At 35.9% G+C, this 230686-nt stretch carries 231 protein-coding genes, 1 tRNA gene, 2 pseudogenes, 1 riboswitch and 1 other annotated feature (2 of these 236 only partly in view); of the genes and pseudogenes, 192 read left to right on the top strand and 42 right to left on the bottom strand.

The window, feature by feature from the left end; all coding sequences use genetic code 11:
* Both H0173_RS03125 and H0173_RS22510 read left to right on the top strand, forming a co-directional pair.
* On the top strand, positions 1 to 673 hold the 3' portion of the coding sequence (locus H0173_RS03125) for a LutC/YkgG family protein (protein ID WP_221844447.1). It extends 47 nt beyond the left edge of the window; only the last 673 of its 720 coding nucleotides appear in the window; its start codon lies off the left edge, out of view; it ends in the stop codon at positions 671 to 673.
* 151 nt (positions 674 to 824) lie between these two features.
* A complete protein-coding gene (locus H0173_RS22510; protein ID WP_221844446.1) occupies positions 825 to 1694 on the top strand; it encodes an N-acetylmuramoyl-L-alanine amidase family protein in 870 nt (289 codons plus the stop codon).
* A gap of 1044 nt (positions 1695 to 2738) precedes the next feature.
* A riboswitch (cyclic di-GMP riboswitch) is annotated at positions 2739 to 2823 on the bottom strand.
* A 182-nt stretch (positions 2824 to 3005) separates the two neighbouring features.
* On the opposite strand, the gene H0173_RS03115 is transcribed toward H0173_RS22510, so the two are convergent.
* The 4 genes from H0173_RS03115 to H0173_RS03100 form a co-directional block, all read right to left on the bottom strand.
* Entirely contained in the window at positions 3006 to 3167 is a 162-nt protein-coding gene (locus tag H0173_RS03115) for a hypothetical protein (RefSeq protein ID WP_221844445.1), read from the bottom strand.
* Positions 3168 to 3569: 402 nt separating this feature from the next.
* Entirely contained in the window at positions 3570 to 3680 is a 111-nt protein-coding gene (locus tag H0173_RS03110) for a YjcZ family sporulation protein (protein ID WP_221844444.1), read from the bottom strand.
* A 244-nt stretch (positions 3681 to 3924) separates the two neighbouring features.
* Positions 3925 to 3998 (bottom strand) — tRNA-Arg (locus tag H0173_RS03105).
* Between the two features lie 94 nt (positions 3999 to 4092).
* On the bottom strand, positions 4093 to 5133 hold the full coding sequence (locus tag H0173_RS03100; protein WP_221844443.1) for an acyltransferase family protein: 1041 nt from the start codon (positions 5131 to 5133) through the stop codon (positions 4093 to 4095).
* Positions 5134 to 5453: 320 nt separating this feature from the next.
* Here H0173_RS03100 and H0173_RS03095 point away from each other — a divergent pair, with 320 nt between their 5' ends.
* From H0173_RS03095 to H0173_RS03085, 3 genes are all read left to right on the top strand, one after another.
* Entirely contained in the window at positions 5454 to 7259 is a 1806-nt protein-coding gene (locus H0173_RS03095) for a methyl-accepting chemotaxis protein (RefSeq protein ID WP_221844442.1), read from the top strand.
* A 173-nt stretch (positions 7260 to 7432) separates the two neighbouring features.
* A complete protein-coding gene (locus H0173_RS03090; protein WP_313770591.1) occupies positions 7433 to 8917 on the top strand; it encodes a PAS domain-containing sensor histidine kinase in 1485 nt (494 codons plus the stop codon).
* A gap of 189 nt (positions 8918 to 9106) precedes the next feature.
* Positions 9107 to 9364 carry an aspartyl-phosphate phosphatase Spo0E family protein gene (locus H0173_RS03085; RefSeq protein WP_221844440.1) on the top strand — a complete coding sequence of 86 codons (258 nt, stop codon included), beginning with the start codon at positions 9107 to 9109 and terminating at the stop codon, positions 9362 to 9364.
* 53 nt (positions 9365 to 9417) lie between these two features.
* Here the strand turns inward: H0173_RS03085 and H0173_RS03080 are convergent.
* Positions 9418 to 9693: pseudogene (locus H0173_RS03080) on the bottom strand (ZIP family metal transporter); the annotation flags it as partial.
* A gap of 349 nt (positions 9694 to 10042) precedes the next feature.
* On the opposite strand from H0173_RS03080, the gene H0173_RS03075 reads away from it, so the two are divergent.
* From H0173_RS03075 to H0173_RS03035, 9 genes are all read left to right on the top strand, one after another.
* Complete coding sequence (locus H0173_RS03075) at positions 10043 to 10858, top strand: electron transfer flavoprotein subunit beta/FixA family protein (RefSeq protein ID WP_221844439.1); 816 nt, start codon at positions 10043 to 10045, stop codon at positions 10856 to 10858.
* A gap of 51 nt (positions 10859 to 10909) precedes the next feature.
* A complete protein-coding gene (locus H0173_RS03070) occupies positions 10910 to 11947 on the top strand; it encodes an electron transfer flavoprotein subunit alpha/FixB family protein (protein ID WP_221844438.1) in 1038 nt (345 codons plus the stop codon).
* Entirely contained in the window at positions 11931 to 13226 is a 1296-nt protein-coding gene (locus H0173_RS03065) for an FAD-dependent oxidoreductase (protein WP_221844437.1), read from the top strand. The genes H0173_RS03070 and H0173_RS03065 overlap by 17 nt, the downstream gene beginning before the upstream one ends.
* A complete protein-coding gene (locus H0173_RS03060; RefSeq protein WP_260630981.1) occupies positions 13226 to 13510 on the top strand; it encodes a ferredoxin family protein in 285 nt (94 codons plus the stop codon). Before H0173_RS03065 ends, H0173_RS03060 begins: the two co-directional genes overlap by 1 nt.
* A gap of 710 nt (positions 13511 to 14220) precedes the next feature.
* The gene (locus tag H0173_RS03055) at positions 14221 to 15291 is read left to right on the top strand and encodes a dsDNA nuclease domain-containing protein (protein ID WP_221844435.1); all 1071 of its coding nucleotides are present in this window, start codon (positions 14221 to 14223) and stop codon (positions 15289 to 15291) included.
* 6 nt (positions 15292 to 15297) lie between these two features.
* Positions 15298 to 17001, top strand: a complete 1704-nt coding sequence (locus H0173_RS03050) for a coiled-coil domain-containing protein (RefSeq protein WP_221844434.1) — start codon at positions 15298 to 15300, stop codon at positions 16999 to 17001.
* Between the two features lie 277 nt (positions 17002 to 17278).
* Complete coding sequence (locus H0173_RS03045; RefSeq protein ID WP_221844433.1) at positions 17279 to 18010, top strand: restriction endonuclease; 732 nt, start codon at positions 17279 to 17281, stop codon at positions 18008 to 18010.
* A gap of 453 nt (positions 18011 to 18463) precedes the next feature.
* The gene (locus H0173_RS03040; RefSeq protein WP_221844432.1) at positions 18464 to 19759 is read left to right on the top strand and encodes a DEAD/DEAH box helicase family protein; all 1296 of its coding nucleotides are present in this window, start codon (positions 18464 to 18466) and stop codon (positions 19757 to 19759) included.
* 636 nt (positions 19760 to 20395) lie between these two features.
* Positions 20396 to 21310, top strand: a complete 915-nt coding sequence (locus H0173_RS03035) for an LAGLIDADG family homing endonuclease (protein ID WP_221844431.1) — start codon at positions 20396 to 20398, stop codon at positions 21308 to 21310.
* Between the two features lie 435 nt (positions 21311 to 21745).
* On the opposite strand, the gene H0173_RS03030 is transcribed toward H0173_RS03035, so the two are convergent.
* Positions 21746 to 22456 carry a hypothetical protein gene (locus H0173_RS03030; RefSeq protein ID WP_221844430.1) on the bottom strand — a complete coding sequence of 237 codons (711 nt, stop codon included), beginning with the start codon at positions 22454 to 22456 and terminating at the stop codon, positions 21746 to 21748.
* A 464-nt stretch (positions 22457 to 22920) separates the two neighbouring features.
* On the opposite strand from H0173_RS03030, the gene H0173_RS03025 reads away from it, so the two are divergent.
* The 5 genes from H0173_RS03025 (at position 22921) to H0173_RS03010 (ending at position 28524) form a co-directional block, all read left to right on the top strand.
* Entirely contained in the window at positions 22921 to 23211 is a 291-nt protein-coding gene (locus H0173_RS03025; protein ID WP_221844429.1) for a hypothetical protein, read from the top strand.
* Positions 23212 to 23287: 76 nt separating this feature from the next.
* Positions 23288 to 25192: an EVE domain-containing protein gene (locus H0173_RS03020; RefSeq protein WP_221844428.1), complete on the top strand. Its 1905-nt coding sequence runs from the start codon at positions 23288 to 23290 to the stop codon at positions 25190 to 25192.
* Between the two features lie 66 nt (positions 25193 to 25258).
* Positions 25259 to 25387, top strand: a complete 129-nt coding sequence (locus H0173_RS22135) for a hypothetical protein (RefSeq protein ID WP_260630982.1) — start codon at positions 25259 to 25261, stop codon at positions 25385 to 25387.
* Positions 25388 to 25390: 3 nt separating this feature from the next.
* Complete coding sequence (locus H0173_RS03015) at positions 25391 to 26095, top strand: nuclease-related domain-containing protein (RefSeq protein ID WP_313770602.1); 705 nt, start codon at positions 25391 to 25393, stop codon at positions 26093 to 26095.
* A 173-nt stretch (positions 26096 to 26268) separates the two neighbouring features.
* Entirely contained in the window at positions 26269 to 28524 is a 2256-nt protein-coding gene (locus H0173_RS03010; RefSeq protein ID WP_221844427.1) for an nSTAND3 domain-containing NTPase, read from the top strand.
* A 250-nt stretch (positions 28525 to 28774) separates the two neighbouring features.
* Here the strand turns inward: H0173_RS03010 and H0173_RS03005 are convergent, their stop codons facing one another.
* A complete protein-coding gene (locus H0173_RS03005; protein WP_221844426.1) occupies positions 28775 to 28915 on the bottom strand; it encodes a hypothetical protein in 141 nt (46 codons plus the stop codon).
* A gap of 200 nt (positions 28916 to 29115) precedes the next feature.
* Between H0173_RS03005 and H0173_RS03000 the strand changes: the two genes are divergently transcribed.
* Positions 29116 to 30246, top strand: coding sequence for a tyrosine-type recombinase/integrase (locus H0173_RS03000; protein WP_221844425.1), 1131 nt, complete (start codon positions 29116 to 29118; stop codon positions 30244 to 30246).
* A gap of 111 nt (positions 30247 to 30357) precedes the next feature.
* Entirely contained in the window at positions 30358 to 30642 is a 285-nt protein-coding gene (locus tag H0173_RS02995) for a ferredoxin family protein (protein WP_260630981.1), read from the top strand.
* Between the two features lie 183 nt (positions 30643 to 30825).
* On the opposite strand, the gene H0173_RS02990 is transcribed toward H0173_RS02995, so the two are convergent.
* Together H0173_RS02990 and H0173_RS02985 are read right to left on the bottom strand one after the other, a co-directional pair.
* Positions 30826 to 31167: a hypothetical protein gene (locus H0173_RS02990; protein WP_221844424.1), complete on the bottom strand. Its 342-nt coding sequence runs from the start codon at positions 31165 to 31167 to the stop codon at positions 30826 to 30828.
* A gap of 146 nt (positions 31168 to 31313) precedes the next feature.
* Positions 31314 to 32549 (bottom strand): MFS transporter, encoded by a 1236-nt coding sequence (locus H0173_RS02985; RefSeq protein WP_221844423.1) that lies wholly within the window; start codon positions 32547 to 32549, stop codon positions 31314 to 31316.
* A 191-nt stretch (positions 32550 to 32740) separates the two neighbouring features.
* Here H0173_RS02985 and H0173_RS02980 point away from each other — a divergent pair, with 191 nt between their 5' ends.
* The gene (locus H0173_RS02980; RefSeq protein ID WP_221844422.1) at positions 32741 to 33748 is read left to right on the top strand and encodes a phosphotransferase enzyme family protein; all 1008 of its coding nucleotides are present in this window, start codon (positions 32741 to 32743) and stop codon (positions 33746 to 33748) included.
* A 102-nt stretch (positions 33749 to 33850) separates the two neighbouring features.
* Here H0173_RS02980 and H0173_RS02975 read toward each other — a convergent pair whose 3' ends face one another.
* Positions 33851 to 35371 carry an ATP-binding protein gene (locus H0173_RS02975; RefSeq protein WP_221844421.1) on the bottom strand — a complete coding sequence of 507 codons (1521 nt, stop codon included), beginning with the start codon at positions 35369 to 35371 and terminating at the stop codon, positions 33851 to 33853.
* A gap of 177 nt (positions 35372 to 35548) precedes the next feature.
* On the opposite strand from H0173_RS02975, the gene H0173_RS02970 reads away from it, so the two are divergent.
* Both H0173_RS02970 and H0173_RS02965 read left to right on the top strand, forming a co-directional pair.
* A complete protein-coding gene (locus H0173_RS02970) occupies positions 35549 to 35989 on the top strand; it encodes a MarR family winged helix-turn-helix transcriptional regulator (protein WP_221844420.1) in 441 nt (146 codons plus the stop codon).
* A gap of 114 nt (positions 35990 to 36103) precedes the next feature.
* The gene (locus H0173_RS02965) at positions 36104 to 37798 is read left to right on the top strand and encodes a M3 family oligoendopeptidase (RefSeq protein ID WP_221844419.1); all 1695 of its coding nucleotides are present in this window, start codon (positions 36104 to 36106) and stop codon (positions 37796 to 37798) included.
* A gap of 67 nt (positions 37799 to 37865) precedes the next feature.
* Here the strand turns inward: H0173_RS02965 and H0173_RS02960 are convergent, their stop codons facing one another.
* Entirely contained in the window at positions 37866 to 40016 is a 2151-nt protein-coding gene (locus H0173_RS02960; RefSeq protein WP_221844418.1) for an ATP-dependent Clp protease ATP-binding subunit, read from the bottom strand.
* 190 nt (positions 40017 to 40206) lie between these two features.
* Between H0173_RS02960 and H0173_RS02955 the strand changes: the two genes are divergently transcribed.
* Positions 40207 to 41250 carry a YkvI family membrane protein gene (locus H0173_RS02955; protein ID WP_221844417.1) on the top strand — a complete coding sequence of 348 codons (1044 nt, stop codon included), beginning with the start codon at positions 40207 to 40209 and terminating at the stop codon, positions 41248 to 41250.
* A 37-nt stretch (positions 41251 to 41287) separates the two neighbouring features.
* On the opposite strand, the gene H0173_RS02950 is transcribed toward H0173_RS02955, so the two are convergent.
* Both H0173_RS02950 and H0173_RS02945 read right to left on the bottom strand, forming a co-directional pair.
* The gene (locus H0173_RS02950) at positions 41288 to 41968 is read right to left on the bottom strand and encodes a hypothetical protein (RefSeq protein ID WP_260630979.1); all 681 of its coding nucleotides are present in this window, start codon (positions 41966 to 41968) and stop codon (positions 41288 to 41290) included.
* A 141-nt stretch (positions 41969 to 42109) separates the two neighbouring features.
* The gene (locus H0173_RS02945) at positions 42110 to 42721 is read right to left on the bottom strand and encodes a CPBP family intramembrane glutamic endopeptidase (RefSeq protein ID WP_221844416.1); all 612 of its coding nucleotides are present in this window, start codon (positions 42719 to 42721) and stop codon (positions 42110 to 42112) included.
* A gap of 141 nt (positions 42722 to 42862) precedes the next feature.
* On the opposite strand from H0173_RS02945, the gene H0173_RS02940 reads away from it, so the two are divergent.
* Complete coding sequence (locus H0173_RS02940) at positions 42863 to 42970, top strand: DUF6254 family protein (RefSeq protein ID WP_221844415.1); 108 nt, start codon at positions 42863 to 42865, stop codon at positions 42968 to 42970.
* A gap of 64 nt (positions 42971 to 43034) precedes the next feature.
* Here H0173_RS02940 and H0173_RS02935 read toward each other — a convergent pair whose 3' ends face one another.
* On the bottom strand, positions 43035 to 43223 hold the full coding sequence (locus H0173_RS02935; protein WP_221844414.1) for a YkvS family protein: 189 nt from the start codon (positions 43221 to 43223) through the stop codon (positions 43035 to 43037).
* Positions 43224 to 43479: 256 nt separating this feature from the next.
* Here H0173_RS02935 and H0173_RS02930 point away from each other — a divergent pair, with 256 nt between their 5' ends.
* The 11 genes from H0173_RS02930 (at position 43480) to H0173_RS02880 (ending at position 51997) form a co-directional block, all read left to right on the top strand.
* A complete protein-coding gene (locus tag H0173_RS02930; RefSeq protein WP_221844413.1) occupies positions 43480 to 43674 on the top strand; it encodes a hypothetical protein in 195 nt (64 codons plus the stop codon).
* A 133-nt stretch (positions 43675 to 43807) separates the two neighbouring features.
* On the top strand, positions 43808 to 44179 hold the full coding sequence (locus H0173_RS02925) for a cbb3-type cytochrome c oxidase subunit I (protein WP_221844412.1): 372 nt from the start codon (positions 43808 to 43810) through the stop codon (positions 44177 to 44179).
* A 161-nt stretch (positions 44180 to 44340) separates the two neighbouring features.
* The gene (locus tag H0173_RS02920; RefSeq protein WP_221844411.1) at positions 44341 to 45276 is read left to right on the top strand and encodes an AAA family ATPase; all 936 of its coding nucleotides are present in this window, start codon (positions 44341 to 44343) and stop codon (positions 45274 to 45276) included.
* 3 nt (positions 45277 to 45279) lie between these two features.
* Positions 45280 to 46479 (top strand): DUF58 domain-containing protein, encoded by a 1200-nt coding sequence (locus tag H0173_RS02915; RefSeq protein ID WP_221844410.1) that lies wholly within the window; start codon positions 45280 to 45282, stop codon positions 46477 to 46479.
* A complete protein-coding gene (locus tag H0173_RS02910; RefSeq protein ID WP_221844409.1) occupies positions 46476 to 47693 on the top strand; it encodes a hypothetical protein in 1218 nt (405 codons plus the stop codon). Before H0173_RS02915 ends, H0173_RS02910 begins: the two co-directional genes overlap by 4 nt.
* A gap of 127 nt (positions 47694 to 47820) precedes the next feature.
* The gene (locus H0173_RS02905; protein WP_221844408.1) at positions 47821 to 48291 is read left to right on the top strand and encodes a hypothetical protein; all 471 of its coding nucleotides are present in this window, start codon (positions 47821 to 47823) and stop codon (positions 48289 to 48291) included.
* A gap of 200 nt (positions 48292 to 48491) precedes the next feature.
* Positions 48492 to 49370 (top strand): NAD(P)-dependent oxidoreductase, encoded by an 879-nt coding sequence (locus H0173_RS02900; protein WP_221844407.1) that lies wholly within the window; start codon positions 48492 to 48494, stop codon positions 49368 to 49370.
* Positions 49371 to 49430: 60 nt separating this feature from the next.
* Positions 49431 to 49607 carry a hypothetical protein gene (locus H0173_RS02895; RefSeq protein WP_221844406.1) on the top strand — a complete coding sequence of 59 codons (177 nt, stop codon included), beginning with the start codon at positions 49431 to 49433 and terminating at the stop codon, positions 49605 to 49607.
* 218 nt (positions 49608 to 49825) lie between these two features.
* Complete coding sequence (locus tag H0173_RS02890; protein WP_221844405.1) at positions 49826 to 50350, top strand: RDD family protein; 525 nt, start codon at positions 49826 to 49828, stop codon at positions 50348 to 50350.
* A gap of 111 nt (positions 50351 to 50461) precedes the next feature.
* The gene (locus tag H0173_RS02885; protein WP_221844404.1) at positions 50462 to 50926 is read left to right on the top strand and encodes a DinB family protein; all 465 of its coding nucleotides are present in this window, start codon (positions 50462 to 50464) and stop codon (positions 50924 to 50926) included.
* Between the two features lie 165 nt (positions 50927 to 51091).
* Positions 51092 to 51997, top strand: coding sequence for a chemotaxis protein (locus H0173_RS02880; RefSeq protein WP_221844403.1), 906 nt, complete (start codon positions 51092 to 51094; stop codon positions 51995 to 51997).
* 58 nt (positions 51998 to 52055) lie between these two features.
* On the opposite strand, the gene H0173_RS02875 is transcribed toward H0173_RS02880, so the two are convergent.
* From H0173_RS02875 to H0173_RS02865, 3 genes are all read right to left on the bottom strand, one after another.
* Positions 52056 to 52529, bottom strand: a complete 474-nt coding sequence (locus tag H0173_RS02875; RefSeq protein WP_221844402.1) for a YkyB family protein — start codon at positions 52527 to 52529, stop codon at positions 52056 to 52058.
* 121 nt (positions 52530 to 52650) lie between these two features.
* Positions 52651 to 53928 carry an MFS transporter gene (locus H0173_RS02870; protein ID WP_221844401.1) on the bottom strand — a complete coding sequence of 426 codons (1278 nt, stop codon included), beginning with the start codon at positions 53926 to 53928 and terminating at the stop codon, positions 52651 to 52653.
* Between the two features lie 5 nt (positions 53929 to 53933).
* Positions 53934 to 54542 carry a PadR family transcriptional regulator gene (locus H0173_RS02865; protein ID WP_221844400.1) on the bottom strand — a complete coding sequence of 203 codons (609 nt, stop codon included), beginning with the start codon at positions 54540 to 54542 and terminating at the stop codon, positions 53934 to 53936.
* 409 nt (positions 54543 to 54951) lie between these two features.
* Between H0173_RS02865 and H0173_RS02860 the strand changes: the two genes are divergently transcribed.
* Positions 54952 to 57063, top strand: a complete 2112-nt coding sequence (locus tag H0173_RS02860; RefSeq protein WP_221844399.1) for an EAL domain-containing protein — start codon at positions 54952 to 54954, stop codon at positions 57061 to 57063.
* 37 nt (positions 57064 to 57100) lie between these two features.
* Here the strand turns inward: H0173_RS02860 and H0173_RS02855 are convergent, their stop codons facing one another.
* Positions 57101 to 57967, bottom strand: a complete 867-nt coding sequence (locus H0173_RS02855) for a metallophosphoesterase (protein ID WP_221844398.1) — start codon at positions 57965 to 57967, stop codon at positions 57101 to 57103.
* A 219-nt stretch (positions 57968 to 58186) separates the two neighbouring features.
* On the opposite strand from H0173_RS02855, the gene fadH reads away from it, so the two are divergent.
* The 4 genes from fadH (at position 58187) to H0173_RS02835 (ending at position 62749) form a co-directional block, all read left to right on the top strand.
* Positions 58187 to 58951 carry a 2,4-dienoyl-CoA reductase gene (gene fadH, locus H0173_RS02850; RefSeq protein ID WP_221844397.1) on the top strand — a complete coding sequence of 255 codons (765 nt, stop codon included), beginning with the start codon at positions 58187 to 58189 and terminating at the stop codon, positions 58949 to 58951.
* 175 nt (positions 58952 to 59126) lie between these two features.
* Entirely contained in the window at positions 59127 to 60542 is a 1416-nt protein-coding gene (aspA, locus tag H0173_RS02845) for an aspartate ammonia-lyase (RefSeq protein WP_221844396.1), read from the top strand.
* 109 nt (positions 60543 to 60651) lie between these two features.
* A complete protein-coding gene (locus H0173_RS02840; protein ID WP_221844395.1) occupies positions 60652 to 61869 on the top strand; it encodes an EAL domain-containing protein in 1218 nt (405 codons plus the stop codon).
* A gap of 220 nt (positions 61870 to 62089) precedes the next feature.
* Positions 62090 to 62749 (top strand): DUF3993 domain-containing protein, encoded by a 660-nt coding sequence (locus H0173_RS02835; protein ID WP_221844394.1) that lies wholly within the window; start codon positions 62090 to 62092, stop codon positions 62747 to 62749.
* A 3-nt stretch (positions 62750 to 62752) separates the two neighbouring features.
* Here the strand turns inward: H0173_RS02835 and H0173_RS02830 are convergent, their stop codons facing one another.
* The gene (locus H0173_RS02830) at positions 62753 to 62992 is read right to left on the bottom strand and encodes a glutaredoxin family protein (protein ID WP_221844393.1); all 240 of its coding nucleotides are present in this window, start codon (positions 62990 to 62992) and stop codon (positions 62753 to 62755) included.
* A gap of 312 nt (positions 62993 to 63304) precedes the next feature.
* On the opposite strand from H0173_RS02830, the gene H0173_RS02825 reads away from it, so the two are divergent.
* From H0173_RS02825 to H0173_RS02795, 7 genes are all read left to right on the top strand, one after another.
* Positions 63305 to 63541, top strand: coding sequence for a YkuJ family protein (locus H0173_RS02825; protein ID WP_066289674.1), 237 nt, complete (start codon positions 63305 to 63307; stop codon positions 63539 to 63541).
* Between the two features lie 338 nt (positions 63542 to 63879).
* Positions 63880 to 64326 (top strand): cyclic-di-AMP-binding protein CbpB, encoded by a 447-nt coding sequence (gene cbpB, locus H0173_RS02820; RefSeq protein WP_221844392.1) that lies wholly within the window; start codon positions 63880 to 63882, stop codon positions 64324 to 64326.
* A gap of 90 nt (positions 64327 to 64416) precedes the next feature.
* Entirely contained in the window at positions 64417 to 65919 is a 1503-nt protein-coding gene (locus H0173_RS02815; RefSeq protein ID WP_221844808.1) for an MDR family MFS transporter, read from the top strand.
* A 324-nt stretch (positions 65920 to 66243) separates the two neighbouring features.
* The gene (locus H0173_RS02810) at positions 66244 to 67146 is read left to right on the top strand and encodes a transcriptional regulator CcpC (RefSeq protein WP_221844391.1); all 903 of its coding nucleotides are present in this window, start codon (positions 66244 to 66246) and stop codon (positions 67144 to 67146) included.
* A 311-nt stretch (positions 67147 to 67457) separates the two neighbouring features.
* Entirely contained in the window at positions 67458 to 68006 is a 549-nt protein-coding gene (locus H0173_RS02805; protein ID WP_221844390.1) for a peroxiredoxin, read from the top strand.
* Between the two features lie 88 nt (positions 68007 to 68094).
* Positions 68095 to 68550 carry a TlpA family protein disulfide reductase gene (locus H0173_RS02800; protein ID WP_221844389.1) on the top strand — a complete coding sequence of 152 codons (456 nt, stop codon included), beginning with the start codon at positions 68095 to 68097 and terminating at the stop codon, positions 68548 to 68550.
* Positions 68551 to 68744: 194 nt separating this feature from the next.
* Positions 68745 to 69404 carry a potassium channel family protein gene (locus H0173_RS02795; RefSeq protein ID WP_221844388.1) on the top strand — a complete coding sequence of 220 codons (660 nt, stop codon included), beginning with the start codon at positions 68745 to 68747 and terminating at the stop codon, positions 69402 to 69404.
* A gap of 45 nt (positions 69405 to 69449) precedes the next feature.
* Here H0173_RS02795 and rnjA read toward each other — a convergent pair whose 3' ends face one another.
* Positions 69450 to 71117 carry a ribonuclease J1 gene (gene rnjA / locus H0173_RS02790; protein WP_221844387.1) on the bottom strand — a complete coding sequence of 556 codons (1668 nt, stop codon included), beginning with the start codon at positions 71115 to 71117 and terminating at the stop codon, positions 69450 to 69452.
* Between the two features lie 3 nt (positions 71118 to 71120).
* Positions 71121 to 71333, bottom strand: coding sequence for a DNA-dependent RNA polymerase subunit epsilon (locus H0173_RS02785; protein ID WP_221844386.1), 213 nt, complete (start codon positions 71331 to 71333; stop codon positions 71121 to 71123).
* Between the two features lie 517 nt (positions 71334 to 71850).
* On the opposite strand from H0173_RS02785, the gene H0173_RS02780 reads away from it, so the two are divergent.
* Both H0173_RS02780 and H0173_RS02775 read left to right on the top strand, forming a co-directional pair.
* Positions 71851 to 72741, top strand: coding sequence for a DMT family transporter (locus H0173_RS02780; RefSeq protein WP_221844385.1), 891 nt, complete (start codon positions 71851 to 71853; stop codon positions 72739 to 72741).
* A gap of 26 nt (positions 72742 to 72767) precedes the next feature.
* The gene (locus H0173_RS02775) at positions 72768 to 73538 is read left to right on the top strand and encodes a Cof-type HAD-IIB family hydrolase (protein WP_221844384.1); all 771 of its coding nucleotides are present in this window, start codon (positions 72768 to 72770) and stop codon (positions 73536 to 73538) included.
* Positions 73539 to 73587: 49 nt separating this feature from the next.
* On the opposite strand, the gene def (H0173_RS02770) is transcribed toward H0173_RS02775, so the two are convergent.
* Together def (H0173_RS02770) and H0173_RS02765 are read right to left on the bottom strand one after the other, a co-directional pair.
* On the bottom strand, positions 73588 to 74142 hold the full coding sequence (def, locus tag H0173_RS02770; RefSeq protein WP_221844383.1) for a peptide deformylase: 555 nt from the start codon (positions 74140 to 74142) through the stop codon (positions 73588 to 73590).
* A 164-nt stretch (positions 74143 to 74306) separates the two neighbouring features.
* On the bottom strand, positions 74307 to 74459 hold the full coding sequence (locus H0173_RS02765; protein WP_221844382.1) for a YjcZ family sporulation protein: 153 nt from the start codon (positions 74457 to 74459) through the stop codon (positions 74307 to 74309).
* A gap of 221 nt (positions 74460 to 74680) precedes the next feature.
* Between H0173_RS02765 and H0173_RS02760 the strand changes: the two genes are divergently transcribed.
* From H0173_RS02760 to lpdA, 6 genes are all read left to right on the top strand, one after another.
* Positions 74681 to 75349 (top strand): YkyA family protein, encoded by a 669-nt coding sequence (locus tag H0173_RS02760; RefSeq protein WP_221844381.1) that lies wholly within the window; start codon positions 74681 to 74683, stop codon positions 75347 to 75349.
* A 590-nt stretch (positions 75350 to 75939) separates the two neighbouring features.
* On the top strand, positions 75940 to 77202 hold the full coding sequence (gene ltrA, locus H0173_RS02755; protein ID WP_221844380.1) for a group II intron reverse transcriptase/maturase: 1263 nt from the start codon (positions 75940 to 75942) through the stop codon (positions 77200 to 77202).
* A 563-nt stretch (positions 77203 to 77765) separates the two neighbouring features.
* Positions 77766 to 78887 carry a pyruvate dehydrogenase (acetyl-transferring) E1 component subunit alpha gene (gene pdhA / locus H0173_RS02750; RefSeq protein ID WP_221844379.1) on the top strand — a complete coding sequence of 374 codons (1122 nt, stop codon included), beginning with the start codon at positions 77766 to 77768 and terminating at the stop codon, positions 78885 to 78887.
* A 3-nt stretch (positions 78888 to 78890) separates the two neighbouring features.
* A complete protein-coding gene (locus tag H0173_RS02745; protein WP_221844378.1) occupies positions 78891 to 79868 on the top strand; it encodes an alpha-ketoacid dehydrogenase subunit beta in 978 nt (325 codons plus the stop codon).
* 129 nt (positions 79869 to 79997) lie between these two features.
* Positions 79998 to 81296 carry a dihydrolipoamide acetyltransferase family protein gene (locus H0173_RS02740; RefSeq protein ID WP_221844377.1) on the top strand — a complete coding sequence of 433 codons (1299 nt, stop codon included), beginning with the start codon at positions 79998 to 80000 and terminating at the stop codon, positions 81294 to 81296.
* A 3-nt stretch (positions 81297 to 81299) separates the two neighbouring features.
* A complete protein-coding gene (gene lpdA, locus H0173_RS02735) occupies positions 81300 to 82709 on the top strand; it encodes a dihydrolipoyl dehydrogenase (RefSeq protein ID WP_221844376.1) in 1410 nt (469 codons plus the stop codon).
* Between the two features lie 51 nt (positions 82710 to 82760).
* On the opposite strand, the gene H0173_RS02730 is transcribed toward lpdA, so the two are convergent.
* Positions 82761 to 83144, bottom strand: coding sequence for a small peptidoglycan-associated lipoprotein (locus tag H0173_RS02730; protein ID WP_313770601.1), 384 nt, complete (start codon positions 83142 to 83144; stop codon positions 82761 to 82763).
* Positions 83145 to 83404: 260 nt separating this feature from the next.
* Here H0173_RS02730 and H0173_RS02725 point away from each other — a divergent pair, with 260 nt between their 5' ends.
* Complete coding sequence (locus H0173_RS02725) at positions 83405 to 83647, top strand: hypothetical protein (protein WP_221844375.1); 243 nt, start codon at positions 83405 to 83407, stop codon at positions 83645 to 83647.
* A 46-nt stretch (positions 83648 to 83693) separates the two neighbouring features.
* On the opposite strand, the gene H0173_RS02720 is transcribed toward H0173_RS02725, so the two are convergent.
* Positions 83694 to 84035 (bottom strand): hypothetical protein, encoded by a 342-nt coding sequence (locus H0173_RS02720; RefSeq protein ID WP_221844374.1) that lies wholly within the window; start codon positions 84033 to 84035, stop codon positions 83694 to 83696.
* A 62-nt stretch (positions 84036 to 84097) separates the two neighbouring features.
* The gene (locus tag H0173_RS02715; protein WP_221844373.1) at positions 84098 to 84535 is read right to left on the bottom strand and encodes a DUF1885 family protein; all 438 of its coding nucleotides are present in this window, start codon (positions 84533 to 84535) and stop codon (positions 84098 to 84100) included.
* A gap of 153 nt (positions 84536 to 84688) precedes the next feature.
* Between H0173_RS02715 and H0173_RS02710 the strand changes: the two genes are divergently transcribed.
* On the top strand, positions 84689 to 84988 hold the full coding sequence (locus H0173_RS02710; protein ID WP_221844372.1) for a DUF3055 domain-containing protein: 300 nt from the start codon (positions 84689 to 84691) through the stop codon (positions 84986 to 84988).
* Positions 84989 to 85197: 209 nt separating this feature from the next.
* On the top strand, positions 85198 to 85329 hold the full coding sequence (locus tag H0173_RS02705) for a GapA-binding peptide SR1P (protein WP_221844371.1): 132 nt from the start codon (positions 85198 to 85200) through the stop codon (positions 85327 to 85329).
* A gap of 47 nt (positions 85330 to 85376) precedes the next feature.
* Here H0173_RS02705 and H0173_RS02700 read toward each other — a convergent pair whose 3' ends face one another.
* Positions 85377 to 86846 (bottom strand): aminotransferase class I/II-fold pyridoxal phosphate-dependent enzyme, encoded by a 1470-nt coding sequence (locus H0173_RS02700; protein WP_221844370.1) that lies wholly within the window; start codon positions 86844 to 86846, stop codon positions 85377 to 85379.
* Positions 86847 to 87072: 226 nt separating this feature from the next.
* Between H0173_RS02700 and H0173_RS02695 the strand changes: the two genes are divergently transcribed.
* The gene (locus tag H0173_RS02695) at positions 87073 to 88032 is read left to right on the top strand and encodes an NAD(P)H-dependent flavin oxidoreductase (protein WP_221844369.1); all 960 of its coding nucleotides are present in this window, start codon (positions 87073 to 87075) and stop codon (positions 88030 to 88032) included.
* An 18-nt stretch (positions 88033 to 88050) separates the two neighbouring features.
* Positions 88051 to 88326, top strand: coding sequence for a UPF0223 family protein (locus H0173_RS02690; protein WP_221844368.1), 276 nt, complete (start codon positions 88051 to 88053; stop codon positions 88324 to 88326).
* 69 nt (positions 88327 to 88395) lie between these two features.
* Here H0173_RS02690 and H0173_RS02685 read toward each other — a convergent pair whose 3' ends face one another.
* Positions 88396 to 89016: a DUF1054 domain-containing protein gene (locus H0173_RS02685; protein ID WP_221844367.1), complete on the bottom strand. Its 621-nt coding sequence runs from the start codon at positions 89014 to 89016 to the stop codon at positions 88396 to 88398.
* 236 nt (positions 89017 to 89252) lie between these two features.
* Between H0173_RS02685 and H0173_RS02680 the strand changes: the two genes are divergently transcribed.
* The gene (locus tag H0173_RS02680; RefSeq protein ID WP_221844366.1) at positions 89253 to 89447 is read left to right on the top strand and encodes a hypothetical protein; all 195 of its coding nucleotides are present in this window, start codon (positions 89253 to 89255) and stop codon (positions 89445 to 89447) included.
* 280 nt (positions 89448 to 89727) lie between these two features.
* Positions 89728 to 90525, top strand: coding sequence for an inositol monophosphatase family protein (locus H0173_RS02675; protein ID WP_221844365.1), 798 nt, complete (start codon positions 89728 to 89730; stop codon positions 90523 to 90525).
* A gap of 39 nt (positions 90526 to 90564) precedes the next feature.
* Here the strand turns inward: H0173_RS02675 and H0173_RS02670 are convergent, their stop codons facing one another.
* Positions 90565 to 90750, bottom strand: coding sequence for a YlaF family protein (locus H0173_RS02670; RefSeq protein ID WP_221844364.1), 186 nt, complete (start codon positions 90748 to 90750; stop codon positions 90565 to 90567).
* Positions 90751 to 90930: 180 nt separating this feature from the next.
* Between H0173_RS02670 and typA the strand changes: the two genes are divergently transcribed.
* The 3 genes from typA to H0173_RS02655 all read left to right on the top strand — a co-directional run bounded on the left by typA (position 90931) and on the right by H0173_RS02655 (position 93485).
* Positions 90931 to 92769: a translational GTPase TypA gene (gene typA / locus H0173_RS02665; RefSeq protein ID WP_221844363.1), complete on the top strand. Its 1839-nt coding sequence runs from the start codon at positions 90931 to 90933 to the stop codon at positions 92767 to 92769.
* 86 nt (positions 92770 to 92855) lie between these two features.
* On the top strand, positions 92856 to 93179 hold the full coding sequence (locus H0173_RS02660) for a YlaH-like family protein (protein ID WP_260630975.1): 324 nt from the start codon (positions 92856 to 92858) through the stop codon (positions 93177 to 93179).
* 15 nt (positions 93180 to 93194) lie between these two features.
* Positions 93195 to 93485, top strand: coding sequence for a hypothetical protein (locus H0173_RS02655; RefSeq protein ID WP_221844362.1), 291 nt, complete (start codon positions 93195 to 93197; stop codon positions 93483 to 93485).
* A gap of 33 nt (positions 93486 to 93518) precedes the next feature.
* On the opposite strand, the gene H0173_RS02650 is transcribed toward H0173_RS02655, so the two are convergent.
* A complete protein-coding gene (locus H0173_RS02650; RefSeq protein ID WP_221844361.1) occupies positions 93519 to 93719 on the bottom strand; it encodes a YlaI family protein in 201 nt (66 codons plus the stop codon).
* A 201-nt stretch (positions 93720 to 93920) separates the two neighbouring features.
* Here H0173_RS02650 and H0173_RS02645 point away from each other — a divergent pair, with 201 nt between their 5' ends.
* The gene (locus H0173_RS02645; RefSeq protein WP_221844360.1) at positions 93921 to 94376 is read left to right on the top strand and encodes a pyridoxamine 5'-phosphate oxidase family protein; all 456 of its coding nucleotides are present in this window, start codon (positions 93921 to 93923) and stop codon (positions 94374 to 94376) included.
* Between the two features lie 32 nt (positions 94377 to 94408).
* Here H0173_RS02645 and H0173_RS02640 read toward each other — a convergent pair whose 3' ends face one another.
* Positions 94409 to 95011 carry a YhcN/YlaJ family sporulation lipoprotein gene (locus H0173_RS02640; RefSeq protein WP_396021173.1) on the bottom strand — a complete coding sequence of 201 codons (603 nt, stop codon included), beginning with the start codon at positions 95009 to 95011 and terminating at the stop codon, positions 94409 to 94411.
* Positions 95012 to 95193: 182 nt separating this feature from the next.
* Between H0173_RS02640 and H0173_RS02635 the strand changes: the two genes are divergently transcribed.
* Positions 95194 to 96522 carry a PhoH family protein gene (locus H0173_RS02635; protein WP_221844359.1) on the top strand — a complete coding sequence of 443 codons (1329 nt, stop codon included), beginning with the start codon at positions 95194 to 95196 and terminating at the stop codon, positions 96520 to 96522.
* Between the two features lie 61 nt (positions 96523 to 96583).
* Here the strand turns inward: H0173_RS02635 and H0173_RS02630 are convergent, their stop codons facing one another.
* A complete protein-coding gene (locus H0173_RS02630) occupies positions 96584 to 97084 on the bottom strand; it encodes a peptidyl-prolyl cis-trans isomerase (protein WP_221844358.1) in 501 nt (166 codons plus the stop codon).
* Between the two features lie 203 nt (positions 97085 to 97287).
* On the opposite strand from H0173_RS02630, the gene glsA reads away from it, so the two are divergent.
* The 4 genes from glsA to pyc all read left to right on the top strand — a co-directional run bounded on the left by glsA (position 97288) and on the right by pyc (position 103851).
* Complete coding sequence (gene glsA, locus H0173_RS02625; RefSeq protein ID WP_221844357.1) at positions 97288 to 98217, top strand: glutaminase A; 930 nt, start codon at positions 97288 to 97290, stop codon at positions 98215 to 98217.
* 92 nt (positions 98218 to 98309) lie between these two features.
* A complete protein-coding gene (locus tag H0173_RS02620) occupies positions 98310 to 98591 on the top strand; it encodes an Fpa/YlaN family protein (RefSeq protein WP_221844356.1) in 282 nt (93 codons plus the stop codon).
* A 444-nt stretch (positions 98592 to 99035) separates the two neighbouring features.
* A complete protein-coding gene (locus tag H0173_RS02615; RefSeq protein ID WP_221844355.1) occupies positions 99036 to 100241 on the top strand; it encodes an FtsW/RodA/SpoVE family cell cycle protein in 1206 nt (401 codons plus the stop codon).
* 169 nt (positions 100242 to 100410) lie between these two features.
* The gene (pyc, locus tag H0173_RS02610) at positions 100411 to 103851 is read left to right on the top strand and encodes a pyruvate carboxylase (RefSeq protein ID WP_221844354.1); all 3441 of its coding nucleotides are present in this window, start codon (positions 100411 to 100413) and stop codon (positions 103849 to 103851) included.
* A 56-nt stretch (positions 103852 to 103907) separates the two neighbouring features.
* On the opposite strand, the gene H0173_RS02605 is transcribed toward pyc, so the two are convergent.
* Positions 103908 to 104876, bottom strand: coding sequence for a COX15/CtaA family protein (locus H0173_RS02605; protein WP_221844353.1), 969 nt, complete (start codon positions 104874 to 104876; stop codon positions 103908 to 103910).
* A gap of 611 nt (positions 104877 to 105487) precedes the next feature.
* Between H0173_RS02605 and cyoE the strand changes: the two genes are divergently transcribed.
* From cyoE to H0173_RS02570, 7 genes are all read left to right on the top strand, one after another.
* Entirely contained in the window at positions 105488 to 106426 is a 939-nt protein-coding gene (cyoE, locus tag H0173_RS02600) for a heme o synthase (protein WP_221844352.1), read from the top strand.
* 220 nt (positions 106427 to 106646) lie between these two features.
* On the top strand, positions 106647 to 107720 hold the full coding sequence (gene coxB, locus H0173_RS02595; protein ID WP_221844351.1) for a cytochrome c oxidase subunit II: 1074 nt from the start codon (positions 106647 to 106649) through the stop codon (positions 107718 to 107720).
* 23 nt (positions 107721 to 107743) lie between these two features.
* A complete protein-coding gene (gene ctaD, locus H0173_RS02590; protein ID WP_221844798.1) occupies positions 107744 to 109630 on the top strand; it encodes a cytochrome c oxidase subunit I in 1887 nt (628 codons plus the stop codon).
* On the top strand, positions 109630 to 110259 hold the full coding sequence (locus H0173_RS02585) for a cytochrome (ubi)quinol oxidase subunit III (protein WP_221844350.1): 630 nt from the start codon (positions 109630 to 109632) through the stop codon (positions 110257 to 110259). The genes ctaD and H0173_RS02585 overlap by 1 nt, the downstream gene beginning before the upstream one ends.
* Positions 110260 to 110263: 4 nt before the next feature.
* Positions 110264 to 110599, top strand: a complete 336-nt coding sequence (gene ctaF, locus H0173_RS02580) for a cytochrome c oxidase subunit IVB (protein WP_221844349.1) — start codon at positions 110264 to 110266, stop codon at positions 110597 to 110599.
* 184 nt (positions 110600 to 110783) lie between these two features.
* Positions 110784 to 111686: a cytochrome c oxidase assembly factor CtaG gene (ctaG, locus tag H0173_RS02575; RefSeq protein WP_221844348.1), complete on the top strand. Its 903-nt coding sequence runs from the start codon at positions 110784 to 110786 to the stop codon at positions 111684 to 111686.
* Between the two features lie 217 nt (positions 111687 to 111903).
* Positions 111904 to 112371, top strand: a complete 468-nt coding sequence (locus H0173_RS02570; RefSeq protein WP_221844347.1) for a DUF420 domain-containing protein — start codon at positions 111904 to 111906, stop codon at positions 112369 to 112371.
* A 173-nt stretch (positions 112372 to 112544) separates the two neighbouring features.
* Here H0173_RS02570 and H0173_RS02565 read toward each other — a convergent pair whose 3' ends face one another.
* Positions 112545 to 112904: a YugN family protein gene (locus H0173_RS02565; protein ID WP_221844346.1), complete on the bottom strand. Its 360-nt coding sequence runs from the start codon at positions 112902 to 112904 to the stop codon at positions 112545 to 112547.
* A 221-nt stretch (positions 112905 to 113125) separates the two neighbouring features.
* On the opposite strand from H0173_RS02565, the gene H0173_RS02560 reads away from it, so the two are divergent.
* From H0173_RS02560 to H0173_RS02550, 3 genes are all read left to right on the top strand, one after another.
* Positions 113126 to 113770 carry a LysM peptidoglycan-binding domain-containing protein gene (locus tag H0173_RS02560; RefSeq protein ID WP_221844345.1) on the top strand — a complete coding sequence of 215 codons (645 nt, stop codon included), beginning with the start codon at positions 113126 to 113128 and terminating at the stop codon, positions 113768 to 113770.
* Positions 113771 to 114202, top strand: coding sequence for a CBS domain-containing protein (locus H0173_RS02555; RefSeq protein WP_221844344.1), 432 nt, complete (start codon positions 113771 to 113773; stop codon positions 114200 to 114202).
* Positions 114203 to 114433: 231 nt separating this feature from the next.
* Positions 114434 to 115459, top strand: coding sequence for a CAP domain-containing protein (locus H0173_RS02550; protein ID WP_221844343.1), 1026 nt, complete (start codon positions 114434 to 114436; stop codon positions 115457 to 115459).
* A gap of 76 nt (positions 115460 to 115535) precedes the next feature.
* Here the strand turns inward: H0173_RS02550 and H0173_RS02545 are convergent, their stop codons facing one another.
* Positions 115536 to 115892, bottom strand: coding sequence for a hypothetical protein (locus tag H0173_RS02545; RefSeq protein WP_221844342.1), 357 nt, complete (start codon positions 115890 to 115892; stop codon positions 115536 to 115538).
* Positions 115893 to 116265: 373 nt separating this feature from the next.
* Here H0173_RS02545 and H0173_RS02540 point away from each other — a divergent pair, with 373 nt between their 5' ends.
* From H0173_RS02540 to H0173_RS02520, 5 genes are all read left to right on the top strand, one after another.
* Positions 116266 to 116670: a YlbD family protein gene (locus H0173_RS02540; protein ID WP_221844341.1), complete on the top strand. Its 405-nt coding sequence runs from the start codon at positions 116266 to 116268 to the stop codon at positions 116668 to 116670.
* 16 nt (positions 116671 to 116686) lie between these two features.
* Positions 116687 to 116926 (top strand): YlbE-like family protein, encoded by a 240-nt coding sequence (locus H0173_RS02535; protein WP_221844340.1) that lies wholly within the window; start codon positions 116687 to 116689, stop codon positions 116924 to 116926.
* Between the two features lie 130 nt (positions 116927 to 117056).
* On the top strand, positions 117057 to 117485 hold the full coding sequence (locus H0173_RS02530; RefSeq protein WP_221844339.1) for a hypothetical protein: 429 nt from the start codon (positions 117057 to 117059) through the stop codon (positions 117483 to 117485).
* 52 nt (positions 117486 to 117537) lie between these two features.
* Positions 117538 to 117981: a YlbF/YmcA family competence regulator gene (locus tag H0173_RS02525; RefSeq protein WP_221844338.1), complete on the top strand. Its 444-nt coding sequence runs from the start codon at positions 117538 to 117540 to the stop codon at positions 117979 to 117981.
* Positions 117982 to 118118: 137 nt separating this feature from the next.
* Complete coding sequence (locus tag H0173_RS02520; RefSeq protein ID WP_221844337.1) at positions 118119 to 118394, top strand: YlbG family protein; 276 nt, start codon at positions 118119 to 118121, stop codon at positions 118392 to 118394.
* Between the two features lie 35 nt (positions 118395 to 118429).
* Here the strand turns inward: H0173_RS02520 and H0173_RS02515 are convergent, their stop codons facing one another.
* Positions 118430 to 118819: a DUF7147 family protein gene (locus H0173_RS02515; RefSeq protein ID WP_221844336.1), complete on the bottom strand. Its 390-nt coding sequence runs from the start codon at positions 118817 to 118819 to the stop codon at positions 118430 to 118432.
* Between the two features lie 209 nt (positions 118820 to 119028).
* Between H0173_RS02515 and H0173_RS02510 the strand changes: the two genes are divergently transcribed.
* The 3 genes from H0173_RS02510 to coaD all read left to right on the top strand — a co-directional run bounded on the left by H0173_RS02510 (position 119029) and on the right by coaD (position 121861).
* Positions 119029 to 120456 carry a stalk domain-containing protein gene (locus H0173_RS02510; protein WP_221844335.1) on the top strand — a complete coding sequence of 476 codons (1428 nt, stop codon included), beginning with the start codon at positions 119029 to 119031 and terminating at the stop codon, positions 120454 to 120456.
* Between the two features lie 348 nt (positions 120457 to 120804).
* On the top strand, positions 120805 to 121359 hold the full coding sequence (gene rsmD / locus H0173_RS02505) for a 16S rRNA (guanine(966)-N(2))-methyltransferase RsmD (protein WP_221844334.1): 555 nt from the start codon (positions 120805 to 120807) through the stop codon (positions 121357 to 121359).
* Between the two features lie 19 nt (positions 121360 to 121378).
* Positions 121379 to 121861 carry a pantetheine-phosphate adenylyltransferase gene (gene coaD / locus H0173_RS02500; RefSeq protein WP_221844333.1) on the top strand — a complete coding sequence of 161 codons (483 nt, stop codon included), beginning with the start codon at positions 121379 to 121381 and terminating at the stop codon, positions 121859 to 121861.
* A 52-nt stretch (positions 121862 to 121913) separates the two neighbouring features.
* On the opposite strand, the gene ylbJ is transcribed toward coaD, so the two are convergent.
* Entirely contained in the window at positions 121914 to 123125 is a 1212-nt protein-coding gene (gene ylbJ / locus H0173_RS02495) for a sporulation integral membrane protein YlbJ (protein WP_221844332.1), read from the bottom strand.
* 249 nt (positions 123126 to 123374) lie between these two features.
* Between ylbJ and H0173_RS02490 the strand changes: the two genes are divergently transcribed.
* Both H0173_RS02490 and H0173_RS02485 read left to right on the top strand, forming a co-directional pair.
* Entirely contained in the window at positions 123375 to 124166 is a 792-nt protein-coding gene (locus tag H0173_RS02490) for a patatin-like phospholipase family protein (RefSeq protein WP_221844331.1), read from the top strand.
* The gene (locus H0173_RS02485; RefSeq protein ID WP_221844330.1) at positions 124163 to 125179 is read left to right on the top strand and encodes a SepM family pheromone-processing serine protease; all 1017 of its coding nucleotides are present in this window, start codon (positions 124163 to 124165) and stop codon (positions 125177 to 125179) included. Before H0173_RS02490 ends, H0173_RS02485 begins: the two co-directional genes overlap by 4 nt.
* A 22-nt stretch (positions 125180 to 125201) precedes the next feature.
* Here the strand turns inward: H0173_RS02485 and H0173_RS02480 are convergent, their stop codons facing one another.
* Entirely contained in the window at positions 125202 to 126413 is a 1212-nt protein-coding gene (locus tag H0173_RS02480; RefSeq protein ID WP_221844329.1) for a nucleotidyltransferase, read from the bottom strand.
* Between the two features lie 179 nt (positions 126414 to 126592).
* Between H0173_RS02480 and H0173_RS02475 the strand changes: the two genes are divergently transcribed.
* The 4 genes from H0173_RS02475 (at position 126593) to H0173_RS02460 (ending at position 128915) form a co-directional block, all read left to right on the top strand.
* Positions 126593 to 127117 (top strand): YceD family protein, encoded by a 525-nt coding sequence (locus H0173_RS02475; RefSeq protein ID WP_221844328.1) that lies wholly within the window; start codon positions 126593 to 126595, stop codon positions 127115 to 127117.
* Positions 127118 to 127164: 47 nt separating this feature from the next.
* Positions 127165 to 127338, top strand: coding sequence for a 50S ribosomal protein L32 (gene rpmF / locus H0173_RS02470; protein WP_053475556.1), 174 nt, complete (start codon positions 127165 to 127167; stop codon positions 127336 to 127338).
* A 127-nt stretch (positions 127339 to 127465) separates the two neighbouring features.
* Complete coding sequence (locus H0173_RS02465; protein WP_221844327.1) at positions 127466 to 128221, top strand: enoyl-CoA hydratase/isomerase family protein; 756 nt, start codon at positions 127466 to 127468, stop codon at positions 128219 to 128221.
* Between the two features lie 100 nt (positions 128222 to 128321).
* Positions 128322 to 128915: an RsfA family transcriptional regulator gene (locus H0173_RS02460; protein WP_221844326.1), complete on the top strand. Its 594-nt coding sequence runs from the start codon at positions 128322 to 128324 to the stop codon at positions 128913 to 128915.
* A 58-nt stretch (positions 128916 to 128973) separates the two neighbouring features.
* On the opposite strand, the gene H0173_RS02455 is transcribed toward H0173_RS02460, so the two are convergent.
* Positions 128974 to 129447: an N-acetyltransferase gene (locus H0173_RS02455; RefSeq protein ID WP_221844325.1), complete on the bottom strand. Its 474-nt coding sequence runs from the start codon at positions 129445 to 129447 to the stop codon at positions 128974 to 128976.
* Between the two features lie 372 nt (positions 129448 to 129819).
* Here H0173_RS02455 and H0173_RS02450 point away from each other — a divergent pair, with 372 nt between their 5' ends.
* The 24 genes from H0173_RS02450 (at position 129820) to ftsZ (ending at position 156068) form a co-directional block, all read left to right on the top strand.
* Positions 129820 to 131163, top strand: a complete 1344-nt coding sequence (locus H0173_RS02450; RefSeq protein ID WP_221844324.1) for an acetyl-CoA carboxylase biotin carboxylase subunit — start codon at positions 129820 to 129822, stop codon at positions 131161 to 131163.
* A 44-nt stretch (positions 131164 to 131207) separates the two neighbouring features.
* Positions 131208 to 131420 carry a biotin/lipoyl-containing protein gene (locus tag H0173_RS02445; RefSeq protein ID WP_221844323.1) on the top strand — a complete coding sequence of 71 codons (213 nt, stop codon included), beginning with the start codon at positions 131208 to 131210 and terminating at the stop codon, positions 131418 to 131420.
* 48 nt (positions 131421 to 131468) lie between these two features.
* The gene (locus H0173_RS02440) at positions 131469 to 133010 is read left to right on the top strand and encodes an acyl-CoA carboxylase subunit beta (RefSeq protein ID WP_221844322.1); all 1542 of its coding nucleotides are present in this window, start codon (positions 131469 to 131471) and stop codon (positions 133008 to 133010) included.
* Between the two features lie 136 nt (positions 133011 to 133146).
* Entirely contained in the window at positions 133147 to 134040 is an 894-nt protein-coding gene (locus H0173_RS02435; RefSeq protein WP_221844321.1) for a 2-dehydropantoate 2-reductase, read from the top strand.
* A gap of 16 nt (positions 134041 to 134056) precedes the next feature.
* Positions 134057 to 134452: a DUF3397 domain-containing protein gene (locus H0173_RS02430; RefSeq protein ID WP_221844320.1), complete on the top strand. Its 396-nt coding sequence runs from the start codon at positions 134057 to 134059 to the stop codon at positions 134450 to 134452.
* Positions 134453 to 134598: 146 nt separating this feature from the next.
* Complete coding sequence (gene bshC, locus H0173_RS02425; RefSeq protein WP_221844319.1) at positions 134599 to 136233, top strand: bacillithiol biosynthesis cysteine-adding enzyme BshC; 1635 nt, start codon at positions 134599 to 134601, stop codon at positions 136231 to 136233.
* 229 nt (positions 136234 to 136462) lie between these two features.
* Entirely contained in the window at positions 136463 to 136894 is a 432-nt protein-coding gene (mraZ, locus tag H0173_RS02420; protein WP_221844796.1) for a division/cell wall cluster transcriptional repressor MraZ, read from the top strand.
* A gap of 29 nt (positions 136895 to 136923) precedes the next feature.
* Entirely contained in the window at positions 136924 to 137856 is a 933-nt protein-coding gene (rsmH, locus tag H0173_RS02415; RefSeq protein WP_221844318.1) for a 16S rRNA (cytosine(1402)-N(4))-methyltransferase RsmH, read from the top strand.
* Between the two features lie 43 nt (positions 137857 to 137899).
* Positions 137900 to 138265 carry a cell division protein FtsL gene (ftsL, locus tag H0173_RS02410; RefSeq protein WP_221844317.1) on the top strand — a complete coding sequence of 122 codons (366 nt, stop codon included), beginning with the start codon at positions 137900 to 137902 and terminating at the stop codon, positions 138263 to 138265.
* Positions 138265 to 140511 carry a penicillin-binding protein gene (locus H0173_RS02405; protein ID WP_221844316.1) on the top strand — a complete coding sequence of 749 codons (2247 nt, stop codon included), beginning with the start codon at positions 138265 to 138267 and terminating at the stop codon, positions 140509 to 140511. Before ftsL ends, H0173_RS02405 begins: the two co-directional genes overlap by 1 nt.
* Positions 140512 to 140659: 148 nt before the next feature.
* Entirely contained in the window at positions 140660 to 142579 is a 1920-nt protein-coding gene (locus H0173_RS02400; protein ID WP_221844315.1) for a stage V sporulation protein D, read from the top strand.
* Positions 142580 to 142802: 223 nt separating this feature from the next.
* Positions 142803 to 144263 (top strand): UDP-N-acetylmuramoyl-L-alanyl-D-glutamate--2,6-diaminopimelate ligase, encoded by a 1461-nt coding sequence (locus H0173_RS02395; RefSeq protein WP_221844314.1) that lies wholly within the window; start codon positions 142803 to 142805, stop codon positions 144261 to 144263.
* Between the two features lies 1 nt (position 144264).
* The gene (locus H0173_RS02390) at positions 144265 to 144726 is read left to right on the top strand and encodes a hypothetical protein (protein ID WP_221844313.1); all 462 of its coding nucleotides are present in this window, start codon (positions 144265 to 144267) and stop codon (positions 144724 to 144726) included.
* Entirely contained in the window at positions 144723 to 145697 is a 975-nt protein-coding gene (gene mraY / locus H0173_RS02385) for a phospho-N-acetylmuramoyl-pentapeptide-transferase (RefSeq protein WP_221844312.1), read from the top strand. The genes H0173_RS02390 and mraY overlap by 4 nt, the downstream gene beginning before the upstream one ends.
* A complete protein-coding gene (murD, locus tag H0173_RS02380) occupies positions 145698 to 147050 on the top strand; it encodes a UDP-N-acetylmuramoyl-L-alanine--D-glutamate ligase (RefSeq protein WP_221844311.1) in 1353 nt (450 codons plus the stop codon).
* Positions 147051 to 147164: 114 nt separating this feature from the next.
* A complete protein-coding gene (gene spoVE, locus H0173_RS02375; RefSeq protein WP_221844310.1) occupies positions 147165 to 148265 on the top strand; it encodes a stage V sporulation protein E in 1101 nt (366 codons plus the stop codon).
* Positions 148266 to 148500: 235 nt separating this feature from the next.
* Positions 148501 to 149604, top strand: a complete 1104-nt coding sequence (murG, locus tag H0173_RS02370; protein ID WP_221844309.1) for an undecaprenyldiphospho-muramoylpentapeptide beta-N-acetylglucosaminyltransferase — start codon at positions 148501 to 148503, stop codon at positions 149602 to 149604.
* A gap of 65 nt (positions 149605 to 149669) precedes the next feature.
* Positions 149670 to 150578, top strand: a complete 909-nt coding sequence (murB, locus tag H0173_RS02365; protein WP_221844308.1) for a UDP-N-acetylmuramate dehydrogenase — start codon at positions 149670 to 149672, stop codon at positions 150576 to 150578.
* A 233-nt stretch (positions 150579 to 150811) separates the two neighbouring features.
* On the top strand, positions 150812 to 151603 hold the full coding sequence (locus H0173_RS02360; protein WP_221844307.1) for a cell division protein FtsQ/DivIB: 792 nt from the start codon (positions 150812 to 150814) through the stop codon (positions 151601 to 151603).
* On the top strand, positions 151551 to 152282 hold the full coding sequence (locus H0173_RS02355; protein WP_221844306.1) for a DUF881 domain-containing protein: 732 nt from the start codon (positions 151551 to 151553) through the stop codon (positions 152280 to 152282). The genes H0173_RS02360 and H0173_RS02355 overlap by 53 nt, the downstream gene beginning before the upstream one ends.
* 67 nt (positions 152283 to 152349) lie before the next feature.
* Positions 152350 to 153084 carry a DUF881 domain-containing protein gene (locus H0173_RS02350; protein WP_221844305.1) on the top strand — a complete coding sequence of 245 codons (735 nt, stop codon included), beginning with the start codon at positions 152350 to 152352 and terminating at the stop codon, positions 153082 to 153084.
* Entirely contained in the window at positions 153084 to 153446 is a 363-nt protein-coding gene (locus H0173_RS02345; protein WP_221844304.1) for a small basic family protein, read from the top strand. The genes H0173_RS02350 and H0173_RS02345 overlap by 1 nt, the downstream gene beginning before the upstream one ends.
* A 110-nt stretch (positions 153447 to 153556) precedes the next feature.
* Positions 153557 to 154849, top strand: coding sequence for a cell division protein FtsA (gene ftsA, locus H0173_RS02340; RefSeq protein ID WP_221844303.1), 1293 nt, complete (start codon positions 153557 to 153559; stop codon positions 154847 to 154849).
* A 79-nt stretch (positions 154850 to 154928) separates the two neighbouring features.
* On the top strand, positions 154929 to 156068 hold the full coding sequence (ftsZ, locus tag H0173_RS02335) for a cell division protein FtsZ (RefSeq protein WP_221844302.1): 1140 nt from the start codon (positions 154929 to 154931) through the stop codon (positions 156066 to 156068).
* Between the two features lie 59 nt (positions 156069 to 156127).
* On the opposite strand, the gene hmpA is transcribed toward ftsZ, so the two are convergent.
* Positions 156128 to 157357, bottom strand: coding sequence for an NO-inducible flavohemoprotein (gene hmpA / locus H0173_RS02330; protein ID WP_221844301.1), 1230 nt, complete (start codon positions 157355 to 157357; stop codon positions 156128 to 156130).
* Positions 157358 to 157624: 267 nt separating this feature from the next.
* On the opposite strand from hmpA, the gene spoIIGA reads away from it, so the two are divergent.
* From spoIIGA to pyrE, 24 genes and pseudogenes are all read left to right on the top strand, one after another.
* On the top strand, positions 157625 to 158569 hold the full coding sequence (gene spoIIGA / locus H0173_RS02325) for a sigma-E processing peptidase SpoIIGA (RefSeq protein ID WP_221844300.1): 945 nt from the start codon (positions 157625 to 157627) through the stop codon (positions 158567 to 158569).
* Positions 158570 to 158639: 70 nt separating this feature from the next.
* Positions 158640 to 159359 carry an RNA polymerase sporulation sigma factor SigE gene (gene sigE / locus H0173_RS02320; protein ID WP_221844299.1) on the top strand — a complete coding sequence of 240 codons (720 nt, stop codon included), beginning with the start codon at positions 158640 to 158642 and terminating at the stop codon, positions 159357 to 159359.
* A gap of 179 nt (positions 159360 to 159538) precedes the next feature.
* On the top strand, positions 159539 to 160318 hold the full coding sequence (gene sigG, locus H0173_RS02315; protein WP_221844298.1) for an RNA polymerase sporulation sigma factor SigG: 780 nt from the start codon (positions 159539 to 159541) through the stop codon (positions 160316 to 160318).
* Between the two features lie 128 nt (positions 160319 to 160446).
* Positions 160447 to 160716, top strand: a complete 270-nt coding sequence (locus H0173_RS02310) for a YlmC/YmxH family sporulation protein (RefSeq protein ID WP_221844297.1) — start codon at positions 160447 to 160449, stop codon at positions 160714 to 160716.
* Positions 160717 to 160970: 254 nt separating this feature from the next.
* On the top strand, positions 160971 to 161792 hold the full coding sequence (gene pgeF, locus H0173_RS02305; RefSeq protein WP_221844296.1) for a peptidoglycan editing factor PgeF: 822 nt from the start codon (positions 160971 to 160973) through the stop codon (positions 161790 to 161792).
* Positions 161793 to 161798: 6 nt separating this feature from the next.
* Complete coding sequence (locus H0173_RS02300; RefSeq protein ID WP_221844295.1) at positions 161799 to 162485, top strand: YggS family pyridoxal phosphate-dependent enzyme; 687 nt, start codon at positions 161799 to 161801, stop codon at positions 162483 to 162485.
* 4 nt (positions 162486 to 162489) lie between these two features.
* Positions 162490 to 162939: a cell division protein SepF gene (locus tag H0173_RS02295; protein ID WP_221844294.1), complete on the top strand. Its 450-nt coding sequence runs from the start codon at positions 162490 to 162492 to the stop codon at positions 162937 to 162939.
* A 6-nt stretch (positions 162940 to 162945) separates the two neighbouring features.
* On the top strand, positions 162946 to 163209 hold the full coding sequence (locus H0173_RS02290) for a YggT family protein (protein ID WP_221844293.1): 264 nt from the start codon (positions 162946 to 162948) through the stop codon (positions 163207 to 163209).
* An 86-nt stretch (positions 163210 to 163295) separates the two neighbouring features.
* The gene (locus H0173_RS02285; RefSeq protein ID WP_221844292.1) at positions 163296 to 164069 is read left to right on the top strand and encodes a YlmH family RNA-binding protein; all 774 of its coding nucleotides are present in this window, start codon (positions 163296 to 163298) and stop codon (positions 164067 to 164069) included.
* 100 nt (positions 164070 to 164169) lie between these two features.
* Entirely contained in the window at positions 164170 to 164685 is a 516-nt protein-coding gene (locus tag H0173_RS02280) for a DivIVA domain-containing protein (protein WP_221844291.1), read from the top strand.
* Between the two features lie 49 nt (positions 164686 to 164734).
* Positions 164735 to 164998, top strand: a binding site (T-box leader).
* A 104-nt stretch (positions 164999 to 165102) separates the two neighbouring features.
* Positions 165103 to 167874, top strand: coding sequence for an isoleucine--tRNA ligase (gene ileS, locus H0173_RS02275; RefSeq protein WP_221844290.1), 2772 nt, complete (start codon positions 165103 to 165105; stop codon positions 167872 to 167874).
* Between the two features lie 151 nt (positions 167875 to 168025).
* Positions 168026 to 168313: a hypothetical protein gene (locus H0173_RS02270; RefSeq protein WP_221844289.1), complete on the top strand. Its 288-nt coding sequence runs from the start codon at positions 168026 to 168028 to the stop codon at positions 168311 to 168313.
* A 77-nt stretch (positions 168314 to 168390) separates the two neighbouring features.
* On the top strand, positions 168391 to 168885 hold the full coding sequence (gene lspA / locus H0173_RS02265) for a signal peptidase II (RefSeq protein WP_221844288.1): 495 nt from the start codon (positions 168391 to 168393) through the stop codon (positions 168883 to 168885).
* Positions 168857 to 169762, top strand: coding sequence for an RluA family pseudouridine synthase (locus H0173_RS02260; RefSeq protein WP_221844287.1), 906 nt, complete (start codon positions 168857 to 168859; stop codon positions 169760 to 169762). The genes lspA and H0173_RS02260 overlap by 29 nt, the downstream gene beginning before the upstream one ends.
* A gap of 235 nt (positions 169763 to 169997) precedes the next feature.
* The gene (pyrR, locus tag H0173_RS02255; protein WP_221844794.1) at positions 169998 to 170540 is read left to right on the top strand and encodes a bifunctional pyr operon transcriptional regulator/uracil phosphoribosyltransferase PyrR; all 543 of its coding nucleotides are present in this window, start codon (positions 169998 to 170000) and stop codon (positions 170538 to 170540) included.
* Positions 170541 to 170721: 181 nt separating this feature from the next.
* Positions 170722 to 172008, top strand: coding sequence for a solute carrier family 23 protein (locus H0173_RS02250; protein ID WP_221844286.1), 1287 nt, complete (start codon positions 170722 to 170724; stop codon positions 172006 to 172008).
* 167 nt (positions 172009 to 172175) lie between these two features.
* Positions 172176 to 173117, top strand: a complete 942-nt coding sequence (locus H0173_RS02245; protein WP_221844285.1) for an aspartate carbamoyltransferase catalytic subunit — start codon at positions 172176 to 172178, stop codon at positions 173115 to 173117.
* Entirely contained in the window at positions 173080 to 174366 is a 1287-nt protein-coding gene (locus tag H0173_RS02240) for a dihydroorotase (RefSeq protein WP_221844284.1), read from the top strand. The genes H0173_RS02245 and H0173_RS02240 overlap by 38 nt, the downstream gene beginning before the upstream one ends.
* A pseudogene (locus H0173_RS02235) lies at positions 174363 to 175480 on the top strand (carbamoyl phosphate synthase small subunit). Before H0173_RS02240 ends, H0173_RS02235 begins: the two are co-directional and overlap by 4 nt.
* Positions 175447 to 178659, top strand: coding sequence for a carbamoyl-phosphate synthase large subunit (gene carB, locus H0173_RS02230; protein ID WP_221844282.1), 3213 nt, complete (start codon positions 175447 to 175449; stop codon positions 178657 to 178659). Before H0173_RS02235 ends, carB begins: the two are co-directional and overlap by 34 nt.
* On the top strand, positions 178656 to 179435 hold the full coding sequence (locus tag H0173_RS02225; protein WP_221844281.1) for a dihydroorotate dehydrogenase electron transfer subunit: 780 nt from the start codon (positions 178656 to 178658) through the stop codon (positions 179433 to 179435). Before carB ends, H0173_RS02225 begins: the two co-directional genes overlap by 4 nt.
* Positions 179432 to 180343, top strand: coding sequence for a dihydroorotate dehydrogenase (locus H0173_RS02220; RefSeq protein WP_221844280.1), 912 nt, complete (start codon positions 179432 to 179434; stop codon positions 180341 to 180343). The genes H0173_RS02225 and H0173_RS02220 overlap by 4 nt, the downstream gene beginning before the upstream one ends.
* A 2-nt stretch (positions 180344 to 180345) precedes the next feature.
* Positions 180346 to 181062: an orotidine-5'-phosphate decarboxylase gene (gene pyrF / locus H0173_RS02215; protein ID WP_221844279.1), complete on the top strand. Its 717-nt coding sequence runs from the start codon at positions 180346 to 180348 to the stop codon at positions 181060 to 181062.
* Positions 181059 to 181682 (top strand): orotate phosphoribosyltransferase, encoded by a 624-nt coding sequence (gene pyrE, locus H0173_RS02210; RefSeq protein ID WP_221844278.1) that lies wholly within the window; start codon positions 181059 to 181061, stop codon positions 181680 to 181682. The genes pyrF and pyrE overlap by 4 nt, the downstream gene beginning before the upstream one ends.
* A 40-nt stretch (positions 181683 to 181722) precedes the next feature.
* Here the strand turns inward: pyrE and H0173_RS02205 are convergent, their stop codons facing one another.
* A complete protein-coding gene (locus H0173_RS02205) occupies positions 181723 to 183432 on the bottom strand; it encodes an Rqc2 family fibronectin-binding protein (protein WP_221844277.1) in 1710 nt (569 codons plus the stop codon).
* 331 nt (positions 183433 to 183763) lie between these two features.
* On the opposite strand from H0173_RS02205, the gene H0173_RS02200 reads away from it, so the two are divergent.
* From H0173_RS02200 to spoVM, 17 genes are all read left to right on the top strand, one after another.
* Positions 183764 to 186442: a calcium-translocating P-type ATPase, SERCA-type gene (locus tag H0173_RS02200; RefSeq protein ID WP_221844276.1), complete on the top strand. Its 2679-nt coding sequence runs from the start codon at positions 183764 to 183766 to the stop codon at positions 186440 to 186442.
* Between the two features lie 171 nt (positions 186443 to 186613).
* Positions 186614 to 187486 carry a YicC/YloC family endoribonuclease gene (locus H0173_RS02195; protein WP_221844275.1) on the top strand — a complete coding sequence of 291 codons (873 nt, stop codon included), beginning with the start codon at positions 186614 to 186616 and terminating at the stop codon, positions 187484 to 187486.
* Between the two features lie 57 nt (positions 187487 to 187543).
* Entirely contained in the window at positions 187544 to 187807 is a 264-nt protein-coding gene (remA, locus tag H0173_RS02190) for an extracellular matrix/biofilm regulator RemA (protein ID WP_221844274.1), read from the top strand.
* Positions 187808 to 187819: 12 nt separating this feature from the next.
* The gene (gene gmk, locus H0173_RS02185) at positions 187820 to 188437 is read left to right on the top strand and encodes a guanylate kinase (RefSeq protein ID WP_221844273.1); all 618 of its coding nucleotides are present in this window, start codon (positions 187820 to 187822) and stop codon (positions 188435 to 188437) included.
* Positions 188438 to 188659, top strand: coding sequence for a DNA-directed RNA polymerase subunit omega (gene rpoZ / locus H0173_RS02180; protein WP_221844272.1), 222 nt, complete (start codon positions 188438 to 188440; stop codon positions 188657 to 188659).
* 153 nt (positions 188660 to 188812) lie between these two features.
* Positions 188813 to 190021: a bifunctional phosphopantothenoylcysteine decarboxylase/phosphopantothenate--cysteine ligase CoaBC gene (gene coaBC, locus H0173_RS02175; protein ID WP_221844271.1), complete on the top strand. Its 1209-nt coding sequence runs from the start codon at positions 188813 to 188815 to the stop codon at positions 190019 to 190021.
* The gene (gene priA / locus H0173_RS02170) at positions 190018 to 192435 is read left to right on the top strand and encodes a primosomal protein N' (RefSeq protein WP_221844270.1); all 2418 of its coding nucleotides are present in this window, start codon (positions 190018 to 190020) and stop codon (positions 192433 to 192435) included. The genes coaBC and priA overlap by 4 nt, the downstream gene beginning before the upstream one ends.
* Before the next feature lie 82 nt (positions 192436 to 192517).
* Positions 192518 to 193003 (top strand): peptide deformylase, encoded by a 486-nt coding sequence (def, locus tag H0173_RS02165; protein ID WP_221844269.1) that lies wholly within the window; start codon positions 192518 to 192520, stop codon positions 193001 to 193003.
* Positions 193000 to 193950, top strand: a complete 951-nt coding sequence (fmt, locus tag H0173_RS02160) for a methionyl-tRNA formyltransferase (RefSeq protein ID WP_221844268.1) — start codon at positions 193000 to 193002, stop codon at positions 193948 to 193950. The genes def (H0173_RS02165) and fmt overlap by 4 nt, the downstream gene beginning before the upstream one ends.
* Positions 193947 to 195299: a 16S rRNA (cytosine(967)-C(5))-methyltransferase RsmB gene (gene rsmB / locus H0173_RS02155; protein WP_221844267.1), complete on the top strand. Its 1353-nt coding sequence runs from the start codon at positions 193947 to 193949 to the stop codon at positions 195297 to 195299. The genes fmt and rsmB overlap by 4 nt, the downstream gene beginning before the upstream one ends.
* A gap of 3 nt (positions 195300 to 195302) precedes the next feature.
* Entirely contained in the window at positions 195303 to 196388 is a 1086-nt protein-coding gene (gene rlmN / locus H0173_RS02150) for a dual-specificity RNA methyltransferase RlmN (RefSeq protein ID WP_221844266.1), read from the top strand.
* A 4-nt stretch (positions 196389 to 196392) separates the two neighbouring features.
* The gene (locus H0173_RS02145; RefSeq protein WP_221844265.1) at positions 196393 to 197148 is read left to right on the top strand and encodes a Stp1/IreP family PP2C-type Ser/Thr phosphatase; all 756 of its coding nucleotides are present in this window, start codon (positions 196393 to 196395) and stop codon (positions 197146 to 197148) included.
* Positions 197145 to 199109, top strand: a complete 1965-nt coding sequence (gene pknB / locus H0173_RS02140; protein WP_221844264.1) for a Stk1 family PASTA domain-containing Ser/Thr kinase — start codon at positions 197145 to 197147, stop codon at positions 199107 to 199109. Before H0173_RS02145 ends, pknB begins: the two co-directional genes overlap by 4 nt.
* 38 nt (positions 199110 to 199147) lie before the next feature.
* Positions 199148 to 200029: a ribosome small subunit-dependent GTPase A gene (rsgA, locus tag H0173_RS02135; RefSeq protein ID WP_221844263.1), complete on the top strand. Its 882-nt coding sequence runs from the start codon at positions 199148 to 199150 to the stop codon at positions 200027 to 200029.
* A 2-nt stretch (positions 200030 to 200031) separates the two neighbouring features.
* A complete protein-coding gene (gene rpe, locus H0173_RS02130) occupies positions 200032 to 200688 on the top strand; it encodes a ribulose-phosphate 3-epimerase (RefSeq protein ID WP_221844262.1) in 657 nt (218 codons plus the stop codon).
* Between the two features lie 88 nt (positions 200689 to 200776).
* Positions 200777 to 201424, top strand: coding sequence for a thiamine diphosphokinase (locus H0173_RS02125; RefSeq protein ID WP_221844261.1), 648 nt, complete (start codon positions 200777 to 200779; stop codon positions 201422 to 201424).
* Between the two features lie 97 nt (positions 201425 to 201521).
* On the top strand, positions 201522 to 201602 hold the full coding sequence (spoVM, locus tag H0173_RS02120; RefSeq protein WP_066289202.1) for a stage V sporulation protein SpoVM: 81 nt from the start codon (positions 201522 to 201524) through the stop codon (positions 201600 to 201602).
* A 109-nt stretch (positions 201603 to 201711) separates the two neighbouring features.
* Here spoVM and rpmB read toward each other — a convergent pair whose 3' ends face one another.
* Entirely contained in the window at positions 201712 to 201900 is a 189-nt protein-coding gene (rpmB, locus tag H0173_RS02115; RefSeq protein WP_053475625.1) for a 50S ribosomal protein L28, read from the bottom strand.
* Between the two features lie 284 nt (positions 201901 to 202184).
* On the opposite strand from rpmB, the gene H0173_RS02110 reads away from it, so the two are divergent.
* From H0173_RS02110 to sucC, 30 genes are all read left to right on the top strand, one after another.
* Positions 202185 to 202547, top strand: coding sequence for an Asp23/Gls24 family envelope stress response protein (locus H0173_RS02110; protein WP_221844260.1), 363 nt, complete (start codon positions 202185 to 202187; stop codon positions 202545 to 202547).
* Positions 202548 to 202563: 16 nt separating this feature from the next.
* Positions 202564 to 204243, top strand: a complete 1680-nt coding sequence (locus H0173_RS02105) for a DAK2 domain-containing protein (protein WP_221844259.1) — start codon at positions 202564 to 202566, stop codon at positions 204241 to 204243.
* A gap of 139 nt (positions 204244 to 204382) precedes the next feature.
* Positions 204383 to 206458: an ATP-dependent DNA helicase RecG gene (gene recG / locus H0173_RS02100; protein ID WP_221844258.1), complete on the top strand. Its 2076-nt coding sequence runs from the start codon at positions 204383 to 204385 to the stop codon at positions 206456 to 206458.
* A gap of 165 nt (positions 206459 to 206623) precedes the next feature.
* The gene (gene fapR, locus H0173_RS02095; RefSeq protein WP_221844257.1) at positions 206624 to 207226 is read left to right on the top strand and encodes a transcription factor FapR; all 603 of its coding nucleotides are present in this window, start codon (positions 206624 to 206626) and stop codon (positions 207224 to 207226) included.
* Positions 207210 to 208193, top strand: coding sequence for a phosphate acyltransferase PlsX (gene plsX, locus H0173_RS02090; RefSeq protein WP_221844256.1), 984 nt, complete (start codon positions 207210 to 207212; stop codon positions 208191 to 208193). Before fapR ends, plsX begins: the two co-directional genes overlap by 17 nt.
* A gap of 20 nt (positions 208194 to 208213) precedes the next feature.
* Positions 208214 to 209161 carry an ACP S-malonyltransferase gene (gene fabD / locus H0173_RS02085; RefSeq protein WP_221844255.1) on the top strand — a complete coding sequence of 316 codons (948 nt, stop codon included), beginning with the start codon at positions 208214 to 208216 and terminating at the stop codon, positions 209159 to 209161.
* The gene (fabG, locus tag H0173_RS02080) at positions 209158 to 209901 is read left to right on the top strand and encodes a 3-oxoacyl-[acyl-carrier-protein] reductase (protein ID WP_221844254.1); all 744 of its coding nucleotides are present in this window, start codon (positions 209158 to 209160) and stop codon (positions 209899 to 209901) included. Before fabD ends, fabG begins: the two co-directional genes overlap by 4 nt.
* A 341-nt stretch (positions 209902 to 210242) precedes the next feature.
* Complete coding sequence (locus H0173_RS02075) at positions 210243 to 210476, top strand: acyl carrier protein (RefSeq protein ID WP_221844253.1); 234 nt, start codon at positions 210243 to 210245, stop codon at positions 210474 to 210476.
* 250 nt (positions 210477 to 210726) lie between these two features.
* A complete protein-coding gene (gene rnc, locus H0173_RS02070; RefSeq protein ID WP_221844252.1) occupies positions 210727 to 211470 on the top strand; it encodes a ribonuclease III in 744 nt (247 codons plus the stop codon).
* A gap of 46 nt (positions 211471 to 211516) precedes the next feature.
* Positions 211517 to 215083: a chromosome segregation protein SMC gene (gene smc / locus H0173_RS02065; RefSeq protein WP_221844251.1), complete on the top strand. Its 3567-nt coding sequence runs from the start codon at positions 211517 to 211519 to the stop codon at positions 215081 to 215083.
* Between the two features lie 69 nt (positions 215084 to 215152).
* Entirely contained in the window at positions 215153 to 216142 is a 990-nt protein-coding gene (ftsY, locus tag H0173_RS02060; protein ID WP_221844250.1) for a signal recognition particle-docking protein FtsY, read from the top strand.
* A 200-nt stretch (positions 216143 to 216342) separates the two neighbouring features.
* On the top strand, positions 216343 to 218727 hold the full coding sequence (locus H0173_RS02055) for a hypothetical protein (protein ID WP_221844249.1): 2385 nt from the start codon (positions 216343 to 216345) through the stop codon (positions 218725 to 218727).
* The gene (locus H0173_RS02050) at positions 218724 to 219659 is read left to right on the top strand and encodes an ABC transporter ATP-binding protein (RefSeq protein ID WP_221844248.1); all 936 of its coding nucleotides are present in this window, start codon (positions 218724 to 218726) and stop codon (positions 219657 to 219659) included. Before H0173_RS02055 ends, H0173_RS02050 begins: the two co-directional genes overlap by 4 nt.
* Positions 219656 to 220501, top strand: a complete 846-nt coding sequence (locus H0173_RS02045; RefSeq protein WP_221844247.1) for an ABC transporter permease — start codon at positions 219656 to 219658, stop codon at positions 220499 to 220501. Before H0173_RS02050 ends, H0173_RS02045 begins: the two co-directional genes overlap by 4 nt.
* A gap of 20 nt (positions 220502 to 220521) precedes the next feature.
* Complete coding sequence (locus H0173_RS02040; RefSeq protein ID WP_221844246.1) at positions 220522 to 221049, top strand: hypothetical protein; 528 nt, start codon at positions 220522 to 220524, stop codon at positions 221047 to 221049.
* Positions 221050 to 221141: 92 nt separating this feature from the next.
* On the top strand, positions 221142 to 221393 hold the full coding sequence (locus tag H0173_RS02035) for a hypothetical protein (RefSeq protein ID WP_221844245.1): 252 nt from the start codon (positions 221142 to 221144) through the stop codon (positions 221391 to 221393).
* A gap of 139 nt (positions 221394 to 221532) precedes the next feature.
* On the top strand, positions 221533 to 221865 hold the full coding sequence (locus H0173_RS02030; protein WP_221844244.1) for a putative DNA-binding protein: 333 nt from the start codon (positions 221533 to 221535) through the stop codon (positions 221863 to 221865).
* A 12-nt stretch (positions 221866 to 221877) separates the two neighbouring features.
* Positions 221878 to 223230 (top strand): signal recognition particle protein, encoded by a 1353-nt coding sequence (ffh, locus tag H0173_RS02025; protein ID WP_221844243.1) that lies wholly within the window; start codon positions 221878 to 221880, stop codon positions 223228 to 223230.
* 96 nt (positions 223231 to 223326) lie between these two features.
* Complete coding sequence (gene rpsP, locus H0173_RS02020) at positions 223327 to 223599, top strand: 30S ribosomal protein S16 (RefSeq protein ID WP_151534178.1); 273 nt, start codon at positions 223327 to 223329, stop codon at positions 223597 to 223599.
* A 12-nt stretch (positions 223600 to 223611) separates the two neighbouring features.
* Complete coding sequence (locus H0173_RS02015; protein WP_221844242.1) at positions 223612 to 223842, top strand: KH domain-containing protein; 231 nt, start codon at positions 223612 to 223614, stop codon at positions 223840 to 223842.
* A 168-nt stretch (positions 223843 to 224010) separates the two neighbouring features.
* Positions 224011 to 224397, top strand: coding sequence for a YlqD family protein (locus H0173_RS02010; protein WP_221844241.1), 387 nt, complete (start codon positions 224011 to 224013; stop codon positions 224395 to 224397).
* A gap of 12 nt (positions 224398 to 224409) precedes the next feature.
* Positions 224410 to 224928: a ribosome maturation factor RimM gene (gene rimM, locus H0173_RS02005; RefSeq protein ID WP_221844240.1), complete on the top strand. Its 519-nt coding sequence runs from the start codon at positions 224410 to 224412 to the stop codon at positions 224926 to 224928.
* Positions 224928 to 225665: a tRNA (guanosine(37)-N1)-methyltransferase TrmD gene (gene trmD, locus H0173_RS02000; protein WP_221844792.1), complete on the top strand. Its 738-nt coding sequence runs from the start codon at positions 224928 to 224930 to the stop codon at positions 225663 to 225665. Before rimM ends, trmD begins: the two co-directional genes overlap by 1 nt.
* 142 nt (positions 225666 to 225807) lie before the next feature.
* Entirely contained in the window at positions 225808 to 226152 is a 345-nt protein-coding gene (gene rplS / locus H0173_RS01995; RefSeq protein WP_221844789.1) for a 50S ribosomal protein L19, read from the top strand.
* A gap of 196 nt (positions 226153 to 226348) precedes the next feature.
* Positions 226349 to 226900, top strand: coding sequence for a signal peptidase I (gene lepB / locus H0173_RS01990; protein WP_221844239.1), 552 nt, complete (start codon positions 226349 to 226351; stop codon positions 226898 to 226900).
* Between the two features lie 30 nt (positions 226901 to 226930).
* A complete protein-coding gene (ylqF, locus tag H0173_RS01985; protein ID WP_221844238.1) occupies positions 226931 to 227806 on the top strand; it encodes a ribosome biogenesis GTPase YlqF in 876 nt (291 codons plus the stop codon).
* Between the two features lie 106 nt (positions 227807 to 227912).
* The gene (locus H0173_RS01980; protein WP_221844237.1) at positions 227913 to 228692 is read left to right on the top strand and encodes a ribonuclease HII; all 780 of its coding nucleotides are present in this window, start codon (positions 227913 to 227915) and stop codon (positions 228690 to 228692) included.
* A gap of 12 nt (positions 228693 to 228704) precedes the next feature.
* Positions 228705 to 230015, top strand: coding sequence for a hypothetical protein (locus tag H0173_RS01975; protein WP_221844236.1), 1311 nt, complete (start codon positions 228705 to 228707; stop codon positions 230013 to 230015).
* Positions 230012 to 230305: an EscU/YscU/HrcU family type III secretion system export apparatus switch protein gene (locus H0173_RS01970; RefSeq protein ID WP_221844235.1), complete on the top strand. Its 294-nt coding sequence runs from the start codon at positions 230012 to 230014 to the stop codon at positions 230303 to 230305. Before H0173_RS01975 ends, H0173_RS01970 begins: the two co-directional genes overlap by 4 nt.
* A gap of 97 nt (positions 230306 to 230402) precedes the next feature.
* A protein-coding gene (gene sucC / locus H0173_RS01965; protein ID WP_221844234.1) for an ADP-forming succinate--CoA ligase subunit beta crosses the window boundary here: on the top strand, positions 230403 to 230686 show its beginning. The gene runs 877 nt beyond the window's last position; only the first 284 of its 1161 coding nucleotides appear in the window; it begins with the start codon at positions 230403 to 230405; the stop codon falls past the right edge of the window.

The following is a 230686-nucleotide window of genomic DNA, read 5'->3' as shown; positions in this document are numbered from 1 at the left end:
TAAGAGGCTAGGGAGAAGTCATCCAAAAGGTCAAGCTGTAAAACCTGAGTGGAAATTTAGTCCTCAGGATAAGGTATTAAAAGATGCTAACAGTGATGATCTACTTCATGTCTTAAAGGAGCAATGTAAAAATATACACACTGATTTTTTTCTAACAAATATAACGAGATTGCCGGAAACATTAAAGGACTTGATCTCTCAATATGGTGGAGGCCCAATTATGAAATGGAGAGATTCAAGATTTGCCCAATATGGCCTCACACGTCTTTTTGAAAACACCTTGCCAAGTGAGAATCAAGAAGTGTATGAATGGGATTCAGCATTAGGAGAAAGCAATATCAACATGGCCGAAAAATCGAATATAGGAATTACTATTAGTGAAATTACTTTGGCCGAATCAGGTACAGCCGTTCTTTTCAGCAGTAAAGATAAAGGAAGAAGTGTCAGTTTCCTGCCATCAAAATCAATCATCATTATTCCAAAGAGTTCGATCGTTCCCCGGATGACACAAGGAGCAAGAATGATAAGAGAAAAAGTAAAAAATGGTGAGCAGGTTGCCTCTTGTATTAACTTTATAACGGGTCCAAGCAATTCTGCTGATATTGAAATGAACTTAGTTGTTGGAGTTCATGGACCAACTAAGGCTGCCTATATTGTGGTGAATGATATTTAAATCACGTATGTTTTTTATGATTTTACTGAATTCGTTCGGCTATTTAACATAAATGGAATGAATTGCCATTAAAAAAGGATATAAGGACTATGAAGCTGCCCACATGGCAGCTTCTTTTCTTGCATATTTTAATTTAAGGAGTTGATTTGGAATGGTTAAAATTTTCATTGACCCTGGTCATGGCGGTACAGATTCAGGTGCAACTGGAAATGGTTTATTTGAAAAAAATCTTACTTTGCAAATAGCCAAACGCGTACAAATCATGTTAGCTGATTATGAAAATATCCAAGTGAAATTAAGCCGAGAACAAGACCAAACTGTTTCCCTTAATCAACGAACGAATATGGCAAATGCATGGGGAGCGGATTTTTTATTATCTATTCATATTAATTCTGGGGGAGGCACAGGATATGAAGATTATATTTATCCGTTCAATAGGGAAGCCTCTGCTGCATACCAGAATATAATCCATGAAGAAGTGTTAAAACAAAATGAATTAACTGATCGAGGTAAAAAACAAGAAAACTTTCATATGCTGAGAGAATCTCATATGCCGGCAATATTAACGGAAAATGGGTTTATTGATAATCCGAGTGATGCGGCGAAGCTTAGTGAATCTGCATATTTAGATAAGGTAGCCAATGGCCATGTTGATGGGTTAGTAAGAGTGTTTAACCTTATAGAAAAAACACAACAAATGCAAATAGAGCAAACAAAACCAAAACCTCCAACGTGGGATGGACTAGTATTTAAGAAAGGGCAAATTGGACGAATTAAAATACTAAAAAGAATTAATCTTTGGAGAAGAGAAGGAAATAATAAATTAATTCTTTCTAGAATACTCGACCCAGGGGAAGTGTACCGTGTGTATGGTTATTCTGACTTATATGGTGGGCAGTATGATGTTGGAGATAACCATTGGATTACCAATATGGGAGGATATATTAAATATGAAACTCCCTCTAAAGGATTTTTAGAAAAAGCAAGACAGTATTATAGTAATGAGAATCTTTTACAATAACTGCATTAAAAGTTATATTTTTAATGTAATTAAATTCAATATGGTAATAAACCCCAAAGTGCATCATAATATGATTTGGCATTTTTAAAAAAATAAAAATGAGTGCAAGTCTAATTAAGTAGTTCCGTTTCTTTGGTGAAACATACCAAATTGTATGCTAATTAGCAGACCAAATCGCATATGATTTGGTCTCTTATTTTTCTCTTATATATCAACGATTATGGGTTTTACTACTTTAATTAGAAAGCAAAATTGAAACCTAAAAAACATCTTGACAATTGTTGTTGTCAACATACTAATTACAATGTTAATTCATAATTTTTTTACTTAAGTAAGTAATTGATGTCTTTATTGATTAACCAGAGATAATTAATAAGCGGAGATTTTTCGTTTAAACAGCGGATTAGAGCTCGGTGGGAGGTCTATAAGCGGAGGTTTTCCGATTAATCAAAGCAATATCGCTCATTTTCACGTTTTTCAAGTCAATAGTCGGAATCTTTCCGTCTATTTAAACTATTTTCAGTGTTATTTCCTAATTAACAGAAATTTCTTCGCTTATTTATCAAACTCGCTTTAGCTGCTAATGAACTTATAAAACCTCTCTTTTAAACATCATAAAGACAAAAGCTTGAAATAATCCCAAGCTTTTGTGTTCTAATTATTTTGTTATTTACTTGTTATTCAATCCTACGAAATCTTATGTTTTTTGTGCTGCGATTTTAGATTTTCTCCACGTTATCGGAACTACTTAAAATCTAATTGCGCTCTTTTTTCACTAATGTAGACATTATTTTAGTAACGATCTGCAATCTGAGCAGTTAATTTCAGCAATTCTTTTAAACTTAATATTTCTAAGATCGTTTTTGTTAGGCAGATAGAATGCATTATACTTTTTCCCGCATTCACAATAATATTTGTCCTTTACAATATGGCGTTCCTTTGTGTCATTACAAAAAATTGTCGGATAATAGATCATTTTTCTCCCTCTTATTCTTTATTAGGCAAATTAGAAAGAGATTAGGTGTTACTAAGTAGAATAATCTTATATGCAACCCGGCTGCCATGACATCTCTGCTTTAGGCCCGTGGCTTTGCGTCTTTTACTTTCGTAAAATTTGCCCAAAGGATATATTACCACACTTTGTCAAAAAAGAAAAAATAATGTCGAAATAAAACAAGTTAGAGGATAACAATGCAACAGAGACCTATTTAGTTTGGATGCTAATCCGAAAGAAGCCGTTAGATTGGAAAGTTGGTTTATTTTGAAATAAAAGAGTGAACTACAATCTCATTCACTCTTGAAAATTATTTATTAATTGTCAGTTGTATCAGACATATTTTTAGCATTTGAGTATGTTTCACCGTATCCTTCAACATGGCCGGCATGCTCTATATGATATTCTGTCCCAGAGTTTTGATTAGTATTAGTTGATATATTTTTGGGCTTCTTTTTATCATTTGCTGAATTTGACAATTCATTTCACCTCCTACCACATATTTAGGATGCTGAGTATTTGTAGAATTATACAAAGAACGACCGTTCTTGATAAAATAAAACCGCCAACCCCTAAATTTATCAAAGGTTTGGCGGTTTATTAATGTAATGTCCTAGATAGGAATCGAACGTGCTAATTTTAATTAGTACGCATCGTAGTTACCACAAACGATGATGAAAAGAGTAAAAAGAACAACAATTAATAGAAAAATGGACCAGGAACGAAACGAGGACCAGGGACGAAACGGGGGCCAACAACAAATAAAGGCATCAATAGCACCTCCTTTATTGAAAGTTTATGGCAAGGTTATCAGCAAGCTGTTTCATTCAAGTAAAGAGAAGATCCGTACAAAGTAGTCCACCTTACTGAAAAAAATAAGATTAGTAACCGCCACCCATGTATGTAGCACCAACGATGATTAAAAGTATAAAGAGAACAACGATTAGTGCAAAACCAGAACCGTAGCCACCTCCACCTATGTTTCCACTCATATCTTACACCTCCTCGTTTTGAGGTTAATTCAGTGTATGTAACGGTGTTTTAAATCGATTGGACATGTATAAAGGCTTCTTTACTATTTATAAAAATAAATGGACACCCAAAATGAGCGTCCAGTAGAATTACCTTTATATTAATTGAGTATTACTTTCTTGAAGAATTTTTTTCGATGCATAAAGCTTGGAAACAAAACCGCAAACCCTTTTATCAGGGATTAGGCGGTTTTTAAGGTAATAACGTCCCAGGCGAGATTCGAACTCACGGCCTACAGCTTAGGAGGCTGTCGCTCTATCCTGCTGAGCTACTGGGACAAAAAATTCAAGATAGATTATTATTATAAACCTTGATTATTAGGCAGTCAATTGTTTGACTTAATGATGCGGACGCAAATAGGCGTCCGCTGTTTTAGTTCAAAAGCTTCTTTCTGTAGTAATTCATCCATTGGGCGGCCTTTGATTGAAGGTTCTTTAGTTTAGTTGTCTTTAATTCAATGAGAGGCTGTGCAAACGGAATAGTGATTTTACTTGATAATAGAAGAGTCAGCAGTAGAGATGCAGCAGCTAACAGCAAATAGGTTTCTATTTCGTTTATATAATTTTGAACATTGCTTTCCCTGAATATACGGACAAAGAATCCGTGAAGAAGATAAACATAAAGGGTGTTTTTACCTAAGTTTGTAAAGAAATATTGTTTTCGTGGAACGATCGAAAAGAAACTAAATACCATAACAATGCTTAAAAGGTATAAGCTTAGGCGCGTAAACATGGCCCAGATTGATGCTTCACCCATTTCAGTATAAGGCTTTGACCCAAGGAGCCATTCATGGTTAATTGTCGGAAATACATAAAATCCGATAAAAACGATAACAAAAATGCTTAAGGATGCAAACCTAAATTTAGGCTTATGAAATATAGAAAAATGATCTCTTTTTAAATAATATCCTAATAGGAATAGCGGGAAAAACACAAAGGTTCTGGACAGGCTTAAGTAATTGGAAATGAAGTCTGTATAGCCAACCAATAAACCAATTATAAGCGCTGCACTTATGGAATATACTGCCCGATATTTTGTGAAGAGGTAGAGCATTAGATTCCAGGAAAACAAACTAATTAGAAACCATAATGACCAATGAGGTTTAAGCGGATCCACCTGGAAGGTTGATTCTTCATAAAGAAAGAAATAAAAAACAGAGTAGATAACTTGAAAAATTAAATACGGAAGAATTAACTTTTTTGTAATTTTACCAACATACCCTTTCTTATTAAAACCTTTCGCAAAATATCCTGAAATTAATATAAATGCAGGCATATGAAAGGTGTAAATGACTTTGTATAGTGTATTAATGACTTCACTGTCTGCTATAAAAGAACGAAGGAAATGCCCAAATACCACTAAAGAAATTAAAATAAATTTTGCATTATCAAAGTAAAACTCTCGTTTTTTCATATATCCTCCTCTTTTTAGACCCCCTAAAAAGATTCTTATATATATACCCACCCTATCACGTTTAAAACCTTAAATTACTAGTAAATTCGAGGAGTTTTTTCCAAGTTACTGGTTATTGGGTGTTTTTTAGTTGGAATTATTACCCGGTTATTAAATATATTTGGCAAAAATCATTTGTTTCCCCTAATTTTGTAAAAATTATATTGAAAGCCTTTACTTTTATACTATAATAAAATAATAATAGTCTTATTTATTTATATTTTTACATAATTTTGGCTTATTATTTGACGATCACGTTTTGACAAGGAGGATGATCTAGTATGAAAGGGGTAAAAAAGAAATTTCGTTTTAAAAAGAAAGGCAAATCAAAAAAGACCGCCCAAAAAGACAAACAGGTAAATAAAATAATATCTAAATTGATAAATATTCCCCTGTGGAAAAGATTAAAACTAGGACAAAAGTACGGTGTTGCCCTATTTGTTACAATTGGTTTATTCACGGTTTCAACTATTATTACATTTGTATTTTTAACTATAGCGAATTCTAAAATGGAAACAGTAAAAGAGTCAGGCGAAAAAGCTATCATGTTTAACGAAGTGGCGGCGATTTTTCATCAAAAAGGAAGTGCTATTGGGAATTATATTATTGATTCTAATCCGAAACATTTAACTACATTTGATGATCTTTCAAAGGAATTTAATACAATAGAGAAAAAATTAATTCCAAGCTTAACTACTAAAGAGTCAAAACAGCTATTTACGGAAATTATTGAGAATGATAAGGAAATTACCTCATTGTTCAATTTAACCATTCAACCAGAAGTAAAGCTTCATCATGTAAGGGAATATCGTCTTGGGAAGCTGAAAGCAGATGGAAAGATTGCTGAAACAGTAGTTAAATTGGTTCAGTTGAGTGATATGCTAAAAACTGAGCAGCAGAAAGCAGTAACCTCTGCAAAGTCAGCATTAATTATGACATTAATAATTCTAGTAATTTCAATAATAATTTCTGCAGCCCTTGGTATTGCAAGTATATTAATTATTGGAAAAATCATATCTAATCAACTCGGAAAAATTGTCCATTTGTCAAATGAAGTGGCAAGCGGGAATTTAAATGTGGAAACAATAGATTATGATGGTAATGATGAGATAGCTGAGTTAGGAATGGCAGCTAATTCAATGAAAGAAAGGCTTCAGGCAATGATACAGGAAATCTCTGCTGTATCCAATTTTGTTACTGATAAAAGCGGAGAGTTAAATATCGCTGCTAATGAGGTTAAGGCGGCCAGCCAGCAAGGAGCCTCTACAATGCAGGAGCTTTCAAGCGGTGCGGAGGAACAAGCAAAATCAGCCAATGAATTAGCTAAAATGATGGAAAGTTATATGGTAGAAGTTGAAAAAGCCTCGCAAAGCGGAACAGTCATTCAAAAAGCATCAAATGAAGTTTTAGAAATGACGAAAACTGGTAATTCATTGATGGAAGAGTCAAAGAAACAAATGGGTATGATTAATGAAATAATGAAAACATCAGTGGAACGAGTTAACGGCCTAGATGAGCAAACACAGCAAATTACTAAGCTTATTCAAGTTATTCATGATATTGCTAATCAAACAAATTTACTTGCGCTTAATGCAGCAATAGAAGCTGCTCGTGCAGGAGAACACGGCAGAGGATTTGCGGTTGTTGCAGATGAAGTTCGCAAATTAGCTGAGCAGGTTTCACTATCGGTTTCAGACATTACGACTATTGTTAAGGGAATTCAGTCTGAATCTAGCAATGTTGTTTCTTCCCTTCAGACAGGTTATACCCAGGTTGAAAAAGGAACAGATCAAATCCAGCTAACAGGAGAAACATTTGAGAAGATTTATCATTCAGTTGATTTAATGTCTATTAATGTAAATGAAATATCTTTGAACTTAGAAAGAGTGTCAGTCGCTACTTCAACTATGAATCAATCAATAGAAAATATAGCTGATGTATCGGAACAATCTGCAGCAGGAATTGAACAAACAAGCGCGGTGATTACTCAAACAAATCACTCGATGGAGGAAATCTCAGAAAATGCTCAATATCTATCAGAGCTTGCTGAACAATTAAATGCGATGATCGTAAAATTTAAACTATAAAAAGATGATGTTGAATGGGGATTCCAGCTTATGGAATCCCTTTTGATTTTTTAAAATATGAAAGTTAGATTGTGCATTTGTCATTTTCGGAATCTTCTAAATAATAAAAGGGATTTTCCAGAACTTGTAGAATTATGAAGATAGTGTTTATCCCGTTAGGAGGAAATCTAGAAGTGAATGAAAACAGTAAATTATATGATTTAACTGGAAAAAGTCTAACGAAAACCGACAAAAGAAACTTTGATATAGGAATGAACCAAAATACAGATATGTACAAAAATTTATTTGAAGAAGCACTTGAAGGAATAATATTTTGGACAGGAAACGGGCAAATAGTTAAAGCAAATGAAGCTGCCTGCCGAATATTTGAAAGCAATCATGAGGTCCTTGTTAATAAGAGGATACAGAACTTTATTCATTCTAAAAAGGCAAAAATATATGAGATATACGATCGACTTCAACAAAAAGGAGCAATCCGAGAAGAGCTAATCTTCTTAATGCCAAATGGGCAAAAAAAGTCTTTAGAATTCACTTGCAAATTGCATGCGGTTGATGGCTTTCATATTTTGATTGTGAGAAATGTTAGTGAAACTAGAAAAATGGAAAAAGAACTTAGAGAAAGTGAAATGAAGTTTAGAAAAATATTTGAAGGTGTGTTAGAAGGAATAATTCTCTGGAATCATGATACAGCAATAGCTGATATGAATGAAGCTGGAGAAAAAATGCTTATGCTTTCACGGAATAGTATAATAGGCAATTCATTTATCCACTTATTAAGAAAGTTACATCTTTCTGATGAAGAAATTACAGAATATTGTAAGAAGCTTAAGAACAAAGGACAAACAACTGGTACAGTTGCAATTACATTAGGCTCAGGGGAGACTAAACATATTGAGTTTTCTGCAAAGAACAATGTTTTTTCAGAGTTAAGCATCGTTACATTTAAAGATGTAACTGAAAAATTAGAAATTGATGCACAGCTCAGGAAGTCAGATACGCTAAATGTCATAGGTGAGCTGGCAGCAGGTATTGCTCATGAAATTCGAAACCCAATGACAGCTCTTAAAGGGTTTATTCAATTGTTAGAAAGCTCTATAGAAGAGAATCACTCCATGTACTTTCATATTATTTCCTCTGAGTTACAGAGAATAGAATCGATTATAAATGAGTTTCTTATTCTTGCAAAACCTCAGGCAGTTAAGTTTATAGAGTGTAACCTAACTCAAATTATGAAAGAAACGCTAGAGCTATTAAGTGCTCAAGCAGTACTCCATAATGTTCAGTTTCGTACAAATTATGAGCAAGAGTTGCCCTTCATATATTGTGAGCCAAATCAAATGAAAAAGGTGTTTATCAATCTAGTAAAGAATGCCATCGAGGTTATGCCGAGTGGCGGTTTTATTAATGTAAGGATGAATTTAACAACAGATGGTAGACTGCATATTTCTATTGGAGATGAAGGCAGCGGGATCCCGAAAGATAAACTTGATAAGCTGGGACAACCCTTTTATACAACAAAGGAAAGGGGTACCGGCCTTGGGCTTATGGTAACCTATAAAATAATAGAGGAACATAAGGGGAAAATAGAAGTTGAAAGCGAATTAGGAGCTGGAACGATTTTTAACATTTATTTGCCTATGAAACAGGTTGAAAATTGATATGAAAAATGTCGAATAACGAAAAATAATTACCTCGCAAAATGTCGAGAAAATTTATTCAAGGAGAATACTGTCTAATTTTGCGAATCTATTTACATTTATATCATTTCTTGTAATAATGCTAAAAGTAACCATTAAAATAACTATTTACGTATTTATTGTAATAAGGGATAGGACGGAGGTAGACGGTTGGGAGAGAAATGTAAAAAAATATTGCTCCAAATCCAAGAAAAAAGGGAGAAAATGTTAAAAACCGCTAATAAACATGGATATACAAGTGAAGACACTATTCGATGCAGCCAAGAACTGGATCAATTAATATATGAGTATCAATTAAATGTGCAAAATGATGTCAAGCTGGGGGAAGAATGCAAATTCCCCTTAAAGAAAATGATGCTTGTATTGCCAAAAAGAATTTCAGAGACTAAATATAAAGTATTAATGTAAAGAAATCCCTATAGTATTAGCTATAGGGATTTCTTTATGCAGTAGACATGTTATTAAGAGAATATATCGATAAGGAATACCATAAACAAAAGTCCAATAATTAAGGAGTAGGTTGAAATTCGTTCATTTCCATCCCCATGTCTTTCGGGTATCAACTCCTAATAGATAATAAATAGCATTGCTCCTGCAGCAAACGCGAGCCCATAGGGAACAAGGAAATAAACGAAGGAAGTTAAATAGAAGCCGAGTAAACCCATTACAATTTCAATTGCTCCTGTCATTGTGGCAATCAAAAAAGCATTCGACATAAAGAGTATAATTAAAGCCCCAAATCCTGTAGATAAGGCGGATAGACAAGTCCCGATTATTACTTCCATTTTCTTTCCCTCATTTCTATTTGTAACTAAAAGCTATATTAGAAATCTGAAAATAATTATTAAGGCTTAGTGAAAAATCTGAATTTTTTGGAGATAGACTAATCAGAAATATTATATTTTATACAGCACAAGAAAAAATGTTCTATAAAAAAATAAAAGTATTAGGCTCTCATCGGACTTGGGTATGTTTTTTTCATTAATTGTTAGTACTATGCTTGTGCGAAAAGTCATATATCGTTAATACATACCTTTTTTTGTGGTTGAATGGAAAACGCTTTCAATTTAAGGAGGGAGAAGATATATGCACATTGTCGTCTGTGTTAAGCAAGTGCCAGATACAAAAATTATTAAGATCAATCCAAAGACAAATACACTTGATCGCCGAAGTGCTCCTGCAATCTTAAATCCATATGATGCCCATGCAGTACAAGAGGCCGTCAAAATAAGAGAAAAGATTGGTGAGGGGACTATTTCAGTCCTATCTATGGGCCCTCCGCAGGCGACGGCTGTAATAAAGAAAAGCATAGAAATTGGTGCTGACAAAGGGTATTTAATTTCAGACAGGGCGTTTGCAGGAGCAGATACATTGGCAACCAGCTATGCATTATCAAAAGCTTTAGAAAGAATAGAAAAAGAACAGCCGATAGATTTAATAATTTGTGGACTGCATGCGATCGATGGAGATACTGGCCAAGTTGGTCCTGGAATTGCCAGAAGATTGGATATTCCGCCTATCACCAATGTAATCGAAATAACAAACATCAATTCGGAAGAAAATACTATCGAATTAAAAAGAAAAATTGCAAATGGCTACCAACTTATTGGAACACAATTTCCTTGTCTGATAACTGTTGCGAAGGAAATAAATGAAATCGAATATTCACCTATGCCTAATATGATAAAGGCAGCGATATATGAACCAATCATTTGGACAGTGAATGACCTTGAAAATGTTGATCGGTCTCAATTAGGGTTAAAGGGCTCTCCTACAATTGTTGGAAAAATGTTCACTCCGCCGAAACCTGAAGGCGGGAAAAAGCTTGAAGGCAATTCTGATGAACAAGTAAAGCAATTAATGGCATTGCTAGAGGATAAAAAGGGATTATTCTTTGGATAATATCTTTTTTTAAACTAAAAATTCCACTTTAATTCGAAGGATGGGGTCCAAATGTTTGAAGATTATCGAGGAGTTTGGGTTTATATTGAGGTAAATGATGGTGAGATTGAAGGTGTGTCACTAGAGCTATTGGGAGCGGGAAGGAAACTGGCAGACAAACTTGATGTGCCGCTTTCGAGTGTACTGTTAGGACATCATGTTAAGGAGTTAAGTTCAGACATCATATCTTATGGTGCAAATCAAGTATTTGTAATTGACCACCCTGTTTTAAAAGATTATCGGACAGAATCATACATGAAATGTGTTATGCTTTTGGCTGAAAAGTACAAACCAGAAATATTTCTTTATGGGGCTACATCAAATGGGAAAGACCTTGCAAGTGCAGTTGCCACAGATTTATGTACAGGGTTAACAGCAGATACAACAATGCTTGATGTTGATTTAGAAAAAAGACTTCTTGAGGCTAGCCGTCCTGCCTTTGGAGGAAATATTATGGCGACAATACTATGTAAAAAACACAGGCCACAAATGGCTACAGTTAGGCCAAAGGTAATGAAAGCATTAGAAAAAGATTACAGCAGAACAGGAAAGATTATTGAAGAGGAAATTACTTTAAACGAAGAGGATATGCGAACAAAAGTGATTAAAATTGTGAAGGATGTCACAAAAAAAGTGCGATTAGCAGATGCACATGTTGTTGTTGCTGGCGGAAAAGGGATGGGTGATATTAAAGGGTTTAGGCTCATTCATGAATTGGCAGAAACAATTGGAGCTAGTGTAGGCGGAAGCAGAGATGTTGTCGAAGCTGGATGGCTTCCTCATGAGCAGCAAGTTGGGCAAACCGGTGAAACTATTACACCAAAAATATACTTCGCTATTGGCATTTCTGGGGCTATTCAGCATATTGTAGGGATGAAAAATTCTGAGTTCATAATTGCTATAAATAAGGATCCAAATGCCCCAATTTTTGATGTGGCTACTTATTGTATTGTTGGGGACGCTATGGAGATTGTCCCAAAACTAATTGAAGAATTTAAGGAGCTAAGAAAGGAGAAAGGAGGAGAGGTTAGATATGCCGGAAAAATTTGATGTCATTGTCGTTGGTGCTGGTCCAGCTGGTACTTCGTGTGCCTACACATGTGCCAAAAATGGGATAAAGGTTTTGCAAATTGAAAGAGGAGAATATCCGGGAAGCAAAAACGTTATGGGTGGCGTATTATACAGGAAACAGATGGAAGAGATCATTCCTGAGTTCTGGAAGGAGGCACCATTAGAACGGCCAGTTATTGAACAAAGATTTTGGATGATGGATAAGGAGTCTGCTGTAACATTTGGATATAAAGGGCTTGAATGGGGAATGGAGCCTTATAATAACTTTACCGTATTAAGGGCACAGTTTGATCAATGGTTTGCAAAAAAAGGGGTCGAACAAGGTGTCTTACTTATAAATGAAACAGTAGTCCTTGAATGTATAGTTGAAGATGGAAAAGTAGTTGGAGTAAGAACAGACCGCCCAAATGGCGAAGTGTATGCAGATGTTGTTGTGCTTGCAGATGGTGTAAACTCGCTGCTTGGAAAACAACTCGGCTTTCATAAAGAATTTAGGCCAGATGAAGTTGCCTTAACAGTAATGGAAGTAGTAAATCTTTCAAAAGAAAAAATAAATGACCGCTTTAATTTAGAGGAAAATCAAGGCTGCACGATCGAAATTTTTGGAGATTCCACGAAAGGAAACTTAGGAACCGCTTTTATTTATACAAATAAGGAAAGTATTAATATTGGGGTGGGAACCACGCTTTCGAGTATGATCCAAGCAAAGCTACGTCCTTATGATTTACTTGATTATTTAAAGACACATCCAATGGTAAGACCCCTTATAGAAGGGGGGGAATCGCTAGAATATTTAGCTCACCTTATACCTGAGGGAGGGTTTCATTCTGTTCCAAAAGTAGTTGGAAATGGAGTCGTTGTAGTCGGGGATGCCGCCCAGCTTGTTAATGCTATACACAGAGAAGGGTCGAATATGGCTATGAAATCCGGTCAATTAGCGGCAGAGGCAATTATTGCAGCGAAAAATCGTAATGATTTTAGTGAATCTAGTTTAAATATTTATAAAGATTTGCTTAACGAAAGTTTTATTATGAAGGATTTAGAAAAATATAAAGATGCTACTCATGTATTTGAAAAGTATCCGCAGTATTTCAAGGAGTATGTTCCGCTAATGAATCGTGCCGCAAGTAAATTTTTTACAGTTGATGGCACTTCCAAGAAACAAAAGCAAAAAGAAATTATGCGCAGTTTTACTGGGGAAAGGGGTACGATTAAGGTCATTAAAGATATGTATCGAGCATGGAAGGCGGTGAAATAATGTCAACAAAGAATATTGAAGAAAAACAATATCTTGTCCGTTTCAAGGCTGATACGAAATCCCATTTAACAGTGTTAGACCATGATATTTGCATGACGAAATGCCCTGATAAAATCTGTACTGTCTTTTGCCCTGCTGAAGTGTATAAATGGGAAGGATTAAGAATGCAGGTAGGATACGAGGGCTGTCATGAATGCGGAAGTTGCCGTATAGGCTGTCCATATCAAAATATTAAATGGGAGTATCCAAAAGGCGGACACGGAATTGTATTTAGGCTGGCGTAATGTAAAGTAAATAATTTTAGAATTTGTGACTTTTTGTGACTCGAGATTAGAGAAAATAAAATTAAAAAATTATTTCCCCTAACAGCAATTAATTTCCTATAGTTACTATAACCAAGCCCCCTCAAATGTATGAGGGGGCTATTTTACAGGAATTATTAAAATTGAATAATATGAGCTACTTAGAACACTTACTCGAAGAAAAGTTGATTAAAAATATTTTCACGATACGAAAGCAATATCATATTTTCATAAAAAAATTTTAAGGGAAATCAAGAATCGTGTAGAAATTACTGTAAGAGGTAATTTTATGGCTAAGAGAACAAAGAAGCAACAAATACAATTAGAAGAAGCAGTAAAATAAAGGGGAGGATAATACTTTTAGCACTGGCAACATACTTGCCAGCGTAGCGCTCTCCCAGCTGAGCTAATGCCCCGATTAATCCACAACATTTGAGACTTATTGACCATCTTACTACAGATTATCACACTATTTATTGTAATAAAGTCAAGAATTTATGTATCAAATTAATCAAATCTAAAAATAAAAATATAAAGACTATTTTAATTAATAGAGAGATGACTTTATGGTACAATTTTCCTATCACCAAAATTATGATTTAAATGCATAAAGTTATTTTAGTAATTCTTAATATATTATAGATATTGAGTCTACATAACTTTGTATAATATCACAAATGGGGGGTTAGCTAGTGGATATAAGTGCTTATCCTAGTTTAAGTCGCTATAAAGCAAGAGAGAACACTGGTTCACTATCTTCAAACAGACTTGCAATGCAAATAAGTTTTGCCATGTGGAAATTATTTGAACTTTTTCAAAAAGAGGACTTTCTTGTTGTCATGGACTATATAGATGATATAGCAATCTTTTCATTTTCCAGTAAAAAGCCCAATATTGTTACCTATCAATTAAAAACAAAGGATTCAAGTACAGGTAATTTTGAGTTAAAAACCCTAGTGAGAAATAATGTTTTTTTAAAATTGTATGACCACATTGAAAAATTAGATGATGATATTAGAGAAATATACCTAGTGACAAATAATCCATTGAAGTATAAGAGTAAGACTATAACTGGAAAACATATAGCATTTAAAGACTTAGAGAAAGATTTTAAAGAACTTATCGAGGAAAATATGTCAACCAGTGAATCTTTTAATGCAAAGGGATTATCTTCAAAATTTATTTACTCATTGATTGATATGTCAATACATAATCATAAAGATATTTCTCAATCAAAGTTAAATGAACTGTTAATAAGAGAAGATATAAATATTAGTGTTAAATCAGCAAACGCACTTTTTAGTACATTGCTAGATATATTAACAACAAAACAAAACTATGAGTTTAGTCTACAAGATGATATAGTTACCGTCCTAAAAAGAAAGAGTTATTCAAAATCTGATTTTAAATTGATTTTAGACAATGTAAGGAAGATTAATGCAGATGTCTTATCTTATGAAGATATATGTTCTTATTATAAAGGGAATATAACACTAAGTTTGAGAGATGAGAGTTTATATAGAAGAGCAATAGCTAGTGTTAAAGAGAAGTGTAATAAATCTCCAAATATATTACAAAATTTAAACGAGTCTATATGTCGATTTATAGAAGAACAAATTGATACCAATACTGATTTGAATAGAAATGACTTAGTAAACCTTCTACAACATACTTTTAATGAAAAGGTTGGTTTAGAATTTTCTAAAGAGGAAAAAGAAGTTCTTTATATGCAAAATATTGAAACGGTATTGAGGGGGTACTAAAAGTCTATGAATAAATTGATAATACAAAAATTAATTATTTTCGATATAGTTGAAAAAAAATCCAAGACAGTATCTTTTAATGATGGAATTAATATTGTTACAAGTAAAGGAAACCAAGTGGGAAAATCCACAATTATGAAATCCATTTATTATACCTTAGGAGCAGAAGTGTTTTTCGCAGATAGGTTTAATTTGAAGACCAAGATACATATTCTGAAGTTCGATGTTCGGGGTGTACAGTATACCTTCATTAGACATGGTGATGTTGTGGCTATTAAAAATGGTCCAAATTTATTTAAAACATCAAGTGCTTCTCAATTATCAACTTTTGTTCAAGAAATAATTGGTTTTTCTGTGTACCTAGAGGATAAACAAAAGAAATATACCATTGCCCCTCCAGTGTTTTATTATGTTCCATATTATATTGACCAAGACCATGGTTGGTCATCTGAGCTAAAGTCATTTAATAACTTAGGACAATTTGATAAGAAAAGTAGAGATAGATTATTTTATTATCATTTAACGATATTAGATGAGGATTATGGAAACAAAATAAAAGATAAGGAAAAATTAGATTCTGATATAGAATCAGAAAGAAAGAAAAAGAATGAAATATTAGGGTTACTTACGTACATTAACAATAATATTACATCATTTAACTTGGAACTAGATTTAAATATATTAGAAATACAAAGAAAAGAAATTCTTAGTAGGTATAAAGGTTATTCTTACGATTTGAATAACATCAGAAGGAAAATATTGGAGTACCAAGAAGAATTATTTAAAATAGAAAATGTTATAAGTAATATTAATAGTACTATAAAACAAAACGATAAGACAAAGAAGGAAATAATACATCAGTTTAATGTTGAATGTCCTCATTGTAGTAATCTCTTTGAGATACAAGATAAAGATATATTAAAAATTAATTATAGTATTGCAGATTTAGATGCATCAAAACTAGAAATGTTAGATTTGAGGGAAAAAGTGCTTGATAAACTAAAAAAAGTGAAGAAAGATTTTAATGAATATGAATTAAAATTAAAAGCCATTGAAGAAGAAAAGGTCAATTCAGAATATACAATGGAAGATATATTAAAATTTAAGGGTTTACATGAAACACGAAAACAATTGAATGAACAACTTGCTTCAATTGTTTTAGAACTAGAAATAAAGTTAGATTCACTAAAGTCTATCAAGGATAAGCTAAAGGTATGGCACGATAGTATAGCTTCTGCTGATAGTAGATATAGAGAAATTTTAAGTGAAAATTTAATTAGATTTAACACTAATGAACACTCTTTACCGAAAAACTTTACTATTGGAAAGAACTTCAAAGCCTCTGGTAGTGGGCAGGTCCGTGTGAATTTAGCTAGAGTATACTCTTTTATTAAGTTGTTAGAAGAGTATAACCAAAATGGATTAAAACTTCCACTAGTCATTGATTCTCCAAAAGGTGGAGAACAAAGTATTTCTAATAGTGAATTAATTTTGGAATTATTAACAGAAAAAGCCCACATTTCGAATCAAATAATATTAGCAACAATTGATTTTGAAGATTTTTATACTGGAGATAAAAAGCAATTTAATATTATAAAATTAAAAAATAATGAATATAGCTTATTGTCAAAAGAGGATTATATGGCAAATAAGAAAACAATCGATTTTTATATTTCTTTATACTTTGATGTAATTAGTAATTTCGAGTAAGGTACATACCGTATGATAATTAATATAAATAAAGACTACATTACAGAATGTAATGTGGTCTTTTTATTATTTTTCACAAAAAATTTCATTTTTGTATGAAACAAGGGGGGATATTTTACAGGAATAAAATATCTAGTAGTTTTTGAATTCCTCAGAACACTTACTCTCAGCAAAAGTGATTAAAATTTTATCACGATACGAAAGCAATTTTATATTTTCATAAAATAATCAAGGGGAAATCAAGAATGCTGTCGAAATTACTTTAAGAGGTGATTTTATGGCTAAAAGAACAAAGAAGCAAGAAAAACAATTAGAAGAAGTAATAAAGGGAAGTTTAATACTTTTAGCGCTGGCTACATATCTTTATACTAAATCAATTGGAATTACGATATTAGTTACATTTATTACGATAGGTTTAATAATTGCTTTTACAATTAATAGGGTAATGAAGCGGAAGAAAATACTGAGGAATTCTGGTATTTTTGAAATTGATAAAATGGATGGCATTCAATTTGAACATTATTTGAAAGAGCTGTTTATCAATCAAGGATATAAGGTTGAAGTGACTAGTGCTAGCGGGGATTTTGGAGCGGACTTAATACTTAAAAAAGATAATAACAAAATTGTGGTACAAGCTAAACGTTTTAGTAAGAGTGTAGGAGTGAAGGCTATACAGGAGGTAAAAGCATCACAAAATTATTATAATGCAAATGAATCTTGGGTTGTTACTAATAACTATTTTACTTCTCCTGCTGAAAAACTTGCTTTGTCAAACAATGTTAAGCTGATTGACCGTGAAGAGCTTATAAAATTGATAACTGCGATGAATCTTACTGCAATTCCAAGTGTGAATTATTCGATGTTAGAGGTTGCATCAACAAAATTAAAATGTGAAAAATGCGGGAATGATTTGGTGCTTAGAAAGAGTACGAGAGGTCGCTTTTATGGTTGTAGTACATATCCAAAGTGTAGAAATACTAAAGAATATAAAGAGCAACAAACTGTTTAAAAATGTTAGATTTCCTATAATATCTAATGTTAAAGTTTAAGAAGGCAATAAATATTATATTTTATAAGAAATGTGTGTTTATTTATAGCTAAATGTATAATTATTTAGTGTCTAGTCACAATTCTATTTTTAATAAGCCAAAACTATATAATTAATTCTGTTGAAAACAGTATTAATAATGAAGGCATAGAACTCCTTTTTTTGAATAGGGGTTCTTTTTATTTTTGCCTACATTATCACGCTTTTGTGAAAGGAGGAATGAGGTTGAGGGATTTAGACCTAAAAGAGACATTACTAAATTATATTAGCAGTTATGGTTCTTCTATTCAGTTTGTGGCAAATAGTATAGGAGTTTCTAGAGAGCATTTGAGCAGATGGCTACACAATGATAATTATGTAATATCAATAGACTTAAAGAAAAAAAAAAAAACTTTTTAAAGGGGAAATAGAATAATGACAACAACATTAAATATAGTAGACGCACCTTGTGGATACGGTAAGACTTCTTGGGCTATTCAGTATATGAATGACATGCATGTAGACACTCATAAGTTTATTTTCGTTACACCATACCTTAATGAAATCTCTAGAATAAGAGAAAGCGTTAAGAGTAGAAATTTCGTTGAACCAACTGTAAGTAATGGAAATACAAAATTAGAAGACCTTCATCAACTATTAGCAGATGGAGCTGATATTTGTACAACACATTCTCTTTTTAAAATGGCTAATGATGAAACAAAACAACTACTTGAAGTAAATAACTATACGCTTATTCTAGATGAAGTCATGAATGTTATTGAAATTGTACCAACCAGGAAAAATGATTTAGATGTCATGTTAGATAGTAATTTAATTGAGTTAGTCCAAAAAGAAAATGGATTGAAATATATAATTTGGAACAAAAACAAACTACATTGTGATTCTAGGTTTAATAATATAAAGAGATTAGCTCTAACAGGAAATCTAATTTACTCTGAAAAAAAGGCAATCATATGGAACTTTCCATGTGATTTTTTTTATGCATTTGAACATGTATTTTTACTAACTTATTTATTTAGAGGGCAAAAACAAAGGTATTATTATGATTTACACAATATTCGTTATAGATATCTTTCAGTTATAAAAATTGGCTTAGATTATAGTTTGATACCTTACAGTGAAAGAATAAAGCTTAACAAAGAGAAATTAGCAAGCCTAATACACATTTATAAGGGAAAGCTAAATGATATTGGAAACGACCCTTACTCATTATCTAAAGAGTGGCTAGAAAAGAAGACAAAATTTGTTTCAGTATTGCGAAGAAATACTTATAACTATCTAACCAATATGTGCAAGGCAAATAAAGACACTGCTTTATGGACGACTCTTAAAGGTGGGGATAAAAAGAAAATACAAAAAAAGGTAGAACCCAAAAGTTTTGTCAATTCATTTTTATCAGTTAATAGTAGGGCAACAAATGAGCATAAGCATAAATATCATCTGGCTTATTTAAGCAATAGGTTTATGAATCCCATTGAGAAGGGATTCTTTAAACAACAAGGCATTGTAGTTGACGAAAAAGCTTGGGCATTATCAGAACTAATACAATGGGTTTGGAGAAGTAGAATAAGAGAGGAACTACCAATAAATATATATATACCTAGTAGTAGGATGCGAAATTTGTTTTTATCATATTTATCAAGTGAGGTATTTGAAGAAGCCCCAGAGAATGCAATTACCAATGAATACCCTAGCGATTGGAATATATGATTATTAGGCAACAAAACTGCCTAAGTGCAAGTGTAAAACCCAAGTAATTTAAGGGTTTTTTTTCAGATTCCTTAAAGAAAAGATTTCATTTTCGAATTAGATTTTTGAGACTGCAAAAAAGTACATTTTTGGGAAGAGCCACCCTTACTAAGCTTCCGCTTAGCTCAGGTGTTCTTCCTCAAAAATATACTTTTTAACGTCTCCTTTTTAATTAGAAGTTAAAAAAGAATATTGAGCATTATAGTTATACCTCAGATTTTCGAAAGCTTGCTTTCGAAAATAGACGAGGAAAAAGCGAAGCTTTTTTCAAAGGCTAATGTGTACCGAACTTGTTCGGTATCTAAAATTCATTTATAGTCCCATATAAATTGTTGAAGATTAATTTAAAAGTAAAGGTAGAATAGAAGATTTGATTTTCATATATTACTTTGATATCTTAGTCTTAACTAAATTTAAAGGGGCTAGAAGTATTGGTTCTATTTCCGTTATCAACTAAAAGTAATCATATTATAAATTTAAAATATATATTTTTTTGCAGAGTGTCGAATAGGCACTCTGTATTTTTTTTGGTTAAAGATGTGCGGGTACTTTATTAGGCACTTTTAATTAAAAATATTTTGGTGGAGGTTATTTAATATGAATAGAAAAATTAATGAAGAACAAGTGAATGATATTGTAAAAATGTATTTGAGTGGCATCTCTTGTTATGAAATTGCAAGGGAATTTAATGTTACTCATATACCAATTAGAAATGCATTATTAAAAAGGGGAATAGAATTAAGACATCCGACAGGAATAAAAAGCAAGTTCACAAATGAAGATGTTATGAAATTATACAAAAAAGGACAATCTATTGGAGAGATTGCTAAAGTAGCAGGTGTTAAAGAACGTGCTATTTGGAATCGTCTTAAAAAGATGGGAGTAGAATTCCCTAGAGGTGGAAAAAGAAAATACAATATAAATGAAGATTATTTTAACACATGGTCATATGAAATGGCGTACATATTAGGATTTATTTTTACAGATGGATGTTTATCTAATAATAAACGTAGTTTTTCAATTTCGCAGAAAGAAGATTATATTTTAGTAGAGATTGCGAAATGTTTAGGAATGCCAGTAGAATGTGTCAAAAAGACGAAACATAATGGAAAGAATTATTACCACCTTACAATAAGTTCAGTTGAGATGTGTAGGAGTTTATGTTGGCATGGTCTAATACCAAACAAATCGCTAACAATTAGTTTTCCTTATATTCAGAAAAGGTATATAGGAGCATTTTTAAGAGGGGTTATCGATGGAAATGGCTGGGTGGATAAAAATTCTTATAGAGTGGTGATTTATACTGGGTCACATAGTTTTGCAGAGGGGTTAAATAAGGTATTACAAAATTTAAACTTTAATTCAAGAATTCGTAGAAGTATAAAAGGATTATATAGTGTTACCATATCTCAAAAGGAGAATGTGCGAATGCTTGCAGATTTAATCTATGAAAAAAAAGGGGGGTTATACTTAAAGAGGAAATACTTGCTATTTAATCGTACTTATAGTTGATAAGGATATAGTTTCAATTAATTAGTATCTCATTCCAATTAACTCAAAATAGTATTAATTGTTTTAAAGAAACTTTCAGAAGGCAGTAACTATTTTCTCACACAATATACGTGAAATGAATATTGGTTTACAAAGCATTAATGGTTGCAATTTCATTTTCAGCCTTAATCGTATCAGTGTTAATGGTAGTTAGTTCTCTGACAAAAAGAAATAACCCACCCTGCATCGGACAATGTTAGGTAATGGGTTATTCTCTCAGTGCCTACATGAGTCACTGCACTTCTTGAATTGATTATACCATTATTTTCCGTTTTATTGCAAATGGTAGAACTTGAAAAAGTGAATAAAATCTAAATTTTATTGAGCAGATCGATTACAAAACATAAATTATATATAAGAGTTTTTTTAGTGTTTCGGGATTTATCACCAAATATGCTAGCCATGTATGGAATGAGTGCTTGTTCTTTCCTCGTTCCTTTCTTCTCCTTGCCGATTACGAGTTTCTGTTTCTTTAGCCCATTTTTCGAACGTTTCTGCATCATTCTCGTATCTTTTTGGATGGCTATAATGAAGTAAATGGAAATATTTGTCGGAGCATTTTTGGTATTCTATCATTTCCCACTTTTTATATGCTTCTTTTTCTTCTTCAGATTTAAAACTACTTTTATATCTGTGTCTTCTTATGTGATTTAAATAACGATACTGGGCTTCATAAAATGTAGGGTAGGTTACTTTCCTTGTTTCACCGTTATGAAGTGCTTGCATAAATAATAGCAATTTCAGGGTAGCTTTGTGGTAGAAATTCTTATAATTCTTATCTACTCCTATATACCAACATTGGTCATCTGCCTCTAAAATAATTTGCTTTGTATATTCACTGAAAACAACGTTAATTCGAACCTTTTCTGTTATATCAGTTGTAGCGGGTTTAAGTAAATTAATTCGATGGTAATGAATTCTTTGAACCATTGGAATTATATTCATAGCGTCAAGTTCTTGAGGAAAAATGATATCTGCTTTTACAAATCCAAATTCATTTATATTCACAACGAAAAAGGTTGCCTGAGATGAGAGCGTACCATCATTGAATTCAATGATGTGATAAATAGAATCATCCATTAAACTAGAACTTAACTCTTTTAACATGGCTACACCCCTATTTTCATCTTCGAAAACGGTTAAGTATTAAGCGTAAAAAATTAATTCGAGTTTTTTACCAATAATTCTGTCAATTTCGCCAAAGTATCTTTCAACTTTCAAAATAAATTCCCCTTTATTTGTAAAAAGAAGTATATAACTACTGAAAAACATCTCCCTCAATACTAACATAATTTTCATATTACTGAAAATTTGAAGTTGGCTGTTTTATCTCTAAATTCAGTTATAGCAAGATGTTAGAGTGGAAGCAAATATTATGTTGTTATGTCCTCTTTGTCATTTAAAAGTGAATTATGCAACAATAGATGATAGTATCCCTTTCTTAAGAGTTATATTTTGTTTTTATTTATTCACAGGGTATATTAAATATTTTTATTCACATATTTATCGTAAATTTCAAAAGGGTTAGTCTTGTGCTTATAGAACTGTTTACCTATTAGGAGGATGATATTGTGAATATTGAATTAGCAAAGCGCAGAATTCTGGAATTACAGAACTATGTTGATTTAACTGAATCTTATGTTGCTGATAGTTTTGAAAAACATGTAATCAAAGAGTATGCGATTACTGGAAGTGTTGTAAAAGTTGTTGAAAAGCTGAATGAGTTAGGGTTTAAAATTGATGAAAGTAAAGTAGAAAGTAAGGATGTTTCTGCTGTGATAAATACCAATCCTAGTAAAAGTGATGATGAATTACATAGAATTGTTAGGAAGTTTTATAGAAGGAAAATAAAAAAATTGTAAGTTGGGTATAATACTTTCTGCTTTTTCAACATTCCTAGGATAAAAATAATCACCATAGGGTATAGGAGAGAAATAAATGAACACTTGGATATTTCAGGGGAATCCAACGAAATTTAATATAAATGATTATATATTAGAAAATAAAACAATATGGTGGTCAATTAGACAGACTCACTTAGCAGATGTTATTCAATTAGGCGACGAAGTGTTTATATGGCGTTCATATGGCGGTGAAAGAGATAGTGGAGGAATAGTTGCAAGAACGGAAGTCATTACATTACCTCAAGAATATACAAATGATGATGAATCTGCTATGTATTGGTATGAAGATGTTAGTGGTGATACATATTTAGCGGTAGAACTTAGAGTACTTGAAGTTGATATAGAGGTGGGAATAAATCGAATAGAATTAACTGAACATCCTAAGTTAAAAGATTTAATGATACTCAGATTAAAACAGAATACTAATTATCTAGTAGATGAAAAACACAAGAGCTATTTAAAGCAACTATGGTACAGTAGATATTCTGTTAATAAAAAAGACATAGCTACAAGGTTTCCGCTTGTTGAATCATTAGAGCAAGTTAAAGAAAATATGAAGCAGTTTGAAAAAGATTTAATTGAGGTAAAAGAGCTGGAAGACCAACTAAAATCATTCCAACAATGGTATTACATACATGATAAGGAGCTTTTAGCTCCAAGTAAGTTTATTGGTTACCAAGATATGAAAGGACATATGTATGTTGATAAGGATGCAATAGAGGGGCTTCATGGAGGAACAACTGAAGTTAGATTAAAAAAACTGGGGTTTGTCATAATAGAAAATGAACTTTTGAAAAAGTATATTCAACAAAAGTTAAAAGGTAAAACAAGGAAAGACTTCTCGGTAAATATTTTAAAGTCAGAACGTCAACAGATAGAATCAATTTTTGTTCATTCGTCTATAGATAAAAGTGAAAAACAATTAAGTGTAGATTTCCATAAGGAAATGCTTATCATTTATGATAAATCTAAGACTATAGGTTATGTTCCAACTAAGTTTAGACAGATGGTTGCTAATGAGGGTGGTCTAAGAACAGCCAAAAAGCTCATCAATAGTAAAAATTTATCAGATGGATTTGCAGAATTAGCACGTTTAGGAAGGTTAGATTTAACAGTTGAATCGTTGATTTTACAAAGAAAGTATAAACCTTTATTTACCAAAGAGGAATTACTAATAGCAAGAGAGAGATTATCTCAACTAGGATATCATTTCGAAGAAGAAAGAAGTGAAAATGATGTTCTCTTACCTCCATTAGATTCTAATGGGCGGGTTAGAGAATACAATTCTTATCCAGATGAACTGAAAGGAAAAGTGATATACGAACACTTAATTAACAATAAAACGCATCGTTGGATGGATATTAATGTACTTGGACGTGGGGAGAACAATAATGGTCGTGATTCAGCAAATATCCTTCACTATTTGGGCTTGAGAGCAAATTATAGGGGTCTTTTTAAGGGGAAATTGCTAAAAGAAGTAGTAGAATTTCTTCAAAATAAAGGCGAAGATTATGCAGATATTGTTCGTCTATTAATAGTTTATGGTAAATCGGAAGAATTATATGAAAATGTAAAGTCTGATATTGAATCTCAAGAAATAGAAGAAGGGAATGGAATTGAGGGAACAAAGAAGTCATATCTCGTAAATAAATATGAACGTGTCCCTAAAAATAGAAAAAAAGCAATTGAAATTCATGGACTAAATTGTTATGTTTGTGGTTTTAACTTTGAAGAAGTCTATGGTGAACGTGGCAAAGACTTTATAGAAGTTCATCATATTAGCCCATTAAGCACATTGGAAGAAGCAGTTGAAATAAATCCCAAAACAGATTTAGTTCCCTTATGTGCAAACTGTCATCGAATGATACATAGAAGAAAAGATGAAATCTTAACGATTGAAGAGTTGAGAGAGATATTAAAAAGAAATAAAAGAGATTAAATAGTACATAGTTTTCTATAAATATAATAATAGAACTGTTTACTATTTAAAGGAGTAATAAAATACATGTTATCAAAAATACTGAGTGGCTTTTCTAAGAAAAAGCCACCTAAAGAAGAAGCTATTTCTGCCACTAACCTTAAAGCAAGTAAGGTTAAGGTTACACCCACAAGAATTGGGGAAATTGGTGAATAAAAAATAAACATTCAACTTGACCAACTTCCTAAAAACTGTAAGTATCTACAGGATATATTAATTCCAAATCGATATTCAAAATCAGGTTTCTCTCAAATTGACCATGTTGTTATTACTCCTTACGCAATATTTGTTGTTGAGACTAAAAATTACACTGGAACTATTTATGGTGAGAGAAGTAGAGCAAAATGGTCAGTTAATGGTAAATTTCCAATGATGAATCCTTTTAATCAAAATTATGGGCATATACAGGCGATTAAGGGAGTTCTACAAACAATGGATGATACACAATTTGTATCGATGGTGTCTATTAATAAAAGGTGTACTTTTAAAGTAAATGAAGAATTAAGAAAGATACAATCTAATGATTTGATTGTATATGATACAGAACTTTCGGAGTTTATTAAGAGAAAGATTAATGTACTAAAGCTCCAGCATCGAAAACCTAGAAATGCAGATGATGATATACAGGATATGTATAATAAATTGAAGGTGGCTAATATAACTGATTTACAGATTAGAAATGAGCATGTCGAAAAGTTGAAAAATAAGGACAGTGAAGAGAGTGTTAAGAAAGAGAAACTTTTATCAACATGTAAAGTTTGTGGAAAGGTAGTTTCTGAAAAGGTAAAGTCATATTGTCTATCCAACAAAAATCGGTTTAAAGGTAATATATATTGTTATGAACATCAAAAACCTCATCAGTAAAGAATGATGAGGTTTTTATTTTGGTGGTGTTTATTTGTCCGTTTGAAAAGGTGAAAAATTTTCAATAATGATTTTGTCCTATTAATATAAATATTATGTAAAAGTTTGGTATACTTTGTCTTAATAAACAAAGTAATTTGATTAGTAAATCTAAATTTTGTTGGGGTGAAAAAATGTCATATGATTTGTCAGTTCTCGCTCCAGATGAGTTTGAACTACTATGTAAAGACTTGTATGAATCAGAGAATAATATTAAACTTGAAAACTTCAAAAATGGTAGAGATGGTGGGATAGATTTAAGATACACCATACCTAGAGGGAAAAAGAAAGTAATAATACAATGTAAAAGAAGTAGTGATTATAATAATTTAATAAAAAATTTAAAAAAAGATGTAGATAAAGTAAAGAAATTAAACCCGAGTAAATACATAGTAATGACTTCAGCAGGTCTTAGTCCTTTAAATAAAGATGAAATCATTAAAATGTTTTCAGGATATATTAAGTCCACCTCGGATATAATCGGTGGGGATGAGATTCAAAGACAAATAATAAAGCATACTGATGTTGAAAGACGTCATTATAAATTATGGATTGGAAGTACAAACATACTACAAACAATTGTTAATAATAATATCTTAAATCGGTCAAGTTTTACTGCAACGCAGATACAACAAAGGATTAAATATTTTGTTCAGAATGATAGTTTTAAGATTGCAAAGGAAATACTGAAAAATAATGGATTCTTAATCTTATCTGGCAATCCTGGAGTAGGAAAGACTACACTTGCAGATATGCTTAGTTTTAATTATATAGCTAGTGGTTATTCCTTTTATGAAATCTCTGAAAACATCGAGGAGGCAGAAAAGGTTTTTGAAAATGACAAGAAACAGATATTCTATTACGATGATTTTTTAGGAAGAAACTTTTTAGAAAGAAGCCTTACTAAAAACGAAGACCGAAGACTTCTAAACTTTATTGATAAAATAACATCAATGAATAATAAAAAATTCATTTTAACAACTCGGGAATATATATTAAGACAAGCTCAGATGAAATATGATTTACTTAATGATTCAAAGATAGATTTGAATAAGCACATAGTAAACGTTGAAAAATATAATAAGTACATTAAGGCAAAAATTTTATATAACCACTTGTTTTTTTCATCTGTTCCTCAAGAATATTTAGAGAATATTAAGCATCTTAAGAACTATAAAAGAATAATTAATCATAAAAACTATAACCCAAGGCTAATTAATTTAATGACTAATAGTATACTAATAGATAATGTAAGTAGCGATAAGTATGCAGACGAATTTATAAGAAAATTAGATTATCCTGATGAGATTTGGCAAGAAGCTTTTGAGAATACAATTAGAGATTACTCACAATGGATACTATATGTTTTATTAGTTATGGGTGAGCGGGTTGAAAAGTCAGAGTTAGAGAGCGGTTTTAACAATTTAAATTTATTACTTAATAATAAATTCGGAAATAGGGATTTTAAAAAAGGTTTACGTGAATTGGAAAAAACTTTTATTAAAATTAATATCATTAATAATAATTTCCCTGGAATAAGCAAAGGTACATATATTTCATTCCAAAACCCATCAATTAAAGATTTCTTAATTAAGTATATTTCTCATGAAAATTATATAGTAAATATGCTTTGGAAATCTGTCCCAAATGCTGTCCCTTTAATTCATTCGTTTAGTACTGATAATGTTAACGAGAAAAAAATCCCTCTAGATTCAACTATTATTAATGATGTTTTAAATGTTTTTTGTGAAAGATTTAATAGTTTTTCGGATTGTGGGAGTGAGAGACAAAAAATATGGGTAATTAAGAATGTTTCAGAGGTATTTATAGTTGATAATTTTCATCAGTTAAAAAATCTCATTATACAGGAAATGAAAAATATTGAACAAAATAACAATATTTATAATTCTGAATTTTTACATCTTTTACACAAGTTTAAGTCATTTTTAGATAAGCACCTAGATTATAAAGAAATACTTCTTAGAGTTATTAATAGTACAGGTGATTATACTGACTTAGAACTTATTTTCTATATGCAAGAAAAATTCTATGATTTATTCAGTACAATAAGTAGTGAATTTGATGTAGAAGGTACTATTTTAAAAGTAATTGAGAGCGATATGGAGAATGTAATAGAAGATGAATTTGAAGGATTAGATGAAGAGGATTTAAGACAAAGAATTGATTTGTATGAGAATGTTAAAAGTCTTTTCAAAATTGATATAGATGAACATTTAGATTTGTTAGAAGATACATTATCTGATATAAGTGAATCACAGCTAAATGATGACTATGATGGCTATGATGAAGACCCTAATGATTTTATGGATGATTACTATAGCTATAAAGAAGATAGCGAAATAGATAGTTTATTTGATTCATTGGAATAAATATTATTGACGGATGATGCCTCTCGTCCGTCAAAAGGGACAACACCGTTTAGTGGGAAAATATAGTTTAGTAAGGAAGACTGATAGAAAATATGGTTTCCATCAACCATAATTGTAGATTTAATCATGCTTTTATAATAATTCTATGTCCCGTACAGACCATATTGCGAAGTTAAATATAAAAAGTGAAAGGTCACCAATTAAGGTGACCTTTTAATTTATGTAAACTCAAGTTGTGGTAGTTGCTCTCTTATTTTCGTTTTGATTTAGCTTGTGCCAAAGCAGAACCAGCCACTGATTTTGTAGCACTGCTATATCGACCATCTTTTAGGATTTTCGAAGCTGTGGAAGCTACTTTTGGACTAGTTACTTTTTTAGATGATTTAACCATTCAATCACCACCTTTTAAACTGATTATATATTAAATAAATGGAATTATCAATATGTAGTATGGTTTATTGAAATTAAGACACTACATGTTGATATTTTTCGTATCTGAAGGTGTGCGATTACTAGTTAATAAGTTAGTTTTATGGTAAAATATTACTAAGGGGACTAATTGGCTGTTAGGAAACTAGGAGGTTCTTAACAGTGAAAGGTAGTATAAAGAAAGATAAGAATACAGGTAAGTACTTTTACATTGTGGACATTGGTAAAGACCCGTTAACTGGTAAAAGAAAACAAAAAAGAAAGAAAGGGTTTTGTACAAAGAAGGAAGCAGAAATTGCACTTACTGAATTGCTAAAAGAATTAAATGAAGGCTTCTTAACACAGAGTAAAATCTCATTAGATGATTATATGAATACATGGTTTAAGGAAAGAAAGGTAGTTGTACAAAAGTCCACACTGAGAACAAATTTTTCCTTTTATCGAAACTATATTTCTCCTAGTATAGGCAGATTGAGTATTCAAGAATTGACGCCAATTGTTCTACAAAGTTTTGCAAATACACTTATAAACAATGGACAATTGTCTGTTGGCACTATTCATAAAATATTTGATATCTTGAAAGTAGCTATTAACAGAGCTGTCAAGCTAAGAGTAGTTAAAGAGAATTACACTAGTTACGTTGAACTACCCAAAAAGCAGAAGAAAGAAATGAATGTGTGGGACAACCAACAAGTCAATTTGTTCATTCAACGAGTCAAATCCAAAAGGATTGATGACCATTTCTTAACAGCGTATTTACTTGCATTGCTAACTGGAATGCGCCAAGGAGAAATATTGGGTTTAAGGTGGAAAGATGTAGATTTTGATAAGAAACAGCTTTATATAAGGCAAGTATTAACTCATGATGGTAAAGAGTTAAGGGTTGGAACAAAAACTGCTTCTGGAACAAGAACTATAAGTATTTCAGACAATTTAGTTAGTTACTTACGACAATCTAGGAAGAAATTATTGGAGAACAAATTGATGTTTGGGAGCAAATATGTAGATAATGACTTAGTTGTCTGTACTAAAAAAGGAAAACCTGTTAATCCCTCAAACCTTCTAAAAACATTCAAAAAAGACGTTGAGGAGACAGGCTTGCCTTGTATTAGATTTCATGATTTACGTCATACTCATGCAACTTTACTAATAGAAAAAGATATTAATCCAAAAGTAATACAGGAACGGCTAGGGCATGCACGAATAGGGATAACCTTAGATATTTATAGCCATGTACTTCCAAGTATGCAACAGCATGTAGCAGATAAACTGGATGAAATAATGATAATTTAACAATCTCGTGACTCTTTTGTGACTTGTTGTTAATCACTACGTTTGGCAAACCTTAATAACCCAATGTTCTTGATTGTTTCACCCTCTTCGAGCATGGAAGGCGGTGAAATAATGTCAACTAAGAATATTGAAGAGAAGCAGTATCTTGTCCGTTTTAAAGCTGATACAAAATCCCATTTAACAGTGTTAGACCATGATATTTGCATGACGAAATGCCCTGATAAAATCTGTACTGTCTTTTGCCCTGCTGAAGTGTATAAATGGGAAGGATTAAGAATGCAAGTCGGCTATGAAGGCTGCCACGAATGCGGGAGCTGCCGAATTGGCTGTCCATATCAAAATATTAAATGGGAGTATCCAAAGGGCGGACACGGAATTGTATTTAGGCTTGCTTAATTTACGTTTTTTTGGAGTTTAAGATAAATAGAGAAGCTATTTAATATTAGTAGGCGAAGGACGGTGCTATACATAGCAGCGTCTTTTTATTTTTTTGCTCACAAAGATAAATGAGTAATGACTATGTATAAAATTTCACATATTGAGGCAAAAAGAGATGAGAAGATTCGGAGGATTATCTATCTAAATTCTTTCATTCAGTTTAGAAAAATATAACTGATCATTTTTACTGCATTTTTCTAGGTCATTTGCGTGATTATAGGCCATATGGATGGAATCATAAATTGGAGATGAATAATAAGGGGAATTCCATGAAAAGCTGCCAGTTGAATCTGAAGGATAAATGGTTACTTTCCAAATATAAAACACTGCTTCTTGATCCTTCGTTTCACCTTCTAGTGCAATAAGCCAATGGGAATGATCAGGCAAGTCAGCTGAAATTAAATTTTTCAGGCAATTCTTGTCATTACTACCAATTGGAACCAGTGCCTTTTGATAAAAATCTTTATAATTCGTTGGACACATTATTTGTCACTCCTATCTATACGTAATAATTATCTTTGTATACATTATATGGAATAAAACCATGGAATTTCCTTATAATGAAATATTTATTCTAAAAATTCAAATAATTTTGCCAAAAAACAAAAGCAGGGTTGCCCCTGCTGGTTTTAGTTTGAATTCCATTCGTTCACTTTTTGATCAGATGGTAGAAGCAGTGTGATGAATCCAAGTAATGGTAAGAATCCTGTTAGAATCATAGTTTGTGTAATTCCAATCAAATCTGCTAGATAACCAATTACCATTGATCCAATAGCACCCATTCCAAAAGCAAGTCCTACAGTAAGTCCAGCCATCGTTCCGATTTTCCCTGGAACAAGCTCTTGTGCATATACGACAGTTACTGAAAAGCTTGACATTAAAACGAATCCAGTTAATGCAAGCAAACAGACTGCTGCTGCCGGAGGAACAAATGGAATTAAAATAGTTAGTGGTGCAGATATAATCATAGATAGAAAGATTACAACCTTTTTACCAAAACGGTCTGCAAGCGGGCCGCCAAAGAAGGTCCCCAGTGCACCAGACACTAAAAAGACGAAAAGAAAAATTTGCGCTTGTTTAATAGAAAAATCATAATGCTTGATCATATAGAAAGAATAATAATTAGTCATCCCCGAAATATACCATGAACGGGCAAAAATTAAAAACAGAACTAGTACAAGTGCCGTTTTAACTGCTTTAGACAGTCCTTTTTGGTTGGAAAGAGCTGAATTGATTTTTTTCTTGGAAACTGCTCTTTCAACTTGAAGTTTATTTGCATACCAAAAGGCTATATATGTGAGAAGACCAACAGCAACGGCAGCAACAGCTGTAAACCATGCAGCACCAATTTGACCGAGCGGAACTAGTATTAGAGCTGTAATAAGAGGTGCCATTGCCTGCCCGCTATTCCCGCCTACCTGGTAAATGGATTGTGCTAAACCACGTTTGGAACCAGCTGCCATGAACGCTACTCTTGAGCCTTCAGGATGGAAAATCGCTGATCCAAGACCAATAAAGATAACGGAAATGACAATAAATTCAAAGCTTTGGGAAAGTGCAAGCCCTAATACGCCAAACATGCTTGACGTTAAGCCAATTGGCAAAGCAAAAGGCATTGGTTTCTTGTCTGTTACTATACCTACTGCAGGCTGCAAAACAGAAGAAACCATATTTAAGGCGAAGCCAATAATTCCTAGCTGGGTATACGTTAGACCCATGGATTTTTCCAGTATCGGAAACATAGCTGGAATAATAGATTGCAGGGAATCATTTAATAAGTGGCAGAGGCCTAAGATGATTAATATTTTAAATGATGTTTCATTACTTTTCATAAGTGGCTTGGAAGCCGCTGCGATATTGCTCATTCAAAGGACTCCTTTATCAATAAATAATTTAGTATTTCTAACTAAATATAATACATGATTATTAAGGTTTACGAAATATATTTTACATTTCTAATAATATAGTACAATGAAAATAGGAATTATTTATATAATTATGATATATATGACAAAATTGTTGTTGTGTAGGATGTTTGCATATGAGGAGGCAGGTTGTGGAAAAGTCAGTTGAGGTTTTAAAAACAGAAGAAATAATGGTTCACTTTTTAAAGACTTTTTCTTTAAATGATGAGTATAAACTGCTTGGTGACTTTGAAAATTTTGTTTATGAGGTTTATAAGGATGAGGAACCATATATTCTTAGGATTACTCATAGCTCACATCGGGAATTAGAGGATTTATACGCTGAGATTGAATGGGTAAATTATTTATCAGGACATGGGATACAAGTTTCAACTGCCATTCAATCCATACAAGGAAAATATGTTGAGTTTTGCACAGCACAGGATCAATCCATGTTTTATGCAAGCCTTTTTTCAAAAGCTTCAGGAGAGCCGGTCAACATTAGGGAAGTTTCTATTAGGGCCGATCTTTTTTCAGCATGGGGACAAACAATTGGTCAAATGCATAAGGCGACTAGAAAATATGTACCTTCACCATTAATAAAGAAAAGACCACAATGGGATGAGGATGAATTACTAAATATAGAAAAATACTTTTCTGAGGAAGATATTGTAGAAAAGGAAAATGCCAAGGAACTGATTGCTCAAATTCAAGGATTGCCTAAAAATATCGAAAATTTCGGGCTTATTCATTCGGATATTCATTCAGGGAATTTCTTTTTTGATGAAAGGGGCATTCACGTATTCGATTTTGATGATTGCTGTTATCACTGGTTCGTTTCTGACATTGCCATCCCACTTTATTATTCCTGTCTTTCTCGTTTTTCAGCAGATCAAACTTTAGAAAGAGAGGAATTTGGAAGGTCATTTATGCAAGCATTTTTGGATGGCTATCGTTCAGTATGCGATCTTCCTCAAAATTGGGAGCAGCAGCTGCCGTTATTTTTAATGCTTCGTGATATTACTTTGTACTCTGTCCTTAATAAAAAAATCGATCCTGCTGATCTAACAGAATGGGAAAAAGGGATGCTTAAAGAAATAAGACTAAGAATTAATCAGAAAAAAAGTATCGTAAACTTAAATAGTGTGCCCCATCTATAGGACGATACATCAGGGTAAGAAAAAAGAGCCAGCTGGCTCTTTTTCTTTGATGGAAAAGAAAGTATAACTTTTCGAGTCTGAGCGAGGTGCTTCGGCTTTTCATTAATATTTTCTTAATTTCAATGGTGAGCTTTGAATTGGGAGAAGAATATCTACATCAGTTCCTTTATTTACCTTACTGGAAATATTAATATCGCCGCCAAATGACAACAGAATTCTTTTGCATACAACAAGACCTAGTCCAGTTCCATAATCCTTTGAAGTATAGAAGGGCTCGAATATCTTATCAATTTCTTCTTCCGGTATTCCTGTTCCGGTGTCACTTACTCTAATACGGCAACTTTCATCAGCTTTGCATAGATTTATTGATAATTGCCCGCCTGACTGCATAGATTCCAAGGCATTCTTTGTTATATTTAGTATGACTTGTTTTATTTGATCTTTTGTACAGTCGACCATAATTGGATTTAGGGGCATATTAAGTTCATATTTAATATTATATAAATTAGCCTCTGAAAGGATAATTGGCTCAAGCTCCTTGAAAATTTTTCGAATATCCATAATTTCTGTCTTTTGTACAGTAGGCTTACCAAGTATTAAAAATTCACTGACAATTTCATTAATCCTGCTTATTTCATCATTAATAACAGAAAAATAGTATTGATCCTCAGTATTTGTATGCTTTTCACTTAAAAGCTGAACAAGCCCTTTTATTCCGGTAAGCGGATTTCTAATCTCATGGGCAGTACTGGCTGCCAAAGTCCCAACAAGCTCCAGCTTTTGCAGCTCATTCTCTTTTCTTTCCTTTAATGCATGTCTTTTAAGCATTAAATACTTAATAAAGAGAAATACAATATGAAATATAACTATAAAAAGCAATAAGTCTATCAAGACACTTTTAATAAAATTTCCTTTATCCAGTTTGGGTATTTCAACCTGAATGCTCCAAGGTAAACGGTCAATAGGCAAGGTAATTGTGTTATTAAGGTTTAGCTTGGTTGAGTCATTCATATTTATATCCATAATTGGAGAACCGGATGAATTAATGATTGAAAGCTTTGTATCAGGAGTTAATAATCTCATTATGTTTTGCATATAATCTACCCTTAAATGGGCTACGATAATAAATTGTAAGTTTCCTTCTTCATTTAACACAGGTTTGCCAATTCCAATTACTTTTTGTCCATTTTTTAATCGCTCGTAGTTATTAGAAATAATGATATCCTTGGTTTTTATAATTTCATTTATATAGTCATGAGAAGATAAGTTTGTCTCAGCAAGTAAATTATTGGAGCCTGAAAGGACTTGTCCTTTAACATCAAGTAAATAAATACCTCCATATCGGCGTTCTTTATAATGCATTCTTTTTAATAAGAGCTCTAGTTTTTCTGGCTCATCAACAAATGTTTCTGCGGTTAATGATAAAATATCAAGAGAGGTTACAGTCTCTGCGATAAATTGGTCCCAGCTTCTTTGGTGAATGGTTCCTGTCCATATCGCCTGCTCCTTACGCTCGTTATAATCTCGAGAAATGGCATTGTTTAAATTATAGAGAACACCAAATATAATAGGGAAAATAACAATTATCAAGTAAAGCAGGAGATTTTCTTTGCGACTTTTCATCAGTATAGACTCCATGGAATTTAATATACGTTCAATTATATAGTATACGCAATGAAGTAGTTCTGCAAAAATAAATATTATTAGCACTATTTCAAGAAAATACGAAAATTGACATAGTTCTAATGTTTTTTTATAATTTATTTAGATTTCAAGATAATTATAAAGGGTTTGATTAAAGTGAGTTCTGAAGAAATAAAACAATCATTAAAGCTATTTATCGTGCTTTCAAGAGCCTACCGCTCACTCAACGAAAATGTAAATAAATTAATTCAAACATACGGTCTCAATCCAACTGAATTTGCTGTTTTAGAGCTGCTATACCATAAAGGAGATCAGCCACTTCAGCAAATTGGCGGAAAGATTCTGTTAGCAAGCGGAAGTATAACTTATGTTGTTGATAAATTAGAACAAAAAGGGTATTTAAGAAGAGTTGCTTGCCCTAAGGATAGACGAGTCACTTATGGACAAATTACGGAGCAGGGCAAATCCTTTATTGAGGAAATATTCCCTGAACATGAAAAACATATTCATTCATTAATGACAGAACTTTCGCCTGAAGAAAAAGATACAGCTATAAGCCTTTTAAAAAGACTAGGCCTATCAATCGGAAAATATTAAAACGGTCCAATTGGACCGTTTTTTCAATGTCAAATAGAGGAATTAAAATTCTACCTGTCGAATTATATACATGGTTGATATTTTAATTGTAAAAGAGCAGAGGGGGCAGTGAAAATGAGTTTTGAAAATTATACATACACCCGTCCTAACCTGGATGAAATCAGTAAGAGTTTTGAAGAAGCATTAGTAACATTTAAAGAAGCAAAATCTGCAGATGAACAGATTTTTGCCATGAAGAAAATTAATGATATTCGTAATGATATTGGGACGATGTTTAATCTATGCTATATTCGTCACTCTATCGATACGAATGATGAATTTTACAAAGCAGAACAAGATTATATGGACGAAATTCAGCCTGAAGTTGAAGGCTTTGTTACAAAGTATTATGAAGCATTAGTAAAGTCTGAATACCGGAACGAATTAGAAGAAAAATGGGGATCTCAGCTTTTTGCACTAGCCGAGGCACAATTAAAAGTATTTTCCCCAGAGATTGTTCCTTTGCTGCAAAAAGAAAATAAACTTTCTTCCGATTATACAAAATTAATTGCTTCAGCAAAGATTGATTTTGAAGGGGAAGAGCGTACACTCGCACAGATGGAGCCTTTCACACAATCCACAGACCGTACTGTTCGTAAAAAGGCAAGTGAAGCCCGATTTGCTTTTTTAGCTGAGAATGAAAAGGAACTAGATCGTATTTATGATGAATTAGTGAATGTCAGAACAGAAATTTCTCATAAGCTTGGCTATAAAAACTTTGTTGAGCTCGCTTACTTAAGAATGCAAAGAACCGATTATAATGCCGAAATGGTGGCTAAATTCCGTGATCAAGTTAAGGAATTCATTGTACCGATTGCTACGAAGCTAAAGGATCGTCAGAGAGAGCGCATTGGTGTTGATCAACTGAAGTATTATGATGAAGGCTTTAACTTTAAAACAGGGAATGCAGCACCAAAAGGCAGTCCCGAATGGATTATTGAGAACGGCCAAGAAATGTATAATGAGCTTTCAAAGGAAACAGGCGAATTTTTTACTTATATGATCAACGAGAACTTAATGGACCTGGTTGCAAAAAAAGGAAAAGCTGGCGGAGGTTACTGTACGTTCATTGAAAATTACAAAGCTCCGTTTATTTTCTCTAATTTTAATGGAACATCAGGGGATATTGATGTTCTAACACATGAAGCTGGCCATGCTTTCCAAGTGTATTCAAGCCGTGAATCTGATATTCCTGAATATAATTGGCCGACTTATGAAGCATGTGAAATTCATTCTATGAGCATGGAATTCTTTACATGGCCATGGATGGATAAATTCTTTAAAGAAGATACGGATAAATATAAATTTGCGCATTTAAGCGGGGCATTATTGTTCTTGCCATATGGTGTAGCTGTCGATGAGTTTCAGCATTGGGTATACGAAAACTATAATGCAACTCCAAACGAGAGAAAACAGGCTTGGAGAGAAATAGAGAAGAAATACATGCCTCATAAAGATTATGATGGCAATGAATATTTAGAAAATGGGGGCTTCTGGCAGCGACAAGCTCATATTTATAATTCTCCATTCTACTATATTGACTATACATTAGCTCAGATTTGTGCGTTTCAATTTTGGAAACGTTCAAGAGAAAATCATGAAGATGCATGGAAAGATTATGTTCACTTATGCGGTTTAGGTGGAAGTCAGGCATTCACTGGTCTAGTGTCAGAAGCTAATTTAATTTCCCCATTCGAAGATGGCTGTGTTCAGTCAGTTGTTGGAGAAATTGAAAGCTGGTTAAATTCAGTAGATGATAAAAGTCTATAATAATGCTTAATATGCATAGAAAAGGGCCGGAAGATTATTCCGGCCCTTTTCACTCAATATCATTAATTCACATCGTTTTAATAATAATTTCGTCATTTTCCATTACGGCATGTAACTGATGTACATTTGCTTGATCAATAATAAAGTCAGCAAGCTTATCTTCGAGCTGGTCCTGAATGACTCTGCGTAATGGGCGTGCTCCAAAAGCAGGGTTATAGCCCAAATCAGCAAGTTTTCCTTTAACCTCAGTTGAAATAGTCAGTTCAATACCTTGTACTTTTAAGGCATTATTTAAGTCTTTTAGCATTATTTCTACTATTTCAAGTAAGTGAACTTTTTCGAGTGATTTAAACTCAATGATATTATCAAAACGGTTTAGGAATTCAGGTTTAAAGAAATGACCAAGTGTATCTAAAATGCCTGCTTCCTTTATCGCTTTATTTGTACCAAATCCTACATGAATTTCTTTATGCTGAACACCTGCATTACTTGTCATAATAATAACCGAATCTTTAAAGCTTACTGTTCGTCCTTGACTATCTGTTAAACGTCCGTCTTCTAAGATTTGCAAGAAGACATGCTGTACATCCGGGTGAGCCTTTTCAATTTCATCTAATAGGATGATGCTATAAGGATTTCTGCGAACTTTTTCTGTTAATTGTCCAGCTTCTTCATGACCTACATAGCCTGGAGGAGAACCAATTATTTTGGAGATGCTATGCTTTTCCATATATTCACTCATGTCCAGACGTATCATGGCTTCCTCTGATCCGAATAGTTCTTCTGTAAGTGTTTTCGTTAATTCAGTTTTTCCTACACCTGTTGGTCCAACAAATAGGAAGGAACCAATTGGCCGGTTTTTAGCTTTCAGGCCAGCTCTGCTTCTGCGAATTGCTTTTGCCACCTTTTGAACAGCTTCATGTTGCCCGATCACTTTTTTAGAAAGATTGAGTTCAAGGTTTTTCATTTTAGCTTGTTCATCTTCCATGAGCTTTCCAACTGGAATTCCTGTTTTCTTTTCAATAATTTCTTGAATATGATGCACCTCTACTTGTGGACGAGACATTTGTGTATCTGTACTTAATGCTTTTTCTAATTTCACTTCTTCATCTCTAAGCTTTGCTGCTTCCTCATATTTTTCATCTTTTAACACTTGTTCCTTTTGTTTATTTATTTCTTTTAAGCGTTTTTCTATATTCTCAGAAGGTGTAAAATCAGTAAGTAAATTAATTTTTGAGCCTGCTTCATCCATTAAATCAATCGCTTTATCTGGAAGGAAGCGATCTTGGATATAACGGCTTGATAAATCGACACAAGCTTTCAACGTTTCATCTGTAAATGTAACTTCATGAAAATCTTCATATTTGGATTTTAGGCCTTTAAGAATATCTAGTGCTTCTTCAGCTGTTGGCTCTTGTACAAGGACGGGCTGGAAGCGGCGCTCGAGAGCTGGATCCTTTTCAATTTGACGATATTCTTTTAGAGTGGTAGCACCAACTAATTGCAATTCTCCTCTAGCTAGGGCAGGCTTAAGAATATTACCTGCATCCATTGAACCTTCCGCAGAACCGGCACCTACTAGTAAATGAATTTCATCAATAAAGAGAATAATATTCTTTCTTTCTTGCAGATCATTAATAATCTGTTTCATTCTTTCCTCAAATTGGCCTCTAATGCCTGTATTAGCAACAAGTGAGGCAACATCTAGCAAATAAACCTCTTTATTAAGTAGCTTTTTGGGTACTTCTCCTTTAGAAATCATCGTTGCTAAGCCTTCTGCTATTGCTGTTTTACCGACTCCAGGCTCACCAATTAATACAGGATTATTTTTATTTCTTCTATTCAAAATTTCAATTACACGATTAATTTCTTCATCTCTGCCAATGACAGGATCAATCAGGCCAGCTTTGGCTAATTGAGTTAAATTTCGGCCAAATTGGTCTATGAATCCGCCATTTCCAGTTTTATTTGAGTTTTTGGCAGGTCCTAGATTGTGCTGATTATCAATTTGACTAGTATTAGCATGTTTGAATAGCTCATCAAACGGTAGATGATTAAATCCTGAAAATCCGCTAAAGCTTGGACTAAAGGAGGAACCAATTTTTGCTTTCTCATCCTGATAGCAGCTTTGGCAGAGAATTAGGTTTCTTTGATTTCCGTTTACATTTACTTTTAATTGCACATTTGCCTCTTTTTCACGGCATTTTTGACAAAGCATATCGAATACCTCCTAATAATATTCTTTGACTTTGACTATCTTTGACCTTATTATACTTTGACCTTTTTTGACTTTCAAGTAGATTAAATCAATTTCCATTAGTGAATTAATGGAAAGATTTAAGTAAACTTATAAACGCTCGTCTTAGTTTGTCCTTTTAGTCATATATTGAAGGGAAGGAGGAGATCTTGTGAGAACGAACTTGAGTGCAGCTTTTCAAATTGCTGCAGTTTATGTAGGAACAGTTGTGGGAGCAGGGTTCGCAACAGGTAGAGAAATCGTTGAGTTTTTTTCCCGCTTTGGCTTCATTGGATTAGTATCTATCTTAATGAGCGGATACATATTTATTTTTCTTGGAGCGAAACTGATGCTAATATCGGCACGAATACAAGCAACTTCCTATCAGGAATTAAATGAATACTTATTTGGAAGAATGATTGGATCAGCTATAAATATATTAATGCTTTTTATGCTGCTTGGAGTTTGTGCAGTTATGCTTTCAGGTGCTGGCGCGGTATTTGAAGAACAAATAGGTCTATCTAAATACACGGGAATTTTTATTACGATTGCTCTTTCTATTATTGTCATGGTACTCGGAACAAAAGGAATATTTGCCGTTAATTCATTTGTTGTTCCAATGATGATCGCTTTCAGTTTTCTACTTTTGCTTATTACAATGAGACTTCCCAATTTTTCAGAACAGATTCTATACATTCCTTTTGCAGAGGATGGATGGAAATCTGTCGTTGCCCCATTCTCTTATGCAGCCTTAAATTTAAGCTTAGCACAAGCGGTTTTAGTTCCGATAGCAACAGAAATAAATCATGAAAAAACAATCAAATGGGGAGGAATACTTGGGGGAGCAGCCTTAACAATTATTCTATTATCCAGTCATTTAACATTAGTCATGCTGCCACAGCTTGAATCATATGAAATTCCTATGGCTGTGATAATGAAAACATTTGCCTCATCATTGTTTTGGGTTTATGTTTTTATTATATATGGGGAAATCTTTACATCAGTTATTGGAAATGTTTTCGGGATTGAACGGCAGGTAAGGAAGTATGTAGCGATTCCTAGTATCGTGACAGTGTGTTTCATTTTTATTATTTGCTTCTTTATTAGCTTAATTAATTATGGAACATTATTATCATATTTATATCCTCTCTTTGGTTATATTAGCATCATTTTTATCGTTTTATTATGGATGAAGCCGTTTGAAAAACCGTTATAAAAAAAGACCCGTATTTATCGGGTCTTCTTAAAGAAATTTATTTAGTTTTTAATATTGTTTTTCCCATTTGAAGGAAAGCATCTCTGCAATCCATATCCTTGTTAGTGAAAAACGTCAATTTAAGAGGCTGCTTCGGATTTTTTATTAAATAAGAAGTTACAATATCCTCACCATTTGTAGACTCCATTGCAATAGAATCTTTAAAAAAGTCATCTCCGCTAGGCACTTCAATGGAGTTAACCGTTTCGTCTACTGCTTGAAGCTGCGCCTTTGTATTTTCCTCCATCATAGCCCAATCTACATCACTTGAAAGAAGTTCTACACGCATAAAGATATGATCATTTTCTTTAAGAAAGAGTATATCTTTATTAGGCTCTTCAGCTGTTAAATCATATTCAGGAAGTACGTACAAAGAATACGGCTGATTGTCGCTAGATTTAAGAAAAGCGGTCTCTTCTTTACTCTGTCCATTTACTTTGTATTGAAGATTCTGCTCAAGAATTCTTACAACTCCATCCTCTTGTGTCTGTTCATCATTCTTTTGTTCTTCTTCTGCATTATCATTATTTCCGTTTTCTTGTTTGTCCTTATTTATATCTTCATTTTGAGCTTGCTCAGATCCGTTTTTAGAATCTCCGCCATTATCGGTAGTACCGCATCCTGTTAGAACCAATCCAAGTAATCCGAAAGTTAGCATCCATTTCATATACTTCATCATTATTCCCCTCCAGTTATTGCTGATTGCTGTAATTTATTAGACGAAAAGTAGAAAAAGGAGTTACATAATTATTCCTACAATATCATTTTCTTATTTAAATATACAATTATATCGGGAAAAATGAGCAAAATATCCCACTTTCTATCTAAATGGCATAACAACAAATAAGAATAAATCAAAAATTAAATGGGAGACAATTAGTAATGGCATACTTTTTTTCCATATATATAGCCATCCCCAGAAAAGTCCGGCTGCCAGTGCTGCAAAGGCAAGAATCCAATGGGTAGCGTATAAATGAACGGAAGCATAAAGGATTGCAGAAATGACTACAGCTAATGGAACACTGATGTAATTCATTAATCTCTTTTGAACGAATCCACGCCAAAATATTTCTTCTCCCGGAATAATAATTAGCATGAGAACAATGTAATGCCAAAGCATTGACGGCGAGTACCTGCCATAAAGCTTTGATACGTCTTTCTTTATTGGAATATTTAATATATCTATCAATTGATAACCTGCCCAAAAAACACCATAAAGCAGTAAACCCGATCCAATTCCATATAAGAGATACGTGCCGAAAGCAGCTTCATCATTTAATTCCTCGTTTAAAATAGAATAGCTAATCAAAAATAATAGTGAAGCGGAAAAAATATACCAGAAAACAGCTTTATCCTGAAAAGTAAAATACATTAAAAAATGGGCAAGAATAAGTCCAATTATGAAACGAAAATCAGCAGTTATTTTTTTCAAGCGTACTAACTCCTTTCTGCAAACAAGTCTATTTTAGCAAAAAGGAATCTATAATTGTAATCAAATGATTGTTTTTTCAGTTTTAGGAAAATAAATCAGGGAAAATTGCTTATCCTAATGGTGTAAGAAAGGAGGGAGAACATGACGAATTCGAAACGAGAAAAGGAACGGGCATGGACTGTAAGAAAGCAGGATCAGCAGCCTCATGGGAAAGTAAAGTCTTTAAAGGAGCTATCAAAGGAAAAATAGGAACGAAGCAAAAATAAAAAGCAGTTGCTCGCTGCTTTTTATTTATAAAAAATCCTTATTTTATTTATAAAACTGATTCCTTAACAATTTTATAATTTTTATGATTAACAACAGTTCTTTGTTCTAAATCAAGGTCACGATAGTTACCCATATAGGAGAGATCAACGATTACTGAGTTTTCATTAACCTTTTCAACAATCCCCTGCAAGCCGTCACGGAATTCTACGACATTGCCAACTTCTGCTTTTTTCATTAGCCTCGCCCCTTTTTTTGCAAGATTTGTATTAAAAGTTTAATAACAGTTTGCACTAAATTTTATTATTCGTAAAGTAATATGTTATTATTTCGTGAAATTCCCTATATTTCCCTCGCATTATTGTGTGCGCTTTCATCGTGATGGTTACTACATTCTCTTCTCTACGAAATACAAATCTTAGCATAATCAATGGAAAATGTAATCATTTTCATATAATATTTATATAGATATTTTATTTAAAGGGTGCTTAATAATGACTGAGGAACATATTAAAGAAATGCTGGATAAGTTAAAAAATGGAGAACTAAACGAATACTACGTCTCAAAGGAGGACTTTCTTTCGGTTAGAAATGTCATTGTCAGAAGAGATGATTTTAAGCATTTTCGAGGCATTGCCCAGCGTGGCGGAGCTGTTATTTATCAATACTTAGAAGCAGCAAGAAGCTAATTTATTTGAGAAGATGCTTGAAGAACCAAGTGTCTTTTTTTTATTAAAATTCATTTACAGTATATTCTAAATGGGGATTTATTCTCATATTCTTTAACATCTATATGACATTAGATGGAAAGGAGGGGCCAATATGGGAATCAGACTTATTAAAATATCCTCCATTTATTTTGCTGTAGGTGTATTAATTGGCTATTATATGTCGAGTTCACATTCTTATGTATTAACACCCGTACATGTTCATATTAATCTTCTGGGCTGGACATCTCTGACTTTAGCAGGAATCCTCTATCATTTATTTCCATGTCTTGCATCATCAAAATTAGGAAAATGGCATTTTTGGCTGCATAATATCGGGTTGCCCATTATGATGATTTCGTTAGCTATTGTCATAACAATGCAGAATGAAGCTTTTCTTGTTGGAACTGCAATAGGTGCTACAATTACTTGTATTGGAGTACTACTCTTTGTGGCAAATATTTTATTAAATATAAATAAAAAATAAGCCGAAAAATATGGGGTTAGATTTTGCTGCAAGTGTTTGCAGTGAAATCCAGCCCTTTATATTTTTCAGTCAATTTTAAATTTTCATTTCAAAATTTGAAGAATTTACTATATATTAATTATAATGGAAAACTATTAAATGAAAACCAACTGGGAGGACATATGAAAGAATTAGAGATCATTCAAAAGGAAATGCAGAAAGTAATGATAGGAAAGGAAAAAGAGGTAGAACTGCTTACTATTTCCTTATTATTTAACGGACATATTTTAATGGAAAGTGTACCAGGAACAGGGAAAACGATGCTGGCGAAAACATTTGCAAAAATATTAAATGGGGTTTTTTCTCGAATTCAGTTCACACCTGATGTGCTTCCTAGTGATGTGACAGGCATACAATTTTTTAATCCGAAACAGCAGGAATTCGAATTTAGGGCTGGCCCAATTATTGCTAACATTGTACTAGCAGATGAGATTAATCGAGCTACCCCTAGAACTCAATCTAGTTTGCTGGAGGTTATGGAAGAGCGCCAAGTCACAATCGACGGACACACCATTCCTGTTCCAGATCCGTTTATGGTTATTGCTACACAAAACCCTATCGATTCTCAGCAAGGTACCTTTCCTTTGCCTATTGCACAAATGGATCGCTTTTTTATTAAGTTATCGATGGATTATCCAAGTTTACAGGAGGAGAGGGAAATAATACAAATTGCAAGGGGAGAAAAGCAATTTGAGGATGTAGAAGCCATTTTAACAACTGCTAGTTTAGAGAATCTGCGAAACCTTGTTAAATCTGTAAGGATTAGTGATGAAGTTGAAACATATTTAATTCAAGTAGTTCGAAAAACGAGGGAGCACCCTTCTATCGATTTAGGCGTAAGTCCAAGAGGTACACTAGCATTAATGAGAGCTTCTCAAGGGAAAGCCTTATTAAATGGCCGATCATTTGTTGTTCCAAATGATATTAAAGAAATGATTCCTTACGTGTTAGGCCATAGGATTTTCCTTACTACGGAAGCCTCCCTAACAAGGACAGTTGAGAATGTATTACAAGAAGTGATCGAATCCATCTCAGTTCCTGTAGAAGCAGGAGTTTAGAAGATGGAGTGGAAAAAATACTCAGTAGAAGATCAATTTATTAATTTAACTGGGGTTTTATCTGTATTTTTATGTTTCTTAAGTTTCTATCTTCATTCATTTCTTATATTTTTTATTGCAGTATTTTTATTGTTGTTTCTTTTTTCTAATTCATTTTATTTAAAACATGTTGGGAAAAGGCTCTATTTAGAAAATAAAAAGGTGAGAAATAGGTTTTTTCCTGAAGAAACAGGAGACTGGATTTTAGCATTTGAAAATAAAGGATTTCCGATCATGAAAGGAAATTTAAGAATATATTTTGATGACCAAGTAGCTCCGTTAGAAGGTTTTGGAGATAAACGGCTTACAAAATATGAAGTAAATATACCTGTGTCCTTAAATTATAATCAAAAAACGCAGATCAAAATTCCCTTTAAAACGATAAGGAGAGGAGTAGCAAAAATACGTTTAATTGAATTACATATTCCACACTTATTTGGTTTAGGTGAAACAGTTTTAGAATATAAAAATATATTTATGCAAGAGGCACTTGTATATCCTTTGCCAATCCCTGTTAAGAATAAGGATTTGTTTCTGTCAGGAAGGCCAGGGGAATCATATGTGAACATTTCCCTTTATGAGGATTATTTGTTACCAGCAGGTACAAGGCAATATGTCTTTTCAGATAGTTTTAACCGTATTCACTGGAAAGCGAGTGCCAAAACGAATACTCTTCAAACAAAGATTTATGATCGGGTAGCAGAAACTGGCTGGAATTTATCACTAAATATTGCATCTGGACATGCGATAACAAGCCAGGCTGAAGGGCTCATTAGCAGTGCTGCTGAACTAGCCCATTATTCAGCCAAACATCATATTCCGTTTTCTTTATGTATTAATATTAGAGTTGCTGGATCTATCCCATTTTATTATATTCCTCCTGGAACCGGCAGTGAGCAGCTGCAAAAGGTGCTTGAGGCACTGGCATTAGTTGACCCGTATTCTTCCATTTATCCATATGAAAGGATGCTCTCTTTTTACGAAAGACATATGGCGAATCAGCCTTTTTTCATCCATGGGGGAAATAGGGAGGGACGGGCAGGAAAGATTTTACAATTATTTAAAAAGAGAGGCATATCACTATTGGAGCTTAATTTAGAGGAGGAAGCTGGAGCCGTTCTTACTCCATTGCCATTCCAATTTAAGGATGTGGTAGGGCAGTGATTAAGCAGTCGTGGAATATTATGTATTTGCTGCTAATTGAAATCATATTCGGCATGTATATTTTATTATTGCCTTATTCGTTACAAAATATGGTTATTCCAATTATCCCATATTTTCTACTCATGATTACTTGCTGTTTCATCTTCATGCTTATGCTTATCAAATTCAAAGAAAAAGCTAAGCTATTATTTTTTATCCTTATCCTTCCTGCTATATTATTAGCAGGAAATTGGATTGGTTTTCATATTACGGGCAGTTTATTAATCGGATTATTTGTTTTTTGGAGAACTATATCTCATTACAATGAACATGATAAGCAAAATGGAGGGAAATGGATCTTATTTACAATTCTCATGGGTATTTTCTTGATATACTTTGCAGGACTTTTCTCTGATCATTACATGTTTTTAATCAGCATGATAATGATTGGACAAATTCTTTTTATCATTATTGGCGGATTTATTCGGCGCTGGTTAGAGGTTGAAACAGCAATAATTAATAAAAGGAATTTTCTTCTATCTTTAATAGGCTTATTATCAGTAATAGGTGTAATTGGAGTTATTCTCACTGCTGGGATGAAGCTTTATGAGAAATTATTCTTTTCGATTTTAAATTTAGGAGCAACAGCATTTGCTTTTATTGCGTCGCCTTTTTTTAAGTGGGCAGAGGTGCAAAATTGGTCTGAAAAGATGGAGAAAATCCAAAGTATGCAGGGAACTGGAGAAGACTTAGTTATACCTTCAAAGATAGAGTTTAAAGAGGGAACCTCAAATTTTGATCCAGCTTTGATAGCTTCCATTATATTCATATTAGGTTTAACTATACTTTTTTATTATATATATAAACGTCATAAAAAGAGGAATACTGAGATGACGATTGCACTTAAAGGGTTTTCTTCTGAAAACTTTTCAACTACCGAAAATGAATTATTTCTGAAAAGGATTAAAACAGCAACCCCGAAAAACTCCATTCGGAAAGAAGTTTTTGCATTTGAAAGATTAGCACAAAAGCACAAAGTAGGAAGACTCCCATTTGAATCTTTGTCAGAATGGATGAGAAGAATCGAAATAATGGACTGTGAAGATATTAATACCATTTATGAAAAGGTTAGATATGGACATAATTCTTATTCTGAAAGTGAAGAAAGATTATTAAAAGAAAAACTGCAGTTAAAGAAAAGAGAGATAAAAGAGAGAAAAAAGAATCAAAAATAAATGAATATTTGGGAGAAAGTTAAAGTTATCCCCCTACTTTCCGGCTGCTACTATAGCCGGCTTTTTGTTTTTATATGTTTATTCTTCATTGTTGAAGGTTATGGTAGGAAAAAGGAGGAAAATACGGATGCATTCAAAAAGCTACTACTTGATTTTGATCTTGATATTTTCTTTATTTCTTACTGCCTGTCAATTTATCGGAACAAGTCAATCTATAGTTAATAGTCGTGCAGAAGCCTTATTAACTAAAAAGAATGAACTACAATTTCGTTTTAAAATCAATGATAAAATATTAAGCGGAGAACAGTTATACAAAGTAAAGGTAATGATACATAATGAAAAACTGGCATCTGCTTTGGGGGCTAAAGAAATTATTTATGGTTCTGATGTCAGTTATTCTGGAGAGTATATTGAAGTAAATAATAGTAATAGTAAGGACCATTTTATCATCATGACTCCTATACCACTGCTAAAAGACTTACATGTATTCGAGATAGAGGAAATGATTAAAAATGAGGATGCAGTTTCTGTTGAAATTTATAATGATAAACAGGTCATTGCTAAAGCGTTTTTAACAAACTTTTTTTCTCAGCTATAATATACATATCTCTTGGGTATATTGTGATTAAGAATAGGCAATAATAAAAAAGCGCATGAAACTTGGAGGGACTAGGCCGTAAAGGTCTAGTCCTTTGCTATTTTCAAAATATTACTTTTTTATACATACTTGAAGTAGAATATAAATAAGAGGATTATTAGTAATAATATACATAAAGAGTGAGAGAGGAGTTATTAAATATGTTACGTGAGAATACCGTTATTGGCTTTATTGGTACTGGAGTTATGGGGAAAAGTATGGCAGGGCATTTATTAAATGCGGGTTATCCAGTAATCGTCTATTCGCGCACAAAATCAAAAGCTGAAGATTTACTTGAAATGGGGGCTGAATGGGCAGATACTCCGAAATTGATTGCTGAAAAGGCAAATGTAATCATAACGATGGTTGGCTATCCGACAGATGTTGAAGAAGTTTATTTAGGAGAGAAGGGAATTATTACTAACGGTAAAGAAGGTTCATTTGTTATTGATATGACTACATCAACTCCTACACTTGCTAAGCGTATTTATGAAGAAGGAAGAAAAAAAGGAATTTTTGCCTTGGATGCACCTGTTTCAGGAGGCGATATTGGAGCAAGAGAAGCAAAGCTTTCAATCATGGTTGGGGGAGAGCGAGAGGCATTTACTGAAATGGAGCCAATTTTTCGTTTGATGGGAACTAATATTGTTTATCAAGGAAACGCAGGTTCAGGGCAGCATACAAAAATGTGTAATCAGATTGCCATTGCGTCTAATATGATTGGTGTTTGTGAAGCAATTGTATACGCGGAGAAGGCTGGGTTAAATCCAGAGACGGTTCTTCAAAGTATTTCGACAGGGGCAGCCGGGAGCTGGTCACTATCGAATTTAGCACCTAGAATGATCAATGGGAATTTCGAACCGGGTTTTTACATAAAACATTTTATTAAAGATATGAACATAGCTTTACAGGAAGCAGAAGCATTGGGAATGAACACTCCTGGTTTAGCACTAGCAAGAAAGATGTATGCGCAGCTTGCCCAAGCCGGAGAGGAAAACTGCGGCACTCAGGCACTATATAAGTATTGGGAACAGAAGTGAATAAATACCCCCTCTGTAATCAATAATATGAGTGATGTAACAATAAGGGGGGATACTCAAGTGGCAAAGAGAACTAAGAAAAATGATCCACAGCAAAAAAACAAAAAAGGTTTTGATTCTGCTGTCTTAAATACGGAATTTGCACATGAAATGGGCAGTACGGATACGAATAAGATTCATAAAGATAAAGCTAAAAAAGAAAAAGCCTCAAAGAATAACGGAAAATATAAAGGGTAATGAAAAAGGTGAGCCAGAAAGGCTCACCTTTTAATATCCGTAATTTTATGCCAGAAAACTGAAGAAACAGGCTACAAGTTTTTAATTCAAACGCCAATAAAATGGTAATTTAGTAGTGTTAAATATTAGAAGTTATTGAGTATAATGTTAGAAGGGCTTACTATAGAAAAAGATCTATTTGTTTTGACATTTTAATATATACATTTGGAGGTTATTTGGTGGAAACAATCTTAGAAAAGCAGCCTTATGAGGAAAGAAAGGAATACGGCGGATTTTGGATTCGATTTGCAGCTTATCTAATTGATTCCATAATAATTGGGTTGCCATTATCTATTATTACTATAATTATATTTATGATCTTTTTTGGAACATCAGGTGCACTTGAATTATTATTAGCTGATCCTTCTGCAACTGATATATCTGATGAACAAGCATTCTTATTTTTGGGCTCCTATTTAGGTGCACTTGGTTTGTCATTTCTCATTAACATTGTAGGAGCTGTTGCGTACTTTGCAGGACTGCATTCATCAAAATGGCAGGCAACAGTAGGAAAGAGACTTTTAGGCTTAAAGGTTACTGATCTAAAAGGGGACCGAATTTCTTTTTGGCGAGCACTAGGAAGATATCTAGCGATGTCGTTTTTATCCGGAATTTTGTTGATTGGATATATAATCGCTGCATTTACAGAAAAAAAACAATCACTTCATGATTTAATCGCTGGAACTATTGTTATAAAGAAATAATGATAAGAATCAAAAAAAACTGCACTGAAATTAGTGCAGCTTTTTTTTATCTAGAAAGGAATTTCTATATGAAATGACGAATTATGTAAAAATAAAAAGGGGGCTATTATTATGAGTTTTCAAGAAATAAAGAATCACCATACATCCTTTTCAGAATGGATCAAATCATTAAAAGATATTGATCAAGAGGATTGGCAACAACCGATTTCAGAAGGAAAGTGGTCGGTTGGTGCTGTTATTGCCCATTTGCTCTTCTGGGATAAGTACTCTCTTAATGAAAGATTTCCGTTTTTCAAAGAAGGAGCAAAGCTTAATTCGTTTCCAGATTTTCAAAGGGTAAATGACGATGCAGAAGAATATTCAAAAAAAGTTTCTAAAGAACAAGTAATTGATGAATTACTTTCCATCAGGACACAACTTCTCTCCATCTTGGAACAAATGAAAGAAGAAGAATTAAATACTTCTTTTTATATTGGTGATCATCAGCTGACTATTAAAGATTATTTTAAAGATTTTATTGAGCATGATCTGCATCATAAAGAACAAGTTGTTCAAGCTATAGGTGCAGTAAGGTAAAAATGATTCATGTAAAGCAGGCATTTGCTTGCTTTTTTATTTTTTTAGTTGAATAATGGAAATTTAATCATTAAATCTATTAAAATCTATTAAGATTAATTCGTTTTTCATGATATAGTTAAATATATAAATGTTCATTTCATATAAAGGAAGGGCGAAACTTGAGTGGAACATAAAAAGGGGATATTATTAGAAAGTGGTACAAACGAACTAGAAATCGTTGAATTTGGTATAGGGAGTAATAAGTTTGGCATTAATGTAATCAAAGTGAAGGAAATTATTAATCCTGTACCAGTGATCCAAGTACCACATGCACATAAAAATGTAGAAGGAATTATTGAATTGCGCGGTGAAGTGCTTCCAGTTGTTAATGTAGCAGCAGCACTAGGCTTTTCCGCATCATCTAATCCTCAGAATGACAAATTTATTGTAGCAGAATTTAATAAGCAAAAAATTGTATTCCATGTACATAGCGTAACACAAATCCACCGTATTTCTTGGGACCAAATAGAAAAGCCTTCTGAGATGTATCAAGGACCGGAAAGCCAGATCATTGGTGTTATTAAGCTTAATGGAGAAATGATTCTTTTATTAGATTTTGAAAAAATTGTGGTAGAAATTAATCCGGAGACGGGGATTAATATACAGCAGGTTCAAAAATTAGGTAAGCGGGAGCGTTCTGCAAAAAGACTTGTGGTGGCTGAGGATTCACCGCTCCTTCGAAAACTGCTGCATGATACTTTAAAGGAGGCAGGTTTTCAATACATCGAGTTTTTTGAAAATGGGCGAGATGCATTAAACTATTTAGAAGGCTTAGCCCAGAGTGGAAAAAATATTGCTGATGAGGTTCAATTAATTGTTACCGATATTGAAATGCCTCAAATGGATGGTCATCACCTAACGAAACGGATTAAAAGCAATAGCGAATTTTCCAAAATTCCTGTCATTATTTTCTCATCATTAATTACGGATGATCTCCGCCACAAGGGTCAAATGGTTGGAGCAGATGCTCAAGTAAGTAAACCTGAAATTGCAGAGCTGGTTCTACTTATTGATGAGCTTGCTCTATAGAGATAAATATTTATAAAAAAGCTAGGCTCCGATGAATATTTGGAACCTAGCTTTTCTATTAAAAGTAACTTTCTCCTAGTTTTTTAAATATTGGTTTTTCATATGCACGTTTTTTGTGTGTTGCTGAAAAGTCTGTTGCCTCAGTTAATCCAGTATAAGCAATAAGAAGCTTTTTCGCTTGGTTTAAGGAAAGAGAGGATCTTGGATTGCGAATCTGGTCATTTAATTTACCTAAGTGAGGTAATTTTGCAAAATCAGTCTTAGTAGGCGGCAAATGAAATGAATATTTTCCACAAACAACTAAAACATCTGATTGCTGCTGACTGTATTTAGGATTACTAGAAAAGTGCAGGCCAACCTTTTTTGCTTTACCTTCTCTAATTAATTTTTGCAAAGCATCTTGTTTTAATTTGTATAAAAACTTTGGGTTTGTCGCTGTTTTTGCATGGCGATTAACCGTGAAGATGGCTTGTGAGAGGCTTTCAACCGTTGGATGTAAATTATGAGGATTGTCGTTCTTATCAGAATTCAATAGTATGACTCCTTTCAGATATTTAGGGGTATAATGCTATTATACCCCTTTTTTCAAAAAAATGAAAATAAATCATATGATAAATTCCAGTTTTACGGAAATAAAACAATAAAAATTTTTCTTACATCGAAGTTTTTTGTAAATGACTTTCTGCATGCAGATCTCTTTTTCGAAAAATTAGAAATAGGACAACGCTTCCTAATAAGCAAGTTGCAATACCGGCTCCAATTAATACAGTTGGTACTCCTGCCACTTTCGCCAGTAGAGCTCCTGCAGCAGGAGCAATTAGCATCGAGAAAGTTTGTAATGACATTGCAGCAGATGAAACTCTGCCCATTAATGGCTGAGGTGTTTGAGACTGTAAAACATATCCATAAGGGACAGCTTCACCTGAGCCTAATAAACCTAGTAAAAAGGCACCGAAGATCCATAGAAAAACTGGTAGCTGGATGAAGCCGAAACTCCCTAATCCTACCATAATTATTAAACTTCCGCTTAACATGGAAGCACCTGACATGAAATGAATTGGCTTATTCTTCCAATGTGTCCATTTACCTAACAAAAGTGAACCTACTACACTGCCAAAGCCTACACCGCTTATAAGGAGCCCGAAGTTTCCACTCGTGAATCCTAATAGCTGTGCAATGAATACAAAAAGGCCATCATATAAAAAAATAATAAAAAAGGCTGCAGAAGATAATATGATTGAAATCTTTAGTAATGTCGTATTTCTAATATGCTGAATTCCTGCCGTTAAATCCTTCCAATAGCTGTTTTTCTTAAGAGGAGATTTAAGATTAATTTCGCTGTCTTTATTACCGTTTTTATCTGCTTTCGGCATACTAATTAAAAAGAGGATTGCAATAAAAAAACCGCAAGCTTCAAATAAGAAGGGGCTCTTGGCACCGAAAAGCGTAATAATGCCTCCACCAAGAGCAGGTCCAACAATTTTCATCGTATTAACTGACAGCTGGCTTAATGTTACAGCTTCAGGAAGCTTGCTTTCAGGGACGGTCAGCCTAATCATACTTTGTCTAGCTGGATCATAAAGTGCCGCAACTGTTCCTTTCAGAAAAACGAATAGCAGTAAATAATAAAGATTTGGGGCAAAAAACAGCCCGATCACAAATACGATTCGGAGTATTAAGCAGATAATCATTATTTGTTTCTTCGGAAGACGGTCAACAAATACACTTGCAAAAGGACCAATAATAACCCACGGAAGTCCGATCATTATTATAACAGCTGCAATGGCGGTCTCATCAAGTCCCCAATGATAGGCTACAATTACTTGAAGAGCAACTAAATCTAGCCAGTTACCTAAATCAGAAAATAGCTGGGCACCGAAAAGAGATCGAAATGAGCGGATTTTTAGAGGCTTAAACATGCCGTTTTCCATAAAAATTATTCCTCCTCCATAGAATCGATTGCTTTTCTGCGCCGATTAAGTCGTTTTTCAGTATTGTTATTGTGATCCTGCTCTGCTGGCAATTCTCCAGTTTCTATCGCCAAAATTGATTCTTCAATCCATGCTAACTCAGCTTCTAGACGTAATTTCGCATAATTAATGGCAAGTCTTCCGATTTTACTTATATAAGAATACCCATTCGTTGGCCACTCTTTTACAAAGTTTAATATATCCTCTGTTTCTTCTTTTCTTTTCTGTAAATGAGCAATTAAAATATGATCGTCCATATCTTCATGCCAAGTTGACATTTTCATTAATAATTCATCTTTTATAACCGGATAAGCTGCGGGCATACGGAGCCAGTTTTCAAATTCTTGCCAACCTTTAGGAGTAAGCTCATAAAGTTTCTTTTTTCGTCCATCTTCCTCTTTTTCAATGGGGAATATATAACCTTCCTTCTCCAACTTTTTTAACTTCGGATAAATACTGCCATAGCTCATACCCCAATAAAGACCAGCTGCCTTATGCTCAAACTCTGATTTAATATTGTAGCCCGAACTTGGCCAAAAGCTTAATACAGAGAGTATTGTATGTTCGACTGACAATGAAATTCCTCCTACATGTATCATATTGATATATCGTATTGATATATCAATATGATACATGTAGGAGGATATAAAAAGCAATAAATAATACAAACAATAAGAAAATTATTTTTTCTTATTATTGTATTCTGTATAGCTGGCTAAATAATCGATGTTTTTTAGTTCAATTCTTGCCAGTTTTAGGACAACTGGCTTCAACATTCTTTTGACAATAATCTGCTAAATGTTCCACAATCAAGAATGTCTTTTTTGTATTTTTGTATTATAATGAAAAAACAATGGGAGAAATTTGTAAGCAATTTGATCTTTTTGTAAAACAATGTTTATAAAGGAATCGTTCAGGATTTCTTCTGACATATACAAGTTTTTAGTTCAGGAAATGAACGGAAAAAGTATAAGGATGAATTAGATGGAAAATATTGAAGAATTATTAACTTCACAATTAAATAGCTTGAATATTACCAATAAAGTTGAGGGCATTATCCTGGACATTATTTTTCAACATATTAAGGATATGGTTTTTATAATGAAGGTAGAGCCAGGTCCGAAATTTACATATCTCTTTGCAAATAAACCAGGACTTGAGCATGCAAAACTACCTGCTAATTTTGTTGGAAAGTCATTAGAAGATGTGCTTCCTTTTAAAACGGCATTCTTGCTCCAGCAAGAATATTTAAGAATTCTTCGAGTGAAAAAAACAATTGGCTATTCTGATGAAGTCATTCTTTCTGATGGAAGCAAGATGAATGGAGAGTCGTATTTAACCCCGGTATTCGATGAACAAAACGAAGTTCGCTATGTTGTTTCAGTTACAAGGGATATTACAACTGCATTATTAGAAAAGCAGCGCCTAATAGAAAGTGAACAAAAGTATCGATCAATTGTAGACCATAACTTAGATGGTATATTAACGGTTAATTTATCAGGTATTATTTTGGAAGTTAACCCAGCTGGGAGTAAATTAACAGGATTGTCGGAAAAACAATTAAAAAATCGTTCAATTTTTGATTTAATACATGAAAAAGATGTGGAAGATATTAAAATGCACTTTCACAAAACAAAAAATGGCTATCCTATTGAAACGCTAGATTGCCGATTTGTTCATAGAAAAGGCTATTATTTAACAGTCCATTTTAAAACGGCGCCGGTTGTCGTCAATCATGAAATAGTAGGGATCTATGTCATAATTCGGGATATTTCTGAACAAGCCGAAAATGCAGAAACGATCAAATATATGGCTTTTCATGACCAATTGACAGGATTATATAATAGAAGAGCATTATTAGGAGATTTAGAGAATCATATTACAAGTTCAAAAAAGGCTGGAATCCAATTTGCTTTGCTTTCTATTGACTTAGATCGGTTCAAATATTTAAATGATACCCTCGGCCATATTTTAGGCGATGAAATATTAAAGAAAGTAGCCAATAGGCTGTCTGAATTTAAAAACTGTACGGTTTACAGACAGGGAGGGGATGAATTCATTATTCTCCTTCCAAATACAGATAGACAAAAAGCCAGCCGATTTGCTCAAAGTATTTTGTCTAAATTTTCTCGTTCATTTTATTTAAGTTCACAAGAATATTATATTACTCCAAGCATCGGCATCAGCATGTACCCTAATGATGGAAATAACGCAGAGACATTAATAAAAAATGCAGATGAAGCATTGTTTAGAGTAAAAGAAAAGGGGAAAGCCCATTATCAGTTTTATCGGACTGAAATGAATTCCATTCTAAAAAATGTTGTTGAAATGGAAACACATTTGCGTAAGGCGATTGAACGAAATGAGTTATTGCTTCATTATCAGCCTCAAATCGATTTAAAGACTAAAAAAGTTAATAGTTTTGAGGCATTACTAAGATGGAATAGTCAAACACTCGGATTTATTTCGCCGGGAGATTTTATTCCACTTGCAGAGGATACTGGATTAATCATCCCAATCGGAAATTGGGTGATTGATAATGCCTGTAAACAAATTAAAGACTGGTCACAAACCTTTAATCAGAATTTTACAATTGCGATTAACATTTCTCCGAAGCAGTTCCAGCAGCACAACTTACTGCGGATAATCCAAAAATCAATTGAAAAATATCGCATTAATCCAAAATTATTAGAGATTGAAATAACCGAAGGAGCTATGCAGGATACAAATGACACAGCCCCTATTTTATCAAGGTTAAAAGATCTTGGTGTTTCCATATCAGTTGATGACTTTGGAACTGGATATTCATCCTTAAACTACCTAAAGCAATTTCCGATTGATGTTCTGAAAATTGACCAATCATTTGTGAGAGATGTACTCACGAACGACAAGGATGCAGCCATTACGACGACTATTATTCATCTTGGGAGAAGTCTCGGTATGGAGGTAATTGCAGAAGGGGTTGAAAACGAAGAACAGGCTGTTTTTTTGTTAAATGCAAATTGTCACAAGGCACAAGGTTTTTTATACTCTAGGCCACTTCCACCAGAAGAAATTGAGAAGAAGTTTATAACTGAATATTGCTTAAGGAAATAAAAAAGGAAAAGCCGATGCTTTTCCTTTTTTTTATATCTTACTCAGATTTTAATGTAAAAATGGTTAATTCAGGCTTTGATAAGAAACGAAAAGGAAGTCGAGTAGTCCCTATACCTCGATTGACGTAGAGAGTCATGGGAGTATTTCCTACTGTATAAAAACCTTCATGATATTTTTCTGCAAACGGAGGCTTTACAAGAGCGCCTATAAATGGAATTTTAATTTGGCCACCATGACTATGACCACTTAGCTGAAATTGAATATTAAACTTTGAAGCCTGGTCAGCTAAATCAGGGGCATGGGATAAAAGAATTTTAAAGGAATTTTCGGGAACTCCCTCAAGTGCTTTGCTGATGTCTGGCTGTCCTAACATGGCATCATCAATACCAATGATATATATGCTGCTCCCATCAAGAAATTTTATTTGCTGATTTGCATTTTGCAACAACGTAAATTCAGCTTTTTCCATCATAGACCGATATATGTCCGACCCATATCCTCCATGATCATGATTACCATATATAGCGAATTTTCCAAATGGAGCTTTTAGGCTTTTAAGCATAGGAACAACTAAATTTCCTTTTTTATATTTATTAGGAGCATCCATTAGATCGCCTGTGAAGAAAATAATATCGGGTTTATAATTATTTATTTTTTGAATAAGTGACAGTAGTTGTGTTTCATCATATTGAAATCCAAGATGAGTATCACTGAATTGAACGATTTTGAAATGATGAAAACTTTTGGGGATGGAGTTGTTTTCGATTGAATATTTATTTATATCTAGCAGTCGAGGCTCTATATGTCCGGCATAATAATAACTTCCTCCACCCAAACCAGCCATTGTTAAAACTGAGCCGAATATTCTTTTTATAAAGGATCTTCTTGTTACTTTTTTCGGCATTTGGATAACCAACCAATCTAATTCATTTTCATAATTACATTAATTCCTTTTAATACTAACAAACTCTTTTCTTAAAAAGAAGTGAGAATGATGGATTTCCAGATTATTTAGGAGTTTAGCATCACTAGCTATGATTATATGATAAAAAGTGTTAGAAAATTCAATTAACTAATGATAAAATAAAGAATGAATGCTCATTCATTTTAAGGAGGGTTTACATTGAAGGATAAAGTTGTAATTGTAACTGGCGGATCAAGCGGTATGGGAAAATACATGGCGAAGCGTTTCGCCGAAGCTAATGCTTTTGTTGTTATCACTGGTAGAACATTAGATAAGCTGGAGGAAGCAAAGAAAGAAATAGAAACATTTCCTGGCCAGATTTTGACAGTTCAAATGGATGTTCGTGAAATAGAGCATGTAAAACATATGGTGAAAGAAACGATTCAAGCATTTGGAAAAGTTGATTATTTAGTTAATAATGCTGCTGGTAATTTTATTTGTCCGGCTGAAAATCTAAGTGCAAATGGATGGAATTCAGTTATTAACATTGTTTTAAATGGAACATTTTACTGCACAAGTGAAATAGGAAAGCATTGGATAGAGAATGGGATTAAAGGCAGCATTATAAATATGGTTGCTACATACGCATGGGACGCAGGAGCTGGTGTTATTCATTCTGCTGCAGCAAAAGCGGGTGTGTTATCGATGACAAGGACACTAGCTGTAGAATGGGGCAGAAAATATGGAATAAGAGTTAATGCAATTGCACCGGGTCCAATTGAACGGACAGGAGGAGCAGAAAGGCTGTGGGAATCTGAAGAGGCTGCAGTTAGAACAATTAATAGTGTGCCATTAGGCAGACTAGGAAAACCCGAGGAGATTGCCGAATTAGCCTATTTTTTACTTTCAGATCACGCATCTTATATTAACGGTGAATGCATTACAATGGATGGCGGACAATGGCTCAATCAATTTCCATTTTAATTTTATAACCAGCAAAGGCAGAAGAGACTGTCCTTGCTGGTTATTTTATTTTTAAGGACAAACAATTTTAAAAGGATAAAACTATTTATGGAAAACTTTTTAATTAGTAGTATACTATACCCGTGGGGAGCTCTGCTTCTCAAACATGAGAATCGGATGATTAGGAGATGTTACTGTGAATACATATCGTGTTGAAAAGGATTTTTTAGGTGAAAAGCATGTACCAGTTGAAGCATACTATGGTATACAAACTCTTCGTGCTGTAGAGAATTTTCCTATTACAGGATATAAATTAAATAAAGATTTTATTATTGCAATGGCCATTGTAAAAAAAGCAGCGGCACTTGCCAACTCTAGCATTGGCCGTTTATATAAAGGAAAAGCAGAAGCCATCTGTCAGGCAGCAGACGAAATCATTTCCGGTAAATTACATGATCAATTTATTGTAGACCCTATCCAAGGGGGAGCTGGAACTTCTATTAATATGAATACTAACGAAGTGATTGCAAACAGGGGATTGGAGATTCTCGGAAAAGAAAAAGGGGATTATTTCCACTTGAACCCAAATATTGATGTTAATATGGCTCAATCAACAAATGATGCGTTTCCAACGGCTATTCATCTTGCTGTATATAGTGCATTGGAAACTTTATTAACGACAATGAATGATATGAAAAATGCCTTTAATGAAAAGGCTATTGAATTTGATTCAGTGATTAAAATGGGGAGAACTCATTTGCAGGATGCTGTTCCTATTCGTCTTGGTCAAGAATTCAGAGCTTATACAAATGTTATTGAAAGAGATATAAAAAGGATTGAGAGATCAAAAGAAAACTTATTAGAAGTAAATATGGGGGCAACTGCCGTTGGAACGGGGTTAAATGCAGACCCGCTTTATATTGAGAAGGTAGTGCAGAATATTGCCGAAATATCTGGTATTCCTGTTGTTCCAGCCAGCAATCTTGTTGACGCTACACAAAATACAGATGCATACACAGAAGTATCAGCAACATTAAAAATTTGTATGGTAAATATGTCTAAGATCGCTAATGATCTTCGATTAATGGCATCAGGGCCAAGAGCAGGCTTATATGAGATTAATTTACCGTCACGTCAGCCTGGTTCATCTATTATGCCAGGAAAAGTGAATCCGGTAATGCCGGAAGTTATTAATCAAATTGCTTTCCAGGTTATCGGTAACGACACGACAATTTCTCTTGCTTCTGAAGCTGGACAATTTGAACTAAATGTAATGGAACCTGTGTTATTATTCAACTTGCTTCAATCTATTTCTATTATGAATAATGGTTTCCGTGTATTTACAGACTTCTGTGTATCAGGAATAACTGCAAATGTGGACCGTCTAAAAGAATACGTAGAAAAAAGTGTAGGCTTACTAACAGCTGTTAATCCGCATATCGGATATAATGTCGCTTCTGAAATTGCTAGAGAATCGATTATTAATGGTAAGTCAATTCGTGAATTATGTTTGTTATATGATGTGTTATCAGAAGAAGAGCTTGATTTAATTCTTGATCCGTATGAAATGACAAAGCCGGGAATTTCAGGAGCTTCTTTACTTGATAAGTAAGTTTTTCGCCAATATAATAAATCTAATTAAAAACAAAATACCGATATTTTTATCGGTATTTTGTTATTCAGTATGAAGAGTTTTAATAATTGATTTGGAGCGTATAAAAATGGATGCCCTGGAAATATTAACTAATTTAAATAATGTCTTTCCATATTTTCAGCCGATTTTTAGTGCGGATGAACACAGAGTTATTGGCTATGAAGTATTAGGAAGGTATAAAAATGGCGAAAAAATCGAAAGCTTGGGACCTATATTTCTTGATGAAAGCATCCCTGAAGAATATAGGCTGGAAATTGATCACACTGTTTTAAGGAAGGCACTTGAGAAGGCGCTTTCATTAGAAGAGGATGTTCTCTTATTTATTAATAAAGATGCAGATCTATTAATGTATGATGATGCTGAAACCTTTTTATCACTTCTTTTTGAATACAAGGAGAAAGGAATTCAACTAAACCGAATCGTTTTAGAGTCGACTGAACGAATTTATAAAGGTGATGTTGAGCATTTAGATCATTTACTAAATTATATTAGGACATATGGAATTAAAATTGCAATTGATAATATGGGAAATGAAAGAAGCCATTTAGACCGAATTGGTCAAATAGCACCTAATATTTTAAAGGTGGATTTAAATGAGCTTCGGTCAACAGCTTCTGCTCATGTTCTACATGATATCCTACTCTCTATTTCTTTATTAGCCCGAAAAATTGGAGCTACTCTGTTATTTAAAAATATTGAAATGGTTTATCAGCTTCAATTTGCCTGGAGAAATGGAGGAAGATATTATCAGGGCTATTATCTACACAAGCCTTCTGAAGAATTTGTAGACCGGAGTATTCAAAAGGACAAGCTTGGGGAAAAATGGCATGAGTTTATTGCGTATGAAAAGAAAAAGCTAGAGAAATTGTATAGCGTAACAGAGAAGTTTAATGAGCGCCTTAATCAATTTTTGCAGACGAAAAATCGTAAAATGCTTCAATATGAAGATTTAATTAAAGAGCTTTCATCATATTTAAATGATGTTGCTTTCAGGCTATATGTTTGTAATGAAGATGGAGTTCAGAAATCGGCAAATATTTTTAAAGCTGACAATAGTTGGTCACTTCAGCCTGAATATTTACATAAAAACTGGAGCTGGCGGCCGTATTTTTTTGAAAATATCATGAAAATGAGGAAAGAAAAGAAGGGCATTCTTTCGGATTTATATCGAGATATGGAAACCGGAGAAACCATTCGTACTTTCTCCTTTCCTCTTAACAATGTTGATTATATCTTTATAGATCTTTCCTATGACTTTCTATATGAACATGAGGGACTGCTATAAAAAAGACCTATTTAGGTCTTTTTTATTTATCCATTAATATTACTTAAAAATTTTTAATAGTTTTACTTCTCGTCAGCATTTTTTGTCAAAATACCGGGTATTTAGGTTATATACGCTTAATTCTGTCAGAAAGTGCAGTTATTTTACGAACAATAATATCTTTCTGACCCTTTGTTTGTTGATAAAATGAGAATTATTAAGAAAAGAAGGGGATGATGAAATGAAAAGGTTCTATCAAAAAATATTGCTAATAGTGGCAGCTCTAGCTTTTTCATACCCAACATTAACGAGAGCAGAAAATAATTTATCAGATCATGAAAAGGTTATTGCATTCTCTCAGTCAGCATTTCAAGCACAATTTTCGTTAAGTGAGAAATTCAGAACGATCGAAGAAATTGATAAAATTCTATCCCCATATTTCACGACTAGTGCAAAAAAACTTTTTTTAGAAGAAAATCTTATATCGGAGAATGGCCAATTTATTACATGCGGAACTGATTTTCCTATATATTATATACCATTTTTTACTTACTCAGATGAGACAAAGTCTGTATGGCAGCAAAACAAAATTTATTTGTTTGAATATTTCCCCAAGACAGATGAAGGTCCTGTTTCCTACGAGAGTCATTACGAAGGGGTGCTCCTTTCAAATGAAGAGGGAACTTGGAAAATAGCTGAATTTTTATATGATAATATCCCCTCGGAAATCGTAAATCAAAATGAGAAAGAACAGGACTCATCTGCATTGGCAATAAATAATGAAAACATGTATAGAGAAAAAATAGTTCAGTCTTCTCTTACTATAGGTTTATGCATGAGTCCCTTACAAACATTAATTAAATATGGATTTTGCACCTCAGGAAAGATCAAGTATCAATAGGTTTTATTCTGTAATATTTAGGATCTCCTTTAATTTCTCGATATTGAATCCTGTAATAATCTCTTCTCCAATCACAATAGTTGGTGTTGAGAATGATTTGTATTTATTAATTAAATCATTTCTTGCCTTTTGATCTTTTTTAATATCCTTTGCTGTAAAAGAAAAGCCATATTCAGTTAAGAATTTTTTTGTGATTTCGCATGGCGGGCAATCTGGCTGTGTGTAAATAATAATCTCTTTCAAAGCGTATCCCTCACTTTCAATATCTATATATTAGGGAAAACATCAGTGACTTTCAATATTTTTCACTTCAGATAAGCTGATTTGATTCTCGTATTATTGGCAGTATCCATTCCTTTTGAATCATTTTCCAGAAATAAAAATAGGGAAAATCAATATTTTTTTCTTGTACAATAGGGCGTTATTAATTTATGCTGTTAATATTGGTATGAAAGGTGTACGACCTGAATTTTCCGAATTTATTCAATAAGGATAGAAACATGCCAAAAGAGAAACCTAAATGTAACAGTTAAGGTTTTTGAAAGGAGAGGGAGCATGTCACAGCTTCAAGGGATATTAACTCGTTTAAAAAATTTACAGGAACAATCTACAGGCGGAGAACCAATGCAACGGTTTTTCGAGGTAAATGGCGAAAGAAAATGTCAGGTTACTTACCAGCCGAAAAGTGAAATGTTTGAGCTGGAAGTCTATAATGATAAGGAAAAACCAAAAAGATATCAATTTGATAATATTGATATGATCACGATTGAAATTTTTGACTTAATTCAATAAAAAAACAGAAAAAAGGGACCGGATTGGTTCCTTTTTTCTGTCATGGTTTGTTGCCATTTAGATCACCCTATATGATAGAGGTGAGAAAAGATGCTTCCTACAGTAAAGTGTCCGAAATGTTTAACAGAGACGGAGATAAGCTCGGTTCTTACAGCACAATCCAATCAGAATGTTATTTATACATGTATTCACTGCCAATATGAGGTTAAGGATATTCATACGAGCAAAGGTTGAAAAGGCATTAGTTGTTAATGGTACTTTATAGGAGCAACTAAACCAAAACTGTGTTAAACTAAAAATAGATAAATAATAATAATTTTTTTTGAGGAGTTTCGGCGATGATAAGTCTTCACAGCGGGGAATTTTTAGAAAAGAATATCCGTAACTTTATGATACCTTCAGAACGGGTAGCTCATGTTCAAATTGGCAATAATTTGGAACATGCACTTTTAGTATTAACAAAAAGCGGCTATACTGCTATTCCTGTGCTTGATCCGTATTATAAACTTCATGGCTTAATAAGTACCCCGTTAATTATGGACTCTATTCTAGGCCTTGAACGAATTGAATTTGAACAGTTAGAAAAAAAACGTGTCGAAGAAGTAATGAATCGAAAAATACCCAGATTAAATATTAATGCTTCTATTCGGGATTCAGTCGCCTTGCTAATTGACAATCCATTTTTGTGCATAGAAAATGAAGAAGGCTATTTTGAAGGAATATTTACTCGAAGAACAGTTTTAATTGAGCTGAACAAGCATATTCGTAAAGGTAATAAAAATTAGTGCTCCCAGCTTGGGAGCTTGTTTCTTTTATGCTATATTTTTTAATGATAATCAAGAGGGAGCTAAGGGGGAGAATGATTGGGACAGGTTATGGAGAAATCATTAATACATGAGAAAAAACAAACAAAGAGACCTTTAGTATTAGCTTCCGTCATGCTTGCCATGTTTATGGGAGCGATTGAAGCGACAATTGTATCGACAGCGATGCCAGCAATTGTTGGGGATTTAGGAGGATTTTCTTTATATAGCTGGGTGTTTTCTGCTTATTTGCTTATGAATACAGTAACAGTACTCATTTATGGAAAGCTTTCAGATTTATTTGGAAGAAAGCCGATCATAATTACCGGTATCATTATCTTTTTAATTGGTTCAATACTATGCGGATTTGCTGAAACGATGACGATGCTAATCATCTTTAGATTAATCCAAGGGTTTGGTGCTGGTGCGGTCATGCCCATTGCAACAACAATCGTTGGAGATATTTATACTAAGGAAGAAAGAGCTAAAATACAAGGATATCTTTCAAGTGTTTGGGGTATCTCTGCTGTTATGGGACCAGCTATTGGGGGACTATTAGTCGAATACGTTAGCTGGCACTATGTTTTCTGGATCAACATCCCATTGGGAATTATGGCCATTATCGGGATTGGAAAGTTCCTTCATGAAGACATTGAAAAGAAAAAGCCAGAGATTGATTATTTAGGTGCTGTCTTACTAACAGCAGCTATTTCGAGTTTAATGATTGTATTAGTTGAAGGAGGTACGAATTGGTCTTGGTCTTCTCCTAATACAATAGGTTTATTGACAGTAAGTATTGTTGCGTTTTTATTTTTTGTTCTTCAGGAAAGAAGAGCACCAGAGCCGATGATGCCTTTTAACATATGGAAGGTGCGCTCAATATTGATTGCAAATTTAGCTTCCTTAACGACTGGAGTAATACTAATAGGAATATCCAGTTTTCTACCGGCATTCGTTCAAGGCGTCATGGAGAGGTCTCCAATTGTTGCTGGGTTTACACTAACCACTATGTCAATAGGCTGGCCAATTGCATCATGGTCTGCCGGCCGTCTTTTGCTGAAAATTGGATTTAGAAGTACATCCATTCTCGGAGGTGTATCCCTTATCCTAGGAAGTATTGTATTTGCAACACTTTCTCCAGATGCGGGACCGCTTTGGGCTTCTTGCGGCTCTTTTCTTGTTGGAGTTGGGATGGGGTTAACATTAACAAGCTTTATAGTTTCGATCCAAAGTACAGTTAGCTGGAATCAACGGGGAATTGCTACTGCATCAAATATGTTCATGAGGAATTTAGGAAATACCATTGGGGCTGCGTTGCTTGGCGGAATATTAAACAATCGCATCATGTATTATTTCCATGAAAAAGGTCAAGCTACTAAAAATCTGACGGTTGATTCAACAAATATACTCTTGAAAGAAGAAGAAAGAAATAAGCTTGCTGGCGGAGTGAAAGCATTGCTGCAAGATGGATTAAGCTTTTCGTTGCAATCTGTGTATTACACTGTACTAATATTTGCAGTACTTAGCTTTATTCTTATTATTTTTCTACCAAAGAAAGACTCGGACTCTGCATAATATAGCAGAGTCTTTTTAGTTAGGTTCTTTTCTAAAAGATTATTGCCTTTTTACAATATTAAAAGCACAGAGTGGATTGAAGCGGAAGGCACTTGACTCCTGCGGGATGTAGAGGAAAGGTCGAGACCCCGCAGACGGTACAGCGAGAAGGCTCGACTTCCTCCCCGCGATCGCTGCGTGCCTGTAGCGGAAAGGAACAGTTCACTATCTTTTCTTAAAACAACTTTGTTTGAGAACACAGCTTTTTTTAAAAATATTATTTCTCTTAAAATGAAACTTTAAAGTTTTTAAGTTATAGTAAAAGAAAAAGAACGGAGTGAGTATATGTCATCACTATCTGAGTTTCACTTTCTTTCAGTCCTCGCTCAGGAAATGAATATGAGAAAGGCTGCAGAGAGATTATTCGTTTCTCAGCCAGCGTTATCTCAGCGTCTGCAGACGATTGAAAAAGAGTGGGGAGAAAAGCTATTTGTCCGTTCACAAAAGGGATTGTCCTTAACACCCGCAGGAGAGCTAGTAATTAAATTTATCAATGAGGTAATAGTTAAAGAAGAAAAGGTAAGAGAATCTATTCATGCTTTGAATGCTGAGGTACATGGAACCTTAAAGATAGCTGTAGCATCCATTGTAGGGCAAAACTGGCTTCCGCAGGTGTTAAAGAAATTTGTTACCCGCTATCCTCAAGCAAAGATTTCATTATTAACCGGCTGGAGCAGTGAAATCTTAAAATCTTTATATGAGGATCAAGTACATATTGGAATTATTCGCGGAACACCTGATTGGAAAGGAATCAAAATTCATCTATTCAAAGATCCGCTATATCTAGTTGATACAGAAATTACCTCTCCTGAACAAATTTTAAATACGGACAGACCATTTATTCAATTTAAAAGTGACTCTAATTATTTCCAGGAGATTCAAGACTGGTGGCTTAGAACTTTTAAAACAGCACCAAAAAGAACTATTGTCGTGGATCAAATAGAAACGTGCAAACAAATGACGTTTAACGGGATTGGATATGCGATATTGCCTGCAATCACTTTAGATGGAGCTGAAAAGAATATCTTTAAAGTTCCGCTATTAGATGAACATGATCTTCCATTAAAAAGGGATACTTGGCTGCTTGGTTATGAGTCTGCATTTCAGCTTAAGCAAGTACAGGCTTTCGTCGAATTAATAAAGGAATTTATTGAGGAAGAAGCCAATGAAGATAGAAGCAGCGAGTGATAGTGATAATATAAAAAGCATTTTATTTTATTATCACAAGTAACTTTGATAGACTTATTATTGGAATTATTAACTAAAAGAAAAGCTCTAAATATGTTGATTAAATAATAGAAAAAAGGGGCAAACCATGTAATGGGATTCATATCAAATCATGTAATTATATCTATTATAATTGATATTTAATTAAATTAATTACAATTTGATATTGACTTCAAAACGGTAATTGTCTATAATTGTAGTTGTGAATAAGAATATAAGTGAGAAATTATTTATCATTTTCTCATTTAATAAATTTGATGGAGGGATTACATATGCCAGAAAGAATGGTAGGAAAACAAGCGCCAAGATTTGAAATGGATGCAGTTTTACCAAACAAAGAATTTGGTAAAGTAAGTCTTGAAGAAAATATGAAAAACGATAAGTGGACAGTTCTTTTCTTTTACCCAATGGATTTCACATTTGTATGTCCAACTGAAATTACTGCACTATCAGACCGTTACGATGAGTTTGAAGATCTTGATGCAGAAGTAATCGGTGTTTCTACAGATACAATCCATACTCACTTAGCTTGGATTAATACTGACCGTAAGAACAACGGACTTGGAGATTTAAAATATCCGTTAGCTGCTGATACAAATCATGTAGTTTCTCGCGACTACGGTGTATTAATTGAAGAAGAAGGTATTGCCCTTCGCGGACTATACATTATCAGCCCAGAAGGCGAATTAATGTATTCAGTTGTTAACCACAACAACATTGGCCGTGACGTTGATGAAACTCTTCGTGTACTTCAAGCTCTTCAAACTGGCGGACTTTGCCCAGCTAACTGGAAACCAGGCCAAAAGACATTAAATGTATAATTAATAGAATTTTAATGAAAAGGCCTAACGATTGTTAGGTCTTTTCTTGAAATAGGTTTGAATTTTTTATCTACTAAGGGGGATAAATATGAAATTACGGGAACAAATGCCTGAATTAACTGGTGCAACAGAATGGCTAAATGGTGAAGTAACAAAGGAACAGCTTGTTGGTGAAAAGCCTACTTTAATTCACTTTTGGTCTGTTAGCTGCCACCTTTGTAAAGAAGCTATGCCACAAGTAAATAAATTTCGCGACGACTATAAAGACCAATTAAATGTTGTTGCTGTTCATATGCCTCGATCCGAGGATGATCTAGATATTGAATTAATTAAAAAAGTAGCAGCAGAGCATGAAATTACACAGCCTATTTATGTTGACAGTGAGCATAAGTTAAATGAAGCATTTGAAAATCAATATGTTCCAGCTTATTATGTGTTTGATAAAGATGGGAGCCTTCGCCATTTCCAAGCAGGCGGAAGCGGAATGAAAATGCTTGAAAAACGTGTTAACAGAGTTTTAGATGAAATGAATAAAGCTGAATAATCCTATGAACAGACCAAGCGGATGCTTGGTTTTTTTTGTTCTAGGGGATCTTGTAATGGTCATGATTGTGAAGGAATAATGTAAATGAAATAACTTGACTAATTTTGATAGGTGATAATACAATTGAAGAATTACTGGAATGAGTATAATACGTAATGATCTAATTATTGTTTCAGAGCTTGGAGGAATGATTTGTGAAAAAGGAATTTGCTGTGATTGGGCTAGGACGTTTTGGTGGAAGTATTTGCCGTGCTTTGGCAGAAGAAGGCATGGAGGTCATGGCAATAGATGTGGATGAAGATCGAGTAAATGAATTTTCTATGATCGCTTCTCATGCGGTTGTAGGAGATACAACTGACGAATCAGTTATTAAAAGCCTCGGCATCAGAAACTTTGATCATGTCATCGTAGCGATTGGTGATAATATACAAGCTAGTATATTAACAACCTTAATTTTAAAAGAGGTTGGCGTAAATAAAATCACAGTTAAAGCCCAAAATGATTACCACGAAAAAGTATTAAGAAAGATTGGCGCAGATCATGTTGTCCATCCAGAGCGTGACATGGGGCGCCGTATAGCTCATAATATTGTATCTAATAATGTTCTTGATTATTTAGAGCTTTCCGATGAACATAGCATTGTTGAAATTGTTGCGAATGATAAGCTAAGCGGACATACATTGATTGATTTAGATATCCGTGCGAAATATGGGATCAATATTGTTGCTATTAAGAGAAAAAATGACATTATTGTTTCTCCTTTAGCCCATGAGGTTATCCAATTAAACGATATTTTAATTGTAATTGGAGCGGATGTTGATATTAATCGTTTTGAAAAAAAGGTAATGGGCTAAAACAAAAAGGGTGTAATTCTTATGTGAATTACACCCTTTTTCAAATTATACTTCCATAATAATCGGTAAAATCATCGGACGGCGTTTTGTTTTTTCATATAGGAACGGAGCAAGTGTATCAGTGATTTCATTTTTAATTTCAGACCATTGAGTTGTTTTGCGCTCCATCACTTTGTTTAAATGCTTAGTGATTAATGCTTGGGCATCATTAATTAAATCACCAGACTCTCTCATATAAACAAAGCCTCGAGAAATTAAATCTGGTCCTGCAGCAATTTTGAAATCTTTCATATTAATGCTAACCACCACAACTACTAAGCCTTCCTCTGACAGGATACGGCGGTCTCTTAATACGATATTTCCGATATCACCAATTCCGTTTCCGTCGATATAAACGGAGCCAGAAGGAATCTTACCTGCAATTTGAGCAGTATCTTCACTTAAGGCAAGTACCTCTCCATTATCCATAATGAAGCAATTTTCTTCCTTCACACCACAATCTACAGCAAGTTTTGAATGCATTTTTTGCATTCTATATTCACCGTGAATTGGCATAAAGAATTTTGGCTTCATTAATCTTAGCATAAGTTTCTGTTCTTCTTGCCCACCATGGCCAGAAGTATGAATATCACTCAGCTTACCATGTATAACATCTGCTCCAGCACGAGAAAGCATATCGATTGTTCTGCTTACACTAATAGTATTGCCCGGGATCGGCGATGAAGAGAAAACGACCGTGTCCCCAGGATTAATTTGGATTTGTCGGTGCGTTCCATTTGCAATCCGCGATAATGCTGCCATAGGTTCACCCTGGCTGCCAGTACATAAAATTGTAACTTGATTAGATGGCAAGCGATTAATTTGCTGGGCATCAATAAACGTATCCTTTGGAGCCTGAATATAGCCTAACTCCTGCCCAATATTAATGGCTGCTTCCATACTCCGGCCAAAAACAGCAATCTTTCTGCCATTTAAAACGGCAGCTTCTGTTACTTGTTGAAGGCGGTGGATATTTGATGCGAAAGTAGCAAAAATTACTCTGCCTTCTACTTTGCGGAAGATATCATGAATACTTTCACCAACGCGTCTTTCTGACATGGTGAAATCAGGGATCTCACTATTTGTACTATCTGAAAGCAGACAAAGCACTCCTTCTTTGCCGATTTCAGCCATTTTTGTCAAGTTAGCCGGTTCTCCAACTGGAGTAAAATCAAACTTAAAATCACCCGTATGAACAATTTGTCCAGGTGGTGTTTTTACGACAATACCATATGAATCGGGGATACTATGGGTTGTCCGAAAAAATGTAACAGATGTTTTTCTGAATTTGATTACATCTTCTTCTTTTATTTCGTGCATTTTTGTTTGTCTTAATAATCCGTGCTCTTCTAATTTATTTCTAAGTAAGCCTAGCGCAAGCTTTCCTCCATATATGGGGATATTAACTTCTCTCAATAAATAAGGGATTCCGCCAATATGGTCTTCATGTCCGTGCGTAATAAAAAGACCTTTAATTTTATCTTCATTTTTAACTAAATACGAATAATCTGGTATTACATAATCGATTCCCAGCAACTCATCCTCAGGAAATTTAATTCCAGCATCAATTAAGATTATCTCATCCTGGAATTGAACAGCATACGTATTTTTCCCTATTTCGCCTAGTCCGCCAAGGGCGAAAACAGCTGTTTGATCATTTTTTACAAATTTCATAATTTATCCTATCTCCAATACGTTAAAATCTTCACTTTGCTTTTCGAATTCTAAAAAATTTCCTTCCACTGCAGTGATAAATTCAATATTATATGGTTTATCTGCTAGTTTAAGCCGAATATCTCTTTCGGATTCTCCTTCAACATAAATTGTTTGTGTTTTTTCACGAACAGGTACCTCTTTTTTAGACTCTTGATAAAAAACTTTAAAAATCATTATGATCTCTCCTTCATCCGAATAACTTTTTCTATTATATATAAAATTAACATGATTTTCATGTTTTTTCTTATTTAATCGTATATTGCTTTATGTAAATGGTACTTTTAAGTGAAAGATACCACATTACGATAAGGAAGGAGCCCTTCGGAAAATTGAAGGGCTCAAAAGGTAATTTTAAGCAATAGTTTTTTTTCGAAGCATGTCTCTCCACTGTTTTAAAAGCTTTTTACGCAGCTTCTTTAACATTGTGGATCATCTCCTTACTATCTATTTTAAACAATCCTTGTCCAAAGTAAAGCTATGATGTATGGGATTAACAAGATTTACGTTTTTATTTTTATTATATGATTAAAATAGCTTATCTCTCATGGATAATTTTGGATTATTAGAATGGTTGTGAAAAAGATTTCCCTATTATCATAAGCGTTCATTGACATTTTTTGAAAATGGGTTTAGTGTTTTATTACGCAAATCGAAATTTTTAAAAAAGAGAGTTAGATAAAGGGTGTGGATTATGGGGAAGCTATACAGTGCATTAGTGATTTTAAGCATTATTTGGGGAACATCTTTTTTATTTATAAAAATTTTACTCGAAGATATGGGACCGGCAGGAGTCGTTTTTGGGAGATGTATTTTCGGCTTTTTAACATTAGCGATTTTTACACTTATAAAGCGTGAGAAAATATTTAGTAAAGATCTTCCGTTGTCAAAGCTTATTTTAGTAGGATTCTTAAACAATGCGTTACCATGGATTCTCATTTCTGCTGGGCAAACAAAAATTTCATCAAGTTTAGCTTCCATTATTAACGCGACTACTCCAATCATGACACTAATTATCGGCTCTATTTTTTTCTCAACGGCGTTAAGGAAAAATCAATGGATTGGCATTGGCTTAGGTTTTATAGGTATATTGATCATATCAGACCTAAATTCCGGAGATTTATCTGGCCACCTTTCAGGAATCCTGTGTTTATTAGGTGCCACCATTTGTTATGGTACAGGTACACAGCTTACAAAAAAATATTTGGGTCAAGTAACGACATTACATATCTCATTATTTACAATGCTTTCAGCTGCTATTATTAGTTTTATTATTATGCTCATTACAACACCTGAGTCATTAGCAGCATTTACAAAATGGCATGTTATTTTTTCACTTCTTGGCTTAGGATCATTAGGGTCAGGTATAGCATACCTACTGTATTATTATCTAATTAAAGAAGGAAGTCCGGAGTTTGCCTCATTGGTTACTTATATTGTACCGGGATCAGCTATTATGTGGGGAGCTTTCATTTTAGGAGAAAGTATTCATTTCACTATGATAATTGGGTTAATTGTGATTTTCATTGGTGTATACATTACTTCGATGAAAGTGAAGCAGAAAGAAAAAAAGGCTGCAGCTTAAGATAAGAAGAAAGGGAAGAGTTATTTTTGAAGAAAATTGTATTCTTTGATATTGATGGAACACTATTAGATAGTAATAAACAACTGCCGCATTCAACGAAAAAAGCGTTAGAAGTTCTCAAGGAAAATGGTGTATTTGTAGCCATAGCAACAGGGCGTGCTCCATTCATGTTTGAACAACAGCGAAAAGAACTTGATATTGATTCTTATGTATGCTTTAACGGACAATACGTAGTGTTTGAAAATGAGGTTATTTATAAAAATAGCTTGCCAATGGATGAGGTAGAACACTTAGTTCATTACTCTTCTCAGAAAAATCATGCACTAGTATTTTTAAACGAAACTGAAATGAAATCAACAGAGTTGGATAATAAAATGATTGCTGAAAGCATCGGAAGCTTGAAATTTCCATATCCCGAACTAGATATCAGCTTTTATAAAGAAAAGGAAATTTATCAGGCTTTAGTTTTTGCAGAAGAAACCGCAGATGAAGCTTATAAAAGGGATTTTCCTAACTTCCATTTCGTACGCTGGCATCAATTTTCAACAGATGTTTTGCCTGCAGGCGGGTCTAAGGCAGAAGGAATCAAACTAATGATAGAACGGCTCGGAATAGACATTGAAGATGTATACGCTTTTGGTGATGGATTAAATGATATTGAAATGCTAAAGGCTGTTGGAACGGGTATAGCAATGGGAAATGCGCTGGAGGAAGTGAAATTGGCGGCAGATGTAATAACTGCTTCCGTTAACGACAATGGTATTTGGGAAGGATTAAAGAAATTATCATTAATTTAAATAGGATTATAAAGAAGACTGAACCGTTTATATAGGTTCAGTCTTCCTATTATCTTTCGATTGGTATGGCACCCTCAATTACCTTAAACGGATCATCCTTATTAATATGATCATAGAACATAACCCCGTTCAAATGATCAATTTCATGCTGGAAGACAATAGCAAGCATTCCCTTTAGCCTTAGTTTTACCTCATTGCCTTCTAGGCATGTACCCTGCACAGTTATTCTGGCATACCTTGGTACATAACCAGGGATATTTTCATCTACTGATAGGCAGCCTTCTCCTGCTGTTAAATAGGCAAGCTCAACCGAATGGCTCTTAATTTTTGGGTTAAATAGAGCATAACTATGTAAAACCCCTTTTTCATCCTTTACATATACAGCAATCATTTTTTTAGAAATATTTATTTGTGGGGCAGCCAAACCAATACCTGCTCGAAGTCCATATTTGTTGGCAATTTCCGGATCTTGGCTGTTAATTACATATTCCAAAAGGCTTTTTAATATTTCTTTATCCTCTTCACTTGGTGGCATAGATACTTCTTCTGCGACTTTTCTTAATGTCGGATGTCCATCGCGGATAATATCTTTCATTGTTAACACGTCAATCACTCCTGTAGATAAAATCAATCAGCAAGTAGTTAAACAATTAAAACAGTACGGTTTAATTGTAAACGAACCATTCAGCTTTTGATATTAGTCTATCAAAGAGTATGTAAAATGTTAATAAAAGAGAAGGTGCATTTTTGCACCTTCTCTCAAAAATATTATCTCCAGCAGGAACAGCCAACGATAATAAGAAGAATAAACAATACAACAATCAGCGCGAAGCCTCTTCCAAATCCTACACCGCCAACAAAACCTGGATAGCCGCAACCGCATCCATATCCACCGTAACCGTATGCGCCATAACCGATCATGAAGGATAACCTCCCTAAGAATTGATTATCGTCCCTAATCCTTTATCTATAGGACGATTAATATAGCCTATGTATAATTGTTTTCGGTGGTGAAGGCTATAGCCTAAGTCATAAATGAAAAGTGAATAGAATATGTTGTTAATAGACAAGCTGATAGATTATTGTCAAACATCATAACAGCGGTTATAGTTAAATTGTTCCAAATTAAGGAGGTTTATGACGTGCCGGTCTTTTTTAGAAGTCTTCTATTAATATTTTGTCTTAGTATATTTACTATCATTTCTGGATGTGTGAGTAGTACCACTCCTGTAGAAAAAGTGTATGAAGTTTTGGAAAACGTAGTGGCAGCAGAAAAAGTATTTGAAGAACAGCAAGACCCACTCGTTGATTTAGAGAAAAAAGAAAAAGTAGTCTATGAAAAAATTATTTCTCTTGGTTTAAAAGAATATGATGAAATTTCCAGGCTGTCAGATGAAGCTACGCAAATTGTTGACCAAAGAAAAGCACATATGCAGAAAGAAGAAGAAAGTATTAAAGCGTCTGAAAATGAATTTAAAACAATAGAGCCGTTAATTGAAGAAATTGATGATCCGGCACTTAAGGAAATGTCTCAAAAATTATATAATATTATGATGGAGAGATATTCCATTCATGAGGAATTATTCGAGAACTATGCAGCAGCTATTGAACTTGATAAAGGACTTTATGCGATGTTTAAGCAAAAGGATCTTCAATTAACTCAATTGGAAGAGCAAATTACAAAAATTAATGCTGCATACGGAAAAATCATTGAAGCCAATAAAAAATTTAATGAGAAGACTAAACAATACAATGAGTTAAAGTTATCGTTCTATAATGAATCTGAACTTGACGTTAAAATAGATGACTAAAGAGCTAAGGTAGCATTCAGTGAATGCTGCCTTTTTTGTGTGCGCCCAGCATGGGCGTAGTCTATAGGGTGCGAGTCCCGAACTGTGAAGGCAGAAGTAACAGTTAGCTTAACGCAAGGGTGTCCACGGTGACGTGGAATCTGAAGGAAGCGAGCGGCAAACCTCCGGTCTGAGGAACACGAACTTCATATAAGGCTATATACAATTGGGTGAGTTTGCACAACAAAACAAAGCCCTTTCTGCCGAAGGTTGTATGTAGTAAATGAAGCAGATAGGTGGAGGGAAAGACTACGCTCTTACCTGGGGAGGTCTGATTGATAAGCCAAGTACACTTGGTAACTTATCCAGTGATGGATAGCTGAACAATCAGAAGTCAGCAGATGCCATAGTACCATTCGAACTCGAGAAGAATGGGAAGGGCTGAACAATTAGGAGAGAACAACATCTTGGCATTCAGTTACCTGCAAGAAACACAGATAACCGACAAGGCATGCTTGATGGAGGAAATGGTGAATCCCATGGGGGACTTCAAGATGGTGGAGCAGAACTGGCATAAGAAGAATCGTTGTTCACGGAAAGAGGCGTAACAAGTGTTGATGGAACGAATACTGTCACGTGAAAACCTAACCTCCGCCCTGAAAAGGGTGGAACGGAATAAAGGAAGCCATGGTGTAGATGGTATGCCCGTACAAAACCTGCGAGCGCATATTAAGAAGCACTGGGAATCCATGAGAATGGAGCTTCTTGAAGGAACCTATGAACCGCAACCAGTCCGCAGGGTTGAAATCCCAAAACCTGACGGCGGTGTGCGTCTATTAGGTATTCCTACCGTTATAGATCGCTTCATTCAACAGGCTATCGCCCAAGTCTTAACCACTATATATGACCCGATGTTCTCAGACCATAGTTATGGATTTCGACCAAATCGAAGTGCACATGATGCAGTTAGGAAAGCAAAAGGTTATATACAGGAAGGTTATCGTTGGGTGGTTGATATCGACTTGGAGAAATTCTTCGACAGAGTAAACCATGACAAACTGATGGGGTCGCTAGCGAAACGAATCGAAGATAAACGCCTGCTTAAGTTAATCCGTAAATACCTGAAATCGGGAATCATGATAAATGGCATTACGACAACCAGTGAAGAGGGAACTCCGCAAGGAGGACCTCTCAGTCCTCTACTCTCTAACATTGTCCTTGATGAACTTGATAAAGAGTTGGAGAAAAGAGGTCATAAATTTGTCCGATACGCCGACGATGCCAATATCTATGTGAGAACGAAGAAAGCAGGAAATCGGGTCATGGGCTCCGTGACCAAATTTATTGAAGGTAAGCTTAAGCTAAAAGTCAATCTGAATAAATCTGCCGTAGACCGTCCGTGGAAAAGAAAGTTTCTTGGATTTAGTTTTACCTTTCATAAAGAACCTAAAGTTCGAATTGCCAAAGAAAGCGTGAAACGAATGAAGAATAGAATCCGAGAGATTACTTCAAGGAAGAAACCTTATCCCATGGAATATCGGATAGAGAAACTAAACCAATATCTGATGGGTTGGTGTGGCTACTTCACCCTGGCGGATACGCCAAGCGCGTTCAGGGATTTTGACTCATGGATCAGAAGAAGGCTCCGAGTGTGTCAGTGGAAGAATTGGAAGAATCCAAGTACAAAGGTGAGGAACCTCATTAGACTTGGCGTTCCGAAAGGAAAGGCTTATGAATGGGGAAATTCACGGAAGAGTTATTGGAGAATCTCCAAAAGTCCGATACTACATAGAACCCTTGGAAACTCCTACTGGAATTCCCAAGGGCTTAAAAGTCTGATATCTCGTTACGAAACTTTGCGTCATCAATCTTAGTTGAACCGCCGTATACCGAACGGTACGTACGGTGGTGGGAGAGGTCGGGAGTTAATCACTCCCTCCTACTCGATTGTAATGACCTTATAGAAATAATAATTAAATACAAATTCATAAAATGTGTTATAACACATCTTGTATTGTTTCATTTTTTTATAGAACAGATTTGTTTATCATTATAATACAGCATATTAATATAGAAAATAAATAAAAAGCATGAAAACGTTTTAAAAACTTATAATCAGGTAGTTGACGTAAGAATAAAGCTGATTTAAACTTAAAACGATCATTAGAAATGTGTATCAATATTGTTGCAAATTTAATTGATACAGAATAAGATAGAATATGAGTTAACATCTAAAGACGTTATATAACTGAGATAATGGAAAACATATACCGCATTTTAATACATTTGGCTATCATTTATTTAAAAATTTCGTGACGTTTTATTGAAATACACTTCTTTTAAGTTTTCTATTTTATCTTAGTTTTGGGCAATCTAGAAATTGTATTGTACTCATATTATTACGTCTCTTTTTAAAATTATCGAAAGGGTGACTCAAATGGCTTCTAAAACAAAGCTGGCACAGTTGGATGCCAAGAAGCAGCTTGAAAATGTTGAAGAACAATTTCAGACGTTTCAAATTTTAAATGAAGAAGGAAAAATAGTAAATGAATCGGCAATGCCTGATTTAAGTGATGAGCAACTTCAGGAATTAATGCGCCGTATGGTATATACTCGTATCCTTGATCAACGCTCAATTTCCCTTAATAGACAGGGCAGACTTGGATTCTATGCACCTACTGCGGGTCAGGAAGCATCTCAATTAGCATCTCAATTTGCATTAGAAAAAGAAGATTTCATCCTTCCGGGATATCGTGATGTACCACAAATGATTTGGCACGGGCTGCCTTTATCTCAGGCGTTCTTATGGTCTAGAGGTCATTATGAAGGTGGTAACATCCCTGAGGGCGTGAATGTAATTGCACCACAAATCATTATTGGTGCGCAATATATTCAGGCTGCTGGCGTAGCGCTAGGTATGAAAAAGCGCGGAACGAAATCGGTTGCCATTACTTATACAGGTGACGGTGGAACTTCCCAAGGTGATTTCTATGAAGGAATTAACTTTGCAGGCGCTTATAAGGCACCGGCAATTTTCATTGTGCAAAACAACAGATTTGCGATTTCAACACCAGTATCAGTTCAAAGTGCAGCTAAAACTTTAGCTCAAAAGGCGGTTGCAGCAGGTATTCCTGGTATCCAGGTGGATGGAATGGATCCACTGGCTGTTTATGTAGCTGTTCGTGAAGCTCGTGAGCGTGCAATCAATGGCGAAGGCCCAACATTAATTGAAACTTTAACTTACCGATATGGTCCTCATACAATGGCTGGAGACGATCCTACTCGTTACCGTACAGCTGAGCTTGATAATGAGTGGGAAAAGAGAGACCCTCTTGTAAGATTCCGTAAGTTCCTTGAAGAAAAAGGAATCTGGAATGAAGAAATGGAAAATGAAATTATTGAAAAAGCAAAAGAGGATATCAAAACTGCAATCAAGGAAGCAGATGATACACCTAAGCAAAAAGTAACGGATCTAATTTCTATTATGCATGATGAAGCAGGAATGCCTTATAACTTAAAAGAACAATTTGAAATATATAAAGAAAAGGAGTCGAAGTAAGCCATGGCGCAAATGACAATGATTCAGGCAATTACTGATGCATTACGCACAGAATTGCGAAATGATCCGAATGTTTTAATATTCGGTGAAGATGTGGGCGTTAACGGTGGCGTTTTCCGTGCTACTGAAGGCCTTCAAAATGAATTCGGCGAAGATCGTGTATTTGATACACCTTTAGCTGAATCTGGAATCGGCGGCCTTGCGGTTGGTCTTAGCTTACAAGGATTCCGTCCAGTACCTGAAATTCAATTTTTCGGTTTCGTTTATGAAGTAATGGATTCAATCTCCGGACAGCTTGCACGTATGCGTTATCGTTCAGGCGGCAGATATAATGCCCCTGTAACAATCCGCTCTCCTTTCGGTGGTGGTGTACATACACCAGAAATGCATGCTGACAGCTTAGAAGGACTTATGGCTCAACAACCTGGATTAAAAGTTGTTATTCCATCAACTCCTTACGATGCAAAAGGTCTTTTAATTTCAGCTATCCGTGATAATGATCCAGTAATTTTCTTAGAGCATATGAAATTATATCGTTCTTTCCGTCAAGAAGTTCCCGAAGAGGAATATACAATTCCTTTAGGAAAAGCTGAAGTGAAGCGTGAAGGATCTGATCTGTCAATAATTACTTATGGTGCAATGGTTCACGAAGCATTAAAAGCAGCAGAAGAATTAGAAAAAGAAGGATATTCTGCAGAGGTTATTGATTTGCGTACAGTATCTCCAATTGATATTGATACAATCATTGCTTCTGTTGAAAAAACTGGACGTGCTATTGTCGTTCAAGAGGCTCAAAAACAAGCTGGGATTGCTGCAAATGTAGTTGCAGAAATCAATGACCGTGCGATCTTAAGTCTTGAAGCTCCTGTACTTCGTGTGGCAGCACCTGATACCGTGTTTGCATTCCCGCAAGCGGAAACAGTATGGCTTCCGAACTATAAGGACATTATTGAAACTGGAAAGAAAGTCTTAACTTTCTAATAACCGGTAATTACATTTACTAGAAAAGGAAGAGTGTGGAAATAGAAGAAAATCGGTGACAGTACCGATTTTCTTCATTCCAACTTCTATCCTTTCTTAATTAGTTACTTAGTAGGAGGATGATTCTAGGTGTCATTTCAATTTAAGTTGCCTGACATTGGTGAGGGGATCCATGAAGGTGAAATAGTTAAGTGGTTCGTTAAACCAGGCGATAAAGTGCAAGAAGACGATGTTTTATGTGAAGTGCAAAATGATAAAGCAGTAGTAGAAATTCCTTCTCCAGTTGCTGGATCGGTTGAAGAAATTTTGGTAGGCGAAGGTACAGTTGCAACGGTTGGACAAGTGCTTATTACATTTGATGCTCCAGGCTATGAGAATTTAAAATTCAAAGGCGACGAGCATCATGAAGAAGCACCTAAGGCTGAAGAGAAAATAGCTGAAAAACAGCCAGTTCAGGACACTCCATCTGCTAACACTGAAGCTGCTCCTAACCGACGTATTATTGCGATGCCTTCTGTAAGAAAATATGCTCGTGAAAAAGGTGTAGATATTCACCAAGTTTCAGGCAGCGGAAATAATGGCAGAGTATTAAAAACTGATATTGATGCATTCTTAAATGGCGGAAGTCAAGTTCAAGCAGAAGCTGTACAAGAGCAAGCTATTGCTCCAGTTCAGGAAACAGCAGAAACAGCTGCACCTGCTGCTAAGCCAGTACTACAAGGTCAATATCCAGAAACTCGTGAAAAAATGAGCGGAATTCGTAAGGCTATTGCAAAGGCGATGGTAAATTCCAAACATACAGCACCACATGTTACGTTAATGGATGAAATCGAAGTAACTAAACTTGTTGCTCATCGTAAAAAGTTCAAAGAAGTGGCAGCAAGTAAGGGAATTAAGCTTACATTCCTTCCATATGTGGTAAAAGCATTAACAAGTGCATTACGTGAATTTCCAGTATTAAATACTTCAATTGATGATGAAGCGTTTGAAATTATTCAAAAACATTATTACAATATAGGAATAGCGGCAGATACAGAAAAAGGTTTATTAGTTCCGGTAGTTAAAGATGCTGATCGTAAATCTATTTTTTCAATCTCTAATGAGATTAATGAGCTAGCTACAAAAGCTCGTGAAGGAAAACTTGCATCCGATGAAATGAAAGGTGCTTCTTGCACTATTACAAATATCGGTTCAGCAGGCGGTCAATGGTTCACTCCTGTCATTAATCACCCTGAGGTTGCAATTTTAGGCATTGGCCGTATTGCTGAAAAAGCAATTGTCAAGAACGGCGAAATTGTTGCAGCTCCTGTATTATCGTTATCACTAAGCTTTGACCATCGTATTATTGATGGAGCAACAGCTCAAAATGCTTTAAATCATATTAAACGTTTATTAAACGATCCAGAACTATTGTTAATGGAGGCTTAAAACATGGTAGTAGGAGATTTCCCAATCGAAACAGAAACAATTGTCATTGGTTCAGGTCCTGGAGGATATGTTGCAGCTATTCGTGCCGCACAGCTAGGTCAAAAAGTGACTATCGTTGAAAAAGCAAATTTAGGCGGAGTATGTTTAAATGTTGGATGTATTCCATCAAAAGCATTAATTGCTGCAGGACACCGTTATGAAACAGCAAAGCATTCTGATTCAATTGGGATTACAGCTGAGAATGTAACTGTTGATTTTACCAAGGTACAGGAATTTAAAGCCGGCGTAGTGAAAAAACTAACTGGCGGTGTAGAAGGTCTATTAAAAGGAAATAAAATTGATATTGTACGTGGGGAAGCATATTTTGTTGATGCTAACACACTACGTGTTATGGATGAGAACTCTGCGCAAACATACACATTTAAAAATGCGATCATTGCAACAGGTTCACGTCCAATTGAAATTCCTGCATTTAAGTATACTAAACGAGTTCTTGATTCTACTGGAGCGCTTTCTCTTCAAGAGATTCCTGAAAAAATCGTTGTAATTGGCGGCGGTGTAATTGGAACTGAGCTTGGCGGTGCATATGCTAATTTCGGTACACAAGTAACGATTCTAGAAGGAACAGATGAAATCCTTAACGGCTTTGAAAAGCAGATGACTGCACTAGTTAAGCGTAATCTTAAGAAAAAAGGCGCTGAAATCATTACGAAAGCACTAGCAAAAGGTGTAGTAGAAAATGAAAATGGCGTTGTTGTAACATATGAGGTTAAGGGTGAAGAGAAAACAATCGAAGCAGATTATCTATTTGTTATGGTTGGCCGTCGTTCAAATACAGATGAATTAGGCTTAGAGCAAGTAGGCATTAAAATGACTGACCGCGGCTTAATAGAAATTGATAAGCAATGCCGTACAAATATCAGCAATATTTTTGCAATTGGTGATGTTGTAGCAGGTCCTCAATTAGCACATAAAGCTTCATATGAAGGAAAGATTGCAGCTGAAGCTATTTCAGGACATAGCTCTGAAATTGACTATTTAGGCATTCCAGCAGTTGTATTCTCTGATCCAGAGCTTGCTTCTGTTGGTTACACAGAAGCTCAAGCTAAAGAAGAGGGAATTGAAATTGTTGCTGCTAAATTCCCATTTGCAGCTAATGGCCGTGCTTTAGCGTTAGATGCTACTGACGGTTTCGTTAAGCTTATTACTCGCAAAGAAGATGGCCTTGTAATTGGTGCTCAAATTGCTGGTGCAAGTGCGTCAGATATGATTGCTGAATTGGGCTTAGCGATTGAAGCAGGTATGACTGCAGAGGATTTAGCTATGACTATTCACGCACATCCAACTTTAGGGGAAATCACTATGGAAGCTGCAGAGGTAGCTCTAGGCAGCCCGATCCATATTATTAAATAATATATGTCAGTGAAAAAAATCCTTTTCCGATTCGGAAAAGGATTTTTTATATTAATGACTAGTAGATAGTTCATTGTTTAAAGCATCTGCGAACGGTCGTATGATTTGTTCAGAAGATATATCGCCATTTATTTTTACAACTACTTTGTCCTGATGGAGAAGCAGGATTGCAGGGCTGCCTTTAACATCAAATGCTTCGAAATACTTCTTGGCAATGTCTGGAGTAATAATTTTCATATTTTTTATTTCATCAGGAAAATCCTTCTTTAATTCAATAATCGCATCATAGTAAGGAGCTTCCTGTTCATATTCTTTCTCATTTGAGAAGAAAATAATTTGTTTGCTGTTTTTATCCAAATTAAGCTCATCTTTAGTTTCAAAATTACTGCAGGAGGTAATAAACAAGAGAGAGGCAATGAATAAAAGCGGATACACTTTCAAATTCTACTCCTCACTTTACCATTTTATCGTTTAAGCAATAACTGTATGTAACATCCATTTTTTAGATATTAATGAGTATTTTATCATAAAAGTGGAATAAAAATGACTTGTCACCTAAATGTTACAAAAATGAAAAATAAGATTGGCAGTTTCTACATATATTACAAAGACATAGGACTTGCTGAACTTGACTTGTATATAAGCTTTCATAAAAATAAAGATAAATGAAACTAATAATCTGGTGGTGGAACAAAATGAAGGTATATACTACATTGCTACTACAGTTAATGATCTGGAGCGGCTACACCTTTATTGATTGGTTATCAAAATACGATCAGCTTATTTATAAAGTGATTATGTTTTTCGTATTTTTTTATTTAGCCATCATCATTGGAAATTACATTATTAAATCCATAAGGAAAACATTTTTCGTAACCGCACTAAGTTTATCTTTATATGGATCATTTCACTTTACAATGGCTGTTATCGGCATGTAATAAGAGGGATAATGAAGTACTTCAAAGAAGGAAAAAAGAGCCTATTTTAATTAGGCTCTTTCAACTGTCTGCCAATAATCAACCTTGTGAAAATGCTATAAACAGCAAATAAAAATAAGAACAAACAAACAAATGATAGAATAAATGGGGTTACTTTGAAATTTGTTTCCTTTTCAAAAGGAGATACAAACTTGACTTCTAAAGGATAATCACCCTTTGCTTCTGAAAGAGATACTGTCTGTTCAGCAAAAGGAAAGGGGCCTCCAAATAAAATGTTTTGGTTTAATTCATCAGGCTTTTTTTCAAAATATGAATAAAAAATAAATGGAGAAATTAGAGTAACTGCAAGTGCCATTACACTAATCAAAAGTAACTTTTTTCTTAACAAAATATTCACCCCTTAGCCGTACAAAATAGAAGAACAGCCATCTGCTGTTCTCCTATTTACATTTATTTTCTAGGATAGAAATACATAATTCTTCCATTAAATAGATGTAATTCACCTTTTAGTTTTTTTGCAAGGAACCGGCAAAATTCATTAGCTTTACCTTTATCCCCAAATGTTGCAGACTCTGGCAATGTAATTTGAATAAAAGATTGTTCACGTTCTGAGCCGTCTTCTTCCTGAACGATTTCTTTACCTAAACCTAGCAAGATCATATTATAGCGGTCATTGTTAGAATATAGGTAGAACCATTTCCCTTGCCCCTCTGGTTTTTCCTTTATTTCATAAGGAAAAGCAGCCGCATTGTATTGCCAATCGACTTGGTTACCTGTTTTAGAGGTAATTTCTTTAAAGTATTGAAATAATTCTTTAATTTCTTCTGTTGAAACTTGTTCCTTTTCTGATGAAGGCACTAATTTTATGTATGCACTGCTTGCCAACATCCATCCCCCCAATTATTAATCCATTCCCTCTCATTCTAGCATTTAATAAAAAGTAAAGACAACTTAAACAAAGAAATTTCAAAAAATACTTGTAAAACATTGGAATCTAAATTATAATAATATTCTAAATATTAAAATTAAAGGAGGAGTATTATGAACTTATTCGATAAGCTCTATGATGAGCATGAAAATGTGAAAGTTCGGTTTGTTGGTTTTACAACTGAGCAATCGCGTTATGATTTTGGGATCGTTTATACAAATCTATTTTTTGGAAAACCTCTTGTAGTTTGTATGCAAACTGGCCGCTCCACACTCCTCGACCCTAAGGACCTCGAAGACATTGAATATGTTCAACATGCCTTTAAGCTGGATAACCATCACCAAGCAGAAGACCTTTGCGAATTTTTTAAAGGCGCCATACCAGGATCCGCATTCCAAACCCAATACGAGTGAAAAAGATGAGGCAGGCTGTTTTTGGCCTGTTTTATTTTTAATTATATTCAGCAAATATGTTATACTCTTTATAAAGTATTTCCATATATTTATCGATTGTGTCATACAATTACCCTTGAAAAAATAATAGTGTTATATTATTATTGAATTAATGATTGTTAAAACGTTTTCATATCAGCATGATTTAAATAATAAAGGAGAATGAAAGAATGGGTACAATTGTATGCCAAACGTGTAATTCTACAATCGACTATTTTGAGGATGAAAAAGTGACTGTCCTGTATTCAAAAGCTGAATGCGGCTGCTGTGAAGAGAATCACCATACAAAAGAAGTTAAGTAAACGATAAACAAAAAGCCTTCTCAATTTTGAGAAGGCTCATTTTATATTTAACGAATAGCTTTGTATTCTTTGATAACCCGGAGGTATTTAAAATCATAATCTTCCGGTCCTTGTACAGGAAGGCCGGCTTCCATATTTGTTTTTATATAGTTCAGGTTTTCCTTTGTTATAATTTCTCCAGGAATAAATATTGGAATTCCAGGTGGGTATACCATGATAAACTCAGCGATAATTCTTCCCTCTGATTCATCAAATGGAACTAGTTCAGTATCAGCATAGAAGGCATCACGTGGTGATAACGCTAATACTGGAATATCAGGAAGAAGCACTTGAGTATCACGCTTTTCTGTTAATCCATGTCTTTCTGCTGAAAGAACTTCAAGCGCTTTAACTAGCATATCTGCTTCATATTCTGTGTCCCCTGGTGTAATGATGCAAAGGATGTTATACAAGTCAGACATTTCCACTTCAATATTGTATCTTTCACGCAGCCATTTTTCTACGTCAAATCCACTTAACCCTAAATCTTTAACCGAAATAATCAGTTTTGTTGGGTCATAGCCATGAGCTGCGTCTGTCTCGAGGATTTCTTCCCCAACACAATAAATATGTTCAATTTCGTTAAGGCGGTGACGAATTGATTGTGCAAGTGCTATTGTTTTATCAATCAATTCTTTTCCTTCAGTTGCAAGGCGTTTTCTCGCTACATCTAATGATGCAAGTAATAAATATGAGGTAGATGTAGTTGTCAGCATACTTAAAATCGATTGAACTCTTTTCGCTGAAACAAGATTGCCTTTCATATTTAAGATGGAGCTTTGAGTCATGGAGCCTCCAAGCTTGTGGACACTTGTAGCTGCTAAATCAGCACCAGCCTGCATAGCGGACAGAGGTAATTCGTCATGGAAATGAATATGCACACCATGTGCCTCGTCAACAAGTACTGGAACATTATATGAGTGAGCAATCTCAACAATGCTTTTTAAGTCTGCAGATACTCCAAAGTAGGTTGGATTGATGACAAGAACTCCTTTGGCATCAGGATGCTGTTCAAGAGCTTTCGAGACAGATTCAGTTGTAATTCCGTGTGAAATACCAAGATTTACATCGATTTCCGGGTGAATGAATATTGGTGTTGCACCTGAAAATACAATCGCTGACATTACTGATTTATGAACATTTCTTGGAACGATGATTTTTTCTCCAGGTCCGCAAACTGCCATAACCATCGTCATAATTGCTCCACTCGTCCCTTGAACAGAGAAAAACGTTTTATCGGCACCAAAAGCCTCAGCTGCTAAATCCTGAGCCGCTTTAATCATCCCTTTTGGCTGGTGCAGGTCATCAAGCGGACCAATGTTAATTAGATCGATTGAGAGAGCATTATCCCCTATAAATTCTCTAAATTCCGGATCAATTCCAGCTCCTTTTTTATGGCCAGGTATATGAAATTGAATAGGATTCTTTTTAGCATGTGCAAGTAGTCCGCTAAATAACGGTGTTTCGAATTGTGACAATTTATTTCTACACCTCTTTAATAAAAAAATTATGTTTAGAACAAAAAGGTCATAAAACATTTGAATTATAGCATTATTCCTTATCCTTGCATAGAAAATTTCTGGGCATATCAAATATAATTTTAAAAGTAATTTAGCCTAATCTTTAGTTTTTGATGTTAACAGGAAAATATAACATTAAAATAGAAGATAAGATAAAGCAGAATGTAAAGGAGGATATGTCAAAATGAATTGGAATACAAGAGTAACAGAATTATTAAATATTAAATACCCGATTATTCAAGGAGGACTTGCTCACTTAGCGTATTCAGATTTAGCTGCAGCAGTTTCAAATGCTGGAGGACTTGGGCAAGTAACAGCGATGTCGTTAGAGAGTCCAGAAGCTTTAAGAAAAGAGATCCGAAAAGTAAAAGAAATGACAAACAAACCATTCGGTGTTAACTTTGCAATTGGGCAGCATGGCAGGCCATTTTCACACTATCTAAATGTAGCCATAGAAGAAGAGGTTCCTGTTATTTCCATGACCGGAGGAAATCCTGCACCGCTATTTGAACAGTTAGAAGGTGTGAATATTAAGAAACTCGTTTTGGTTGCAGCTAAGCGGCAGGCAGTTAAAGCTGAAGAGCTTGGTGCAGATGCAGTCATGGTTGTCGGGCAGGAAGGAGGGGGTCACTTAGGTAGAGATGATATCGGAACCTTTGTATTAACTCCTCAGGTAGTAGATGCTGTCTCAATCCCTGTCATTGCATCAGGAGGCATAGGTGATGGAAGAGGGTTATTGGCAGCCTTGAGTCTTGGAGCAGAGGGAATAGAAATGGGAACCCGCTTTATTGCTACCAAGGAATGTGTCCATGCTTCAGAACTCTATAAAAAACGGCTAGTCGAAGGAAGTGAAAATGATACAGTCGTCATTAAGAGATCCATTGGAGCTCCTGCAAGGGTGATTTCAAATACATGGTCTGACAGGATTTTAGAAATTGAGAAGGCGAATGGAGGATATGAACAGTTAAAAGACTACATAAGCGGACAAGCTAATAAAAAATATATATATGACGGCAAAGAGGATGAAGGATTTGCTTGGGCAGGGCAGGTCATGGGACTTATTAGAGATATTCCAACTGTACAAGAATTATTGGATCGAATAATTGCTGAAGGAGAAAGCATCCGTCAAAAATGGGCAAAATAGTTATATGAGGTGAAGGACATGGAATATCAATATCCAATTGACCCTGATTGGTCAACAACAGAAATAATAGATGTTATCAGCTATTTCCAGCAAGTTGAGGAAGCATATGGAAAAGGGGTAAACCGCGAGAAGTATTTAGAAGCTTATAGGAGATTTAAAGAAATTGTTCCAGGTAAAGCTCAGGAACGCAATATTTGTAATGAATTTGAAGAGGTTAGCGGTTTTTCGTCCTACCATACATTAAAGACTGTTAAAGAAGCTCAACCTGGTAAGGAAGTTAAAATGAAAAAATAATGTGATTAGCAATAATGGGCAGCCTCCGAAAATGCTTCAAGGGAGCTGCCCATTATTTATGACTTTAGTTTAACTCATTTTATATAGGGGTAATAAAGTTCTAAACACAGATTCTGCTCTATTTAGAAAGATTTCAGGAGCCATTTCGATAGCAGCTTTTCTCGGAATATTGATACCGCATAAAATTTCAGCTTTTTTTACATTTTGTAAGCGCATAAACATGGCTTTCAACTCTTCCTTTGTCATTTCGCCATGGGTATGTGCAAATGGTTTTGTATGGTCGGCAGACCAAACAAAGTCTTTTGGTATTTGCTTGTAAATTTTATTTATATTCTTTTCTAATTTCCTTCCGAAATCCGCTTTATTTGGAGCTTCATATATTACAGCAAACCAAATAAATACATGTGTTTCCCATAGTCCTATCTGAAAATGTGGGAGCATTTTATAGCCTCTTGGATTGCTCGCAAATGCAACCCAAGTATCGTTTGGAGGATTTACCGTTCTGCGTGCATGTTTAGCAACATGAGGGAACATTTCATCTCCTGACTCTATAGCCAGCATGGGAGCAAAGTGTTTCCCTAATCCATCTAATTTCGGACGAATATGAGTAATTAACGCTTCCATTCGTTCCTCCAATCCTTCAATCTTAAAAACATCAAAATCAGTCGTTGTAAATCCTGAAAATGACATATGTGCCTCCTTATGTATTACCAAAGATAAAATAGTCTTTTGATTAATTGTAGTTATAAAATAAACTTTTCTGGAATATTGTAGCATACATGAATTTAAACCAAAACTAGCAAGCACTAATGAATCGATATACAAATATAGGTAATCGCACAAATTTGTTGCATCTGACTCAAATTCTTCATAACATATAAGAACAAATAGTCAGAAAATTAACTATTTTGAAAGGGGTGATGTGAATGAAAAAGCTAATGAACTCCACAAAACACACAGCGGGCGAAAAGGAACGAACTGCAATCCTTCGATTAGAATTGGATTATGAATTAGCTGTGCTATACGATGCAATGAATGAAAAAAATGAGGACCTAAAAATACAAACAAAACAAAAGCTGGAAAGGATTAGGCAGGAACTATTAAGATTAAAGGCACTCTAACTTTGATTCCAAATGATTGAGGTAAAGGGGAAAGATATTAGAAAATGTATATGGAAATAGGACTTAACCAATAAAAACGGACTCCAGCAAAAACTTTGGAGTCCGTTTTGTTATTTTATAGAAGAATAATGTTTAAGTTTTTTAAGATGGTGAAAGGATATAGCTTGAAGTGCCGAACTAATTCTAATAAGCTATTGTTACAAATTATATTAATTATCTAAATATCCCTTTAGGTGAAATTGCTGGTATGCTAAGAAGATGAGGAGGGTTAGACCATAAAATGACTTGGGAAAAAATAAACCAATATGCTATCGAATGGATAAAAGAAGCAGGTGAAAAAATTAAGGATTCCTTCAGTAAAACACTAGTTATTCAATCAAAATCAAATGCAAATGATCTAGTGACTGATATTGATAAAGGCACGGAACAATTTTTCATCCAGAAAATTAATGAAACCTTTCCTGAACATAGAATCTTGGGAGAAGAGGGGTTTGGGGATCAATTATCAAATCTTGATGGAATCGTTTGGATTATAGACCCGATTGATGGAACGATGAATTTTATCCATCAGCAAAGGAATTTTGCTATTTCCATCGGTATTTATGAAGATGGTATAGGGAAAATTGGTCTCATTTATGATGTCGTACATGATGAGCTCTACCATACGATTAAAGGCAATGGAGTCTACCTAAACAATCTTAAACTTCCCCCACTTGAAGAAGTTTCAATTCCTGAAGCTATAATAGGACTGAATGCAACATGGGTAACGGAAAATAAACGAATTGATCCCTCAATATTATCTCCATTAGTAAAAGATGCGCGAGGCACACGCTCATATGGGTCAGCAGCATTAGAGATGGCGTATATCGCTTCAGGAAGGATAGATGCATATATTACGATGCGTCTGGCACCTTGGGATATTGCGGCAGGGGTTATTATGATTGAGGAGCTTGGAGGAATGGCAACGACATTAAAGGGAGAAAAATTACACTTCTTAGAAAATAATACGGTGTTTATTTCAAAACCAGGACTGCATCAGGAAATTATGGAGCGCTACTTAAATAATGGCAATTGGTAATAAACATGACCGCTAAATGGCGGTCATGTTTATTACTTATTATAACAATCCTTTTTCCCTCATATTTTTCTTCGTCTTAAAACCAAATCCCATAACGAAGATTAACAATACTATTGCTCCGATAATCCCGATAATACTTCTCTCTGCAATGGCAACTCCAATGCCCATCATGCATAGTGCTGCTGCAATCGCAAAAGCTAATAAGGGCCACTTAATTTGATTCATTATAGGTAACCTCCCAGTTTGGGTGACAATTTTGGATATAAAAATGTTTACTATAGAATATTATTTTACACAAAAACGTTTTAGGTTTCCACTTTATTTGTGTTATAATGTTTCAGTTGTAGAATTTGAAAAAAATGACTATAATTTTATCCTGTTAAAATAGAGGTAGGAGGAACTTCCTTGAAACTTAGAGAAGACATAAGAAATATTGCTATTATCGCACACGTCGATCATGGAAAAACTACAATGGTTGACCAGCTTTTAAAACAAGCTGGAACTTTCAGATCCAATGAACATGTTGAAGAACGTGCGATGGATTCAAATGATATTGAAAGAGAACGTGGAATAACTATATTAGCAAAAAATACTGCGATTCAGTATAAAGATACAAAAATTAATATTCTTGATACACCAGGACATGCTGATTTCGGCGGAGAAGTGGAACGGATCATGAAAATGGTTGATGGTGTTCTGCTTATTGTTGACGCATACGAGGGATGCATGCCACAAACTCGCTTTGTTCTTAAAAAGGCACTAGAGCAAAACCTAACACCAATAGTAGTTGTTAACAAAATTGACCGAGATTTTGCACGTCCTGAAGAAGTAATTGATGAGGTTCTTGACTTATTTATAGAATTGGAAGCAACTGAAGACCAGCTTGAATTCCCAGTTATTTATGCATCAGGTATAAATGGCACAGCTAGCACTGACCCAACAAAACAAGACGAAAACATGCAGGCTTTATATGATGCAATTATTAGCCATATTCCTGCTCCAGTAGATAATCGAGAAGAACCGCTACAATTCCAAGTAGCTTTACTTGATTATAATGATTATGTGGGTAGAATTGGAATTGGACGTGTTTTCCGGGGAACGATTAAAGTAGGTCAGCAAGTGGCATTAATGAAGCTGGATGGTTCTGTTAAGCAATTTAGAGTCACGAAAATTTTTGGTTTCTTTGGTTTGAAGAGACAAGAAATTGAAGAAGCACATGCAGGGGACTTAATTGCTTTATCTGGCATGGAAGATATTAATGTTGGTGAAACAGTCTGTCCGGTAGAACATCAGGAAGCATTGCCGGTTCTTCGAATTGATGAGCCTACTTTGCAAATGACTTTCTTAGTTAATAACAGTCCATTCGCGGGAAGAGAAGGAAAATATTTGACTGCGAGAAAGGTCGAGGAAAGATTACGTTCACAGCTGCAAACGGATGTAAGTCTTCGTGTTGATAATACCGACTCACCTGATGCATGGATCGTTTCCGGCCGTGGGGAATTACATTTATCCATCCTAATTGAAAACATGCGCCGTGAAGGATATGAACTTCAAGTTTCAAAGCCAGAAGTTATCGTTAGGGAAATCGATGGTGTACGATGTGAGCCGGTAGAACGTGTACAAATAGATGTACCTGAAGAGCATACTGGTGCCATCATGGAGTCAATTGGAGCTAGAAAAGGCGAAATGCTTGATATGATCAATAATGGAAACGGTCAAGTACGTTTAATCTTTAATGTTCCAGCAAGAGGTCTGATCGGCTATACGACAGAATTCTTAACTTTGACAAGAGGATACGGAATTATCAACCACACATTCGACAGCTATCAGCCGATGGCAGCTGGACAGGTTGGCGGAAGACGCCAGGGTGTACTTGTTTCAATGGAGAGTGGAAAAGCTTCAACTTACGGTATTATGCAAGTAGAAGACCGTGGAACCATTTTTGTTGAACCTGGAACTGAAATTTACGAAGGAATGATTGTAGGGGAGCATAATCGTGAAAGTGATCTTACAGTAAATATTACGAAAGTAAAACAAGCCACAAACGTACGCTCTGCTACAAAAGACCAAACGGTAACGATGAAAAAGCCACGAATTTTGACGCTTGAAGAAGCTTTAGAATATCTAAACGAAGATGAATATTGCGAAGTTACTCCTGAATCTATTCGTCTACGCAAAAAAATCCTTGATAAAAATGAACGTGAAAGAATTGCGAAGAAGAAAAAATATGCTGAAATGAGCTAAATAATGCATTACAATGGAGAAAGAGACCAATCTTTGAGACTGGCTCTTTTTCCATAATACATTAGTTCCTCATAAGAAGGGGGAGAATGGAAATAGTTGATATTAACGATCGTCTGTCTTTTTTTGCTGCTTTATTTAAAGTACAAGAAAATTCAACAGTTGGCATGTGGATGTTATATTTGACCATTGTATTACTTTGTGTAATTGTATTTAAATTAGGATTTGCAAAGAAGCTGCCATTGGCGAAATCGGCAATTATATATCTTTTCCTTATTTTAGGTTGTACAGTTTTAACCTTCTTTGCCGTGTTCCTTCCAATCACAGAAGGGCTTGTTGTAGCGGCTTTGATCCTAATTATTTATAAGATTCGTCTTCATCAATCAAAAAAACAAGCAAAAAGCGAGATGTAGGGTGGAGATGATCATATGAATTCGCTTCAGGATAATTTGTATAATTGGTTGACAATTAAAATTGTAAGTGATGAAAGACCAAATGATACAGCAGCTGCAGAAACAGAAAAAATGTTCGGGGAAATGCTTGTTCAAGAACATGGACTTACCAATATTGTGATCGAGACAGATGAAGTTATGTACTATGTTCATTTCGATCAAAATGGGGAAAGAAAAAAAACACGCTTCCCTAGAGAATTAATTGAAGTTATGCTTAATCAAATTAACTCTGAGCCTGAAAAGTACATAAATTATCCAGAAAGTTAAATAAAAAAGAGGGAGGCGATGCCTCCCTCTTTTTTACCATTCTTCCTCTTTTACATTGCTTTGATACAATTTAAAATTGCCGGATTGGAGCCTTTTTTGTGTTTTTTCTGTTATTCTTGCTTCACACTCTTTACACATATAAGTATGAATCGGCCGGTTTCTAAGTCGTTTTGCCTGGAAGGAATGATCTTCTATTGATTCAATTTTATCGCATAAAACACATTTTACTCTCATAGCAGACACCTCTAATAAATATTAAATACTTATATTATTTTGCTAATTATTTTACTTGCAAAAAAATAATGGGTTATTATATTAATTTTAATTATATATGATGGGGAGCTTCATTTCGACTTTCTTTTTATATTCGTTAATGAGAAACGGTTGAAAGTTAGAAGGAGGCATAATATGATGTAAAATGAAGGAGGGATTTACATGGCAAATCAGGTTGAACCTAAGTTAATTCAGCCACTTTTTGAAGCACTTCAGCAAGAGCGGTTTGTTACATTAGCTACAATTGATTATGAAACAGGCGGGCCGAATGTAAGTGCGATTTCGTGGGTACTGGCAAAGGATGAAGAAACGATTTACTTTGCAGTAGATAATCGTTCTAGAATTGTTCAAAATATTAAAGAGAACAATAAAGCAGTCGTTAATGTAATTGCAAATGAGTCTACATATTCCATTGCAGGGGATGGGGCTGTTAAGGAAGAAAAGCTAGAAGGTGTCCCATTAAAGCTCGCTTTAGTAGAGATAACTATTAAAGAAGTTCGGGATGTTATGTTCTATGGATCGAAAATTGTTTCTGAACCTCAATATGATAAAACATATGATAAAGATGCTGCTGCACGTCTAGATAAACAAGTAATGGATGCAATGAAAAATGCCTAGTCAAAAGACTAGGTATTTTTCATTTTAATGTATTATTCACGTTTATCTTTATAGTGATTGGATTGTTCCTCTTGTTGTTTTTCCAGCTTTCTTCCTTCTTGTTCATTCATTTGCTTCTTTGGTTCCTCAGGAGCATTTTTAGGTTTAGGATCGATAATATCTGCAGGGATTTCGGGCATTAACCGGCCTGCTATATCGGCTAATTCATTCATTATTCCTTGAATGGGCCTGCCGTTTTGAATATCATCGGAGATTTCCCGTAACCGGGCATTTATATCGGGATCAGCGATGATGATAGCACGTGCACCATCGGGGTCATTTTTTAAACTTTCCGCTACTGAGTATTTTATAGCGCCTACTTCTGATCTTTCCAGATTTTTATTTACATCTAATCCTACGATTGCATAACGGCCTAATACAACTGCTGTTGCATTATTAACATTAGGAATACTACTGGCTAGTTTAACGAGCCTACGTGCTGTTTGTTGTCCAGTTGTACGGTCGACCTCCTGAATCGTACTGTTTTTTACATTAACTAAATTGTTCCCATTATTATTTTCTTTCGTTTGATTATTATTAAATCCACAACCGGCAATTAATAAAACAGCCAGTCCTGCTAGCAGCATCCTTTTCAATGTTTACCAACTCCTATACTCTAACTGGACTTCTGAAATTTTCAGATTCACAGCATTTTAAAGGATTCTTTAACGGTTATTGTGCAAAATTTCTTCTATCTTTATTCGGTAAAACATATATTTTAGCAAAGTTCCATTCGTTCCACTGTTTAATAGACCTAAGAGGAGCAGGAGGCATTAGATTGAGTAAAATATATGTGTTAGATACAAACGTCTTGTTACAAGACCCTCATTCGATTTTTTCTTTTGAAGATAATGAAGTAGTGATACCAGCAGTTGTGCTTGAAGAAGTGGATTCAAAGAAAAGATATATGGACGAGATTGGCAGAAATGCAAGACATGTATCACGGCTAATAGACAGCTTTAGAGGTGCTGGTAAACTACATGAAAAAATTCCTCTTGAGAATGGCGGAAGTTTGCGAATTGAATTAAATCATAGGTCCTTTCATCAGCTGCAGGATATTTTTATTGAAAAAACGAATGATAATCGCATTTTAGCTGTAGCAAAAAATCTATCTCTTGAAGAAGAAACGAAGGAAAATGGAAGGAGTGTAATATTAGTCAGTAAAGATGCGCTTGTAAGAGTAAAAGCGGATGCAATTGGTTTAATGAGTGAAGACTACCTGAGTGATCGTGTGATTGAAAATGACCATCTGTATACAGGGTTTTTGGAAGTATATATTGGGAAGGATACTTTAAATCGATTTTATGAAAAAGGAGAACTTCATATTTCTGAAGTTGTTACGTTTCCTGTCTATCCCAATCAATTCCTGATCATGAAGGACGCTTTAGGATCTTCTGGATCTGCTGTTGGCTATGTTGATAAAACAAGGAAAAAAATAAAAAAGCTTATATTCGATTATGACCATATTTGGGGAATTAAATCGAGAAATGTTCAGCAAACAATGGCTTTGGATCTCCTATTAAGAAAAGATCTTCCGCTTGTTACATTAACTGGAAAGGCTGGAACAGGCAAAACTTTGATTGCCTTAGCATCTGGTCTTATGCAAACGGAAGATTACGGAGAATATAAAAAGCTCCTTGTAGCAAGACCGATTGTCCCTGTTGGCAAAGATTTAGGCTATCTTCCTGGCGAGAAGGAAGAAAAGCTCAGACCGTGGATGCAGCCTATTTTTGATAATCTTGAATATTTATTTAACGTAAAAAAACCTGGTGAATTGGATGCCATTTTGGCAGGAATGGGTTCTATAGAAGTAGAGGCACTGACATATATTAGGGGAAGAAGTATTCCGGATCAATATATAATTATTGATGAAGCGCAAAATCTTACTAAACATGAAGTGAAAACAATACTTACCCGTGTAGGGGAAGGAAGTAAAATTGTATTAATGGGAGATCCGGAACAAATTGATCATCCATATTTAGATGCCTATAATAATGGATTAACATATGTAGTTGAGAGATTTAAGGATCAGATGATTTCAGGACATGTGAAGCTTGTTAAAGGGGAGAGATCTGGACTGGCACAACTAGCTGCTGATCTATTATAACAACTTGTAGTGAGGTGAATGTGTGTTAAAAAGGGGCAATAAAATATTGCCCCATCCTGAGTTATTGAATTTTAAAAGCCTTTACTTTCTTAATCGGGTTATTTTTATTGCTGCCATCCCCGAAATAAACATGAACCGGTCCGTCATCTCTCAAAGGCTTGCCATTAATAGAGAAGCCCAAAATTACTTCCTCAGCCTTTTGAATAGGCATCTGAACTTCCTCGTCTTCTTCAGTTACGATAATAAAGGTAGAAGCATCTTTTTCTGGTTCAGCGTTTTGGATAAAGGGCTTTAACGGAATACCGAATGTTCCAGTAAGCACTTTTTCTTTTTCAAATTTCTTCTCAGTTTTTAAAGTAGGAGGATATACAGCACCCTCCATAATTTCTCGATCCCAATGCTTCGAAACTGCCTTCGTATATTCTTCTAAAGATTTATCTTCCTCTTTTTCCGATTCAAAATAAGTGAGTAAATCCACTTTTCGGTCATCAAATATCCATACCCCTGGATCAAGTGTAATTGAATATTTAACATTACCGCCTAATGCAATAATATTTTCCATTTTTATTCCTCCTAAAAAGGCCAATCAAACTTATTTACAATGGTAAGTATACAGATTTTTAATCTAATTGTCATACTTTCAAGCGCATGCTAGAATTAATTCCTGTGTAGAGATAGGATTATACTAACTGCATCAACAATAGATAAAAAGAGAATGTTTATGAAAAATAGTATTAAATGACCAAATGTTTGGAGGAAATTGGATTGACATGTCAAACAAATGAGGATTTGCAGAAGCTGATAAATTTGGTTTCTCCACTTGTTGAAAAAGGGAAGGTGGCAGACTATATTCCAGCCCTTGCTAAAGCAAATAAAAATGATTTATCCATCGCTATTTATAAAAGTAATAATGAATGCATGTACGCTGGATCTTATACAAAAAGATTCACATTGCAAAGTATCTCTAAAGTACTCGTGTTAGCTCTTGCATTGGAGGATAATGGTGTTGAATATGTCTTCGACAGAGTTGGAATGGAGCCGACTGGTGATCCTTTTAATTCGATTTCAAAGCTCGAAACTTCAATTCCATCTAAGCCGTTGAATCCAATGATTAATGCAGGTGCCCTTGCTGTGACAAACATGATTAAAGGGCATAATGAGATGGAAAAATGGGAACGAATTATTCATTTTGTAAAACGATTGGCGAATAACTCTGAGCTTACATATGATGCAGAAGTTGCAGACTCAGAGCTAGAAACCGCATGGCTTAACCGATCTCTATGTTATTTTATGAAACAGCATAAAGTTATAGATAGTGATATTGAAGAATTAATGAGAATATATACAAAACAATGTGCAATTGAAATGAATTGCTTTGAGTTAGCTAGAATAGGCGCTGTTTTTGCATTAAATGGGGTGGATCCTCAAACTGGAGAAAGGCTAATACCAGTTCAAATAGCGAGAATTTGTAAAACATTTATGGTCACTTGCGGAATGTACAATGCTTCTGGAGAATTTGCAATTAAAGTAGGAATTCCAGCTAAAAGCGGAGTTGCAGGAGGAATACTTGCTGTCGTGCCTGAAAAGTATGGGATTGGGATTTTCGGACCCTCATTGGATGAGAAGGGAAACAGTATAGCAGGAATAAGGCTAATGGAAGAACTCTCGAAACAATATGATTTTAGTATTTTTTAATAAGTGAGCATCCCTCATTATTCTTGCTTTTTTCTTGTCTTAAGTATAAAATTTATAGATAGGATAATCGCTCGGAAATGGGGGATTGAAAGTTGACTTCAGAAATGATTATTGACCACAAGGAAAGAGCAAATGCCTTATTAAGGGCTGATGCTGATAAAATATTGAAATTAATAAAAGTGCAAATGGACAATCTTACAATGCCACAATGCCCTTTATATGAAGAGGTGCTTGATACGCAAATGTTTGGGTTGTCTAGGGAAATAGATTTTGCGGTCCGACTTGGATTAATTGAAGAAAAGAAAGGAAAGGCAATTATGGCGGAATTAGAAAGGGAGCTTTCTATTCTTCATGATGCCTCTGTAAGAAAATAAACTAATAAAAACTCAAACATTCAATTTTGATTGTTTGAGTTTTTTTATAATTAGCTTTGTTAAAGCAGAATGTTGATTTTTGCACTTGTTGATTGAAGCGGAAGGCACGAGACTCCTGCGGGAAAAGCGAGTCATTGGGAGACCCCGCAGGAGTGATAGCAACGAGGAGGCTCCCGGACCGCCCGCGGAAAGCGAGTGCCTTCAGCGGAAATCAACAACTACGCTTAACTGAGCCTTATAATTAAAGGTCTAAGGCAATAAAGGTTATTCTGCATCAGAAAGAAAGATTGGAAATAATGTCATAAAATAATTAAATAGTATGACATTATTATAGATTTTCCTTAAATAGTGTGTTACATTTAAAACAACTTTTCTTCGATGCAGGATATTTTAGTGCTTTAGCCGAATAAATAACTCTACATAGAAGATAAGGGAAGAGGCTGGATGTTAAAAAAAATCTTAAAATCATATGATTATTCTTTAGTTATTGCTGTTGCTCTTTTATCAATTTTTGGCCTGATCATGATTTTTAGCGCAAGTATGGTAATAGCCGTACAGCGCTATGGATATCCAAGTGATTATTTTTATGACAAGCAAAAGCTGCATATAATTTTTGGAGCAATTGCTTTTGTGATCACTGCACTGTTTCCTTACAAAGCGATGCAAAGCAATAAGTTTCTTGTACCGATGGTATTTTTTTCATTAATCGGGTTATTTGCTTTATTTATATTTGGACATGCTGCGGGAAATGCACAGAGCTGGTTTAAACTCGGGAGCAGAAGTTTACAGCCTTCAGAGTTTGTAAAACTAACAGTTATTATTTATTTATCTGCTGTCTATGCAAAGAAACAGACATATATAAATGAGTTTAACAGAGGAGTTGTTCCACCGCTTGTTTATTTGTTTCTTGCCTGTTTATTTGTTGCAATTCAGCCGGATTTTGGGACAGCTGCGATCATCTTTGCTATTGCAGCGATGATTATTTTTTCTTCGGGTATGAGCTATAAAAATATCCTTAAGCTAGGAACAATTGGTGTATTAATCGTTGCTCCGCTAGTTTTAATAATGCAGAATAAAATTTTTACAAAAGTGCGATTAGGCCGTTTTGAGGCATTTCAAGATCCGTTTGTAACAGATTTCGGCTATCACTTGGTCAACTCCTATTTAGCTTTAGGCGCAGGTGGAGTGAAAGGGCTGGGTTTAGGAAACAGTATTCAAAAGCTTGGATACTTACCAGAAGCCCATACCGATTTTATCATGGCAGTTGTTGCTGAAGAGTTAGGCGCATTTGGTGTATGTTTTGTTTTATTGCTGCTCGGGTATATCGTTCTCCGAGGACTATATATAGGATTAAAATGTAAGGATCCATTTGGGAGTTTACTAGCAATTGGGATTTCTAGTATGATAGGAATTCAATCGTTTACTAACCTAGCGGGAATATCCGGTGTTATCCCTTTAACAGGTGTACCATTGCCATTTATTAGTTATGGAGGCTCATCTCTCTTGCAGCTTTCTCTTGCAATGGGAATTCTCGTAAATATATCGATGTTCGTTACATATGAACAAAAATATAAAGGAACAAAAGAGAAGGAACATCCGGAGCCGGTTCGAAATGTATCCAATAATAAGATTTATAATTTCCGTAAATAAGTGACAGTTATCCTTCACTTGTTAATAAGTTTTCCTGCTCTTGATGATTTGGCAACTACAACAAGATATTAGGCAATCAAGTGCATGAATTAATGCAATCGGCTATGCAACGGCCATTGCATATTCTCAATTTCCAGAAAAATCAAAAATTGAAGAAGAGGTGTTTTTCTTGAGCCGACGTATCAACAAAGTTTTAGTAGCAAACAGAGGAGAGATTGCGATCCGGGTATTTAGAGCTTGTACAGAATTAAATATCCGTACAGTCGCAATATATTCAAAGGAGGATTCCGGATCCTATCATCGATATAAGGCTGATGAAGCCTATTTTGTAGGAGAAGGAAAAAAACCAATAGATGCTTACTTAGATATTGATGGAATTATTGAAATTGCGAAAAATAGTGACGTTGACGCGATTCATCCGGGATATGGATTCTTATCAGAAAATATTCATTTTGCTAAACGATGTGAAGAAGAAGGAATCATTTTTATTGGTCCAGAATCCAAGCACTTAGATATGTTTGGTGACAAAGTTAAAGCGAGATCACAAGCTCAATTGGCAGAAATTCCAGTTATCCCTGGCAGTGACGGTCCTGTAAATGGATTAGAAGATGTTGTTAGCTTCGGAAAGAACTATGGATTCCCGATTATCATTAAAGCCTCTCTTGGCGGAGGCGGAAGAGGCATGCGAATTGTTAATAGTCTTGAGGAAGTTAAAGAATCTTATGAACGTGCTAAATCCGAAGCGAAGGCTGCATTTGGTAATGATGAGGTTTATGTAGAGAAATTTATTGAAAAGCCGAAGCATATTGAAGTTCAGATAATTGGAGATAAACACGGTAATATTGTTCATTTATATGAAAGAGATTGCTCTGTGCAGCGTCGTCATCAAAAGGTAGTTGAGGTAGCACCATGTGTATCTCTTTCGCCGCTGCTAAGAGATGAAATTTGTGAAGCAGCAGTCAGATTAATGAAAAAAGTAGACTATGTGAATGCTGGAACTGTCGAATTTTTAGTATCCGGAGAAGATTTCTATTTTATTGAAGTAAATCCGCGTGTTCAAGTTGAGCATACAATTACTGAGATGGTAACAGGGATTGATATTGTTCACACACAAATTCTTATTGCAGAAGGACATTCCCTTCATAGTAAAGTAGTCGGAGTTCCAACTCAAGAAAATATACATGTGAGCGGATTCGCAATCCAGTCACGTGTTACAACGGAGGATCCTCTAAATAACTTTATGCCAGATACAGGAAAAATTATGGCATACCGGTCTGGAGGAGGTTTTGGAGTTCGGCTTGATGCAGGAAACGGTTTCCAAGGAGCAGTCATCACCCCTTATTATGATTCACTGCTTGTAAAATTATCAACTCAAGCTATGACCTTTGAGCAGGCTGCTGCCAAAATGGTTCGGAATCTTCAGGAATTTAGAATTCGCGGCATTAAGACGAATATTCCTTTTTTGGAAAACGTAGTAAAGCATGAAAAATTTCTTAAAGGAGAATATGATACTTCCTTTATCGATAAAACCCCTGAGTTGTTTTTATTCCCTAAACGAAAAGACCGAGGAACAAAAATGCTCTCCTATATTGCAAACGTAACTGTTAATGGCTTCCCCGGCATTGAAAAAAGAAAACGTCCAGTTTTCGATCAGCCAAGGATCCCCAAAGTAAGCAGCAGCATGCCATATCAAGATGGAACAAAACAAATTCTTGATCAATATGGAGCAGATGGCTTAGTTAAATGGATAAAAGAACAAAAAGAAATCTTGCTGACAGATACAACGTTCCGAGATGCTCACCAGTCATTGCTAGCTACTCGTGTTAGGACAAATGACATTAAACACATCGCAGAACCAACAGCAAAACTGCTGCCTGGATTATTTTCTACAGAAATGTGGGGAGGAGCTACATTTGATGTGGCTTATCGGTTCTTAAAAGAAGATCCTTGGGAAAGACTATTGATGCTAAGGGGAAAAATGCCGAATATTCTGTTTCAAATGCTGCTTAGAGGCTCAAATGCTGTGGGCTATGCTAATTATCCTGATAACGTAATTCGCGAGTTCGTTGAAAAGTCAGCACAAGCTGGAATTGATGTTTTCAGAATTTTCGATAGCCTTAACTGGGTCAAAGGAATGGAAGTAGCTATTGATGCGGTAAGACAAACTGGAAAAATTGCAGAAGCAGCTATTTGTTATACTGGTGACATTATGGATCCTTCTAGGTCAAAATATAATATCAATTATTATAAAGAATTAGCGAAAGAACTAGAAAGTCAAGGAGCCCACATCTTGGCGCTTAAGGATATGGCTGGTTTATTAAAACCTCAGTCTGCCTATCGCTTAATATCTGAGTTAAAGGAAACTGTAGATATTCCAATTCACCTTCATACACATGATACGAGTGGAAATGGTATATTTACGTATGCAAAAGCAATTGAAGCCGGTGTTGATATTGTTGATGTAGCTCTTAGCTCAATGGCTGGTTTAACATCACAGCCTAGTGCAAATTCTTTATATTACGCATTAGAGGGAATGGATCGTAAGCCTAATATTAATATTAATGCATTAGAGCAATTATCTTACTATTGGGAGGACGTCAGAAAATATTATCGAGATTTTGAAAGCGGCATGATTTCTCCGCATACGGAGGTCTATCAGCACGAAATGCCTGGTGGACAATATAGTAATCTGCAGCAGCAGGCAAAGGGTGTAGGCTTAGGAGAAAAATGGGATGACGTAAAAGAGATGTATTCTCGTGTAAACCAAATGTTTGGAGATATTGTTAAGGTTACCCCTTCTTCAAAGGTTGTTGGAGATATGGCATTATATATGGTCCAAAACCAATTAACAGAGGAAGATGTGATTAATAAAGGAATGACTCTCGACTTCCCTGATTCTGTTGTTGAGTTATTTGAAGGGTATCTTGGACAGCCATATGGCGGATTCCCGGAAGAATTGCAGAAAGTTATTCTTAAGAATAGAGAACCGATTTCTGTTCGTCCCGGTGAGCTGCTAAAAGATGTTGATTTTGAAGCTTTAAGAGAAAAGCTATTCAAGGAGCTTGGCAGACAAGTAACTTGGTTTGATAAACTTGCATATGCTTTATACCCGAAAGTGTTCATGGATTATACAAAGACAGTTGAGCAGTTTGGTGATGTTTCCGCATTAGATACGCCAACTTTCTTATATGGTATGAGACTTGGCGAAGAAATTGAAATAGAGATCGAAACAGGAAAAACGCTCATCGTAAAGCTTGTCTCGATTGGCCAGTCGCAAGAGGATGGAACAAGAGTTGTTTATTTTGAATTAAATGGACAGCCGCGCGAAGTTGTTATTAAAGATGAAAGTATTAAAGCGACAGTCGTTTCGAAAATAGCTGCTGATCCACACAATGAATGCCATATTGGTGCTACAATGCCTGGGACAGTTATTAAGGTTCTCGTAAAAAAGGGAGAAAAAGTAGAAAAAGGTGATCATTTAATGATAACTGAAGCGATGAAAATGGAAACAACTGTTCAAGCCCCGTTTTCAGGAATGATCGATGATATATATGTATCTAACGGAAACGCTATTCAAACAGGGGATCTGCTGCTTGAAATATTAAAATAATAATTAATATAAAAAGAGCTGCGGTCAAAGACTGCAGCTCTTTTAGGTAGTTTTTGTTATTGAATTGTAACTGGAGGAGGCGTTGGCAGTTTATCATCTTCTGAAGCTTTTTTTAATGCTAAAGCATTCTTTTTACTCCGAGAAGTTAAAAGGATGAAATAACTTAAAACACCAAATAAACAAGAAATGAAGAAGGCGTGGGCAAGTGCGATATATAAATTTAATCTAGATAAGACTACGAATGCACCAGCTATAACCTGTAAAGAAACTAAAATAAAGGAAATAATCCAACCCCAGTATATAACTTTTTGATTTTTATAATGCTTTACTGCAAGATAGGTAATATAAGCAATCCACAGAAAAATGATGCCTGCTGCGGCCCTATGTCCCATTTGTACCCATTCATACATATTTTCAGGAAGTCCAAAGATGCTATTCGTACAGAGTGGCCAATCCTTACAAACTAAACTAGCATTAACATGCCGTACAAGAGCACCGGTGTAAACAACAATATAGCTGTAAATTGATACACCGATAATATGTTTTCTCATTCTATTATCAAGGATAATATTTTCAGCATTAAATTTCTTATCAACTTCAAAGATAAGGAGAGTCAGAAGCAGGACTGTTGCAAAAGAAATTAAAGAAATGCCAAAATGCAAGGCAAGTACAAAATCTGATTGTCCCCATTTAACTGCAGCCGCTCCAATTAAACCTTGAAGGACTAAAAAAAAGAAAGAAGTTATAGATAAAAACTTAGTTTCCCGAATATGTCCGATAGACCTCCAAGTCCAGACCGATAGGACAAGAACCATAATCCCGACAGAACCAGATACGACTCTATGCGCGAGTTCAATAATTAATTCAGGTGTAATGTCTTTCGGCAGTAATTCACCATTACATAGCGGCCAAGATCTTCCGCACCCCATTCCAGAATCTGTTTTTGTTACGAGTGCACCGCCTAATAATATTAATAACATTCCTATGGTGGTTAATACGGCGAACCATTTAAGTGATCGTCGCAAAGTGCTTCACCCTCTTCTAAATAATTCAATAATTTGTAATATGAGGTAGTTGACTAGTATAATTAATTTGTTTCTAAATAATAAATTTTCCGTATCTATCATATCTGATAATAAGATAAAAGAGAATAGAAATAGTACTGCCTTTACGAATACTACATGATTAATATTTTTATTACAATGATAAAAGGTATAATCATTGTACATATAGTGTAAATAATATGTACGTCAGTAAAATCTTACATAAAACATTTTTTTACATTATGTGAATATTTTATCAATGTTTTTTTAAAACATACTGATTATATTATGGCAGAAAAACAACAATTATTTAAGCAAAAATACTTGATGACACAAATTATTCATATTTTATTCGAAAAATATTCACAAAAAACTTTCAAAGTGTGATTTAATATACAAAGGAAGATGTTTAAATCCTGTTAAGTAATTTACAGTATTAAAACAATTATAATAGTAGAAAACTATTTAAATTGTCATCTTTTAGGAAAAGCTCTTCGTTTTTTATTACAAATATGGAATTGTTAGCTAGAATGTTTTATAGTAGGTTTAGTATCATTGCCGTATTTGTGATAAGGGATAAAGGAGGAAAGAATATGTCTAATTCGAGGGCCTTCATTGATGCTGGTATTGAGAACAGCGGTGGAAGCCTGGAAAATGATGTGCATAGGTCAACTGTATGGAAGGATTTCTTATCATTAATTAAAGTTGGAATTGTCAATTCTAATTTAATTACTACCTTCACTGGTTTATGGCTTGCACTGCACTTTACAGGTAAAGGATTTTTGCATAATTTGGATATTGTTCTTTATACTGTAATCGGATCATCGCTTATTATCGCTGGCTCATGTGCCCTTAATAACTATATAGACCGAGATATTGATCCTTTTATGGAAAGAACGAAGAATAGGCCAACTGTTACTGGAAGAGTTTCGCCAGCTAAAGTGGCGATATTAAGTTTCTTATTAATCGGTATAGGTACGGTATTGCTTTTACTAACTACTTTAACAGCTGCTTTAATTGGTTTAGTAGGGGTATTTAGCTATATTGTCTTATATACAATTTGGTCAAAACGAAGATATGTTTCAAATACTATTATTGGAAGTATATCAGGGGCTGTGCCTCCACTAATTGGGTGGGCAGCAGTAGATGCAAACCTGGATGTTATGGCGTGGGGCTTATTTTTAATCATGTTCTTCTGGCAGCCTCCTCATTTTTATGCGCTTGCCATGAGAAGATGTGAAGAATATCGCGCTGCAAATGTGCCAATGCTTCCGGTTGTAAAGGGATTTAAAAGAACAAAGACTTCAATATACTTATGGGTAGCAGGTTTATTGCCACTGCCATTCTTGCTTCCAGAACTAGGAATGCCATTTCTTATTCTTGCAACCATTTTAAATATAGGCTGGATTGCAACAGGAATATATGCTAGAAAATTTAAAGATGATATTAAATGGGCTACATTAATGTTTGTATACTCATTGCAATATCTGACTATTATGTTTGTAGCTATGGTAATTATCACACTTATTTAAATATAATAGGGCAGGGCACTAGTCAAAATAATGTTCTAATGCCCTAATCCTATTAATAAAAAAATATCGTAATATTGTTTAACAGTATTAAGGTATACTACATAAGAAACTTTGTTAGGAAATTCTTTCTTTTCCTAAGTATTTAGAAAGAATTTATTTATAATTTTTTCGATCAAACATTTCAAACAGAAATAATACGAAAGAGGGGTTTGATTAAAGTATGAAAAGGCTTGCAAAATGGCGTCTTGCTTCTTTAGTTGGGATTCTGACGCTCATTCTTTCTGCATGCGGCAAACCATATTTATCTGCTTTGCAGCCTGCAGGTGAAGTTGCACAAAAACAATATGATTTAATGGTGCTAAGTACTACAATTATGATCGGGGTAATCGCAATTGTAGCTCTGATTTTCATCATCGTTTTGGTAAGATTCCGTCGAAAAGACGATAAAATTCCGAAACAAGTAGAAGGAAGTCATGCATTAGAAATTATCTGGACAGTTATTCCAATATTATTGGTCTTTGTTCTTGCTATTCCAACTGTTTCAGCTACATTTAAGCTTGCTGATGTTGCAGATATGGATAAGAAGAACGAAGATGGAAAGACTGATGCTCTTGTTGTAAATGTTCGCGCCAACCTATACTGGTGGGAATTTGAATATCCGAACCAAGAGATTATTACAAGTCAGGATTTAATTGTTCCAACAGATGAAAAAGTATATTTTAACTTAATTGCTTCAGATGTTAAGCACTCTTTCTGGATTCCTTCTGCTGGAGGAAAGCTGGATACTAACGTAGACAACGTAAATAAATTCTGGCTAAAATTTGATGGTAAAAAAGCAGATGATGTAAATAACTTATTCTATGGAAAATGTGCTGAGCTTTGCGGACCATCACATGCACTAATGGACTTCAAAGTTAAGGCTCTTCCTCGTGCAGAATTTGATCAATGGGTAAGTAACATGCAAAGTGTTAAAGAGCCAATGAAGGCTACAACTGATTTAGCTCAAGCCGGTCAAGAAATCTTTAACCAAAGCTGTATTGGATGTCATGCTGTTACACCAGCTAACACAACACCAGAAGCAGCAAGACTAGCACCTAACCTAACTAATTTTGGTGAACGTGAAAGAATTGCTGGTATTTTACAACATACACCAGAAGACTTGAAAAATTGGTTATCTGATCCTGAAAAGTATAAGCCTGGTAACAAAATGACAGGTACTTATGGAGAGTTAACTCCAGAACAGCTTGATGCATTAACAGAGTATTTAATGGGGTTAAAAGTTCAGGGGAAATAGTGTAATTGCTAAAGGGAGGTAAAATTGTGAGTACCATTGCTCAAAAAAAGGGATTTGGGGCAGTTCTTTGGGATTATCTTACGACAGTAGACCATAAGAAAATTGCACACCTTTATCTTTTTGCAGGCGGATTCTTCTTTCTCCTTGGCGGGATAGAAGCTATGGTAATCCGTATTCAATTAATAAAACCAAACAATGATTTTGTAAGTGCTGGTTTATTCAATGAAATGCTGACTATGCACGGAACAACAATGATTTTCTTGGCGGCGATGCCACTCTTGCTAGGATTTATGAACGCGGTCATGCCTCTCCAAATTGGAGCACGTGACGTTGCTTTTCCTTTCATTAACTCGTTAGGATTTTGGTTATTTTTCTTTGGTGGAGTTTTCTTAAACCTTTCATGGTTTTTAGGAGGAGCTCCTGATGCTGGATGGACTTCATATGCATCATTATCACTTGCGTCTAAAGGACACGGTATTGATTTCTATGTACTAGGACTTCAAATATCCGGTTTCGGTACTTTGATGGGTGGTATTAACTTCCTAGTAACAATCATTAACATGCGCGCACCAGGAATGACTTATATGCGTATGCCAATGTTTACTTGGACGACTTTTGTTGCTTCATCTTTAATTTTATTTGCATTCCCTCCATTAACAGTAAGTATCTTTTTACTAATGTTTGACCGTATGTTTGGTTCAAATTTCTTTGATGCTTCAATGGGTGGAAATACAATTATTTGGGAACACTTCTTCTGGATTTTTGGACACCCGGAAGTTTATATCTTAATTTTACCGGCTTTCGGTATTTTCTCAGAGATCTTTGCAGTATTTGCAAGAAAACGTCTTTTCGGATATTCTTCAATGGTATTCGCAACAGTCCTAATTGGTTTCTTAGGATTCATGGTTTGGGCTCACCACATGTTTACAACTGGTTTAGGCCCAATTGCTAACGCAATCTTTGCTGTAGCAACAATGGCTATTGCTGTACCTACCGGAATTAAAATTTTTAACTGGTTATTTACTCTTTGGGGAGGAAGTATTAAATTTACAACTCCAATGCTGTATGCTGTTGCCTTTATTCCTTCTTTCTTAATGGGTGGGGTAACAGGTGTAATGCTGGGGGCTGCTGCAGCTGACTATCAGTATCATGATACGTATTTCGTAGTAGCTCACTTCCACTATGTAATTGTAGGTGGGGTAGTATTTGCTCTATTAGCTGGTACACATTTCTATTGGCCAAAAATGTTTGGAACAATGCTAAATGAATTCCTAGGAAAAATTACTTTCGTATTATTCTTCATTGGATTCCATTTAACATTCTTTATTCAGCATTTCTTAGGTCTATGGGGAATGCCGCGACGCATTTTCACTTTCCTTCCGGGTCAAGGACTTGAAACTGGAAACTTTGTAAGTTCTGTTGGAGCCTTCTTCATGGCTGCAGCTGTGATCATTATGTTAATTAACATTGTAACGACAAGTGTTAAAAACGAAAAAGTTGGAAATGACCCATGGGGTGACGGACGTACACTTGAATGGGCTATTGCTTCACCGCCGCCATTCTATAACTTTAAGCAATTACCGCTAGTTCGTGGTCTAGATGCTTATTGGATTGAAAAAATGGAAGGTAAAAAGGGTATGGTACCTGCTGAGCCGCTTGGTGATATCCATATGCCTAATAACTCATTTATTCCTTTCGTAATCTCACTTGGTCTTTTCATTGCAGCATTTGGTGCAATGTACCACGCAGATGAAGGAAATACTTGGGGTATCCCAGTTTTAATCGTTGGATTAGTGATTACTTTCGGTTCAATGCTTACTCGTTCATTAAAGGATGATCATGGATATCATATTCATAAAGAAGATTTAATGGATGATATGGATGATAATAATAAGGGGGTAAAGGCATAATGCATGCAGAAGAAAAAATGACATTAGAAAAATGGCCAGCTTCTCCTGAAATGCAAACCCTCGAGGGTAAAAATAAGTTTTTAGGGTTCTGGTTATTCCTAGGTGGAGAGACTGTTCTCTTCGCCTCCCTCTTTGCAACATATTTAGCTTTAAAAGACTCAGTACCTAGCAGCGACATGCCACTTGCTAAGGATCTATTTGAGATTCCGCTAGTATTTGCAATGACTATGATATTATTGACTAGTTCATTAACAAGTGTTTATGCAATGTACCATATGAAGAACTTTAACTTCAAGAAAATGCAAATATGGCTTGGAATTACAGTTCTTCTAGGATTGTCATTCTTAAGTTTAGAAATTTATGAGTTCAATCATTATGTTCATGAATTTGGTCATACGTTCACTAGTAGTGCATTTGGATCTGCGTTCTATACGTTAGTAGGATTCCATGGAGCTCACGTTGCTTTTGGACTTGGATGGATTATTTCATTAATGCTTCGTAACAGTAAGCGTGGATTAAACCTTTACAATGCACCTAAATTTTATGTAGCAAGTCTTTACTGGCACTTTATCGACGTTGTTTGGGTATTTATTTTTACAGTTGTATATTTAATGGGAATGGTGGGATAAACTGATGACAAATGAACAATTAAACTCAGGTAACCCTCGTGTAGACATTGAATATCGTCGTAAAAAGAATGCTGAAGAAATGAAACATCATATAATCTCATTCGCATTGATGATCTTCTTAACACTGGTTGCCTTCGTTGCTGTAGCCTATGAAGGATTTTCTGGATGGTTTATTGTTCCGTTTATTTTAATCCTTGCAGCTGTTCAGGTAATTTTTCAATTATACTATTTCATGCATATGAGTCATGAAGGTCATGAGGCACCTAAGTTATTCATGTATTCTGGAATGGTTGTTGGATTTGTTACGATTTTAACTTATATTACGATTATTTGGTGGTAAAAAAAGAGAGAAAATCGGCTTTCAGCCGGTTTTCTTTTTATGTAATCGAAATATTGGTAATATTGAATATTTTGAAGTCGCATGATTCACATGTATAATATAATTTGGTATGTTGATCGTTTTATGTTTAAGGATATTTCTTATTGGATCTTTTGTCAGTCAAAAAATAGAGGGGTGAATATGCATGGCATTACAAATATTTGGTTTTCGAGCATTATGGAGCCCATATTTTTTTATCTTTTTAGTTCTTGTACTTGTTGGATATTTTTTAATTACTATTAAATATAGAGAGAAGTTTTTAAATAGTGAGCCGCTTAAACTAGGGCAAGCTATAAATTTTTCAATAGCTATTCTTCTTTTATACATCATTAAAGGATCACCTATTGACTTAATGGGACATCTGATGTTTTACGCACATATGATCCAAATGGCTATCCTTTGTTTAGTTATTCCGAAATTTTTTATTACGGGAATTCCTCCATGGATTTGGCGTTCACTTCAAAAAAATTCTGCGTTTAAAAACATATTTAACTTTTTGACCAAACCTGTTGTAGCTCTAATATTGTTTAATGGGATATTCTCCATTTATCATATCCCTCTAGTATTTGATATTGTTAAGACAAGTTTTTTACTGCATGCAGCATATACAAGTCTTTTATTTGTTATGGCAATAATTTTTTGGTGGCCAATTGATAATAAATTAGATGAATATCAATCCTTAAGCGGGCTTAAAAAAGTAGGATATATTTTTGCCGCGAGTGCATTGCTATTACCTGCATGCGGGCTTATTATCTTTGCAAATGCACCATTATACAGCTCATTCTCTGACCCTGACGCATGGGCTAAATCATTAGAACTATGTGTACCTGCATCAACACTTTCAGGCTTAACCTTGAGCGGTCCAGAGATGTTTAGTTCTATTAGCCTTCTGAATGATCAGCAATTAGGCGGGATTATTATGAAAATGATTCAAGAAATTGTCTATGGTGTAACACTGGCACAGATTTTCTTTAGTTGGTACCGTAAAGAACAAGAAGAAACAGAAATTGAAAAACAACATTCCCTTAACCCTCAGACGATTGAATAATTCAAGCCTCATTCTGTTTGAATGAGGTTTTTTCTATATAAAAAATCACATTATATATATTAATATTTGAACAAATTAGCAACTTTGACGAAAATGCCTTTATCTGTGTTGATTATAAAGTGGAACTTTAATAGAATTAACTTTGTGCATCATACTTTTGTAAGGCTTTGCGGCCTGTTTATGGATTAAATAGAGAAAAAACAGAGAGGGAGTTATTATGATTTATTCGCTGCCGATTTTACCGACAATAAGTACGACATTCATTGTATTAAGTGCCATTACAGTAGCTATTGGATGGGGACAAATACGACAAAGAAAAATTGAAACTCATAAAAAGACAATGTTGTTAGCAGCTGTATTCGCAATTATATTCTTTATTATTTATGCAAGCAGAACGGTGTTTATAGGAAATACTGCGTTTGGCGGTCCAGCCAATATTAAAATATACTATACAATTTTTCTAATATTTCATATTACATTGGCAACTGTTGGTGCGGTGTTAGGAATTATTACGCTTATTACAGGGTATAAAAATAACTTGGCCAAACATCGAAAGATTGGACCTATTACAAGTATAATATGGTTTTTTACTGCCATAACAGGGGTGGCTGTCTATCTGTTATTGTATGTTTTTTATCATGGAGGGGAAACTACTTCTGTTATTAAAGCCATTTTAGGATTTTAATAAGTTCTTTAGAAATATGGAGTTAAGCCATATTTCTGCTTTTTTATAATGGCTGTGTTAAAGCAGAATTTTGAGTTATGCACTTGTTGATTGCAGCTGCAATCAACAGCCACGTTTAACAGAGTCTTCATAATAACAAAGGACGCATATATATTATGCGTCCTTTGTTATTATTATTTTGCAAACTTTCCAATCTCTTCATTAAGCTCAGTGAGAATTTTTTGACATTGGCTAACAAGTGATTTTGGAAATACTTCATCATCACCATATTCAACACCATGAGGATAATAATATTTTCCAAGTACTGGTGTCTTTAATTCAATAACTGCTCTTTTTGTGTCAATTTCGCCTTCAACTGTTTGACCGAAAACACGCAAATAGTAAATTCCTTCTTTTAGATCGAATTTGCGATCGTATGTAACTCTTTCGTAATCCCATTGACCTTCTCGTACAAGTCCTTTGGAAAGCATTACTTCATCTAGGCGAACGAGGTCCGCTTTCTTTTTTTCAATCCCCGTATTTTCAAACTTCATGTTTGTCCCTCCTAAAACAATCCATTGCTAGCTGTGTACAGCTATTTTAGATTAAATCTTCAATTACTATCCATGTCTAATAATAGTAGAAATAGACAGAAGATGCAATGTATACATATAAAGAATGCATATAAAATGGATTATTATTTATTAATTGTATGGGAAGCATTCTTTTTTTCGGAAATTTGGAGAATATAATATTGGGAAAAAGGAGGCTTTATATGAAAAGGTTATTTATATTTATTATTTCATTATGGATTTATATTTCTTCTGGATTAAATATTTATGCAGATACAATTTACACAGTTAAGCGCGGAGATACTTTATGGAAAATCGCTTTACATTTTGGAACTGGGCTTCGCCGAATTATTCAGCATAATCCTCAAATTTCAGATCCAAATATTATTTTCCCAGGTCAAATAATAACAATCCCCGGGGCATCAAGAAAAGATAACATCACTTCACTGTCCAGTCATGAAAAAGACCTTTTAGAGCTAATGAATAGAAAAAGACAAGATCATGGTTTGAAACCACTTATTTTAGATCTTTCTCTGGCAAAAGCCGCCCGAGAAAAATCGAATGACATGATGGAGTATCAGTATGTATCGCATATTTCCCCATCTTATGGGGATTCTATAAATATGTTGAAGACCTTTAGGATTCCGTTTAATAAGGTCAAAGAAAGCATTGGTGCAGGATACGGATCTCCTGAAGAGATTTTTTCTTTATGGATGAATTCAACTGAAAACCAGTCAAACATGTTAGATAATCTGTCTACTCATATAGGTATTGGGTATGTAACAGGCGGCTTGCATGGCCATTATTGGACAATTTTGATTATTCAAAGAAACGAAGGAGGAAGTTAAATGGATAAAATCCGTGATATTATGACTGATGAAGTTGATAGCTGTTCCTTGTTAGATAACGTTTATGAAGTGGCTGTAAAGATGAAGGAATTAAATGTTGGTGCTATACCTATTGTTGACAATGACAAATTAGTGGGCATGATTACAGATAGGGATATTGTGTTGCGCTGTGTAGCAGAGAAAAATCCTCCATCTTCAAAGGTTGAAGAAATTATGAGTAAAGATTTAATAACTGTCACAAAAGAAATGGACGCTCATGAAGCAGCAAACTTAATGGCTAAGCATCAGGTTAGGCGTTTACCGGTTGTTGAAGGAGAGAAATTAGTAGGAATTATTTCTTTAGGTGATTTTGCTGTCCATCATTTAACAGATCAAAAAGCTGGGGAAGCTTTATCTGAGATTTCAGAACAAAACAATGTAATCCAGCATTAAAGAACAGAACACCGATTGTGGTGTTCTTTATTATTTCAAGAATATTTTAATGATTAATTAGGAATTAAGGCATGGTTAAAATTTATTAGAATTTTCTGCCCTTTCTATTAAAAAGAATGTAAATGATGATATACTAATATTAAGAAGTTATCATATACATATATAAAATAATAGAAAGGAGACAAGCCTCTGAGGACCCTTATTCGAATACTAATTATTATTGCCGCTCTATTGGCGATAGGACTATATTTTAATCATGAATCAGATGAAAAAGATAAGATCTTATTAAATGAAGTTAGTACTCAGCCAAAAGTTGACTATGATTTAGGTGAGTCAGATTCTGATGCTTCCTCTGGTCTGGAGAAGCCAAATGAAGGTCTAATTAGTTTGCTTGGCAAGCCTTCCAACGAAGTAATTAATCTATATGGCAAACCACTTAGAGTGGATCCTTCATTATACGGGTACGAGTGGTGGATTTATCCTATTAATTATCAAAAATATATTCAGGCTGGCATAAAAGATAATAAAATTGTCACCATTTATGCGACAGGTTCTGAAGCTCCAATAATGCCATTTAAAATTGGCCAGCCAGTAGCAGAAATTTATTCTTCCAATATTTTTGATTCAACTATTAACCTTGAGTATAACAATAGTTCGTATAAATTTGAGCTGTCAGAAGATGATTTGAATACTCGTCCACTTGTTTTGATAGGAGATATTTATGCCCAGCTCTATTTGGACAAGTTTAGCGGTACCCTTTCAAGCATTAGACTTATAGATGCAGAAACATTAATTAAACAGCATCCATATGAAATGGTTTATCGAGGTGAACTGCTAGAATCAGATGAAGACTCAATCGTAAATGAAGAAGAAGTGGAAAGAGGAAAGGAAAGACAAATATTTGATATAACGAATGTATTTCGTATTCGTAATAAGCTGAATCCATTAGAATGGGATGAACAGACAGCTCAAGTGGCTCTTGCGCATAGTAAGGATATGTATGATAGCCAGCAATTCTCCCATATTTCTGAAGAATTTGGAGATTTGGCTGCTCGATTGGAAGCTGGGAATGTTTTCTACCAAATGGCCGGTGAAAATATTGCAGCTAATTATATGGATGCTCCAGCTGTAGTTGAAGGCTGGCTAAATAGTAAGGGACACAGGGAAAGTCTGTTAAATGAACATTTTACTCATTTAGGCGTTGGGGTATTTAAGAAACATTATACACAAAATTTTATTGAAAAGTGGCAGGAATAAGCAATTATAATATTTTTATTACAAGAAAGAGCTTGGTCTTATGTACAAGCTCTTTTATGCAGTTAGGCAGAACTCTTTACTTTATTATTTCAATTCTGGCCACAAGAAAATAATCTTCTTTCCAATTTCCAAATACACGGATGTTTTCTCCTTGTTGTAATTGAGGCAATTTCTGTTCACCATCAATTGGAATCATTTTCTTAACATCCCAAACGGATTGTCCAGATTGTATTTTAATATCAATTACATAAACAAAGCGGTTGTGGGAAAATCTTTGTCTGCTTTCTCGAACATTCATAACCCTACCTGATATTATTGCCTCTTCGGGTATATTTTTTAGCTGAATCCATTTTTCATGGCTTTCACGCATTTCCTTTTTTGTGATCCAGTAAAAATAAATACAGATGATTGGAATAACAATGGCAGTAACCATGTGAACACCACCTATTTATTTTTCTTAATAATAAAAAAGCTGCCTGGAGACTGTGCCATTTTCTTTCCGTCTGAACGAAGTACGTCAGCGGAAATAACCATCGTTTTAGAACCCTTATGATGCTTTTTTTGAAAACCGTGCAAAACACCCTTTAATGTTTCTAGCTCCTCTAATGTAGCATTATTTAGCTAGTCCTCTAACATTTCTCTTACTTGATTCTTCATTGCAATTCACCTTTGGAGTAAGTTCTGTAACCATATTACCATTTTTAGATAATCATTTATATTTAGAAATTATTTGGTTATTTCACCTTTTATCAAATATTACATACACTATGATAGGCATTTGTAACAAACCGAGGTGAAAGGCACAAATGACTAAAAAAGAGCTTCATCCAACAGTTGTGCAATTTAAGGAATTTGTTAAAAAAAATCCAAAGATTGTTCTAGAGGTTCGTGAGGGCAGGTCATCCTGGCAGGAATTATATGAAGATTGGTACTTATTAGGTGAAGAAGATTCAAAATGGGAATCATTCCGATCGGATGCTCAGCCTGAAAATAAAACAGAAGAGAAGAAGACGGATTGGATGTCCAATATTTTTAATTCAGTTAAGAGAATGGATCCAAACCAAGTTCAAGGATATATTACGAACCTCAATCAAGCTTTAGCAGCAATTCAAGGAGTGATTTCTCAATTTCAAGGTAGTAGTAATCCGGGACAAAAGCCAAGTAATGTAAACCAGCCTCCTTCAAACCCATTTACGTTTAAAAAAGATTAGCTAAAAGGGGAAAGATATGAGAAAAGACATAGTTGATTATGTGAGTCAAAACAGAGAAATACAGCAATTCATAAGACAGCAGCCTGTTTGGTATCGGCGGTTATCCAGGAATCCACATGATCTACAGGCGTTGGAGATCGCTGCGCTGCATCATTATCAAAAGACAATCCCACATAAAGTTGAAAAATTTACAAATGGTGTACAAATGGCCTCAATGATGATGAGTATGTTTCAGGCGATGAAATCTCAAACATAATCAAAAGCTTTCTTTTTTACAAAGAAGGCTTTTGGTTTTTTTCAAATCTTAAAATGAATCAGAGTAAAAATAGCGGATAACGCAAACAATAAATTACATACAAGTTACCTATTTAAAAGGGGTGAGGCCGATGAGACGGTTCATTTATTTATACATGATTTGCTTATTAGTTGTTACTACAGGCTGTCATAAGGACAAGCCAAAGCCAGAAACCAAATTTATAGTTGAACCGATGAATGTTTCTACTAGTAACAAGGATGTTGCAGTAACTGCAATAGCACAAAACAGTAGTGATCAATTTTATGTAAATCATCAAGTAAAAGGAAAAAATCTTTTTATTGAGTGTATTGTACCTGGAATTACTTTTAGAGAGACGAATGCTTCAAATAAAGGAAGCATTATTCTATATATAGATGGACAGAAAAAAGATCAAATTTCATCTGCTGCATTTATTGTGAAAGGATTATCTGCTGGGACACACAAAATTAAATTAGAGGTTTTAAAGGATAACGAAACATCTTCAATATTGAAAAGGGAATTTTATGTGACAATCCCATAACTTTTGATTTCCGCTGTTTCATGATAAAATATGAAACGGAGGTGAGCTGGATTTGCTTGCTACAACTGAGAGAGTTGAAATATTAGATACTGCAGAACAAATTGCTGCAATGATTATTCATTCAATAGAGGCAGAACGATACCGCCAATGTTTATATAAATTAAAGACCAACAAGGAAACACAAAAGAAAATAAATGAGTTCGTAAAAATAAAAGAACAATATGAGGAAGTTCAGCGCTTTGGAAAGTACCACCCTGATTACAAAACTGTAATGACAGCAATCCGTGAACTAAAAAGAGAAATGGATATGGATGTACATGTTGCAGAATTCAGAAAAGCGGAAAATGATTTGCAGGCTATTCTTGATGAAGTAAGTATGATAATTGGACGCTCAGTTTCCGATCACATTAAGGTGCCTACGGGAAATCCGTTTTTTGACAGCTCATCTAGCTGTGGTGGTGGATGTGGTTCAGGTGGTAGCTGTGGCTGTTCTTAACTAAGTTTTGGCGGCATTGGATTTCAGTGCTGCTTCTTTTTATTAGAATTTTTAGCATTCATGTTTCAGCCCATTGAAAGCGGATGATTTTTTATGCTAGACTAATAAAAATAGTTGATTTTGAAGGGGAAGAAAATATGCTCGGTCAACGGCAGGGAATAATTGTCTGGCTGTATTCATTAAAGCAGGCAAAAATGTTACGAAGATTTGGAAATGTCCATTATGTTTCTAAAAGACTGAAATATGTAGTTTTATATTGTAATCTTGAGGAAGCTGATGAAATAATGGGGAAAATCAGTGCCTTTTCATTTGTTAAAAAGGTAGAACCATCATACAAACCATTTTTGAAAATGGAGTTTGAAAACTCAAAGCCTGATAAAGCAAAGGAATATGATTATAAAATGGGTATTTAAAGGTGAGGACAAAGGTTCCTCACCTTTTTTTCTTCTTACTGTAAAGGCGGTATATAATGGTTTAATCTTAATATCCCTATTAAATATTGGTAAAATAACTCTTTTTCTGCAAAAATGGCCGAAGGCTTAATATCGAATTGAATAATTTCTTTATTTAATTCGGCAGCTACAGCTGAAAATAAATCAAATCGTTTATTAGGTATTGTATTTGGATTTGGTATTCCCTCTCTGCAAATATACAGTGGTTGAAAGTCTCCTGGGTTTGTCGGTTTTAATATAACTGCAAGGGATGTCATATTTCGATTATCAATAATCGTATGAAAAGCCATCAGGTGAACGAGTCGTTCCTTGTTAGCTTTTGCAATCTCTATGAGTTCATAAATATCCGAATAGCCTTCCCCAAGCTCTATAAATCGTTGGATCAAGTGATTATTCCCTCCTACTAAAACAAAATTGTCCAAAATTACTTTATCATTTTCCAATTTGAAATAGAAGCTCTTTGTAAAGGAATCCTCAACTTAATAATCGGCAGTAAAAATTTTATACTTTTTTCGCCATTTTTATACAAAATCCATGTACTGATGCTTTGGGATTTGCTATGGTTATACTAGGAAAGTTAGTAAAGGGGATTTGTATGTGGAAGACGGTTGTCCTAATATCTATTGTGTTAACAACAGTTATTGGCGGTATGCTGTTTTGGCAATGGAAGGCGTATTCTAAACAAAATGACTCTATAAATGTACCTGCCGAAAAAGTAGAACAAGAAATTACTGTGAAGTCATCTGGGAATGAACTAAATATTACACAAAAAATAACTGGAATTACAGCAAAAAAGGAATACAAAATTATTAAGCCAGAAAGCCTTTTTCGCTTTTCTTGCATGAATAAAAATAATGATCCTTGCAATTCATCAAAGGAGAGCTCTTTAACAATAATCCCTGATCAAAATGAATTAATATTTGAATATACGATCCCAACCGCACAGAAAAATAAAGCTTACTTACTTGAAAAATGGACAGCAATAGTTCCTGAAGTAACAATTACAAGGTCAACAATTATTATTGTTGATACGGTTAATCGTAGCGGTACATGGGCGGCAGGGGCAGAGATGAAAGGTTTTAAAGAAATGGATTTAATTGATTATTATTATTTTGAAGCTGCAGGAACTGCACCTAGTTTATATTGGCAATCTAAGCATCTTGAGAAAGCTGATGGCAGCACTGGATTTATACAATTTTATAGCGGCGCTAAATTAAATAATAAATTTTACATGAAGGAGCTTGATGCTCTTAATCATTACCCTTTTGTAACTGTAATTCTCACCGATCAGCATATTGAACAGACAAGCCGCGGAATATTAATTTTGAAACCAAATATTAAAGAGGAATCTTTAAAAAGAAAACTGATTCAATATTATTATGAGAAAAAATTTAAAAGTCTGCCGTCTGATCAACAATGGGTCCTTGATGTTTTAACTTCATATTCAGCAAATTTACCAGCAGAAACGACGAAAGGTAAAGAAGTATTACTTGAATTAAAGAGCAAGCTTTCAGAAGATGAATTGAAACATTTTATTGGATTAATTAATAAGAGTCCAAATCTAATTACGATTAAGGAATTGGACAACTATATTTCTAATTTAAGAGGATTAAGTACAAGCTTCTTTGTTTATAATAGTGAAACTCCTAATTCAATTGTTCCGTTATATTTCTACGATTCTCGGAAGGTTAAAATAAATGGGCACAATGTGGATGGAATAAAGGTTCTTTATGAAGAAGGAAAAAGCTTATTTCCGTTTATTAAAACGATGAAAGCGCTGGATTATCAAGCAGAAGTTCTTGAAGATAAAGAAACTATTCTTCTTGTTAAAGGGACTAACACATACAGGTTTTTCTTAAACAGAAATATTTTTATTTATAATGAAGATGACTATGGATTATTAGAAAGACCATTATCTACAATTAACGGCAGCATTTATATTAGCAAGCAATGGATTGAGACATTGTTCAAGGTTTCAATTGATGAGGAAGAGAAAGAAATAATATTATCTGATGAGAATTAAATTAAGTTCCTGTATAAATAAAAAACCCTGCAGAATATCTGCAGGGTCCTTCTATATCCTCAAGAAGGATAGAAGGCAAAGGGAGAGGAGAAACCGGAGGAAGAACTTATGGGGAAACGTAAGTCTTCTCCGCGGTTGGCAACAACATCCTCGAATAGATGCTGTTACTAACATTATTTCCACAAAAGTATTGGATATACCCATTAATGGAGATTTTTTTCATTGCTCATCTAATAAAACATTTCATTTGGCAGAAAACATAAATAAACTGATTGGCGGCAAATAAATAATTATGGTAGGATAGGAAGGAAAAATTGATACTAGCAATGATTAGTGGTGATAATGAATATGAGAGTAGTTTCAGGCATTAAAAAAGGAAAAGCCTTAAAGGCGGTACCTGGGAGTTCAACGAGACCAACAACAGATAAAGTGAAAGAAGCGATGTTTAATATTATCGGACCGTATTTCAATGGTGGAATAGTTCTTGACCTATTTGCCGGGAGCGGCGGGCTTGGTATTGAGGCCTTGAGCCGAGGGGCTGATAAAGCAATTTTTGTAGATAGAGATGGGAAGGCGATTCAGACTATTCACGAAAATGTGAAAATATGTGATTTTGAAGATCATACAGAAATCTATCGAAATGAAGCAGAAAGGGCACTGAAGGCTGTAATGAAAAGAGGATTAATATTTGATATTATCTTTTTGGATCCGCCTTATAAAAAACAGCAGCTTCTGAAGCTTCTTGAAATCATTAACAGTGAAAATATTCTTGATGAAGGTGGAACGATTGTATGCGAGCATGGATCGGATATCGAATTGCCTGATACAGTTGGAGCGCTGGAAAAGAGAAAATGTGAAACATACGGCATTATTGCAATAACTATTTATCATAAGCAGATATAATTGATTAAGGGGGATAATTATGGGCGGAATTGCTGTTTGCCCCGGAAGTTTTGATCCAATTACTTATGGTCATCTTGATATCATTAGAAGAAGTGCAAAAGTGTTTGATGAGATTCATGTCGTTGTATTAAATAATTCTTCGAAAAAACCATTATTTACTGTAGATGAAAGATTAGAATTAATAAAAGAAGTGACAAAGGAGATCCCTAATGTAACCGTTGCCTCCTTTCAGGGGCTGCTTGTTGATTATGCAAGCGGTGTAAATGCAAGCGCTATTATACGTGGCCTGCGTGCTGTTTCAGATTTTGAATATGAGATGCAAATTACATCTATGAACCGTGTACTGGACGATAAAATTGAAACCTTCTTTATCATGACAAATAATCAGTATTCTTTTTTAAGCTCAAGCATTGTTAAAGAGGTTGCAAAATATAATGGAAAGATTTCAGAGCTTGTTCCGCCTACTGTTGAGACAGCATTAAAAAATAAATTTTTGAAATAACAAAGAACGAGCACAATTTTGTGCTCGTTAATTTTAACAAAAATTATACCTCTTATTTCCCTAACCTTCTAGAAAGTAACATTGTATAGCTAAGTAATGCGAAAATGGTTATTAGAGGACCTGCATCTGAAATGATAGTAAACCATTTTTGGAACCATGTGCCTTCACCTAATAATACAACTGGGACTGCGTTCGAAGGCTGTTCTGTATTGTAAAAACGTTCAAAAATAGGATTCCAAAGAATTGCTGCATATGCGGCAGCAAAAAAACCATGGAAAATTCTAGCGATAAAGAAAGGTTTAAAATCAATATCAGTTTGTGCTAATATGCTGGCAACCTGTGCCTGCACACTAAAGCCGCTAAATGCCAAAATAAAACTCGTAATAACAGCTTGCTGCATAAGAGTAGCTTCCTGTACCTGGCTAGTTAGCTGGCTTCCGAGGGTGATTTCAAATATACCAGATATAAAGGGTGTGCTTAATTCTGCTGGCAAGCCAAAACCTGTCAAAAGAACTTCAAGTCCGCTTGCTAAGAATGAAGTAATTCCAAGGTGGTATAGCAATTTATTAATGACTGAAAAGAGAATGATAAAACCGCCAATCATTAATAAAGTACTAATAGAAGACATGACTGCATCGCCAAGAAGCTTACCAATTGGACGATTATCATTAAGCCTAGTGCGATGGAGAATGGATAGTGCATATCGAATAGAGGGCTTTCCATGTTTCTCTTTATTTGTATCCTCGTTATTTCGTCCATAGAATCTCATAATCAATCCTACTGTGAAATTACCTAAATAATGGGCCAATGCAAGGATTATACCAAGCTTGGCATTATGAAAAAAACCGACAGAAACCGCACCGAAAATAAATAATGGATTCGAGCAATTTGTGAATGAAACTAATCGTTCAGCCTCTGTTTTGGATATTTGTCCTTCTTGTCTAAGTCTAGCAGTCAGTTTCGCACCTGCTGGAAAGCCAGAGGCCATTCCCATTGCCCAAACAAATCCGCCAACACCAGGTACACGGAATAATGGCCTCATAAGAGGTTCAAGAAGGACTCCTATGAAGCGGACAACGCCAAAACCGATAAGCATTTCCGAAACAATAAAAAATGGCAGGAGAGAAGGAAAGACGATTTCCCACCACATGTTTAAGCCTCTAATGGAAGCATCTACTGACTCTTGAGGAAACGAAATGAGTGATAGAGCCATTAACGTTACGGATAGAGCAAGAATAATTGTTTTTATTTTGGAACGTAGCACTGGGCAAAGCCTCCCTCAAAAGTTGAACAATTAAATTTATCTTTTTTAATGGGGTTTCAATGTGTTTTAATTACAGTAATTCATTTTGTCATTTCAGCCTTGTCCTCTATAAATCAATATACTCATAGAACTGCAAAATAGACCATAAGATTGAACATGAAATCATTCTATTTAAAAATCAATGAACAGTTCAATGTACTTTCCAATATTAAATTTTGGAGAAAAGTCGCATCATAGGGAGGAATTGATTTGGATAGGCCGAAAATTGGTTTAGCCCTTGGATCGGGAGGTGCCAGAGGTTTCGCTCATTTGGGGGCAATAAAGGTTTTAAATGAAGAGGGTATTCCTATTGATTTAATAGCCGGGAGCAGTATGGGGGCAATGGTCGGCTGTTTTTACGGAGCAGGGCTCGATATTGAAAGGCTTTATAAATTAGCAAAAGCGTTTAAACGAAAATACTATCTTGATTTTACTGTTCCTAAAATGGGCTTCATTGCTGGAAAGAGAGTAAAGGAACTTATTCGTATTTTTACCCACGGGAAAAATTTGGAACAATTAAAGCTGCCTGTTAAGGTTGTAGCAACAGACTTGATGACAGGAGAAAAGATAATTTTTGATAAAGGCCCGATTGCAGATGCGGTTCGTGCCAGCATTTCAATCCCGGGTATTTTTGTTCCAGAAAGGCTTAATGGGCGACTATTAGTTGACGGTGGAGTAGTTGATCGGGTACCTGTTTCAGTAGTAAAGGAAATGGGTGCGGATATTGTCATTGCCATCGATGTATCACATGTAAAAACGAATGCGGAGATTACTTCAATTTATGATGTTATTATGCAAAGTCTTGATATCTTGCAAATGGAGCTTGTCTCACATCGGGAAATCGTTTCTGACCTTATGATAAAACCAAGAGTTGAAATGTATAGTTCAAGAGCTTTTACAAATATTGAAGATATTATTAGAATAGGGGAAGAAGAAACAAGAAAATTTATTCCTCAAATAAAACAGGTGATAAATGAGTGGAAGGAGCCTTCAAGTGGATGAGAAATAAGTATGTTATGCGTTCCTTCATGATCGCAGCAGTTGTTTTGATACTAAGTTCATTTTACACTTTACCTTATTATGTATCGAAGCCTGGTTTGGCTAAAGAGCTGGAACCCATTGTTCATGTGGAAAATGGCTATAAAGAAGAAGGCAACTTCATGTTAACTACAGTAAGGATGGGGAAAGCAAATATATACTCCTATTTGATAGCAAAGCTTAATCCATATCAGGAGTTATATCAAATTAATGAAATTCGGAGAGAAAATGAAACAGAAGAAGAATATAATGTTCGGCAGCTTCATTTAATGGCTTCCTCTAAACAATCTGCTATTGAAACTGCTTATAAAAAAGCGAATATTCCGATCCAATACGAGTATAATGGCATTTTTGTATTAAATGTTATGCCTGGAATGCCGGCAGACGGCAAACTGAAAGCAGGCGATCGAATCTTTAAAGTAGATGGCAATGAGTTTGATTCGTCAGAGCAATTTATTCAGTTTGTTTCTGGTAAAAAAGAGGGCGATGAAGTTCTATTTACAATAAAACGCCAAGATAAAACAAGCGATGTCAAGATTACTTTACAAAGGCTGAAGGAAACAGGAAAAGTAGGGGTTGGAATCGCGTTAGTGGATGATAAAGAAATTATCGTTACACCAAATGTCACAATAAACAGTGAAGATATCGGCGGACCGTCTGCAGGCTTTATGTTCTCGCTTGAAATATATAATCAGTTAGTTAAGGAAGATTTGACGAGGGGCTATCAAATTGCAGGTACTGGGACAATTGATTCTAACGGAAATATAGGCAGAATTGGAGGAATTGAACAAAAGATAGTTGCTGCTAATAAAGCAGGTGCAGAGATTTTCTTTGCTCCTCATGAGAATGGGTCAAAGGATTCTAATTATAATGCTGCAGTCAAGACGGCAAAAGAAATCGGATCTGACATGAAGATCATCCCTGTTGATACATTTGATGAGGCCATCAAGTTTTTAACAAAATTAAAAGAAAAATAGCGGCGAATAGCCGCTATTTTATTTATATCAAGATAGGTGGTTGCTTATATTCCATTTCCAGTAAACGCTCTTGGCTTTTTCCTGACGCTCCCATTGCATAAATGCGTGAAGCTTTAATATCTAGAGCTAGACTCGAATGTTTTTCTGACGGTATTTTTGATATTAAAGGCAGACCAAGCTTTGATTTGTACTTATTTAAGTATTGTTTTCCATTCATACTCATTCCTAGAAGCCTTAAGTATGCTGCTTTTTCAGTCTTTTTATCCATTTCTTGCTTTGTTGTATTTGTTAGTATGTGCACACATGCCCTTTGAAGTCTTGTCCAAGTATATCTTTTTGTTTTTATTTTCTCCATAAACTCTTGAAAATGATTAGATTCTAAAGCAGCAGCAATTAGCCGATTTTCAAGCCCTTCTTCTATTTCGTAAATATTTTTAATCTCATCAATAGAGGATTGGAGCAGCTTATATTTAAGTAATGGCCAGTAGTTTTCCCACCCATGTAGAAGTCCGAATTGTTCTTTGTAATCGAGCAAGGCTTGAAAGGAAGTTTCAGGCATGTATTGCTTAACAGTCAACATTTCGCTATTATGAGAAAATAAAGCTTTTCGAATACTTGTAGCACTTGCAATTGTTTCTGAAGCAAAATGCGGGTCATGATAATTGGCATTCTTCCTGGCTATTGTTAAAAGTTCTATTTTAGCTTTTTGTTTTTGAGCAGCTTTTACATATTGATAGCCTAAAATATTATTTGGTTTTGACAAATCAAGCAAATCCTCATTAGGACAAAGTTCTTGGAAAGCCAGTGCGGATGCCTTCGGAAAACTATTCCCTTGTTCGATAAAAAATCTAATTTTGCTTTGATATTCTTCATTGTTCTCATCAAGAAAAGAGATGGTCCGGTAAAAACTTTCAATATTTCCTGATTCACTTCCAAAGCAAAGGGAGTGGCATCTTGCGGCCTCTAAAATGGAAACCGCTCCACTAGCGAATGAATTGGCCTGCTGTGTGGCAAATGTATATGGTAATTCAAAAACAATATCAGCTCCGGCTAATAATGCCATTTCCGTTCGCTTCCATTTAGATACTAGTGCTGGTTCGCCTCTTTGCAGAAACTGTCCGCTCATGACAGCAATAACGACTTCAGCATCCGCAAGTTTTTTAGCTTCTTTCAAGTGAAATGCATGACCATTATGAAACGGATTATATTCAACAATTACACCAACTGCGTTCATTTTAAGTTTTCTCCTTAATAAAGTTTAAAAGGGAATAAGAAGGTGAAGAATATCAGATAAGCACATAGGGAAAAAGATGTAAATAATCTGATAATGACCACATTATACTGTAAAGAAATTATATTGACAAATAATTATTTGAAAGCTATAATTACCTTTGTTGCCTTGGGGTGATTTATATGAAATGGACATTAAGTCAGTTACAAAAACAACGAAACAAGGAAATGCTTATAGATGAAATCGTTGACGTGAGTGAGATTACAACAAAAGAGTCCACCATTAGAGACGCTTCACCAATGAGGATTACAGGACGTGCGGATATTGATTCTGCAAAGGTCTCCTTCCATTTAAAGATTGAAGGAAATTTAGTTCTTCCTTGTTCTCGGACGTTAGTTGACGTAAGCTATCCAATTAATGTAGAAACTACAGAAACTTTTCTCTTAAAAGGTTTGGACTATGAAGCCGATGAGGAAGTTCACCAAGTAATAGGAGATGTGATTGACCTAATGCCGGTCATTCATGAAATCCTAATACTCGAGGTTCCAATGCAAGTATTCTGCGAAGATAGCAGTGAAGAAGGCGCTCCTCAGTCTGGTAAAGATTGGGAGGTCATTCAAGAGCAAGATAAAAAGGATACAATTGATCCTCGTCTTGCTGGACTTGCTCACTTTTTTAATCAAAGTGATCCTTCTTCCGATTCATAATTGGAGGAAAACTACACTCTCTAAATCTCTTTAAGGAGGTGTTTGACATGGCTGTACCTTTTAGAAGAACTTCTAAAACTGCGAAAAGAAAGCGTCGTACCCATTTTAAATTACAGGTTCCTGGTATGGTATCGTGCCCAAACTGTGGTGAAATGAAACTTGCTCACCGCGTATGCAAGGCTTGCGGAACATACAAAGGAAAAGAAGTTGTAAATAACTAATTTTCACATGATAAAAGCACAAGAACTATATGTTCTTGTGCTTTTTATCATTTTGCGTGTATTATTTTTTATTCTATATAGAGATTTTGTTACTATTAATAAAAATAAATGAATAATGGAGGAACCCATGAATCATTACATACTAGAGGAACAAGATGGCATTTTGCTTTTTACCATAAATAGGCCAGAGAAAAGGAACGCTATTAGCTATGACATTATGGATGGTTTAGAAGAGGCACTAACATATGCTAATAATGAAAACATTAAGATTTTAGCTATTACAGGTTCAGGAGATAGAGCATTTTGTTCCGGAGGTGACCTATCAGTTTTTCACAGATTAAGAACAGAAGAAGAAGCGTATGAAATGCTTAGTAGAATGTCCAATTTGCTAGTCAAGCTCTTGCTATTTCCAAAACCAACTGCTGCTTTAATCAATGGAACTGCTGTTGGTGGAGGTTGTGAACTAGCTTCGGCTTGTGATTTCCGAATTGCAAAAAAGGACATAAAGGCAGGATTTATACAAGGTTCTTTAGCAATTACTACAGGGTGGGGAGGAGGAACCTTCTTATATGAGAAGCTTCTACCTGCTCATGCAATGAAAATGCTTATGGAGGCAGGTTTATTTGATACAAATCAATTAATGGAACTGGGCTTCCTTCAATCTATTGCTGATGGAGATCTACTGGCACATGCTCGGAAGTACTTCAATAAAATGCTGAGCATTGAAACGGATGTCTTAAGGGCATATAAAACAATGATAACTAATAAATGGAATGAAACTAGGATTAAAGAGAGGGTACAGGAAGAAGTAAGGAATTGTGCTAAATTATGGGAAGGGGATCCTCATCACAGGAAAGTAGCCGAGTTTCTAGAAAAAAAATAACGTTTTCTTTCTTTCTTTGTTAATAATCATTTAGGATATCAGTCTATCTTTTCTAGCATAAGCATATGTATAAATAAAAAACACTAGGAGGGATATTCTGATGTCTTCAACACGACAAGATGCTTGGACACACGATGAAGATTTGCTGCTTGCAGAAATGGTGCTGCGTCATATCAGAGAGGGCGGCACACAGCTGCAAGCCTTCGAGAAAGTAGGAAAAAAACTATCGAGGACTGCTGCAGCCTGCGGTTTTCGCTGGAATTCATACGTGCGCAAACAATATAAATCAGGAATTGAGCTTGCAAAAAAACAGCGTAAAGAAAGGAAGCACAATTCACAATATGAGGAGTCCGCTAAAGGAAAGGAAACTGAACAAGCAGCGGCTAATCTTGAATTTCCTCCAAAAGAATCCACTAGGAGTGGAGAAATGATGGAATTTGAAGATTTGGTCCGTTATTTGAAAACTCTATATGAAAAGGCTAATGAGTCTAGTTTGAGAAGTGAGGACATTAAATCCCATGAAATGAGAATTCAGCAGCTTGAAAAACAATTGTACTATCTAGCATCGGAAAACGAAAGATTGATAAAAGAATTAAACTCAATCGAAAAGGATTACAAATCATTAATAGAAATTATGGAAAGAGCAAGGAAAATGGTTGAAGTTAAAAAAGAGGATAATCAACAAAAAATATAGTTTCATACAATAAAGAAAGCGGACAATTTAATGTCCGCTTTAGTACATTTATTTTAAGTTAATGTGATTTCTCCTTAACTCCTTCTGGGAACCAAACTAGAGGATTTTCACCGCGATCTCTTTCCATATCATAATGAACGGAAGAAAATCCTATTTTTTGCCAAAAATCAGCTGATTTAACTCTAGGATTTGTCTTAATTGGGAGACCATAACTTTTTGCGTAATCAACAAGTGCAGTGCCATATCCTTTATTCTGATAATCAGGAATTACTTCCAGTTTCCATAATTCTAAATAATCTTGAGCAGGTTCGAAATATCTGTCAAACTTTTTCTCAACTTGATAAAGACTCATTCTAGCTACTAATTTGTCCCCGAAATAAATACCATAGAATGGAGACTGGCTATTGTTTTCAATAATATTGGCTTCAAGATCTTCAAGCATGGAAAGCTCTTGTAAACCATATTCTTTAAATTTTTTAAACTCTTCCAATGTCTTATAATTTACAACTAATTTTTCAACCTTGTAGTTCATGTGTATTCCTCCTCACTAGTCCCAATAAAAAAGTTTGCATATATCTATAAAAAATGTAGGCGCTTTCTTCTAATATCATTATATAACAATAAACAATAAATTGTAATCGAACAAAAATTTATTCAAATTCGTATAAATTAGTTTTGTGCAAATTTGCAAAAAAAAACAGAAAGCGTTTACAATAGGAAGCAGGAAAAAGACAGAAGATTGTAGAAATATAATTACTTATAGGATATTAAGAAGTTTTTTTAGGCAGAATTATGAAGATTAATGGTTTTTAAGCTTCCATAACTGCTAAGAATTAATTTTTTATGAAGATGTAAAAGTCAAAAGCATATTGTTATACATCTAGAAAGAAAGGGGAGCATAAAAGTGCAAAAAATATTAATTGCTAACAGAGGCGAAATTGCTTTAAGAATCATAAAAACTTGTCACGAAATGGGTATTGAAACTGTAGCGGTCTACTCGGATGCAGATAAGGATATGCCTTTCGTTAAAAATGCAACATATTCTTTTAGTATTGGAGAATCACCTGTAAATAAATCATATTTAAAGGCGGAATTGATTCTAGAAATAGCGAAGAGAGAAGGAGTTGATGGAATTCATCCGGGTTATGGGTTCTTATCAGAGAATGCTGATTTTGCCAGGGAAGTTCAAAAAGCCGGAATTGTATTCATTGGACCGGATCCAGAAACAATTGAATTGATGGGGGACAAAATTGTTTCAAGGCGGACGATGATGGAAGCTGGTGTGCCTGTTGTTCCGGGAAGCGAGGAAGGTACATCAACTCTAGAAGAAGCAAGTCGTCTTGCAGAATCAATGGGTTATCCTGTCATGCTGAAAGCAAGTGGTGGAGGTGGCGGAATAGGCATGGTGCGCTGTGAAAATGAGCAAGCGCTCGCCAAATCCTTTGGTTCAACGAAAGCACGAGCTAAAGCCTATTTCGGCTCAGAAGAAGTATTTGTTGAAAAATATATAGAAAATGCAAGACATGTTGAAGTACAGGTTTTTGGGGATCATCATGGAAATATTGTGCATTTATATGAAAGGGATTGTTCTATTCAAAGAAGACATCAAAAAGTGGTAGAAGAATCACCGTCTCCTTTTTTGTCTGAAGAAGCGAAGAACAAAATGTATGAAACAGCTTTAAGAGCAGCAGCTGCTGTTCATTATAAAAATGCCGGAACAATTGAGTTTATTGTTGATGAACAGGAAAATTTCTATTTTTTAGAAATGAATACAAGACTTCAAGTAGAACATCCTGTAACAGAGAAAATCACTGGTTTAGATTTGGTGAAATGGCAAATCCTTGTTGCACGCGGGGAACAGCTACCGCTGCTGCAAACTGAAATTTCGAGATCAGGACATGCAATTGAATTTAGATTATATGCTGAAGATCCAAAAAGCTTTCTTCCATCACCGGGGAAAATTGAAGTTTTTCACTGGAATAGCTTTGATGGCGTCCGTGTAGATTCCGGGTATGATTCAAGCACAACTGTTACTCCTTTTTACGACCCGATGATTGCCAAGTGCATTATTTATGGAGAAACGAGAGAAGAAGCCATTGCTAAGGCTAGCAGATTCTTTAATGAGCTGAAAATCGAGGGAATCAAAACGAATGCCCCTCTTTTTAAAGAGATTCTTATGGATACTGAATTTCAAAACGGAAGCTATACAACTAGTTTTCTAACTAACAAAACATTTACAGTAAATTAATTAATAGATAATCTGAATTTTATTAAACTAGGAGGAATACTTTTATGAAAGAAATTATCTCATCTATGGCAGGGACAGTGTTAAATATTATGGCTGGGAGTGGAGAGAACGTCTCAGCAGGTCAGGAAGTTATCATGCTGGAGTCAATGAAAATGGAAATTCCAATCGAAAGCCAATTTGGTGGGAAGGTTGCTGAAGTAAAAGTAAATATTGGAGATTTCGTAAATGAAGGAGATGTTCTCATCGTATTGGAATAATATCCTATTGGCTAACAAGACCTAAGGATCTACATAAGGGGGAGAAACATGACAACAGTAAATTCTCTAGTTGAAAAATTAAAAGAAAAAAGCATAGAAATAGAAGCGGGCGGTCATCCGAAATATCATGAAAAGCTTCAAAGCGAAAATAAGCTTTTTGTAAGAAAAAGATTAGAGCTTTTGTTTGATGATGGAAAATATGAAGAGGATGGAAAATTTGCTAATTGTCATGAAAAAGATTTGCCTGCAGATGGTGTTGTCACCGCAATTGGAAGAATCAATGGGCAAACAGTTTGTGTTATGGCAAATGATTCAACTGTGAAAGCGGGCTCTTGGGGAGCACGAACAGTTGAAAAGATTATCCGTATTCAAGAAACTGCGGAAAAACTAAAGGTTCCGCTATTATATTTAGTTGATTCTGCAGGCGCGAGAATTACTGACCAGCTGGAAATGTTCCCTAATCGCAGGGGTGCAGGGCGAATATTTTATAATCAAGTAAAGCTATCAGGTATGATTCCGCAAATTTGTTTATTATTTGGACCTTCAGCTGCGGGTGGGGCATATATACCAGCATTTTGTGATATTGTTATTATGGTTGATAAAAATGCATCCATGTACTTAGGCTCTCCACGGATGGCCGAGAAAGTAATTGGTGAGAAAGTGACCTTGGAAGAAATGGGTGGAGCCCGTATGCATTGTACAATTAGCGGCTGCGGGGATATTTTGGCATTAAATGAAGAAGAAGCCATTCAATCGGCCAAAAATTATTTATCGTATTTTCCGGCAAGCTTTAAAGAAACACCGAAAAAAATGGAAGCCCTTCAGCCAAAGGCCGGCCGTGATTTAGAAGAGATCATTCCGAAAAACCAAAATGCGCCATTTGATATGTATGAATGTATAGACTCATTAATTGATGAGGGCAGTTTCTTTGAAATTAAGAAACTCTTTGCTGCTGAAATCATTACAGGTCTTGCTAGAATTGGCGGAAGAACAATCGGAATCATAGCTAATCAGCCAAGAGTGAAGGGTGGAGTTCTTTTCGTGGACTCTGCTGATAAGGCAGCTAAATTTATTCAGTTATGTGATGCTTTCCATATCCCATTACTATTCCTAGCTGATGTTCCTGGCTTTATGATCGGCACGAAGGTAGAAAAGGCAGGAATTATCCGGCATGGGGCAAAATTGATTGCAGCAATGAGTTCAGCAACAGTGCCAAAAATTTCAGTAGTCGTTAGAAAGGCATATGGTGCAGGTCTTTATGCAATGGCTGGTCCAGCGTTTGAACCTGACTGCTGTATTGCTCTTCCAACTGCTCAAATTGCAGTAATGGGGCCGGAAGCAGCTGTTAATGCAGTTTATTCGAATAAAATTAACGAAATTGAAGACCCGAAAGAGAGAATCGCATTTATTCAGGAAAAACAACGAGAATATAGCGAGCATATTGATATATATAAGCTGGCCTCTGAATTAATTGTAGATGATATTGTCTCTCCATATGATTTGAGAGATGTCCTCATCCAAAGATTTGATCTTTACGAGACGAAGGAATTGACATTTAGTGTTCGAAAACATCCAGTATATCCAGTTTAATGCTTTTAATATCCCTTTTTCGAAATTCGAAAAAGGGGTTCTTTATATTAAAATCTTTTTCGTCATGTCTTTGTTGTCACCTTTTTTTATTTTTCTGTTAAAATATGACTAAATACATAAAAGTGAAGAGGATGCTATGAATATTGCAATCATTGGCGGGGGTTCACTAGGCCTTCTTTTTGCCCATTATTTAAATGAATATCACCAGGTTTGTGTATATGTACGTTCTAAAGATCAAAAAGACTCATTATCCAACAGGGGACTGGTCTTTGAGAAAAATGGACAGCAGACTACTACTCCTATTAAATCAGAAATGTTTTCTGAATGGAAAGGCAACGAAGAGTTAACCATTGTTGCTGTAAAGCAATACCATCTTCAACAAGTATTAAAAAATATGGTTGAAGCTTCTCCTTTTTATGATGGGGCATATCTTTTTCTTCAAAATGGAATGGGCCATTTGAAGTGGCTTGCTGAGCTAAAAGCTAAACACATATATGTAGGTTCTGTTGAACATGGAGCAAATAAAATAAATAGCAATCATGTAAAACATACTGGAGATGGCGTAACTAGACTAGCCATTTACTATGGACAATCTTTTTCAATTATGGATGAAATAAATGATAAACGTTTAGACAAAAATTTTAGGATTACTTATGAAAAAGATTATGAGGAAATGTTAGTAAGAAAGCTAATAGTGAATGCTGTCGTTAATCCTCTGACAGCTGTTTTAAATGTACGGAATGGTGAATTGCTTGAAAACCCGCACTTTTACCGTATTTTTCAAAAAATGTTTAAGGAAGTTAGTGTGATTCTAAACATTACAGAAGTGGAAGAGTCATTCTGTTATGTTAAAAATATATGTAAGAAAACAGCTGCAAATCGTTCATCGATGCTCCAGGATTTAGATTCGAAACGACCGACTGAAGTGGACGCAATTCTAGGCTATGTGCTGGAAAAGGCAGGTGAAATGGGAGTCGATGCTCCTCTTACTGAAATTTTTTATCAATCGATAAAGGGTAAGGAATATTAGGAATGGAGGAGTATGGATGGTTTCATTTTTTTCTTCAATCATAGCGGCATTTGTAACGATTCCATTATTAGGCTATTTGCTTGTTTTTATTCTTTGTAAGCAGATTACAAAAAAACATAAAAAGTCAGTACGTATTGCCCTCGATGTAAGTACGCTGCTTTTTATTATCTCAGTTCATTATTTAATATTAGCAATTTGGGAACAATCATTTTTATGGGTCATTTTTTTATTGCTGCTTGTTTTAGCTATTATTTTTGTTTTACTACATTGGAAAGTTAAACATGAAATTAATATCCCACTTGTATTCAAAGGTTTTTGGAGGTTTAATTTTCTCTTGTTTTTTACAGCGTATATAGTTTTAACAGTTATTGGATTGATCCAAAGTATCAGTCTATTCGTGGCTGGGGGATAATTTTGTGAAAAAATTGAGCAAAGTCTTTTTCATTTCAAAACAGAGGATGCTATACTCATATGGAAACATTCGAGGCAGGTAAAGGTATAATAAATTATTGCATCTTTTAAATAAATGAAAAATGCGGATTAGAAAGGAAGACTTAAATGGAGATTGTGAATCTCTCCTTACCGGCGACAAACCGGTTTGCAACTGAATATTTAGAGCAGACAGCAGATATGAAGAAATATTTTCATTATGGATACAATGATCCCTCAGATTTTGTAAAGCGATGTGAGGAGCTTGCAGCCCGATCATTTATGAGGCAAGAGCTGGCAGCACATATAGAACAGTTCATGAAGAAGTTTCCTAGTTCTGAAATGACTCAGGTTTCTCTTGAGAAGCTAAAACAAGAAAATAGTACGGTCGTTATTGGTGGTCAACAGGCAGGAATATTAACTGGACCTCTTTATACAATACATAAGATTATTTCCATTGTTAGTCTTGCGAAGCAGAAGGAGCAGGAATTAAAGGTTCAGGTTATTCCGGTATTTTGGATTGCCGGTGAGGATCATGATTATCAAGAGGTTAATCATGTATTTGTTGAAGATAATAACAAAATAGAGAAGCGCGTTTACCCTGAGAAAATCCGTGATAAACGAATGGTCTCAGACATACGTATTGATCGTGAACTATGTTTCAATTGGGCAGAAGAAATAATTCAAACATTTGGAGAGACAGAAAACACGAAAGAGCTGTTATCAAATGTAGAGGAAGCGATCAGCAAATCCGAAACATTTGTAGATTTTTTTGCCTATCTTGTCATGCAGCTATTTAAAGAAACAGGACTTTTAATCATGGATTCCGGTGATCCTAATCTTCGGAAGCTAGAAACAAAATTCTTTCTTAAACAAATAATGAGCTTTCAGGACATTACAAAGTCTGTATTAACTCAGCAAGCTAAGCTTAATAAAAATGGATTTTCAAATGCGATAGAAATAAGCAATCATGCTGCCAATTTATTCTATTATGATGAAGATCATTTTGAAAGGATTCTTCTAGAATATGATAAAAATAAAGATGTTTTTATCGGTAAAGACGGTACTTTCCAAATTTCACGGCATGAATTGATTGAAGTTGCTCAAAAATCTCCAGAAAAGCTAAGTAATAATGTTGTTACTAGACCAATTATGCAGGAGTGGCTATTTCCAACATTAGCTTTTATTGCCGGACCAGGGGAGATTGCGTATTGGGCTGAACTCAAATTAGCCTTTGAACTATTTGGAATGAATATGCCGCCAATTGTTCCGCGTCTAAATATTACGCTTTTAGACCGATCAATTGAAGCGGATATGACAGAGCTTGAACTTATTTTAGATGAAGTATTAGTTTCTGGTACCGAAAAAGATAGATTTAAGTTTTTACAATCAATAAAGGATCAAGAACTTCATATGCTTTTTAATAAAACAAAGGAGGATTTTCAGCAAAATTACGAAATGCTTGAAAAGCATTTGCAAAAAAGGGATCGTGGCTTAGTGCCTCTGCTAAAAAAGAATGAAAGCTTATTGTTAAAGCAGCTTGCTTTCATGGAGGCTAAGCTCGATCAGGCTGAACAATTAAAACATGATGTTTTGTTAACTAAATTTGCTAAGGTGGAGAATTCTTTAAGACCTTTAGGAGCACCTCAGGAAAGAATATTGAACAGCTTGTTTTTTATTAATCAATATGGATTAAACTTTATTAATCAGCTTTTAGAATACAGTTACACTTTTGATGGAACACATAAGCTAATAAAAATATAAGCAAGATTTGCCGAAAAAAGACTTTGTCCTTAAGGATGAAGTCTTTTTTTGTTGAAGAACAGAGATGAGATTAAAACCATGCTGTCTTTTGTAGGGAAAAGACGAACGAAAACCAACAGCAAAGTGTAATTCTTAAAAGGATTTTTTAATAGGTCGTAGAATTTTAAAAATATGTGGAGGAAAGTGGGGGAATGTGGTACATTTGAGTAAGAAAGTGGGGTTAGTGGGCATGTTCATGGGCGAGTACCATCACAACATTGATAATAAAGGCCGATTAATTGTTCCTGCCAAATTCCGTGATGATTTAGGCGAATCTTTTGTTTTAACGCGCGGATTAGATCAATGTTTGTTTGGTTACCCAATGGATGAATGGAAGCTGCTTGAAGAAAAATTAAAAGGATTGCCGCTTACAAAAAAAGATGCCCGAGCATTTACCCGTTTTTTCTTTTCAGGTGCTACAGAATGTGAAATAGACAAACAAGGAAGAATAAATATTACATCACCACTAGCGACATATGCAAAATTAGAAAAAGAATGTGTCGTCTTAGGTGTTTCAAATCGTATTGAAATATGGAGTAAGAGCCTTTGGGAAGAATATTTCTCTGATTCCGAGGAATCTTTTTCGGAAATTGCAGAGAATATGATTGGGTTCGATATTTAAAAAATCTCCTTAAAAAGAAGGTGGACAGCATGTTTGAACATACAACAGTATTACTACAAGAAACAGTAGATGGATTAAATATTCACCCTGATGGCGTTTATGTTGACTGTACGCTAGGTGGAGCTGGACATAGTGAATTAATTCTGTCCAAGCTTTCGGCAAAGGGTAAATTGTATGCCTTTGACCAGGATGATACAGCAATATTACATGCCAAGGAAAAATTAGCCCAATACGGTGATCGGATTACGATCATAAAGAGTAACTTTGAACACCTGCAAGAAGAACTGGCAAACATTGGGATTACTGGGGTTGATGGTGTTTTATATGATTTAGGCGTTTCATCTCCACAATTGGATACACCAGAACGAGGATTTAGTTATCATAATGATGCGCCATTAGATATGAGAATGGACATGGATGCCCCACTATCAGCTTATGATGTTGTAAATCATTGGAGCTATGCTGACTTAGTAAAAATCTTTTTTAAATACGGAGAAGAAAAATTCTCAAAGCAAATAGCTCGTAAAATTGAAGCAGCACGAGAGATAACACCAATTGAAACGACTGGGCAGCTTGTTGAATTAATTAAGGAAGCAATTCCAGCTCCTGCCCGCAGAAAGGGCGGACACCCCGCAAAAAGAGTATTTCAGGCAATTAGAATAGCAGTAAATGACGAATTAGGTGTTTTTGAAAGATCTCTGCAGCAGGCAATCAATATTTTAAAGCCTGGCGGCAGAATTAGTGTTATTACATTTCACTCTCTTGAAGATCGAATTTGTAAGCTAGCATTCAAAGCTGCAAGTGAAACACCGAATCTTCCTCCTGGATTGCCAATCATCCCTGAGGAATACAAACCAACAATTAAATTAATTACAAGAAAACCTATTCTCCCATCTGAGGAAGAACTGGAGATAAATAATAGAGCAAGATCGGCAAAGCTGCGCATTGCAGAAAAATTATAGAAAACAGAAGAAATTATAAAGAGACGAGAGCAGGAGGGATAAAATGGGAAACTTAGCACGGAAGCTTCAGCAGGAGCATAGACATGAACAGCATAAACAAATGGTACAGGCACCGAAGAAAGTGAAGAAGAAAAATCCGTGGCTTTCACCAGGAGAAAAAATTTTAGGTTTGGCATTTACTGGTATTGTTTGTTTTGGGGCAGTACATATTGTTTCAAATCAAGCAGCCATTTATGAAGTAAATAAAGAAATTCAAGATACAAAAGTATCGATTCAAGAGCAGAACAAGGTAAATGGAGATCTTGAAATGCAAGTAAGTGAACTAAGTACATATGAGCGAATTTGGGAAAAAGCAAAAGAACTTGGATTAAAACTAAACGAAAATAATGTTAAGGTTGTGCAAGATTAATGATAAAAAAACAGCCGAATATTAACTTTGGAGCAGCAATATTATTTGTAATATTTGGTCTGCTCTTTTTTGTCTTAGTTTACAGATTTATCTCCATTCAAGTAACAGGTGAAATCAGGGGGCATGTTTTAGCTGCAAAGGCACAGCAAAAATATGAAAAGGAAAAAGTAATCGAAGCAAGACGGGGTACAATCTATGATCGGAATGGAGAGGCTATTGCTACAGATACGAATTCGTATAAATTAATTGCCATTTTAGATAAGAAAATGACCACAAATAAAAATAAGCCTCATCATGTAGTGGATCCTGATAAAACAGCTAGAGAACTAGCTAAAGTAATTGATATGAAAGAATCAGAAATTTATAGACTCTTAACGAAGGTGAACCCAACTACAAATAAAAAACCTTTTCAAGTGGAGTTTGGTAAAGCAGGTCGTGACTTATCAAACCAAAAGAAACGAGAAATTGAGGATTTGAAGCTCCCGGGAATCACATTTATTAAGGATACTAAGCGTTTCTACCCTAATGGTGTTTTTGCTTCTCATTTAATTGGTTATGTGGAGAAAAAAGAAACTGATAAAAACAGGACGGAAACTGTAGGGATGCTTGGTCTTGAGCAAAGTCTAAATGATATATTGACTGGCAAAAATGGCAAAGTTAAATATGAAAGCGATATATGGGGTTATCTTTTATCTGACAGTGAAGAGCATGTAACACCTGCTCAAAATGGTCAGGATGTTTATTTAACAATCGATAAAAAGATTCAAACATTTCTAGAAGATTCCTTGAATAAGGTGGAAAGTAAATATAAACCGAAGAAAATTGTTGCAGTTGTAGCTGATCCTAAGACAGGTGAGATATTGGCAATGGGACAAAGACCTTCATTCCATCCAATGACTAAGGAAGGTATTAGCGAGACTTGGCATAATGAAGTGATAGAAAATTCCTTTGAGCCCGGTTCCACAATGAAAATTTTCACCCTTGGGGCAGCAATAGAGGAGGGGGTTTTTAACCCTAATGATACGTATCAATCTGGGCAATATGCTGTTGACAATCGATCTAGACCGGTTAGGGACTGGAATGAAGGACGAGGCTGGGGGAAAATTACTTATTTAGAAGGAGTGCAGCGTTCATCCAATGTTGCGTTTGCAAAACTAGTAAAGGAAAAGATTGGTTTTGATAATTATGAAAAATATTTAACAAGCTTCGGCTTTGACCGGCCAACAGGTATTGAATTGCCTAAAGAAACAGGAGGAAAGATTGTTTACAATTGGCCATTAGAAAAAATCACAACTGGTTTTGGACAGGGTACTGCAATTACCCCGATTCAGCAGGTTCAAGCGGCTACAGCTATAGCTAACGATGGAAATATGATGAAGCCTCATATTATTAGTAAGATTGTTGATCCAAATCATGATGATAAGATTGTAAAGCAAACAAAGCCTGAAGTCTCAGGTAAGCCGATTTCTGCAAACACGGCAAAACAGGTTAGAGATGTACTAGAAACTGTCGTCTCATCACCGAAAGGTACAGGCTTTAATTATTTCAAAATTGAAGGTTATGACATTGCCGGGAAAACAGGTACTGCACAAATCCCTAATCCCCAGGGTGGATATTTAACAGGACGCCAAAACTACGTATTTTCATTTTTAGGGATGGCTCCAAAAGACGATCCCAAATTAGTTGTGTATGTCGCTGTTCAACAGCCGGAAATAGATATTCATACGAGCGGTGCTGAACCGGTTGCGGAGGTTTTTAATCCGGTTATGAAAAGCAGTTTGCAATATTTAAATATTGACCCGGTCAAGCAAACTAAACCTCCTTATGAAACTGTGCCGAATGTAACAGGTATGTCAAATGAAGATGCAATAAAGCGACTCAATAGTAAGGGTATGAATGCAGTCGTTATTGGGAATGGTACAAAGATTATGAAACAGCTCCCCCAAGATGGTTCTACTCTACTAACTGGTGAAAAGGTAATGATTCGAACTGATGGTGATTTATCGATACCGGATATGACAGACTGGTCATTAAGAGATGTGATGAAAATTGCCAAGCTGGGAAATTTACAGCTAAATTCGGTAGGTAATGGATATGTTAAGAAACAAAATATTAAACCAGGCGTTGTATTTAAAGAGGGTGAATATCTAATTGTAGAATTAGAGCCCCCTATAGAAAAATACAAATCAGAAGAAGAGCAGCCTTCAGATGAAGGCGAAGAGGATAATATTGAAGTGAAAGATTAATCGTTTTAGAAATGGACTAACATGAACATTGGAAGGGTGATCAATTTAATGAGAAGCCCTCTTCTATTCGGTTAGTCTTTTTTATTCTAATCGAAAGGGTACAAGCATATATTGGAACGAGCCATAAACTAAGGAGGTTCGTTCGTACATGCGTGTTTCAAATGTAACCGTAAGGAAGAGGTTAACAATAGCATTAATCGCAGGCATATTAATATTTTTCATTATTGATATTAGGCTCGGTTATGTGCAATTTATTTTAGGTAATTCATTAATGGATGGAGCAAAAGAATTATGGAGCAGGGACATTCCTTTTGAACCAGAGCGGGGGAAAATAATTGATAGAAACGGAGTTGAACTTGCAACGAATGTTAGTGCTCCTACTATATATGTCGTTCCTAGGCAAATAAAAAATCCCGATGATGTAGCTGAAAAGCTGGCAGCTGTCCTTAATGCTTCTAAGGAAAAAATTTATTCAGAAATAACGAAAGTGTCCAGTAATGTGAGACTATCTGCAGGCAGGAAAATTTCCCACGAAAAAGCAAAAGAAATTAGAGCGCTTAATATAGATGGAGTATATGTTGGCGAGGACTCTAAAAGACATTATCCCTTTGGAAGTTATTTATCGCATGTTTTAGGATTTGCAGGGATAGACAATCAAGGATTAATGGGACTAGAACTATATTATGATAAGGAATTAAAAGGAAAAAGGGGTTCAGTTAAGTTCTATGCAAATGCGAAGGGTGAACGAATGAATGATATGGCAGATGATTATGATCCTCCGGAAGACGGGTTGGATTTAAGACTGACGATCGATTCAAAAGTTCAGACAATTATGGAGCGTGAATTAGATATTGCACAGGCTGCATATAATCCGGATGGGATTATTGCCATTGCAATGAATCCGAATAACGGTGAAATATTAGGTATGTCTAGCAGGCCTAATTTTGATCCTTCTAACTTTCGGAATGTTGCTCCCGAAGTCTATAACCGTAATCTCCCAATTTGGAGTACTTTTGAGCCGGGATCAACATTTAAAATTATTACCCTTGCTGCTGCTCTTGAAGAAGGCAAGGTTAATTTAGACAAAGAGCATTTCCACGATCCTGGATTTGTCAAGGTTGGCGGGGCAAGATTAAGATGCTGGAAAAAAGGCGGACATGGCAGTCAGTCATTCCTTGAGGTTGTACAAAATTCTTGTAACCCGGGGTTTGTAGAATTAGGTCAACGGCTTGGGAAAGAAAAATTATTTAAATATATAAAAGACTTCGGATTTGGTGCTAAGACAGGAATCGATCTTCAAGGTGAGGGAGCAGGAATATTATTTAATATGGATCGGGTTGGCCCAGTTGAACAGGCAACGACTGCATTTGGACAGGGAGTATCTGTCACACCCATTCAGCAGGTTACTGCCTTATCCGCAGCAGTTAATGGTGGTACCTTATACACTCCATATGTTGCAAAAGAGCTGATTGATCCAAAAACTGGCGAAGTAGTTATGAGGAAAACTCCGACAGCTAAAAGACAGGTGATTTCAAAAGAAACGTCAGACAAAATCAGATATGCTCTTGAAAGTGTTGTTGCACAAGGCACTGGAGGTAAGGCGTTTATTGATGGGTACCGAGTTGGAGGAAAGACAGGTACAGCACAAAAGGCCCAAGGCGGAAGATATCTTGAAAATAATCATATCGTATCATTCATTGGCTTTGCACCTGCAGATGATCCTCAATTAGTTGTATATGTAGCAGTTGATAATCCGAAAGGTACAGTCCAATTTGGTGGAGTTGTTGCTGCGCCAATCGTAGGGAACATTATGGAAGATAGTCTGCGCTCGATGGGCGTTAAGCCTCGTAAAGATCAGATCGAGAAAAAATTAACATGGCCAGATGTTCCTATGATTGAAGTACCAGATTTAGTGGGAATAACTAAAAGAGAGCTTGGTGAACTATATATCAATTTAAATATTGATGCAAGCGGTGAAGGAGACGTAGTAGTTAAGCAAACGCCGGAACCGGGTATTAAACTTAAAGAAGGGTCAACCATTAGACTGTATTTTGATAAGAAAGAATAAAAATTTGGGATTAATAAGCGGGGCGGCACATAAATTTAAATCGCCGTCCTATTTTTAAAAAAAACGGCTTGTACTTTTTAGTTCATAAGCTTGCGCTTTTCTAATAAACAAATGGCTAAAACTCATATTTTCATGTAAAATGAAAATCGTCATGAATTTTGGCTGTTTCTCATATTGCATAGAAAGTATGTATGTTAAGTCTTATTTATAAGGGGATGACGTAATGAAGCTACATACGCTATTGCACTATTTGCAGCCATACATGGCATATAGCGGGGATAATCCTGACATCTCTTCAATAGAAAATGATAGCCGATATGTGCAAAAAGGCAGCCTGTTTATTTGTATAAAAGGATATACAGTCGATGGCCATGATTTTGCTCTATCAGCCGTAAAGAAAGGTGCGGCAGCGGTCATTTCGGAAAAAGAGATGAACCTGCCTGTACCAGTTATTGTTGTTCGAAATTCAAGGAGAGCCATGGCTTTATTAGCGGATTCCTTTTTTGAACAACCTAGCAAAAAGCTCCATCTTATTGGAATTACTGGGACTAACGGAAAAACAACTACAAGCCATTTGATTGAAAAAATCCTGGCTGATCATGGCAGTAAAACGGGTTTAATCGGTACGATGTATACGAAAATAGGAGACCAAAAATCTGAAGTGAAGAATACTACTCCTGATTCTCTTACTTTACATCGACTGTTCAAAAAGATGGTGGATGCTCGTGTTCAATCTACTGTGATGGAGGTTTCATCACATGCTTTAGATGAGGGAAGAATCCATGGCTGTGATTTTGATATTGCTGTTTTCACAAATCTATCTCAAGACCATCTGGACTATCATAAGACAATGGAAGAATACCGTAATGCCAAAGGTCTTCTATTTGCCCAGCTTGGCAGTGCATACAAGTATAATCCGCCTAAATTTGCCGTTTTAAACATCGATGATTCTGTTTCTCGTTATTATATTAAAGCGACAGCAGCTCATGTTTTAACATATGGGATCGACCAGACCGCAGATTTGAAAGCTGAAAATATCCAAATGACAGCCTCCGGGACATCATTTGAACTACATAGTCCATTCGGGAAAAATGAAGTATCGATGAGGCTTATTGGGAAATTTAGTGTGTATAATGCTTTGGCTGCAATTGGAGCAGGAATTGCATCAAATATTCCAATTGAGCAAATTATTCAATCCATTGAGGAAGTGAATGGTGTCTCAGGTCGTTTTGAGACAGTTGATGCTGGCCAGGAGTTTACTGTAATTGTTGATTACGCCCATACCCCGGATAGTCTGGAAAATGTTTTGACGACAATAAGACAATTTGCGAATAAGCGCATATTTGTGATTGTTGGATGCGGTGGAGATAGGGATCGTACAAAACGACCTTTAATGGCTAATATTGCTTGCAAATATGGAACGAACGCAATCTTTACTTCAGATAATCCTCGCAGTGAAAATCCTATTGAAATTTTGAGAGATATGGAAGAAGGAGTTAAGGGGCAAGAATATAAAGTTATTGTTGACAGAAAAGACGCTATTAATTATGCAGTTTCAATGGCTACAAAAGACGATGTTATATTAATTGCTGGAAAAGGACATGAAACCTATCAACTGATCGGTAATAGAGTGTATGACTTTGACGACCGTTTAGTTGCAAAAGAGGCAATAGAGGAGCGATAGTATGTTTTTAGCGTATGGTGATTTAGCGAAACTGTTTCCAATTATGAAAGGAATACAGGATCATGAGCTTTTTTTTCATACGGTCGCAACCATCTCAGATATGCCCCAGTTAAGAGGTTTATATATACCTCTTAACGAACATTCAGGGGAGTTGGAGAAGGCTATAGAAAATGGCGCTGTTGCTGCCCTTTGGAAAGAAGGGGAGGAGATTCCTCGGTATACGCCTAATCACTTTCCTGTATTTTATACTAACGACTTATTGAAAGGCTTAAAGGACATGATGGAACTATATATAGAAAAAGTAACTAAAGAACAAGATGCAGAACTAGACGTGACTAAATTCCTTTTTTCGAATGAAATACTTCTTAATGAAAACAAATTAACATATGATATTGCTGTAATGTCAGAAAAGATTAATGAATTAGGTGAGCAGCTCCGGGATAGAAAGGAGGGGGCAAAATGATGGAGAAAGTTATTTTTTTCACAATAATAATGGCCTTTTTAGTAACAGTATTACTTTCTCCCATATTTATTCCCTTCTTAAGAAGATTAAAATTTGGGCAAAGCATACGTGAAGAAGGACCAAAATCTCATTTAAAGAAATCTGGGACGCCTACAATGGGCGGAATTATGATCCTTCTCTCCATAGCTATAACAACACTTGTGATGACGGGGAAGTTCTCTGAACCGACTGTGAAAACATATTTACTGTTATTAGTAACACTTGGGTTTGGGCTGCTTGGGTTTCTAGATGATTTTATTAAAGTTGCTTTAAAAAGAAATTTAGGACTGACATCTAAGCAGAAATTATTAGGGCAAATTATTATTTCACTTATTTTTTATTTTGTCTTTCAGCAAAATGACTTTTCAACAGTTATTAGTATCCCGCTTACGAATATATCTTTTGATTTAGGGTGGATGTATGCGTTATTTATTATATTTTGGCTAGTTGGATTTTCTAATGCTGTTAATCTGACAGATGGACTGGATGGTCTTTTATCAGGAACGGCAGCAATTGCATTTGGTGCATTTGCCGTTTTGGCTTGGAGTTTATCACAATTTGAAATTGCGATTTTCTCTGTAGCAGTAGCGGGTGCTGTGCTTGGTTTCCTTGTCTTTAATGCTCACCCTGCTAAAGTTTTTATGGGAGATACAGGGTCCCTTGCATTAGGTGGAGCTATCGCTACTATTGCCATCTTAACAAAGCTGGAAATCATTTTACTTATTATCGGCGGTGTTTTTGTAATTGAAACTTTATCTGTCATTCTTCAGGTAATTTCATTTAAAACAACTGGAAAAAGAATTTTTAAAATGAGTCCTTTGCACCATCATTACGAGCTAGTCGGCTGGTCTGAATGGAGAGTGGTGGTAACTTTTTGGACTGTTGGGCTGCTTTGTGCAATTCTTGGAATTTATATCGAGGTGTGGATGTAATTGAAACAGATCAATCACTATCGTCATAAGAAAATATTGGTATTAGGATTAGCAAAAAGTGGGGTTGCTGCTGCCTCCCTCTTACATAAGCTTGGTGCATTTGTAACTGTAAATGATTATAGGCCCCTGTCCGAAAATCTTGAGGCACAAGGTCTTTTAGAAGAAGGAATTACGGTTATTTGCGGTGAGCACCCAATTGGGCTCCTTGAAGAAGGGTTTGAATTAATTGTAAAGAATCCAGGGATACCTTATCATAATCCAATGATAATTGGGGCTATTGAAAAGGGAATACCTGTGATTACAGAGGTTGAGATTGCTTATCAGGTTTCCGATGCACCGTTCATCGGCATTACTGGAACGAATGGAAAAACGACAACTACTACTCTTATTTATGAAATGTTAAAAGAGGGGGGAAAGCTCCCGCTAATTGCAGGTAATATTGGCACAGTTGCCTCTGAGGTAGCAATGTCAGCATCAAAAGAGAATACGATTGTGATTGAATTATCCTCATTTCAGTTAATGGGGATTCATGAATTTAATCCAAGAATTGCTATTTTAACAAATCTTTATGATGCGCATCTGGATTATCATGGAACAAGAAAAGATTATGTAAAAGCAAAAGCAAATATTACTAAAAACCAATCGAAAGCTGAATATTTTATTGTCAATGCAGAGCAGGAAGATGTGATGGAAGTAGCGGCCAAGTCCAATGCAACTATCATTCCTTTTTCTTCGAAACAGTTACTAGGTTCTGGTGCTTATATCAAAAACGGCTCCGTTTACTTTCAAAATGAAAAGATTATAGATACGAGAGATATCGCCTTGCCAGGAACTCATAACTTAGAAAATATCCTTTCAGCTATTGCTGCTGCTAAACTATCAGCTGTTAATAACGAGGCGATTTTTAAAGTTCTGAATACCTTTACAGGAGTTAAGCATCGTCTTCAGTACGTTAAAGAATATGCCGGAAGGAAATTCTATAATGATTCAAAGGCAACAAATATTTTAGCAACTCAAAATGCAATAACTGCATTTAGAGAGCCGATTATCCTTCTTGCAGGAGGTCTGGATAGAGGGAATGAATTTGACGAACTTGTTCCATTTTTCCAAAACGTAAAGGCTGTTGTTACTTTTGGCCAAACTGCTTCTAAGATCGAAAAGGCTGCCATTCAGGCAGGAATAAAAACAATTATCCATGTCGATAATGTGGAAAAAGCCGTTCCTGCAGCATATGAGCTTTCTGAACAAGGTGATGTCATCCTATTGTCTCCTGCTTGCGCAAGCTGGGATCAATATAAAACATTTGAGGAAAGAGGAGACATTTTTGTTGAAGCTGTGCATATGCTTAATTGAGGGCTTGTACGCGAAGTAAGATTTTACAGCATAGGGGAGTCATCGATTCGCAAAAGGTGCGGGTTTTAAAAATTCTTTACGAAGCCCTAAAACTAGCATTCGAGGTGTTTGGTATTGCCAACAAAAAGAACGACTCCCGATTTAATATTAATCATCGTTACTTTAACGTTGCTTGCAGTAGGATTAACGATGGTGTATAGTGCTAGCGCAGTATGGGCGGAGTATAAATTTAACGATTCGTTTTTCTTCGCAAAGAGACAGATGCTTTTTGCAGCAGTAGGTATAGCAGCGATGTTTTTTATCATGAATGTGGACTACTGGACATGGAGGACATGGGCTAAAGTTATCCTGATTACCTGTTTTGTATTATTAATTCTAGTCCTTATCCCTGGGATTGGTAATGTAAGGAATGGATCAAGAAGCTGGATTGGCGTTGGAGCATTTTCTATTCAGCCTTCAGAATTTATGAAGCTTGCCATGATTGCTTTTCTTGCTAAATATTTATCAGAACGCCAAAAACTTATTACGTCCTTTACTAAAGGATTAATCCCTTCTTTAGGACTTGTATTTTTGGCTTTTGGATTGATTATGCTGCAGCCCGACTTAGGTACAGGGACCGTAATGGTTGGAACTTGTATAGTGATGATCTTTGTTGCAGGGGGAAGGATTAGCCACTTTGTAGGTCTGGGGCTTTTAGGTATTGGGGGATTTGTAGGTTTAATTTTATCTGCACCATATCGAATTAAACGTATTACGTCCTTTCTAGATCCATGGGAAGATCCTTTAGGCAGCGGATTTCAAATCATTCAATCACTATATGCAATTGGTCCAGGAGGATTATTTGGATTAGGACTTGGTCAAAGCAGACAAAAATTCTTCTATTTGCCAGAGCCCCAAACGGATTTTATTTTTGCAATCCTATCCGAAGAACTTGGATTCATTGGCGGTTCATTTGTTATCCTATTATTTTCTCTCTTATTATGGAGAGGTATTAGAATAGCACTTGGAGCACCAGATTTATATGGGAGCTTTTTAGCAGTAGGAATAATTGCAATGATTGCTATTCAAGTAATGATAAATATAGGGGTAGTTATTGGGTTAATGCCTGTAACTGGAATAACGCTTCCATTTCTTAGCTATGGAGGATCCTCCTTAACGCTAATGCTTTTAGCGATAGGTGTTCTCTTAAACATTAGCCGATATTCAAGATACTAAATTTTTGACCCTGGTTAACAGGGTTTCTTTTTGTTTTGTCAAAACATATAATGTTGATCAAAAGTATTTTACATGAAAATGAAAATGACTAAATTCTACTAAAAATTATTACATTTCCATGTCAATACGTTATCTAATTTAATTCATTGGTTTTTATATAGTAGAATAGTGTAAAGTGTGGGGAGTATTCCTCATCATGAATATTGATTAATATACTCTGCTTTGAGGTGAAAACATGAAAATAGCAGTAAGCGGCGGCGGAACAGGTGGACATATTTATCCGGCTCTAGCCCTCATTCGGGAAATACAAAAGGATAATAAGGATGCAGAGTTTTTATATATTGGCACAGAAAGCGGATTAGAAAGTAATTTAGTTCCCAGAGAAAATATCCCATTTAAATCAATACATATTACTGGATTTAAAAGAAAGCTTTCGTTTGAAAATGTAAAAACGATTATGCGTTTCATTAAGGGTGTTAAAAATAGTAAAAAAATGCTGCAGGAATTTAAAGCAGATGTGGTCATAGGTACGGGAGGCTATGTTTGTGGACCTGTTGTATATGCTGCTGCAAAACTTGGTATTCCTACTATCATTCATGAACAGAATAGCGTACCAGGCTTAACAAATAAATTTTTAAGCAAATATGTTGATAGAATTGCTGTTTGTTTTGAAGAAGCAAAACAATTTTTTCCGCAAGAAAAAGTAGTATTAACCGGAAATCCTCGTGCCTCTGAGGTTATTGGCAAGGATGGAATTAAAGGGCGGCTTTCTGCTGGCTTAAAAACTAATTTACCGGTTGTTCTAATCGTTGGCGGCAGCAGGGGCGCAAAACCGATCAATGAGGCAGTGCTTAAATCACTGGCAGAACTTGGTGAAAAGCCTTATCAAATACTGTATGTGACAGGTGACGTTCATATTGAGGAAGTACAAAAAGAAGTGGAACTTATCGGTAATCCTTCAAATGTAATTATAAAACCCTTTATCCATAATATGCCGGAAGTTCTAGCTGGGACGGATTTAACTGTAGCTAGAGCAGGAGCAACAACATTAGCAGAACTCACATCATTGGGCATTCCTAGTATTCTTATTCCAAGCCCATATGTAACAAATAATCATCAGGAAAAGAACGCTCGATCATTAAGTGACCATGGTGCAGCTGAGTTGCTTTTGGAGAAGGAATTAACAGGAAAAAAACTAATTGAACTTATGGACCAAATTCTGATGAGTGAAGTAAAATTAACGGATATGAAAAAAGCTTCCAAGAAATTAGGAATCCCAGATGCATCGAAAAGGCTATATACATTAATGGAAGACTTGGTAAATAAAAAGGGGCAGTAGCCTAAAAACTGTCAATGCATAAAATGTTTTATAAACGAAATTAAGACTAAGAAAGGGAGGTATATATGAACGAATTAATAAATAAGCTAAATGGGTTAAACATCGGAAAAGTGAAAGAAAATGAACCATTAGCGAATCATACAACAATGAAAATTGGCGGGCCAGCCGATTTGTTTATAGAGCCTTCATCAGTAGATAATTTGGTAAAGACAATTGAGCTTCTGTATGAATATAACATGGAATGGACAGCCATTGGCAGAGGTTCTAACCTGCTAATTTCAGACTTAGGGATAGCAGGTGCAGTCATTAAGCTTGGTTCCGGAATATCCCATATGGAAATAAATGGTTCAGAGTTAAAGGTAGGCGGGGGTTATTCTCTTGTAAGCCTTTCAACACAAATTAGCAGAAAAGGACTTTCAGGGCTTGAATTTGCAAGCGGCATACCTGGATCAGTTGGAGGGGCAGTTTATATGAATGCCGGGGCTCATGGTTCCGATATTTCTAAGATTTTGACGAAAGCCCATATACTTTTTGAGGATGGAAAACTTGAATGGCTGTCAAATGAAGAAATGGAGTTTTCTTATAGAACTTCTGTATTACAGAAAAAACGTCCCGGTATTGTTATCGAGGCTATCTTCCAACTTCAGCCAGGGGATAAGGATACCATTTTTGCTGAAATGCAACGAAATAAAGACTATAGAAAAGAAACTCAACCATGGAATTTCCCATGTGCGGGCAGCATATTCCGGAATCCACTTCCTAATTATGCAGGCAAGCTAATCGAGGATGCTGGTTTAAAAGGCTTTTCGATCGGAGGAGCGAAAGTATCGGATATGCACGGGAATTTTATCGTTAATACCGGAAATGCAAAAGCCGCTGATGTATTGGCGTTAATTCAGTATATTAAAGATGCAATTTATGAAAAATATACTATAACAATAGAAACAGAAGTGGAAATAATCGGTCGAAAGTAACGGGAAATAATCAGTAAATCGCAAATGAATTATGGTATAATTATACTCTGGGACTAAGGTCCATCATTTTAAGAAATAAATGAGAAAAATTATAGATGGGGAATTAATATTTCCCCCTTTACATTCTTTTCTTTTTTAATAATGGTTATCAAAAGGGGATGGAAAGGACAAGCCTTCCTTATTTAATAATAATTAATAGTAATTATAGGTTAATGTTGAATGAGGTGAATGAAGTGGAAAAAGGAAAGGTTGTCTCGCTTGAAGACCGAATTCCAAAGCTTAAGCAGCAAAGACGGAGAAAAGCAAATAGAAGATTGATTTTTTTACTGCTCTTATTCTTTACACTGATTTCATTTATCATTTATTTCCAATCTCCATTAAGCCATATAAATAAGATTGAGGTTAAAGGCAATACGATATACAGCCAAGATGATTTAATTTCCGTAACTGGCCTTTCAAAGGAAATTAATATTTGGAAGGTAGAAGAAAAGGATATTCAGGGCAAACTAGAAAAATTACCTGAGGTTAAATCAGCAAAAGTTCAAATTCAATTGCCGAATTCAGTTGAAATTTCGATTCAAGAATATAAGCGTATTGCTTACATAATGAAAGAAAAAACGTATTTACCGGTTCTTGAAAACGGTAAAGTTCTAAATAGCAGTAAGACATCTGAAATTCCGGCTAATGCTCCTATCCTAATTGGCTTTTCTGAAGGTAATGAACTAAATGAAATGATCAAGGAATTAGAAAAGCTTCCAGAGATGGTATTGAATTCGATTTCTGAAATTCATCATACTCCTAAGAAAACTGATACATATCATGTCTCACTTTTTATGAATGATGGATTTGAAGTAAGTGCAACAGTTCAAAGTTTTTCAGAAAAAATGACTCATTACCCTTCTATTGTTAGCCAGTTAGATCCGGCGAAAAAAGGAATTATTGATTTAGAAGTCGGCTCTTATTTTAAAGCGTATGAACAAGAGGGAGCTGAACAGGTTGAAGAAGAAAATGAAAATGACGGGTAACTATGTCATTTTTTCTCTAGTTTTTCTTGTTTTAGGATACATTGTAGCATTTTCCTATCATCAAACCAAAATTGAACATAAGAATCCGGCAATAACCGGAAAACAATGGGAAAGGGATTTGGAGCTCCGCAATCAGCTAGTTGAATTAGAGGAGAAAAATAGATCTTTGCAAAAAGAGTTAAATATCAAGCAAGAAAAGGTACGTAATATAGAAAAGGAAATCTCACAAGAGGCCAGCGTTTATTTTAACTTAGCTGAAGACGCAGAAAAATTCAGAATGTACTTAGGAAAGGTTAAGGTAAAGGGGCCAGGAGTTCAGGTAACTCTGGCTGACGGAGATTATAATCCAGAAGAAGTTAATGTTAATAATTATATTGTTCATGAACATCATGTGTTTAAGGTAATAAACGAACTATATATTTCAGGTGCTTCTGCAATTGCTATAAACGGGCAAAGGTTATCCCATAATTCATACATTCTCTGCAATGGTCCTGTTATAGAAATTGATGGCTATCAGCATCCTGCACCATTCATTATTACAGCTATTGGTGATGCAGACGTATTAGCTTCTGCATTAAATTTAACGGGTGGGGTAAAGGATTCACTAGTTAATGATAACATTCAGTTTACTCTTGAAAAAAAAACTGAAATTATTTTAGAACCTTTATTAGGCAGTTAGCTAATAGCGTGTAATTCCATTCAATTCGTCCACAATTAATATAGGTTGGAAAGTAAGGTGGTAAAACGTGGACAAATACAAGAAAAATATAAGCTTTACACTAATTACAGTTGTTATTGGCTTTATGATAGCCATACAATTTCGAACCGTTAAAGAACCTATAGTCCGGGATACTCGTGACACATGGGAACTAAGAGAAGATGTTATAAAAGAAAAAGAGCTTCAGCTAAAATTACTACGTGAAGTCCGTTCAAATGAAGAAAAAATAGCGAAGTATGAAACTGAACTCAAACAAAGCAAAGAACAAATTTTACGAGAGACACTTGAAGAATTGAAGGCTGAAGCAGGATTAACAGAGGTTCAGGGATATGGAATCATTTTAACAATTGAGCCAGTATATGAGGAACTTTTACTTGGGAACTCAGTGACTAGTGTTTCGCCCGATTTACTAAAAAGACTTGTTAATGAACTAAACATGTATGATGCTTTGCAAATTTCGATTGACGGACAGCGCTTAATAAATACAACTGTTATAAGGGATATTAATGGAGAAACGAAAATTGACGGACATTCTCTTAACCACTTGCCAATTGAGATTAAAGTTATAGCTGATGATACAAAAGCAGCAGAAAAACTTTTTAATAGAATGCAGGTATCTAAATCTGCAGATGAATTTTTTATTGATAATTTAAGGGTTAAGGTTAATAAGCCAGATGGCTTAATTACGATCCCCGCTTATGAAAATACCATTAGAGTAAGGGATTTGGAGCCTGTGAACTCTGAAAAAGGAGGCAATTCATAATGTGGCTTCCTGTACTAGGGTTAATAATTGGAGTAATTTTTGGTTTATTTACAGAAATAAAAATTCCTGATGAATATTCGAATTACTTATCAATAGCAGTACTTGCAGCTCTTGATACATTATTCGGAGGAATAAGAGCTCAGCTTCAAAATATTTATGATGAAAAGGTGTTTGTTTCCGGGTTCTTTTTTAATATATTACTTGCTGCAAGTTTGGCTTTTCTAGGTGTCCATCTTGGTGTAGACTTATATTTAGCGGCAGTTTTTGCATTTGGGGTCAGATTATTCCAAAATATTGCTGTTATTCGAAGAATATTATTGACAAAATGGTCAGCTAATCGAGAAAAAACAGAAAAAAATTAAATATTAAAAAGGGAAATTATTTGTATTGTCGAATTATTTATTTAAGATATAAATAAATTAATATTGAAATTAATATTAGTAGATGGACAAGCTAAAGGAGGTGCCAGAGAATGAACAACAATGAAATATATGTAAGTCTTGACATCGGTACATCCAGCGTTAAAGTTATCATAGGGGAAATGGTCAATGACTCTTTAAATATTATTGGTGTCGGCAGTGTGCAATCTGAGGGCCTTAAAAAGGGTGCCATTGTTGATATAGATGAAACCGTTCATTCAATTAAAAAGGCAATTGAACAAGCTGAAAGAATGATAGGAATGGAAATTACGAGTGTTATAGTTGGCATCACTGGCAATCATGTTATGCTCCAGCCTTGTCATGGAGTAGTGGCTGTTTCAAGTGAAAACAGGGAGATTACAGATGATGATGTAGCTAGAGTCATTGATGCAGCCCAAGTGGTTTCTATTCCGCCGGAAAGAGATATTATTGATGTCATTCCAAAACAATTTATTGTGGACGGATTAGATGAAATTAGCGATCCTCGTGGAATGATAGGGGTCCGTCTTGAAGTGGAAGGGACTATAATAACGGGATCAAAGACAATTTTACATAATTCCTTACGTTGTGTTGAACGAGCAGGGCTTGAGATTATTGATATTACTCTGCAGCCTCTTGCAGCTGGTGCCTATGCCTTGTCAAAGGATGAAAAGAATCTTGGTGTAGCCCTCGTTGATATTGGAGGAGGTTCAACTACAATTGCCATATTTGAACAGGGTAATTTAAAGGCTGCAAGTGTTCTGCCGGTGGGAGGAGACCATATTACAAAAGATTTATCTATCGGACTCCGTACATCTACTGAGGATGCTGAAAAGATAAAAATTAAATATGGGTATGCATTCTATGACCATGCTTCAGAAGAAGAAGTCTTCAGTGTACCGATTATAGGCAGTGATCAGCATCAGCAATTTAATCAGCTGGAGATTTCCGATATTATTGAGGCTAGAATGGAAGAAATCTTTGATTTAATTCAGAACGAAGTAAGAAGGTTAGGTTCCCAAGACCTACCTGGTGGATATGTGCTAACTGGAGGAGTTGCTAATACACAAGGTATTCTGGAATTAGCTCAGGTCATCTTCCAAAATCGAGTACGAATTGCTATTCCAGATTATATTGGTGTAAGAGAACCACAATTTACAACTGCAGTAGGATTAATTAAATTTGCTTATAAAAATGCTAAGATTCAAGGACGAAAAATGACAGTAGGTGCAGGGGCTCCAGTCCATGCACAAGAAGTAAAAGAAAAGCGCGTTCCAAAACAACCGCAACCAAAAAAGCCGGAAAAACAACCGGAAGAAAAAATAACATCAAGAGTGAAGAAGTTCCTCGGATACTTTTTCGAATAGAAATTAGCTCTAAATGTGAATTGATTGCTATTCGAAAAAGGGTATTCTTTGGGATATCGACGAATTAGGAGGATTTGTCATGTTAGAATTTGATACTAATTTAGATTCATTGGCAACGATAAAAGTCATCGGCGTTGGCGGCGGCGGTAACAACGCGGTTAACCGAATGATTGAACATGGTGTACAAGGTGTAGAATTTATTGCTGTAAATACAGATGCCCAAGCCTTAAATTTATCAAAGGCAGAAGTTAAGATGCAAATTGGCGGCAAGCTAACCCGTGGATTAGGAGCAGGTGCAAATCCAGAGGTTGGGAAAAAAGCTGCAGAGGAAAGTAAGGAGCAGATTGAAGAAGCTCTAAGAGGGGCTGATATGGTCTTCGTTACAGCTGGAATGGGTGGAGGAACCGGAACAGGTGCTGCGCCTGTCATTGCTCAGATTGCGAGAGATCTTGGTGCATTAACAGTTGGAGTTGTTACACGTCCATTTACATTTGAAGGGCGTAAACGTTCTACACAAGCTGCAGGTGGAATTGCTTCTATGAAAGAAGCTGTTGATACATTAATTGTTATTCCAAATGATCGCTTATTAGAAATTGTTGATAAAAGTACTCCTATGCTTGAAGCTTTCCGTGAAGCAGACAATGTTCTTCGTCAAGGGGTACAAGGTATCTCTGACTTAATTGCAGTGCCAGGATTAATTAATCTTGACTTCGCTGATGTGAAAACAATTATGTCCAGCAAAGGCTCCGCATTAATGGGAATTGGGGTCGCTACAGGTGAAAACCGAGCAGCTGAAGCAGCAAAGAAAGCAATCTCCTCTCCATTATTAGAAACATCCATTGATGGAGCACAAGGTGTGTTAATGAACATCACAGGAGGAACAAATTTAAGTCTATATGAAGTACAAGAAGCAGCAGATATTGTTGCAACTGCTTCTGACCAAGATGTTAATATGATTTTTGGTTCAGTTATTAACGAAAACCTAAATGATGAAATTGTTGTTACGGTTATTGCAACAGGTTTTAACGAAGAAATCATTCAGCCGAAACCGACTAGACCAGCATTTGGGCAGCCAAAGCCAGTAATGAATACAATTAAGCGTGAGCAGCCAAAGCGTGAAGAAGTACCTCATGAACCAGTTAGAAATAACTATAGTCAGCAATCTGATGATGCTCTAGACATTCCAACATTCTTACGAAACCGAAATCGCAGAAGATAATAATATAATGAAAGGCATGCTCCAAGTTTTGGAGCATGCCTTATTTTAATGTATTATTTCTATATGTTTTGAGGTTCTTTTAATTGCATTGCAGGTCCAAAGAATTCATAACGAATGTTTTCCTTTTTAATTCCAGCTTCCAGTAATGCTTCATACATAGCTTGCATAAAGCTAACAGGTCCACACATATAAACAATTGCATCTTTGCTGTTAATTACTTCTTTTAGCCATTCTGCTGTAATGTAGCCTTCCTTATCAAACGCTCCCATTTCTTTATCAAGCTCAGTTGGTTGTGCATAACAGTAATAGCTTTTTACTAATGGGTTATTCTTTGTCACTTGCTTTACTTCGTCCGCAAACGCATGTACATTTCCGTTAACTGCAGAGTGAATAAACGTAGTTTCTTGGTTTTTACTGGCCAATTCATGAAGCATACATAGCATTGGTGTGATTCCAACTCCACCACTAAGGAGTACAGTTGCTTGAGTTGGATGATTCTCTAAAACAAAATCACCAGCAGGTGCGCTAATTTCAACAATATCACCCGATTTGACATGATTGTGCAAGTAGGTAGAAACAATACCTGCAGGTTTATTTTCTAAAGAATCTTCTTTTTTTACTGAAATTCGATAAACAGATTTATCTAGAGACTGTGAAAGGCTATATTGACGAATATGATTGTATTGCTCATTAGGAATATCTTTTAATCTAACGCTAATGTATTGACCGGGAATAAAATCCGCAATTGGGTTTCCGTCAACTGGCTTAAAGTAAAAAGATGTAATGACATTACTTTCTTTAATTACCTTTTCTACAATAAATTCCCTGTAATCTATCCAGCCGCCTTCCTGCTGTCCAGCCTTATCATATAAAGCTTTTTCTGTATTGATAAATGCATCTGCAATTACTCCATAAGCATTACCCCATGCTTCTATGATTTCATCGGTTGCTGCTTCTCCTAATACAGCTTTTATAGCTAAAAGCAAATGTTCGCCAACGATTGGATAATGTTCAGGCAAGATGCCTAATGAGCGGTGTTTATGAGCAATTTGTTTTACAGCAGGAATAATAACTTCTAGCTGATCAATATATTTAGCTGCTGCATATACAGTGTTTGCAAGAGCCTTTTGCTGTCTTCCTTGTTTTTGATTTGCGTGATTAAAAATATTCAATAGTTCTGGATGGTTGTTGAACAATAATTCATAGAATTTTTTTGTAATGTCTTCTCCATGTTGCTCAAGAACAGGTACGGTACTTTTTATAATTTCGATTGTTTGTCTATCTAACATATTTCATTTCCCCTTTGTTCTATTTTCAACGTAATTATAGTGAAATAAAAACTCAATAAGTGTGATTTGAATCACTTGTTTTTAGGGGAAAAGTGAATAATTTGTGAAATGATAAATAATGACAAAATCCGAAAGGAATAGTGAAAATTTCTATCGTTTTGATTACAGAAAGTGACACACTTTCTGTCAGAGGGTACGTTATACTTTTTTTAAAAGATTAATAGGCGTCATATTTTTGTTCCTACCAATCTATAAGGAGGAAGGAGATTGGAGGTTTATTTAGATATTATTTGGGCATTGAATTTATTATTTGATAGCCTTCTTCTATATTTGACAGCCATTTTATTAAAAAGAGATATAAAGCTTTGGAGACTTTTTGTTGGGGGACTGATTGGATCCAGCATCATTTTGTTATCCTTAACACCATTGAGTACGTTCTCATCACATCCCTTTGCAAAGCTTTTATTTTCTATATTAATGGTTTTAGCGGTATTCGGGTTTAAAAGATTTAGATATTTTATTAAAGGTTTAATGACTTTTTATTTAACAACCTTTCTTATTGGGGGAACGCTGATTGGTGTGCATTATTTTATTAAATTTGATTTTCAGCTTTCATCATCAGTTATGCTAGCGAGTGTAAATGGGTTTGGTGACCCGATTAGCTGGTTATTTGTCCTCCTAGGTTTCCCATTAGCTTGGCATTTCTCTAAACGCCATATGGATAGTTTGGAAATGACAAAAATTCAATATGATTCATTAATTAAAGTAATCGTGTCAATAAATGGTGAGGTGTTTAATTTTAATGGGCTAATTGACAGCGGAAACCAGCTATATGATCCAATTACAAAGATGCCTGTCATGTTTATTTCGATTAAAGATAGAGAAGCGGAATTTTCGGAAGACATTGTGAAAATGGCTCGAAATCCAGAGAGTATTATTCTAGGAGAAGCCTCTATTTCACCAGAATGGGAGAATAAAATGAGGATTGTTCCTTGCAAAGTCGTTGGACAAGATCACCAATTAATCATTGCTATAAAGCCTGACCAAATTATTTTGGAAAAAGATAATGTACAAACATACGCGGATAAAGGTCTTGTCTCATTTTCAATGCAGCAGCTTTCAGCAGACGATGCTTTCCAATGCATAGTTCATCCAAAAATGCTGACTGCGACGAAAAAGGTAAGTTCTGTAGCCAATGTAAAGCATGCATAGCATATTAATTCAAAGATTATATGGTAGCAAAATTGGATTAATCAGATAACTTTTAGGAGGAGGATATCTCATGAATCGCTTAAAACTTCGCTTATCATACTATTGGTATAAGCTATTAATCAAACTTGGACTCAAAACGGATGAAGTATTTTATATTGGTGGAAGTGAAGCACTGCCTCCTCCCCTTAGTAAAGAAGAAGAGGAGCTTTTATTAGAAAAACTGCCTAATGGGGATAAAGCAGCGAGATCGATTTTGATTGAAAGAAACTTGAGACTTGTCGTTTATATTGCACGGAAATTTGAAAACACTGGAATAAATATCGAGGATTTAATAAGCATTGGAACAATTGGACTTATTAAAGCTGTTAATACTTTCAATCCAGAGAAAAAGATTAAGCTAGCTACATATGCTTCGAGATGTATTGAAAATGAAATATTAATGTATCTAAGAAGGAATAATAAAATCCGCTCAGAAGTGTCATTTGATGAGCCGTTAAATATTGATTGGGATGGAAATGAATTGCTCCTATCCGATGTGCTCGGGACAGAAGAAGATATTATTACGAAGGACCTTGAAGCGAATGTAGATAAAAAACTGCTTTCAAAGGCACTGCATCAGTTGTCAGATCGGGAAAAGCAAATTATGGAGCTTCGATTCGGTCTTGGTACTGGTGAGGAAAAAACTCAAAAGGATGTAGCAGACATGCTAGGCATTTCCCAATCTTATATTTCCAGACTAGAAAAAAGAATTATTAAAAGATTGAAAAAGGAATTTAACAAAATGGTGTAGTGCTATATTTATTATTATTTCAAAAAAATATTTTTATAAAAATTTTTTTTGAAATGAACCTTGAATTCAATGAGTTTTCCCAATTTTTGTGTTTGGGGTGAAAGTTTGATCGTGCATATTTTTCCTTCTCTAGGAAATACTGTTTTTTGTACAGCAGCTCCTGTGAGGAGGGAAAAGAATTGACTCGAAATAAGGTAGAAATTTGCGGTGTTGATACATCAAAGCTTCCAGTTTTGAAAAACGAAGAAATGAGAGAGCTCTTCAAGCAAATGCATATGGGTGATATAACCGCTCGGGAAAAACTCGTCAACGGGAATCTTCGTCTCGTTCTAAGCGTTATCCAGCGCTTTAATAATAGGGGAGAATATGTTGATGACCTATTCCAGGTCGGATGTATCGGTCTAATGAAGTCTATTGATAATTTTGATTTAAGTCAAAACGTGAAGTTTTCCACCTACGCTGTCCCAATGATAATAGGCGAAATTAGGAGATATTTGCGCGATAATAATCCAATTCGTGTCTCTCGTTCACTTAGGGATATTGCCTATAAAGCACTACAGGTTAGAGAACGTCTAATGAGTAAAACATCGCGAGAGCCGACAGCTGTTGAAATCGCGAAAGAGCTTGATGTACCACATGAGGAAATTGTATTTGCTTTAGATGCAATTCAAGACCCTGTATCCTTGTTTGAACCCATCTATAATGATGGAGGAGATCCAATTTATGTAATGGATCAATTAAGTGATGAGAAGAATAAGGATATTCAATGGATTGAAGAAATAGCCTTGAAAGAAGGAATGAGAAGGCTAAACGATCGCGAAAAGCTTATTTTGCGAAAACGCTTTTTTCAAGGAAAAACCCAAATGGAAGTTGCCGAAGAAATCGGAATTTCACAAGCTCAAGTATCAAGACTTGAGAAGGCTGCTATTAAACAAATGAATAAAAACATTCAAAGCTAAGCTGCCATTTTTGGCAGCTTATTCTTTTTAGTAAGATCCCCTGTGTTATTTTCTACTAAAGTTAACAATAATTTATCATGAATAGTCATATAGTCTATTAAGAGGCGAATTGACGGGAGTGTGAGGACATGATTAGAATATCAGATTTCCAAATGAAGGATGTCATCAATGTTTCTAATGGAAAAAAACTTGGAAACGTTGGAGATATTGATATAAATATTTCAAATGGAAAAATTAATGCTGTCATCATAGGTGGAACTGGGAAAGTACTAGGCTTTTTTGGGCGTGATGAAGACATCGTCATTCCATGGAAGAATATATTGAAAATAGGCGAAGATGTAATCCTAGTTCGCTATCAAAGCGGAAACATGATGAAAGATGTCGATGAAGATGAGTAAATAAGCACTTTTTAACTGTGAAGTGCGGCTAGACTATGGTAAACTATAGAAAACTAAGAAAAGCGGAAGTACCTTGCCCACCCCCGACAAGCACAAGTCAAGCCTTCGGGAAAGGTGTTCTTTACCTTTCATGAAGGCATGGCTTGTGACCTCGAGGTCGACAAGAACGCGACGTTCTGTCGCATTGTCGACACTAGTACATCCTGTACGTCGGGGGTGGATGCTGGAGCTAGACAGACAATGGGGTTTTGTGAATGGAACCATTTATTTTGAAAAAAAACGAGTATTTTGTCATTGAACAATGGGCTGAAAAGTTTCCTCGGTTAGTTGCCGGCTTTACAACGAAAGCTGGAGGTTTTAGTGAGGGAGATTTCTCTTCAATGAATCTAGGTCTCCATGTAAATGATTCGCTGGAAACAGTACACAAAAACCGGAAGCATATGGCTGAAAGTCTAGGCTTTCCCCTCCATAGTTGGACCGGCGCTGAGCAAACACATCAAATTCAAATAGAAAAGGTAACCATAAGAGATGGCGGTAAGGGTTCATTAATTTATGACGAAGCCTTCCGAGCAACCGATGGTTTTTTCACAACTGATAAGGGACTGTTATTAACCTTATGTTTTGCTGATTGTGTTCCTCTATATTTTTGTCATATGGAAACCGGCGCAATAGGAGCAGCACATGCAGGATGGAAGGGAACAGTAAACGGAATTGCCAGGGAAATGGTTGATGTATATAAAAAAGAAGGCATGAAGGCTGAAGATCTGCATGTCGTTATTGGACCATCTATTTGCGGAAAATGCTATATTGTTGATAATAAAGTTATTTCACAAATTGATTTGAAAGTGGCTGACAGTCTAGAAAAGCCTTATACTCTAATAGAAGAGAATCAATATCATCTTGACTTAAAACAATTTAACAAATCCATCCTATTAAAGTCAGGTGTTTTGGAGAAAAACATAAGTGTAACAAATCTATGCACCAGCTGCGAAAATGATCATTTCTTTTCACACCGACGAGATAAAGGGAAAACTGGAAGAATGATGAGTTTTATCGGCTGGAAGGAGGATCTTTAGTTTTATATGAAGGTAATTGATAATTTAAAAACAATTCAACTGAATATAGATAATGCTTCGCAAAGAGCAAATCGAAATTCCGAAGAAATAAAAGTTATTGCTGTTACAAAATATGTTTCAACAGAGCGTGCCCAGGAAGCTCTTCAGGCAGGTATTGTCCATTTAGGGGAAAATCGTGATGAAGGGCTCCTTAAAAAATGGGAAGTAATTGGGGACAAGCCGGTATGGCATTTCATTGGGACATTACAAACAAGAAAAGTGAAAAATATTATTGATAAAGTAGATTATATCCATTCGTTGGATAGACTTTCTCTTGCCAAAGAAATTAATAAACGTGCAACAAAGCAGATTAATTGCTTTGTACAAGTAAATGTTTCGGGAGAAGATTCGAAACAGGGCGTTGAGCCGGAGCAATTAAATGACTTTATCGCTGAGCTTAGTCAGTTTTCTAATATACGTATAAGCGGATTAATGACGATGGCTCCATTTACTTCAGATGAAAGTGTTTTAAGATCTTGTTTTCGAAAACTTAAAGATCTTCAGACAATGATACAGAAGCTGGAATTAGAATATGCACCTTGCGAGGAACTTTCAATGGGAATGTCAAATGATTATGAGATTGCAATCGAGGAAGGCGCAACCATGATTCGTATAGGCACAGCGCTAGTAGGAAATGAGGAAAAGGAGGTTTAATAGAATGAGTATAAAATCCAAGTTCAAAACTTTTTTCTTCCTTGACGATGAATATGATGATAGGGAAGAGGAATACATTGAAGAAGAACCTGAACAGCCAAAACAGACTCAAACTCAAAAACAGCAGCAAGTACAAAAGAATAATATAGTCAGTCTACAAAGTGTTCAAAAGTCCTCAAAAGTAGTGTTGATTGAACCGCGTGTTTATGCTGAGGCCCAGGATATTGCAGATCAATTAAAAAACAGAAGAGCAGTAGTAGTAAACCTTCAAAGAATTGACCGGGATCAAGCAAAGAGAATTGTTGATTTTCTGAGCGGAACTGTATATGCCATTGGAGGAGATATCCAGAAAATCGGAACTGATATCTTCTTATGCACACCTGATAATATCGAGGTATCAGGTAATATTTCGCAAATTATGCAAGAAACTGATTATGAAAATTCGAGGTGGTAATATTTAATGGGCCTTTTACTTAGTGTATTGACATCTTTAATCTACTACTATTCATGGGCATTAATTATTTACATATTATTGTCCTGGTTCCCAAATGCAAGAGAGTCTGGAATTGGACAATTCTTAGGAAGGATTTGTGAACCGTATTTAGAGCCGTTTAGAAAAATTATTCCTCCCCTTGGAATGATTGATATATCCCCGATTGTTGCTATTTTTGTTCTTCGTTTTGCATCAAGCGGATTAGTGCAGTTGTTCCATTGGATAGCATAATTTATTTACAAATGGGCTTAACTAAAGCCCTTTTTGTTTTCGATTTAAATGATAAAATTGGCACTATAAAAAGGAGAAAATAACAGATGTCGATTTATCAGCATTTCCGTCCAGAAGAAAAGGAATTTATCGATTCTGTATTGCAATGGAAACATTTTGTTGAAGACACATATTCCCCAAAGCTTACAGATTTTCTTGATCCAAGGGAACAGGAAATTGTTAAACAAATTATTGGAAACAATGGTGATGTAAATTTCAAATTGTTTGGTGGTTTTCAGCATGCTGAACGAAAACGTGCACTGCTTTATCCTGAATATTTTCAATGCGAAAATGATGACTTTCATATTTGTCTTTTCGAAATAAAATATCCTCATAAGTTTGTCACCATAGAACATCCACAAGTATTAGGCAGCCTTATGTCTCTAGGATTAAGAAGAGGTAAATTCGGAGATATTCTTTTTCATGAAGATAGTATTCAGTTTTTAGCAACTGGAGATATTGATCAGTATATTGTTGCTCAATTGGATTCTATTGGAAGAGCTTCCGTTAGCTTAGAGAGGCTGCCCCTAGAAAAGGCTATTGAGCCTCAGGAAGATTGGGTTGAATTATCTGTTACTGCCTCATCACTGAGGCTTGATACAGTTATGTCTGCTGTTTACAATATTTCAAGGCAAAAATCCCAAGCTCTTATTCAGCATGGACATGCCAAAGTAAACTGGGCTACAATTGAAAATCCTGCTTTTGAAGTAAGGGAAAGTGATATGATCTCTGTTAGGGGATATGGGCGTATGAAAATTATGTCGCTAGATGGAAAGACAAAAAAAGACAAGTGGAAAATAACAGCTGGAAAACAAAAATAATTATTAAAATTGCAGGAATTTGATGCAAGTTGTCGAATTGATGTTTATAGTATTAATAGGAATACATAACGATTACTACTGAATTTGGGAGGTGGCCAAGATGCCATTAACACCGTTAGATATTCATAATAAAGAATTCAGCAAAGGATTCCGAGGTTATGATGAGGATGAAGTAAATGAATTTCTTGACCAAGTTATAAAAGATTATGAAATTCTAATCAGGGAGAAAAAAGAGTTAGAAGAAAAACTAAATGATCAAAATGAACGTATTGGCCATTTTACCACAATTGAAGAAACATTAAATAAATCAATCATTGTAGCGCAGGAAGCGGCAGAGGAAGTTAAACGAAATGCGCAAAAAGAAGCAAAGCTGATTATTAAAGAAGCTGAAAAAAATGCAGATCGTATTGTAAATGAGTCGCTATCAAAGGCAAGAAAAATTGCCCTTGAAATAGAAGAACTAAAGAAACAATCAAAGGTGTTCAGAACTCGATTTAAAATGTTAATTGAAGCTCAGCTCGACTTATTAAATAATGATGACTGGGATCATCTGCTGCAATATGAGCTTGATGCAACTGAATTAAAATCCGCTCAAGAAGAAGATTCATTAGCTTGACGAAATCGGAATAATTCGCATATAATCTTTAAAAGAATATAAATTAGGAATACTAACTGTGATAGGGACAGTACAAATTTCATAAAGCTTAGAATCAATGCAGTCATGCAATGTAGCGATCCGGGGATGGTGAAAGCCTGGAATGAGCTGAGATTTGGAAGATCACCCTTGAGTTCCTTGTTGAACCTCCAAAATGGATCAGTAGATAAAGGCGAATCATTCACGTTAAGAATGTTTAGAGCGGATAGAAAAATATGAGTTTTTCTATCTACAAGGGTGGTACCGCGGGAGATAAAACCTTCTCGTCCCTTTTTTGGGATGAGAGGGTTTTTTTATTTGTCCTAAACTTTTAGTTTGTTTTAATAACAGGATAAATGGTAATCATGGTGCTAGTAAAAGCTACGGGAGGAAATGAAAATGGAATTCAAAGATACTTTATTAATGCCTCAAACTGATTTTCCAATGCGAGGTAACTTGCCAAGCCGTGAACCTGAAATTCAGGCTAAGTGGGCAGAAATGGATATTTATGAAAAAGTTCAAGAACGTACGAAAGGACGTCCAATGTTTGTCCTGCATGATGGACCTCCATATGCTAACGGCGATATTCACATAGGTCACGCTTTAAATAAAATTCTTAAAGACTTCATCGTCCGCCAAAAGTCGATGAGCGGTTACAACGCTCCGTATGTACCTGGATGGGATACTCATGGTCTTCCAATTGAACAGGCGTTAACTAATAAAGGGGTAAAACGCAAAGAAATGACTGTTGCCGAATTTCGTAAGCTTTGTGAACAGTATGCTTATGAACAAATTGACAGCCAGCGTACTCAATTTAAGCGTCTTGGTGTAAGAGGGGATTGGGAAACCCCATATATTACATTAAAGCCTGAATATGAAGCACAACAAATTAAAGTATTTGGGGAAATGGCTAAAAAAGGCTATATTTATAAAGGTTTAAAGCCTGTATATTGGTCTCCATCTTCTGAATCAGCGTTAGCAGAAGCAGAAATTGAATATAAAGATAAGCGTTCTCCGTCTATCTATGTTGGCTTCAAAGTTGTAGATGGAAAGGAAGTACTTGATAAAGATACCCAAATCGTTATTTGGACAACTACACCATGGACTATTCCTGCAAACCTAGGAATTGCAGTTCATCCAGATCTTAAGTACGTAGTTGTTGAAGAAGAGGATCAAAAATATGTAGTAGCCGAAGAACTACTAGCTGCCGTTACAAAAGAAGTAGGATGGAAAAATCCTCGTGTTGTAAAAACTGTACAAGGGACTGAGCTTGAGAATATTATTGCTGTTCATCCACTTTATGGCCGTGAGTCTTTAGTAGTTTTAGGAGAGCATGTTACTATTGATGCCGGTACTGGATGTGTTCATACAGCTCCTGGACATGGTGAAGATGACTTCTATGTTGGTCAAAAATATGGGCTTGACGTACTTTGTCCTGTTGATGATCGAGGATATATGACAAACGAAGCTGTTGGCTTTGAAGGGTTATTTTACGATGAAGCTAACAAGCCGATAACAGAAAAATTAGAAGAAGCTGGAGCACTATTAAAGCTTACATTCATTACTCACTCCTATCCGCATGATTGGAGAACGAAGAAACCGGTAATTTACCGTGCGACTGCACAATGGTTTGCTTCCATTAGCGATTTCCGCCAAGAACTTTTAAATGCAATTAATGAAACGAAGTTTGTCCCTGCATGGGGTGAAACAAGACTATATAACATGGTTCGTGATCGCGGAGATTGGTGTATTTCACGTCAGCGTGCATGGGGTGTGCCGATTCCGGTATTTTATGCTGAGAATGGAGATCCAATTATTACGGATGAAACGATCGATCATGTATCTAAATTATTCCGTGAGCATGGTTCAAACATTTGGTTTGAAAGAGAAGCAAAAGCTTTACTGCCTGAAGGCTTTACACATCCTAGCAGTCCAAACGGCAAATTTACAAAAGAAACAGATATCATGGATGTTTGGTTTGACTCTGGCTCATCACATCAGGCAGTTTTATTAGAGCGTGATGATCTGCAAAGACCAGCTGATCTTTATTTAGAAGGATCAGACCAATACCGTGGATGGTTTAACTCATCACTTTCAACAGCAGTCGCTGTGACTGGAAAAGCACCTTACAAAGGAATTCTAAGCCATGGATTTGTTCTAGATGGTGATGGAAGAAAGATGAGTAAGTCACTCGGAAATGTGGTTGTACCAGCAAAAGTTATGAACCAGCTAGGTGCAGATATTTTACGACTATGGGTAGCTTCAGTTGACTATCAAGCTGATGTTCGTGTATCTGATGCCATTCTTAAGCAAGTAACCGAAGTATATCGAAAAATTAGAAACACTTTCCGATTCTTATTAGGGAACTTAGCTGATTTTAATCCAAATACAGATGCAATTTCTTTCGATCATTTACGAGAAGTAGATCAATTTATGCTTGTGAAGCTGAATAAACTTATTAAGTCTGTTCGTAAGGATTATGATAGCTATGAATTTGCAGGCATTTACCATGCTGTAAATAATTTCTGTACACTTGATTTAAGTGCATTCTATCTTGATTTTGCCAAAGATATTCTTTACATCGAAGGCAAGGAACATCCGGACCGCCGTGCAATTCAAACAGTTCTTTATGAATGTTTAACAGCATTAACTAAATTAGTTGCACCAATTCTTTCACACACTGCAGATGAAGTATGGAGCTTTATTCCTTCAGTTAAAGAAGAAAGTGTACAGCTAACAGATATGCCTGAGTATCAAGAACTGCCAAATGCAAAGGCAATTGAAGAAAAATGGACAGCATTTATGAAGCTTCGTGATGATGTGTTAAAAGCACTTGAAGAGGCACGTAATGAGAAAGTGATCGGAAAATCATTAACTGCAAAAGTAACAATGTATGTAGATGATAAAGCTAAAAGCTTACTCCATTCCATTGAAGAGAATGTAAATCAGCTCTTTATTGTATCAGGATTTGAAGTAGCCGGAAAATATGAAGATGCACCTGAAAATGCTCTGAAATTTGAAAATACAGCGATTGTTGTTTCAAAAGCAGAAGGTGAAACTTGTGAACGCTGCTGGATTGTTACACCTGAAGTAGGGCAAGTAGAAGAATTTAAAACATTATGCACAAGATGTGCTGATGTGGTAAAAAGTAATTATAGCCATTTAGCTTAATTCCAATAAGAAGAGGGTCGGATTTTGCAATGATATACGTTGCAAAATCCGGCCCTCTGTTAATTGTTGTACCCACTGTTAAAACTTACACTGACTTTAATGCACTTAAACGGTAATAATAATTTAAAATCAATAGAACGGAGGAGCATAAATGGACGCTAAAGCAGAAACCCTTTATTCGGAACTCCGTAAAACTAGAATGGAACTAATTGAGAGGCTTAACGATGACGATGCTTCACCCTTAATTAAGCCAATCATACAAGAAGAGCTATCAGATGTTGAAGATACGTTAAATAAAATTGAATTAGGTCTATTTGGAAGATGTGAAATTTCAGGTGAACTTATACCTGAAGAATTGCTTACTATGGTACCTACCATTAAATCCCTTGACGATTATCAAAAAATTGATGGTTATTTTCGCAAAGGGATTTTTCATTAGTCCATGTAACTGTGTTTTTTATATATAATGTGCTAAAATGCAAAGGTAAGACAATGTGAATGTTGGGGGTTGCCTTTGTGTTTTTTTACATAATTGCCGTATTTATTATTGCGCTTGATCAATTTACAAAATGGCTTATCGTTAAAAACTTTCAGTTGGGAGAAAGTGTAGAAGTAATTGAAAATTTCCTTTATATTACCTCTCATCGCAACAAAGGGGCTGCTTGGGGAATTTTACAAGGACAAATGTGGTTTTTTTACTTAATAACTGTAATTGTTATTATTGGAATTATTTATTACATTCAAAAGGCAGCAAAGGGAAAATGGCTGTTAGGGGTGTCCTTAGGATTTATGCTAGGGGGAGCAATCGGAAACTTTATAGACCGGGTATTTCGAAAAGAAGTAGTTGATTTTGTTAACACATATATATTCGGCTATGATTTCCCTGTCTTTAATATTGCTGATTCAGCTTTAGTAATCGGTGTAGCAATGCTTATGATACAAATGCTTCTAGAAGAGAGAGTAACGAAAAAGGAGAAATCTAATGGAGAAAGTGGAACACATCATTCCTGAGGAACAGGCAGGAGAAAGAATAGATAAAGTTCTTTCGACCTTAAATAAGGAGTGGTCGAGAACTCAAGTACAGCAATGGATCAAAGATGATCATGTTCTCGTTAACGGTCTGAAAATAAAAACAAATTATAAATGTAATATTAATGATCAAATTGTCATTCATATTCCGGAACCCGAAGAATTAGATGTAGTACCTGAAGAAATGAATTTAGATATTTATTACGAAGATCAGGATGTTTTGGTTGTCAATAAACCTAAAGGAATGGTCGTTCATCCTGCTCCGGGGCATCTGTCTGGAACACTTGTTAATGGGCTAATGGCACATTGTAAAGATTTATCAGGAATTAATGGGGTAATGCGACCGGGCATAGTTCATCGGATTGATAAAGATACTTCTGGTTTATTAATGGTAGCAAAAAACGACCTTGCTCATGAAAGCCTTGTAAACCAGCTTGTTGAAAAAACGGTTACTAGAAAATATAAGGCAATCGTTCATGGTGTCATTCCTCATGATTATGGAACTGTCGACGCACCGATTGGACGCGATCCTAAAGATAGACAAAGTATGACGGTAACTGAGAATGGAAAGAAGGCTGTTACGCATTTTCATGTTCTCGACAGATTTAATGATTTTACTTTAATTGAATGCCAGCTTGAAACAGGCAGAACCCATCAAATTAGAGTGCATATGAAGTATATTGGCTATCCGCTAGCAGGAGATCCAAAGTATGGACCAAGAAAAACTCTTGATATTAATGGGCAAGCATTGCATGCGGGGGTACTCGGATTTGTTCATCCTCGTTCAGGTGAATATTTGGAATTTGAAGCTCCTATACCAGATTATTTTGTCGAGTTAATCGAGCAGCTGAAAAAATAATAATTGACATATCCCTGTTCGTACAATAAAATTATTTTAGTTGAATAAGATCCTTTAATCACAGTCCCGTGAGGCTGAGAAGGAAACGGATATGAGTCTTGACATACTTTATTGTCTTGACTGACTAAAGATACTCCTATACCTCTCGCCAGAACGGCGAGAGTTTTTTTGTTGAAATAAAACATGTCTAGCCTGGTGCCTGACGAAGGCGCTTATCAAAAAAGAGGTGGTTAACATTTCACAGAAAGCAATAGTTCTAGATGAACAAGCAATAAGGAGAGCATTAACGAGAATCGCTCATGAAATTATTGAAAAAAATAAAGGAATTGAAGGCTGTGTTCTCGTGGGAATCCGTACTCGAGGGATCTATCTTGCTAACCGTCTTGCGGAACGAATTGAACAAATTGAAGGAGCAAAAATTGCTGTAGGTGAGTTAGACATAACTCTTTACAGAGACGATTTAACAAAAATTACAGCAAGCCAAGAGCCGCTAGTAAAAGGATCAGATATTCCAAAAGATATTAATGAACAAAAGGTTATCCTCATTGATGACGTTCTTTATACTGGAAGAACTGTACGAGCTGCTCTAGATGCTCTAATGGATATTGGAAGACCTTCATCCATTCAGCTCGCTGTCCTAGTAGATAGAGGACATAGAGAATTGCCTATTCGAGCAGATTTTGTGGGGAAAAACATCCCGACATCAAGCTCAGAAAAAATCGTTGTTGAATTAAAGGAAGTTGACGAGGAAGATCAAGTAAGTATTTACGAAAATTAAATAGACCCTTTTAAATGCAGTCCAGAGAGGCTGACAAAGGGGGATATCTAAGGATGACAGTGTTCAGCTGTATTCTTATACCCTCTTTGTGCATTTAGCAAAAGAGGGTTTTTTTATGGGAAGAGGCTAAAAATATAAAAAGCCCGATTAATATTGAAATCTAGGCAGGAGAGGGAATACCATGAACAAACCAGTATTAGATATTAAAGATGTTCCATCACCGCTGCAATGGCTTACGTTAAGCTTACAGCATTTATTCGCCATGTTTGGTGCAACCGTATTAGTTCCTTACTTAGTTGACTTAGATCCAGCAATCGCATTAATTTCAAGCGGTTTTGGTACACTAGCCTTTCTAATCATCACGAAATGGAAGGTGCCAGCTTACTTAGGTTCATCCTTTGCTTATATTATTCCGCTGCAAATGGCAGGTAAAGCCGGCGGAATTGGCGCAATGATGATTGGAAGCTTTATGGTAGGTTTACTATATGGGGTTGTTGCACTAATCATCAAAAAAGGCGGATACCGCTGGCTAATGAATCTCTTGCCTCCGATTGTTGTTGGACCAGTTATTATGGTAATAGGGTTAGCGATATCAGGAACAGCAGTAGGAATGGCAATGAATGATCCGGTAACACAAAAATACAGCATGCTGCACTTCTCTGTAGCTCTTGTAACTTTAGCTGTTACCATCATCTTCTCGATCTATTTTAAAGGTATGATGAGCATGATCCCGATTTTAGCAGGAATTATTATTGGGTACATTTATGCGTTTGCAGTAGGAATTGTCGACTTAACAGGTGTTAAAGAAGCTGCTTGGGTGGCTGTTCCGCACTTTGTCTTTCCGTTTGTCGATTACGATTTAAAGATCACTGGAGATATTCTTCTCCTTATGCTTCCGGTTGCAATCGTAACAATTTCTGAGCACATTGGTCATCAGCTTGTCCTAGGAAAAGTAGTCAATAAAGATTATATTAAGGATCCTGGATTACATCGTTCAATCTTAGGGGATGGAACAGCAACGATGATTTCTGCCATCATGGGTGGTCCACCTAAAACAACATATGGTGAAAATATCGGGGTTCTTGCAATAACTAAAATCTACAGTGTATACGTGCTTGCTGGTGCAGCAGTAATTGCGATTATCTTTGGATTTATTGGCAAAATCTCTGCGCTAATCAGCTCTATTCCGACACCAGTTATGGGTGGGGTATCAATCCTCTTATTTGGAATCATTGCTTCATCTGGTATGAGAATGCTAGTAGACAGTAAGATTGACTTTGGCGAAAAGCGGAACCTTGTCATTGCATCAGTCATCCTTGTTGTCGGTATTGGCGGTGCTCATATTGATGTAGGTCAATTGCAAATTCAAGGCATGGCCTTAGCAGCCATTTGCGGTGTCATTTTAAACCTCATTTTACCTGGCCGTGAACAGGTGAAAGACAATATGTTTGAATCTGATTTAGATTAATAAATAAATTTCCACGCCTTTTAAGTAAGTCCAGAGAGATTTGTAAGGGTGTTGAAGTGATTCGGTTTAATGGATGTAATGAATCTGTTGCCAAATTGTCTCTTCAACTCTTCAGCACCCTGACAAAATGTCAGGGTGTTTTTTCAGAAGAATAGGAGGATAAAATAATGAAACATTTACTAACTACAACTGATCTAACAATTAAAGAAATTAATACAATCCTTGAAGATGCTCAATACTTTTTAGACGGCGGTTCATGGACACCAGGGAAAAACATATTCGTAGCCAATCTATTCTATGAGAACAGTACTAGAACGAAATGCAGCTTTGAAGTTGCAGAAAGAAGACTTGGACTAGATACTATTCCATTCGAGGTAAGTACATCAAGTGTGCAAAAGGGTGAAACTCTTTATGACACTGTAAAAACACTCGAAGCGATAGGCGCCAATGCTGTTATTATCCGTCATGGTGAGGACCGTTACTTTGATGCATTAGAAGGAAAAACAGATGTTTCAATTATTAATGCTGGTGACGGATGCGGACACCATCCAACACAATCTTTGCTAGACCTGTTAACAATCAAGCAGGAATTTGGCCGGTTTGATGGCTTAAAGGTTGCGATTATCGGAGATATTAGACATAGCCGGGTGGCTAGATCAAATGCTGATACATTAGTAAGACTTGGTGCAAAGGTTGTATTCTCAGGACCAGAAGAGTGGTTCGATCAAGGTATTCTAGAAAATGGCGTGGTTTATGAAGATATTGATACAGCTACATCCACTTCTGATGTTGTTATGCTCCTTCGTATTCAACATGAGCGGCATGAGGTAAAAGGGGAAAGAACAGCAGAAGAATATCATCAAGCTTTCGGATTAACAGAAGATAGAGAAAGAAATATGAAACAAGGAAGCATTATTATGCATCCTGCACCAATAAATCGTGATGTGGAAATTGCCGATAGCTTAGTTGAATGTGAACGTTCAAGAATTTTCAAGCAAATGACAAATGGTGTGTATATTCGTATGGCAGTACTAAAAAGAGCACTTGAACAATCTGAAAGGGGAGCTAAAGATGTCGACACTCATAAAAAATGGCCAGTTGCTAACTAATGAAGGTGAATTAATTAAAAGAGATATCTTTATTGAATCTGGAAAGATTGTTGAGATAGGGGAAGATTTAACTAGGGAAGCATCAGAAACAATTGATGCTAGTGAATTATTAGTCTCCCCTGGATTTATTGATCTGCACGTCCATCTTCGTGAACCAGGCGGAGAGAAGAAGGAAACTATAGAAACTGGAACAATGTCAGCAGCAAAAGGCGGCTTTACGACAGTAGCAGCTATGCCTAATACAAGACCAGTTCCAGATTCAAAGGAACAGTTGGAAAATTTAAATAAGCGTATAAAGGAAACTGCTGCAGTTCGGGTATTGCCGTATGCTTCGATTTCGATCAGAGAGCTTGGTCAAGAGCTGACAGACTTTCAAGCACTGAAAAATGAAGGTGCTTTTGCCTTTACGGATGATGGAGTTGGTGTTCAATCAGCCGCTATGATGCTTGAGGCTATGAAAAAAGCGGCTGAAATAAATATGCCAATTGTTGCTCATTGCGAAGAAAATACATTAATCAATAAAGGCTCTGTTCATGAAGGAACTTTTTCAAAGAAACATGGTTTAAATGGAATTCCTTCAGTATGTGAATCTGTACATATTGCTAGGGATGTATTACTTGCGGAAGCGGCGGACTGTCACTACCATGTATGCCATATAAGTACGAAAGAATCAGTCAGAGTTGTCCGGGATGCAAAAAAAGCAGGCATTAAAGTGACTGCAGAAGTAACACCTCATCATCTTCTGCTATGTGATGAAGATATTCCAGGCTTAGATACAAATTATAAAATGAACCCACCTTTAAGAGGGGCTCAAGATAGAGAAGCTCTTATTGAAGGAATTCTAGATGGCACGATTGACTTTATTGCTACAGACCATGCTCCACATACAGCAGAAGATAAAGCAGAAGGTATGCAGTTAGCGCCATTTGGCATTGTCGGTTTAGAAACGGCATTCCCACTTCTATATACACATTTTGTTGAAAAGGGAATTTTCACTTTAAAACAATTAATTGACTATTTAACGATAAAACCAGCTGAAGCTTTCGGCCTTGACTTAGGGAAAATAGAGGTCGGTGCTGATGCAGATCTTGTATTGCTTGATTTAAACCGAACAGAAAAAATTAATCCTGAACAATTTTTATCAAAAGGGAGAAATACACCTTTTGGCGGCTGGGAATGTAAAGGTTGGCCAGCGTTAACAATGGTAAATGGAAAGATTGCTTGGAGTATTGGAAGTGTTCGTTCATGAAAAAGCAACTTATTTTAGAGGATGGTACAGTTTTTATTGGTCAAGGGTTTGGCAGTGACTCATCTACGATTGGTGAGGTTGTTTTTAATACAGGGATGACAGGATATCAAGAAATCCTGTCAGATCCTTCTTACTGCGGACAAATTGTTACACTTACTTATCCGCTTGTTGGGAATTATGGAATAAATCGAGATGACTTTGAATCTATTATCCCCGCAATTTCAGGGTTTGTTGTGAAAGAGGCAGCAGAATTTCCTTCAAACTGGAGAAATGAAAGTACATTGGATCAATATTTTCAAATGAAGGACATTCCTGGAATTGCCGGAATTGATACTAGAAAGCTGACTAGAATTATTCGGCAGTACGGTTCATTAAAAGGAGCTATCTGCAGTATTGATGAAAACCCAAAGGAAATAATAGAAAAGCTGCAAGCGATAAAGCTTCGAAATGATCAAGTAAAGCAGGTTTCTACCAAAACTCCTTATCCTAGTCCAGGTCGAGGAAAGAGAATTGTTTTAGTAGACTATGGGATGAAACATGGGATTTTACGGGAATTAAACAAACGTGACTGTGATGTAATTGTTGTCCCATATAACACAAAAACTGAAGAAATCCTAAGCTTAAACCCTGATGGAGTCATGTTATCTAATGGACCCGGTGACCCGAAAGATGTGCCAGAAGCAATTGACATGATTAATGAGCTGCTCGGAAAGGTTCCCCTATTTGGCATTTGTCTAGGACATCAGCTTTTCGCTCTCGCATGTGGTGCAAATACTGAAAAAATGAAATTCGGTCATCGAGGATCAAACCACCCGGTTAAAGATTTGAAGACGGGGAAAGTGGTACTTACTTCACAAAACCATGGCTACACAGTAGAGAAAGACTCCATTTCAAATACTCAGCTTGAAGTTACTCATATCGCATTAAATGATGAAACTATTGAAGGAATAAGACATAAACTTTTTCCTGCCTTTACTGTTCAATATCACCCAGAAGCATCTCCAGGGCCAGAGGATGCAAATAATTTATTCGAACAATTTTTGCAAATGATTGACCAAGAAGAACAGGGAGGGATTAAGAATGCCAAAACGTACTGATATTAGAAGTATTTTAGTCATCGGATCAGGACCGATTGTAATCGGTCAAGCTGCAGAATTTGATTACGCTGGAACACAAGCATGTATCGCGTTAAAGGAAGAAGGATATAGAGTCATTCTAGTTAATTCTAATCCTGCAACAATTATGACAGATACTGAGATCGCTGATGCAGTATATATTGAACCTCTCACTTTAGAGTTTGTTAGTCGTATTATCCGCAAGGAGCAACCTGATGCGCTTGTCCCTACTTTGGGAGGGCAGACTGGGCTTAATTTAGCAGTTGAGCTGGCGAAATCAGGGGTTCTAGATGAATGTGGTGTTGAAATCCTTGGAACAAAGCTTTCAGCTATAGAAAAAGCCGAGGATCGTGACTTATTTAGAACATTAATGAATCAGCTAAATGAGCCAGTACCTGAAAGTGAAATTATTCACTCTTTAGAAGAAGCATTTACATTTACAGATAAAATCGGTTATCCGGTGATTGTCCGGCCAGCTTTTACCTTAGGAGGAACAGGCGGAGGGATTTGCCAAAATCGAGAAGAATTAATAGACATTGTTACGAGTGGACTAAAGCATAGCCCAGTAAACCAATGCTTGCTTGAAAAGAGTATTGCCGGCTTTAAAGAAATAGAATACGAAGTTATGAGAGACTCAAATGATAATGCCATTGTAGTATGTAATATGGAGAACATAGATCCTGTTGGCATCCATACTGGAGATTCCATTGTGGTTGCTCCGAGCCAGACATTAAGTGATCGCGAATATCAGCTATTAAGAAATACATCTTTAAAAATTATCCGTGCATTAGAAATTGAGGGCGGATGCAATGTTCAGCTTGCACTCGATCCTAACAGCTTCAACTACTATATCATTGAAGTAAATCCACGCGTTAGCCGTTCATCGGCCTTAGCATCAAAAGCTACAGGCTATCCCATTGCAAAATTAGCAGCAAAAATTGCTGTAGGCTTAACTTTAGATGAAATGATTAACCCAGTCACAGGGAAAACATATGCTTGCTTTGAGCCAGCATTAGACTATGTTGTTACAAAAATCCCTCGCTGGCCTTTTGATAAATTTGAATCAGCAAATCGCTATTTGGGCACTCAAATGAAAGCTACTGGAGAAGTTATGGCAATTGGCAGAACTTTCGAGGAGTCGTTACTAAAGGCTATTCGTTCTCTAGAGGCTAATGTATATCACCTTTCTATAGATGAATTCTCAAATCAAGATAACGAAACCATTAAGAAAAGAATCCATAAGGCTGGTGATGAACGTTTATTTTACATCGGTGAAGCGCTTAGAAGGGGCATTGATATTGATACTCTTCATGAATGGAGTCAAATAGATCTGTTCTTCCTTCATAAAATGAAGAAAATCATTTCATTTGAACATAAACTCTCAAGCTCCCCTTTTAATTATGAGATTACAAAGAAAGCGAAGGAAATGGGTTTTGCTGACTCTGTTATCGCTCGTTTTTGGGGTGTGCAGGAAATCGAAGTATACAATTGGAGAAAAGAGAAGGGGATTGTCCCTGTCTATAAAATGGTTGATACTTGCGCTGCAGAGTTTGAATCAGAAACTCCTTATTATTACGGTACGTATGAAGAGGAAAATGAATCAATTGTATCACAAAGAAAAAGCGTAGTTGTATTGGGTTCTGGCCCAATCCGGATCGGGCAAGGTGTTGAATTCGATTATGCAACTGTTCACTCAGTATGGGCAATAAAAGAGGCAGGCTATGAAGCAATAATCATTAATAATAATCCAGAAACTGTTTCGACTGACTTTAGCATATCTGATAAGCTCTACTTCGAGCCGCTTACAATTGAAGATGTAATGCATATTATTGATCTCGAGCAGCCTAAAGGTGTAATAGTCCAGTTTGGCGGCCAAACGGCGATTAATCTTGCAGCAAAGCTTGTAGAAAGGGGCGTAAATATTTTAGGAACGTCCTTAGAAAGCTTAGATCGTGCAGAGAATAGAGATAAATTTGAACAGACATTAGCCTCTTTAAATATTCCGCAGCCAATGGGGAAAACTGCATTTACAGTTGAAGAAGCCATCAATATCGCAAGCTCTATCGGATATCCGGTGCTTGTTCGCCCATCTTATGTCCTTGGCGGGAGAGCAATGGAAATAGTGTATAAAGAAGATGAGCTATTGCATTATATGAAAAATGCTGTGAAAATTAATCCTGAGCACCCTGTATTGATTGATAGGTACCTGACAGGGAAAGAAATCGAAGTGGATGCCATTTCTGACGGGTCTAACATATTGATCCCTGGAATAATGGAGCATATTGAAAGAGCTGGCGTTCATTCTGGAGATTCAATTGCGGTTTATCCACCACAAAGCTTAACATCTGACCAAAAAGTAAAGATTATAGATTATACGAATAGGTTAGCAAAAGGTTTAGGTATTATTGGATTATTAAATATTCAATATGTTGTAGCAGATGGAGAGGTATTTGTTATTGAGGTTAACCCAAGATCAAGCAGAACAGTGCCTTTCTTAAGCAAAATTACGAATATCCCAATGGCAAATATTGCAACAAAGGTCATTTTAGGACACGCGCTTAAAGATCTAGGCTACGAGCCAGGTCTTGTCAGTGAGAGAAGCGGTGTGTTTGTAAAAGTACCGGTGTTCTCTTTTGCTAAATTAAGACAGGTGGATACGACACTGGGGCCAGAAATGAAATCTACCGGTGAAGTTATGGGGAAAGACCAAACTTTAGAAAAGGCATTGTATAAGGGTTTAGTAGCTTCAGGAATAAAAATTAATAAATTTGGCACTGTCCTAATGACTGTGGCAGATAAGGATAAGGAAGAAGCATTATCAATTGCCAAGCGTTTTGTGTCCTGCGGTTATATGATCCTTGCCACTAATGGCACTGCAGCATATTTTCAATCATCAGGAGTACCTGTAAAAACGGTAAACAAAATAAATTCGGAAGAACCTACTCTTCTAGATTGCATAAAAAATGGGGAAGCACAAATTATTATCAATACGCTAACAAAAGGCAAACAGCCGGAAAGAGACGGATTCAGAATCCGCCGAGAGGCAGCAGAAAATGGCGTTCCTTGTTTTACTTCTCTAGATACAGCAAACGCAATTTTACAAGTAATTGAGTCAATGAACTTCTCAGCAGATTCCATGCAAAGTCTAGTTGATCATAAGAAGGCGGTGTTAGCATGATAAAAAAAGAATTGTGTACAGTCCTTTCCCAAAATGAAATAGCTGAACATATTTTTGAGCTCACTCTAAGGGGTGAGCTTGTTCACGAAATGAATGAGCCTGGTCAATTCGTTCATTTAAAAGTTTCGGATCAATACGATCCACTTTTAAGAAGACCGATTAGTATTGCTGAAATTAACAAAACTCAAAATGAATTCACAATGATTTATCGAGCTGAAGGAAAAGGGACACGTTTACTTTCACAGAAGAGAGCAGGCGATGCCATCGATATTTTAGGTCCTTTAGGCAATGGATTTCCACTGGATGAAGCAAAGCCAGGAGAAACAGCTTTATTAGTTGGAGGAGGAATTGGTGTTCCCCCTCTATTTGAACTGTCCAAAAGGCTAGTTAATAAAGGTGTAAATGTTATCCATGTGCTCGGGTTCCAATCAAAAAATGCTGTTTTTTACGATGAGAAGTTTACGCATCATGGAGAAACATATGTGGCAACAGTTGACGGAAGCTATGGAAGAAAAGGATTTGTCACAAATGTCATTGAAGATGAGGAAATTGAGTTTGATATTCTATATTCATGCGGTCCTACTCCAATGTTAAAGGCATTAGAACAAGCGTATAAACATAAAAAGGTTTATCTTTCTTTAGAAGAACGGATGGGCTGTGGAATTGGAGCATGCTTCGCTTGTGTATGTCATACTGGTGACGATCCGACAGGATACACATATAAAAAGGTCTGCAGCGATGGTCCAGTGTTCAAGGCAGGGGAGGTTGTATTATGAAATCATTAGAAGTAAACCTGCCAGGGTTACAATTGAAAAATCCCGTGATGCCTGCATCTGGCTGTTTTGGGTTCGGAAGAGAATTCAGCCAGCTTTTTGATTTAAGCATGCTTGGTGCTATTATGATAAAGGCAACGACTTATGAACCTCGTTTTGGAAATCCGACCCCGCGAGTGGCTGAAGCATCTGCTGGCATGCTTAATGCAATTGGATTGCAAAATCCGGGCTTAGATAGAGTTGTAAATGAAGAGCTTCGCTGGCTTGAGCAATTTGATGTTCCGATCATCGCTAATGTAGCTGGCTCATTGGAAGAAGATTATATTGCTGTTGCGAAAGAAATATCGAAAGCACCAAATGTACATGCACTCGAATTAAATATTTCATGCCCGAATGTAAAAACAGGAGGCATTGCATTTGGAACCATTCCAGAAGTAGCTAAAAACTTAACTAAAAAGGTCAAAGAAGTATCGGAAGTTCCTGTATACGTAAAACTATCACCTAATGTAACAAACATTGTTGATATGGCGAAAGCAATCGAGGATGGCGGTGCCGATGGATTAACGATGATTAACACGTTAGTTGGAATGAGACTTGATTTGAAGACTGGTAAGCCTATTTTAGCTAATGGGACAGGAGGCCTTTCAGGTCCTGCCATTAAACCGATTGCGATTCGAATGATTCATGAAGTAAGCCAGCGTGTCTCTCTGCCTATTATTGGCATGGGCGGTATTCAAACTGCTGAGGATGTAATCGAGTATTATTATGCGGGAGCAAGTGCAGTAGCTGTAGGAACAGCTAACTTCGTAGATCCATTTGTTTGTCCTACTATAATAGAAGAATTGCCTGAACTACTACATCGTCTAGGTTTTGAACATATTTCCGAATGTACAGGAAGGAGCTGGAAATAAGCATGAAACAATCAATTATTATCGCCATGGACTTTGCCGGGAAAAATGAGGTGCTGCGTTTTCTTGAACAGTTCGGTGATGAAAGGTTATTTTTAAAGGTTGGTATGGAATTGTTTTATCAAGAAGGTCCTAGCATCGTCCATGAATTAAAAAATCAGGGACACGATATTTTCTTAGATTTGAAGCTTCATGATATACCTAATACAGTGAAGAGTGCTATGAAAGGATTAGCTCGACTCGGATGTGATCTTGTAAATGTACATGCTGCAGGCGGAAAAGAAATGATGGAAGCCGCTCTCGAAGGCCTAGATTCAGGGACGCCAAGCGGACAAGCTAGACCTGCGTGTATTGCTGTTACTCAATTAACAAGCACGTCTGAAGAGCAAATGAAAAAGGAACAACTTATTCCTGTTTCACTTGAAGATTCGGTACTTCATTATGCTTCCCTTGCTAAACAAGCAAATTTGGATGGTGTTGTGTGCTCAACATTTGAGGCAAGACCAATTAATCAGCTGCTTGGTAGCACGTTCTTAACAGTTACTCCTGGTATTCGTTTAAAGTCTGACGATGTACAGGATCAAAAACGTGTAGCAACACCTGAATTTGCTAAATCTGAAGGGGTTTCTTCAATTGTAGTTGGACGTTCCATTACAAAATCAGAAAGCCCGCTGGAAAAATATTTATTATTTAAACAATCTTGGGAGGGTACACAACAATGAAACGCATATTAGCAGAAAGCTTACTTGATATAAAAGCAGTCGCATTAAAACCAAATGATCCATTCACATGGTCATCTGGGCTTCGTGCGCCAATTTACTGTGATAATCGTCTAACTTTATCCTACCCGTCTGTCCGTAAAGACATTGCAAATGGATTAAAGGATATTATTTTAGAAAAATTTCCAACCGTAGAACTTATTGCCGGTACTGCAACAGCAGGAATCCCACATGCAGCTTGGGTTAGTGATCTGCTTAACTTGCCTATGAGCTATGTTCGTTCAAAGCCAAAAGGTCATGGTCAAGGAAATCAAATAGAGGGTAAAGCGGAGCCTGGTCAAAAAGTTGTTGTTGTTGAAGATTTAATTTCAACAGGAGGAAGTGTCATTACTGCCGTTGAAGCTTTAAGAAACGCAAGCTGTGAAGTATTAGGGGTAGTCGCGATTTTCTCTTATCAGCTGCAGAAAGGGAAGGAACTGCTCGATAATGCTGGAATTATAGCTTACACATTAACTGATTTTGAAACATTATCTGAAGTTGCGAAGGAAAAAGGCTATATTCAAGAAGATGACATGGAGAAGCTTTCAGAATGGAGAAAAGACCCTGTCGAATGGGGGAAGTAAATATAAAAAAACAAGGCAAGCTTGAATGGCTTGCCTTTTACTATACCTTTAATGATAGTACTGTGTCTTCATCAGGTGTAATATAAATGGTTTGCTGATTTTCATAAATAACGAAACCTGGCTTAGCTCCGCTAGGTTTTTTAACATGTCTGATCTGAGTGAAGTCAACAGGTACAGAGCTTGAACTGCGTGCCTTACTATAATAGGCTGCAAGGACAGCGGCTTCTAAGATGGTCTGTTCTGAAGGCTCCTTACTCCGGATAACAACATGAGACCCTGGTATATCCTTCGTATGCAGCCAGATTTCATCTCTGCCTGCAAGCTTATTCGTTAAGAAGTCATTTTGTTTATTATTTTTACCAACAAGAATTTCAGTCCCATCGGTTGAGGCATATCGGTCAAGAATGGGCTTGGCATTTTGTATCTTTTTATTTTTACGTTTTTGTTTATCTTTAATATAATTTCCTTCAATCAGCTCTTCTCGAATTTCTTCTATATCTTTAGGTGAAGCGGATTCGACCTGCTGGATTAATGCTTCAAAATAGGCGAGCTCATTTCTCGTAATATTAATTTGCTCTTTTACAATATTGATAGCGTTTTTTGCCTTTTGATATTTTGTAAAATATTTTTGGGCATTTTCAGATGGTGTTTTTTGCGGGTCTAATGGGATTAGGACAGTTCCGCCGTCTTCATCATAATAATTGATTACCTCTATTTCCTTCATCCCTTTTTTCATATTAAATATGTTTGCTGTAATCAGCTCTCCATAAAGCTGATGTATGTCAGCATTTTCAGCATCTTTTAATGTAGCTATAAGCTTATCAATCTTCTTTTCATTCTTTTCTTTTTCATTAATAATAAACCGCTCAAGATCATTTGCCTGCTGCTTAACACGGTCACGTTCTGCTTTGCCAAAATAAAATCTGTCGAGCATTTCGCTAAGAGATTGAAATTCCTTCACTTCTCCTTGTAAATAGTAAAGTGGAAAAAGATAAAAGCTTTCTTTATTTCCATTTGCAGTAATGGATGGAGATATACCGTGTTCCTTTATTTTTTGTATTAGGGACATAAAAGCTTTAGGCAATGTTGCTCGGTTTGCTAGGCCAGCTTGATAAATTGCTTCTTTTGCAAAAAGAGGAGATATTCCCGCAAATACAGCAACAAGCTGTTTATCAAGCTTACCGCTATTAAAATCTATTCCCTTTAATATTTCCGTTTCGTTTGCTTCAAACGGATCGAGTTTGTTTTGGCTTGGCGGTAATTTATATTCCTGTCCAGGTAAAATAGCTCTATGCGAATTCACCGCAAATGATACATGTTTAATACTGTCAAGAATCATATTCCTTGATTTGTCCACAAGAGTAATATTGCTATGACGTCCCATAATCTCTACGATTAGCTGTTTATAGGATGTATCTCCAATCTCGTTTCTTCCTTTTACTTCAAAAATAATGATACGGTCCATTCCAACCTGCTTTATATCCTCAAGAAAATATCCTTCAAGGTGCTTTCTCAACAACATACAAAACATCGGAGGCTCAGAAGGGTTATCATGACTTTCGCCTGTAAGCTGTACACGAGCATAACTTGGATGTGCTGATAGGAGGAGCTTATGGTTTTTTCCATTTGCTCTTACTACTAATATAATTTCATTTTTATAAGGCTGATGAATTTTATTAATTCTACCGCCTTTTAATTCTCGGGTAAGCTCTTCCGTCATAACCCTTGAAAATAAACCATCAAATGACATATAGGAACATCCTTTTCTTAAGTAGCGTTTTTGTTTTCTTGAATCTAAGCTCTTAGATTTAACAATTGTTAGGAATTCGAACTAAATAAGTGATATAAGCTTTAGTCCTAAAATAATAATAGCATTTTTTTGGACGAGGCTGAATAAGCTTTCTTTAGATAAGGCTGGTTTCTCTAGTTTGTACAAGCATGTGCTTTTTTACAAGAAATTAGAAAAGCGAGGCGACTGTACAGCCCCGACACTTCGAGGTGGAAAAAAGAGCACGACAAGTGTCCTGTATGTCGGGGTTAGGAGCTGCAGCTAGACAATAGGGAGGAAGTGTGATGTCTGAATGAAATTTCATGAAATGAACGAAACAGAAGTTGAACAAGCACTTAATTCTGACATAAGTGCAGGTTTAACAAGTGATGATGTAAAAGGCCGTCACAAAAAATTTGGCTACAATGAACTGGATGAGGGAGAGAAACAATCTGCCTTATTATTATTTTTCAGCCAGTTTAAAGATTTTATGGTTCTAGTGTTATTAGCAGCAACCCTTGTTTCAGGTCTTCTAGGTGAATACATAGATGCTGTTGCTATTATTGCAATTGTTATTATTAATGGTCTGCTCGGATTTTTTCAAGAAAGAAAAGCAGAAAAATCATTAGCTGCCTTAAAAGAGCTTTCAGCACCTCAGGTTACTGTTTTACGGGACGGGGAATGGATAAAAATCCCTTCGAAAGAAATTGCTGTTGGGGATATAATAAAATTTTCAAGCGGGGACCGAATTGGTGCGGATGTTAGGTTAATAGAATCAAATAGCTTAGAAATTGAGGAATCAGCACTTACAGGTGAATCTTTGCCTGTATCCAAAACTACGGGGAAACTAAAGGCTGCTAATCTTGGGATCGGTGATATGGAGAACATGGCATTTATGGGCACTTTAGTTACTCGCGGAAGCGGAAGGGGTCTAGTAGTAGCGATAGGAATGAAAACAGCGATGGGGCAGATTGCAGATTTATTGCAAAATGCGGAAACAATGACGACTCCCTTACAGCGTAGACTAGAACAGTTAGGAAAAATCCTTATAACAGTCGCATTGCTGTTAACTATTTTAGTAGTTGTCGCCGGTGTCGTACAAGGACATGATATTTATACAATGTTCCTTGCAGGAGTTTCATTAGCTGTTGCAGCTATTCCGGAAGGACTCCCAGCTATTGTCACAGTAGCCTTGTCTCTCGGAGTGCAAAGAATGATTAAGCAAAAAGCAATTGTTAGAAAGCTCCCAGCTGTTGAGACTCTTGGATGTGCCTCTGTCATTTGCTCCGACAAAACAGGAACGATGACACAGAACAAAATGACTGTTACCCATCTTTGGAGCGGCGGAAAGGTTTGGCGTGTTGATGGGGTTGGCTATGAACCGGAAGGTAGTTTCTATCAAAATGATAAACAAATAGATGTTAAGGATGATAAAACGCTGCAGCAGCTTCTAATGTTTGGAATGCTTTGTAATCACGCTGAAATAAAACAAAAAAACAAAGAGTATGTGATAGACGGGGATCCGACAGAAGGAGCATTGCTTGTTGCTTCAATGAAGGCTGGCTATAGCCGCAATACGATATTAAGCCAGTATAAGATCATTAAAGAATTTCCATTTGATTCCTCTAGAAAGATGATGAGCGTTGTTGTGAAAGACCATAATGGCCGGCAATTTATCGTAACTAAAGGAGCACCTGATGTTCTTGTTGGTGTTTCTGGCAGTGTTCTTTGGGATGGAAAGCGGCAATTTATGAATCGTGATGTTTCCAATAAAATCCAAGAAGCAATTGAAGGTCTGGCTTCTCAAGCATTAAGAACTATTGCGATTGGCTACAAGGAAATTCCTGCAAAAACGATGATAATTCATGAAAATGAAGCGGAACGCGATCTCACATTTATTGGATTGCAAGGAATGATTGACCCGCCACGACCAGAAGTTAAGGAAGCAGTAAAGGAATGTAAAGAGGCCGGAATAAAAACTGTAATGATCACGGGAGATCACGTGATTACTGCAAAAGCAATTGCAAAGGAACTTGGGATTCTTACTAAAAATTCAAAGGTTTTAGATGGAAATGCATTATCTGAAATGAATGTACAAGAACTTGAGGAAGTTGTGGATGATGTATCTGTATTTGCCCGCGTGTCTCCTGAACACAAATTAAAAATTGTTAAAGCATTGCAAAACAAAGGACATATCGTTGCAATGACTGGAGATGGCGTGAATGATGCACCGGCCATAAAGGCTGCTGATATTGGCGTAGCAATGGGGATAACCGGGACAGATGTGGCGAAAGAAGCTTCGGCTTTAGTTTTATTGGATGATAATTTTGCAACAATAAAGGCGGCAATTAAAGAAGGGCGAAACATATATGAAAATATCAGAAAGTTTATCCGTTATTTACTAGCATCTAACGTAGGTGAAATTCTGGTCATGCTCTTTGCGATGATGCTTGGTTATCCGCTGCCTTTAGTGCCAATTCAGATTCTCTGGGTCAATTTAGTGACGGATGGATTACCTGCGATGGCTTTAGGGCTTGATCAGCCAGAAGATGATGTGATGAAACGAAATCCGCGAAATCCTAGAGAGGGTGTATTTGCGAGGGGGCTCGGCTGGAAGGTTGTTTCTCGAGGTTTCTTAATCGGGATTGTAACATTAATAGCTTTTATCATTGCTTACCATGCGAACCCAGATCATTTAGAATATGCACAAACGATTGCGTTTTCAACCCTAGTTCTTGCTCAGCTTATCCATGTATTTGATTGCCGAAGTGAAAAATCTGTATTTGCCAGAAACCCTTTTGGCAATAAATATTTAGTTTGGGCAGTTATTTCTTCATTGCTCTTGCTCTTTGTAGTCATTTACTATCCGCCGCTGCAGCCGATTTTCCACACTGTACCTGTCTTAGCGAAAGATTGGTTTATGGTAGTAGGTTTGTCAGCTGTTCCTACTTTTTTACTTGCTGGTTCATTTTTGGCAAGAAAAAGAAAATAATATATGATATAATTCAAAAGGTAATAGAGAGCTCTCTATTACCTTTTTTCATCTGGATTGACGTTATAATAACATTTTACACATTTTTTAAATACATTTTTCTTTAATTATGATAAAATACGAACTAATTGTGTATTTCAATTGCAATTATAATGGCAGGGCGTGTTTAAAATGGTCGTTAGTATGACTGGTTTTGGCAGAGGAAAAAAGAATGAAGGTTTTTTCACTGCATTAGTTGAAGTTAAAACAGTAAACCACCGATTTGCTGAATACCAAATTAGAATGCCGAAGCAGCTAATATACTTAGAAGATAAAATAAAGAAAAAGCTAAATGAATTTATCAATAGGGGCCGTGCAGAGGTATATATTACAATTGAAGGTCAAAGCCTTGTCAATCGTCATGTACAAATCGATTGGGCATTATTAGACGAATATGTACATTACATAAATGAAATTAAAAATAGATATGACATTATTAATGATATTTCCGTTCAGGATTTAACAAGAGAAGAACTGATCTCGATCGCAGAAAAAGATGCGAATAGCGAAGATTTGGAAGCGGTCTTGCTTTCTGCTGTTGAAGAGGCATGCTCTCAATTATTGCAGATGCGAAAATTAGAAGGTATAGAACTTGAAAAAGATTTAAATTATAATCTTGATAAATTAAATGAACGGGTCATTCAATTGAAAAAGTATGCTCCTACAGTTGTTCTGCAATATCAGGAAAAGCTTGCAAAACGTATGAAGGATTTATTAAGCGGGCAATTAGAAGAAGCAAGATTGCTAACAGAAGCAGCAATTTTTGCGGATAAATCTGATATTAATGAAGAACTTACAAGACTGCTCAGCCATATTAAACAATTCTCGCAAACTCTTTCTGCAACTGAACCGATAGGAAGAAAATTAGACTTTCTCCTCCAGGAAATGAATAGAGAAATTAACACCATTGGCTCCAAGGCCAATGATTCGTCGATTGCTTTTCAGGTAGTTGAGATGAAAAGTTTGCTGGAAAAAATGAGAGAGCAAGTCCAGAATATTGAATAATTGTTTAGAATAAGACTCACGGGGCAAAAATATATAACTGATACTTGGAGGAACCTGATGGCGATTAAATTAATTAATATTGGCTTTGGCAATATTGTTTCAGCCAACCGAATTATCTCTATTGTAAGCCCCGAATCAGCACCGATAAAAAGAATTATCCAAGATGCTCGTGATCGCGGATCTTTAATAGATGCAACATATGGCAGGCGAACGAGGGCTGTAATTGTGATGGACAGTGATCATGTCATTCTTTCTGCTGTGCAGCCGGAAACAGTCGCTCACCGCTTAAACGACAGGGATGATACTATTGATGAAGGGTAGGATTGAATAATAATGAAGGAAAAAGGTTTATTGATTGTTTTGTCCGGCCCATCCGGTGTTGGCAAGGGAACAGTTAGAAAAGAAATTTTTTCACAGCCGGATACTGCTTTTGAATATTCTATTTCGATGACGACTCGTTTACCGAGAGAAGGAGAAATAGATGGAGTGGATTATTTCTTTAAATCCCGCGAAGAATTTGAATCCTTAATTGAGCAAGGGAAGCTTCTCGAGTATGCTGAATTTGTAGGCAACTATTACGGGACTCCTGTTGATTATGTAAGAGAAACATTGGAAAAGGGAAAAGATGTTTTCCTTGAAATTGAAGTTCAGGGTGCACGCCAAGTGCGTGAGAAATTCCCAGATGGCTTATTTATCTTCCTAGTACCTCCAAGCTTGTCTGAGTTAAAAAACAGAATTGTGACTAGAGGAACAGAAACAGAAGAGGTCATAAACAATCGAATGACTGTAGCCAAAGAAGAAATTGAAATGATGAATTTATATGATTATGTCGTGGAAAATGATCGTATTGAGCATGCATGTGATAGAATTAAAGCCATTGTAGTGGCTGAACACTGCCGCAGAGAACGAGTAGAACCGCGATATATTAAAATGCTGGAGGTTGAGGAATAAATGTTATATCCTTCTATCGATTCATTAATGACAAAAATTGATTCAAAATATTCACTAGTATCAGTAGCTGCAAAACGTGCGCGCATGCTTCAAGTTAATGCAAAGCCGCAGCTTGATAAATATGTATCTTATAAAAACGTCGGAAAAGCATTAGAGGAAATTAATGCTGATCAGCTTCATTACCGTCTTGCCAAAAAGCAAAAAGATGAAGCCTACGAATAAGACCTGCTAAATAACAACCTTTAAACAGGTTGTTATTTTTATTTCTGTGATCTCAGTAACCTTTAAATATGAAAAGTTTTGTTTATTGATGAAAAAAAACAGTTCTTCTTGCATAATAAAGATAGAATTTACTAGGTGGATGGAGGTCCAATCATGCTTTTCGGAAAGAAAATTCTTTTATGTGTATCTGGAGGTATTGCAGTTTATAAAGCTGCAACACTGACAAGCAAGCTTACCCAAGCTGGTGCAGATGTGAAAGTAATTTTAAGTGAATCTGCCGAAAAATTTGTAACCCCTTTAACATTTCAAGCTCTATCACGAAATGATGTTTATACTGATACATTTGATGAAAAAGACTCAAAGGTCATTGCTCATATAAATCTTGCCGATTGGGCTGATTTAATTCTAATTGCCCCAGCAACAGCAAACCTGATTGGGAAAATTGCGAACGGCATCGCGGATAACATGATTACAACAACACTCCTTGCAGCAACCTCTCCTATTTGGATTGCACCAGCAATGAATGTTCATATGTACCAGCATCCCGCCGTTCAAAAAAATATGGAGACTTTGCATAGCTTTGGGTATCGATTTATTGAACCAGGTGAAGGATATCTTGCTTGCGGATATATTGGAAAAGGAAGATTAGAGGAGCCGGAAAAAATTACAGAGTTAGTCATCAATCACTTTCAATCAACGCGTCCTAATCTTTCTGGAAATAAATTCGTTATTACTGCAGGACCTACGAGGGAAAAAATTGACCCTGTAAGATATATTACGAATCATTCCTCAGGTAAAATGGGATATGCAATTGCTGAAGAAGCTGTAAAGACAGGGGCTGAGGTAGTTCTTGTTTCTGGGCCGGTTTCACTCGAGGCGCCAAAGGGAGTACGTATCATTCGTGTGGAAAGTGCTGAGGAGATGTATAATGCAGTGATGTCTGAATATGAAGATGCTGATGTTGTCATCAAAACAGCAGCGGTAGCTGACTATCGGCCGAAAGTATCCTACAATCATAAAGTAAAAAAACAGGCAGGAGACCAAAGTTTAGAGCTTGAGAGAACAAAGGATATTCTCTTTGAGCTTGGTAAAGCAAAGAAAAACCAAATACTAATCGGGTTTGCAGCAGAAACAGAACATGTCTCAGAATATGCCCAAGGTAAACTTAAGAAAAAAAATGCAGATATGATTGTAGCGAACAATGTAAAAACCGAAGGAGCAGGGTTCGGTACAGACACAAACATCGTGACGCTAATCAAACGGGATGGAACGATAGAAGATCTTCCGCTAATGTCAAAACACGAAGTGGCAGCAAAAATTATCAGTGAAGCGTCTCTTTTATTAAGGGATGAACATAAATGAACATTGCCAGTGTAATTGTTGATGTACCAGCAAGACAAACTGATAAGTCATTTGATTATTTGATCCCGGAACATTTAATCGGTGTGATTCAAATAGGAATGAGAGTAATCGTTCCATTTGGTCCGAGAAAAATTCAAGGATTTGTAACGGAAATCAAAGAAAAATCTGAATTTAAACAATTAAAAAAGCTCATTGAACCAATGGACATAACTCCCGTTCTAAATGATGAGCTCTTATATCTAGGAGATTGGTTAACCGAAACAACACTTTGTTATAAGATTTCAGCATATCAAGTTATGCTGCCAGCGGCATTAAAAGCAAAATACGAAAAAAAAATAAGATTAACCGGCATAGGTAGTCATAAAAATATGCCAGCTAATCTTCAGGCAGTTTTCGCGGTAAACGACATGATATCTTGGCAAGAAGCAGTTGACTTGGGGATTATACCCTGCGTGCAAAAAGAAGTTGCTAAAGGCACGGCAGAGGTAATTTATGAAGTTAAAGAGCGTGTAAATAAGAAAAAGCGAAAAGCTGTATATACAAGGTTAACTAAGGATGAACTTTTAGCTGAAAAAGACAAACTTTCTGCACAAGCGGTTAAACAAAAAGAAGTAATCGATTTTTTTATTCATACGAATGAAAATTTAATAGAACTCCGAGAACTTTTAACTAAGCTGGGGGTAACGTCCTCAGTCATAAACGGCTTAATACAGAAAGGCATTCTCCAGCAAAAGGATCTAGAAGTATATCGTGATCCTTATGAAGAACGCACCTTTACAAGGACAGAACCGCTTTCTTTGTCAGATCATCAAGAAAAGGCTATTAAACCGATTCTTGCTGCCATAAAAGAAGACAAGCATGATACCTTTTTATTATATGGAGTGACAGGGAGCGGAAAAACAGAAGTCTACCTTCAATCCATTCAGAAGGTCCTTGAAAAGGGAAGGGAAGCAATCGTTCTAGTTCCTGAAATTTCCCTTACCCCGCAAATGGTAAAGAGATTTAAGGGTAGATTTGGCGATCAAGTAGCAGTTCTCCACAGCGGCCTCTCCGCTGGTGAAAAATATGACGAATGGCGAAAAATTCAAAGACAGGAAGTAAAGGTAGTTGTTGGTGCAAGATCAGCTATTTTTGCCCCTTTTCAAAACTTAGGCATCATTATTATCGATGAAGAGCATGAAACAAGCTATAAACAAGAAGAAAATCCAAAATATCATGCCCGTGATGTTGCCATTCATAGAGCAATGAATCATAAATGTCCGGTCGTACTTGGCAGTGCCACACCATCTCTTGAAACATTTGCAAGAGCACAAAAAAGCGTGTACAAGCTGCTTACACTTCCAAACAGAATGAATAATCAGGCTATGCCTGAGGTTGCCATTATTGATATGCGCGAGGAATTAAGAGAAGGTAATCGTTCCATGTTCTCAAGGCTGCTGTTGGAAAAGATCAATAACCGTTTAGAGAAAAAGGAACAAATCGTGTTGTTTTTAAATAAAAGAGGTCATTCATCTTTTGTCATGTGCAGAGATTGCGGCTATGTTGTCAATTGCCCAAATTGCGATATTTCACTTACTTATCATCGATTTAATCAGCAGATGAAATGTCATTATTGTGGTTATGAAGACCAAGTTCCAAATCATTGTCCCGAATGCCAGAGTGAGCATATCCGCTACTTCGGAACGGGAACACAGAAGGTTGAAGAAGAACTCTTAAAGATTCTGCCTGAGGCAAAGGTTATTCGAATGGATGTTGATACAACAAGTAAAAAAGGCTCGCATGAAAGGCTGCTGGACCAATTTCAGGAAGGGAAAGCGGATATCCTTTTAGGAACACAGATGATAGCAAAAGGATTAGATTTCCCTAACATCACTTTAGTCGGGGTATTATCTGCTGACACGATGCTGCACCTCCCGGATTTTCGATCTTCGGAGAAAACCTTTCAATTATTAACCCAGGTAAGCGGCCGTGCAGGTAGACATGAATTAGCAGGTGAGGTTGTTATTCAAACCTATACACCTGAGCATTACAGCATTGAATTTGCTAGTGAACAAGACTATGGCCGATTTTATGAACATGAAATGATGGTACGTAAAATTCATAAATATCCGCCATTTTATTATATTTCCCTTGTTACAGTAAGCCATGAAGAAATTATGAAAGCTTTATCCGTAACAGAAAAAATTACTTCGTATATACAAGCTAGATTATCTAAAGAGGCTATCTGTCTTGGACCAGTTGCTTCACCTATTCCTAGGATAAATAATAGATATAGGTTCCAATGTTTGATAAAATACAAGCGGGAACCAGCATTAGGACAGGCACTAAAAAAAATGATAGACCACTATCAGCAGGAAATTAGCTCAAATGGGCTACAAATTTCTGTGGATGTTAATCCATATATACTAATGTAATATGATAGAAGAAGAAATTAAGTTATGATTAAAGGAAATTTGGTTGAAAATAGATGAATAAGAAGCTATTGGAGGAACTAGTTTGTCAGTCAGAAAAATTGTCACTTATCCTTCTGAAATACTAGAGGCAGAGTGTAAACCAGTACAAATATTCGATAAAAAGCTCGCAAAAATATTGAATGATATGTATGATACGATGATTGAGTTTGATGGAGTAGGACTTGCTGCTCCGCAAATTGGACTTGATCAGAAAATTGCTATCGTCGATATTGATGATGACACCGGAACAATTGAAATGATAAATCCGGTTATTTTGGAAACAGATGGAGAACAAGTTGGCCCTGAAGGATGTTTAAGCTTTCCAGGATTGTTTGGTGAAGTGAACAGGCCGTCTTATGTAAAAATTAAGGCTCAAGATCGAAAAGGAAAGTATTACACGCTTGAAGCAGAGGACTTTTTAGCAAGAGCCATTTTACATGAAATTGATCACTTGCATGGCATTCTCTTTACATCAAAGGTAACAAGATATTTAGAGGAGGCTGAATTGGAAGGGGAAGAAATAGAATGACAAAAATAGTTTTTATGGGGACACCAGATTTCTCTGTATCTGTCCTTCAGCAGGTTATTAATGACGGATATGAAGTAATTGGAGTTGTAACCCAGCCTGATCGTCCCGTTGGAAGAAAAAGGGTTCTAACGCCCCCTCCTGTAAAAGTGGAAGCTGAGAAACACGGCATTACAGTTTATCAGCCAGAAAAAATAAGGGTAAGAGAAGAACTAGATAAAATATTAGCTTTAAATCCAGATTTAATAATCACAGCTGCATTTGGGCAAATATTACCAAAAGAACTACTGGATGCTCCTAAATTTGGCTGTATTAATGTTCATGCTTCATTGCTCCCTGAATTAAGAGGTGGAGCACCAATCCACTATTCTATTATTCAGGGCAAGGAAAAGACAGGCATTACGATCATGTATATGGCTGAAAAATTGGATGCAGGGGATATTTTAACTAAAGTAGAGGTGCCGATTGAGGAACGTGACACAGTTGGTACTCTACATGATAAGTTAAGTGAGGCCGGCTCAAAACTATTATCAGAAACCTTGCCTAGACTGCTAAAGGGAGAAATATTACCGATTCCTCAAAATGATGATTTGGCCACATTCGCATCAAACATTAAGAGAGAACAGGAAAAAATTGATTGGACAAAAACAGGTGAAGAAATTTATAACCATGTTCGCGGTCTAAATCCGTGGCCAGTCGCTTATTCAACCTTAAATGGTTCAGTGATAAAAATTTGGTGGACAGAAAAAGTGAAAAACGATTCAAAACAAGCTCCTGGGACCATTATAAGAATAGAGGATCAAGCTCTTGTTATTTCAACAGGCAATGACACAGCGATAAAAATCATGGAACTTCAGCCAGCAGGCAAGAAAAAGATGCCGGCTGAACAATTTTTGCGCGGGGCTGGATCTTCAGTCAAGGTTGGAGACCAATTAGGAGTTGAACAATGAGTATAGGTAAAAAGAAAAATGTCCGAGAAACAGCAATGGACTTGCTTGAGACGATAGAGAAAAATCAGTCTTACAGCAATTTGCTTCTCAATACGTACATTAACAAGTATCAAATTAGCCCTAAGGATATTGGACTGTTAACAGAATTAACTTATGGAACACTGCAGAGAAAAATGAGTCTCGACTTTTTTTTAAAACCATTTCTGAGAGGCAATAAAAAGATTGAAAGCTGGGTCATTCAATTATTGCGATTAACTCTATACCAAATGGTTTATCTGGACAAGGTTCCTGATAGAGCGGCTATTTTTGAAGCTGTTGAAATTGCAAAAAGCCGCGGTCATAAAGGAATTTCCGGCTTAATAAATGGTATTCTCCGTAATGTTCAAAGACAAGGCCTGCCTTCACTAGATGCAATTGAGGATCCTATTGAAAGGCTAGCAATTGAAACTAGTCATCCCTATTGGCTTGTTAATCGATGGAAAGATCAATTAGGATATGAAAAAACGAAACAAATGTGTGAGCTGAATTTGACTGCTCCATTGCAGACAGCAAGAGTAAATTTGACAAAGACGACTTTGGTCGATTGCATAAAGCTCTTAGAAGCAGAAGGATTCCAAGTTGAACAAAGTCCGGTTATTCCTGAAGCCATTAAATGTTATCGAGGGAATCTTGCCCATTCCCAAGTCTTTAAGGATGGGCTGATTACTATTCAAGATGAAAGCTCAATGCTGGCAGCATACGCGTTAGGTGTTACTGAAAATGAACGAATTTTAGATGCCTGTGCTGCTCCTGGCGGGAAATCTACCCATATTGCAGAAAAGCTTTCTAATTCGGGACAAGTAGTCTCCCTTGATTTACATGAGCATAAAGTGAAACTTATTCAGGAAAATGCAAATAGACTTCAGCTAACGAACATTACGGCTGCAGCACTAGACAGCAGAAAGGTTCAAGAGCATTTCGAAAAAGAATCATTTGACCGCATTTTATTAGATGCCCCTTGCTCAGGACTTGGCGTAATGAGAAGGAAGCCAGATATGAAATACACAAAGAAAGAAGAAGATATTTCACAATTAGCTACAGTGCAATCAAACTTATTAAAAGCTGTTTTCCCTTTATTAAAAAAAGGCGGAAATTTAGTTTATAGTACTTGTACAGTTGATAAGGAAGAAAACCAGCGTGTAGTAGAGTCATTTTTAAATGAAAATAAGGAGTTTGAAGGAGATTTATCATTGAAAGAGCGTATGCCTGAAGGTATTCGTCCTTTCGTAAATGGATATCAGCTTCAAATTTTACCGCAAGATATTGGATCGGATGGCTTTTATATAGCTTGTCTGAGGAAGAAGGTGTAATGAATGGAAAGAGCAACAACTGAGAAAAAAGTAAACACAGAGCAGAAACCGTCCATTTATTCTTTACAGCTGCAAGAGTTAAAAGACTGGCTAGCGGAAATGAATGAAAAGGCGTTCCGGGCAGAGCAAATTTTTGATTGGCTTTATACAAAAAGAGTATCTTCATTCGAAGGTATGTCTAACTTATCAAAAGGTTTAAGAGAAAAGTTATCCAATAACTTCACATTAACTACACTTAAAACACTTATTCAGCAGCAATCTTCAGATGGAACGATAAAATTTTTATTTGAACTTCATGATGGATATTCCATTGAAACCGTACTAATGAGACATGATTACGGTAATTCTGTTTGCGTAACTACTCAGGTTGGCTGCAGAATTGGCTGTACGTTCTGTGCCTCCACACTAGGAGGATTAAAACGTAATTTAGAAGCAGGAGAAATCGTTGCTCAGGTCGTAAAAGTACAACAAGCATTAGATGAAACAGAAGAAAGAGTTAGTTCTATTGTTATTATGGGAATTGGCGAGCCATTTGACAATTATGATCAAATGATGTCGTTTTTAAAAATTGTAAATCATGATAAGGGTCTTAATATTGGCGCACGCCATATTACAGTCTCAACGAGCGGAATAATTCCGAAGATTTATCAATTTGCGGATGAAAACATGCAAATCAACTTTGCCATTTCACTTCATGCTCCTAATACTGAACTGAGAAGTCGCCTTATGCCGATCAATCGTGCATATAAGCTACCAGATCTAATGGAGGCAATTCGCTACTATATTAATAAAACTGGGAGAAGGGTCAGCTTTGAGTATGGACTGTTTGGCGGGGTTAATGATCAAGTAGAGCATGCAGAGGAATTAGCCAAGTTAGTAAAAGGCATCAAGTGCCATATTAATTTAATTCCAGTTAACTATGTTCCAGAAAGAGATTATGTAAGAACGCCTAAGGAACAAATATTTAAATTTGAAAAAACATTAAAAAATCACGGTGTAAATGTTACGATTCGCAGAGAGCAAGGTCATGATATCGATGCAGCATGTGGACAACTTCGTGCGAAGGAGCGAAAAGAGGAGACGAGGTGACAAGATGAAAGCTGTTTTTAAGACAGACCGAGGCAGAATTCGTCAGCATAATGAAGATAATGGAGGAGTTTTTCTAAACCGCAGCGGGCAGCGCCTAGCCATTGTAGCTGATGGCATGGGCGGGCATCGTGCGGGTGATGTGGCGAGTGAAATGGCCTTAACAAATTTACAGCAGCTTTGGGGAGAAACAGCAGAGATTAAAACAGCAGATGAAGCAGAAACATGGCTAAAAATTAATATAGAAAAAGGAAATTCGGTATTATACAAGCATTCACAAAATACGTCAGAATGTGAAGGCATGGGAACAACACTTGTTGCAGCTATTTGTACGGATCATTTCGCATCGATTGCCAATATTGGTGACAGCCGCTGTTACATTTTAAATGAAAATGGTTTTCATCAATTAACCGATGACCATTCACTTGTTAATGAATTAGTGCGATCAGGGCAAATTTCAAAAGAAGATGCAGAACATCACCCGATGAAAAATGTTGTATTAAGGGCACTTGGAACAGAAGAATCTGTTAACATGGACATTAAAACAATTATATTTGAAGAGGGCGATCTTTTACTCCTATGTTCAGATGGGCTTTCTAATAAAGTGACTGAAAATGAAATGATTGAAATTCTAAACGGTGGACAAACATTGGAAGAAAAGGCTTCGTCTCTTGTTGATTTAGCTAATGATCACGGTGGCGAAGATAATATTACAATAGTAATTGTCGAGTTTTTAGACAATCATCCTGGTGAGCGCTTATGATGATCGGAAAAAGAATAAGTGGAAGATATAAAATACTCGAAATCATTGGCGGTGGGGGCATGGCTAATGTATATTTAGCCCATGATATGATACTGGACCGTGATGTCGCAGTTAAGATGCTCCGCCTTGATTTTGCAAATGATGAAGAGTTTATTAGACGCTTTCACCGTGAAGCACAGTCAGCTACAAGTCTTGCTCATCCTAATATCGTTAGTATTTACGATGTTGGTGAGGAAGATTCTCTATATTATATTGTAATGGAATATGTCGATGGACAAACATTGAAGCAATACATACAGCAGAACAGTCCAGTTCGGGTAGAAAAGGTTATTGAAATTATGAAGCAACTGACATCTGCCATTGCCCACGCACATCAAAATCATATTATTCACAGAGACATTAAGCCTCATAATATATTAATAGATAAGCATGGCAACGTAAAAATCACAGACTTCGGAATAGCAATGGCTTTAAGTGCAACAAGTATAACCCAAACAAACTCAGTAATTGGGTCTGTGCATTATTTATCACCAGAACAGGCTAGAGGTGGCATGGCAAACCGAAAATCTGATATCTATTCTTTAGGAATCGTCATGTTTGAATTACTTACAGGCCGACTGCCATTTTCGGGAGAATCAGCTGTTTCCATTGCATTAAAGCATTTGCAATCAGAAACACCGTCATTAAGAAGATGGTATCCATCTATACCTCAGAGTGTGGAAAACATTGTATTGAAGGCAACTGCAAAAGATCCATTTCATCGATATGATACTGCTGAGAAAATGGAGGAGGACTTAAGCTCTGCTTTAGATCCTGAGCGAATAAATGAAGAAAAATTTATGATCCCTGTTGATGATGATGCAACAAAAGCAATTCCAATCATTACAGATGAGCATGCCTTTCCAAACCGGGATGAAACGGTTGTACATGGAAATGAAACGAAAGCTTTTCATAAAACAGGAGATCCTAAACAGCAAAAAGAAAAGAAAAAAAGAAAAAAGTGGCCAATTGTATTAGTTTCCACGTTTATTAGTCTAATTATTTTAGGAATTCTAGTGGTATTTGTTCTTCCTGGGTTATTATCTACAAAGGAAATTACAGTTCCTGATTTAACTGGCAAGGAAATTGACGAAGCAATCGCGGAACTGGAATCAGCTGGCTTTAAAGTGAATGATCCAATTCAGTTAAACGATGCAGAGATTAAAGAAGGACTAGTCATTAAAACAGACCCTAAAGCAGGTAAAACGGTTAAAGAAGGCTCCAGCATAGATATTTACGAGAGTCTAGGTAAGGAAAAATTTGAACTGGCAGATTATACTGGCCGGTCTTATGATGATGTTGTCAGACAATTAGAAAATGAGCACTTTAAGTTTATTGATAAAAAAGAAGTCTATGATGAGACAAACAATGCGGGAATCATAATTGACCAAAGCTTGCGAGAGGGCGAACCTGTCATTCCAGAGGAAACGGAACTAGTGTTCACTGTAAGTAAAGGGCCATCTCCAATAACGTTAGAAGATTTAAAGGGGTATAATGAAAAAGGATTACAGGTATATGAAAAATCGACTGAATTAATCATCGCAACAACAGAGGATTATTCAGACGATGTACAAGAAGGGCTTGTCATCACTCAGGATCCAGCTCCTGGTACTCAATTATTTAAAGGTGATAAAGTAAAGGTTGTTCTGTCAAAAGGCAAAAAAGAAATTCCGCCTAAAACAGTAACGAGGGAAATTATTGTTCCATATGAACCATCAGAAGAGGGACAGCCGCAAGAAGTACAGATTTATATTGATGATTTAAATAGGGACTTAAATGTGCCATATAGTACTGACTATATAACTGAAAATAAAACTTTTACAATTACATTAACGATTGCACAGGGGCAACAGGCATTTTACCAAGTAAGAAGAGATGGGGATCTTATAGATCAACAATACGTACCTTTTCCATCAGAGTAAAGTAAGGGTTTATTAACAAATAAGGAAGGAGTGCTGCTATGCCTGAGGGCAAAATCATAAAGGCATTAAGTGGTTTTTATTATGTATTAAGCGGTAATGAAACGGTTCAATGCCGCGGGCGAGGAGTCTTCAGAAAAAATAAAGTAACTCCTCTTGTCGGTGATGAAGTTGTATTTCAAGCTGAAAATGATAAAGAAGGATATATCCTTGAAGTTAAAGACCGGAAAAATGAGCTTGTTCGACCGCCAATCGCCAATGTTGACCAAGCAATTCTCGTGTTTTCAGCAGTAGAACCTAGCTTTAGCACGGCACTGCTTGATCGATTTCTTGTTTTAGTTGAGTTTAATCATATTAAGCCAATCATTTGTATAACAAAGATGGACTTGACTGATGATGATCAAAACAAGGAAATCCAAATGTATGCAGAAGAATATCGTAAAGCAGGCTATCAAGTTTTATTAACTTCGTCTGAAACGGAAGAAGGAATACATGAACTATTGCCTTTTTTAGATGGTGTTATTTCGGTATTTGCTGGCCAATCAGGGGTTGGTAAATCATCACTCCTTAATGCTTTAAGACCTGACCTTGAACTACGGACGGATGATATTTCCTCCCATTTAGGCCGGGGCAAACATACAACCAGACACGTTGAATTAATGAAAGTGGGAAATGGGCTAGTTGCTGATACCCCAGGATTTAGTTCGTTAGAGTTTATTGACATAGAAGTGGAGGAATTGAACTTCTGCTTCCCTGACATTCAGCATCATAGTGAGGATTGTAAATTTAGAGGCTGTCTACACATGGCTGAGCCGAAATGTGCAGTAAAATTGGCAGTAGATAATCAGGAAATTCCTCCTTATCGCTATGAGCACTATAAAACATTTTTTCAGGAAATAAAAGAGAGAAAGCCGAGGTACTAAATATGGTGAAAATTGCACCATCGATATTATCAGCTGATTTTGCCAAGCTAGGCGAAGAAATTAAAGACGTTGAAAAAGGCGGAGCAGACTATATTCATGTAGATGTAATGGACGGACATTTCGTTCCGAATATTACGATTGGCCCGTTAATTGTGGATGCAATTAGACCAATCACAAAGCTTCCTTTAGACGTCCATTTAATGATTGAAAATCCCGATCAATATATTGAGGCCTTTGCAAATGCAGGAGCTGATTATATTACCGTACACGTCGAAGCGTGCCGTCATTTACATCGGACGATTCATTTAATTAAATCATTTGGAATCAAAGCAGGAGTTGTCTTAAATCCTGCTACTCCGATCAATACAATCGAACATGTAATTGAAGACGTAGATATGGTACTGTTAATGACAGTAAACCCTGGCTTTGGCGGTCAAAAGTTTATCTCATCTGTTTTGCCGAAAATCTCAGCAGTTAAAAGAATGGCAGATGAGAAAGGATTAGAGATTGAAATTGAAGTAGATGGCGGTGTAAATGAAGAAACTGCCAAGTTATGTATAGATGCAGGTGCGAACGTTCTAGTTGCCGGCTCTGCAGTTTATAATCAGAAGGATCGCGCAAAAGCTATAGCAGCTATCAAAGGTGCGGGAAAACAATAATCATTAGGCTGACTCATAAGGAAGAACACTATTTTAGTGCATTCTTTAAGAGTCAGCCTTTTAAAATAGTTTTTAGAGGATGGTTACAATGAATATAAATATTTTGGCAGGTGGCCCGATAGACTTGTTGCCTAACCTAAACATATGTAAACAGCAAGACGAGATATGGGTAGGTGTTGATAGAGGAGTTTTTACACTGCTCACGATGGGCATACTCCCATCTATCGCTTTCGGGGATTTTGATTCAGTAACTAGCGATGAAATGTCAATTATAGAAGAGCAAATTAAGGAAATACAGCGTTATAAAACTGAAAAAGATGAAACGGACATGGAACTGGCTTTAAACTGGGCAATGGAACAAAAACCGGATTTGATTAGAATTTTCGGTGGAACTGGAGGAAGGCTTGATCATTTTTTTGCTAACGTTCAGTTACTCGTTTCCCCTATTTTAAAGGATCAAACAGTGCATATCGAGATGATGGACAATCGAAATATTGTTTTTATTAAAGGTCCTGGCCATTATTCAATGAATCACAATCCACAATTCAAATATGTATCATTTATACCAATAACAATGGAGGTTAAGGGACTTTCGCTAAAAGGATTTAAATACCCTTTACAAGATGAAGATATTCCATTAGGATCAACACTCTGTATTAGTAATGAACTTATTAACGATAGTGGGAATTTTTCATTTTCAAAAGGCATAATAATGGTTGTAAGAAGTAATGATTAACTTCCAAGATTATTAGTACTTATCTCTTTTTATTGAATATGATAATAATGTCGAAGGATAAGATGGATGTGCGAGATTGTGAGGAGGGACATGTGATATGAGATTTTATACAATTAAACTGCCAAGATTTTTAGGCGGGATCGTACGTGCAATGTTAGGGACCTTTAAGAAAAATTAAAACAGATTGGCAAGAAAGAGGAGCACCTATTATAGGTGCTTTAATTTGTTTCTTCAAAGTATTAAAGCAATGAAAAAGACATCCAAATATTTGGATGTCTCATTTGTAATTAAACGCGTTCAACTTTACCAGATCTAAGCGCTCTTGCAGATACCCAAACACGTTTTGGCTTACCGTCTACAAGAATACGTACTTTTTGAAGGTTCGCACCCCATGTACGCTTGTTAGCGTTCATTGCATGGGAACGTGCATTACCTGTTGTTGTTTTTCTACCAGTGACTACACATTTGCGTGGCATATTATTTCCCTCCTTACACATAACCTGAAGCTATGTTTTCATGCTTACATTTGCCATGTTAGATGACCAATTCAATTTAATGTCATTATTGATAGACATTAAAAGATACTTTAATAATTTATCATACAACCCTATATATTGCAAGGGTGCGTTTCAAGAAAAAAACCTTGACATACACTATATATCCATAACCATAATAAGGAGATACAGTCCAGCTTTCAAAATTGTAAAGTATATAGTAAAATGTTTTTAGCCAAGGAGTATTTTCCAGAGGGGGAATTAGAATGTCCATCGAACTAAATACGAAATTCGGTCAAATTGATATTTCGAATGAAGTAATTGCAACAATTGCCGGCGGTGCAGCTGTTGATTGCTATGGAATTGTAGGAATGGCCTCCAAAAATCAGCTCAAGGATGGTCTAACTGAAATATTGCGCAAAGAAAATTTTACACGTGGTGTAATTGTTAGACAGGATGCTGACGAAGTACATATTGATATGTATATCATAGTTAGTTATGGGACGAAAATTTCCGAGATTGCTCACAATGTGCAATCAAAAGTGAAATACATCTTAGATAAAACTGTTGGGCTGAGCACGGACTCGGTAAATATTTACGTTCAAGGCGTTCGTGTGACGAACCCGTAGTGAGGAGGAAAGATTTGTGTCAATTAAAGCATTAGACGGAAAACGTTTTGCGGAAATGGTTCTGACTGGAGCAAGCCATTTATCCTCAAATGCCAACTATGTTGATTCACTTAACGTTTTCCCAGTTCCTGACGGTGATACTGGAACAAATATGAACCTGTCACTTACATCAGGAGCGAAGGAAGTAAAGAATAATATTCAAGACCATATTGGTCAGGTCGGTATTGCCTTATCTAAAGGATTGCTAATGGGGGCGCGCGGGAATTCAGGTGTTATTTTGTCTCAGCTTTTCCGTGGCTTTTCTAAAGCTATAGAGCATAAGGCTGAGATAGATAGCAAAGAATTTGCCAACGCTTTAAATAGTGGTGTAGAAACTGCTTATAAAGCAGTAATGAAGCCTGTTGAAGGAACAATATTAACAGTAGCAAAAGATTCTGCTAAAAAAGCTGTTCAAGTTGCGAAAAATGAAAATGATATTATTGCATTAATGGAAGAAGTCGTGAAAGAGGCTAAAGCCTCACTTAGCAGAACCCCTAACCTACTTCCTGTTTTGAAGGAAGTTGGTGTGGTTGATAGCGGCGGTCAAGGGCTTGTCTTTGTTTATGAAGGATTTTTAGCTCAATTAAAAGGGGAGAGCCTTCCTGAAGGCTCCGTGGTTGTTCCTAAAATGGAAGAGCTCGTAAGTGCAGAGCATCATAATAATATACATAGCTTTATGAATACGGAAGATATTGAATTTGGTTATTGTACAGAGTTCATGGTTAAATTTGAATCTGATAAATTAGCTAACAATTCATTTTCTGAAGAAACTTTTAGAAATGATTTAAGTAAGTTAGGTGATTCTTTATTGGTCATTGCTGATGATGAGCTTGTTAAGGTGCATATTCATTCCGAGCAGCCAGGTGAATGCTTAAATTATGGCCAGCGTTATGGAAGCCTTATCAATATGAAAATTGAAAATATGCGTCAGCAGCACTCAAATTTAGTGGATGGAACTACTTCAACTGCACAAAGTCAAAGGGCAGAATCGAAGGAACTAAAGGAATATGGAATTGTTGCAGTAGCAATGGGTGAGGGAATTGCCGATTTATTCCGCAGTATCGGTGCACATGCAGTCATTGAAGGCGGCCAAACAATGAATCCTAGTACAGAGGACATTGTTAAAGCTGTTCAGGAAGTAAATGCTAAGAAGGTCATTATCCTTCCTAACAATAAAAATATTATTATGGCAGCGGAACAAGCTGCTGAAGTAACCCAACAAGACGTTATTGTCATTCCTTCAAAGACAGTTCCACAAGGAATGTCTGCATTGCTTGCTTTCAACCCAGGTGTGGATTTAAATCAAAATAAGGATGGAATGACGGAAGCGCTACAGCATGTAAAAACTGGCCAAATTACATTTGCTGTAAGAGATACTAGCATTGATGGGCTTGAAATTGAGAAGGATGACTTTATGGGTATCGCTGATGGAAAAATCCTTGTCAAAAATAAGGATAAAGTCAAGTCTGCTATTGATCTTCTAGCTAACATGCTTGATGATGATTCAGAAATCCTTACTATTTTAAAGGGTGAGGATGCATCGGATGAAGATGTACAAACAATAATTAGCTTTGTAGAAGATGAGTATGAGGATGTAGAAATTGAAGTGCATGATGGAAAACAGCCTCTCTATGCTTTTATTTTTGCAATCGAATAATAGAACATAGATTTACGAAAGCGCCTTCAATTTAATAGGCTGCTGAAGCTATCTTAAACATGAAAAGAAGGGGAAACCCTTCTTTTTTGACGAAAATAGAGTATGATGAAGGAAAAATGCCATACGTAAACTGGAGGTAATGTCTTTGTTAAGCCAAAAAAATATTCCGAATACAAATATGAATCTTCCAGTTACGGCCATTAAGGGGATCGGAGAAGAAACAGCTGAAGCCTTAGGGGAAATGAATATTAAAACGGTAAAGGATCTGTTAGAGTACTTTCCATTTCGTTATGAAGATTACCGTCAAAAGGATTTAGCTGATGTTAAGCATGAAGAGAGGGTGACGGTAGTCGGGGTAATATATAGTGAGCCTTCTCTTGCATACTATGGAAGAAAGCGTTCTAGATTAACATTAAGAGTGCTAATCGATAAATACTTAGTGCAGGTAGTGTTATTTAACCAGCCATATATAAAAAATAAAATCTCAATCAATGAAACGATTACCGTTACTGGAAAATGGGATCAGCATCGTCAAATGATTACCGCAAGTGAATTACATACAGGTGTACATTCTAAAAGCAAAGATTTTGAACCGGTTTATGCTGTTAGAGGGAAAGTAACTGTTAAAGGTTTAAGGCGCTTTATTAATCTTGCTTTTTCTCAATTCGGAGCAGAGATTATGGAAACTCTACCGGAAATATATATTGAGAGATATAAGCTCATGAATAGAAGGACAGCACTTAGTATTATGCATTTTCCAACAAACCCGAATGACCTTAAACATGCAAGAAGAAGATTTGTATATGAAGAATTTTTCTTTTTTCAGCTAAAAATGCAGGCATTAAGAAAGATTGAAAGAGAGCATTCGAAAGGAATCAGCCAAAAATATAATCTTGAAATGCTTAAAGCATTTATTGATTCCTTGCCATTCTCCTTAACAAATGCGCAAAAAAGAGTAGTGAATGAAATTTTATCAGATATGAAATCACCATTTAGAATGAACAGATTATTACAAGGTGATGTTGGATCAGGTAAGACGGCTGTTGCAGCTATTTCGCTTTATGCAACAATAACAGCAGGATTTCAGGGGGCATTAATGGTCCCAACTGAGATTTTGGCAGAACAGCATGCGGAATCTTTAAAACTGATGCTAGAGCCGTTTAACATAAAATGTGAGTTATTAACAAGCTCTATTAAAGGTAAAAGACGGAGAGAATTATTGGAGCTTTTAAAGACTGGAAATATCGATGTTTTAATAGGCACACATGCATTAATACAGGACGAGGTAGAATTTCAAAACCTTGGCCTAGTCATTACCGATGAACAACATCGCTTTGGCGTCGAGCAGCGAAGAGTTCTCAGAGAAAAGGGTGAGAATCCTGATGTGTTGTTTATGACGGCCACCCCTATTCCACGAACGTTAGCAATTACTGTTTTTGGCGAAATGGATGTTTCTATCATTGATGAAATGCCAGCAGGGAGAAAAGTAATTGAAACATATTGGGCGAAACCTGACATGCTTGAGCGAGTTTTAGGATTTGTAGAAAAAGAACTCTTAGCCGGTCACCAAGCTTATGTCATTTGTCCGCTAATTGAAGAATCAGATAAGCTTGATGTTCAGAATGCAATTGATGTTCATGCTCAATTAACGCACATTTTTAACGGGCGATTTCGAGTAGGATTAATGCATGGAAGGCTACATGCAGAAGAAAAAGAAGAGGTTATGAAGAACTTTAGTAAAAATGAAATTCAAGTCCTCGTTTCTACAACTGTTGTCGAGGTTGGAGTAAATGTTCCAAATGCAACTATAATGGTCATCTATGATGCAGAGCGCTTTGGACTTTCTCAGCTTCATCAGTTAAGAGGAAGGGTTGGCCGCGGAAGTGATCAATCGTATTGTCTTCTCTTAGCTGATCCAAAATCTGAAGTTGGGAAAGAACGAATGAAAATTATGACTGAAACAAATGATGGCTTTGTTCTTAGTGAAAAGGATTTAGAACTAAGAGGACCAGGGGATTTCTTTGGGAAAAAACAAAGCGGACTCCCAGAATTTAAGGTTGCGGATATGGTACATGATTACCGAGCGTTAGAAACGGCTAGAAACGACACGGCTCAGCTCATTGGGACAGAGGATTTTTGGAAGCTGCCGGATTTTCAATTTTTAAGAGGATATTTAAGAGAATCAGGTGTTTTAGAGGGAGAGAAACTTGATTAAGAGTAGTACGGCATGCAGAAAAAGCTTTAGCGCTAACATTGTGCTAAAGCTTTTTCTATGGCTATCTTCTACTCAGGTTACCCCCATTTTTCTGCTTGCAATCTCCTATTCTTAATTATATACTACTATTAGTACCTAGTCTTAATATCTGGGACGGTGTAAAAGATGCGAAGAAATAAAAAAGAACGGCAAGCCCTCTTAACGTCGACAATTAAAGAAAATCCTTTTATTACGGATGAAGAGCTTGCTGAAAAGTTTTCAGTGAGCGTGCAGACAATAAGGCTGGATAGGCTAGAGCTTTCAATCCCTGAACTCCGGGAACGAATTAAGCATGTTGCCGAAAAGAAATTTGAAGATGAAGTGCGTTCATTGCCAATTGATGAGGTAATTGGCGAAATTATTGATATTGAACTAGATAAGACGGCTATATCTATATTGGATATAAAAGAAGAGCATGTTTTTAAGCGCAATAAGATCGCACGCGGACATCATTTATTTGCTCAAGCAAATTCACTGGCAGTCGCGCTAATAAATGATGAACTTGCGTTAACCGCTAAAGCAAACATACAATTTACCCGTTCTGTAAAACTTAAAGAAAGGGTTATTGCCAAAGCAAAAGTGGTAAGTATCGATTCCGAAAATGGCAGAACAATCGTAGAAGTTGCAAGCTATGTGAACAATGAGTTAGTTTTTAAAGGGGAATTCGATATGTATCGGTCTCACAAAAAAACAAAAAAGGATGAATTTCAGCATGAAAATAGCGATTGATGCAATGGGAGGCGATCATGCTCCTAAAGAAATTGTTCTTGGGGCGATGAAAGCTGCTGCCGAATTTAAAGATATTGAAATTACACTTGTTGGTGATGAATCAAAAATCAGAGAATATTTGTCTTCTCACGATAGAATTGAAGTTTTACATACGGAAGAAGTTATCTTAGCAACAGATGAACCTGTACGAGCAGTGCGCCGAAAGAAAACAGCATCAATGGTTTTAGCAGCTCAGCTTGTGAAGGATGGAAAAGCAGATGCTTGTATTTCAGCTGGGAATACAGGTGCATTAATGGCAGTAGGACTTTTCGTAGTTGGCCGTATTGAAGGAATAGAAAGACCAGCCTTATCCCCGACACTGCCTACATTAGGCGGAGAAGGTTTTCTGCTTCTGGATGTTGGAGCGAATGTTGATGCTAAGCCTGAACATCTTCTTCAGTATGCGATCATGGGATCTATTTATTCTGAAAAAGTTCGTGGCATTTCTAATCCAAGAATAGGTCTTCTTAATATTGGAACCGAAGAGAAAAAGGGAAATGATCTCACTAAACAAACATTCGATTTACTGCAAAATGCAAATTTGAATTTTGTAGGAAATGTTGAAGCAAGAGATTTGCTTGAAGGTGTTGCTGATGTTGTTGTTACCGACGGATTTACGGGTAATATGGTGCTAAAATCTATTGAAGGGACAGCCATGTCAGTGTTTAAGATGTTAAAATCTGCATTGACGAGCAGTTTTAAAAGCAAGCTGGCTGCTGCTGTATTGAAACCAGATTTAGTTCAATTGAAAGCGAAGATGGATTACTCTGAATATGGCGGAGCAGGTCTATTTGGCTTAAAGGCTCCTGTTATTAAAGCACACGGTTCATCGGATGCAAATGCACTATTTAATGCTGTAAGACAAACACGGGAAATGGTTGCACATCAAGTTTCACAAACAATTAAGGAAGTTATTGAAAAAAATTGAAATAGCAAGGGGGAATCACTATGGGTAAGATCGCATTTATGTTTCCTGGCCAAGGATCTCAGACCGTTGGAATGGGGAAGTCTTTAGCAGATGCTGATAATACAGTAAAATCTTATTTTGATCAGGCAGATGAGAAATTAAATTTTTCTCTTTCTAATCTAATTTTTGAGGGACCACAGGAAGAATTGACTTTAACTACAAATGCACAGCCTGCTTTACTTACAACAAGTATTGCTATTCTGGAGTTCTTTAAACAATCGGGGATAAAACCTGATTATGTTGCCGGGCATAGCCTTGGCGAATATACTGCTCTCGTTGCAGCAGGTGCGATTTCTTTTGAGGATGGAGTTTACGCGGTCCGAAAAAGAGGCGAATATATGGAGGAAGCAGTTCCGAATGGAGAAGGAACAATGGCTGCTGTTTTAGGATTAGATCGTGATACTCTTAAAGCTGTAACAGACGAGGTCACTAATGGAGGAAATTCTGTTCAGCTGGCAAATTTAAATTGTCCGGGTCAAATTGTTATATCTGGTTCTAAACAAGGCGTTGAAATTGCCTCTGTAAAGGCAAAAGATGCAGGTGCAAAACGTGTTATGCCGCTTGTAGTAAGTGGGCCATTCCATTCAGAGTTAATGAAGCCTGCTGCCGAAAAGTTTAGAAATATATTAGAAGAGATACAAGTTAATGATGCAGAAATACCTGTAATCGCTAATGTCACTGCCGCTGAATTAACATCTGCAGATGAAATTAAGGAAAAATTAATTCAACAGTTATATTCCCCTGTGCTATGGGAGGATTCTGTCCAAAAGATGATTTCTTTAGGTGTAGACACTTTCATTGAAATTGGTCCAGGTAAGGTTCTATCTGGACTCGTAAAGAAAATAGATAAGAACGTTAAGATATTTGCTGTATCTGACCAAGAAACATGTTCAGCTGTTATCGAGTCCTTAAAGGAGGAAACACAATGAAGCTAGAAGGCAAAGCCGCATTGGTTACGGGCGCTTCCCGTGGAATTGGGCGTGAAATTGCATTAGAACTTGCTAGACAAGGCGCTGATATTGCTGTTAATTATTCCGGAAGTGAAGAAAGAGCCAATGGAGTTGTGGCTGAAATTAAAGAAATGGGAAGAAACGCTATCGCTATTCAATGCGATGTTTCAGACAGTGAGTCAGTAGCCAATATGGTGAAGGCAACAATTGACGCATTTGGCAAGCTGGATATTCTTGTGAATAATGCAGGGATTACAAAAGATAATCTATTAATGAGAATGAAGGAAGACGAATGGGATGATGTTATTAATATCAATCTTAAAGGCGTTTTCTTATGTACAAAAGCAGTAACAAGACAAATGATGAAGCAAAGAAGCGGTCGGATTATTAATATTTCGTCAATTGTCGGTGTGAGCGGAAATCCTGGACAAGCTAATTATGTTGCCGCTAAATCTGGGGTGATTGGGCTAACAAAGACTACTGCAAAAGAACTTGCTTCCCGTGGAATTACAGTTAATGCTGTTGCACCAGGATTCATTACAACAGACATGACGGATAAACTTCAAGAAGAAGTAAAGGATGCCATGCTAAAGCAAATTCCTTTAGCTAGATTCGGAGAACCATCTGACATTGCCAACATTGTTGTCTTCCTAGCATCAGAAGATAGCCGTTACATGACAGGACAAACCCTTCATGTTGATGGCGGAATGGTAATGTAATTTCTTTATAAGGTGGAATACAATTGTTTTAGTAACACGATTTAATATAAGGCTGTTTTCTAAAAGAGTGTTACTTTTTAAACATTGGAAACACAGAGTGGATTGGAGCGGAAGGCGCTTGACTCCTGCGGGAAATAGAGGAAAGGTCGAGACCCCGCAGACGGAACGGCGAGGAGGCTCGATTTCCTCCCCGCGATCGCTGCGTGCCTGGAGCGAAAAGGAAAGGTTCCCCGTTTAGTCTTAAAACAACAAAATTTACAAAAACGATTTAAAATAATAATAAAGTACATTTATTATTTATGAAAAATACTCTATAATATCTTGAGGGGAGGTGAACAAGCATGGCAGATGTATTAGAAAGAGTAACGAAGATTATCGTTGACCGTCTAGGTGTTGAAGAGTCTGAAGTAAAATTAGAAGCTTCTTTCAAAGATGATCTTGGCGCTGATTCCCTTGATGTTGTTGAACTAGTAATGGAATTAGAAGATGAATTCGATATGGAAATCTCTGATGATGACGCTGAAAAAATTGCTACAGTTGGTGACGCTGTAAATTACATAAATGCAAAGCAATAATTCAGTAAACAAATTTCTTTCAGTGGGGGTATTTGCCCCCGCTGTATACTATTTTTTTCGTATTTTTTGTCCATTATTACTTGATTTTATATTAGGTGGTTACGGACAGAAAATACGAGTTTTGGTAAAGCTCCGTTTATTAACGGGGCTTTCTATGCTTTTTGCATATTTCATTTTTTTTCAGTAAACTCGTTATTAGTATGGTTTTTAATAAAATTTTGGTCAATTTACTTACAAAGGTGAATCAATTATGCACAGTATTGGAAAAGACAAGGATAAAAAAAGCTTTCGAGCTATAGATAAACGTTTTAAAGAATTTCAGAGGAAGATCGGGATTGAGTTTGAGAATGAAAAGCTATTAAAACAAGCATTTACTCATTCCTCATATGTAAATGAACACCGCAGAAAACCAAATGAAGATAATGAACGACTTGAGTTTTTAGGAGACGCAGTCCTTGAGCTAACCGTTTCCCAATTTTTATTTCTTAAATATCCAATGATGAGTGAAGGTGAGCTGACAAAATTAAGAGCTGCTGTCGTATGTGAGCCTTCATTAGTATCCTTTGCACATGAATTATCCTTTGGGGAGCTTGTGCTTTTAGGAAAAGGGGAAGAAATGACCGGCGGACGAGAAAGACCGGCACTGCTTGCGGATGTTTTTGAATCATTTATTGGTGCTCTTTATTTGGATAAGGGATTGGCTACAGTTGTTCAATTTCTTGAAAAAATTGTATTCCCAAAAATCAATTCAGGTGTCTTTTCACATGTAATGGATTTTAAGAGTCAGCTTCAGGAACTGATACAGCGTGATGGAGCTGGTCTAATCGAGTATAAAATATTGCAGGAAAAAGGTCCTGCTCATAATAGAGAGTTTGTCTCCAGAGTTTCAATGAACGGCAAGGAATTAGGGACTGGAACAGGAAGATCCAAAAAAGAAGCAGAACAGCATGCGGCACAAATGGCACTTGAAGTTCTGAAAAACAATTTAAGCTAAAACGACAACAAAGAAATGAAACAGTAATGAGTAGGAGGAGCAGCAGTTGTTTTTAAAACGGTTAGATGTTGTGGGATTTAAATCGTTTGCTGAGAGAATCATGGTTGATTTTGTACCAGGTGTTACGGCTGTTGTAGGACCGAACGGAAGTGGGAAAAGCAACATCACTGACGCAATTAGATGGGTATTAGGGGAACAATCAGCTAAATCTTTAAGAGGAGTAAAGATGGAAGATATCATCTTCTCTGGAAGTGATTCAAGAAAATCTCTTAATTTTGCAGAAGTTACATTAACATTGGATAATGAGGATCAATCATTGCCAATTGATTATAATGAGGTTAGTGTCACTCGACGTGTATACAGATCCGGAGATAGTGAATTTCTTATTAATAAACAATCTTGCAGACTTAAAGATATTGTTGATTTATTCATGGATTCTGGTTTAGGAAGAGAAGCTTTTTCAATTATTAGCCAAGGAAGAGTTGAGGAAATTCTCAATAGCAAGGCAGAAGAGCGCAGAACAATTTTTGAAGAAGCAGCAGGTGTGCTTAAGTATAAAACTAGAAAAAAGAAGGCTGAAGGAAAACTGACAGAAACCCAAGATAATTTAAATCGGGTGAATGATATAGTATACGAGCTTGAAAGTCAGGTTGAGCCTTTAAAAATCCAGGCTTCTATTGCCAAGGATTATTTAGAGCAGAAAGAAGAGCTTGAGAAAATAGAAGTTGCCTTAATGGTCTATGAAATTGAGGATTTACATTCGAAATGGGAACAGTTATCCAAGGACCTTGAACAGCATAAAGCAAATGAAATGAAGCACTCTGCTAATCTTCAGAGCAAAGAGGCGAAAATCGAAGAATTAAGAGATCATGCTTCAGCTCTTGATGAATCGATTAATGATTTGCAAAATGTACTGCTTCATGCCAGTGAAGAGCTTGAGAAGCTCGAAGGCAGAAAAGAAGTCTTAAAGGAAAGAAAGAAGAATGCATCTCAGAACAAAGATCAGCTCCAAAGAAGTTTAGGAGAGTATTTTGAAAAGGAACTCGAGCTTAAGGAACTAAAGGATAAACAGTATTTTATACAACAGCAGTTAGAGAATGAAGCGACCGATTTACAAAATGAACTAAAGCAAAAACAAGATCAATTAAAGTTATTTAATGAGAATACGGAAGAAAAAATTGAATCACTAAAAAGCGATTATATCGAAATTTTAAATAAACAGGCCGCTGCAAAAAATGAGCTGCAAAACATTGAGCAGCAGCTGTCTCAGCTTGATATAAGAAGCAGCAGGCTCGAGCAGGATAATGATAACTTTATTCAAAATCGGAAAAGCATTCAAGAGAAGAAAGAGAAAATTGAGGCAGCACTCATATCAGCTCAGCAAGAATTAGATGCTGGAGTAAAGCTATTTCGTGAAGAGCAGAGAAGATTGGAATCTTCAAAAGACAACTACCAAAAGCAAGAAAAAACTCTTTATCAAGCATATCAGTATTTGCAAAAAGCAAAATCAAGACAAGAAATGCTTGAAGAAATGGAAGATGACTACTCAGGCTTTTTCCAAGGAGTAAAGGAAGTTTTGAAGGCTCGCGGCGAAAAGCTACAAGGGATAGAAGGTGCTGTTGCTGAGCTTATTCAAGTTCCAAAGGAATATGAAACTGCAATAGAAACAGCATTAGGCGGAGCGATGCAGCATATTATTGTGGAAACCGAGCAAGATGGTAGAAATGCAATTCAATACTTAAAGCAAAACTCCTTTGGCCGCGCTACATTTCTTCCTTTAAATGTAATTAAAGGGAAGAGCTTAACAATTAGTCAAATTCAATCAATCGGGCATCATCCTTCCTTTATTGGTGAAGCGGCTAAATTAATTCAATTCGATTTAAAATATAAAGAATCAATGGAAAATCTGCTTGGGAACGTTATCATTGCAAAGGATCTAAAAGGCGCGAATGAAATGGCGAAGATTCTCCAATATCGGGTCAGATTGGTTACTCTTGATGGCGATATAGTAAACCCTGGCGGATCAATGACCGGAGGTGCCTTAAAACAAAAAACCACCTCCATTTTGAGCAGAAAGGCTGAGCTTGAAGAACTAAAGGTTAGAATTACTGATATGGAATCTAAGACTCAAGGCTTAGAATCACAAGTAAAGATGTTAAAAGCTGATATCCAAAAGCTAGAGGAAAGAATAGATGATCACAGGAAAACAGGGGAAGAACTTCGATTAAAGGAACAAACAATAAAAGGAGATCTTCGCGAAATAGAATTCGAAGAGAAAAGCTTAAATGAAAGATTGTCCCTTTATGATTTAGACAAAGCCCAGTTTTCCGAGGATCGAGAGCGGCTTATCATAAGAAAATCAGATTTGAGCTTAATCCTTGAAGAATATGGGTCCCAAATCACTTCCTTAGATGAAAAAATTAATTTATTAACAGACCAGAAAAATTTACAGAAAACCTCAAAGGAAAGTTTGTTAACTGCCATTAATGAATTAAAGGTAAGCTTTGCAGCCAAAAGTGAGCAATACAATTATGCAAAGGACAAATATGAAGCGATAAATGAGGAACTTGCTGAAGTTAATAGTAAATTAATGATTTTACAAGAGGACCTAGAACTTTTATCCTCAGAAATGACAAATAGTTATTCTGGTGAGCAGCAGTTAGAAGAAGCAGCAAAACGTAAATTGCAAGATAAAACCGAAACTATTAACTTAATTTCCTCTAGAAGAGAAGAGCGGATGAAGCTTCAAACTGCATTAGAAGATTTAGAGCTTGAAACAAAAGAATTAAAACGGCTGCATAAAGGCATGATTGAAGCATTAAAGGATGAAGAAGTAAAATTAAATCGCCTCGATGTTGAGCTTGAAACTCGTTTAACTCATTTACGAGAAGAATATTTATTGTCCTTTGAAGCTGCAAAAGAGCAATATCCATTAACAATGGATATTAATGAAGCAAGGAAAAAGGTAAAACTAATTAAGCTTGGTATTGAAGAACTTGGGACAGTGAATCTTGGGGCTATTGAGGAATATGATCGTGTCTCAGAGCGTTATGAATTCCTTCTAGAACAAAAAAATGATTTACAAGAAGCAAAGGATACCTTATTCCAGGTTATTGATGAAATGGATATCGAAATGAAAAAACGGTTCCAGCAGACATTTGAAGGCATTCGTTTTCATTTTGAGTCGGTATTTCAATCATTATTCGGCGGGGGAAGGGCTGATTTAAAGCTAACTGATCCTGATGATTTATTAAATACTGGTGTAGAAATTGTCGCACAGCCTCCAGGGAAAAAACTGCAAAACCTTGGGCTTTTATCAGGGGGAGAAAGAGCATTGACGGCGATTGCCCTGCTATTCTCAATTTTAAAAGTACGTCCTGTGCCATTTTGTATTCTTGACGAGGTAGAAGCAGCACTTGATGAAGCAAATGTATTTCGCTTTAGTCAGTATTTAAAGAGATTTAGCTCTGAGACCCAATTCATCGTTATTACTCACCGAAAAGGAACAATGGAAGAAGCGGATGTTCTGTATGGTGTAACGATGCAGGAATCAGGTGTTTCAAAACTTGTTTCTGTCCGTTTAGAAGAGACAACGGAATTAGTTACTCAATAGATATTACGAGCTGACTTTAGGTAGTCAGCTTCCATACATAATTATTATTTTTTATAGGAAGTGAGCCAGATGAGCTTTTTTAAAAAATTAAAAGAAAAACTAACGAAGCAGACAGATAGTGTTACTGAAAAATTTAAAGATGGATTAGCGAAAACAAGAAATAATTTTTCCAATAAAGTAAATGATCTTGTTGCAAGATATCGTAAAGTTGATGAAGATTTCTTTGAAGAACTTGAGGAAATTCTAATTCAGGCAGATGTCGGTTTTGATACCGTAATGGAGCTAGTGGAAGAATTAAAATCAGAGGTAAAGAGAAAAAATATACAAGATCCGAAGCAAGTACAAAGTGTTATTTCCGAAAAGCTAGTGGAAATTTATGAGGCAGGAGGTAACTCTTCAGCAGAGCTTAATATTCAGCAGGATTCCTTAACTGTCATTCTTTTTGTTGGTGTTAATGGGGTCGGGAAAACAACGACAATTGGGAAGTTAGGGCATAAATTCAAAAGCGAAGGTAAAAAAGTCTTAATGGCAGCGGGAGATACATTTAGGGCAGGAGCAATTGAACAGCTGGAAGTTTGGGGAGAAAGAGTTGGGGTCGATGTTATTAAGCAGGGGGCGGGATCTGACCCAGCTGCGGTTATGTTTGATGCAATTCAAGCAGCTAAATCACGTAATGCAGATATACTAATCTGTGATACAGCAGGACGTCTGCAAAACAAAGTCAATCTCATGAAAGAGCTTGAGAAAGTAAAACGGGTAATTGAGCGTGAAGTTCCTGGTGCGCCACATGAAGTTCTTCTCGTTCTTGATGCGACTACAGGACAAAATGCGATGATTCAAGCAAAAACATTTAAAGAAGCCACTAACGTTACCGGAATTGTTCTTACGAAGCTAGACGGTACGGCAAAAGGCGGAATTGTTCTTGCTATTAGAAATGAACTTGATATTCCTGTAAAATTTGTTGGCCTTGGTGAAAAAATGGATGATCTTCAGGAATTTAATGCAGAGCAGTATGTTTATGGACTATTTGCAGATTTGGTAGAAAATGAAGAAGAATAGAGGAAAAAAACAGCGGAAGTCATTTGCTCCGCTGTTTTTTTTTGCATATTTTAAAGAGGAAGCCCATACGATCTTCGTCTATAAAGTACGTCCATATTTTGCAGGTGAATAAACATATTTTACTATTTTTATAAATCTAGAAAACTATTTTCTATACTTTTCGTCTTAAAGGTTGGAAATGAATAGCTGGAGGAGATTTCATGAATAAAAGAATTAAGGCAGTCATTGGTTTTATCGTTAGCTTCATACTAGCTTTTGGCTGTTTTCTATCAACTGGACATGCAGAAACTAAAACTATACATATATCCATTGATGAGGGATTCAATGGGCGTGTAAAGATGGGGGAGGGTTTCCCTCTATCAATAAAATTTGAAAATAAAGGAGAAGCCTTCGCAGGAGATTTACTTATTAATTTTAATCCCTCTTGGAATATAGGGGGAGCTCTATCTGTACAAGTGGATTTGCCGCCTAATAGCACGAAAACATATCAAGTTTCTTTACCTGGAATAACAGATAATTATGCATCTTCATATCAAAATGTTCCAGCGATTCAACTTTTCAAAGGTGATTGGAGAAAAGGGGAAAATATTAAATTTAGCGGCGACGACAAGATAAAAACAAAATTTTTAGATATGGATGAAACTGTTATAGGAGTTTTGAGCGAAAACTATGACCGATTAAAGGAATTACGGGTACTTCCATTTACACAAATACAAATGCTGGAGCTGAAAAAAGAGCAGCTGCCAAAACAGGCTTTGGGTCTTGAGATGATTGATTATTTAGTTATTGATGAATACCCTCTCTCACAATTAGACAAAGATCAGCAGTTTGCTATTAAGGAATGGATTGAAAGAGGGGGTACTCTCATTGCTGGAGGTTCCCCGAGCGGAAGTCAATCATATGGTGAAATTTATTCTCTGCTCCCAATGCAAATGGAAAATGAAAAGAAGGTATCATCAAGCTTTTTAAATCAAATTAATTCAGCCAATAATCCTGGATTTTATGAAGTAAATGTGTTTACAGGCAAATTGCAAAAAGATGCAATTATTATTGATGGCAATGAATCGATGCCTTTTACTGCTAAAAGTAAAGTTGGAGAAGGGGCAATCCTCCAAACTGGTTTTTCTCTTGGTGATGAACCCATTTCTGGATGGAAAGGGTATAGTACTTGGTTTGCAGATTTTATTAATAAAGCTGAAAAAAACAATGCTTTTTCCGGTAGATATGGTCCTGATTTCTATGGTTCTCTTTATTGGGAATTCGTTGAAGCAAATGAATTCTTCCCTGCGAGTCAATTTTCGATTGCTCAGCTAATTGCACTATTGGGCGGTTATATTATCCTCATTGTCCCAATATTATATTTAGTTTTACGGAAAATAGACAAGAGGGAACACTCTTGGTGGATTATTCCTTCTTTAGCAGTTCTAATGGGGGCTGTAGTGTTTGGGATAGGGGCAAAAGATCGAATTTCACAGCCGCAGTTAAACCAGATGGGAATTTATAAGGCTTCGGAGGGACAGTTATCAGGTTTGCAAGCATCAACATTGCTTTCAAATAAAAGCGGAGAATATACCCTTTCTATTCCTAAAGAGTTTAAAGCCGTTCCTGGAGCACAGAATATGAAAGGATTTGACCCATTAAGAAGTACTGTATATGAAGAAAAGCGAAAATATACCGACGTTGTGTTTCCAAAGGTTGATTATTGGTCCTCAAAGACGATCTATGGAAAGGCAAGCCAAAAAACAGGTGGTAGTTTTATAACAAAACTGACATTAAAAAATAATCAATTAACAGGAAGTATTCAAAATGGGTTTCCGTATGATTTTGAAGAGGTTTTTATTTGGTCTGGAAACGAGAAAATTCCTTTAGGTTCCTTAAAAAAGGGTGAAACAATACAAGTAAATAAGGGGACAAAACAAGCTTTTTTAACAAAGCCAACAAGTCCAAGTGGTCTGAACTATTCATATCAGACGAAGGATATAAATAAAGTGCGGCGGGAACGATTGCAATATGCAGCTTCTAATTATATTTTAAACAACAATACTGAAAACGAGCCTATTATTGCTGGATACACGAAAAATCCAATATTGGATGTAAAAATGACCGGCAAAAAAGAGAAACAGGAAAATACTAGTTTAATCCTTGAATCATTTTTGGCTGAACAAGAGTTTTCAGGTCCATTTTCAATTAAAAATGACATGATGAGCTACCAGTTTCAAGTAATACGGGGCCATGTTTTTGAAAAAATGATAAATGGGTCAAATCAGGAAATGGCGATTGATGATGGAGAATATGACTATATTGTTCAGCTGCCAAATCAATTAATAGGCAAAACGATTAAGTTAGATGAGTTGACAATAAAGAAGATTAATCAAATGATTCAGTACTCTATTTATAATTACGAAAAGAATGAATGGATGCCTATCGACTTGGACAAAAAGGGGTTAACGTTAAATAAAGAGACGAATATACAGCAATATGTCTCCAATAAAGGCGAGATTACACTAAAGCTATTAAAAAATGCAAAGGGTGATCAATATGTTCAATTACCGGCGATCACTATAAAAGGGGAAGTGGCACCGTGATTGAAATTATTAATTTAACAAAAAGATATGGAAATTTCACTGCGCTTAATTCACTAAATTTGGAAATTGAAAAAGGTACGGTATTTGGGTTTGTTGGTCAAAATGGAGCTGGGAAATCTACAACCTTCTCCATTTTGGCTACTTTGCTGGCTCCTACTTCAGGGACCGCTTTTATTAATGGCTATAACATTCAAAAAGACCCAAAAATGGTTAGAAGACAGCTCGGTTATATGCCCGATTTCTTCGGTGTATACGATCAGCTGAAAACAGTTGAATATTTGCATTTCTACGGTGCAAGCTATGGAATTCCCGTTCATGAGAGAGAAAAGCTTATCCCGCAATTACTTGACCTCGTCAATCTATCTCATAAGCAAGATTCTTATGTCGATTTATTGTCAAGGGGAATGAAGCAGCGCTTATGTTTGGCTAGAAGTTTAATTCATGACCCGGAAGTGTTAATTCTTGATGAACCAGCTTCAGGACTGGATCCAAGAGCAAGAGTAGAGATGAGAGAAATATTAAAAGAATTAAAGACGATGGGAAAAACAATATTAATTTCTTCCCATATTCTCCCCGAACTTGCTGAGATGTGTGACACAATAGGCATTATTGATGGAGGACAGCTTGTTGCAGAAGGTTCAGTCGCTGATATCCAAGCACAGTTACAAGGCGAGAAACTAATAATTGTAAAAGTGTTCAGTGACATTGACAGGGCAATTGCTTTTTTTGAAGATGATCCCAATGTAACAAAGCTAAATTGCGGTGACGTGGAAAACTCTCTGCAATTTATCTATAAAGGCTCAATTCATGAACAGACTGATTTATTGAAAAAAGCTATCTTCAATAACATCGCAATTACTAGTTTTTCAGAAATAGAGACAGACCTTGAGGATGTATTTATGGAAATCACGAAAGGAGTGGAGCTGTCATGAAGAATTTTGTTATTAATCCTGTTTTAAATAAGGAGTTTAAGCTCCGTTTCCGATCATTTAAAAGTTTTCTTGGTGTTCTCTTTTACTTATTGGCATTAGGGCTAATAATTATAGGTTTTGTATTTATCGAATCAATTTCAAACAATCAAGGTTTTTTCAAGCCGGACCAAAGCCGTAACATTTTTATCATGCTTTCATTCCTTCAGCTTGCTTTAGTCCTGTTTATTACACCAGGACTTACTGCAGGTGTTATTAGCAGTGAACGAGAAAGGCAAACATTAAATATTATGCTGACAACTACGCAAAGCTCAGCAAGCATCATTTTAAGCAAGCTAATTTCCTCTATTTCTTACTTGCTATTATTAATTATTGCCAGCCTTCCTCTTTATAGTTTTGTCTTTCTATTTGGAGGTATATCACCTGGGCAAGTATTAATAACGATTGCGTTTTATATTTTCACGATGATTGCTTTCGGCAGTTTAGGAGTGCTATTTTCTACACTTATTAGAAAAACGATAGTATCCATGATTACAGCCTACGGAGTTACGCTCTTTTTAGCTGGCGGAACAGCCTTTTTGACAATAGTTCTAATGGAATTTTCCAATCGCTACGGAAACACAGGAACACCTTCAACGAACCCGCTGTCTTATTTCATAGCCATGTTGAGTCCACCTGTTATTTTGCTCAGTTCCTTTGAGCCGGAAGTTACAAGAGAAATAGAAAATAAATCGGGGATTGACTTTCCATTATGGGTTTCTTACTTGATATCCTATTCAATTATTATTATTGGTGCTGTCTTCATAAGTATTAAAAAACTTCGTCCCAATATGAAAAAGGGATGAGCCGATAGGAATGAATAACAATGGAAGATCGCAAACAATTTGAAAAGCTGTTAAAAACAGTTCAAATTCAGCTGCTTATAGAGCTTGTGTTAAAGGAGGTCCAGCTTCTGCTTATGTTTGCAGGAGCTATGGCTCTTTTACTGCTCGTTATGGCAAGAATGGTCATCATTCCTTATATTATTTATTATTTTGCCGGAATCATTTTTGCCTTGCTGATTTATTTTACTATTCGAATTTGGAGAAATCGTCCAAAGATACAGGATGCAGCTGCTATATATAATACCCATATCCCAGATGACCGAGTGATAACTGCATGCAGCTTTCTGCATTCTGATAGTATTGTCGCTACTCTACAACTTTCGGATGCGGTTAAAGTAATGAAAAAATCTCGTGAGTCCGTTAATAAACGGAAAAAGAAATTTATATATCCTAAATGGCTTCTGCTATTTCTTGTATTTACCGCTGTTAAGGAATTGGCAAAAAGGACTGGTGGAAATGAACTAGTGTCTGAAAAGGATACTTTCAGACCGTTAAAGAATAAAATATAAACAAACAGCAGATTAGCCAGTATCTTATTATTGCTGCTTTTTTACTTTTTTTTAGTGAAATTGCAATTCGCCGTTTTGGGCTGATCACTTTAATGAGCAGAATGATTTCAAGAAAACTGCCTAAAAAGGATGGTTTCATAAACTCAAAACCGCTAAAGTCTGGTTATGATAAACTAAAAGATCAAAAAGGCGAAGAAAGAATGGAAGAAAAAGTACTTCACAGTGAAAACATAACGACGCTTGAAAAAAAGAAACCGCAAAAAAGGAAATCTGAACAAGTATCACCTGAAGAACGTTCTGAAAGAATGAAAAGATTGCTCGAAGCAAAGAATCGAAAAAATTAAGTAATCAGCATTTCTTGTTGATTATATATGCAGTGGATTTTCCTGCATTTTAGATTGTAAAGTTATTATCTTGACATATTCAATTGAGCTAGGTAAACTATGGTTGTAAAGGCTTTTCACTTAACAAGGGGGAGTAGGGATGTTAGAAAAGACAACGAGAATGAACTATCTGTATGATTTTTATCAATCGTTGTTGACTCCTAAGCAGCGAAGCTATATGTCCCTTTATTACCTGGATGATTTTTCGCTTGGAGAAATTGCCGAGGAGTACGATGTTAGCCGTCAAGCTGTTTACGATAACATTAAACGTACAGAGGCAATGCTTGAAGAGTACGAAGAAAAGCTGTTATTATTTCAAAAATTTCAAGAGAGAAGCAAGCTAATTGCTGCCATAAAGGACATCATGAAAGTCAGTCCGGAAATGAGCGAGACAATGGGTACGATTATTGCTGACCTTGAGAAATTAGATTAGGAGGCGGCAACATTGGCATTTGAAGGATTAGCCGACCGACTGCAGAATACAATCCAGAAGATCCGCGGCAAGGGGAAAGTTAATGAGGCGGATGTAAAAGAAATGATGCGAGAAGTGCGTCTTGCTTTATTAGAAGCGGACGTTAACTTTAAGGTCGTCAAAGATTTTGTTAAAAAAGTGAGTGAAAGAGCTGTCGGCCAAGAAGTATTAAAAAGCTTAACACCAGGACAGCAGGTTGTAAAAGTAGTTAAAGAAGAATTAACTGACTTAATGGGTGGAGAGCAAAGCAAGATTGCCGTAGCAAACCGTCCCCCAACTGTCATTATGATGGTTGGTTTACAAGGTGCCGGTAAAACAACGACAACTGGTAAGCTAGCTAACTTACTGCGTAAAAAATACAACCGCAGTCCGTTGCTTGTTGCAGCTGATATTTATCGTCCTGCAGCGATTAAACAGCTTGAAACGCTAGGAAAACAGCTTAGTATGCCTGTGTTCTCATTAGGCGATCAAGTGAGTCCTGTTGAAATCACGAGACAAGCGATTGCAAAGGCGAAGGAAGACCATCATGACTATGTCTTGATCGATACAGCTGGGCGATTGCATGTGGATGAAGCCTTAATGGATGAGCTCAAGCAAATTAAAGAATTGTCCAAACCAGATGAAATCTTCCTCGTTGTCGATGCGATGACAGGTCAAGACGCCGTTAACGTGGCACAAAGCTTTAATGATTTGCTTGGTTTAACAGGTGTTGTATTAACAAAGCTTGATGGAGATACTCGCGGAGGAGCAGCTTTATCCATTCGCTCTGTTACAAATACTCCAATTAAATTTGTCGGTCTAGGTGAAAAAATGGATGCGCTTGAGCCTTTCCATCCAGAAAGAATGGCTTCAAGAATCCTAGGCATGGGTGATGTCTTAACCCTTATTGAAAAAGCTCAGGCAAATGTAGATGAGGAAAAGGCAAAAGAGCTTCAGGAGAAGTTTCGTACAGCCAGCTTTACATTTGACGACTTTCTTGATCAATTAGGTCAGGTACGTAAAATGGGGCCGTTAGAGGACCTATTAAAAATGATGCCAGGCGCTAATAAAATTAAGGGCTTAAACAATCTTCAAATTGATGAAAAACAAATTAAACATGTCGAAGCGATTATTCAATCGATGACAAAGGAAGAAAAAATTCATCCTGAAACGATTAATGCTAGTCGCAGAAGACGAATTGCAAAAGGAAGCGGCAGAACAGTTCCTGAAGTTAACCGCCTTCTAAAGCAATTTGAGGACATGAAAAAAATGATGAAACAAATGTCAGGAATGCAGCAAAAAGGGAAGAAAAAAGGCGGATTTAAGTTTCCGTTTAATCCATTTTAACTTTTTTTTGTGCTGTAAAGAAAAAACCCTTTACAAACATACAAAATATCTGATATTATACTATCTTGTGTGAAACTATTCGGAGGTGCTTTAAAAATGGCAGTAAAAATTCGTTTAAAACGTATGGGAGCAAAGAAAACTCCTTTCTATCGTATCGTAGTAGCTGATTCTCGTTCTCCACGTGATGGACGTTTCATTGAAACAGTTGGAACTTACAATCCAGTAGCTGAACCAGCTATCGTTGATATTAATGAAGAGCTTGCTCTTAAATGGCTTCAAACAGGTGCAAAACCATCTGACACAGTTCGTAACCTTTTCTCTAAACAAGGCATTATGGAGAAATTCCATAACGCTAAAAACGGTAAGTAATAATCGATTAAGATGAAAGAGCTTATCGAAACGATTATTAAGCCCCTTGTTGATTTTCCGGATGAAGTGCATATCAATGTGCATGAAGAAGAAAACCGCGTAACCTATCAGCTTTCTGTCAACAAGAATGACATGGGGAAAGTAATTGGGAAGCAAGGGCGCGTTGCGAAAGCGATACGAACAGTTGTATATGCAGCAGGTTCGTCTCAGCAGAAAAAAGTTTTTCTAGAAATCAGTGAATAATCCTTATTATGAGGTATTATAGCTGAAACATACGAAAGCATTGGCAGCTTGCTTCCGATGCTTTGTTGAAAAAAGGAGGGGAACGGTCCCCTCCTTTTTTCCAATTTCTTATCTTCGGTCACTTAAATGGAACTATAATGCACGATTAAGCCTTAGGAGGCAAAAGGAATGAAAATACTTCAATCTGTCGTGGTTAAACAAGTTCTTACAGAAAACAGCAAAAGTGTTCTATTAAAAAAATATCAAAATCAGAAGCAACAGCTGCAAAAGGAATGTGATCAGCTGAGATTTGAATTAAAAAGACAGGAAAAAACTAATACATTTCAGACAGTCAATTTAAAGAAACAATTTGAAAAAGAATTACAAGGACGCAAGGAAAAGATTAAGCTTATAGATTTTCAAATGGAACAATTACATATACTACCGCTAGGAAGCGAGTTAAAGGAAAAAGAAGTAACAGCGATCATAGATGTAGAAGTTGGAGATCGCTGGGAAGATATTCAAAATGGGAGAACGATTATTATAAGAGATGGGATTGTCGATGACATCCGGTAGAGGTGAAGAAATATGGAAAAATGGTTTAATGTAGGAAAAATAGTGAATACTCATGGCGTCAGAGGTGAAGTAAGAATTATCTCAAAGACTGACTTTGCTGATGAGCGATATAAAACAGGAAATAAACTATTTTTATTTATGCCTGAATCAAAAGTGCCAACTGAATTAATTGTTAAATCGCATCGTACGCATAAAAATTTTGATTTAGTTACTTTTGAAGGCTACGATAATATAAATCAAGTTGAAATCATGAAGGGCGGCATTTTGAAGGTTAATGAAGGTCAGCTCGGTTCGTTAGACGAGGATGAATACTATTATCATGAAATTATTGGCTGCCTAGCTAAAACAGTATCTGGTGAAGAACTAGGAAAGATCACTGAAATTCTCTCCCCTGGAGCAAATGATGTATGGGTTATTAAAGGGAAGGGCGGAAAGGAAATATTAATTCCATATATTGAAGATGTAGTAAAAGGAGTAAGTATCGAAGAAAAAACGGTCATAATTGATCCAATTGAAGGATTGCTATCATGATGAAAATTGATGTTTTAACCCTTTTTCCTGAAATGTTTTCTGGAGTTTTTGGACACTCAATTTTGAAAAAAGCAGCTGAAAATAATGCAGTCCAATATAATGTCGTTAACTTTAGGGATTACTCCGATAATAAGCACCAAACCGTTGATGACTATCCTTATGGCGGTGGTGCGGGAATGGTTTTAAAGCCACAGCCGATTTTTGATGCTGTTGCTGATTTGCGTGATAGAGCGCAGTCTTCACCAAGGGTAATTCTGCTTTGTCCCCAAGGTGAACGGTACAATCAGAAAAAAGCCGAGGAACTTGCAGAATTAGACCATCTAATTTTTATTTGCGGTCATTATGAGGGCTATGACGAGAGAATTCGGGAGCACATTGTGACTGATGAAATTTCAATTGGTGATTTTGTACTTACTGGAGGAGAACTTGGGGCAATGGTAATCATTGATAGTGTTGTCCGATTACTTCCTGGAGTTCTCGGAAATGAAGAGTCTCATCGCAGAGACTCGTTCAGTACAGGCTTACTAGAGCATCCTCATTATACTCGTCCCGCGGATTTCAGGGGAATGAAAGTGCCTGAAGTGCTTACTTCCGGAAATCATCGTTTAATAGATGAATGGCGAACGAAAGAATCATTAAGAAGGACATATTTGCGCAGGCCAGATCTATTGGAACATATACAATTGACCGACCTTCAAAAAAAATGGCTGAAAGAAATTAAAAATGAACAGAAATAGCATTGAAGTTCATTGTTTATTATGATAAAATATTTTTTGTGACTTAGGCTGGACTTATTCAGTTTTTTGTCTTATAAAGATGTTCCGCTGCAATTAGTAGAATAGAATGTGCATGAGCGTCTGTTGGAAGGAGTTGAAAACGATGCATAAATTAATCGAAGAAATCACTAAAGAACAACTTCGTACTGATGTTCCTGCTTTCCGTCCTGGTGATACTGTACGTGTACACGTAAGTATTGTTGAGGGTACTCGTGAGCGTATTCAGGTGTACGAAGGAGTTGTGATTAAGCGTCGTGGTGGTGGAATTAGCGAGACTTTCACAGTTCGTAAGATCTCTTACGGTGTAGGTGTTGAGCGTACATTCCCTGTTCACACACCAAAGATTGCGAAGCTTGAAGTTATCCGCCGCGGTAAAGTACGCCGTGCGAAACTTTACTACCTACGTAATCTACGTGGTAAAAAAGCTCGTATTAAAGAAATTCGATAATCAAAGTAAAAGGAAGGAGCTTGTCGATACAAGCTCCTTTTTCTTGATATGAAAAATTTTCCCGATTAATAATATTACATAAGTGTTAAATAATAATGAAATAAGCGTACAACTGTTCAATTGGATATAATTTTTTGTACAATAAATACGTTAAAACAGTTGTTTGATTTTTACATACAGATTGGTGGGGAAATAAATGAAAAAAAATAAAAATGAATTATGGGAATGGTCCAAGGCTTTAGTTATTGCAGTATTATTGGCAGCAGTTATTAGATACTTTTTATTTGCTCCAATTGTCGTTGATGGATTATCAATGATGCCTACGTTACATGATAAAGATCGTATGATAGTAAATAAGTTCAGTTATAAAATTGGAAAACCAAAACGGTTCGATATCATTGTTTTCCACGCACCTGAAAATAAAGATTATATTAAAAGAGTAATTGGCCTTCCTGGAGACCGAATTGAGTATAAGGATGATGTACTATATATTAACGGTAAGGCCTATGATGAACCATATTTAGATGAATATAAAAAACAATACTTTGATGGACCGCTTACTGAATCATTTACACTTAAAGAAAAAATTGGCCGTGACACTGTTCCGGAAGGTCAACTTTTTGTGATGGGGGATAACAGACGATACAGTAAAGATAGCCGCCATATTGGAACTGTGCCAATGGAGAAGGTACTAGGCAATACGGGTATCATTTATTGGCCAATTGAAGATATTCGAATTGTAAAATAAACTGCAATTCATTTTGAAAGAGGTATACTTATGACGATTCAATGGTTTCCCGGGCATATGGCTAAAGCTCGGAGAGAAGTGACAGAAAAGCTTAAGCTTGTAGATATTATTTTTGAACTTGTGGATGCACGAATACCTTATTCTTCACGAAATCCGATGATAGATGAAATTATTCAGCATAAACCGCGCCTTATCCTGCTAAACAAAGCAGATATGGCTGATAAAGAAGTAACAAAACAATGGATTAAGTATTTTCATGATCGAGGAATGAGAGCGCTCGCTATCAACTCACAGGCGGGACAAGGAATGAAGGAAATTGTGGCTGCCTCACAGGATATTCTTAAAGAAAAATTTGATCGAATGAAAGCTAAAGGAATAAAGCCAAGGGCTATTCGAGCGATGATTGTTGGGATTCCAAATGCAGGTAAGTCAACATTAATTAATCGATTAGCGAAAAAAAATATTGCGAAGACAGGAAATACTCCCGGAGTTACGAAATCCCAGCAATGGATTAAAGTCGGCAAAGAGTTGGAGCTGCTTGATACTCCAGGTATTCTATGGCCAAAATTTGAAGATCAAGAGGTTGGATTAAAGCTGGCTCTAACGGGAGCAATTAAGGACACGATCTTAAATTTGCAGGATATTGCCATTTATGCATTAAGATTCCTTGAAAATAAATACCCTGATCGAATGAGGGAACGTTATAAAATAGAACAAATCCCAGAAGATATTGTTGAATTATTTAATGAAATCGGCAAACTTCGCGGCTGCTTAATGAGCGGTGGACAAATCGATTATGATAAAGTGACTGAATTGGTCATAAGAGAATTTAGAACAGAAAAATGGGGACCTATATCATTAGAACAGCCCGCTGACTTAATTGAGAATAATAATGAAGAATCATAAACCATTTTAACGATAAACACTTAGTAAGGCCTTCTTTAATCAAGAGGGCTTTAATTTTTTTACGGATATGCCGATACTTAGATTATGGAAATAAAGGGGAAACATCATGGAACAACTTAAGATCCGAGAAATTGAAGAGAGACTCGCCATAGAAACAGATCCCAATAGCCATTTCGCGAAAGAACTGGAAAAAGATGAACGAAAAGGAGTACAGCAGCTATTAAAAAAGTGGCATAACAAACGAAAGCTTGAAGCAATAGCATTAGAAAAACATATTCAAATGACGAGCTATGAAATAAAGTATCGTTCAAAAGGATACTTACATATTGCAGGAATAGATGAGGTTGGGCGAGGCCCATTAGCTGGTCCTGTCGTATCTGCAGCAGTCATCCTGCCTAATGATTTTTATTTGCCCGGACTTGATGATTCCAAGAAGCTCTCTGAACAAAAACGAAGTGAATATTATGAGATCATTATAAACAAAGCGATAGACTTTCATATTGGAATAATTAATGTTGAAGAGATAGATCAGATTAATATTTTTGAGGCCTCTAAAAAAGCAATGCTTACTGCCATTGCAGGATTAAAAGTACAGCCGGATTTTCTTCTCATAGACGCTGTAAAACTAAACACACCCTATCCGTATGAAGCAATCATTAAAGGTGATGGAAAAAGTATATCGATCGCGGCTGCATCAATTATTGCCAAGGTGACTCGAGATCGAATGATGTGTAAATTAGGAGAGAAATATCAGGAGTATGGATTTTCCACTAATATGGGATATGGGACTAAAGAGCATTTGGCGGCGATTCAGACTCATGGGATCACTCCTCATCACCGCAAAAGCTTTGCCCCAGTGAAGGACTACATAGCAATAGAGAAATAAGAAGGTGATACGTTGCAGCCTTTAAATTTTGTTCAAACAGTACTCAATCAACAGCAATTAAATGGAAATCTTGCATTTGCATTAAGACCAGGACAGATTGTCAGCGGGCAAGTAACAAAGCTTTATCCCAATCAGGTTGCTGAAGTTTTAATCGGATCCAATAAGGTTATTGCCCAGCTTGAGACACCATTATCGATTCAGGAGCGTCACTGGTTTCAAGTTCAATCAGGGGAAGGCAAAGTACATTTGAAAGTGTTAGAGGCAAACGAAGGAACCGAAACAGTCATGCGCACTGAAAATGTGCTAAAAGCGCTTTCGCTTCCAAATTCAAAGGAAAATGCACTCTTACTGGAATTTATGCAAACTAAACAGCTTCCTATTACAAAGGAGACAATGCATACAGCGGCTGATTGGCTGAAAGGAAAACCTCTAAAAGAGGGCTTAAACGTGATTGAGGTTACATTAAACAAAGAATTGCCCTTTACAAAAAGTATTTTAAATTCAATCCGCACGATAATTGAAGATGAACCCATTTCTTCGATAATTGATAGACTTAAAACCGTATTAAAGAACAGTGATCAGCATGAGGCAAAACGGTTAATTTCAATGATAGACCCGCTTATCAAACTTGATAGCAAAACTGAATCTGATCAAACAAAAAATATCCAAGCCACGAATTCAAAAATAATCCTGGAAGAATTAAAGAATGTTATTAGAAAAATTGGATATTCCTATGAAAATGAAACTTTTAAACTATTAAAAGAGCAAGATGGAGTAGAAATAAATAAAATAGAGTCCCTTAAACCGCATTTAATACGCCTATTAAGCGAGGAAGTATCTGCCCCGGTACGAGAAGCTTCCGAAAAACTAATGAATAAAATAACAGGATACCAAGTACTCTCACAAGAAGCTGGTCCAATACAGCATTTAGTTTTTCAAGTTCCACTAGCCGTTTGGGGGAATGGTACCGATTTAACCATGCAATGGAGTGGAAGAAAAAATGATAACGGCAAGATTGATCCGAATTTTTGCCGGATTTTATTTTATTTGAGTCTAGAGCACATAAAGGATACGATTGTAGATTTACATGTGCAGAATAGAGTAATCTCGATTTCTGTTCTAAATCACAGGGAAGATCTAAAGGAGATTGCCAATTTATTTATTCCAAATTTAAAAAAAGCCTTAGAAGAATTAAATTATCATCTTTCCTCAGTAAACTTTGAAAAACCGTCAGATAGAAAAATATCAAAAACGGATGTGAACAAAAAACAATCTAATTATAAACTTCCAAATAATTATAGTGGAGTTGATTTCCGGATATGAGCAATCAAATTAAACAGCTTCGTAAAGAAGCCGTCGCTCTAACTTATGATAAAACCGGCGGTGCTGCACCTTATGTTTCTGCAAAAGGAAAGGGATTAATTGCGGATAGTATACTTGCTAAAGCGAAGGAGCATGATATACCTGTCCAAGAAGACCCATCTTTAGTAGAGCTTCTGGGAAAATTAAACATTAATGAGCAAATTCCGGAAGAGCTATACGGTGCAGTAGCGGAAGTATTTGCCTTTATTTACAAAGCGGACCAAGAAGCGGGAAAAATTACACCAAAATAACGTTAATTATTCCTCAATAAAGGTGGACAAGGCAAGTCTCATTATATAAAATGATATCGCAGTCTATTTTTACGAAGAGAACGATAGGAGGATGGAAATGAATATACATGAGTATCAAGGGAAAGAGGTCCTCAGAAAATATGGGGTATCTGTTCCTAACGGAATCGTCGCTTTCACAGTTGAAGAAGCAGTAGAGGCCGCAAAAAAATTAGGCACACAAGTTTGTGTTGTTAAAGCACAAATCCATGCTGGAGGCCGTGGTAAAGCTGGCGGTGTAAAGGTAGCGAAAAATTTAGATGAAGTACGTACATATGCGAACGAAATTTTAGGAAAAACTCTTGTTACGCATCAAACAGGTCCTGAAGGTAAAGAAGTTAAACG

Origin of the sequence: Bacillus sp. S/N-304-OC-R1, assembly GCF_019749375.1 — a bacterium.
Taxonomy (GTDB): domain Bacteria; phylum Bacillota; class Bacilli; order Bacillales; family Cytobacillaceae; genus Cytobacillus.
Note: the sequence above shows the minus strand (reverse complement) of the source record. Positions and strands in the feature narration are given on the sequence as shown.

Coding starts and splice junctions, on each gene's coding strand:
- H0173_RS02110 (WP_221844260.1), top strand. CDS start 202,185: ATGTCCATCGAACTAAATACGAAATTCGGTCAAATTGATATTTCGAAT.
- H0173_RS02220 (WP_221844280.1), top strand. CDS start 179,432: ATGAAATCATTAGAAGTAAACCTGCCAGGGTTACAATTGAAAAATCCC.
- rnjA (WP_221844387.1), bottom strand. CDS start 71,117: ATGAAATTTGTAAAAAATGATCAAACAGCTGTTTTCGCCCTTGGCGGA.
- H0173_RS02935 (WP_221844414.1), bottom strand. CDS start 43,223: ATGAAAAAAGCAGAAGTTGGCAATGTCGTAGAATTCCGTGACGGCTTG.
- pknB (WP_221844264.1), top strand. CDS start 197,145: ATGATGATCGGAAAAAGAATAAGTGGAAGATATAAAATACTCGAAATC.
- H0173_RS02685 (WP_221844367.1), bottom strand. CDS start 89,016: ATGTCATTTTCAGGATTTACAACGACTGATTTTGATGTTTTTAAGATT.
- fabG (WP_221844254.1), top strand. CDS start 209,158: ATGAAGCTAGAAGGCAAAGCCGCATTGGTTACGGGCGCTTCCCGTGGA.
- cbpB (WP_221844392.1), top strand. CDS start 63,880: ATGATAAGTCTTCACAGCGGGGAATTTTTAGAAAAGAATATCCGTAAC.
- H0173_RS02615 (WP_221844355.1), top strand. CDS start 99,036: ATGTTAAAAAAAATCTTAAAATCATATGATTATTCTTTAGTTATTGCT.
- H0173_RS02965 (WP_221844419.1), top strand. CDS start 36,104: ATGAGTTTTGAAAATTATACATACACCCGTCCTAACCTGGATGAAATC.
- H0173_RS02395 (WP_221844314.1), top strand. CDS start 142,803: ATGAAGCTACATACGCTATTGCACTATTTGCAGCCATACATGGCATAT.
- H0173_RS02435 (WP_221844321.1), top strand. CDS start 133,147: ATGAATATTGCAATCATTGGCGGGGGTTCACTAGGCCTTCTTTTTGCC.
- rsmD (WP_221844334.1), top strand. CDS start 120,805: ATGAGAGTAGTTTCAGGCATTAAAAAAGGAAAAGCCTTAAAGGCGGTA.
- H0173_RS02920 (WP_221844411.1), top strand. CDS start 44,341: ATGAAAGAATTAGAGATCATTCAAAAGGAAATGCAGAAAGTAATGATA.
- H0173_RS02540 (WP_221844341.1), top strand. CDS start 116,266: ATGACTAAAAAAGAGCTTCATCCAACAGTTGTGCAATTTAAGGAATTT.
- H0173_RS02045 (WP_221844247.1), top strand. CDS start 219,656: ATGAAGAATTTTGTTATTAATCCTGTTTTAAATAAGGAGTTTAAGCTC.
- H0173_RS02545 (WP_221844342.1), bottom strand. CDS start 115,892: ATGGTTACTGCCATTGTTATTCCAATCATCTGTATTTATTTTTACTGG.
- H0173_RS02475 (WP_221844328.1), top strand. CDS start 126,593: ATGAAATGGACATTAAGTCAGTTACAAAAACAACGAAACAAGGAAATG.
- sigE (WP_221844299.1), top strand. CDS start 158,640: ATGAATCGCTTAAAACTTCGCTTATCATACTATTGGTATAAGCTATTA.
- H0173_RS22135 (WP_260630982.1), top strand. CDS start 25,259: ATGTTATCAAAAATACTGAGTGGCTTTTCTAAGAAAAAGCCACCTAAA.
- H0173_RS02900 (WP_221844407.1), top strand. CDS start 48,492: ATGTTACGTGAGAATACCGTTATTGGCTTTATTGGTACTGGAGTTATG.
- gmk (WP_221844273.1), top strand. CDS start 187,820: ATGAAGGAAAAAGGTTTATTGATTGTTTTGTCCGGCCCATCCGGTGTT.
- mraY (WP_221844312.1), top strand. CDS start 144,723: ATGATGGAGAAAGTTATTTTTTTCACAATAATAATGGCCTTTTTAGTA.
- H0173_RS02145 (WP_221844265.1), top strand. CDS start 196,393: ATGAAAGCTGTTTTTAAGACAGACCGAGGCAGAATTCGTCAGCATAAT.
- H0173_RS02225 (WP_221844281.1), top strand. CDS start 178,656: ATGATAAAAAAAGAATTGTGTACAGTCCTTTCCCAAAATGAAATAGCT.
- H0173_RS02310 (WP_221844297.1), top strand. CDS start 160,447: ATGATTAGAATATCAGATTTCCAAATGAAGGATGTCATCAATGTTTCT.
- plsX (WP_221844256.1), top strand. CDS start 207,210: ATGAAAATAGCGATTGATGCAATGGGAGGCGATCATGCTCCTAAAGAA.
- H0173_RS03010 (WP_221844427.1), top strand. CDS start 26,269: ATGTCATATGATTTGTCAGTTCTCGCTCCAGATGAGTTTGAACTACTA.
- H0173_RS02860 (WP_221844399.1), top strand. CDS start 54,952: ATGGAAAATATTGAAGAATTATTAACTTCACAATTAAATAGCTTGAAT.
- H0173_RS03030 (WP_221844430.1), bottom strand. CDS start 22,456: ATGTTAAAAGAGTTAAGTTCTAGTTTAATGGATGATTCTATTTATCAC.
- H0173_RS02785 (WP_221844386.1), bottom strand. CDS start 71,333: ATGATTTTTAAAGTTTTTTATCAAGAGTCTAAAAAAGAGGTACCTGTT.
- H0173_RS02705 (WP_221844371.1), top strand. CDS start 85,198: ATGGGTACAATTGTATGCCAAACGTGTAATTCTACAATCGACTATTTT.
- H0173_RS02950 (WP_260630979.1), bottom strand. CDS start 41,968: ATGATGAAGTATATGAAATGGATGCTAACTTTCGGATTACTTGGATTG.
- H0173_RS02510 (WP_221844335.1), top strand. CDS start 119,029: ATGTGGAAGACGGTTGTCCTAATATCTATTGTGTTAACAACAGTTATT.
- H0173_RS02400 (WP_221844315.1), top strand. CDS start 140,660: ATGCGTGTTTCAAATGTAACCGTAAGGAAGAGGTTAACAATAGCATTA.
- H0173_RS02930 (WP_221844413.1), top strand. CDS start 43,480: ATGACTGAGGAACATATTAAAGAAATGCTGGATAAGTTAAAAAATGGA.
- H0173_RS02655 (WP_221844362.1), top strand. CDS start 93,195: ATGAATTCGCTTCAGGATAATTTGTATAATTGGTTGACAATTAAAATT.
- H0173_RS02745 (WP_221844378.1), top strand. CDS start 78,891: ATGGCGCAAATGACAATGATTCAGGCAATTACTGATGCATTACGCACA.
- rsmH (WP_221844318.1), top strand. CDS start 136,924: ATGTTTGAACATACAACAGTATTACTACAAGAAACAGTAGATGGATTA.
- H0173_RS02205 (WP_221844277.1), bottom strand. CDS start 183,432: ATGTCATTTGATGGTTTATTTTCAAGGGTTATGACGGAAGAGCTTACC.
- ctaG (WP_221844348.1), top strand. CDS start 110,784: ATGGCATTACAAATATTTGGTTTTCGAGCATTATGGAGCCCATATTTT.
- H0173_RS03095 (WP_221844442.1), top strand. CDS start 5,454: ATGAAAGGGGTAAAAAAGAAATTTCGTTTTAAAAAGAAAGGCAAATCA.
- H0173_RS02195 (WP_221844275.1), top strand. CDS start 186,614: ATGGTCGTTAGTATGACTGGTTTTGGCAGAGGAAAAAAGAATGAAGGT.
- H0173_RS03075 (WP_221844439.1), top strand. CDS start 10,043: ATGCACATTGTCGTCTGTGTTAAGCAAGTGCCAGATACAAAAATTATT.
- H0173_RS02940 (WP_221844415.1), top strand. CDS start 42,863: ATGACGAATTCGAAACGAGAAAAGGAACGGGCATGGACTGTAAGAAAG.
- H0173_RS02710 (WP_221844372.1), top strand. CDS start 84,689: ATGAACTTATTCGATAAGCTCTATGATGAGCATGAAAATGTGAAAGTT.
- coaD (WP_221844333.1), top strand. CDS start 121,379: ATGGGCGGAATTGCTGTTTGCCCCGGAAGTTTTGATCCAATTACTTAT.
- pdhA (WP_221844379.1), top strand. CDS start 77,766: ATGGCTTCTAAAACAAAGCTGGCACAGTTGGATGCCAAGAAGCAGCTT.
- H0173_RS02030 (WP_221844244.1), top strand. CDS start 221,533: ATGTTAGAAAAGACAACGAGAATGAACTATCTGTATGATTTTTATCAA.
- fabD (WP_221844255.1), top strand. CDS start 208,214: ATGGGTAAGATCGCATTTATGTTTCCTGGCCAAGGATCTCAGACCGTT.
- rpmF (WP_053475556.1), top strand. CDS start 127,165: ATGGCTGTACCTTTTAGAAGAACTTCTAAAACTGCGAAAAGAAAGCGT.
- H0173_RS02650 (WP_221844361.1), bottom strand. CDS start 93,719: ATGAGAGTAAAATGTGTTTTATGCGATAAAATTGAATCAATAGAAGAT.
- H0173_RS02010 (WP_221844241.1), top strand. CDS start 224,011: ATGAAAATACTTCAATCTGTCGTGGTTAAACAAGTTCTTACAGAAAAC.
- H0173_RS03110 (WP_221844444.1), bottom strand. CDS start 3,680: ATGAGTGGAAACATAGGTGGAGGTGGCTACGGTTCTGGTTTTGCACTA.
- rplS (WP_221844789.1), top strand. CDS start 225,808: ATGCATAAATTAATCGAAGAAATCACTAAAGAACAACTTCGTACTGAT.
- hmpA (WP_221844301.1), bottom strand. CDS start 157,357: ATGTTAGATAGACAAACAATCGAAATTATAAAAAGTACCGTACCTGTT.
- rnc (WP_221844252.1), top strand. CDS start 210,727: ATGCACAGTATTGGAAAAGACAAGGATAAAAAAAGCTTTCGAGCTATA.
- H0173_RS02985 (WP_221844423.1), bottom strand. CDS start 32,549: ATGAGCAATATCGCAGCGGCTTCCAAGCCACTTATGAAAAGTAATGAA.
- ftsL (WP_221844317.1), top strand. CDS start 137,900: ATGGGAAACTTAGCACGGAAGCTTCAGCAGGAGCATAGACATGAACAG.
- bshC (WP_221844319.1), top strand. CDS start 134,599: ATGGAGATTGTGAATCTCTCCTTACCGGCGACAAACCGGTTTGCAACT.
- ftsA (WP_221844303.1), top strand. CDS start 153,557: ATGAACAACAATGAAATATATGTAAGTCTTGACATCGGTACATCCAGC.
- rpsP (WP_151534178.1), top strand. CDS start 223,327: ATGGCAGTAAAAATTCGTTTAAAACGTATGGGAGCAAAGAAAACTCCT.
- H0173_RS02670 (WP_221844364.1), bottom strand. CDS start 90,750: ATGAATCAAATTAAGTGGCCCTTATTAGCTTTTGCGATTGCAGCAGCA.
- H0173_RS02680 (WP_221844366.1), top strand. CDS start 89,253: ATGAAAAAGCTAATGAACTCCACAAAACACACAGCGGGCGAAAAGGAA.
- H0173_RS02995 (WP_260630981.1), top strand. CDS start 30,358: ATGTCAACTAAGAATATTGAAGAGAAGCAGTATCTTGTCCGTTTTAAA.
- H0173_RS02040 (WP_221844246.1), top strand. CDS start 220,522: ATGGAAGATCGCAAACAATTTGAAAAGCTGTTAAAAACAGTTCAAATT.
- H0173_RS02885 (WP_221844404.1), top strand. CDS start 50,462: ATGAGTTTTCAAGAAATAAAGAATCACCATACATCCTTTTCAGAATGG.
- H0173_RS02245 (WP_221844285.1), top strand. CDS start 172,176: ATGAAACATTTACTAACTACAACTGATCTAACAATTAAAGAAATTAAT.
- H0173_RS22510 (WP_221844446.1), top strand. CDS start 825: ATGGTTAAAATTTTCATTGACCCTGGTCATGGCGGTACAGATTCAGGT.
- pyrE (WP_221844278.1), top strand. CDS start 181,059: ATGAAACGCATATTAGCAGAAAGCTTACTTGATATAAAAGCAGTCGCA.
- H0173_RS02645 (WP_221844360.1), top strand. CDS start 93,921: ATGGCAAATCAGGTTGAACCTAAGTTAATTCAGCCACTTTTTGAAGCA.
- H0173_RS03100 (WP_221844443.1), bottom strand. CDS start 5,133: ATGAAAAAACGAGAGTTTTACTTTGATAATGCAAAATTTATTTTAATT.
- H0173_RS02270 (WP_221844289.1), top strand. CDS start 168,026: ATGGACGCTAAAGCAGAAACCCTTTATTCGGAACTCCGTAAAACTAGA.
- H0173_RS02485 (WP_221844330.1), top strand. CDS start 124,163: ATGAGAAATAAGTATGTTATGCGTTCCTTCATGATCGCAGCAGTTGTT.
- carB (WP_221844282.1), top strand. CDS start 175,447: ATGCCAAAACGTACTGATATTAGAAGTATTTTAGTCATCGGATCAGGA.
- H0173_RS02355 (WP_221844306.1), top strand. CDS start 151,551: ATGAACAAGAGGGAGCTGAACAGGTTGAAGAAGAAAATGAAAATGACG.
- ftsZ (WP_221844302.1), top strand. CDS start 154,929: ATGTTAGAATTTGATACTAATTTAGATTCATTGGCAACGATAAAAGTC.
- cyoE (WP_221844352.1), top strand. CDS start 105,488: ATGTCTAATTCGAGGGCCTTCATTGATGCTGGTATTGAGAACAGCGGT.
- H0173_RS02480 (WP_221844329.1), bottom strand. CDS start 126,413: ATGAACGCAGTTGGTGTAATTGTTGAATATAATCCGTTTCATAATGGT.
- H0173_RS02660 (WP_260630975.1), top strand. CDS start 92,856: ATGGAAATAGTTGATATTAACGATCGTCTGTCTTTTTTTGCTGCTTTA.
- lpdA (WP_221844376.1), top strand. CDS start 81,300: ATGGTAGTAGGAGATTTCCCAATCGAAACAGAAACAATTGTCATTGGT.
- H0173_RS02260 (WP_221844287.1), top strand. CDS start 168,857: ATGGAGAAAGTGGAACACATCATTCCTGAGGAACAGGCAGGAGAAAGA.
- H0173_RS03060 (WP_260630981.1), top strand. CDS start 13,226: ATGTCAACAAAGAATATTGAAGAAAAACAATATCTTGTCCGTTTCAAG.
- fmt (WP_221844268.1), top strand. CDS start 193,000: ATGACAAAAATAGTTTTTATGGGGACACCAGATTTCTCTGTATCTGTC.
- H0173_RS02055 (WP_221844249.1), top strand. CDS start 216,343: ATGAATAAAAGAATTAAGGCAGTCATTGGTTTTATCGTTAGCTTCATA.
- ylqF (WP_221844238.1), top strand. CDS start 226,931: ATGACGATTCAATGGTTTCCCGGGCATATGGCTAAAGCTCGGAGAGAA.
- H0173_RS01980 (WP_221844237.1), top strand. CDS start 227,913: ATGGAACAACTTAAGATCCGAGAAATTGAAGAGAGACTCGCCATAGAA.
- pgeF (WP_221844296.1), top strand. CDS start 160,971: ATGGAACCATTTATTTTGAAAAAAAACGAGTATTTTGTCATTGAACAA.
- H0173_RS01970 (WP_221844235.1), top strand. CDS start 230,012: ATGAGCAATCAAATTAAACAGCTTCGTAAAGAAGCCGTCGCTCTAACT.
- H0173_RS02405 (WP_221844316.1), top strand. CDS start 138,265: ATGATAAAAAAACAGCCGAATATTAACTTTGGAGCAGCAATATTATTT.
- H0173_RS02285 (WP_221844292.1), top strand. CDS start 163,296: ATGTCGATTTATCAGCATTTCCGTCCAGAAGAAAAGGAATTTATCGAT.
- H0173_RS02125 (WP_221844261.1), top strand. CDS start 200,777: ATGAATATAAATATTTTGGCAGGTGGCCCGATAGACTTGTTGCCTAAC.
- H0173_RS02715 (WP_221844373.1), bottom strand. CDS start 84,535: ATGTTGGCAAGCAGTGCATACATAAAATTAGTGCCTTCATCAGAAAAG.
- rpe (WP_221844262.1), top strand. CDS start 200,032: ATGGTGAAAATTGCACCATCGATATTATCAGCTGATTTTGCCAAGCTA.
- rimM (WP_221844240.1), top strand. CDS start 224,410: ATGGAAAAATGGTTTAATGTAGGAAAAATAGTGAATACTCATGGCGTC.
- H0173_RS02915 (WP_221844410.1), top strand. CDS start 45,280: ATGGAGTGGAAAAAATACTCAGTAGAAGATCAATTTATTAATTTAACT.
- H0173_RS02290 (WP_221844293.1), top strand. CDS start 162,946: ATGGGCCTTTTACTTAGTGTATTGACATCTTTAATCTACTACTATTCA.
- murG (WP_221844309.1), top strand. CDS start 148,501: ATGAAAATAGCAGTAAGCGGCGGCGGAACAGGTGGACATATTTATCCG.
- H0173_RS03035 (WP_221844431.1), top strand. CDS start 20,396: ATGAATAGAAAAATTAATGAAGAACAAGTGAATGATATTGTAAAAATG.
- H0173_RS02815 (WP_221844808.1), top strand. CDS start 64,417: ATGGAGAAATCATTAATACATGAGAAAAAACAAACAAAGAGACCTTTA.
- fapR (WP_221844257.1), top strand. CDS start 206,624: ATGCGAAGAAATAAAAAAGAACGGCAAGCCCTCTTAACGTCGACAATT.
- priA (WP_221844270.1), top strand. CDS start 190,018: ATGAACATTGCCAGTGTAATTGTTGATGTACCAGCAAGACAAACTGAT.
- H0173_RS02765 (WP_221844382.1), bottom strand. CDS start 74,459: ATGATCGGTTATGGCGCATACGGTTACGGTGGATATGGATGCGGTTGC.
- ctaF (WP_221844349.1), top strand. CDS start 110,264: ATGACAAATGAACAATTAAACTCAGGTAACCCTCGTGTAGACATTGAA.
- spoVM (WP_066289202.1), top strand. CDS start 201,522: ATGAGATTTTATACAATTAAACTGCCAAGATTTTTAGGCGGGATCGTA.
- pyrF (WP_221844279.1), top strand. CDS start 180,346: ATGAAACAATCAATTATTATCGCCATGGACTTTGCCGGGAAAAATGAG.
- murB (WP_221844308.1), top strand. CDS start 149,670: ATGAACGAATTAATAAATAAGCTAAATGGGTTAAACATCGGAAAAGTG.
- rpmB (WP_053475625.1), bottom strand. CDS start 201,900: ATGCCACGCAAATGTGTAGTCACTGGTAGAAAAACAACAACAGGTAAT.
- H0173_RS02835 (WP_221844394.1), top strand. CDS start 62,090: ATGAAAAGGTTCTATCAAAAAATATTGCTAATAGTGGCAGCTCTAGCT.
- H0173_RS02870 (WP_221844401.1), bottom strand. CDS start 53,928: ATGGAAAACGGCATGTTTAAGCCTCTAAAAATCCGCTCATTTCGATCT.
- H0173_RS02960 (WP_221844418.1), bottom strand. CDS start 40,016: ATGCTTTGTCAAAAATGCCGTGAAAAAGAGGCAAATGTGCAATTAAAA.
- H0173_RS03040 (WP_221844432.1), top strand. CDS start 18,464: ATGACAACAACATTAAATATAGTAGACGCACCTTGTGGATACGGTAAG.
- H0173_RS02250 (WP_221844286.1), top strand. CDS start 170,722: ATGAACAAACCAGTATTAGATATTAAAGATGTTCCATCACCGCTGCAA.
- rsmB (WP_221844267.1), top strand. CDS start 193,947: ATGAGTATAGGTAAAAAGAAAAATGTCCGAGAAACAGCAATGGACTTG.
- coxB (WP_221844351.1), top strand. CDS start 106,647: ATGAAAAGGCTTGCAAAATGGCGTCTTGCTTCTTTAGTTGGGATTCTG.
- H0173_RS02465 (WP_221844327.1), top strand. CDS start 127,466: ATGAATCATTACATACTAGAGGAACAAGATGGCATTTTGCTTTTTACC.
- H0173_RS02810 (WP_221844391.1), top strand. CDS start 66,244: ATGTCATCACTATCTGAGTTTCACTTTCTTTCAGTCCTCGCTCAGGAA.
- H0173_RS03065 (WP_221844437.1), top strand. CDS start 11,931: ATGCCGGAAAAATTTGATGTCATTGTCGTTGGTGCTGGTCCAGCTGGT.
- H0173_RS02990 (WP_221844424.1), bottom strand. CDS start 31,167: ATGTGTCCAACGAATTATAAAGATTTTTATCAAAAGGCACTGGTTCCA.
- H0173_RS02460 (WP_221844326.1), top strand. CDS start 128,322: ATGTCTTCAACACGACAAGATGCTTGGACACACGATGAAGATTTGCTG.
- H0173_RS02240 (WP_221844284.1), top strand. CDS start 173,080: ATGTCGACACTCATAAAAAATGGCCAGTTGCTAACTAATGAAGGTGAA.
- mraZ (WP_221844796.1), top strand. CDS start 136,463: ATGTTCATGGGCGAGTACCATCACAACATTGATAATAAAGGCCGATTA.
- remA (WP_221844274.1), top strand. CDS start 187,544: ATGGCGATTAAATTAATTAATATTGGCTTTGGCAATATTGTTTCAGCC.
- coaBC (WP_221844271.1), top strand. CDS start 188,813: ATGCTTTTCGGAAAGAAAATTCTTTTATGTGTATCTGGAGGTATTGCA.
- H0173_RS02925 (WP_221844412.1), top strand. CDS start 43,808: ATGGGAATCAGACTTATTAAAATATCCTCCATTTATTTTGCTGTAGGT.
- H0173_RS02725 (WP_221844375.1), top strand. CDS start 83,405: ATGAAGGTATATACTACATTGCTACTACAGTTAATGATCTGGAGCGGC.
- rlmN (WP_221844266.1), top strand. CDS start 195,303: ATGGAAAGAGCAACAACTGAGAAAAAAGTAAACACAGAGCAGAAACCG.
- H0173_RS02440 (WP_221844322.1), top strand. CDS start 131,469: ATGACAACAGTAAATTCTCTAGTTGAAAAATTAAAAGAAAAAAGCATA.
- H0173_RS02695 (WP_221844369.1), top strand. CDS start 87,073: ATGAATTGGAATACAAGAGTAACAGAATTATTAAATATTAAATACCCG.
- H0173_RS02565 (WP_221844346.1), bottom strand. CDS start 112,904: ATGAAGTTTGAAAATACGGGGATTGAAAAAAAGAAAGCGGACCTCGTT.
- H0173_RS02520 (WP_221844337.1), top strand. CDS start 118,119: ATGCTCGGTCAACGGCAGGGAATAATTGTCTGGCTGTATTCATTAAAG.
- H0173_RS03070 (WP_221844438.1), top strand. CDS start 10,910: ATGTTTGAAGATTATCGAGGAGTTTGGGTTTATATTGAGGTAAATGAT.
- rsgA (WP_221844263.1), top strand. CDS start 199,148: ATGCCTGAGGGCAAAATCATAAAGGCATTAAGTGGTTTTTATTATGTA.
- H0173_RS02455 (WP_221844325.1), bottom strand. CDS start 129,447: ATGAACTACAAGGTTGAAAAATTAGTTGTAAATTATAAGACATTGGAA.
- H0173_RS02200 (WP_221844276.1), top strand. CDS start 183,764: ATGAAATTTCATGAAATGAACGAAACAGAAGTTGAACAAGCACTTAAT.
- H0173_RS02855 (WP_221844398.1), bottom strand. CDS start 57,967: ATGCCGAAAAAAGTAACAAGAAGATCCTTTATAAAAAGAATATTCGGC.
- H0173_RS03050 (WP_221844434.1), top strand. CDS start 15,298: ATGAATAAATTGATAATACAAAAATTAATTATTTTCGATATAGTTGAA.
- trmD (WP_221844792.1), top strand. CDS start 224,928: ATGAAAATTGATGTTTTAACCCTTTTTCCTGAAATGTTTTCTGGAGTT.
- H0173_RS02825 (WP_066289674.1), top strand. CDS start 63,305: ATGTCACAGCTTCAAGGGATATTAACTCGTTTAAAAAATTTACAGGAA.
- H0173_RS03045 (WP_221844433.1), top strand. CDS start 17,279: ATGGCTAAAAGAACAAAGAAGCAAGAAAAACAATTAGAAGAAGTAATA.
- H0173_RS02560 (WP_221844345.1), top strand. CDS start 113,126: ATGAAAAGGTTATTTATATTTATTATTTCATTATGGATTTATATTTCT.
- H0173_RS02300 (WP_221844295.1), top strand. CDS start 161,799: ATGAAGGTAATTGATAATTTAAAAACAATTCAACTGAATATAGATAAT.
- ftsY (WP_221844250.1), top strand. CDS start 215,153: ATGAGCTTTTTTAAAAAATTAAAAGAAAAACTAACGAAGCAGACAGAT.
- H0173_RS02570 (WP_221844347.1), top strand. CDS start 111,904: ATGATTTATTCGCTGCCGATTTTACCGACAATAAGTACGACATTCATT.
- H0173_RS02280 (WP_221844291.1), top strand. CDS start 164,170: ATGCCATTAACACCGTTAGATATTCATAATAAAGAATTCAGCAAAGGA.
- H0173_RS02295 (WP_221844294.1), top strand. CDS start 162,490: ATGAGTATAAAATCCAAGTTCAAAACTTTTTTCTTCCTTGACGATGAA.
- H0173_RS03005 (WP_221844426.1), bottom strand. CDS start 28,915: ATGGTTAAATCATCTAAAAAAGTAACTAGTCCAAAAGTAGCTTCCACA.
- H0173_RS02780 (WP_221844385.1), top strand. CDS start 71,851: ATGGGGAAGCTATACAGTGCATTAGTGATTTTAAGCATTATTTGGGGA.
- H0173_RS02430 (WP_221844320.1), top strand. CDS start 134,057: ATGGTTTCATTTTTTTCTTCAATCATAGCGGCATTTGTAACGATTCCA.
- H0173_RS02345 (WP_221844304.1), top strand. CDS start 153,084: ATGTGGCTTCCTGTACTAGGGTTAATAATTGGAGTAATTTTTGGTTTA.
- H0173_RS02445 (WP_221844323.1), top strand. CDS start 131,208: ATGAAAGAAATTATCTCATCTATGGCAGGGACAGTGTTAAATATTATG.
- H0173_RS02630 (WP_221844358.1), bottom strand. CDS start 97,084: ATGGAAAATATTATTGCATTAGGCGGTAATGTTAAATATTCAATTACA.
- H0173_RS02840 (WP_221844395.1), top strand. CDS start 60,652: ATGGATGCCCTGGAAATATTAACTAATTTAAATAATGTCTTTCCATAT.
- H0173_RS02805 (WP_221844390.1), top strand. CDS start 67,458: ATGCCAGAAAGAATGGTAGGAAAACAAGCGCCAAGATTTGAAATGGAT.
- H0173_RS02975 (WP_221844421.1), bottom strand. CDS start 35,371: ATGAAAAGTCGCAAAGAAAATCTCCTGCTTTACTTGATAATTGTTATT.
- H0173_RS02015 (WP_221844242.1), top strand. CDS start 223,612: ATGAAAGAGCTTATCGAAACGATTATTAAGCCCCTTGTTGATTTTCCG.
- H0173_RS02690 (WP_221844368.1), top strand. CDS start 88,051: ATGGAATATCAATATCCAATTGACCCTGATTGGTCAACAACAGAAATA.
- H0173_RS02555 (WP_221844344.1), top strand. CDS start 113,771: ATGGATAAAATCCGTGATATTATGACTGATGAAGTTGATAGCTGTTCC.
- H0173_RS02035 (WP_221844245.1), top strand. CDS start 221,142: ATGAGCAGAATGATTTCAAGAAAACTGCCTAAAAAGGATGGTTTCATA.
- H0173_RS02390 (WP_221844313.1), top strand. CDS start 144,265: ATGTTTTTAGCGTATGGTGATTTAGCGAAACTGTTTCCAATTATGAAA.
- H0173_RS02535 (WP_221844340.1), top strand. CDS start 116,687: ATGAGAAAAGACATAGTTGATTATGTGAGTCAAAACAGAGAAATACAG.
- H0173_RS02075 (WP_221844253.1), top strand. CDS start 210,243: ATGGCAGATGTATTAGAAAGAGTAACGAAGATTATCGTTGACCGTCTA.
- ileS (WP_221844290.1), top strand. CDS start 165,103: ATGGAATTCAAAGATACTTTATTAATGCCTCAAACTGATTTTCCAATG.
- H0173_RS02675 (WP_221844365.1), top strand. CDS start 89,728: ATGACTTGGGAAAAAATAAACCAATATGCTATCGAATGGATAAAAGAA.
- recG (WP_221844258.1), top strand. CDS start 204,383: ATGTCTTTGTTAAGCCAAAAAAATATTCCGAATACAAATATGAATCTT.
- H0173_RS02585 (WP_221844350.1), top strand. CDS start 109,630: ATGCATGCAGAAGAAAAAATGACATTAGAAAAATGGCCAGCTTCTCCT.
- H0173_RS02530 (WP_221844339.1), top strand. CDS start 117,057: ATGAGACGGTTCATTTATTTATACATGATTTGCTTATTAGTTGTTACT.
- H0173_RS02800 (WP_221844389.1), top strand. CDS start 68,095: ATGAAATTACGGGAACAAATGCCTGAATTAACTGGTGCAACAGAATGG.
- H0173_RS03020 (WP_221844428.1), top strand. CDS start 23,288: ATGAACACTTGGATATTTCAGGGGAATCCAACGAAATTTAATATAAAT.
- H0173_RS02905 (WP_221844408.1), top strand. CDS start 47,821: ATGCATTCAAAAAGCTACTACTTGATTTTGATCTTGATATTTTCTTTA.
- lepB (WP_221844239.1), top strand. CDS start 226,349: ATGAAAAAAAATAAAAATGAATTATGGGAATGGTCCAAGGCTTTAGTT.
- rpoZ (WP_221844272.1), top strand. CDS start 188,438: ATGTTATATCCTTCTATCGATTCATTAATGACAAAAATTGATTCAAAA.